At 55.2% G+C, this 229,578-nt stretch carries 222 protein-coding genes, 1 tRNA gene, 3 rRNA genes, 1 other RNA gene, 1 pseudogene and 1 other annotated feature (2 of these 229 running past the window's edge); of the genes and pseudogenes, 75 read left to right on the top strand and 153 right to left on the bottom strand.

Annotation, left to right across the window (positions count from 1 at the left end):
- The 6 genes from cysT to AM329_RS01485 form a co-directional block, all read right to left on the bottom strand.
- Positions 1-395, bottom strand: partial view of a sulfate/thiosulfate ABC transporter permease CysT gene (cysT, locus tag AM329_RS01510; protein WP_003861303.1) — the beginning only. Its footprint begins 439 nt before the window's first position; only the first 395 of its 834 coding nucleotides appear in the window; the start codon lies at positions 393-395; its stop codon lies off the left edge, out of view.
- Positions 395-1,408, bottom strand: a complete 1,014-nt coding sequence (locus tag AM329_RS01505) for a sulfate ABC transporter substrate-binding protein (protein ID WP_032609792.1) — start codon at positions 1,406-1,408, stop codon at positions 395-397. The genes cysT and AM329_RS01505 overlap by 1 nt, the downstream gene beginning before the upstream one ends.
- Positions 1,409-1,583: 175 nt before the next feature.
- Positions 1,584-2,483 carry a Dyp-type peroxidase gene (locus tag AM329_RS01500; RefSeq protein WP_003861297.1) on the bottom strand — a complete coding sequence of 300 codons (900 nt, stop codon included), beginning with the start codon at positions 2,481-2,483 and terminating at the stop codon, positions 1,584-1,586.
- 92 nt (positions 2,484-2,575) lie between these two features.
- Positions 2,576-3,151, bottom strand: a complete 576-nt coding sequence (locus tag AM329_RS01495) for an RpoE-regulated lipoprotein (protein WP_003861296.1) — start codon at positions 3,149-3,151, stop codon at positions 2,576-2,578.
- Positions 3,152-3,214: 63 nt separating this feature from the next.
- Entirely contained in the window at positions 3,215-3,664 is a 450-nt protein-coding gene (locus AM329_RS01490; RefSeq protein ID WP_003861294.1) for a DUF2919 domain-containing protein, read from the bottom strand.
- Complete coding sequence (locus tag AM329_RS01485; RefSeq protein ID WP_003861292.1) at positions 3,651-4,076, bottom strand: GNAT family acetyltransferase; 426 nt, start codon at positions 4,074-4,076, stop codon at positions 3,651-3,653. The genes AM329_RS01490 and AM329_RS01485 overlap by 14 nt, the downstream gene beginning before the upstream one ends.
- Before the next feature lie 212 nt (positions 4,077-4,288).
- Between AM329_RS01485 and amiA the strand changes: the two genes are divergently transcribed.
- Together amiA and hemF are read left to right on the top strand one after the other, a co-directional pair.
- Positions 4,289-5,164, top strand: a complete 876-nt coding sequence (amiA, locus tag AM329_RS01480; protein ID WP_023325022.1) for an N-acetylmuramoyl-L-alanine amidase AmiA — start codon at positions 4,289-4,291, stop codon at positions 5,162-5,164.
- Entirely contained in the window at positions 5,164-6,063 is a 900-nt protein-coding gene (gene hemF / locus AM329_RS01475) for an oxygen-dependent coproporphyrinogen oxidase (RefSeq protein WP_023325023.1), read from the top strand. Before amiA ends, hemF begins: the two co-directional genes overlap by 1 nt.
- Positions 6,064-6,173: 110 nt before the next feature.
- On the opposite strand, the gene maeB is transcribed toward hemF, so the two are convergent.
- Positions 6,174-8,453 carry an NADP-dependent oxaloacetate-decarboxylating malate dehydrogenase gene (gene maeB, locus AM329_RS01470; protein WP_032609794.1) on the bottom strand — a complete coding sequence of 760 codons (2,280 nt, stop codon included), beginning with the start codon at positions 8,451-8,453 and terminating at the stop codon, positions 6,174-6,176.
- A 286-nt stretch (positions 8,454-8,739) separates the two neighbouring features.
- Between maeB and tal the strand changes: the two genes are divergently transcribed.
- Positions 8,740-9,690 carry a transaldolase gene (gene tal, locus AM329_RS01465; protein ID WP_032609797.1) on the top strand — a complete coding sequence of 317 codons (951 nt, stop codon included), beginning with the start codon at positions 8,740-8,742 and terminating at the stop codon, positions 9,688-9,690.
- Positions 9,691-9,709: 19 nt separating this feature from the next.
- Positions 9,710-11,698, top strand: a complete 1,989-nt coding sequence (tkt, locus tag AM329_RS01460; RefSeq protein ID WP_032665866.1) for a transketolase — start codon at positions 9,710-9,712, stop codon at positions 11,696-11,698.
- Positions 11,699-11,757: 59 nt separating this feature from the next.
- On the opposite strand, the gene AM329_RS01455 is transcribed toward tkt, so the two are convergent.
- The 3 genes from AM329_RS01455 to aegA all read right to left on the bottom strand — a co-directional run bounded on the left by AM329_RS01455 (position 11,758) and on the right by aegA (position 15,545).
- Complete coding sequence (locus tag AM329_RS01455; RefSeq protein WP_003863552.1) at positions 11,758-12,801, bottom strand: DUF1176 domain-containing protein; 1,044 nt, start codon at positions 12,799-12,801, stop codon at positions 11,758-11,760.
- Positions 12,802-12,907: 106 nt separating this feature from the next.
- Entirely contained in the window at positions 12,908-13,501 is a 594-nt protein-coding gene (gene nudK / locus AM329_RS01450) for a GDP-mannose pyrophosphatase NudK (RefSeq protein ID WP_032609801.1), read from the bottom strand.
- A gap of 67 nt (positions 13,502-13,568) precedes the next feature.
- Positions 13,569-15,545, bottom strand: a complete 1,977-nt coding sequence (aegA, locus tag AM329_RS01445) for a formate-dependent uric acid utilization protein AegA (RefSeq protein ID WP_032609802.1) — start codon at positions 15,543-15,545, stop codon at positions 13,569-13,571.
- 152 nt (positions 15,546-15,697) lie between these two features.
- On the opposite strand from aegA, the gene narQ reads away from it, so the two are divergent.
- Positions 15,698-17,392 carry a nitrate/nitrite two-component system sensor histidine kinase NarQ gene (narQ, locus tag AM329_RS01435; protein ID WP_032609803.1) on the top strand — a complete coding sequence of 565 codons (1,695 nt, stop codon included), beginning with the start codon at positions 15,698-15,700 and terminating at the stop codon, positions 17,390-17,392.
- A 141-nt stretch (positions 17,393-17,533) separates the two neighbouring features.
- Entirely contained in the window at positions 17,534-20,647 is a 3,114-nt protein-coding gene (gene acrD, locus AM329_RS01430; protein ID WP_032609804.1) for a multidrug efflux RND transporter permease AcrD, read from the top strand.
- Between the two features lie 109 nt (positions 20,648-20,756).
- Here the strand turns inward: acrD and ypfM are convergent, their stop codons facing one another.
- Complete coding sequence (ypfM, locus tag AM329_RS25335; protein ID WP_015572204.1) at positions 20,757-20,816, bottom strand: protein YpfM; 60 nt, start codon at positions 20,814-20,816, stop codon at positions 20,757-20,759.
- Between the two features lie 387 nt (positions 20,817-21,203).
- On the opposite strand from ypfM, the gene AM329_RS01425 reads away from it, so the two are divergent.
- The 3 genes from AM329_RS01425 to AM329_RS01415 are packed head-to-tail and all read left to right on the top strand — an operon-like array spanning position 21,204 to position 22,913.
- Positions 21,204-21,560, top strand: a complete 357-nt coding sequence (locus AM329_RS01425; protein ID WP_015572203.1) for an ArsC family reductase — start codon at positions 21,204-21,206, stop codon at positions 21,558-21,560.
- Between the two features lie 3 nt (positions 21,561-21,563).
- Positions 21,564-22,691, top strand: coding sequence for a succinyl-diaminopimelate desuccinylase (gene dapE, locus AM329_RS01420; RefSeq protein WP_003863566.1), 1,128 nt, complete (start codon positions 21,564-21,566; stop codon positions 22,689-22,691).
- Between the two features lie 24 nt (positions 22,692-22,715).
- Positions 22,716-22,913: a YpfN family protein gene (locus AM329_RS01415; RefSeq protein ID WP_000383991.1), complete on the top strand. Its 198-nt coding sequence runs from the start codon at positions 22,716-22,718 to the stop codon at positions 22,911-22,913.
- A 98-nt stretch (positions 22,914-23,011) separates the two neighbouring features.
- Here the strand turns inward: AM329_RS01415 and ypfH are convergent, their stop codons facing one another.
- The 6 genes from ypfH to dapA form a co-directional block, all read right to left on the bottom strand.
- Positions 23,012-23,707: an esterase gene (gene ypfH, locus AM329_RS01410; RefSeq protein ID WP_023314628.1), complete on the bottom strand. Its 696-nt coding sequence runs from the start codon at positions 23,705-23,707 to the stop codon at positions 23,012-23,014.
- 73 nt (positions 23,708-23,780) lie between these two features.
- Complete coding sequence (locus AM329_RS01405) at positions 23,781-25,727, bottom strand: tRNA(Met) cytidine acetyltransferase TmcA (RefSeq protein WP_032609805.1); 1,947 nt, start codon at positions 25,725-25,727, stop codon at positions 23,781-23,783.
- Positions 25,727-26,596: a neutral zinc metallopeptidase gene (locus AM329_RS01400; protein WP_001303362.1), complete on the bottom strand. Its 870-nt coding sequence runs from the start codon at positions 26,594-26,596 to the stop codon at positions 25,727-25,729. Before AM329_RS01400 ends, AM329_RS01405 begins: the two co-directional genes overlap by 1 nt.
- A gap of 120 nt (positions 26,597-26,716) precedes the next feature.
- Positions 26,717-27,430: a phosphoribosylaminoimidazolesuccinocarboxamide synthase gene (purC, locus tag AM329_RS01395; protein ID WP_001171626.1), complete on the bottom strand. Its 714-nt coding sequence runs from the start codon at positions 27,428-27,430 to the stop codon at positions 26,717-26,719.
- 109 nt (positions 27,431-27,539) lie between these two features.
- Entirely contained in the window at positions 27,540-28,574 is a 1,035-nt protein-coding gene (bamC, locus tag AM329_RS01390; RefSeq protein ID WP_032609806.1) for an outer membrane protein assembly factor BamC, read from the bottom strand.
- A 16-nt stretch (positions 28,575-28,590) separates the two neighbouring features.
- Entirely contained in the window at positions 28,591-29,469 is an 879-nt protein-coding gene (dapA, locus tag AM329_RS01385; RefSeq protein WP_003860542.1) for a 4-hydroxy-tetrahydrodipicolinate synthase, read from the bottom strand.
- 145 nt (positions 29,470-29,614) lie between these two features.
- On the opposite strand from dapA, the gene AM329_RS01380 reads away from it, so the two are divergent.
- On the top strand, positions 29,615-30,184 hold the full coding sequence (locus AM329_RS01380; protein ID WP_000213743.1) for a glycine cleavage system transcriptional repressor: 570 nt from the start codon (positions 29,615-29,617) through the stop codon (positions 30,182-30,184).
- A complete protein-coding gene (gene bcp / locus AM329_RS01375) occupies positions 30,184-30,654 on the top strand; it encodes a thioredoxin-dependent thiol peroxidase (RefSeq protein ID WP_003860544.1) in 471 nt (156 codons plus the stop codon). The genes AM329_RS01380 and bcp overlap by 1 nt, the downstream gene beginning before the upstream one ends.
- A gap of 82 nt (positions 30,655-30,736) precedes the next feature.
- Here the strand turns inward: bcp and AM329_RS01370 are convergent, their stop codons facing one another.
- Entirely contained in the window at positions 30,737-31,801 is a 1,065-nt protein-coding gene (locus tag AM329_RS01370; RefSeq protein WP_003860546.1) for an AI-2E family transporter, read from the bottom strand.
- Between the two features lie 220 nt (positions 31,802-32,021).
- Here AM329_RS01370 and bepA point away from each other — a divergent pair, with 220 nt between their 5' ends.
- Together bepA and arsC are read left to right on the top strand one after the other, a co-directional pair.
- On the top strand, positions 32,022-33,485 hold the full coding sequence (gene bepA, locus AM329_RS01365; RefSeq protein WP_003860547.1) for a beta-barrel assembly-enhancing protease: 1,464 nt from the start codon (positions 32,022-32,024) through the stop codon (positions 33,483-33,485).
- A 13-nt stretch (positions 33,486-33,498) separates the two neighbouring features.
- Entirely contained in the window at positions 33,499-33,855 is a 357-nt protein-coding gene (gene arsC, locus AM329_RS01360) for an arsenate reductase (glutaredoxin) (RefSeq protein ID WP_003860549.1), read from the top strand.
- Here the strand turns inward: arsC and AM329_RS01355 are convergent.
- Positions 33,852-34,676, bottom strand: coding sequence for a hypothetical protein (locus AM329_RS01355; RefSeq protein WP_003860550.1), 825 nt, complete (start codon positions 34,674-34,676; stop codon positions 33,852-33,854). The two genes, arsC and AM329_RS01355, sit on opposite strands and share 4 nt — an antisense overlap.
- A 147-nt stretch (positions 34,677-34,823) precedes the next feature.
- Here AM329_RS01355 and celB point away from each other — a divergent pair, with 147 nt between their 5' ends.
- Genes celB through AM329_RS01340 form a run of 3 tightly spaced genes read left to right on the top strand, consistent with a single transcriptional unit; the run spans position 34,824 to position 38,521 of the window.
- Entirely contained in the window at positions 34,824-36,143 is a 1,320-nt protein-coding gene (celB, locus tag AM329_RS01350) for a PTS cellobiose transporter subunit IIC (protein ID WP_023325032.1), read from the top strand.
- 3 nt (positions 36,144-36,146) lie between these two features.
- Complete coding sequence (locus AM329_RS01345; RefSeq protein WP_032609807.1) at positions 36,147-37,103, top strand: N(4)-(beta-N-acetylglucosaminyl)-L-asparaginase; 957 nt, start codon at positions 36,147-36,149, stop codon at positions 37,101-37,103.
- Positions 37,103-38,521: a M17 family metallopeptidase gene (locus AM329_RS01340; RefSeq protein ID WP_023325034.1), complete on the top strand. Its 1,419-nt coding sequence runs from the start codon at positions 37,103-37,105 to the stop codon at positions 38,519-38,521. The genes AM329_RS01345 and AM329_RS01340 overlap by 1 nt, the downstream gene beginning before the upstream one ends.
- Positions 38,522-38,607: 86 nt before the next feature.
- Here AM329_RS01340 and AM329_RS01335 read toward each other — a convergent pair whose 3' ends face one another.
- The 4 genes from AM329_RS01335 to AM329_RS01320 form a co-directional block, all read right to left on the bottom strand.
- On the bottom strand, positions 38,608-39,309 hold the full coding sequence (locus AM329_RS01335; RefSeq protein WP_211482948.1) for a DnaA inactivator Hda: 702 nt from the start codon (positions 39,307-39,309) through the stop codon (positions 38,608-38,610).
- A 96-nt stretch (positions 39,310-39,405) separates the two neighbouring features.
- Positions 39,406-40,695, bottom strand: a complete 1,290-nt coding sequence (gene uraA / locus AM329_RS01330; RefSeq protein WP_003860558.1) for a uracil permease — start codon at positions 40,693-40,695, stop codon at positions 39,406-39,408.
- 82 nt (positions 40,696-40,777) lie between these two features.
- Positions 40,778-41,404, bottom strand: a complete 627-nt coding sequence (gene upp / locus AM329_RS01325; RefSeq protein ID WP_003860560.1) for a uracil phosphoribosyltransferase — start codon at positions 41,402-41,404, stop codon at positions 40,778-40,780.
- 215 nt (positions 41,405-41,619) lie between these two features.
- Positions 41,620-43,050, bottom strand: a complete 1,431-nt coding sequence (locus AM329_RS01320) for a 6-phospho-beta-glucosidase (RefSeq protein ID WP_032609809.1) — start codon at positions 43,048-43,050, stop codon at positions 41,620-41,622.
- 266 nt (positions 43,051-43,316) lie between these two features.
- On the opposite strand from AM329_RS01320, the gene purM reads away from it, so the two are divergent.
- The 4 genes from purM (at position 43,317) to ppx (ending at position 48,823) form a co-directional block, all read left to right on the top strand.
- On the top strand, positions 43,317-44,354 hold the full coding sequence (gene purM / locus AM329_RS01315) for a phosphoribosylformylglycinamidine cyclo-ligase (protein ID WP_003860563.1): 1,038 nt from the start codon (positions 43,317-43,319) through the stop codon (positions 44,352-44,354).
- Entirely contained in the window at positions 44,351-44,992 is a 642-nt protein-coding gene (gene purN, locus AM329_RS01310; protein WP_003860566.1) for a phosphoribosylglycinamide formyltransferase, read from the top strand. The genes purM and purN overlap by 4 nt, the downstream gene beginning before the upstream one ends.
- Before the next feature lie 228 nt (positions 44,993-45,220).
- A complete protein-coding gene (gene ppk1, locus AM329_RS01305; RefSeq protein ID WP_032609811.1) occupies positions 45,221-47,281 on the top strand; it encodes a polyphosphate kinase 1 in 2,061 nt (686 codons plus the stop codon).
- A 3-nt stretch (positions 47,282-47,284) separates the two neighbouring features.
- Entirely contained in the window at positions 47,285-48,823 is a 1,539-nt protein-coding gene (gene ppx, locus AM329_RS01300) for an exopolyphosphatase (protein WP_032609813.1), read from the top strand.
- Positions 48,824-48,827: 4 nt separating this feature from the next.
- Here ppx and AM329_RS01295 read toward each other — a convergent pair whose 3' ends face one another.
- Positions 48,828-51,068, bottom strand: coding sequence for an EAL domain-containing protein (locus AM329_RS01295; RefSeq protein ID WP_023314636.1), 2,241 nt, complete (start codon positions 51,066-51,068; stop codon positions 48,828-48,830).
- Between the two features lie 368 nt (positions 51,069-51,436).
- Between AM329_RS01295 and AM329_RS01290 the strand changes: the two genes are divergently transcribed.
- Positions 51,437-51,607 (top strand): YfgG family protein, encoded by a 171-nt coding sequence (locus tag AM329_RS01290; RefSeq protein ID WP_017383512.1) that lies wholly within the window; start codon positions 51,437-51,439, stop codon positions 51,605-51,607.
- On the opposite strand, the gene AM329_RS01285 is transcribed toward AM329_RS01290, so the two are convergent.
- The gene (locus AM329_RS01285) at positions 51,604-52,494 is read right to left on the bottom strand and encodes a LysR family transcriptional regulator (RefSeq protein ID WP_032609815.1); all 891 of its coding nucleotides are present in this window, start codon (positions 52,492-52,494) and stop codon (positions 51,604-51,606) included. The genes AM329_RS01290 and AM329_RS01285 overlap by 4 nt on opposite strands.
- 97 nt (positions 52,495-52,591) lie before the next feature.
- Between AM329_RS01285 and AM329_RS01280 the strand changes: the two genes are divergently transcribed.
- The 3 genes from AM329_RS01280 to AM329_RS01270 are packed head-to-tail and all read left to right on the top strand — an operon-like array spanning position 52,592 to position 55,097.
- Positions 52,592-53,821, top strand: a complete 1,230-nt coding sequence (locus AM329_RS01280) for an MFS transporter (RefSeq protein ID WP_022651562.1) — start codon at positions 52,592-52,594, stop codon at positions 53,819-53,821.
- Between the two features lie 51 nt (positions 53,822-53,872).
- Positions 53,873-54,340, top strand: a complete 468-nt coding sequence (locus tag AM329_RS01275) for a DUF6130 family protein (RefSeq protein WP_032609817.1) — start codon at positions 53,873-53,875, stop codon at positions 54,338-54,340.
- A 10-nt stretch (positions 54,341-54,350) separates the two neighbouring features.
- Positions 54,351-55,097 carry an alpha/beta fold hydrolase gene (locus tag AM329_RS01270; RefSeq protein ID WP_023325040.1) on the top strand — a complete coding sequence of 249 codons (747 nt, stop codon included), beginning with the start codon at positions 54,351-54,353 and terminating at the stop codon, positions 55,095-55,097.
- 129 nt (positions 55,098-55,226) lie between these two features.
- On the opposite strand, the gene AM329_RS01265 is transcribed toward AM329_RS01270, so the two are convergent.
- Positions 55,227-56,063: a MipA/OmpV family protein gene (locus AM329_RS01265; protein ID WP_032609818.1), complete on the bottom strand. Its 837-nt coding sequence runs from the start codon at positions 56,061-56,063 to the stop codon at positions 55,227-55,229.
- Positions 56,064-56,266: 203 nt separating this feature from the next.
- Between AM329_RS01265 and AM329_RS01260 the strand changes: the two genes are divergently transcribed.
- The 3 genes from AM329_RS01260 to AM329_RS01250 all read left to right on the top strand — a co-directional run bounded on the left by AM329_RS01260 (position 56,267) and on the right by AM329_RS01250 (position 58,979).
- Positions 56,267-56,944 carry a response regulator gene (locus AM329_RS01260; protein ID WP_022651566.1) on the top strand — a complete coding sequence of 226 codons (678 nt, stop codon included), beginning with the start codon at positions 56,267-56,269 and terminating at the stop codon, positions 56,942-56,944.
- Positions 56,944-58,332 carry a HAMP domain-containing sensor histidine kinase gene (locus AM329_RS01255; RefSeq protein ID WP_032609820.1) on the top strand — a complete coding sequence of 463 codons (1,389 nt, stop codon included), beginning with the start codon at positions 56,944-56,946 and terminating at the stop codon, positions 58,330-58,332. The genes AM329_RS01260 and AM329_RS01255 overlap by 1 nt, the downstream gene beginning before the upstream one ends.
- 167 nt (positions 58,333-58,499) lie before the next feature.
- Positions 58,500-58,979, top strand: coding sequence for an Rrf2 family transcriptional regulator (locus tag AM329_RS01250; RefSeq protein WP_003860591.1), 480 nt, complete (start codon positions 58,500-58,502; stop codon positions 58,977-58,979).
- Between the two features lie 67 nt (positions 58,980-59,046).
- Here the strand turns inward: AM329_RS01250 and oqxB are convergent, their stop codons facing one another.
- Together oqxB and AM329_RS01240 are read right to left on the bottom strand one after the other, a co-directional pair.
- Positions 59,047-62,199, bottom strand: a complete 3,153-nt coding sequence (gene oqxB / locus AM329_RS01245) for a multidrug efflux RND transporter permease subunit OqxB (protein ID WP_032609822.1) — start codon at positions 62,197-62,199, stop codon at positions 59,047-59,049.
- 23 nt (positions 62,200-62,222) lie between these two features.
- The gene (locus AM329_RS01240; RefSeq protein WP_032609825.1) at positions 62,223-63,398 is read right to left on the bottom strand and encodes an efflux RND transporter periplasmic adaptor subunit; all 1,176 of its coding nucleotides are present in this window, start codon (positions 63,396-63,398) and stop codon (positions 62,223-62,225) included.
- A gap of 338 nt (positions 63,399-63,736) precedes the next feature.
- On the opposite strand from AM329_RS01240, the gene AM329_RS01235 reads away from it, so the two are divergent.
- Positions 63,737-64,090 (top strand): helix-turn-helix domain-containing protein, encoded by a 354-nt coding sequence (locus tag AM329_RS01235; protein ID WP_032609827.1) that lies wholly within the window; start codon positions 63,737-63,739, stop codon positions 64,088-64,090.
- Positions 64,091-64,192: 102 nt separating this feature from the next.
- On the opposite strand, the gene guaA is transcribed toward AM329_RS01235, so the two are convergent.
- On the bottom strand, positions 64,193-65,770 hold the full coding sequence (gene guaA, locus AM329_RS01230) for a glutamine-hydrolyzing GMP synthase (protein ID WP_003860599.1): 1,578 nt from the start codon (positions 65,768-65,770) through the stop codon (positions 64,193-64,195).
- Positions 65,771-65,837: 67 nt separating this feature from the next.
- Entirely contained in the window at positions 65,838-67,304 is a 1,467-nt protein-coding gene (gene guaB / locus AM329_RS01225) for an IMP dehydrogenase (RefSeq protein WP_003860601.1), read from the bottom strand.
- A 159-nt stretch (positions 67,305-67,463) separates the two neighbouring features.
- Here guaB and xseA point away from each other — a divergent pair, with 159 nt between their 5' ends.
- The 3 genes from xseA to AM329_RS01210 are packed head-to-tail and all read left to right on the top strand — an operon-like array spanning position 67,464 to position 70,265.
- Positions 67,464-68,837 carry an exodeoxyribonuclease VII large subunit gene (gene xseA, locus AM329_RS01220; RefSeq protein ID WP_023314642.1) on the top strand — a complete coding sequence of 458 codons (1,374 nt, stop codon included), beginning with the start codon at positions 67,464-67,466 and terminating at the stop codon, positions 68,835-68,837.
- Positions 68,838-68,895: 58 nt separating this feature from the next.
- Complete coding sequence (locus AM329_RS01215; protein WP_039264626.1) at positions 68,896-69,915, top strand: M4 family metallopeptidase; 1,020 nt, start codon at positions 68,896-68,898, stop codon at positions 69,913-69,915.
- On the top strand, positions 69,915-70,265 hold the full coding sequence (locus AM329_RS01210) for a protealysin inhibitor emfourin (RefSeq protein ID WP_003860606.1): 351 nt from the start codon (positions 69,915-69,917) through the stop codon (positions 70,263-70,265). Before AM329_RS01215 ends, AM329_RS01210 begins: the two co-directional genes overlap by 1 nt.
- On the opposite strand, the gene AM329_RS01205 is transcribed toward AM329_RS01210, so the two are convergent.
- From AM329_RS01205 to AM329_RS01130, 16 genes are all read right to left on the bottom strand, one after another.
- The gene (locus AM329_RS01205; protein WP_032609830.1) at positions 70,262-70,483 is read right to left on the bottom strand and encodes a zinc ribbon domain-containing protein; all 222 of its coding nucleotides are present in this window, start codon (positions 70,481-70,483) and stop codon (positions 70,262-70,264) included. The two genes, AM329_RS01210 and AM329_RS01205, sit on opposite strands and share 4 nt — an antisense overlap.
- Before the next feature lie 58 nt (positions 70,484-70,541).
- Positions 70,542-72,083: a peptide MFS transporter gene (locus tag AM329_RS01200; RefSeq protein WP_032609832.1), complete on the bottom strand. Its 1,542-nt coding sequence runs from the start codon at positions 72,081-72,083 to the stop codon at positions 70,542-70,544.
- Between the two features lie 300 nt (positions 72,084-72,383).
- Positions 72,384-73,856: a ribosome biogenesis GTPase Der gene (gene der / locus AM329_RS01195; RefSeq protein ID WP_003860611.1), complete on the bottom strand. Its 1,473-nt coding sequence runs from the start codon at positions 73,854-73,856 to the stop codon at positions 72,384-72,386.
- Between the two features lie 112 nt (positions 73,857-73,968).
- Entirely contained in the window at positions 73,969-75,147 is a 1,179-nt protein-coding gene (bamB, locus tag AM329_RS01190) for an outer membrane protein assembly factor BamB (RefSeq protein ID WP_003860612.1), read from the bottom strand.
- A 10-nt stretch (positions 75,148-75,157) separates the two neighbouring features.
- Positions 75,158-75,778, bottom strand: coding sequence for a YfgM family protein (locus AM329_RS01185; protein WP_003860614.1), 621 nt, complete (start codon positions 75,776-75,778; stop codon positions 75,158-75,160).
- Positions 75,779-75,791: 13 nt separating this feature from the next.
- Positions 75,792-77,066 (bottom strand): histidine--tRNA ligase, encoded by a 1,275-nt coding sequence (gene hisS / locus AM329_RS01180; RefSeq protein ID WP_032609834.1) that lies wholly within the window; start codon positions 77,064-77,066, stop codon positions 75,792-75,794.
- 81 nt (positions 77,067-77,147) lie between these two features.
- Positions 77,148-78,266, bottom strand: a complete 1,119-nt coding sequence (gene ispG, locus AM329_RS01175) for a flavodoxin-dependent (E)-4-hydroxy-3-methylbut-2-enyl-diphosphate synthase (RefSeq protein ID WP_003860619.1) — start codon at positions 78,264-78,266, stop codon at positions 77,148-77,150.
- Positions 78,267-78,292: 26 nt separating this feature from the next.
- Positions 78,293-79,300, bottom strand: coding sequence for a cytoskeleton protein RodZ (gene rodZ / locus AM329_RS01170; protein WP_023325062.1), 1,008 nt, complete (start codon positions 79,298-79,300; stop codon positions 78,293-78,295).
- 291 nt (positions 79,301-79,591) lie between these two features.
- On the bottom strand, positions 79,592-80,758 hold the full coding sequence (locus AM329_RS01165; protein WP_003860623.1) for a bifunctional tRNA (adenosine(37)-C2)-methyltransferase TrmG/ribosomal RNA large subunit methyltransferase RlmN: 1,167 nt from the start codon (positions 80,756-80,758) through the stop codon (positions 79,592-79,594).
- Positions 80,759-80,905: 147 nt separating this feature from the next.
- Entirely contained in the window at positions 80,906-81,337 is a 432-nt protein-coding gene (gene ndk, locus AM329_RS01160) for a nucleoside-diphosphate kinase (RefSeq protein ID WP_003860625.1), read from the bottom strand.
- Between the two features lie 124 nt (positions 81,338-81,461).
- Complete coding sequence (locus AM329_RS01155; protein WP_032609837.1) at positions 81,462-82,337, bottom strand: 4Fe-4S binding protein; 876 nt, start codon at positions 82,335-82,337, stop codon at positions 81,462-81,464.
- On the bottom strand, positions 82,337-83,116 hold the full coding sequence (locus tag AM329_RS01150) for a DmsC/YnfH family molybdoenzyme membrane anchor subunit (RefSeq protein ID WP_032609840.1): 780 nt from the start codon (positions 83,114-83,116) through the stop codon (positions 82,337-82,339). Before AM329_RS01150 ends, AM329_RS01155 begins: the two co-directional genes overlap by 1 nt.
- A complete protein-coding gene (locus AM329_RS01145) occupies positions 83,109-83,738 on the bottom strand; it encodes a DMSO/selenate family reductase complex B subunit (RefSeq protein ID WP_023314649.1) in 630 nt (209 codons plus the stop codon). Before AM329_RS01145 ends, AM329_RS01150 begins: the two co-directional genes overlap by 8 nt.
- Positions 83,735-86,113 carry a DMSO/selenate family reductase complex A subunit gene (locus tag AM329_RS01140; RefSeq protein ID WP_032609842.1) on the bottom strand — a complete coding sequence of 793 codons (2,379 nt, stop codon included), beginning with the start codon at positions 86,111-86,113 and terminating at the stop codon, positions 83,735-83,737. Before AM329_RS01140 ends, AM329_RS01145 begins: the two co-directional genes overlap by 4 nt.
- Positions 86,114-86,201: 88 nt before the next feature.
- The gene (pbpC, locus tag AM329_RS01135; RefSeq protein ID WP_032609845.1) at positions 86,202-88,529 is read right to left on the bottom strand and encodes a peptidoglycan glycosyltransferase PbpC; all 2,328 of its coding nucleotides are present in this window, start codon (positions 88,527-88,529) and stop codon (positions 86,202-86,204) included.
- Position 88,530: 1 nt separating this feature from the next.
- Positions 88,531-93,483, bottom strand: coding sequence for an alpha-2-macroglobulin (locus tag AM329_RS01130; protein ID WP_032609847.1), 4,953 nt, complete (start codon positions 93,481-93,483; stop codon positions 88,531-88,533).
- 286 nt (positions 93,484-93,769) lie between these two features.
- On the opposite strand from AM329_RS01130, the gene AM329_RS01125 reads away from it, so the two are divergent.
- The 4 genes from AM329_RS01125 (at position 93,770) to AM329_RS01110 (ending at position 98,399) form a co-directional block, all read left to right on the top strand.
- Positions 93,770-95,314 (top strand): PTS transporter subunit EIIC, encoded by a 1,545-nt coding sequence (locus AM329_RS01125; RefSeq protein ID WP_032609849.1) that lies wholly within the window; start codon positions 93,770-93,772, stop codon positions 95,312-95,314.
- Positions 95,315-95,326: 12 nt separating this feature from the next.
- Complete coding sequence (locus AM329_RS01120) at positions 95,327-96,694, top strand: 6-phospho-alpha-glucosidase (RefSeq protein WP_032609851.1); 1,368 nt, start codon at positions 95,327-95,329, stop codon at positions 96,692-96,694.
- A gap of 89 nt (positions 96,695-96,783) precedes the next feature.
- Positions 96,784-97,629 (top strand): 3-mercaptopyruvate sulfurtransferase, encoded by an 846-nt coding sequence (sseA, locus tag AM329_RS01115; RefSeq protein WP_017383536.1) that lies wholly within the window; start codon positions 96,784-96,786, stop codon positions 97,627-97,629.
- Positions 97,629-98,399 carry a MurR/RpiR family transcriptional regulator gene (locus AM329_RS01110; RefSeq protein ID WP_015572161.1) on the top strand — a complete coding sequence of 257 codons (771 nt, stop codon included), beginning with the start codon at positions 97,629-97,631 and terminating at the stop codon, positions 98,397-98,399. The genes sseA and AM329_RS01110 overlap by 1 nt, the downstream gene beginning before the upstream one ends.
- Before the next feature lie 17 nt (positions 98,400-98,416).
- On the opposite strand, the gene sseB is transcribed toward AM329_RS01110, so the two are convergent.
- From sseB to trmJ, 11 genes are all read right to left on the bottom strand, one after another.
- Positions 98,417-99,193 carry an enhanced serine sensitivity protein SseB gene (gene sseB, locus AM329_RS01105; RefSeq protein ID WP_023325069.1) on the bottom strand — a complete coding sequence of 259 codons (777 nt, stop codon included), beginning with the start codon at positions 99,191-99,193 and terminating at the stop codon, positions 98,417-98,419.
- 78 nt (positions 99,194-99,271) lie between these two features.
- Positions 99,272-100,558, bottom strand: coding sequence for an aminopeptidase PepB (pepB, locus tag AM329_RS01100; protein WP_003860647.1), 1,287 nt, complete (start codon positions 100,556-100,558; stop codon positions 99,272-99,274).
- Between the two features lie 60 nt (positions 100,559-100,618).
- The gene (gene iscX, locus AM329_RS01095; RefSeq protein WP_003860650.1) at positions 100,619-100,819 is read right to left on the bottom strand and encodes a Fe-S cluster assembly protein IscX; all 201 of its coding nucleotides are present in this window, start codon (positions 100,817-100,819) and stop codon (positions 100,619-100,621) included.
- Between the two features lies 1 nt (position 100,820).
- Positions 100,821-101,156, bottom strand: a complete 336-nt coding sequence (fdx, locus tag AM329_RS01090) for an ISC system 2Fe-2S type ferredoxin (protein ID WP_003860652.1) — start codon at positions 101,154-101,156, stop codon at positions 100,821-100,823.
- A 1-nt stretch (position 101,157) separates the two neighbouring features.
- Complete coding sequence (hscA, locus tag AM329_RS01085; RefSeq protein ID WP_032609854.1) at positions 101,158-103,008, bottom strand: Fe-S protein assembly chaperone HscA; 1,851 nt, start codon at positions 103,006-103,008, stop codon at positions 101,158-101,160.
- 14 nt (positions 103,009-103,022) lie between these two features.
- Positions 103,023-103,538 carry a co-chaperone HscB gene (hscB, locus tag AM329_RS01080; RefSeq protein ID WP_032609855.1) on the bottom strand — a complete coding sequence of 172 codons (516 nt, stop codon included), beginning with the start codon at positions 103,536-103,538 and terminating at the stop codon, positions 103,023-103,025.
- A gap of 80 nt (positions 103,539-103,618) precedes the next feature.
- A complete protein-coding gene (iscA, locus tag AM329_RS01075) occupies positions 103,619-103,942 on the bottom strand; it encodes an iron-sulfur cluster assembly protein IscA (protein WP_003860659.1) in 324 nt (107 codons plus the stop codon).
- Positions 103,943-103,955: 13 nt separating this feature from the next.
- Positions 103,956-104,342: a Fe-S cluster assembly scaffold IscU gene (gene iscU, locus AM329_RS01070; RefSeq protein ID WP_003860661.1), complete on the bottom strand. Its 387-nt coding sequence runs from the start codon at positions 104,340-104,342 to the stop codon at positions 103,956-103,958.
- A 24-nt stretch (positions 104,343-104,366) separates the two neighbouring features.
- Positions 104,367-105,581, bottom strand: coding sequence for a cysteine desulfurase (iscS, locus tag AM329_RS01065; RefSeq protein ID WP_003860663.1), 1,215 nt, complete (start codon positions 105,579-105,581; stop codon positions 104,367-104,369).
- A gap of 117 nt (positions 105,582-105,698) precedes the next feature.
- A complete protein-coding gene (gene iscR, locus AM329_RS01060; protein WP_003860665.1) occupies positions 105,699-106,190 on the bottom strand; it encodes a Fe-S cluster assembly transcriptional regulator IscR in 492 nt (163 codons plus the stop codon).
- A gap of 216 nt (positions 106,191-106,406) precedes the next feature.
- On the bottom strand, positions 106,407-107,132 hold the full coding sequence (gene trmJ, locus AM329_RS01055; RefSeq protein WP_003860666.1) for a tRNA (cytosine(32)/uridine(32)-2'-O)-methyltransferase TrmJ: 726 nt from the start codon (positions 107,130-107,132) through the stop codon (positions 106,407-106,409).
- A 132-nt stretch (positions 107,133-107,264) separates the two neighbouring features.
- On the opposite strand from trmJ, the gene suhB reads away from it, so the two are divergent.
- The gene (gene suhB, locus AM329_RS01050) at positions 107,265-108,068 is read left to right on the top strand and encodes an inositol-1-monophosphatase (RefSeq protein WP_003860668.1); all 804 of its coding nucleotides are present in this window, start codon (positions 107,265-107,267) and stop codon (positions 108,066-108,068) included.
- Positions 108,069-108,129: 61 nt separating this feature from the next.
- Here suhB and AM329_RS01045 read toward each other — a convergent pair whose 3' ends face one another.
- Both AM329_RS01045 and AM329_RS01040 read right to left on the bottom strand, forming a co-directional pair.
- On the bottom strand, positions 108,130-109,110 hold the full coding sequence (locus AM329_RS01045; RefSeq protein ID WP_003860669.1) for a nickel/cobalt transporter: 981 nt from the start codon (positions 109,108-109,110) through the stop codon (positions 108,130-108,132).
- A complete protein-coding gene (locus tag AM329_RS01040) occupies positions 109,101-109,739 on the bottom strand; it encodes a DUF1007 family protein (protein WP_003860670.1) in 639 nt (212 codons plus the stop codon). Before AM329_RS01040 ends, AM329_RS01045 begins: the two co-directional genes overlap by 10 nt.
- Positions 109,740-109,864: 125 nt before the next feature.
- On the opposite strand from AM329_RS01040, the gene csiE reads away from it, so the two are divergent.
- Positions 109,865-111,142: a stationary phase inducible protein CsiE gene (gene csiE, locus AM329_RS01035; RefSeq protein WP_022651600.1), complete on the top strand. Its 1,278-nt coding sequence runs from the start codon at positions 109,865-109,867 to the stop codon at positions 111,140-111,142.
- Here csiE and AM329_RS01030 read toward each other — a convergent pair whose 3' ends face one another.
- Positions 111,143-112,282: a 3-phenylpropionate MFS transporter gene (locus AM329_RS01030; protein WP_003860673.1), complete on the bottom strand. Its 1,140-nt coding sequence runs from the start codon at positions 112,280-112,282 to the stop codon at positions 111,143-111,145.
- A gap of 172 nt (positions 112,283-112,454) precedes the next feature.
- Here AM329_RS01030 and AM329_RS01025 point away from each other — a divergent pair, with 172 nt between their 5' ends.
- Positions 112,455-112,877 carry a DoxX family protein gene (locus tag AM329_RS01025; protein ID WP_003860675.1) on the top strand — a complete coding sequence of 141 codons (423 nt, stop codon included), beginning with the start codon at positions 112,455-112,457 and terminating at the stop codon, positions 112,875-112,877.
- 53 nt (positions 112,878-112,930) lie between these two features.
- Here AM329_RS01025 and glyA read toward each other — a convergent pair whose 3' ends face one another.
- The gene (gene glyA, locus AM329_RS01020; protein ID WP_003860678.1) at positions 112,931-114,184 is read right to left on the bottom strand and encodes a serine hydroxymethyltransferase; all 1,254 of its coding nucleotides are present in this window, start codon (positions 114,182-114,184) and stop codon (positions 112,931-112,933) included.
- Positions 114,185-114,488: 304 nt separating this feature from the next.
- Here glyA and hmpA point away from each other — a divergent pair, with 304 nt between their 5' ends.
- The gene (gene hmpA, locus AM329_RS01010) at positions 114,489-115,679 is read left to right on the top strand and encodes an NO-inducible flavohemoprotein (RefSeq protein ID WP_032665849.1); all 1,191 of its coding nucleotides are present in this window, start codon (positions 114,489-114,491) and stop codon (positions 115,677-115,679) included.
- Between the two features lie 76 nt (positions 115,680-115,755).
- Here the strand turns inward: hmpA and glnB are convergent, their stop codons facing one another.
- From glnB to purL, 5 genes are all read right to left on the bottom strand, one after another.
- Positions 115,756-116,094 (bottom strand): nitrogen regulatory protein P-II, encoded by a 339-nt coding sequence (gene glnB, locus AM329_RS01005; protein WP_003860685.1) that lies wholly within the window; start codon positions 116,092-116,094, stop codon positions 115,756-115,758.
- Between the two features lie 80 nt (positions 116,095-116,174).
- Positions 116,175-117,512 (bottom strand): two-component system response regulator GlrR, encoded by a 1,338-nt coding sequence (glrR, locus tag AM329_RS01000; RefSeq protein WP_003860687.1) that lies wholly within the window; start codon positions 117,510-117,512, stop codon positions 116,175-116,177.
- Positions 117,509-118,261 carry a two-component system QseEF-associated lipoprotein QseG gene (gene qseG, locus AM329_RS00995; RefSeq protein WP_003860689.1) on the bottom strand — a complete coding sequence of 251 codons (753 nt, stop codon included), beginning with the start codon at positions 118,259-118,261 and terminating at the stop codon, positions 117,509-117,511. The genes glrR and qseG overlap by 4 nt, the downstream gene beginning before the upstream one ends.
- Positions 118,258-119,691: a two component system sensor histidine kinase QseE/GlrK gene (gene qseE, locus AM329_RS00990; RefSeq protein ID WP_032610263.1), complete on the bottom strand. Its 1,434-nt coding sequence runs from the start codon at positions 119,689-119,691 to the stop codon at positions 118,258-118,260. Before qseE ends, qseG begins: the two co-directional genes overlap by 4 nt.
- Positions 119,692-120,223: 532 nt before the next feature.
- Complete coding sequence (gene purL, locus AM329_RS00985; RefSeq protein ID WP_032609857.1) at positions 120,224-124,111, bottom strand: phosphoribosylformylglycinamidine synthase; 3,888 nt, start codon at positions 124,109-124,111, stop codon at positions 120,224-120,226.
- Positions 124,112-124,378: 267 nt separating this feature from the next.
- Between purL and mltF the strand changes: the two genes are divergently transcribed.
- Positions 124,379-125,929 carry a membrane-bound lytic murein transglycosylase MltF gene (gene mltF, locus AM329_RS00980; protein ID WP_022651605.1) on the top strand — a complete coding sequence of 517 codons (1,551 nt, stop codon included), beginning with the start codon at positions 124,379-124,381 and terminating at the stop codon, positions 125,927-125,929.
- On the opposite strand, the gene tadA is transcribed toward mltF, so the two are convergent.
- Genes tadA through murQ form a run of 4 tightly spaced genes read right to left on the bottom strand, consistent with a single transcriptional unit; the run spans position 125,817 to position 129,290 of the window.
- Positions 125,817-126,356: a tRNA adenosine(34) deaminase TadA gene (gene tadA / locus AM329_RS00975; protein ID WP_022651606.1), complete on the bottom strand. Its 540-nt coding sequence runs from the start codon at positions 126,354-126,356 to the stop codon at positions 125,817-125,819. The two genes, mltF and tadA, sit on opposite strands and share 113 nt — an antisense overlap.
- Positions 126,357-126,380: 24 nt before the next feature.
- Positions 126,381-127,016, bottom strand: a complete 636-nt coding sequence (gene yfhb / locus AM329_RS00970) for a phosphatidylglycerophosphatase C (protein WP_032609859.1) — start codon at positions 127,014-127,016, stop codon at positions 126,381-126,383.
- Between the two features lie 3 nt (positions 127,017-127,019).
- On the bottom strand, positions 127,020-128,384 hold the full coding sequence (locus tag AM329_RS00965; protein ID WP_032609861.1) for a PTS transporter subunit EIIC: 1,365 nt from the start codon (positions 128,382-128,384) through the stop codon (positions 127,020-127,022).
- A 9-nt stretch (positions 128,385-128,393) separates the two neighbouring features.
- Positions 128,394-129,290 (bottom strand): N-acetylmuramic acid 6-phosphate etherase, encoded by an 897-nt coding sequence (gene murQ, locus AM329_RS00960; protein WP_003860700.1) that lies wholly within the window; start codon positions 129,288-129,290, stop codon positions 128,394-128,396.
- A gap of 118 nt (positions 129,291-129,408) precedes the next feature.
- On the opposite strand from murQ, the gene AM329_RS00955 reads away from it, so the two are divergent.
- Positions 129,409-130,257, top strand: coding sequence for a MurR/RpiR family transcriptional regulator (locus AM329_RS00955; protein WP_003860702.1), 849 nt, complete (start codon positions 129,409-129,411; stop codon positions 130,255-130,257).
- Positions 130,258-130,313: 56 nt separating this feature from the next.
- On the top strand, positions 130,314-130,574 hold the full coding sequence (locus AM329_RS00950) for a YfhL family 4Fe-4S dicluster ferredoxin (protein ID WP_003860704.1): 261 nt from the start codon (positions 130,314-130,316) through the stop codon (positions 130,572-130,574).
- Here AM329_RS00950 and acpS read toward each other — a convergent pair.
- The 11 genes from acpS to rpoE all read right to left on the bottom strand — a co-directional run bounded on the left by acpS (position 130,571) and on the right by rpoE (position 139,953).
- On the bottom strand, positions 130,571-130,951 hold the full coding sequence (gene acpS, locus AM329_RS00945) for a holo-ACP synthase (RefSeq protein WP_003860706.1): 381 nt from the start codon (positions 130,949-130,951) through the stop codon (positions 130,571-130,573). The genes AM329_RS00950 and acpS overlap by 4 nt on opposite strands.
- Positions 130,951-131,682 (bottom strand): pyridoxine 5'-phosphate synthase, encoded by a 732-nt coding sequence (pdxJ, locus tag AM329_RS00940; RefSeq protein WP_003860707.1) that lies wholly within the window; start codon positions 131,680-131,682, stop codon positions 130,951-130,953. Before pdxJ ends, acpS begins: the two co-directional genes overlap by 1 nt.
- A 75-nt stretch (positions 131,683-131,757) precedes the next feature.
- Positions 131,758-132,465: a DNA repair protein RecO gene (gene recO, locus AM329_RS00935; RefSeq protein ID WP_003860708.1), complete on the bottom strand. Its 708-nt coding sequence runs from the start codon at positions 132,463-132,465 to the stop codon at positions 131,758-131,760.
- Between the two features lie 17 nt (positions 132,466-132,482).
- The gene (gene era, locus AM329_RS00930; protein WP_003860709.1) at positions 132,483-133,388 is read right to left on the bottom strand and encodes a GTPase Era; all 906 of its coding nucleotides are present in this window, start codon (positions 133,386-133,388) and stop codon (positions 132,483-132,485) included.
- Positions 133,385-134,065 (bottom strand): ribonuclease III, encoded by a 681-nt coding sequence (gene rnc, locus AM329_RS00925; protein WP_003860711.1) that lies wholly within the window; start codon positions 134,063-134,065, stop codon positions 133,385-133,387. Before rnc ends, era begins: the two co-directional genes overlap by 4 nt.
- A 223-nt stretch (positions 134,066-134,288) precedes the next feature.
- Positions 134,289-135,263, bottom strand: coding sequence for a signal peptidase I (gene lepB, locus AM329_RS00920; RefSeq protein WP_003860712.1), 975 nt, complete (start codon positions 135,261-135,263; stop codon positions 134,289-134,291).
- A 15-nt stretch (positions 135,264-135,278) separates the two neighbouring features.
- The gene (gene lepA, locus AM329_RS00915) at positions 135,279-137,084 is read right to left on the bottom strand and encodes a translation elongation factor 4 (RefSeq protein WP_003860714.1); all 1,806 of its coding nucleotides are present in this window, start codon (positions 137,082-137,084) and stop codon (positions 135,279-135,281) included.
- Positions 137,085-137,269: 185 nt separating this feature from the next.
- On the bottom strand, positions 137,270-137,746 hold the full coding sequence (gene rseC / locus AM329_RS00910) for a SoxR-reducing system protein RseC (protein WP_003860716.1): 477 nt from the start codon (positions 137,744-137,746) through the stop codon (positions 137,270-137,272).
- Positions 137,743-138,696 carry a sigma-E factor regulatory protein RseB gene (rseB, locus tag AM329_RS00905; RefSeq protein WP_003860717.1) on the bottom strand — a complete coding sequence of 318 codons (954 nt, stop codon included), beginning with the start codon at positions 138,694-138,696 and terminating at the stop codon, positions 137,743-137,745. The genes rseC and rseB overlap by 4 nt, the downstream gene beginning before the upstream one ends.
- Positions 138,696-139,346 carry an anti-sigma-E factor RseA gene (gene rseA / locus AM329_RS00900; protein WP_032609863.1) on the bottom strand — a complete coding sequence of 217 codons (651 nt, stop codon included), beginning with the start codon at positions 139,344-139,346 and terminating at the stop codon, positions 138,696-138,698. Before rseA ends, rseB begins: the two co-directional genes overlap by 1 nt.
- Before the next feature lie 31 nt (positions 139,347-139,377).
- On the bottom strand, positions 139,378-139,953 hold the full coding sequence (gene rpoE / locus AM329_RS00895; RefSeq protein ID WP_006176728.1) for an RNA polymerase sigma factor RpoE: 576 nt from the start codon (positions 139,951-139,953) through the stop codon (positions 139,378-139,380).
- Positions 139,954-140,379: 426 nt separating this feature from the next.
- Here rpoE and nadB point away from each other — a divergent pair, with 426 nt between their 5' ends.
- Positions 140,380-141,999 (top strand): L-aspartate oxidase, encoded by a 1,620-nt coding sequence (nadB, locus tag AM329_RS00890; RefSeq protein ID WP_003860722.1) that lies wholly within the window; start codon positions 140,380-140,382, stop codon positions 141,997-141,999.
- On the opposite strand, the gene AM329_RS00885 is transcribed toward nadB, so the two are convergent.
- Positions 141,984-142,721, bottom strand: coding sequence for a tRNA1(Val) (adenine(37)-N6)-methyltransferase (locus AM329_RS00885; RefSeq protein ID WP_032609866.1), 738 nt, complete (start codon positions 142,719-142,721; stop codon positions 141,984-141,986). The two genes, nadB and AM329_RS00885, sit on opposite strands and share 16 nt — an antisense overlap.
- Positions 142,722-142,853: 132 nt before the next feature.
- Between AM329_RS00885 and srmB the strand changes: the two genes are divergently transcribed.
- Positions 142,854-144,182: an ATP-dependent RNA helicase SrmB gene (gene srmB / locus AM329_RS00880; protein WP_003860725.1), complete on the top strand. Its 1,329-nt coding sequence runs from the start codon at positions 142,854-142,856 to the stop codon at positions 144,180-144,182.
- Positions 144,183-144,234: 52 nt separating this feature from the next.
- Here the strand turns inward: srmB and grcA are convergent, their stop codons facing one another.
- Positions 144,235-144,618, bottom strand: coding sequence for an autonomous glycyl radical cofactor GrcA (gene grcA / locus AM329_RS00875; protein WP_003860727.1), 384 nt, complete (start codon positions 144,616-144,618; stop codon positions 144,235-144,237).
- 315 nt (positions 144,619-144,933) lie between these two features.
- On the opposite strand from grcA, the gene ung reads away from it, so the two are divergent.
- The gene (gene ung / locus AM329_RS00870) at positions 144,934-145,623 is read left to right on the top strand and encodes a uracil-DNA glycosylase (RefSeq protein ID WP_003860729.1); all 690 of its coding nucleotides are present in this window, start codon (positions 144,934-144,936) and stop codon (positions 145,621-145,623) included.
- Positions 145,624-145,662: 39 nt separating this feature from the next.
- On the opposite strand, the gene AM329_RS00865 is transcribed toward ung, so the two are convergent.
- On the bottom strand, positions 145,663-146,748 hold the full coding sequence (locus AM329_RS00865) for a tRNA/rRNA methyltransferase (protein ID WP_023314680.1): 1,086 nt from the start codon (positions 146,746-146,748) through the stop codon (positions 145,663-145,665).
- 204 nt (positions 146,749-146,952) lie between these two features.
- Between AM329_RS00865 and trxC the strand changes: the two genes are divergently transcribed.
- From trxC to AM329_RS00835, 5 genes are all read left to right on the top strand, one after another.
- Positions 146,953-147,372 carry a thioredoxin TrxC gene (trxC, locus tag AM329_RS00855; RefSeq protein ID WP_003860733.1) on the top strand — a complete coding sequence of 140 codons (420 nt, stop codon included), beginning with the start codon at positions 146,953-146,955 and terminating at the stop codon, positions 147,370-147,372.
- Positions 147,373-147,442: 70 nt separating this feature from the next.
- Positions 147,443-148,141, top strand: a complete 699-nt coding sequence (tapT, locus tag AM329_RS00850; protein WP_003860734.1) for a tRNA-uridine aminocarboxypropyltransferase — start codon at positions 147,443-147,445, stop codon at positions 148,139-148,141.
- 35 nt (positions 148,142-148,176) lie between these two features.
- A complete protein-coding gene (gene pat, locus AM329_RS00845; RefSeq protein WP_022651672.1) occupies positions 148,177-150,840 on the top strand; it encodes a protein lysine acetyltransferase in 2,664 nt (887 codons plus the stop codon).
- Between the two features lie 109 nt (positions 150,841-150,949).
- A complete protein-coding gene (gene pssA, locus AM329_RS00840) occupies positions 150,950-152,305 on the top strand; it encodes a CDP-diacylglycerol--serine O-phosphatidyltransferase (RefSeq protein ID WP_032609868.1) in 1,356 nt (451 codons plus the stop codon).
- Positions 152,306-152,350: 45 nt separating this feature from the next.
- Entirely contained in the window at positions 152,351-152,674 is a 324-nt protein-coding gene (locus AM329_RS00835) for a YfiM family lipoprotein (protein ID WP_003860739.1), read from the top strand.
- On the opposite strand, the gene AM329_RS00830 is transcribed toward AM329_RS00835, so the two are convergent.
- The 9 genes from AM329_RS00830 to rluD form a co-directional block, all read right to left on the bottom strand.
- Positions 152,671-153,978 (bottom strand): MFS family transporter, encoded by a 1,308-nt coding sequence (locus AM329_RS00830; protein WP_003860741.1) that lies wholly within the window; start codon positions 153,976-153,978, stop codon positions 152,671-152,673. The two genes, AM329_RS00835 and AM329_RS00830, sit on opposite strands and share 4 nt — an antisense overlap.
- A 151-nt stretch (positions 153,979-154,129) precedes the next feature.
- Complete coding sequence (locus AM329_RS00825; RefSeq protein WP_006811623.1) at positions 154,130-154,582, bottom strand: DUF4385 domain-containing protein; 453 nt, start codon at positions 154,580-154,582, stop codon at positions 154,130-154,132.
- Between the two features lie 128 nt (positions 154,583-154,710).
- A 5S ribosomal RNA gene (gene rrf / locus AM329_RS00820) occupies positions 154,711-154,826 on the bottom strand.
- Positions 154,827-155,014: 188 nt separating this feature from the next.
- Positions 155,015-157,919 (bottom strand): 23S ribosomal RNA (locus tag AM329_RS00815).
- A gap of 182 nt (positions 157,920-158,101) precedes the next feature.
- Positions 158,102-158,177, bottom strand: a tRNA-Glu gene (locus tag AM329_RS00810).
- An 84-nt stretch (positions 158,178-158,261) separates the two neighbouring features.
- Positions 158,262-159,803 (bottom strand): 16S ribosomal RNA (locus AM329_RS00805).
- Together the 16S, 23S and 5S rRNA genes with 1 tRNA gene alongside form the textbook arrangement of a ribosomal RNA operon.
- Positions 159,804-160,232: 429 nt before the next feature.
- Entirely contained in the window at positions 160,233-162,806 is a 2,574-nt protein-coding gene (gene clpB, locus AM329_RS00800; protein WP_032609871.1) for an ATP-dependent chaperone ClpB, read from the bottom strand.
- Positions 162,807-162,935: 129 nt separating this feature from the next.
- Positions 162,936-163,667 carry a purine nucleoside phosphorylase YfiH gene (gene yfiH, locus AM329_RS00795; protein ID WP_003863167.1) on the bottom strand — a complete coding sequence of 244 codons (732 nt, stop codon included), beginning with the start codon at positions 163,665-163,667 and terminating at the stop codon, positions 162,936-162,938.
- Positions 163,664-164,644, bottom strand: coding sequence for a 23S rRNA pseudouridine(1911/1915/1917) synthase RluD (gene rluD, locus AM329_RS00790; protein ID WP_003863165.1), 981 nt, complete (start codon positions 164,642-164,644; stop codon positions 163,664-163,666). Before rluD ends, yfiH begins: the two co-directional genes overlap by 4 nt.
- Before the next feature lie 131 nt (positions 164,645-164,775).
- On the opposite strand from rluD, the gene bamD reads away from it, so the two are divergent.
- From bamD to pheA, 4 genes are all read left to right on the top strand, one after another.
- Positions 164,776-165,513, top strand: a complete 738-nt coding sequence (bamD, locus tag AM329_RS00785) for an outer membrane protein assembly factor BamD (RefSeq protein ID WP_003863164.1) — start codon at positions 164,776-164,778, stop codon at positions 165,511-165,513.
- Between the two features lie 267 nt (positions 165,514-165,780).
- Complete coding sequence (gene raiA / locus AM329_RS00780) at positions 165,781-166,122, top strand: ribosome-associated translation inhibitor RaiA (protein WP_003863162.1); 342 nt, start codon at positions 165,781-165,783, stop codon at positions 166,120-166,122.
- A gap of 104 nt (positions 166,123-166,226) precedes the next feature.
- Positions 166,227-166,352 (top strand) — a sequence feature (Phe leader region).
- Complete coding sequence (pheL, locus tag AM329_RS25330) at positions 166,228-166,275, top strand: pheA operon leader peptide PheL (RefSeq protein WP_100229775.1); 48 nt, start codon at positions 166,228-166,230, stop codon at positions 166,273-166,275. (Overlaps the previous feature by 48 nt.)
- A 30-nt stretch (positions 166,353-166,382) precedes the next feature.
- Positions 166,383-167,543, top strand: a complete 1,161-nt coding sequence (gene pheA / locus AM329_RS00775; RefSeq protein WP_023314685.1) for a bifunctional chorismate mutase/prephenate dehydratase — start codon at positions 166,383-166,385, stop codon at positions 167,541-167,543.
- Here the strand turns inward: pheA and AM329_RS00770 are convergent.
- Positions 167,540-168,412, bottom strand: coding sequence for an SMP-30/gluconolactonase/LRE family protein (locus AM329_RS00770; RefSeq protein WP_032609874.1), 873 nt, complete (start codon positions 168,410-168,412; stop codon positions 167,540-167,542). The genes pheA and AM329_RS00770 overlap by 4 nt on opposite strands.
- Between AM329_RS00770 and AM329_RS00765 the strand changes: the two genes are divergently transcribed.
- Positions 168,411-169,004, top strand: coding sequence for a hypothetical protein (locus AM329_RS00765; RefSeq protein WP_226866596.1), 594 nt, complete (start codon positions 168,411-168,413; stop codon positions 169,002-169,004). The two genes, AM329_RS00770 and AM329_RS00765, sit on opposite strands and share 2 nt — an antisense overlap.
- A 45-nt stretch (positions 169,005-169,049) precedes the next feature.
- Here the strand turns inward: AM329_RS00765 and AM329_RS00760 are convergent, their stop codons facing one another.
- The 8 genes from AM329_RS00760 to AM329_RS00725 all read right to left on the bottom strand — a co-directional run bounded on the left by AM329_RS00760 (position 169,050) and on the right by AM329_RS00725 (position 175,689).
- Positions 169,050-169,271, bottom strand: a complete 222-nt coding sequence (locus AM329_RS00760; RefSeq protein WP_023323577.1) for a DNA-binding transcriptional regulator — start codon at positions 169,269-169,271, stop codon at positions 169,050-169,052.
- Positions 169,272-169,347: 76 nt separating this feature from the next.
- Positions 169,348-170,517 (bottom strand): phage late control D family protein, encoded by a 1,170-nt coding sequence (locus tag AM329_RS00755; RefSeq protein WP_032609875.1) that lies wholly within the window; start codon positions 170,515-170,517, stop codon positions 169,348-169,350.
- Positions 170,514-170,978 (bottom strand): phage tail protein, encoded by a 465-nt coding sequence (locus AM329_RS00750; RefSeq protein WP_032609877.1) that lies wholly within the window; start codon positions 170,976-170,978, stop codon positions 170,514-170,516. The genes AM329_RS00755 and AM329_RS00750 overlap by 4 nt, the downstream gene beginning before the upstream one ends.
- A gap of 10 nt (positions 170,979-170,988) precedes the next feature.
- On the bottom strand, positions 170,989-173,439 hold the full coding sequence (locus AM329_RS00745) for a phage tail tape measure protein (RefSeq protein WP_032609878.1): 2,451 nt from the start codon (positions 173,437-173,439) through the stop codon (positions 170,989-170,991).
- The gene (locus tag AM329_RS00740; RefSeq protein WP_017382998.1) at positions 173,429-173,551 is read right to left on the bottom strand and encodes a GpE family phage tail protein; all 123 of its coding nucleotides are present in this window, start codon (positions 173,549-173,551) and stop codon (positions 173,429-173,431) included. The genes AM329_RS00745 and AM329_RS00740 overlap by 11 nt, the downstream gene beginning before the upstream one ends.
- Positions 173,552-173,583: 32 nt before the next feature.
- A complete protein-coding gene (locus AM329_RS00735; RefSeq protein WP_032609880.1) occupies positions 173,584-173,907 on the bottom strand; it encodes a phage tail assembly protein in 324 nt (107 codons plus the stop codon).
- 57 nt (positions 173,908-173,964) lie between these two features.
- Positions 173,965-174,483, bottom strand: coding sequence for a phage major tail tube protein (locus AM329_RS00730; protein ID WP_023295232.1), 519 nt, complete (start codon positions 174,481-174,483; stop codon positions 173,965-173,967).
- A 12-nt stretch (positions 174,484-174,495) separates the two neighbouring features.
- On the bottom strand, positions 174,496-175,689 hold the full coding sequence (locus AM329_RS00725) for a phage tail sheath protein (RefSeq protein ID WP_032609883.1): 1,194 nt from the start codon (positions 175,687-175,689) through the stop codon (positions 174,496-174,498).
- 228 nt (positions 175,690-175,917) lie between these two features.
- Here AM329_RS00725 and AM329_RS26240 point away from each other — a divergent pair, with 228 nt between their 5' ends.
- A complete protein-coding gene (locus tag AM329_RS26240; protein ID WP_255344479.1) occupies positions 175,918-176,040 on the top strand; it encodes a hypothetical protein in 123 nt (40 codons plus the stop codon).
- 23 nt (positions 176,041-176,063) lie between these two features.
- On the opposite strand, the gene AM329_RS00720 is transcribed toward AM329_RS26240, so the two are convergent.
- From AM329_RS00720 to AM329_RS00695, 6 genes are read right to left on the bottom strand one after another with little or no spacing between them, the layout of a single operon-like run.
- Positions 176,064-176,495, bottom strand: coding sequence for a tail fiber assembly protein (locus tag AM329_RS00720; RefSeq protein WP_032609885.1), 432 nt, complete (start codon positions 176,493-176,495; stop codon positions 176,064-176,066).
- Position 176,496: 1 nt separating this feature from the next.
- Positions 176,497-178,845 (bottom strand): phage tail protein, encoded by a 2,349-nt coding sequence (locus AM329_RS00715; protein ID WP_032609887.1) that lies wholly within the window; start codon positions 178,843-178,845, stop codon positions 176,497-176,499.
- 11 nt (positions 178,846-178,856) lie between these two features.
- Positions 178,857-179,387, bottom strand: a complete 531-nt coding sequence (locus AM329_RS00710; RefSeq protein ID WP_032609889.1) for a phage tail protein I — start codon at positions 179,385-179,387, stop codon at positions 178,857-178,859.
- The gene (locus AM329_RS00705; protein ID WP_023323586.1) at positions 179,380-180,288 is read right to left on the bottom strand and encodes a baseplate assembly protein; all 909 of its coding nucleotides are present in this window, start codon (positions 180,286-180,288) and stop codon (positions 179,380-179,382) included. The genes AM329_RS00710 and AM329_RS00705 overlap by 8 nt, the downstream gene beginning before the upstream one ends.
- A gap of 5 nt (positions 180,289-180,293) precedes the next feature.
- Positions 180,294-180,644, bottom strand: a complete 351-nt coding sequence (locus tag AM329_RS00700) for a GPW/gp25 family protein (protein WP_023323587.1) — start codon at positions 180,642-180,644, stop codon at positions 180,294-180,296.
- Positions 180,641-181,282 (bottom strand): phage baseplate assembly protein V, encoded by a 642-nt coding sequence (locus tag AM329_RS00695; protein WP_032609890.1) that lies wholly within the window; start codon positions 181,280-181,282, stop codon positions 180,641-180,643. Before AM329_RS00695 ends, AM329_RS00700 begins: the two co-directional genes overlap by 4 nt.
- Before the next feature lie 206 nt (positions 181,283-181,488).
- Between AM329_RS00695 and AM329_RS00690 the strand changes: the two genes are divergently transcribed.
- Complete coding sequence (locus tag AM329_RS00690; protein ID WP_032609891.1) at positions 181,489-182,001, top strand: hypothetical protein; 513 nt, start codon at positions 181,489-181,491, stop codon at positions 181,999-182,001.
- 78 nt (positions 182,002-182,079) lie between these two features.
- Here AM329_RS00690 and AM329_RS00685 read toward each other — a convergent pair whose 3' ends face one another.
- The 14 genes from AM329_RS00685 to AM329_RS00620 all read right to left on the bottom strand — a co-directional run bounded on the left by AM329_RS00685 (position 182,080) and on the right by AM329_RS00620 (position 190,342).
- Complete coding sequence (locus AM329_RS00685; RefSeq protein ID WP_032609892.1) at positions 182,080-183,453, bottom strand: reverse transcriptase domain-containing protein; 1,374 nt, start codon at positions 183,451-183,453, stop codon at positions 182,080-182,082.
- Positions 183,428-183,985 carry an SLATT domain-containing protein gene (locus tag AM329_RS00680; protein WP_032609893.1) on the bottom strand — a complete coding sequence of 186 codons (558 nt, stop codon included), beginning with the start codon at positions 183,983-183,985 and terminating at the stop codon, positions 183,428-183,430. Before AM329_RS00680 ends, AM329_RS00685 begins: the two co-directional genes overlap by 26 nt.
- A 251-nt stretch (positions 183,986-184,236) precedes the next feature.
- Complete coding sequence (locus tag AM329_RS00675; protein WP_032609894.1) at positions 184,237-184,689, bottom strand: phage virion morphogenesis protein; 453 nt, start codon at positions 184,687-184,689, stop codon at positions 184,237-184,239.
- Positions 184,682-185,149 carry a phage tail protein gene (locus AM329_RS00670; RefSeq protein WP_023295244.1) on the bottom strand — a complete coding sequence of 156 codons (468 nt, stop codon included), beginning with the start codon at positions 185,147-185,149 and terminating at the stop codon, positions 184,682-184,684. Before AM329_RS00670 ends, AM329_RS00675 begins: the two co-directional genes overlap by 8 nt.
- Entirely contained in the window at positions 185,112-185,357 is a 246-nt protein-coding gene (gene lysC, locus AM329_RS26010) for an Rz1-like lysis system protein LysC (RefSeq protein WP_072163360.1), read from the bottom strand. The genes AM329_RS00670 and lysC overlap by 38 nt, the downstream gene beginning before the upstream one ends.
- Positions 185,245-185,661, bottom strand: coding sequence for an Rz-like lysis system protein LysB (gene lysB / locus AM329_RS00660; RefSeq protein WP_032609895.1), 417 nt, complete (start codon positions 185,659-185,661; stop codon positions 185,245-185,247). The genes lysC and lysB overlap by 113 nt, the downstream gene beginning before the upstream one ends.
- Positions 185,661-186,092, bottom strand: coding sequence for a DNZ54_00345 family protein (locus AM329_RS00655; RefSeq protein ID WP_032609896.1), 432 nt, complete (start codon positions 186,090-186,092; stop codon positions 185,661-185,663). Before AM329_RS00655 ends, lysB begins: the two co-directional genes overlap by 1 nt.
- On the bottom strand, positions 186,089-186,601 hold the full coding sequence (locus AM329_RS00650; protein ID WP_032609897.1) for a lysozyme: 513 nt from the start codon (positions 186,599-186,601) through the stop codon (positions 186,089-186,091). Before AM329_RS00650 ends, AM329_RS00655 begins: the two co-directional genes overlap by 4 nt.
- The gene (locus AM329_RS00645; RefSeq protein WP_014170137.1) at positions 186,585-186,806 is read right to left on the bottom strand and encodes a hypothetical protein; all 222 of its coding nucleotides are present in this window, start codon (positions 186,804-186,806) and stop codon (positions 186,585-186,587) included. The genes AM329_RS00650 and AM329_RS00645 overlap by 17 nt, the downstream gene beginning before the upstream one ends.
- Complete coding sequence (locus AM329_RS00640) at positions 186,797-187,000, bottom strand: tail protein X (RefSeq protein WP_017382979.1); 204 nt, start codon at positions 186,998-187,000, stop codon at positions 186,797-186,799. The genes AM329_RS00645 and AM329_RS00640 overlap by 10 nt, the downstream gene beginning before the upstream one ends.
- Positions 187,000-187,506 (bottom strand): head completion/stabilization protein, encoded by a 507-nt coding sequence (locus AM329_RS00635; protein WP_032609900.1) that lies wholly within the window; start codon positions 187,504-187,506, stop codon positions 187,000-187,002. The genes AM329_RS00640 and AM329_RS00635 overlap by 1 nt, the downstream gene beginning before the upstream one ends.
- A 99-nt stretch (positions 187,507-187,605) precedes the next feature.
- Entirely contained in the window at positions 187,606-188,361 is a 756-nt protein-coding gene (locus tag AM329_RS00630; protein WP_032609901.1) for a terminase endonuclease subunit, read from the bottom strand.
- Between the two features lie 3 nt (positions 188,362-188,364).
- Entirely contained in the window at positions 188,365-189,432 is a 1,068-nt protein-coding gene (locus tag AM329_RS00625; protein ID WP_023295252.1) for a phage major capsid protein, P2 family, read from the bottom strand.
- A 55-nt stretch (positions 189,433-189,487) separates the two neighbouring features.
- Entirely contained in the window at positions 189,488-190,342 is an 855-nt protein-coding gene (locus tag AM329_RS00620) for a GPO family capsid scaffolding protein (RefSeq protein ID WP_032609903.1), read from the bottom strand.
- A 165-nt stretch (positions 190,343-190,507) separates the two neighbouring features.
- On the opposite strand from AM329_RS00620, the gene AM329_RS00615 reads away from it, so the two are divergent.
- A complete protein-coding gene (locus tag AM329_RS00615) occupies positions 190,508-192,277 on the top strand; it encodes a terminase ATPase subunit family protein (RefSeq protein WP_032609904.1) in 1,770 nt (589 codons plus the stop codon).
- 1 nt (position 192,278) lies between these two features.
- Positions 192,279-193,304 carry a phage portal protein gene (locus AM329_RS00610; RefSeq protein ID WP_032609906.1) on the top strand — a complete coding sequence of 342 codons (1,026 nt, stop codon included), beginning with the start codon at positions 192,279-192,281 and terminating at the stop codon, positions 193,302-193,304.
- A gap of 392 nt (positions 193,305-193,696) precedes the next feature.
- On the opposite strand, the gene AM329_RS00605 is transcribed toward AM329_RS00610, so the two are convergent.
- From AM329_RS00605 to AM329_RS00565, 9 genes are all read right to left on the bottom strand, one after another.
- Complete coding sequence (locus AM329_RS00605; protein WP_226866598.1) at positions 193,697-194,125, bottom strand: hypothetical protein; 429 nt, start codon at positions 194,123-194,125, stop codon at positions 193,697-193,699.
- 10 nt (positions 194,126-194,135) lie between these two features.
- On the bottom strand, positions 194,136-194,810 hold the full coding sequence (locus tag AM329_RS00600; RefSeq protein WP_032609908.1) for a hypothetical protein: 675 nt from the start codon (positions 194,808-194,810) through the stop codon (positions 194,136-194,138).
- 268 nt (positions 194,811-195,078) lie between these two features.
- Entirely contained in the window at positions 195,079-195,543 is a 465-nt protein-coding gene (locus AM329_RS00595; protein ID WP_032609909.1) for a DUF3850 domain-containing protein, read from the bottom strand.
- Between the two features lie 5 nt (positions 195,544-195,548).
- Positions 195,549-197,834, bottom strand: coding sequence for a replication endonuclease (locus AM329_RS00590; RefSeq protein WP_032609910.1), 2,286 nt, complete (start codon positions 197,832-197,834; stop codon positions 195,549-195,551).
- Positions 197,824-198,099 (bottom strand): DUF5405 family protein, encoded by a 276-nt coding sequence (locus AM329_RS00585; protein WP_032609912.1) that lies wholly within the window; start codon positions 198,097-198,099, stop codon positions 197,824-197,826. Before AM329_RS00585 ends, AM329_RS00590 begins: the two co-directional genes overlap by 11 nt.
- A gap of 16 nt (positions 198,100-198,115) precedes the next feature.
- On the bottom strand, positions 198,116-198,331 hold the full coding sequence (locus AM329_RS00580) for a DUF2732 family protein (protein WP_044704157.1): 216 nt from the start codon (positions 198,329-198,331) through the stop codon (positions 198,116-198,118).
- Between the two features lie 65 nt (positions 198,332-198,396).
- A complete protein-coding gene (locus tag AM329_RS00575; protein WP_032609913.1) occupies positions 198,397-198,897 on the bottom strand; it encodes a hypothetical protein in 501 nt (166 codons plus the stop codon).
- Positions 198,888-199,067, bottom strand: coding sequence for a hypothetical protein (locus AM329_RS00570; RefSeq protein ID WP_032609915.1), 180 nt, complete (start codon positions 199,065-199,067; stop codon positions 198,888-198,890). The genes AM329_RS00575 and AM329_RS00570 overlap by 10 nt, the downstream gene beginning before the upstream one ends.
- Before the next feature lie 2 nt (positions 199,068-199,069).
- On the bottom strand, positions 199,070-199,342 hold the full coding sequence (locus AM329_RS00565) for a Cox family DNA-binding protein (RefSeq protein WP_023295263.1): 273 nt from the start codon (positions 199,340-199,342) through the stop codon (positions 199,070-199,072).
- Positions 199,343-199,501: 159 nt separating this feature from the next.
- Here AM329_RS00565 and AM329_RS00560 point away from each other — a divergent pair, with 159 nt between their 5' ends.
- Both AM329_RS00560 and AM329_RS00555 read left to right on the top strand, forming a co-directional pair.
- Positions 199,502-199,795, top strand: coding sequence for a helix-turn-helix domain-containing protein (locus AM329_RS00560; RefSeq protein ID WP_032610269.1), 294 nt, complete (start codon positions 199,502-199,504; stop codon positions 199,793-199,795).
- A gap of 69 nt (positions 199,796-199,864) precedes the next feature.
- Positions 199,865-200,845, top strand: a complete 981-nt coding sequence (locus AM329_RS00555) for a tyrosine-type recombinase/integrase (protein ID WP_032609917.1) — start codon at positions 199,865-199,867, stop codon at positions 200,843-200,845.
- A 188-nt stretch (positions 200,846-201,033) separates the two neighbouring features.
- On the opposite strand, the gene tyrA is transcribed toward AM329_RS00555, so the two are convergent.
- Together tyrA and aroF are read right to left on the bottom strand one after the other, a co-directional pair.
- Entirely contained in the window at positions 201,034-202,155 is a 1,122-nt protein-coding gene (tyrA, locus tag AM329_RS00550) for a bifunctional chorismate mutase/prephenate dehydrogenase (RefSeq protein ID WP_022649060.1), read from the bottom strand.
- 10 nt (positions 202,156-202,165) lie between these two features.
- Positions 202,166-203,236, bottom strand: coding sequence for a 3-deoxy-7-phosphoheptulonate synthase AroF (gene aroF / locus AM329_RS00545; protein ID WP_006811632.1), 1,071 nt, complete (start codon positions 203,234-203,236; stop codon positions 202,166-202,168).
- Between the two features lie 212 nt (positions 203,237-203,448).
- On the opposite strand from aroF, the gene AM329_RS00540 reads away from it, so the two are divergent.
- The 4 genes from AM329_RS00540 to AM329_RS00525 all read left to right on the top strand — a co-directional run bounded on the left by AM329_RS00540 (position 203,449) and on the right by AM329_RS00525 (position 206,224).
- On the top strand, positions 203,449-203,823 hold the full coding sequence (locus tag AM329_RS00540; RefSeq protein ID WP_003863151.1) for a DUF2799 domain-containing protein: 375 nt from the start codon (positions 203,449-203,451) through the stop codon (positions 203,821-203,823).
- A gap of 153 nt (positions 203,824-203,976) precedes the next feature.
- Positions 203,977-204,513 carry a YfiR family protein gene (locus AM329_RS00535; protein WP_003863149.1) on the top strand — a complete coding sequence of 179 codons (537 nt, stop codon included), beginning with the start codon at positions 203,977-203,979 and terminating at the stop codon, positions 204,511-204,513.
- Positions 204,506-205,726, top strand: coding sequence for a diguanylate cyclase DgcN (gene dgcN, locus AM329_RS00530; protein ID WP_032609921.1), 1,221 nt, complete (start codon positions 204,506-204,508; stop codon positions 205,724-205,726). The genes AM329_RS00535 and dgcN overlap by 8 nt, the downstream gene beginning before the upstream one ends.
- Positions 205,727-205,738: 12 nt before the next feature.
- Positions 205,739-206,224 carry an OmpA family protein gene (locus tag AM329_RS00525; RefSeq protein ID WP_003863144.1) on the top strand — a complete coding sequence of 162 codons (486 nt, stop codon included), beginning with the start codon at positions 205,739-205,741 and terminating at the stop codon, positions 206,222-206,224.
- A gap of 2 nt (positions 206,225-206,226) precedes the next feature.
- Here AM329_RS00525 and AM329_RS00520 read toward each other — a convergent pair whose 3' ends face one another.
- The 7 genes from AM329_RS00520 to ffh form a co-directional block, all read right to left on the bottom strand.
- Positions 206,227-207,597 (bottom strand): PepSY domain-containing protein, encoded by a 1,371-nt coding sequence (locus AM329_RS00520; protein WP_032609922.1) that lies wholly within the window; start codon positions 207,595-207,597, stop codon positions 206,227-206,229.
- A gap of 38 nt (positions 207,598-207,635) precedes the next feature.
- Complete coding sequence (locus AM329_RS00515; RefSeq protein WP_003863141.1) at positions 207,636-208,040, bottom strand: DUF2946 domain-containing protein; 405 nt, start codon at positions 208,038-208,040, stop codon at positions 207,636-207,638.
- Between the two features lie 132 nt (positions 208,041-208,172).
- The gene (rplS, locus tag AM329_RS00510; protein ID WP_002914145.1) at positions 208,173-208,520 is read right to left on the bottom strand and encodes a 50S ribosomal protein L19; all 348 of its coding nucleotides are present in this window, start codon (positions 208,518-208,520) and stop codon (positions 208,173-208,175) included.
- A 43-nt stretch (positions 208,521-208,563) separates the two neighbouring features.
- The gene (trmD, locus tag AM329_RS00505) at positions 208,564-209,331 is read right to left on the bottom strand and encodes a tRNA (guanosine(37)-N1)-methyltransferase TrmD (RefSeq protein ID WP_003863138.1); all 768 of its coding nucleotides are present in this window, start codon (positions 209,329-209,331) and stop codon (positions 208,564-208,566) included.
- Positions 209,332-209,362: 31 nt separating this feature from the next.
- Entirely contained in the window at positions 209,363-209,902 is a 540-nt protein-coding gene (gene rimM, locus AM329_RS00500) for a ribosome maturation factor RimM (RefSeq protein ID WP_032609925.1), read from the bottom strand.
- A gap of 15 nt (positions 209,903-209,917) precedes the next feature.
- Positions 209,918-210,166 (bottom strand): 30S ribosomal protein S16, encoded by a 249-nt coding sequence (rpsP, locus tag AM329_RS00495; RefSeq protein ID WP_003863133.1) that lies wholly within the window; start codon positions 210,164-210,166, stop codon positions 209,918-209,920.
- 116 nt (positions 210,167-210,282) lie between these two features.
- Complete coding sequence (gene ffh, locus AM329_RS00490) at positions 210,283-211,644, bottom strand: signal recognition particle protein (RefSeq protein ID WP_003863132.1); 1,362 nt, start codon at positions 211,642-211,644, stop codon at positions 210,283-210,285.
- A 166-nt stretch (positions 211,645-211,810) separates the two neighbouring features.
- On the opposite strand from ffh, the gene AM329_RS00485 reads away from it, so the two are divergent.
- Both AM329_RS00485 and AM329_RS00480 read left to right on the top strand, forming a co-directional pair.
- Positions 211,811-212,602 carry an inner membrane protein YpjD gene (locus AM329_RS00485; protein WP_003863130.1) on the top strand — a complete coding sequence of 264 codons (792 nt, stop codon included), beginning with the start codon at positions 211,811-211,813 and terminating at the stop codon, positions 212,600-212,602.
- A gap of 19 nt (positions 212,603-212,621) precedes the next feature.
- Positions 212,622-213,908 (top strand): HlyC/CorC family transporter, encoded by a 1,287-nt coding sequence (locus AM329_RS00480; RefSeq protein WP_032609927.1) that lies wholly within the window; start codon positions 212,622-212,624, stop codon positions 213,906-213,908.
- A gap of 52 nt (positions 213,909-213,960) precedes the next feature.
- On the opposite strand, the gene grpE is transcribed toward AM329_RS00480, so the two are convergent.
- Positions 213,961-214,554, bottom strand: coding sequence for a nucleotide exchange factor GrpE (gene grpE, locus AM329_RS00475; RefSeq protein WP_003863126.1), 594 nt, complete (start codon positions 214,552-214,554; stop codon positions 213,961-213,963).
- A gap of 122 nt (positions 214,555-214,676) precedes the next feature.
- On the opposite strand from grpE, the gene nadK reads away from it, so the two are divergent.
- The 3 genes from nadK (at position 214,677) to bamE (ending at position 217,779) form a co-directional block, all read left to right on the top strand.
- Positions 214,677-215,555 carry an NAD(+) kinase gene (gene nadK / locus AM329_RS00465; protein WP_003863124.1) on the top strand — a complete coding sequence of 293 codons (879 nt, stop codon included), beginning with the start codon at positions 214,677-214,679 and terminating at the stop codon, positions 215,553-215,555.
- An 85-nt stretch (positions 215,556-215,640) separates the two neighbouring features.
- Complete coding sequence (recN, locus tag AM329_RS00460) at positions 215,641-217,302, top strand: DNA repair protein RecN (protein WP_023314691.1); 1,662 nt, start codon at positions 215,641-215,643, stop codon at positions 217,300-217,302.
- Positions 217,303-217,440: 138 nt separating this feature from the next.
- Positions 217,441-217,779, top strand: coding sequence for an outer membrane protein assembly factor BamE (gene bamE, locus AM329_RS00450; RefSeq protein WP_032609930.1), 339 nt, complete (start codon positions 217,441-217,443; stop codon positions 217,777-217,779).
- Positions 217,780-217,840: 61 nt separating this feature from the next.
- Here the strand turns inward: bamE and AM329_RS00445 are convergent, their stop codons facing one another.
- On the bottom strand, positions 217,841-218,128 hold the full coding sequence (locus tag AM329_RS00445; RefSeq protein WP_003863119.1) for an RnfH family protein: 288 nt from the start codon (positions 218,126-218,128) through the stop codon (positions 217,841-217,843).
- Positions 218,118-218,555, bottom strand: coding sequence for a type II toxin-antitoxin system RatA family toxin (locus AM329_RS00440; RefSeq protein ID WP_003863117.1), 438 nt, complete (start codon positions 218,553-218,555; stop codon positions 218,118-218,120). Before AM329_RS00440 ends, AM329_RS00445 begins: the two co-directional genes overlap by 11 nt.
- A 156-nt stretch (positions 218,556-218,711) precedes the next feature.
- On the opposite strand from AM329_RS00440, the gene smpB reads away from it, so the two are divergent.
- The 3 genes from smpB to AM329_RS00425 all read left to right on the top strand — a co-directional run bounded on the left by smpB (position 218,712) and on the right by AM329_RS00425 (position 220,157).
- Positions 218,712-219,194 (top strand): SsrA-binding protein SmpB, encoded by a 483-nt coding sequence (smpB, locus tag AM329_RS00435; protein ID WP_003863115.1) that lies wholly within the window; start codon positions 218,712-218,714, stop codon positions 219,192-219,194.
- Positions 219,195-219,283: 89 nt separating this feature from the next.
- Positions 219,284-219,647, top strand: a transfer-messenger RNA (tmRNA) gene (gene ssrA, locus AM329_RS00430).
- Between the two features lie 270 nt (positions 219,648-219,917).
- The gene (locus AM329_RS00425; RefSeq protein WP_013096351.1) at positions 219,918-220,157 is read left to right on the top strand and encodes a DinI family protein; all 240 of its coding nucleotides are present in this window, start codon (positions 219,918-219,920) and stop codon (positions 220,155-220,157) included.
- A gap of 86 nt (positions 220,158-220,243) precedes the next feature.
- Here AM329_RS00425 and AM329_RS00420 read toward each other — a convergent pair whose 3' ends face one another.
- Positions 220,244-220,669: a hypothetical protein gene (locus AM329_RS00420; protein ID WP_123906383.1), complete on the bottom strand. Its 426-nt coding sequence runs from the start codon at positions 220,667-220,669 to the stop codon at positions 220,244-220,246.
- Positions 220,670-220,895: 226 nt separating this feature from the next.
- Here AM329_RS00420 and AM329_RS26290 point away from each other — a divergent pair, with 226 nt between their 5' ends.
- Positions 220,896-221,003, top strand: coding sequence for a YnaM/YnfT family protein (locus AM329_RS26290; protein ID WP_350223618.1), 108 nt, complete (start codon positions 220,896-220,898; stop codon positions 221,001-221,003).
- A 28-nt stretch (positions 221,004-221,031) separates the two neighbouring features.
- On the opposite strand, the pseudogene AM329_RS00415 reads toward AM329_RS26290, so the two are convergent.
- Positions 221,032-221,229, bottom strand: a pseudogene (locus AM329_RS00415) (helix-turn-helix domain-containing protein); the annotation flags it as partial.
- 200 nt (positions 221,230-221,429) lie between these two features.
- On the opposite strand from AM329_RS00415, the gene AM329_RS00410 reads away from it, so the two are divergent.
- Complete coding sequence (locus AM329_RS00410) at positions 221,430-221,783, top strand: hypothetical protein (RefSeq protein WP_071886176.1); 354 nt, start codon at positions 221,430-221,432, stop codon at positions 221,781-221,783.
- Positions 221,784-222,036: 253 nt separating this feature from the next.
- Here the strand turns inward: AM329_RS00410 and AM329_RS25125 are convergent, their stop codons facing one another.
- The 8 genes from AM329_RS25125 to AM329_RS00365 form a co-directional block, all read right to left on the bottom strand.
- On the bottom strand, positions 222,037-223,164 hold the full coding sequence (locus AM329_RS25125; protein ID WP_077870385.1) for a tail fiber domain-containing protein: 1,128 nt from the start codon (positions 223,162-223,164) through the stop codon (positions 222,037-222,039).
- A 57-nt stretch (positions 223,165-223,221) separates the two neighbouring features.
- Positions 223,222-223,455 carry a hypothetical protein gene (locus AM329_RS00395; RefSeq protein WP_032610594.1) on the bottom strand — a complete coding sequence of 78 codons (234 nt, stop codon included), beginning with the start codon at positions 223,453-223,455 and terminating at the stop codon, positions 223,222-223,224.
- Between the two features lie 107 nt (positions 223,456-223,562).
- On the bottom strand, positions 223,563-224,234 hold the full coding sequence (locus tag AM329_RS00390) for a hypothetical protein (RefSeq protein WP_032610595.1): 672 nt from the start codon (positions 224,232-224,234) through the stop codon (positions 223,563-223,565).
- Complete coding sequence (locus AM329_RS00385; protein ID WP_032610596.1) at positions 224,235-224,549, bottom strand: hypothetical protein; 315 nt, start codon at positions 224,547-224,549, stop codon at positions 224,235-224,237. It abuts the gene before it with no gap.
- A gap of 43 nt (positions 224,550-224,592) precedes the next feature.
- Positions 224,593-228,390: a phage tail protein gene (locus AM329_RS00380; protein WP_032610597.1), complete on the bottom strand. Its 3,798-nt coding sequence runs from the start codon at positions 228,388-228,390 to the stop codon at positions 224,593-224,595.
- A 54-nt stretch (positions 228,391-228,444) separates the two neighbouring features.
- Positions 228,445-229,035 carry a tail assembly protein gene (locus AM329_RS00375; RefSeq protein ID WP_032610598.1) on the bottom strand — a complete coding sequence of 197 codons (591 nt, stop codon included), beginning with the start codon at positions 229,033-229,035 and terminating at the stop codon, positions 228,445-228,447.
- 26 nt (positions 229,036-229,061) lie between these two features.
- Positions 229,062-229,409: a hypothetical protein gene (locus AM329_RS00370; RefSeq protein WP_032610599.1), complete on the bottom strand. Its 348-nt coding sequence runs from the start codon at positions 229,407-229,409 to the stop codon at positions 229,062-229,064.
- Between the two features lie 28 nt (positions 229,410-229,437).
- On the bottom strand, positions 229,438-229,578 hold the end of the coding sequence (locus AM329_RS00365) for a C40 family peptidase (protein ID WP_032610600.1). 570 nt of this gene lie beyond the right edge of the window; the window shows 141 of its 711 coding nt (coding positions 571-711); its start codon lies off the right edge, out of view; it ends in the stop codon at positions 229,438-229,440.

Below are 229,578 nucleotides of genomic sequence, written 5' to 3'. Positions count from 1 at the left end.
AACTTCGCCAGCCACTCACCGTAAAAGCCGTTCACGGAAAACAGCGACGCCAGCGTCAAACCGGCCACTGCCGTCGGCAGGGCAAAGGGCAGATCCATCAACGCGTCGAGGAGCGTGCGGCCCGGGAAGCGATAGCGGGTTAAGATCCACGCCATCAGCAGGCCAAACACGCCGTTAAAAATCGAGGCCACGAACGCAGACAGCAGCGTGACCTTATAGGCCGCCACCACCTGAGGGTTGGTGACCACTTCCCAGTACTGGGACCAGCTCATCTCAGCGAGCTGCATCACCAGAGCGCTGAGCGGTAACAATAAAATCAGACAGACGAACAGCAGGCTGGTCCCGAGGCTTAAGGTAAAACCCGGCAGCACACGTCTTGTTGATCCTGCAAACATTACTTACGCCCCGCCGCCAGCAATTTGTCTAACTCACCGCCGCTGGCAAAATGCGTTTTCATCACCTCAGGCCAGGCGCCGAAATGATCTTCCACGCGGAACAGCTCGGTCTGCGGGAATTTGTCTTTCAGCTTGCTCATCACGTCCGGGTTGTTGACACGGTAGTAGTAGTCGGTGATAACGGTCTGCGCCTGCGGGCTGTACAGATAGTTCAGGTAGGCTTTCGCCGCCTTTTCTGTGCCGTTAGCCTTAACGTTTTTATCCACCCACGCCACCGGGAACTCGGCCAGAATGTTGGTTTTCGGGATAACCACTTCGAAGCCCTGCGCTTCGTACTGTTTACGAATATTGTTCACCTCGGATTCAAAGCTGATCAGCACGTCGCCCAGCCCGCGTTCGGCGAAGGTAGTGGTTGCGCCACGACCGCCGGTATCAAACACCTCGACGTTTTTCAGGAACTGGGTCATAAACTGTTCGGTTTTCGCTTTATCGTTACCGTCAGCTTTGTCCGCCGCGCCCCACGCCGCCAGATAGGTGTAACGTGCGTTGCCGGAGGTTTTCGGATTCGGGAAGATCAGCTTTACGTCTGAACGCACCAGGTCGTTCCAGTCGTGGATGTTCTTCGGGTTGCCCTTGCGCACCAGGAAGCCCATGGTGGAGTAAAATGGCGAACTGTTGTTCGGCAGGCGGCTTTGCCAGTTCGCCGGGATCAGTTTGCCTTTGTCGTGCAGGATCTGCACGTCCGTGACCTGGTTGTAGGTCACCACGTCCGCTTTCAGCCCCTGCAAAATGGCCAGCGCCTGCTTGGATGAGCCAGCGTGCGACTGTTTGATGGTCAGCTTGTCGCCGTTGTTCTCTTTCGCCCACTGCTGTTCAAATGCGGGATTAAGGGCGGCAAACAGCTCGCGCGAAACATCATAAGAACTGTTCAGCAACTCGGTTGCCTGCGCCTGCGCCACCAGCAGTAAACCTGCCAGTGCCAGCGATCCTTTTTTCAGTACAGTAACGGCCATTGCGCACCCTTATAAATGTGATGACTATCTTATAGTCATAATATTTATAACGGAGTCTAAAGGAGTAACGGTTTTATATACCGTTTAGTGATTTAGAAGCAGAAAAGGGAATAAGAGTGCGAGAGAAATTGCCGGGTGGCGCTAACGCTTACCCGGCCTACGAATGGAGAGCGATTTACAGCGCCAGCAGGCGCTCAACGGACGGCGCAAAGTAGTAGCCGCCAGTCACCGGACGGGTGAAGCGCAGCATGGCGTCACGCTTGCCGTCGGTATCGCCAAACATGCTCAGCAGCTGCTGTTCGATGTTGTAGAGCCGCGCGCAGTAAGCGCAGAAGTACAGGCCGTGCGTACCGCTCGCGGTGCCGTACGGCAGGCTCTGGCGAACAATCTTCAGCCCCTTACCGTCTTCTTTAAGGTCAACGCGGGACAGGTGGGACGTGACCGGACGCGCATCGCCGTCAATCTCTTCATTGGCGTCTTTGGTGCGGCCAATCATCATCTCCTGGTCATGCACGCTCATGCGGTTGAGCTGCCTGAGGTTATGCTCCCAGCGCTGGACGAACACGTAGCTGCCGCCCGCGTCCACGCCATCCTTGATTACAGCCACCTCGCGACGCGTCTCTTCCCCGGCCGGGTTTTCGGTGCCGTCGACGAAGCCGCTCAAATCGCGCTCTTCTACCCAGCGGAAACCGTGGATCTCTTCCTGCACGTCGATGCTGTCACCAAAGGCCTCAATCGCTGCCTGAGCGATGGAGAAGTTCACGTCATGGCGCAGGGAGAGGATATGGATCAGGACGTCATACTGGGTGGCGGGCGCAAGACCTTTGCCATAAGGAATAAAATCTTTCAGCTCTTCTGCGCCTTCGCCGCCGCTCAGCTGACGCCAGACGGTATTGCCAAAGGCAACCACCGCGCCCAGATGGGCTTCGGGGAATTTGGCCTGGAAGGTGGCCAGTTTATCAACGAAAACTTTGCTGGCCGCGCGCAGGGCATCCACATCCCCTTTGACGTTGGCTTCAATCCAAATCGCCGCGCGGCAATGTTCTGGCAAAATGCCACTCTGAACCTGAGACATCGCTCCTCCTGAAAAAAAGATGCCACGACTGCGTGGCATTGATGGCGGCTATTATACCTGGATTTCAGCGAGGCGGCTTGCTCAGGCGCAAATTACTGCTTCCAGATAATTTTGCTCACTTTCCACTTTTTCAGGGTGTCGTCAGACGGCATTAACCCTTCCGGACCGTTCCAGGTGCCGCTGAATACATAGCTAATGTGCTGGCTGCCGTCGGCCTTACACTCGACCGCCACGCTCTCCTCCGACGGCACACTGGCGCAGTGGCCAAACGCTTTCTGATAGAGTTCGCCAAACGGCGTTCCCACCTTCACGCCACCTGAGGTCGGGATCTCTTCATCCATCACCGCTATGCGGTTGACCGTACCTTTATCGCCGTTGATGACCATTGCCACCTTGTCATCTTTCAACGCTTCGAAATAGCGCACGATGTTGCCGTTCTCGGTTTTCATGCCGCTGCGCAGGCGATAATCACTGCCGATGGCATCCTGAATGGCATCCTGATCCAGCGCCGTCGAGGCGGTAATTTTGCCCACGCCCTGCTCGGTCACTTCCGTTGAGGATCCAAACCAGTTCCACGGATAGGCCGCAGACCAGTTGATGGATGAGAGCGTGGAACAGCCGGTTAACGCCAGCGGGAGAGCGCATAAAAGTAAACGCAGCGATTTCATTGAGACGTCCTTACGTAGTAAATCAACGCTTGTTGGAGTGCAGTATCGGCAAAAAGTGCCGTTTTAATCTGACTCTTGCGTAAAACAGGCGCGTAAACGGGGATTCGTGACCAGCCACAGCAGCGCAACAATATCCGCCACCACCAGCGCAATCCCGATACCCGAAAGCGGCTCGCCGTACAGCCAGAGCACGGGCTGCCAGACCAGGAGCACAACCTGCGCCAGAATCAATAGCCAGCGAAGTGCGCGCCAGAAGCGCGGGAGGAACTGCCGCCGTCCGCTGCACAGGAACGCCAGCACCGCCGGTACACCGGGCAGTAACCCCAGCCAGAACGCATCGTGATCGGGATAAAAGAGATTCAGTAGCGTATCGCCCTGCCCGCGCGACGCGCCAGCCATCACGAACAGCACCCAGGTGCGGGCCTGCAACAGCAGAACGCACCAGAACAAAAAAGGCAGACGCAGACGACCGTGAACATCATAGTCGCCAGGGTGGAACTCAGTACTCTTCATCTTCGATCAGGCGCTTACCCAGCGTCAGTACATCCGCATGCTCGTAGCCCAGGCGTTCATACATGCCCAGCACCACGTCGTTATCTTCCCGCACCATGATCTGGATTTTCGGACAGCCGCGGGCGATCAGCTTCTTTTCCAGACGGTTAAGCAGCGCGTTGGCGATGCCGCGCGCGCGGTATTCCGGGTGCACGCCCAGATAGTAGGCCGAGCCGCGGTGGCCGTCGTACCCGCCCATCACCGTCCCGACTACTTCGCCGTTGACCTCAGCGACCAGAAACAGACTGACGTCGTGATTCACCTTCCGTTCGATGTCCATCTCCGGATCGTTCCATGGACGCAGCAGATCGCAGCGCTCCCAAAGGGTGATCACCTCTTCGAAATCTTCCTGGCGAAAAACGCGTATCTCCATGGTATTAACCGCCTTTTCGGGTTTAAAAACAGTGATTATGGCGTGAACAGGGCATTTAGCCAATAACCGGGGAAAAACTCGCCAAAATTTGGCATAATGTCACTTTGTCACGTATTGAAATGAAAAGTAAAACAATTCTCAATAAGGAATGTCGTCACGCAAAACGCGATACGATATAACACCAGGACCCCAATTTTTACAATTCAGGCCGCATGAGCACATTCAAACCATTAAAAGCACTCACATCGCGTCGTCAGGTTCTCAAAGCGGGGCTGGCGGCCTTAACGTTAACGGGCATCGCAAAGCAGGCTCAGGCAAAAGACGAGAGCACGCTTAAAACCAGTAACGGACACAGCAAACCGAAAACCAAAAAAGCCGGCGCAAAGCGTCTGGTCATGCTCGATCCAGGCCACGGCGGGATCGACACCGGCGCCATTGGCCGAAACGGTTCGAAAGAAAAACACGTCGTGCTGGCAATTGCAAAAAATGTGCGCGCAATTTTACGCAGCAACGGTATTGACGCCCGCCTGACGCGCACGGGCGACACGTTTATCCCACTGTACGATCGCGTGGAGATTGCCCACAAGCACGGCGCAGACCTGTTTATGTCCATTCACGCGGATGGCTTCACAAACCCTTCCGCCGCAGGCGCCTCGGTGTTCGCTCTCTCCAACCGTGGCGCCAGTAGCGCCATGGCGAAATACCTCTCCGATCGTGAAAACCGGGCGGATGAAGTGGCCGGGAAAAAAGCTACCGACAAAGACCATCTGTTACAGCAGGTTCTGTTTGATCTCGTGCAGACCGATACCATCAAAAACAGCCTGACGCTCGGCTCGCATATCCTTAAACGGATTAAGCCCGTGCACCGTCTGCACAGCAAAAGCACCGAGCAGGCCGCGTTTGTGGTGCTGAAGTCCCCGTCCATACCGTCCGTGCTGGTGGAAACCTCGTTCATTACCAACCCGGAAGAAGAGCGTTTACTCGGCACCACGGCGTTTCGTCAGAAGATCGCGAACGCCATCGCCTCCGGGGTCATCAGTTATTTCAACTGGTTCGATAATCAAAAAGCGCACTCCAGGAAACGTTGATGAAACCGAATGCACAGCTGGTCAAAACTTTCCTGATGCAGCTACAGGACGCGATTTGCCAGAAACTTTCCGCCGCAGACGGCGGTGAATTCCAGGAAGACGCCTGGCAGCGCGAAGCGGGCGGCGGCGGGCGCAGCCGCGTGCTGCGTAACGGCGGTATTTTTGAACAGGCCGGGGTCAACTTCTCCCACGTCCACGGTGATGCAATGCCAGCGTCCGCCACGGCGCATCGGCCTGAACTGGCGGGCCGCAGCTTCGAGGCGATGGGCGTCTCGCTGGTGGTGCATCCGCATAACCCGTTTGTGCCAACCAGCCACGCCAACGTGCGCTTTTTCATCGCGGAAAAACCGGGGGCCGATCCGGTCTGGTGGTTTGGCGGCGGTTTCGACTTAACGCCTTACTATGGCTTCGAAGAGGATGCCGTGCACTGGCACACCACCGCGCGCGACCTCTGCCTGCCGTTTGGCGAAGACGTTTACCCGAAATACAAAAAGTGGTGCGATGACTATTTCTATCTGAAGCACCGCGACGAGCAGCGCGGCATCGGCGGGCTGTTCTTTGACGATCTCAACACGCCGGATTTTGATACCGCATTCAGCTTTATGCGCGCGGTGGGTGAAGGCTTTACCGATGCCTATCTGCCGATTGTCGAACGCCGCAAAAACACCGACTACGGCGTGCGCGAGCGTGAGTTCCAGCTTTACCGCCGCGGGCGCTACGTGGAGTTTAACCTGGTATGGGATCGCGGGACGCTGTTTGGCCTGCAAACCGGTGGGCGCACGGAGTCCATTCTGATGTCGATGCCGCCGCTGGTGCGCTGGGAATACAGCTACGCGCCAAAAGAAGGCAGCCCGGAGGCTGCCTTGAGTGAGTTTATTCGGGTTCGGGACTGGGTGTAACCCTTACCCCTCACCCCGGCCCTCTCCCCAAAGGGGCGAGGGTGAAAAGACGGCTCGGAGCTGTCCCCTCTCCCCTCAGGGGAGAGGTTTAGGGTGAGGGGTGGGGTTAATTACAGCGGCTGCGTCTGTGCCTCAACCACCGCCAGCGCCACCATGTTGACGATACGACGCACGGAGGCAATCGGCGTTAACACATGCACCGGTTTTGACACCCCCATCAGCACTGGCCCTACGGTCACCCCTTCAGAACTCGACACGCGCAGCAGGTTATAGCTGATACGCGCCGCTTCCACGTTCGGCATAATCAGCACGTTCGCCGAGCCTTTCAGCGGGCTATCCGGCATGCGTTCGTTACGGATGCTCTCCACCAGCGCGGCGTCGCCGTGCATCTCGCCGTCAATCATCAGCTCCGGCGCACGCTCGCGCACCAGGTCCAGCGTCTGGCGCATTTTGCACGCCGCCGCGGATTTGGATGACCCGAAGTTAGAGTGCGACAGCAGCGCCACTTTCGGCTCGATACCAAAGCGGCGCACGGTTTCCGCCGCCATCACGGTGATTTCCGCCAGTTCCTCCGGGGAAGGATCGTCGTTGACGTAGGTATCGGCGATAAAGGTGTTACCGCTTGGCAGCAGCAGCGCGTTCATTGCGCCGGCAGTATGGACGCCCTCGCGATAGCCGAAGATCTCCTGCACCACGCTGAAATGCTCATGGTACTCGCCGATGGTGCCGCAGATCAGCGCATCCGCCTCACCGCGATGAACCATGATCGCGCCGATCACCGTGGTATTGCTGATCACCGCCCGCTGCGCCTGCTCCTGGGTGATCCCGCGACGCTTCATGATCGAATAGTATTCGTTCCAGTACTCTTTGAAGCGCGGATCGGATTCGTTATTGACGATCTCAAAGTCGACGCCCGGCTTAATTTGCAGGCCCAGCTTCTGAATACGCATCTCGATCACGCTCGGACGACCAATCAGGATCGGTTTCGCCATCCCTAAGGTGATCAGCTCCTGCGTGGCATGCAGCACGCGCGCCTCTTCCCCTTCCGCCAGCACCACGCGCTTCGCGTCAGCGCGCGCCTGGGAGAAGATCGGCTTCATAAACAGGTTGGTTTTGTAGACGAACTCGGTGAGTTTATCGACGTAGGCATCGAAATCTTCAATCGGCCGCGTCGCCACGCCGGAGTCCATCGCCGCTTTAGCCACCGCTGGCGCGATCTTCACGATCAGACGCGGGTCAAATGGTTTAGGGATAATGTAGTCGGGGCCGAAGCTCAGATCCTGATCGCCGTAGGCGGAGGCCACCACTTCGCTCTGCTCGGCGTGCGCCAGCTCTGCGATAGCATGAACGGCGGCGAGCTTCATCTCTTCGTTGATTGCCGTAGCGCCGACGTCCAGCGCACCGCGGAAGATGAACGGGAAGCAGAGCACGTTGTTCACCTGGTTCGGGTAGTCCGAACGTCCGGTACAGATGATCGCGTCTTCACGCACCGCCTTCGCCAGCGGCGGCAGAATTTCCGGCTCCGGGTTCGCCAGGGCCAGGATCATTGGCGCGCGCGCCATCTTCTGCACCATCTCCTGGGTCAGTACTTTCGGGCCTGAACAGCCGAGGAAAATGTCGGCACCTTCAATGACGTCTTCTAGCGTGCGCTTGCCGTCGTCTTCCACCGCATAGGCCGCCTTGGTTTCCGCCATGTTTGGCTCGCGGTCTTTGTAGATCACGCCCTTGGAGTCGCAGACCACAATATTGTGCTTCTGCATGCCCAGCGCCACCAGCAGGTTCATACAGGCGATGGCCGCGGCGCCTGCGCCGGAGACCACCATGCGCACGTCGGAGAGATTTTTCTCTACCACGCGCAGGCCGTTCAGAATGGCGGCGGTACTGATAATCGCCGTGCCGTGCTGGTCGTCATGGAACACGGGAATGTTCATACGCTCGCGCAGCTTCTGCTCGATATAGAAACATTCCGGCGCTTTGATGTCTTCCAGGTTGATGCCGCCGAAGGTCGGCTCCAGCGCCGCCACCACGTTGATGAATTTATCCGGATCCAGTTCGTCCACTTCGATATCGAAGACGTCGATACCGGCAAATTTCTTAAACAGAACGCCCTTCCCTTCCATCACCGGCTTACCGGCCAGCGCACCGATGTTCCCTAACCCCAGCACCGCCGTACCGTTAGAGATAACGGCCACCAGGTTGCCACGGGCGGTGTATTTGTACGCTGCCAGCGGATCTTTTTCGATTTCCAGGCACGGAGCAGCCACGCCTGGCGAGTAGGCCAGCGCCAGATCGCGCTGGGTCGCCAGCGGTTTGGTCGGGGATACCTGGATTTTACCCGGAACAGGAAACTCGTGAAAATCGAGAGCGCTTTGTTTTAACTGATCATCCATCTTGTTATTCCTTTCACGTTTCGGTCAAAAAGGGTGATGTTGACGTTCCTATGCACACCCTGGTGTGCCGCATAGTATCGCCGCAGGCAGGCTCCTAAACTTTGAAGGCTGCCAAACTCTCACCATTGCAGAATAAAAATTGTTATCAATTTATAACAACCATGTTACCCGTCTCAGACAGCAATGCCTCCCCCGTCTGCTATGCTTTTTTGTTAAGTCCATCATGATTTTCTCAGAAGTGTGAACTAACGCACTCGACTAACTCTTTTATTTCCAAGGAGTAATTATGAACCAGCTAGACGGCATCAAACAATTTACCACCGTGGTTGCAGACAGCGGCGACATCGAGTCGATTCGTCACTACCAGCCGGAAGACGCGACCACCAACCCCTCGCTGCTGCTCAAGGCGGCCGGTCTTGCGCACTTTAGTCATCTGATTGATGACGCCCTTGCCTATGGCAAACAGCGCGGGCAAACGCAGGAGCAGCAGGTCGCCGAGGCCAGCGACAAGCTGGCGGTCAATATCGGTGCGGAAATTCTTAAAAGCATACCGGGACGCGTCTCCACCGAAGTGGACGCCCGCCTCTCGTTTGACCAGGAAAAGAGCATCAACAAGGCTCGCCGCCTGGTGGAACTCTACCAGGAGCAGGGGATCGATAAGTCACGCATCCTGATCAAGCTTGCGTCTACCTGGGAAGGCATCCGCGCGGCGGAAGTGCTGGAGAAAGAGGGGATCCACTGCAACCTGACGCTGCTGTTCTCCTTCGCCCAGGCGCGTGCCTGCGCCGAAGCGGGCGTGTTCCTGATTTCACCGTTTGTCGGACGTATCTACGACTGGTATCAGGCGAAACAGCCGATGGATCCGTATGTGGTGGACGAAGATCCCGGCGTGAAATCGGTGCGTAATATCTACGATTATTACAAGCAGCACCGCTACGAAACCATCGTGATGGGGGCCAGCTTCCGCCGCACCGAGCAGATCCTGGCGCTCGCGGGCTGCGACCGGCTGACCATCTCCCCTGACCTGCTGAAAAAGCTTCAGGAGAGTGAAGAGACGGTGATCCGCAAGCTTGTGCCGACCTCTACCGTTCTGCCAAAACCAAAACCCATGACCGAAGCGGAATTCCGCTGGGAGCACAATCAGGACCCAATGGCCGTGGAAAAACTGGCGGACGGCATCCGTCAGTTCGCCGTCGACCAGCGCAAACTCGAAGATCTTCTCGCTGCCAAACTTTAACCTTGCCACGGAGTGAACTATGTCCCGTAAAGAGCTCGCCAACGCCATTCGCGCCCTCAGCATGGATGCCGTACAAAAAGCCAATTCCGGCCACCCTGGCGCCCCCATGGGTATGGCTGATATTGCCGAAGTGCTGTGGAACGACTTCCTCAAGCACAACCCGACCGATCCGACCTGGTACGATCGCGACCGTTTTATTCTCTCCAACGGTCACGCATCGATGCTGCTCTACAGCCTGCTGCACCTCTCCGGCTACGATCTGCCGCTTGAGGAGTTAAAAAACTTCCGCCAGCTGCACTCCAAAACGCCGGGCCACCCGGAGATCGGCTATACGCCGGGTGTTGAAACCACTACCGGCCCGCTGGGCCAGGGGCTGGCGAATGCCGTCGGCCTGGCGATTGCCGAGCGTACGCTGGCCGCGCAGTTCAACCAGCCCGACCACGAGATTGTCGATCACTACACCTATGTCTTTATGGGTGATGGCTGCCTGATGGAGGGGATCTCCCACGAGGTCTGCTCGCTGGCGGGCACCCTGGGCCTGGGCAAGCTGATTGGCTTCTACGATCACAACGGTATCTCCATTGACGGGGAAACCGAGGGCTGGTTTACCGACGACACGGCAAAACGCTTTGAAGCCTATCACTGGCACGTGGTGCACGAGATCGACGGTCACGATCCTGAGGCGGTGAAAAAAGCGATTCAGGAAGCGCAGAGCGTGAAGGACAAACCGTCCCTGATCATCTGCCGCACCACCATCGGCTTCGGCTCGCCGAACAAAGCGGGCAAAGAAGAGGCGCACGGCGCGGCGCTGGGTGAAGAGGAAGTGGCGCTGACCCGCCAGAAACTGGGCTGGAAACACCCGGCCTTTGAGATCCCAAAAGAGATCTACAAGGCCTGGGATGCTCGCGAAACAGGTGAAAAAGCGCAGCAGGCCTGGAACGAGAAGTTTGCCGCTTACAAAAAAGCGTATCCGGATCTGGCGGCTGAGTTTACCCGCCGCATGAGCGGCGGCCTGCCGGAAGACTGGGAAGAGAAAACCCAGGCGATGATTGAAAACCTGCAATCCAACCCGGCGAAAATTGCCACCCGTAAGGCATCACAAAACACCCTGAACGCAATTGGCCCAATCCTGCCCGAACTGCTGGGCGGATCGGCGGATCTGGCGCCAAGTAACCTTACCATCTGGTCCGGCTCTAAATCCCTGAAGGAGGACATTGCCGGGAACTACATCCACTACGGCGTGCGCGAGTTCGGGATGACCGCCATTGCCAACGGCATCGCCCACCATGGCGGCTTCGTGCCGTACACCGCTACCTTCCTGATGTTTGTCGAATATGCCCGTAACGCGGCGCGTATGGCGGCTCTGATGAAGGCGCGGCAAATCATGGTGTACACCCACGACTCCATCGGACTGGGTGAAGATGGGCCGACGCACCAGGCGGTAGAGCAGCTGGCGAGCCTGCGCCTGACGCCAAACTTCAGTACCTGGCGTCCGTGCGATCAGGTTGAAGCGGCAGTGGGCTGGAAGCTGGCCGTAGAGCGTCATAACGGACCCACGGCGCTGATCCTGTCGCGCCAGAACCTGGCGCAGATCGAGCGCACGCCGGAGCAGGTGAAAAATATCGCCCGCGGCGGGTACATCCTGAAAGACAGCGGCGGCAAGCCAGACGTGATCCTGATTGCCACCGGTTCAGAGGTGGAAATCACGGTAAAAGCGGCGGAGAAACTGACCGCCGAGGGTCACGCGGTGCGCGTGGTTTCCCTGCCTTCAACGGATATCTTTGATGCCCAGGATGAGGCGTACCGCGAATCGGTGCTGCCTTCAAACGTCGCGGCGCGCGTGGCGGTTGAAGCTGGCATTGCCGACTACTGGTACAAATATGTGGGTCTGAAAGGGGCGATTGTCGGCATGAAGGGTTACGGTGAATCCGCCCCGGCCGATAAGCTGTTTCCGTACTTCGGCTTTACCGTTGAGAACGTAGTGGAGAAGGCGCTGAGCGTGCTGTAGTGCGATCTGCGTTGCCGGGTGGCGGCTGCGCCTGACCCGGCCTACAAATCGGCAAAACCCTACCTTGTGATCCACAGCGTGGGCCAGGCATCTGGCCCATTCCAGTTATCACAGCTTGGCTCTTCCGCGTAGCGTACCAGACGGAAGCGCTGGCCGTTAAAACGCCAGCGGGTCTGGATCCCACAGTCGCCAATCCCGCGTCCCAGCGCCAGCGTGGTCAGCTCGCGCGTTTTTTCATCGAAGCTGGCATTCATCAGCTCCATGTCGCTACTCTGGCTGGAAGGGGTAAACGGCAGACGCAATCTCACGCTCCTGGCCGCAAACGGTTTTTTACGCGACACCAGCCACGCCAGGTCGACGGTGTTGTACGCCCCCGCCTCACAGCTGATGATCATCAGCGCTTTGTCATCGGTCAGCGCGGTCACGCGCACCTCACGCCGGTTCGGATCGAGAGAGCACTGGCTGTGGTTCATGCGCCAGTTACCGTAATCCAGCAGATCGTTCAATTCGTTATGCGTCAGCGGCGTTGGCGTGGGGTTCACCACCGCCACCTTTTTTAATGCCGGCGCAGGCGGCACGCTCAGCGGTGGACTATCCCCTTTTTTAATCCATGCCGTTTCACTTCCGACGCGTTTTTGCTGGGCATCGATAAACAGCAGCGCCGCTTTCAGCCCGGCCAGAGAGATTGTCTGCTTCCCCCCGCGCAGAGTCAGCGCCTGACCTTCCTGAATGGTTTTCAGAAACGTGGTGATGGTGCCCGTATCGTCTGTTTTAAGATGCCAGGGGGTTAACTGCCAGTGTTGCGACGTGAGTTTAAGCGGCACATTGTCGAGCAGCAGGCGCGGGGCGATGTCAGGCTCTTTCACCGGAGGCGCCGAAAGCCCACCGAGATCAATGCGCAGGCTGGCGTCCGTTTTTGCCCCCGCACTGCGGCTCAGCGACATGACCAGACCGCGATGCTCGCCAGTGTTGCGCGCTACGCAGAAGTTCTGGTTATTGCAGGTCACCTGCCAGTCTGAAAAAGACTGCTGCGCAGGCGCAGCCCACACCCGAGGCGCGGGAAGCACGCAAATGAAGAAGATAAGAAAAACGCAGTAGCGCATGAACGGCACAGCCCCGCAAACGAATAGGTCAATCTGGGGCGTATCTTCGTGCCCTGGGCGGGCTGGCTCAATCGGATTTATCGGATAGATTTATCTGAAATACAACTTATCGCGCTTCCGCCGCGGCATTCATCAGCCCGCTGGTTTGCAGATATTGCAACAGGATCACCGCTTTACCGTCGCGGATCTCGCCGCGTTTCACCATGTCAACAGCCTTAGCGAAAGGCATTTCCAGCACTTCAATGTCTTCATCGTCCACGCCACCGCCCCGGTGCGTGCGCTGGGCATCGGTATATTCCGCAATGAAGAAGTGAACCAGCTCGGTAACCCCGCCAGGGGACATAAACAGCTCAAAGACTTTCTGCACCGCACCCACTTCAAAACCCGTCTCTTCAATGGCTTCTTTGCGGATACACACTTCCGGCTCATCGTCGTCCAGCAGACCTGCACAGGTTTCAATCAGACGTCCGTCCGCGTTGCCATTGACCCATGTCGCGATGCGAAACTGGCGGATCAGCACTACGCTTTGCTTTTCACGGTTATACAGCAGAATGGTTGCACCATTGCCCCGGTCGTAGACTTCGCGTTTATGGCGAATGACGTCCCCGTTCTTACGGGTGAGATCGTAAGTGATGTTACGCAGGACAAAGTAATTTTCAGAAAGGATTTTGTCTTTAATAACGCTAATGTTCAGAGACATACGGGCTCCACGGCAAAATGAGTCTGTTTATACTACGCTGTGAAGCCCGCTTTGTCGCCCGTCTGCGTTAATGCATGTTGCGCGGCGGCACGCCAAGCCAGTCCATGATCCCCTGCGCGGCATGGCGCCCTTCCGCCATCGCGGTGACCACCAGATCTGCACCGCGTACCGCATCACCGCCAGCAAAAATCTGCGGATTCGAGGTCTGGTAGCGATAACGGCTCTCCACGGAGGCCCTGATGCGCCCCCAGTCGTCGGTGTCGACGCCCTGCGCCTGAAGCCACGGCATGGCGTGCGGATTAAACCCAAACGCCATGATCACCGCATCCGCTGGCATGACAAACTCACTGCCCGCCACCGGGACAGGACGCCGCCGCCCCTGCGCATCCGGCTCGCCCAGACGGGTGCGCAGCATCCGGATACCGTTGACCTTTCCGTCGGTATCCAGCGTGAGCTCAACCGGCTGGACATTAAATTCAAAGGCCGCGCCCTCTTCTTTCGCGTTTTTAACCTCTTTCTTTGAGCCCGGCATGTTGGCCTCGTCCCGCCGATAGGCGCAGGTGACTTTCGCCGCGCCATGTCGCAGCGCGGTGCGCACGCAGTCCATCGCCGTATCGCCCCCGCCCAGCACCACCACGTTTAACCCCTGCGTGTCGATAAACGGCTCGTCTGCGGCAGGGTCAAGGCCCATCACGTTCCGCGTGTTCGCCACTAAAAACGGCAGCGCGTCGTACACGCCCGGCGCGTCTTCGTGAGGGATACCCGCTTTCATGGAACGATAGGTCCCTACGCCGATGAACAGGGCATCGTAGTCGTTTTGCAGTTGGGCCATCGATACGTCTTTTCCCACCTCGCAGTTCAGCTCGAAGCGGATGCCCATCGCGCTGAATATCTCTCTGCGCCGCGCTAACAGGGATTTATCCAGCTTGAAGGCCGGAATACCAAAGGTCAGCAATCCGCCGATTTCCGGATGGCGATCGTAGACCGTCACACCGACGCCGCTGCGCACCAGTACGTCGGCGCAGGCCAGCCCTGCCGGACCGGCACCGATGATGGCGACGCGCTTACCGACCGGTTTAACGTGGCTGACGTCCGGCGTCCAGCCCATCGCCAGCGCCCGATCCGAGATATACCGTTCGATATTCCCGATGGTTACCGCCCCTGACGCATCCCGCAGGGTGCAGGCGCCTTCACATAATCGATCCTGTGGACAGACGCGGCCGGTAATTTCCGGTAAACAGTTAGTCTGGTGAGAAAGCTCAGCCGCACCGATGATATCCCCCGCCCCGATCCGCTCAATCCACTGTGGAATATGGTTATGCAGCGGGCAGGTCCACTCGCAAATGCTGTGGTCGCCACATTTCAGGCACCGGGATGCTTCGCGCTGCGCCTGTTCCGGGCGAAACGGCAGGTAGATCTCGTTAAAATGACCTGCGCGCGCGTCGGGGCTGAGCTTTTCCGGCTCACCGCGCGCCGGGGTGTTTTGCATCTGTTGCCGTTTGGTTTGCGGAGGGACTGACTGAACCGCCTCGCTGTGCCACGGCAGCGCGTCCAGCCTTGCGCTGCGCTGTCGGCGCTGCTTAACCAACTTATCCAGCACGGCTGGGGTGGCGAGCGTAAGCACCTCTGCCGGGCAGTTTTCAACGCAGGCCGGGCCTTGCGGCCTTTCCAGGCAGAGGTCGCATTTGTGCGCCGAGGCCTTTACGCTGTCGTTTTCCAGCGGGGCGATCAGCATGTCCATCGTGCCAAACGGACAGGCCACCACGCAGGCTTTACAGCCAATGCATTTTTGTTGATTGACCTGTACGCTGTCGCTGTGTTGCGTGATGGCTCCGTTCGGGCAGCTTTGCGCGCAGGGCGCGTTTTCACAGTGGTGGCAGGTCACGGGGCTTTTTCGCAAGCCTGAGGTAAGGACCGTAATGCGGGGAAGAAAATGGCGCTCGCTCAGCGCGTGCTGCTCCCCGTTGTGCGCCATCACACAGGCAACTTCGCAGGTGCGACAACCGATACACTGTTGAGCGTTGGCCATAATAAAACGATTCATAACAACACCTGTTTTTGGTTCAATAACCTTATTCTTTCTATTGTTATCGTATTTACCCACAGTGGCATGGCGACGCAATGTTCAAATGCCCTGGAAGGCGAACTATTTCCAGTGAACCTGTGGCAGATCAATTTAATTCAGGAAGCCGATGAGTGACCGTTAAACGCCCCGTATCGGGAAGCCTGGCTCGGGCTTTCTTTTCGATGATTGTCTTGTCCGTTCTGATCAGCGCCATTGCGCTGGTTACACTCGCCAGCAGCCAGCGCGACGCCGAGGCGATTAACATCGCCGGATCGCTGCGCATGCAGAGCTACCGCCTGGGCTACGAAATGCAGCGCGCCAGCCCGTCACTGGCAGAGCACCGCGCGTTCTGGCAGAAAACGCTGAGCGCGCCTGCGTTGCAGAAGCTAAACCGCTGGTACGTGCCAGAGGACGTCAAACAGCGTTACCAGCAGTTGCACCTTGGCTGGCAGGAGATGGACACGCGAATCGCCAGCGGCGATACCGGGTGGTATCAGAGCCACATTGAGGATTTTGTGGGCCGGATAGATGCCTTTGTGCTGGCGCTACAGCACTACACCGAACATAAAATTCAGCTGGTGATTTTCATGTCGCTGACGGGCGGCCTGGGCATCCTGCTGCTGGCGGTGGTGACCCTGCGGCGCATCCGCCGTCAGGTTGTGCTGCCGCTGAATAATCTGGTGGCGGCGAGCGAACGTATCGAACAGGGGCAGTTCGATACCCCCGCACCGGATATTATGCTTCCCAACGAGCTGGGCCAGCTTTCCCGCGCCTTCAACCATATGTCGGCGGAATTACACACCCTGTACCGTTCCCTGGAGCACTCCGTTGCTGAAAAAACCCGCCACCTGAATGAAGCGCATCAGCAGCTCGAAATGCTGTTCAAATGCTCACAGGCGTTGAATACCGGGCAGATAGACAGCCACTGCTTCCGGCATATTTTGCAGATTGTGCATGACTATACGCAGATGAATTACCTGCAATTGCGCACCAGTGACGACTGGCAGCTTTACGAAGGACAGGAGACCCCAGGCGAGAAAATGCACAATTTACCGGTGTTAATGCAGGACACCCTGTACGGCGAACTGCGCTGGCAAAGCGCGACCGGGGATGTTCCGCTGCCGCTCATGGAAAGCGTGGCGACGATGCTGGGCCGGGGGCTCTATTTCAATCAGGCGCAGAAACATTATCAGCAGTTGCTGCTGATGGAAGAGCGCGCCACCATCGCGCGCGAGTTGCATGATTCGCTGGCGCAGGTGCTCTCCTATTTGCGTATTCAGCTTACGCTGCTGAAGCATGCCGTGCCGGGCGACAATGCCCCGGCGCAGACCATCATTACGGACTTCTCTCGCGAGCTGAATAACGCCTGGCATCAGCTACGCGAGCTGCTCACCACCTTCCGCCTGACGCTCAATCACGCCAATCTTCCTGCCGCGCTACAGGAGTCTCTTGACGGGTTGCAAAGCCAGACCAGCGCGAAGTTGGTGCTCGACTGCCGTCTCTCATCACTGGCGCTGGACGCGCAAAAACAGGTGCACCTCTTACAGATTGTGCGTGAGGCAGTGCTGAATGCGATTAAACATGCCGATGCGAGCGAGATTGTGGTCAGCTGCGTCACCACCGCGGACGGCACTCACACGGTCACGATCCGCGACAACGGTATTGGTATTGGCGACGCCAGTGAACCGCCGGGGCATTACGGGCTGAATATCATGCGCGAACGCGCGGGACGGCTCGGCGGAACATTACACTTTTCTCAGCCGCCACAGGGCGGGACACAGGTCAGCGTGACGTTCCGGACACCTGCGGCGCAGGCTGAAAAATAGCGGGAAAGAAGGCGCGCTGAAAAAAGCGCATGATAATTTACATTATCTCCTTTATTTCTCCACGTTTGACCTGGGCCTTACCGCTAAAGTTAGGCGGGCAATAAACAATAATGACGTGCAGCAAAACGAGGTCACACTTTAATGGCGAATTTTTTCATCGATCGCCCCATTTTTGCCTGGGTGCTTGCAATCCTGTTGTGTCTGACGGGTGTCCTGGCGATTACTTCCCTTCCTGTTGAGCAATACCCCGACCTCGCGCCCCCCAACGTGCGTATCACGGCGAACTATCCTGGCGCCTCGGCACAGACGCTGGAAAATACCGTCACGCAGGTTATCGAGCAGAACATGACGGGTCTTGATAACCTGATGTACATGTCCTCGCAGAGCAGTGCCACGGGCCAGGCGACGGTAACCCTGAGCTTTACGGCGGGCACGGATCCGGATGAAGCGGTGCAGCAGGTGCAAAACCAGCTGCAATCGGCCCTGCGTAAACTGCCTCAGGCGGTGCAGAACCAGGGGGTGACCGTGCGTAAAACCGGTGACACCAATATTTTGACCATCGCGTTTGTTTCAACCGATGGCTCGATGGATAAGCAGGACATCGCGGACTACGTCGCCAGTAATATTCAGGACCCGCTCAGCCGTATCAACGGCGTGGGTGATATCGACGCCTACGGCTCGCAGTACTCCATGCGTATCTGGCTGGATCCCAACAAGCTGAACAGCGTGCAGATGACCGCTAAAGATGTCACCGACGCTATCGAATCGCAGAACGCCCAGATTGCCGTGGGGCAGCTCGGCGGTACGCCGTCCGTGGACAACCAGGCGCTTAACGCCACCATCAACTCCCAGTCGCTGCTCCAGACACCTGACCAGTTCCGCAATATTACTCTGCGCGTGAATCAGGACGGTTCGGAAGTGCGTCTGGGGGATGTCGCCACCGTGGAAATGGGGGCGGAAAAATATGACTACCTGAGTCGCTTTAACGGCAATGCCGCGTCCGGACTGGGGGTAAAACTGGCCTCCGGCGCCAACGAAATGGCGACCGCGCAGCGGGTGTTAGAGCGTCTGGATGAACTGTCGCATTACTTCCCGCACGGACTGGAGTACAAAGTCGCCTACGAAACCACCTCATTCGTAAAAGCCTCCATCGAAGATGTGGTGAAAACCCTGCTCGAAGCTATCGCGCTGGTGTTCCTCGTGATGTACCTGTTCCTGCAAAACTTCCGCGCCACGCTGATCCCCACCATTGCGGTGCCGGTGGTGCTGCTGGGAACCTTTGCGGTGCTGTATGCCTTCGGTTACAGCATCAACACCCTGACCATGTTCGCCATGGTGCTGGCCATCGGCCTGCTGGTGGATGATGCCATCGTGGTGGTGGAAAACGTCGAGCGCATTATGAGCGAGGAAGGGCTTTCGCCCCGCGAGGCCACGCGCAAATCGATGGGACAAATTCAGGGCGCGCTGGTCGGTATCGCCATGGTGCTGTCGGCGGTATTTATCCCGATGGCATTTTTTGGCGGCACCACGGGCGCGATTTATCGCCAGTTCTCGATCACCATCGTCTCTGCAATGGTGCTCTCCGTACTCGTGGCAATGATCCTTACCCCTGCCCTGTGCGCGACGCTGCTCAAACCGCTGCATAAGGGCGAACACCACGGTCAAAAAGGCTTCTTCGGCTGGTTTAACCGCATGTTTAACCGCAATGCGGCGCGCTATGAAGCTGGCGTGGGTAAAGTACTGCACCGCAGCGTGCGCTGGATGGTGGTTTATGTCCTGCTGCTCGGCGGCATGGTGTTCCTGTTCCTGCGGCTGCCAACCTCGTTCCTGCCGCTGGAAGATCGCGGCATGTTTATTACCTCCGTACAGTTACCGAGCGGCTCGACCCAGCAGCAGACCCTGAAAGTGGTGCAGAAGGTTGAGAACTACTTCCATACTCAGGAGAAAGATAACGTGGTCTCCGTCTTCTCCACCGTCGGCTCTGGCCCCGGCGGTAACGGGCAGAACGTGGCGCGTATGTTTGTGCGCCTGAAAGACTGGGACCAGCGCGACAGCGATACCGGCTCCTCCTTTGCCATCATTGAGCGTGCAACCAAAGCGTTCAACAAAATCAAGGAAGCGCGCGTTTTCGCCAGCAGCCCGCCCGCCATCAGCGGCCTGGGCAGCTCAGCCGGGTTTGATATGGAGCTTCAGGATCACGCGGGTGCCGGGCATGACGCGTTGATGGCTGCTCGCGATAAACTGCTCGAGCTGGCCGGGAAAGATCCGCAGCTTACCCGCGTTCGTCATAACGGTCTGGATGACAGCCCTCAGCTACAGGTGGATATTGACCAGCGTAAAGCGCAGGCGCTGGGCGTCTCCATCGACGACATTAACGACACCCTGCAAACGGCATGGGGCTCAAGCTACGTAAATGACTTTATGGATCGCGGCCGCGTGAAGAAGGTCTACGTTCAGTCTGCCGCCAAATACCGCATGCTGCCGGACGATATCAACCGCTGGTATGTGCGCAATAACACCGGCGGCATGGTGCCGTTCTCGGCGTTTGCGACGTCACGCTGGGAGACCGGTTCGCCGCGTCTGGAGCGTTACAACGGCTATTCGGCGCTGGAGATTGTCGGTGAAGCCGCGCCGGGCGTCAGTACCGGTACCGCAATGGGCATTATGGAAAAACTGGTTCAGCAGTTACCGACTGGCTTTGGCCTGGAGTGGACGGCGATGTCCTACCAGGAACGGCTTTCCGGCGCTCAGGCGCCTGCCCTGTATGCTCTTTCGCTGCTGGTGGTATTCCTTTGCCTGGCGGCGCTGTATGAAAGCTGGTCAGTGCCGTTCTCGGTGATGCTGGTGGTGCCTCTCGGGGTCATCGGCGCGCTGCTGGCAACCTGGATGCGCGGCCTGGAAAATGATGTCTATTTCCAGGTCGGACTCCTCACCGTGATCGGATTGTCGGCAAAAAACGCCATTCTGATCGTCGAATTTGCCAATGAGATGAATGCCAAAGGTCACGAACTGATGGCCGCCACGCTGCACGCCTGTCGTCAGCGCCTGCGTCCGATCCTGATGACCTCTCTGGCGTTTGTGTTTGGCGTCCTGCCGATGGCCACCAGCTCCGGCGCAGGCTCCAGCAGCCAGCACGCAGTGGGTACGGGCGTTATGGGGGGAATGATATCCGCGACGATACTGGCTATCTATTTCGTACCGCTGTTCTTTGTGCTGATACGTCGTCGTTTCCCGCTGAAGGATAAGCCGGAATAACCCGTTGAAATAAAAAAGGCGGCTTTACAGGCCGCCTTTTTATTGTGTGATTCTTTCACACTATGGTTATTTTAGTTAATTAAGTGCTCTTGCATTTCTTACCGGAAATTCATTTACGAAGCATGCCTTCGATAAAATCTTTCCAGTTCCCCAGTTCACGTTCAATCATAACAACCTCTCTTATTATTATGCGCATTCTACGAAAACGTATCATCATTGTGAAGCCACTTTAACCGATTGCTGTGATTGAGCCCCGCTGTACTGGTAGGTTTAGGATCACTATGAGCGTTGCCGGGTAAATTTTATGTGACCTACAGCAATATTTTGAAATAGTCGGAAAAATGACAGCATTTTTAATTTCCCCCTGAGTTTATTGGCAATTTAAACAGGGTGGACAACTATGCTTAAAAGATGAAAGACTATTCAGCTTACAGCTGTTCGTTGAATTATGGAGAATTGTAAATCCCGAAAAATTCCGAATGTGTTATATTCCACTTAAGGATATATCTTCGAAAATATTGAACATTAAATCCACAAAAGAACAAAAGGATTCACTATGGTTGTGATGTACGGCATTAAGAATTGCGACACGATTAAAAAAGCCCGCCGCTGGCTGGAAGCACACAACATCGACTATCGCTTCCACGATTACCGTGCCGACGGGCTTGACCCCGCGTTTCTCCATTCCGCCATCAACGAACTGGGATGGGAAGCGCTGCTGAATACCCGCGGGACCACCTGGCGAAAACTGGATGAATCTCTCCGGGCCACGATCAACGACGCCGACAGCGCAGCCAAATTGATGCTTGAAATGCCGGCAATCATCAAACGCCCATTGCTCTGCAAGCCAGGTCAGCCTATGCTGCTGGGTTTCAGTGAAACCCTTTATTCAGATTTATTCGTTGAGGTGTAGTCTATGTCATGCCCGGTCATTGAGCTGACTCAGCAGCTTATTCGCCGTCCTTCCCTTAGCCCGGACGACGCAGGTTGTCAGGCATTAATGATTGAGCGCCTGCGTGCCATCGGTTTTACCGTGGAGCACATGGATTTTGGCGATACGCAGAACTTCTGGGCATGGCGCGGTCAGGGGGAGACGCTGGCGTTTGCCGGACATACTGACGTAGTTCCCGCGGGCGACGCAGACCGCTGGATCAACCCGCCTTTTGAGCCGACCATCCGCGACGGCATGCTTTTCGGACGCGGCGCTGCGGACATGAAAGGTTCCCTGGCTGCGATGGTCGTGGCGGCAGAGCGTTTCGTCGCCCAGCATCCGAACCATAAAAACCGTCTTGCGTTTTTGATTACCTCCGACGAAGAAGCCAGCGCCCATAACGGCACCGTGAAGGTCGTTGAGGCGCTGATGGCGCGCAATGAACGTCTGGACTACTGTCTGGTGGGCGAACCGTCCAGCACCGAAGTGGTGGGCGATGTTGTGAAAAATGGCCGCCGTGGATCCCTGACCTGCAATTTGACTATTCATGGCGTGCAGGGCCACGTTGCCTATCCGCACCTGGCGGATAACCCGGTACACCGCGCCGCGCCGATGCTGAACGAACTTGTGAGCATTGAATGGGATAAAGGCAATGAATTTTTCCCGCCAACCAGCATGCAGATAGCCAACATCAAGGCTGGCACCGGCAGCAACAACGTCATTCCCGGCGATCTCTTCGTCCAGTTTAACTTCCGCTTCAGCACCGAACTGACTGACGAGATGATCAAAGCGCGAGTGATTGCGCTGCTCGAGAAATATCAGCTGCGCTATACCCTCGACTGGTGGCTGTCTGGCCAGCCGTTCCTGACGCAGCGCGGTAAACTGGTGGATGCGGTAGTGAACGCCATTGCGCACTATAATGAAATTAAGCCACAACTGCTGACAACGGGCGGCACGTCTGACGGACGCTTTATCGCCCGCATGGGCGCACAGGTTGTCGAACTGGGTCCGGTTAACGCGACGATTCACAAAATCAATGAATGCGTGAACGCTGCCGATTTACAACTGCTGGCCCGCATGTATCAACGTATTATGGAGCAACTCGTCGCCTGACGGGTGCTTAAAGAGGATTAGCGAATGGACTGGCTTTCAAAGTACTGGTGGATTCTGGTGTTGGTATTTCTGGTAGGCGTGCTGCTTAACGTGATTAAAGATCTCAAGCGCGTTGACCACAAAAAGTTCCTTGCCAACAAACCGGATCTTCCGCCGCACCGTGATTTTAACGACAAGTGGGACGATGAAGACGACTGGCCGAAGAAGGACCAGAAGAAGTAATTGTACACACCCCTCACCCCCGGCCCCTCTCCCCAGAGGGACGAGGGGGGTTTTGTTCCCTCTCCCTTTGGGGAGAGGGTTAGGGTGAGGGGAAATGTTTAAATAAACTCGACGATATCATCGTCATTCGGCTTCGCGCCGCTGAGCGCTTCATCAAAGTAGTGCTTCGGTACGGTATAACGCAGATGATCGAGCGCGAACTGCATGCTGCGATCGTCAATGGCATGCCCCAGATCGTCTACGATATCCAGCGTCACATCTCCGCCCTCGCGCATCAGCGTCTCCTGGGCGGCTACTGCATGCGAAAGCTCAATTACCCGGTCTTCACCCCCATGAATGAGATGGATCGTGGTCTGCGTGGTCGCGCTTTGCGGTAACGTCGCAAAACGCCCGTTAAAGGCAATCACGCGGGACACCAGTCCGGGCTGCGCTTTTACGCTTTCCAGCGACATGATTGAACCCTGAGAGAAGCCAATCAGCGCCGTTGCGTCGGCGCCTACGCCGCTCTGCTGCTGCCAGTAACGCACGGTATCGATAAAGGCTGGCATAACGGCATCAATACGCGCCTGACGATTCTCCTCCGTCACGCCCTCGACGGAAAACCACTGCCGACCGTCCGGACCGCACGGCTCCACGCCGCCGATGCTGACGATCAGCGCGTGTGGGAAAACGGGTGCAAACCAGCTGCCAATCTGTCCCATATTGACGGCATTGTCGCCCACGCCATGAAACAGAAGCAGGAGCTGTTTAGCAGGCGTATCCGGGCTTTGCACAACAAAATGGTCATGTTTCATGGCGATCTCCTTAATTGATAAGCAGGATTTTACGCCTCTGCGGGGTAATGACCATGCCACTTTACTGAAGAAGTCATTGAAAAAATTGCCATTGCAAAATGTCGGCTTTCAGCTGCTGGCTACGGGAGTAATCAAGCCTTTCAAGCGCGTGTGCGGTTTCCTCGCGTAGCTTCGCCAGCAACGCTTTGCGCCCGAAATCGTGCGTATTCCCTTCCATTTTCCCGCGCAGCGCCGGGAGTGGGATGTCCACGGCTAACACCAATCGCGTTAGCGCCGCAACCGAGGTTGAAAACGCCCGGTGAGCAAAGGCAAACCCCGCCAGCTCCAGCCAGTCATCACTATTAAGGGTAGCTTCCCATGCATCCGTCACCGGGATCTTTTCGCCATTCCAGGCCGACAGGACGCGCATATCACGACATAAACGCTGATGCGCCTGTTCGCAGAGCTGATGCCCCGCCTCGCTCAGCGGCAGCAACGCCATCGCCGTATAGCACCCGCTGCTGGCTTCCCGGTGGCTGCCCATCCGCACCAGCACAAACCCGCACTGCCGCCAGAAACGCCACAGCTCGTCGGTATAGCCAAAGCTGACCGAGAGATAATCTTCTCCGCTGGCACTGCGGATCAGCCGCTGGCCGATGCCTTCCCGCTGGCGATGGGGATGAACCGCAATGCGGCTGACGCGTCGGCCTTTCAGCGTCGCCGCGAGCGGCGAACCGCCGTGCGCCGCCAGCGACTGCGCCACCAGATTTCCACGCGGCCGACGAAACCCCGCCCATACTGCGCGGCTAAGTTCAGGGGGTAATCCCCCCTCCTCCACCAGCCAGAGCGCGCCCGCGATCTCCGCGCCCGCCTGAGCAACAGCAAAGTGCTGGCCGGGGGCGTCCATCATCCGGCGTAAATCGAGGGGGGACGTTCGGTAGTGCGCGGCACACAGCAGTTCATACACGCCTGCCCCGCGCGCCGGATCGTTCTCCCATATCCCGGGCTCCAGCGACGTTAAACGTACCTCCCCTGCCGGTTTGCGATCGATAAGCGCATCGTCGAACAGCAGCGCGTTCGCCACTATCCGCTCAAGGGGGCATCCGGCAGCCCAGCGAACTGGCGTGGATAAGGTATAACGCCGCAGCCCGCTGAACCGGGCGCAGAACTTCAGCAGGAATCCCCTGCCCGTGCCTTCATAACCCTGCACCGTGGTGGTCAGCAACACGCGGGGAAAGCGCGACACCAGCTTCTCCAGCAGCGGGCCGGGGATAGCGGCTGCCTCATCGACAATCAGCCAGTCAGCTTCTGTGGTGGAGGCCAGCAGCGCATCCGGGGCCATAAAGTGAAAACGTTCCCCGGCGAAACGCGCGATGACATCCGTCGCCCCTTTTGCCGGTGCCGTCACTACTGCACTCCCCTGAATGCCGCTCAGCAACATGCCCGCCAGGGCGGACTTTCCGCGTCCGCGCGGCGCCGTCACGGCGGCCACGCCCGCAGGCATGGTCAGAAGAGCGTCGAGGATTTCAGCCTGCTCGCGCTGCGGTTCACCGCTGGCGGGCTGCCAGGCGGGTAAATCTGGCGCAACGGGAAGGCACAGAGGACGATGTTGATGCCAGACGATGGCATCTGAATCGGCGGTAAGCATCCGGCAAAAGTGGTGAACAAAGTGCGTGGTGGCGATCGGCTCTGCGCTGTCGCTCCAGCGCAGAGAATCCCTGTCGGGCCTGTCGGCCCAGACGGAGAACGGCGGCACCAGCAGCACCAGAAGGCTTCCGGCGCGCAGGGTCCCGCTGAGGGCGGCGAAGGCCGAGACGTCAAACCCGTCTCGCGCGTCAAAAACGGCGTGCAGGTATTCACGTCCCAGCAGGCCGCTGATGGCCTTAGAGGGGTTTTCCTCCAGCCACAGCCAGTCTCCTGGTAACGTATCGCGCAGATGGGTCACCTGGCTCAACGTCCACGCTTCATCGCCGCTGAGCACCACCAGCCGGCGGTGCCCGGTACGCTGAAGCTGGTTAACCAGCTGTTCAAACCCCAACATCACATAGCTTTGCCGAAGGTATTACACTGCGACGGGTTGCCGCTGTCGAAGCCACGCTTAAACCAGCTGTAGCGCTGCTCTGAGGTGCCATGGGTAAAGCTGTCCGGCACAACGCGCCCCTGGCTCTGCTGCTGCAAGCGATCGTCACCAATCGCCTGTGCGGCATTCAGGGCCTCTTCCAGATCGCCTGTTTCCAGCACGCCCTGCTGCTGCATGCTATGTCCCCAGACGCCAGCGAAGCAGTCGGCCTGAAGCTCCATGCGTACGGAAAGACGATTCACCTCCGCCTGAGACGCATTCTGCTGCATCTGACGCACTTTAGGCTCAATGCCGAGGAGCTTCTGCACATGGTGGCCGACTTCATGCGCGATCACGTAGCCCTGGGCAAAATCGCCGTCGGCGCCCAGCTTGCTTTTCATGTCGTCATAGAAGGAGAGATCGATATAGACGGTGCTGTCCGCCGGGCAGTAGAACGGCCCCATAACGGACTGCCCGGTGCCACAGCCGGTGCGGGTTGCGCCCCGGTACATCACCAGTTTTGGCGGCTGATAAGTCCGCCCCATTTTCTCGAACTGCTGACCCCAGGTATCTTCGGTCGTCGCGAGAATAACGGAAGTAAATTTCGCCGCTTCATCTTCATTTGGGCTGATGGAGCGCTGAGAATACTGCTGCTGTTGCCCGGTTTCACCGGTCATCAAACCGGTCAGGTCGACACCGTAGTAGCCCGCCACCAGCACGACGACCAGCAGAATAATGCCGCCCTTGCCGCTGGGTAACCGGAAACCTGGCCCGCCCATAGACGGACCACCGCCACCACTGCTGCGTCTGTCTTCTACGTTGTCACTTTCACGACGCCCTTGCCAGCGCATAAACACCTCGAACTATTCCATTTATAATAGCTATGATCGTAGGCGGTTAATGAAAGGATTACCATAGTAAACAAGGATAAGACGCCAAAGGATGCCAACATCCTTTGGCAAATGCGCAGTTTAGTCGAGCTTAACGCCTAAACGGTGAGCAACCGCTTCGTACGCTTCGACCACGCCACCCAGACTCTGGCGGAAACGGTCTTTGTCCATTTTATCCAGCGTCTCTTTGTCCCACAGGCGGCTGCCGTCCGGAGAGAATTCGTCGCCCAGCACCACTTCGCCTTTGTACAGACCGAACTCCAGCTTGAAGTCGACCAGGATCAGGCCCGCGTCATCAAACAGCTTTTTCAGCACGTCGTTGGCTTTGTAGGTCAGTTCCTGCATGCGCGCCAGGTTCTCTTTGCTTACCCAGCCGAAGGTTTCACAGTAGGATTCGTTGACCATCGGGTCATGCATGGCGTCGTTTTTCAGGAACAGATCGAACAGCGGTGGATTCAGTTCGATACCTTCTTCGATGCCCAGACGCTTCACCAGGGAGCCTGCGGCACGGTTACGGATCACGCACTCAACCGGCACCATATCCAGTTTTTTTACCAGACATTCCGTATCGGACAACAACGCTTCCATCTGAGTCGGGATACCGGCTTCGGCCAGTTTGGTCATAATGAAGTGGTTGAACTTGTTGTTCACCATGCCCTTACGATCGAACTGCTCAATGCGTGCGCCGTCTCCTGCTGACGTATCATTGCGGAATTCGAGCACCAACAGATCCGGGTTTTCCGTGCTGTATACGGTTTTCGCTTTGCCACGATACAACTCAGCTTGCTTCTGCATCTTCATTACTCCTGGTGTGATGATTTGTATTCAAAACTGGCCATATTATGCCACGCACACGTTTGCGTAGCACGAAAATAAAAAGGGCTGGATTAACCAGCCCTCACTATTATTTGCTGAATGCGGCCTGGAAGGCAGCGACCAGCGCATCGTTCTGCGCCTGGGTCAGCGTGTGTCCTTTCGGATCGATAAATTGCAGGCTGCTGCGGTTATCGAGGTCGCCGACCTGGATTTTGTAGTCACCGGAAGGCAGCTGTGGATCGCGTGCCCCCAACTCCTGCCAGGCGCTATCAGACAGCGGCTTATAGGTCGCTGTGATGCTGCCCGTTGAACGGGTGCTGTCGGTCACCTTCATGCCCACTTTTTCAAGCGTTGCTGGCAGACGCTGCCAGGTCTGGTTAAACGGCGCACGCACCACCAGCATCGGCAGACCGGTATCGTCTGCACCGCTCTGCACATCAAAGGTTGAGCCGTTACGGTTCTGCGCGGCGTTTGCGGCATCGGTAGCGTTCTTATCCAGACCCGCTGCAATCACGTTCAGCATTTCAGTGCTGTAGCGCTGCATGGCGGACGGATCGGCAACCGGTTTACCTGCCTGCTCAAGATTCAACAGCTTAACGGTAACCGCCTGCTGATAACCCTTCGGCTTAACGGAGACTTGATAACGACCACGGTACTGCTGGTCTTCATCGAGACGGTTCCACTCAATCCAGTCGGTGGTTAAAGCTTGGCTGGCGTCGTCGCGTTTATCAATCGTATAGTTTTTCGACTGAATGACGCTTACAACCTGCGGCCACAGCGTTGTACCGCGTGCGCTTTCCACCAGCAGAGAAGCTGTATCACCGGTGAACTGCGTGCGCGCGCCGCTCACGAGCGCCAGAGGCTGAGCTGGCGGACGAATATCGAGCGCTTTACCCACCAGGCCGCTGCCGTTGGTAACCGGAATATTATAATCACCGTTCTGGATCGGCAGGATCATGCCGGCAGGCGCGTGAAGTTCAGCAAGCGGCGGCGCATCCAGATAGGATTCATCACCGCTCACCTGGCGCTTGTAGCGCGAGTCTGAACTACAGGCAGCGAGGAGCATAACAAGCGAAACACCCGCAACCTTCGCCAGGCGCGACTTCTGTACTGAATAAGCCATCAAATCTCCCTAAACTTTACAGCAAACCGGCATGCTTCAGCGCGCCAGCGACAATTTCACGACCGTGGTCGGTAATCGGTGTCATTGGCAGACGCAGCGTGTCGGTTGCTACAAGCCCCAACTCCTTACATGCCCATTTCACTGGGATCGGATTGGGTTCGACAAATAATTTATTGTGCAACGGCATCAGACGCTGATTAATCACGCGAGCTTCATCAAAGTGACCGGCTGCGGCCAGTTTGCACATGTCAGCCATATCGCGCGCCGCCACGTTCGCCGTCACGGAAATCACGCCGTTACCACCGAGCTGCATAAAGTCCAGCGCGGTCGCATCATCACCGCTCAACAGGATAAAGTCGTCTGAAACCAGCTCTTTGATCTGATGAACGCGGCTTAAGTTCCCTGTCGCCTCTTTAATCCCGATAATATTTTTTACTTTCGAGAGACGGCCAACGGTTTCCGGCAGCATATCGCAACCGGTACGGGACGGCACATTATACAGAATTTGTGGCAAGTCAGTATGTTCAGCGATGGCTTTGAAATGCTGGAACAAACCTTCCTGAGTAGGACGGTTGTAATAAGGGGTCACCGTCAGACAGCCGACAATGCCGCTGTCGTTAAAACGTTGGGTCAGACTGATAGCTTCTGCGGTTGCGTTTGCGCCCGTCCCCGCGATGACCGGAATACGCCCGTCCGCCAGTTCCAGGGTCAGCATCACAACGTCGCCGTGCTCTTCGTGGCTCAGCGTAGCGGATTCACCGGTAGTCCCTACCGAAACGATCGCCGAGGTTCCATTGGCGACATGGTAATCAATGAGCTTCTTCATGCTTGACCGGCAGACATTACCTTTTTCATCCATCGGTGTAACAAGCGCGACAATACTTCCCGTGAACATGAGCCATCCTCTGTGCGAACAAGAGCCTCAATGTTACGTTTGGAACTGTAATAAAAGCAAGCGACCTGAGGCTCTCAGGCGGTTGTATGCATGTTTTTTTTATGCTTTCCTTAGGAAGACTTAACCACGCAAAGGAAGAACAGGTTTGACAACCTCATCACAACATTACCTGGTTATCACTGCGCTGGGTGCTGACAGGCCGGGTATCGTGAATACCATCACTCGCCACGTGAGCAGCTGCGGCTGCAACATCGAAGACAGCCGGCTGGCTATGCTTGGCGAAGAGTTCACGTTCATCATGCTGCTTTCCGGAACATGGAATGCCATTACCCTCATCGAATCTACCCTGCCGCTGAAAGGCGCAGAGCTGGATTTACTGATTGTGATGAAGCGCACCACCGCGCGCCCGCGTCCGGCTCTGCCTGCCACGGTCTGGGTACAGGTTGAAGTGCCTGATTCACCTCATCTGATTGAACGTTTTACGGCGCTGTTTGACAGCCATCAGATGAACATTGCCGAACTGGTTTCCCGCACGCAGCCGGGCGATGAAAACGCAATCCCGACGCTGTTTATTCAAATTACCGCACACAGCCCTGCCTCGCAGGATGCGTCAAATATCGAGCAAGCGTTCAAAGCCCTCTGTACAGAATTACACGCGCAAGGCAGTATAAGCGTCGTCGATTATTCGCAGCACGAACAGGATGGAGTTGAGTAATGAACCCACTGAAAGCCGGTGATATCGCACCGAAATTTAGCTTACCGGATCAAGACGGCGAGCAAGTAAATTTGACCGACTTCCAGGGACAGCGTGTTCTGGTCTATTTCTACCCGAAAGCCATGACCCCGGGCTGTACCGTACAGGCCTGCGGTCTACGCGACAACATGGATGAGTTGAAAAAGGTCGGTGTGGAAGTGCTGGGCATCAGCACCGATAAGCCAGAGAAGCTGTCACGTTTTGCGGAAAAAGAGCTGCTGAACTTCACGCTGCTTTCCGATGAAGACCACCAGGTTTGCGAGCAGTTTGGCGTCTGGGGTGAGAAGTCCTTTATGGGCAAAACGTACGACGGTATTCACCGTATCAGCTTCCTGATTGGCGCTGACGGTAGAGTTGAGCACGTGTTTGATGATTTCAAAACCAGCAACCACCACGACGTGGTGTTGAAGTGGCTGAAAGAAAGTGCCTGAAAGTGAGTGTCGGGTGGCGGCTTCGCCTTACCCGACCTACAAGAATAAGTAGGCCGGGTAAGCGCAGCGCCACCCGGCAAAACTACTTCTCCTCCACCGCCGGCACATCCGGCCACGCGTGGACCACGGCTTTAATCAGCGTCGCCAGCGGAATGGCGAAGAACACGCCCCAGAATCCCCACAGCCCGCCGAAAATCACCACTGACAGAATAATCACCAGCGGATGCAGGTTAACGGCTTCTGAGAACAGCACCGGTACCAGCAGGTTCCCATCCAGTCCCTGAATAATCAGGTATACGGCGAAACAGCTCCAGAACTCCGTACCCAGACCAAACTGGAACAGCGCCACACCGACTACCGGAATGGTCACCACAAACGCGCCGATATACGGGATCAGAACCGAGAATCCGACCAGCACCGCCAGCAGCAGCGAGTAGTTCAGCCCGAAGATCACGAAGCCAATCCAGGTCGCCACGCCCACCACAATCATCTCCAGCACTTTGCCGCGAATGTAGTTGGTGATCTGCTGGTTCATCTCCTGCCAGACCTGACCGGCGAGACCGCGATTGCGCGGCAGCACGCGGCGCACCGCGTTCAGCATCTGCTCTTTATCTTTGACCAGGAAAAACACCATTAGCGGCACGAGAACAAGGTAAACCGCCAGCGTCAGCAACCCCACCAGCGAGGCCAGAGAGTATTTCACCACCGAATCCCCCATGGTCATGATGCGGGCGCGCATGTTTTCGGCCATCGCATCGATAATCCCGGCGTCCATCAGCGCAGGATAGCGGCGCGGCAGCGTGGCGGCAAAATCAGACAGTTTATTCAGCATGCCGGGCATATCACGGATCAGGTAGATCCCCTGTTGCCAGGCGATGGGCATCACCACGAAGGACATCAGCAGCAGAATACCGACAAACAGCACCAGGACAATGCTGGTCGCCCAGCGGCGGGAACAGCCGATATGTTCCAGACGCGCGGTGGGCCACTCCAACAGATACGCCAGTACAATCGCCACCAGTAGCGGTGCCAGCAGGCCACTAAAGAAGAACAGGATACCGAATCCGGCAACCAGAATGACCAGCAAAGCAATGGCTTCCGGGTCGCTAAACCGACGCCGATACCACTGCATTAACATTTCGAGCATACAACCCTTCCCTGAATCGAATGGCGGGAGTGAGACGGTGAATTGTATCTAACTGTCACAAAAAAGACTTTCCTTTTTGTTTCACTGTCAGGTTTCGCAAAACCCTGATGAATGGGATTTTCTTCATCTCTTAACACGGCTACACTCGCAGAGCAGCGGAGATGAACGTTATGCGGGTTCATCGGTCAAATTAGCACATCCAAAATACAGGACAGTGGTTATGTTCAGGCAGTTGAGAAAAACACTGGTTGCGACACTGATTGCCGCCGTGACGGTGGGTCAGGTGTTGCCCGCTTTCGCTGACTCGTCCGATTCATTGCCGGACATGGGCACCACGGCAGGAAGCACGCTCTCCATCGGGCAGGAGATGCAGATGGGTGATTATTACGTACGCCAGCTGCGCGGCAGTGCTCCGCTGATTAACGACCCTTTGCTGGTGCAGTACATCAACGGTCTGGGGATGCGGCTGGTGGCGCACGCCGACTCGGTAAAAACGCCCTTCCATTTCTATTTAATCAATAACGACGAAATCAACGCCTTCGCCTTCTTTGGCGGGAACGTGGTGCTGCATTCGGCGCTGTTCCGTTATTCCGATAACGAAAGCCAGCTGGCGTCCGTCATGGCGCACGAAATTTCGCACGTCACCCAGCGCCATCTGGCGCGTGCGATGGAAGATCAGAAGCGTAACGCCCCCCTGACCTGGGTGGGCGCGCTGGGTTCCATTTTGCTGGCGATGGCCAGCCCGCAGGCCGGGATGGCGGCGCTTACCGGGACGCTGGCGGGGACGCGTCAGGGGATGATCAGCTTTACCCAGCAGAACGAGCAGGAAGCAGACCGCATCGGCATTCAGGTTTTACAGCGTTCCGGCTTTGACCCGCAGGCCATGCCGAGCTTCCTGGAAAAACTGCTCGACCAGGCACGCTACTCGTCGCGCCCGCCTGAAATTCTGTTGACCCACCCGCTGCCGGAAAGCCGACTCTCGGATGCCCGTAACCGTGCCAACCAGATGCGTCCGGTCGTGGTGCAGTCTTCGCAGGATTTCTACATGGCCAAAGTGAGAACGCTTGGCATGTACAACTCCGGACGTAATCAGCTCACCAGCGATCTGCTGGACGCGCTGGCGAAAGGCAACGTGCGCGAGAAAAACGCGGCGCAGTATGGTCAGGCGCTCCAGGCGATGGAGGCCAGCAAGTACGATGAAGCGCGTAAAGCGCTACAGCCGCTGCTGGCGTCGGCGCCTGACAATCCGTGGTATCTTGACCTCGCCACCGATATCGATCTGGGGCAGAAAAAAGCGACCGATGCGATCAATCGTCTGAAAGGGGCGAAAGACATTCGCAACAATCCGGTATTGCAGCTTAACCTGGCGAACGCCTACCTACAGGGCGGCCAGCCCGGCGAGGCGGTGACCATTCTGAACCGCTACACCTTTAACAATAAAGATGACCAGAACGGCTGGGAACTGCTCGCCCAGGCCCAGGGGCAACTGGGTAACCGCGATCAGGAGCTGGCCGCGCGTGCGGAAGGCCTGGCGCTGGCGGGTCGCCTCGATCAGGCCATTTCCCTGTTGAGCAGCGCCAGCTCACAGGTGAAGCTTGGCAGCCTGCAACAGGCCCGCTACGATGCGCGAATCGACCAGCTGCGCGGCCTGCAACAACGCTTTAAGCCGTACGAGAAGATGTAATAAAGGAGAAGTCATGACAGACGCGGTAAAAATTTACCATAACCCTCGCTGCTCCAAGAGCCGCGAGACGCTGAATCTGCTGAAGTCTAACGGCATCGATCCGGAAGTGGTGTTGTATCTGGAGACGCCGCCGGATGCGCAGACGATCCGCCAGCTGCTGAAGATGCTTAACATGGGCAGCGCACGCGACCTGATGCGTCAGAAAGAAGATCTGTATAAGTCGCTTAATCTGAACGATACCAGTCTCACAGAAGATCGGCTGATTCAGGCGATGGTCGACAATCCAAAGCTGATTGAGCGCCCGATTGTGGTGGCGAACGGCAAGGCGCGTATCGGCCGTCCACCGGAAGACGTGCTCGGGATCGTCTAATCGTTACGCCGCAGCGCTTCCAGAAACGCCTGCGGCGTACGCTCTCCCAGCTTTTTCTGCGCTTTTCCCCGGTTGTAAAACTCACACAGTTGGATCAACAGCGCTCCCGCCGGTTCACTGTTCACCCGCGGAATGATCTCACGTAACGGCACGGTGGCCTGAAGGGCAAGATAATACTGTGAATGCACTTTTACGGTGACGTTATGCTCCGGCAAGTTCACTGCCAGCCCAAAAGTCTCAACAGATTGAATATCAGCCGGACAGGCAGCCAGCACCTCGTTCGTCCAGCGGGTCAGCAACTGCGGCGAGACACCGGCATAAAGCCGGGCGTAGCACCAGCCGCTAACGGGTTCACGCGCCCAGAGCAGGTGTTGCTCCCCACCGTCGTCCATATGCAGCGATAGCGGCTGATGATGCAGAAGTAGCTTCTGCGGCATGATACCGGCCTTCAGCGCCTTTTTGCCCTGCAACGACGCCCCCTTTTGTCTTACCGAAGCCGGTTTGAGGTAGCGGTTCAGGGTCGCGCGGGAAACGGCGATCCCGAGCCCGTCATTCACCAGCAGCAGCAGTTCATCCAGCGGTGCACCGGTGATATCACGCAGAGCATTTATTAGTGCTGCCTGCTCTTGTCTCAACGCTTTATGTATCACTTTTGGCGTGGTGTGGTTATCCGAAACCTGGTCGCGGTTGCGCCAGCGCCTGACGGTGGTGACCGAGATACCCAACTCAACGGCAAGCTCTCTGTCGCTTTTATCTGACTGCTGAAGATAACGACGGATACGCGGTGTGGTGGTGGCGTTGGCATGCAGTTTGATTTCCATCGCGTCTCTCTCCGCAACTAATCTTATGAGATTTATATCAGAGCAGCGAATGCTTTGTGACCGATTTCACCTTTCGCTCGCCGCGCTTCACTGATAATCCACAGACATAACATAAACAACACCTCTCAATCTTGTACGGAGTTCACAATGAACAATGTTCTGGGATTTCTTGAAGCAAAACTGATGCCGCTGGCGGCGAAAACGGCCCAGCAGCGTCATCTTGGGGCCATTCGTGGGGCCTACGTTTCATTCATGCCGTTTATCATCGTCGGCTCCATCCTGCTGGTGATCTCCTCCTTCCCGAATCAGGCCTATCAGCAGTTTATGTCTCAGGCCTTTGGTGAGAGCTGGAGTGCGATTATAGAGATCCCGTTTAACGCGGTGTTCTCAACCATGTCGCTGTTTATCAGCTTCCTGGTGGCCTACCGCCTGGCTGAGCATTATGGCGAGGACCGCATCTCCTGCGGCATCCTGGCGCTGGTCGCGTTTCTGATCCTGACGCCCTTTATCAAAGTGGCGGAAAACGGCGGCATTACCGTGATGCCGGTGGAGTGGATTGGCAGCAAAGGGCTGTTCGTGGCGATGATCGGTTCCCTGCTGTGGACGGAACTGTTCTGCTGGCTGAAGCGCAAAAAGCTGGTCATCAAAATGCCGGACGGCGTGCCTCCTGCGGTGCAGGAGTCGTTCGCGGCCCTGATCCCGGCCCTGCTGGTGATGATTCTGGTGCTGCTTATCCGCATCATCTTTGAAAACACCCACTACCACACCATCCACCAGTTTATTTATGAAGTGGTTGCCACCCCGGTGCGCCACTACGGCACCTCTTATTTCGGGGCGCTGATGACCGTATTCAGCATCACCATTCTGTGGTCAGTGGGCATTAACTCAGGTTCGATGATCAACGGGATTATTCGTCCGCTGTGGATGGAGAACCAGACCGACAACATCGCCGCGATTCAGGCGGGAACGACGCCGCCGCACATCATCACCGAACAGTTTTTTGACATGATCTGGATGGGCGGCGCGGGCGCCACGCTGTCGCTGGTGATTGCGATGCTGATTTTCGCCCGCAGCAAAAACATGCGCGAAGTGGCGCGCCTCGGTGCGGGTGCCTCGGTGTTTAACATCAACGAACCGATTCTCTTTGGCCTGCCGGTGATCATGAACCCAATCATGCTCATCCCGTTCAATCTGGTGCCGCTGGTGCTGGTCACCGTGCAGTATGCGGCGATGAAAATTGGTGCGGTCGCCGTCACCACCGGGGTGTTTATCCCCTGGACGCTGCCGCCGGTTATTAGCGGCTTTATCGTCACCGGGCACCTGAGCGGCAGCGTGATGCAGCTGATCAACCTGCTGATTGGCGCCATGCTGTACCTGCCTTTCATGCGTATCCTGGATAAACAGTACCGCGCGGCGGAAATAGCCAGCGTTACGCAAACCGACACCACCCTTGCAAAACAGGAGTAAAGCATGTGGGGAATTATCGCAACCTGGCGAATGGCGCTTGAAGGCGTCACGGAATCTGCGTCTGCGCTGGCTGCGGGCAAACCGGTCGCTGCGGCGGTAGTGGATGCCGTCGCCGCCGTCGAGGACTTTCCGCTGTATAAATCCGTCGGCTACGGCGGGCTGCCGACAGAGAACGGCGAGGTGGAGCTGGACGCGGCCTATATGGACGGCGACACGCTGGCGTTCGGCGCCGTGGGGAATCTGGTGGATATCGCCAACCCGGTGCGCGTGGCGCACGCGCTCAGCCGCCAGCGCTATAACAGCCTGCTGGTCGGCCAGGGCGCGCGCGAATGGGCGCTGAGTCAGGGCTTTGCCGATAAAACCATGCTCACGGATCGCGCCATGCAACACTACCGTAAGCGCTGCCGCGAAACGCTGGATAAGGGGTTAAGCCCCTACGACGGACATGACACCGTCGGCATCATCGGCCTCGATAAACAGGGCTCGATGAGCGTCGCCACTTCCACCAGCGGCCTGTTTATGAAAAAACGCGGTCGCCTCGGTGACTCACCCATCATCGGCTCCGGCTTTTACTGCGACAGCGAAACCGGCGCGGCCACCGCCACGGGCGTCGGTGAAGATCTGATGAAGGGCTGTACCAGCTACGAAATCGTTCGCCGGATGGCGCAAGGCATGACGCCGCAGCAGGCGGCGGATTCGGTCGTGTTCGAACTGGAAGACAAACTGATGTCGCGCTTCGGTCGCGCGGGCGATCTCTCCGTGGTGTGCATGAACAGCAAAGGAGAATTTGGCGCCGCGACCAACATCAAAACCTTCTCGTTCGTGGTGGCGACGGCTCGCCAGCCCCTCACCGTTTTCCGTACTGAACGCCTGCGGGAGAAAACGCACTATCACGCGGTAGATGAGGAGTGGATGCAGGCCTATGCCGCGCGGATCTGCGCACCGATTGAGGAGTTATGATGATCACGTACCAGTTTATCAACGCGCTTTCAGACGCGAAGCCGCAGAGCCATTTGATTGCGCGCGCTGACAGTTCCCTGTTACCGGATAGCGCTCTTATCGCTGAAATGCGCCAGCAGAGCACCGTCGCGGACGCGCGCTTTGGCTGCGCGCCGTTTGCCCGCATCACTCTGTTGCCGGATGCGCTCTGGCATGACGCCCTGACCGAAGGGTTGATCACGGCCCTGCGACCGCTGCTTACCGCCCCCGCCAGCGCCGAACTCGTGCTGGACGTGACGGATATCGACGATGTGGTGCTGGCGCAGGTACTGCGTTTTCTCTTTAATCAGGCGCACATGCTCAGTGACCTGAAGCTGAAGAAGACGGACGAAGCGCTGCGCCTTACCTGCATCACTGCCCTCTGCCTGCCGGAACAGCAGGCGAAGCTGGAGACGACCTTCCGCCAGCAGCAGGCCATTGCGCTCGGCATGGTTGCGGCACGACGTCTGGCGGATATGCCATCCGACCGCTGTACGCCGCAGTTTGTGGTGGAAGAGGCGCAAAAACTGTGTGCCGCCAGCCCTGCTCTGCGCTGCGAGGTGTTGGATGAAAAGCAAATTGTTGAGCAGGGGCTGGGGCTACTGCACGCCGTTGGCAAAGGGGCGACCTGCCCGCCTCGCCTGCTGGCTATTCACTATAACGGCGTGTCTGATGGCCCGGTGCGCTGCTACGTGGGAAAAGGCATTACCTTTGACACCGGCGGCCTGTGGCTGAAGGAAGGCGCGGGCATGTACACCATGAAATATGACATGTGCGGCGCGGCTAACGTGCTCGGGCTGATGCTGACCGTTGCGGAGCAGAAATTACCCGTGCGCATCATGGGCGTGCTGGCGCTGGCGGAAAACGCCATCGGCCCCGACGCCATGCAGCCCGGCACGGTGGCAACAGCCTGCAACGGCATTACGGTGGAAATCAACAACACCGATGCCGAGGGCCGGCTGGTGCTGGCAGACGCTATCGCCTGGGCGAGTCAGCGCCATCCGCAGGCGCATTATATTATTGATATGGCGACCTTAACCGGAGCGGTGGTGAAAGCGCTGGGGTATGAGCTGAGCGGGCTGATGACCCAGGATGAGCCGTTGCGTCAGGCACTGACGCTCGCGGGCAAACGGAGCGGCGACGAGGTGTGGTCCCTGCCGCTGGATGCGAGGCTGAGAAAGCAAACCGACAGCGCGATTGCCGATCTGTGCAACACGCCGACCAACAATGCGGCGATCAGCGCCTCGGCGGCGTGGCTGCTGCACCATTTCTGCCCGCCGACTATTCCGTGGGCGCATCTGGATATCAGCGGGACGGCGCTGTGGCGAGAAAACGGACGGAGCGTGGCGTCGGGAAGACCGATTCCGCTGCTGGTGGAGCACTTGTTGGGGGATCTTTAGCCGGGTGGCGGCTGCGCCTTACCCGGCCTGCAAGGTATGACGGGTTTTCGTAGGCCCGGTAAGCGCAGCGCCACCGGGCAAAAAACTCAAAGCTTAAGAATATCTTTCACAAACGGAATGGTCAGCTTGCGCTGGGCGGTGATGGAGGCGCGATCGAGCTGATCGAGCGTATCAAAGAGCGTGCGCATCTCCCGATCCAGACGCTTGAGCAGGAAGCGCCCTACGTCTTCCGGCAGTTCAAATCCGCGCAGTCTGGCGCGCAACTGAAGTGCCTGGAGTTTGTCTTCATCCGACAGCGGTTGCAGCTTGTAGATTTGCCCCCAATCCAGACGAGACGCCAGATCCGGCAGCCCCAGATTGAGCTGGCGCGGCGGACGATCGCCGGTGATCAGCAGCCGGGTTTTGCCCGACTCCAGAATGCGGTTGTAGAGGTTAAAGATCGCCATTTCCCACGGTTCGTCCCCCGCCACGCATTCGATATTATCGATGCAGACCAGGGAGAGATGTTCCATGCCCTCCAGCACCTCAGGCACAAACCAGGTGCGTTTATCCAGCGGCACATAGCCTACCGCGTCACCGCGCGCCGAAAGCTCCGCACAGGCGGCATGCAGCAGGTGGCTGCGTCCCGCGCCTTCGCGTGACCAGATATAGATGTATCCGCTGTGTTCCTGGCGCAGCACGTTTTGCAGTGCAGCCAGTAAAGAGGGGTTATCACCCGGCCAGAAACTCGCGAAAGTTTCATCGTCAGGGAGATAAAGTGGCAGAGAGAGCTGTGCCGGTCCGTTCAGAAATACCTCAACCAGAGATCTTACATAAAATCGGAATGGAGTTTAACACGGAACCTGCAAGGAGAGAACCGGGCGATCCTTCGCCCGGCATGACGATCAATGTGGCGCTTTTTCGCTGTCGTCCGCGTCCAGCACCACCTCTTCCGGGCGGATCACCGAGATCAGCTTGAAAATCAGGCTCAGGCCGACGCCGACGATGGTCGCCAGCGCCATACCCTTCAGCTCTGCCGCGCCGATGTGCACCTTCGCGCCGCTCACGCCGATAATCAGGATAACGGAGGTCAGGATCAGGTTCTGCGCCTTGCTGTAATCCACTTTGGATTCAATCAGCACGCGAATACCGGAGGCACCGATCACCCCGTACAGCAGCAGAGAAACGCCGCCCATCACCGGCACCGGGATAATCTGGATCGCTGCCGCCAGTTTACCAACGCAGGAGAGCAGAATGGCGATGATCGCCGCGCCGCCGATAACCCAGGTGCTGTAGACGCGGGTGATCGCCATTACGCCGATATTCTCACCGTAAGTCGTGTTTGGCGTGGAGCCGAAGAAACCAGAGATGATGGTGGAGAAACCGTTGGCAAACATGGAGCGATGCAGGCCCGGGTCGCGGATCAGGTCGCGCTTCACGATGTTCGCCGTCACCACCAGGTGGCCGACGTGCTCAGCAATCACCACCAGCGCAGCAGGCAGAATGGTGAAAATGGCGAACCATTCAAAGCGCGGGGTGTAGAAGGTTGGCAGCGCGAACCAGTGCGCCTCGGCAATCGGGGTGGTATCCACAACGCCCATCACGAAGGAGAGCGCGTAACCCGCCAGCACGCCGATCAGGATTGGGATAATCGCCATAAAGCCGCGGAAGAGGACGGAACCGAATACCGTCACGCCCAGCGTCACCAGCGAAATAATAATGGTTTTAGAATCCGGTGACTGACCGTCCGCAGGCAGCAGCCCAGCCATGTTCGCCGCGACACCCGCCAGCTCCAGGCCGATGACGGCAACGATGGCCCCCATTGCCGCAGGCGGGAACATCACGTCCAGCCAGCCGGTACCGGCTTTCTTCACGATGAAGGAGACCAGGCAGAACAGCACGCCGCACATGATGAAGCCGCCCAGCGCGACCTCATAACCCAGCGGCAGCAACAGCAGTACCGGGGAGATAAACGCGAAGCTCGACCCGAGATAGGCCGGGATTTTGCCTTTACAGATGAAGAGGTAAAGCAGCGTACCGATGCCGTTAAACAGCAGCACGGTAGCCGGGTTAATGTGAAACAGGATTGGCACCAGCACGGTTGCGCCAAACATGGCGAACAGGTGCTGCAAACTAAGCGGGATTGTCTGTAAAAGCGGCGGTCTTTCACTCACCCCGATAGCACGGCGCGTCATAGTGTTTTCCTCTGAGTGTCATTGTTGGCTTTTATTCAAAAAAAAGCCGACTATCAAAGTCGGCTTCTTTATCGTTATTCGATTATTTAGTACCAAAAATCTTATCGCCGGCATCGCCGAGCCCCGGGATGATGTACCCGTGCTCGTTCAGTCCCTGGTCGACAGACGCGGTATAGAGTTCAACGTCCGGGTGCGCTTTTTCCAGCGCCGCGATACCTTCCGGCGCCGCAACCAGTACCAGCACTTTGATGCTGCTGCATCCCGCTTTTTTCAGCAGGTCGATGGTGGCGATCATCGAACCGCCGGTCGCGAGCATCGGGTCAACCACCAGCGCCATACGCTCATCGATGTTAGAGACCAGCTTCTGGAAGTACGGGACCGGCTCAAGCGTCTCTTCGTTACGGTAGATACCCACCACGCTGATACGCGCGCTTGGGACGTGCTCCAGCACGCCTTCCATCATGCCCAGACCCGCACGCAGGATTGGCACCACGGTAATTTTTTTACCTTTGATCTGCTCAACCTGTACCGGGCCGTTCCAGCCTTCGATGGTCACTTTTTCCGTTTCCAGATCAGAGGTCGCTTCGTAGGTCAGCAGGCTACCCACTTCAGAAGCCAGTTCGCGAAAACGCTTCGTGCTGATGTCATGCTCACGCATCAGGCCCAACTTGTGTTTAACGAGTGGGTGTTTCACTTCCACAATCTTCATTCTCTTTCTCCTCTGAGGTGGCATCCGCAAAAAAATCGCGGGATTATACCGCTTTTTTCGGATTGCGCCATACCCATCTTGCTTGACATACATCAATCAAAAACAAAAAAGCCGGAGGCGAGGCTCCGGCTTGGGGCGGGATTCTGCCGGGTGGCGCTAACGCTTACCCGGCCTGGACATCCCGTAGGCCCGGTAAGCGCAGCGCCACCGGGCAATTATAGCTGCTCTCCGTTGCTGGCAATCACCTGCTTATACCAGTCGAACGATTTCTTCTTGCTGCGGTTCAGCGTACCGTTACCTTCGTTATCTTTATCGACAAAGATAAAGCCGTAGCGTTTCTTCATCTCGCCGGTGCCGGCAGAGACCAGGTCGATACAGCCCCACGGCGTGTAGCCCATCAGATCCACGCCGTCTTCCACCACCGCTTTTTTCATCTCGCGGATGTGGGCGGAAAGGTAGTCAATGCGGTACTGGTCGTTCACCGTGCCGTCGCTCTCCTGCACGTCGATCGCGCCAAAACCGTTTTCCACAATAAACAGCGGCAGCTGATAGTGATCCCAGAACCAGTTCAGGGAGTAGCGCAGCCCGACAGGATCGATCTGCCAGCCCCAGTCCGATTTCTGCACGTACGGGTTAGAAACCAGGCTCTTGCTCTCGTCGTAATCCAGCGTCGGATTATCCGCCGTCGCTTTGGTAGCGAAAGACATGTAGTAGCTGAACCCGATGTAATCCACGCAGCCCTGGGTCAGCGCCACTTTATCTTCTTCGGTAATATCCAGCGCGAAGCCGCGACGTTCAAAGTAGTTGAGCAGATGCTGCGGATACTTGCCGCGCACGTGAACGTCGGTGAACCAGTAGCGGCGATGCATGGCGTTCATCGCCATCATCATGTCGTCCGGGGCACAGGTCAGCGGATAGATGGGGCACATGGCAATCATGCAGCCGATTTGCAGTGACGGGTTGATCTCGCGCCCCGCCTTCACCGCCAGAGCACTGGCCACCAGCTCATAGTGCGCCGCCTGGAACATCACCGGCTCGCGATCTTCTCCCGGCGCATATTTCAGCCCGGAGTTGGTAAACGGCGCAAAGTCTTCGTGGAAGTTGGCCTGGTTGTTGATCTCGTTAAAGGTCATCCAGTACTTCACTGTATGCTGGTAGCGCTCAAAAACGACCTTCGCGAAGCGGACAAAGAAGTCGATCAGCTTACGGTTGCGCCAGCCGCCGTATTCCGTCACCAGGTGGAAAGGCATCTCGAAGTGGGAAAGCGTGATCACCGGCTCGATGCCGTGCTTCAGGCACTCGTCGAACAAATCGTCATAGAATTGGAGTCCCGCTTCGTTCGGCTCCAGCTCGTCGCCTTTCGGGAAGATACGCGTCCAGGCGATGGAGGTGCGAAAGCATTTGAACCCCATTTCGGCAAAGAGTTTGATGTCTTCTTTATAGCGGTGATAGAAGTCGATGGCTTCGTGGTTTGGGTAATTTTTCCCCTCCATCACGCCGTTGGTGATTTCACGCGGTACCCCATGGGCACCTGCCGTCATGACATCGGCAACGCTCACGCCCTTGCCGCCCTCTTTCCAGCCGCCTTCAAGCTGGTGCGCCGCAACGGCCCCACCCCACAGAAAACCTGCTTTAAATCCTGACATTCGCTATCCCTCATTCTGCGTTATTTTCTGCAAAAACAGTTACAGAAACCGGTTTCAGTTTGATGATGTGCAAAGGGGATTGCCGTTGCAAGCAGATCGCCGAAACCGGTTTCATTTTCGTGAACAGAGTCAAGTTTGTTGCCCTGTACAGGCCGCACAGAAAAAAAGATCCCCACGCCGAGAATAGGCTCGCAAACGTTTGCCTGGACTGTTAGAATTGCGCCGATTTTTCTTACTAGCTATGCAATCGCGTGGGGATTTAAGCCGTGACCAACAAAACTTCTCTCAGCTACAAAGATGCCGGTGTTGATATTGACGCAGGTAATGCGCTGGTTGACCGAATCAAAGGTGTGGTGAAAAAAACCCGCCGCCCGGAAGTGATGGGTGGCCTGGGTGGATTCGGCGCACTGTGCGCGCTGCCGCAAAAATATCGTGAACCTGTGCTGGTCTCGGGTACGGATGGTGTCGGTACAAAACTGCGCCTGGCGATGGATCTTAAGCGTCACGATACGATTGGTATCGATCTGGTGGCGATGTGCGTCAACGACCTGGTGGTACAGGGCGCTGAGCCGCTGTTCTTCCTGGATTACTACGCGACCGGCAAGCTGGACGTGGATACCGCAGCCAGCGTCATTAACGGTATCGCCGAAGGCTGCCTGCAATCCGGCTGTGCGCTGGTCGGCGGTGAAACCGCAGAAATGCCTGGCATGTATCACGGTGAAGATTATGACGTCGCAGGCTTCTGCGTCGGCGTGGTAGAAAAATCAGAAATTATCGACGGCAGCAAAGTGGCTGACGGCGATGTGCTGGTTGCGCTGGCCTCCAGCGGTCCGCACTCCAACGGCTACTCTCTGGTGCGTAAGATCCTCGAAGTGAGCGGTTGCGACCCGCTGACCACCGAGCTGGACGGCAAACCGCTGGCCGATCACCTGCTGGCCCCGACCCGCATCTACGTGAAAAACGTGCTGGAGCTGATTGAGAACGTTGACGTGCACGCCATCGCTCACCTTACCGGCGGCGGCTTCTGGGAAAACATTCCGCGCGTGCTGCCGGATAATACCCAGGCGGTGATCGACGCCTCCTCATGGCAGTGGCCGTCCGTCTTCAACTGGCTGCAAACCGCAGGCAACGTGAGCGAGCATGAAATGTACCGCACCTTTAACTGCGGCGTGGGCATGGTTATCGCCCTGCCCGCCAGCGAAGCGGATAAAGCGATTAAGCTGCTGACAGAAAAAGGTGAAAACGCGTGGAAAATCGGTACGATTAAAGCTTCCGATTCCGAACAGCGTGTGGTCATTGAATGAAAAACATCGTGGTGCTCATTTCCGGCAACGGAAGCAATTTGCAGGCAATCATAGACGCCTGCAAACAGAAGAAAATCAATGGCACCATTCGGGCAGTATTCAGCAACAAGGCCGATGCATTCGGCCTTGAGCGCGCGCGGGAAGCGAACATTCCTGCGCACGCGCTGGAAGCCAGCCAGTTCGCCGGGCGTGAAGCCTTTGACCGTGAGCTGGTGCAGGAGATTGACGCCTACGCGCCTGACGTGGTGGTGCTGGCAGGCTACATGCGCATCCTGAGCCCGGCTTTTGTTGCACACTACGCCGGACGACTGCTCAATATCCACCCTTCCCTGCTACCAAAATACCCCGGTCTGCACACCCATCGTCAGGTGCTGGAGAACGGCGATGAGGAGCATGGTACCTCCGTGCATTTCGTTACCGACGAGCTGGACGGCGGTCCGGTCATTTTGCAGGCAAAAGTACCGGTCTTTGACGGTGACAACGAAGACGACGTGACCGAACGTGTACAGGCTCAGGAACACGCCATTTATCCGCTGGTGGTAAGCTGGTTTGTTGACGGCCGTCTTGAGATGCGCGACGGCGCAGCCTGGCTGGACGGAGTGAAGTTGCCCCCGCAGGGTTATGCTGCCGAAGAGTAGTCTGTTTGAATTGCCCGGCGGCGCTTCGCTTGCACGGGCCTACGGTCCCGTAGGTCGTGGTAAGCGCAGCGCCACCCGACATCCCCTGCCCCAACCCTCTAAATTCCCCAATAAAAAAATAACTGTCATACTTTTCTGGCACTGTTGGACATATCGTGGAAATGCTCGCCATAATAAGGACGAGACGGATTTACCACGTCCTGTGATTGAACTGGAGTGTGAGCTGTAATGGGTCAGGAAAAGTTATACATCGAGAAAGAGCTAAGCTGGTTAGCATTCAACGAACGTGTACTTCAGGAAGCGGCCGATAAAACCAACCCGCTGATTGAACGTATGCGTTTTTTAGGCATCTATTCCAACAATCTGGATGAGTTCTACAAGGTTCGCTTCGCCGAACTGAAACGCCGAATCATCATCAGCGAAGAACAGGGCTTAAACTCCCACTCGCGACATCTGCTTGGAAAAATCCAGTCTCGCGTCATGAAAGCCGATCAGGAATTTGATGGCCTCTATAACGAGCTGCTGCTGGAAATGGCACGCAACCAAATCTTCCTGATCAACGAACGCCAGCTCTCCGCGAATCAGCAAAACTGGCTGCGCCACTATTTTAAACATTATCTGCGCCAGCATATCACCCCGATTCTGATCAACCGTGAAACCGATCTGGTGCAGTTCCTGCAAGATGACTACACCTATCTGGCGGTAGAAATCATTCGTGGTGAGACCATTAACTACGCGCTGCTGGAAATACCGTCTGATAAAGTCCCACGCTTTGTAAACCTGCCGCCGGAAACCCCGCGCCGACGTAAGCCGATGATCCTGCTGGATAACATCCTGCGCTACTGCCTGGACGATATCTTCAAAGGCTTCTTCGATTACGACGCGCTCAACGCCTACTCGATGAAGATGACCCGTGACGCCGAGTACGATCTGGTGCATGAGATGGAGGCCAGCCTGATGGAGCTGATGTCTTCCAGCCTCAAGCAGCGCCTGACGGCGGAGCCAGTGCGGTTTGTCTATCAGCGTGATATGCCGGACGCAATGGTGGAGATGCTGCGCGATAAGCTGACCATCTCCCGCTACGACTCCATTATTCCCGGCGGGCGTTACCACAACTTTAAAGATTTCATTGGCTTCCCGAACGTCGGCAAAGCCAATCTGGTGAACAAACCGCTGCCGCGCCTGCGCCATATCTGGTTCGATAAGTTCCGCAACGGGTTCGACGCCATCCGCGAACGGGATGTACTGCTCTACTATCCGTATCATACCTTTGAGCACGTGCTGGAATTGCTGCGTCAGGCCTCATTCGATCCGAACGTGCTGGCGATTAAAATCAATATTTATCGCGTGGCGAAAGATTCCCGCATCATCGATGCGATGATCCACGCGGCGCACAACGGCAAGAAAGTGACCGTGGTAGTTGAGCTCCAGGCTCGCTTCGACGAAGAGGCCAACATCCACTGGGCACGCCGACTGACGGAAGCGGGCGTGCACGTCATCTTCTCCGCGCCGGGGCTGAAAATTCACGCCAAGCTGTTCCTGATCTCCCGTAAAGAGGGTGACGAGGTGGTGCGCTACGCCCATATTGGTACCGGGAACTTTAACGAGAAAACCGCGAGAATCTACACCGACTATTCGCTGCTGACTGCCGATGCCCGCATCACCAACGAAGTGCGTCGGGTGTTCAACTTCATTGAGAACCCGTACCGCCCGGTGAGCTTCGATTATCTGCTGGTGTCACCGCAGAACTCACGGCGCCTGCTGTACGATATGATCGACAAAGAGATTGCCAATGCGCAGAACGGCTTGTCGTCCGGCATTACGCTGAAGCTCAACAATCTGGTGGACAAAGGGCTGGTGGACCGCCTGTACGCGGCCTCCAGTTCTGGCGTTCCGGTAAATCTGCTCATTCGTGGCATGTGCTCGCTCATTCCGGAACTGGAAGGCATTAGCGATAACATCCGCGTGATCAGCATTGTGGATCGCTATCTTGAACACGATCGCGTCTATATTTTCGATAACGCCGGTGATAAGCGCGTATACCTCTCGTCCGCCGACTGGATGACGCGTAACATTGATTACCGTATTGAAGTGGCGGCACCGCTGCTGGATCCTCGCCTGAAGCAGCGTATCCTGGACATTATCGAGATCCTGTTCAGCGATACGGTGAAAGCACGTTATATCGACAAAGAACTTAGTAATCGCTATGTACCGCGCGGCAATCGCCGTAAAGTGCGCTCGCAGCTGGCGATTTACGATTACATTAAATCACTTGAGCAACCCGATTAACCTATGCCAATAAACGATAATACCCCACGCCCGCAGGAGTTCGCTGCGGTCGATCTTGGCTCAAACAGTTTCCATATGGTCATCGCCCGCGAGGTGGATGGCGCGATGCAGATCATCGGTCGTCTGAAGCAGCGTGTGCATCTGGCCGATGGTCTCGACGCGCGTAACATGCTGAGCGAAGAGGCTATGGAGCGCGGGCTGAACTGCCTGTCGCTGTTCGCAGAACGTCTGCAAGGCTTTTCACCGTCCAGCGTCTGCATCGTTGGAACGCATACGCTACGCCAGGCGCTGAACGCGCCGGAATTTCTTAAGCGCGCGGAAAAGGTTATCCCCTACCCGATTGAGATCATCTCCGGTAACGAAGAAGCGCGCCTGATTTTTATGGGCGTGGAGCATACGCAGCCGGAAAAAGGCCGCAAGCTGGTGATTGATATCGGCGGTGGCTCCACGGAACTGGTGATTGGCGAAGACTTCGAGCCGCGTCTGGTGGAAAGCCGCCGTATGGGCTGCGTCAGCTTCGCGCAGATGTATTTCCCGGGCGGCGTCATCACCCGCGAAAACTTCCAGCGCGCGCGCATGGCCGCCGTACAAAAACTGGAAAATCTGGCCTGGCAATACCGTATTCAGGGCTGGAACGTGGCGCTGGGCGCATCGGGGTCGATTAAAGCGGCCCATGAAGTGCTGCTGGCGATGGGTGAAAAAGACGGGTTTATTACGCCTGAGCGCCTGGTGAGACTCACCGAAGAGGTGCTTAAGCATAAGAGCTTCGACGCCCTGAGTTTGCCGGGTCTGTCCGACGAACGTAAAGCCGTGTTCGTACCGGGGCTGGCGATCCTCTGCGGCGTGTTTGACGCGCTGGCGATCAAAGAGCTGCGTCTCTCTGACGGCGCCCTGCGTGAAGGCGTGCTGTATGAGATGGAAGGACGTTTCCGTCATCAGGATATTCGCAGCCGTACCGCGCAGAGCCTGGCCAACCAGTACAACATCGACCGTGAACAGGCGAAGCGCGTTCTCGAAACCACGGTGCAGATGTACGAGCAGTGGGAGGAGCAAAATCCTAAGCTGGCGCATCCGCAGCTGGCCGCACTGTTAAAATGGGCCGCCATGCTGCACGAGGTGGGGCTGAACATTAACCACAGCGGAATGCATCGCCATTCAGCCTATATTCTGCAAAACAGCGATCTGCCTGGCTTCAACCAGGAGCAGCAAACCATGATGGCGACGCTGGTCCGCTATCACCGCAAAGCCATCAAGCTCGACGATCTGCCGCGCTTTACGTTGTTTAAGAAAAAGCAGTTCCTGCCGCTCATTCAGCTGTTGCGCCTGGGCGTATTGCTCAATAATCAGCGACAGGCGACCACCACGCCGCCGACGCTGAAGCTAAAAACGGATGACTATCACTGGACGCTGAGCTTCCCGCACGACTGGTTCAGCCAGAACGCGCTGGTACTGCTGGATCTGGAAAAAGAGCAGCAGTACTGGGAAGCGGTCACCGGCTGGCTGTTGAAGATTGAAGAAGAGAGTTCAGAGGCGGCAGCGTAACGGCTCAGGCGCTCTCCTGAGAAGGCTCCGTGTCGAGCAACGTATCAAGCTCAGCCGGCAACCCAATCAAATAGCCCTGCACATAATCGATACCTAGCGCGTGCACCGCGCTACGTATCTCTTCTGTTTCCACATATTCCGCCACCACCAGCATTTTCTTCATCCGGGCCAGATGGCAAATAGAAGCCACAATCTGGTAATCCAGGCTGTTGCTGACAATATTGCGAATAAAACCGCCGTCGATTTTGAGGATGTCGGCGTCCACGCTTTTTAACCGCGCATAGCTGGCGTAGCCGGTGCCAAAATCATCAATGGCGATCCGGATGCCCATTTTTTGTAATTTCCTGAGGGTAGACGCCGCCAGATCCGCATGACCAAAGGCGCTGCTTTCGGTCACTTCAAAGATCAACTGCCATGCTTCAACGGCGTATTTGGCTAACAGGCGGCTCACTTCAAGCGGGAACTGCGCCCGGTAGACGGTAGAAGGTGCGAGGTTGATCGCAAAGCGCTGGCCCGGCAACCGCTGGCGGTGCTGTGCCAGGAAACTCAACGTACGCTCCAGTACCCATAAATCGACACGCGACGATAAACCAAACTCCTGTGCTATGGGCAGGAACTGTTCGGGAAAGATCAGCGCCCCATTATCATCACGCATTCGCAGCAGCACCTCGTGATAACAATCGCCGCGCAGCCCGCGAACGGGTTGAACCAGCAGGGTAAAAGCGTCCTGCTCCAGCGCGGCCTGTAAACGGCTCATCATCGCGACCTTATCTTTCAGGCTACGCTGCAAGTGAACAGCCCCGCGCTGCTGAAGATTTTCCGGGTGGTTGGTAGAAAGGGAGAGATCGGCCACGATGCCCAGCTCCCCCAGCACCAGATAGAGGTGATTGACGGGTGAGCGCACATAGCAATAGCTTATGCCGACCTGAGGCTGTACCGGCATACCATCCCAGACAAAAACGAACTGCTTGATATGCTCGTCCAGCGTCTCAATGCGCTGTTGATGCGACTCCGCATCCAGACGCACCGCCATGTCATACCCGGTGAGGTGATAGACTCGCTCATTGGGCTGTAGAGTGCCGTTTATCCATTGCGCCAGCTGCTGTTTATACTGGATCCGCAGCATCACGCCGTAATTGCGTCCCAGTACCTCCAGCTCGGGCACGCGCAGTAAACAGAGCGCTGACCACGGATGACTGGCCAGCTCGCGCGACAGCGCCCGCAGGTTGGGCATATGCACCACCGGATCGAGAAAAGCCTGACTGCGGGAGCGAATATTGATGGCGCGCTGGCGTGTCGCCAGCATCGACATGTACGTCACAACGAAGGAAAAGACCAGATAGCTGGATGAGGTGATCGCCAGCTGAATGCCATACCCCTCTTGCACCGGAATGTAGTGATAAAAAAAGTGAATCGACACCAGCAGGACCGGCGTCCAGATGAGTGACATCAGCTTGTAGCCAAAGCGCATCGCCCCCCAGAGCATCACGGGCATCAGCAGGGACAAGGTGTAGTTGGTACTGAAAATGGAACTGTTTGCATTCATGGGCAGCAGCAGCATGACCAGCAACCCGCCCAGGGCTAAAAACCACACCACAAACTCAACGGCCGTCACCTTTTTGTCTATTTGCGCGCGGAGCTGGGACATCAGTCCCTTGATATAGCGCGGATGCCGTATCAGGCGGATCAGCAGGTAGCTTAGCGGCACGCCCGTCAGCCCGCTCACCAGTAGCCCCTGATAGTTAATAAGTGTCCGAATATTGAGGGGATTTAGTCCCGCGAGGCTCTGGCGGCTCTCATAAATGCCGAGATAAACCGCAAACTGAAACAGCACCAGAAAAAGCGTTGCCGGACAAAATACCTGCCAGAAAATACGCTGCCCCATCAGGCGTATGTCACCGTAAGCGGTCATATTACGCCGGGGCGCAAATACGCGATAACCGCCCCAGCTGAGCACCAGAGGAACGATAAAATGCAGAATGCCAGCCACGGTTTCAAATAACCCAACGGAGGGGTAATAACGTAAAAATAGCGATACCACCACCCCGGGGAGGGCTTCCAGGCCAAAGAACAACATCAGCGCCAGCAGAAAAGAGAGCGGGAGATAATAGAGCGCAACGATACCGTCGCCCAGCTGCGTTAAGGTATTAGCCACACTTAGTACCGGGAGTAACACGACGGGTAAAATAAGAGGAAGTGCCCACCAGCGGTCTTTATTTTGCTTCAGGATGTGGTGAATATTCATAGATGCTCGTTTACAACCCTTGCGCTCCAGAGGGTAAAGGAAGACAGGCATCCAACCTGACGTACACGTTGCCCGGAAAATTCCTGGCAAGCACAGTGGAGGAGGGATTTTAAATATCAACGACGGGATGCGGTTGACCTAAATCAAATTAATTTATCTGAATAAACCTTTCTTACGTTTTTTTTGAATATTTTTCCTCTAATTATCAATGCGATAAATAAAAGCGTTGTTTTTAATAACATAAATTAATGTAAGCATTGACGGTATTTTACATTTCGCCGAATTGACCCAGACTTGCGGCTGTGCCTTAATAGCCGTATCGCCCAAAAGGGTATACTCAGGAAAAGAAAGTGAGTCAGGCTACGCGTATGCGAAAACGACATCGATTTAACACCCGGATGACCCGCATCATACTGCTCATCAGTTTCCTGTTTTTCTTTGGCCGCTTTGTTTATTCCTCCATTGGCGCCTGGTATCACCATCAGGACAAAATTCAGTCGCAGCAATCAGGTCTTGTGGTGGATTCGCCCGAGCGCTAACGTCCATGTTCACGCTGTAACAGCCGAATAATTACCGTCATCCCTTTGCTGAGGATCTTATCCTGACGCATCACTATCGCCAGTTGCCGGCGCAGAACGGGCGTTAACGATTGAACGCGTAATCCCTCCCGGTCGTCGGCATGCTCCACCGCCATTCGCGGCACAATACTGTAGCCCAGCCCTGCACGTACCATGCGTTTGATGGCCTCAATACTGCCAAGCTGCATAACCGGTGAGACGGCTAGTCCGCGGGCTTCAAACCAGCCGTCAATCAACGTTCGCGTACCGCTGCCCGACTCAAACGCAATGAGCGGCTGAGCGTATAAAGAGTCTGGCGTAAACTGCTCCCCTTCTTCCGGCTGAACCTGCGCGCCAATCCAGACAAACTCTTCCTCCATCGCGTGCATAATCGCCAACGTACGACCGCTCGCCGGTAGCGTGACCAGCCCCATATCCAGCCGATTCTCCTCAATCGCCCTGACGATATCTGGCGTATTTCCCGTCGTCACTCCGATCCGTAACAGGGGATACTCCTCACGAAGCTGCTGCAACAGCGCTGGAAGCAGATGAATACAGGCCGTCGCGCCCGTGCCAAGCGTGATGGTGCCGCTCACTTCCTGATTGAATGCGCTAACCGAACGAATTGTCTCCTCAACCGCCAGTTCAAGACGTTCACCGTGCACCCGTAGCGCCTCACCGGCAGCAGTGGCTTTGATTCCACGCCCCGTACGTTCGATCAGCCGCGTCTGAAGAAACTGCTCCAGCTGGCGTATTTGCAGGCTGACGGCGGGCTGGGAAATACCCATTACATCTGCTGCCGCAGAAAAGCTGCCGCGTTGAACGACCAGACGAAAAGTGGCGAGGTGTCCCAGATTGAGCGTCGTCATGCAAAGTTTCTCTTATAGGGTGAATAAGGATACGGCTCTGCCAGCACAATACCGCGCCCTGTATGCTCGGGACAACTGCCTAACGGAATGAAAAATAATGGAAACACCTGCACTCCCTCGCCGTCTTGCGCTCACTGCGGGATGTAATCAACTCATTAACTGGGGGATCTCCTTTTACATGCCGGGAACCTTTGCTCATGCCATTACAGCAGACCGAAGCTGGTCGTCCCCCAAAATCTATCTTGGCCTGACGCTGGCCATGCTGGTTATGGCTATTGTCTCGCCGTTTGTCGCTCCTCTGCTGGCGCGTTTTGGTGGACAAAGGGTGGTAATGAGCGGGACCTTGCTGATCGCCGTAAGCTGTCTGTCAATGGCCTTTACGCCCACACTTTCAGGCTGGTATGGCGCCTGGTTGCTGACCGGCATCGGGATGCGCCTGTCGCTGTATGATGCGCTTTTCTCCGCTCTTGTGAACCTATACGGACCGCAGGCACGCAGGACAATCTCTCGTGTCACCCTGGCAGGCGGGCTGGCGTCCGCTGTCTTTTGGCCGCTGGGAGACGCCTTACTGAACGTGATGGGTTGGCAGGATGCGCTGAAGATCTACGCCCTGTTCGGTCTGCTCAGTGCCCTGCTTCTTCGGCGCTTCCCGCGCCAGCGCTTTACGGTCAAGCCCAAAGCATGTACGCAGGTTTCCCCTCATGACAGGCGTAACGGCTGGCTTTATGCAACCTTCATTGCTCTCATCACCTTCGTCTCTAACGGCACCTCTACCCACCTTCCCGAATTTATCGCCAGCTTCGGCCTGCCGGTCGCCGTCGGCATGCTGTGGGGAATGGGGCAGACCGGTGCACGCCTTATGGAGGTGCTGGCAGGGGCGCGCCTCACTCCGCTAAAACTGACGCTTTTCACTGCGCTCGCCATGCCGCTTTGTTTTCTCATCGGACTGAGCAGCGACATGCTGGCCTGGTGTGCCGCCGGATTTGTGTTCGGCTTTGGTGCCATTAACGGGCTGGTGACTATCGTCAAAGCGACGCTACCCCTGGAACTGTTTAGTACAGAGCGCTATGCCAGCCGCACGGGGCTGCTGCTTATTCCAGGCCAACTGATGGCAGCCGCCTCTCCGTTTGCGTATGCGTGGCTGAATAAGTCGCTGGGTATAACAGGCGGAATGTGGGTTTCCGCAGGACTGACGCTGGTCATTGCGGGGTTCGCAGTGGCGCTCGTGCGCAGCCCAGGCAAACAAACTGTATCGCACTGTATCCCGAGCGCTACGCTGACAAACCGGTACAAAACGCCCGCAGAAGCAAACATCCCCGATACATAAAAATGGTCTTCTGTATCCCTCGCCATAATAAACTGATGAGGAGAGACACAGATGATTCGTCGATATTTCCTGCTTCCTGTATTTGCGCTGACGTCCTTTGCTGGCGCACTGGCCGCACCGTTGGATGGCCTGAGCGCCGCTGATGTTAATGGCCCGGCCGCCGTAGCGCCGCAGGAAAAACCCCAGCCGCCAGCAAAACTGATCGTCGACCCACCGCTGGCGGGACCGCTGAGTAAAGGTGCGGTCTTTATTCAGTACCGCGTCGAAAACCTGCGCATTGAACCTGTATTTGGACCCGACGCGCTGAAAGTCACTCCGCGTATCGGCCATATTCACGTTGTGGTGGATGACGCGCCCTGGCACTGGGCTGATACCAGCGGCGAGCCGGTGATCCTGGTCGGGCTGCCCGCCGGGAAACACAAAGTAACCATCATCGTTGCTGACCCGACGCATAAGCCCATCGACCATAAAACCGTTGAATTCACCGTGCCGCCACACACCGCGGTTCACCACTTTTAAGGAGCCTGTTATGAAAGCATTGTCTGTATTAACAGCGGCGCTGCTGGCGGTTTCCACCAGCGCGCTGGCAGAGACGAAAGCCAGCGTGGTGCTGGTGCACGGGGCGTTTGCCGACGGCAGCAGCTGGAATAAGGTGATTACCCGGCTGCAAAAACACCATACCGAGGTCATTGCGGTACAACTTCCGCTCACGTCTCTGAAAGATGATGTCGCCGCCACGCAGCGTGCTATCGCCCGGGCTCATGGCGACGTTGTGCTGGTCGGGCACTCCTGGGGCGGGTCGGTAATCAGCGAAGCGGGCAATAATGCGCGGGTGAAGTCTCTGGTTTACGTTGCCGCTTTTGCGCCGGATTCCGGCCAGTCGACCGCAGATCTGGCAGACAGTTATCCTGCTCCGCCAGGGAGCGCCAGCCTCGCTAAAACGTCAGAGGGGTATTTATATCTGCCGACAAAAGCGGTCAGCGAGAATTTTGCCCCTGACGTGAAGGACGTTGAGCGCAGCGTGATTGCCGCGACGCAAAGCCCTATTAAGGCCGATGCGTTTGGGGAGAAAGTCGCGCATGCCGCCTGGCATGACAAACCGAGCTGGTATGTGATCAGCAAAAATGACCGGATGATCAATCCTGAGCTTGAGCGCGCAATGGCGAAGAAAATCAACGCCAACACCACGGAGGTAGCGGCAAGCCATGTATCGATGGTCAGCCAGCCGGACGTCGTTACCCGTACGATTGAACAGGCGTTATCGGGTCAACAGTGATAAAAAAGCCCGCATGATGAACGGTCCGACTTCGGGCCACGCCATCCTGCGGGCTTTATGCACTTCTGGCTCCTGCAACGGGGTTATGTGCGGTTTTGTCACAAACGCGCCTTCCCCCTCTCTTAACCATCAGAAGCTGTACGTCACCTTCAAACTTCCCACAGGAGACGTTTTTCGCTGAACAATTGGGCTATCGCCTGCATCTCCCGTCAGTTGCGTAACGCCAGCTGCGGCAAGCAGGCTCCAGCGGGAGGTGAGCTTATGAGTCCAGTCCAGGTTCAGCGAATACGCATATAGTCCCGATCCGGCATCGTGTCGGGCAAAACCCGATGCGGCCGACTGGGCGGCATTCACCCCGTAATAGGTTTGCACGTACTTACTGGATCCCCAGCTACCGGTCAGCGCCAGCGTTAACGCATTTTTCGGAGATGTATAGATCGGGCTGGCAATGCCGAAATGCACAGCCTCACCATTGTCTCTCTCAGAAACCGGAACCTCTGCCTGCAACTGCACGGTCAGCCAGTCAGTCACCCTGTACCCCAGCCCTGGCACAACGATAGCTGAGCCTTTAATGTCACCCATTCCCCGCAGGTCGTCGCTGCCGGAGGCGATCGAATCGCTGCTTACGTCGCGATCCTTACGTCCAGCGCGATAGCTCAGCGCTGCATTGTAGTCCAGGTTACCAAAGCTGTTGCCGTAGCCGATCCCCCGCGTGGTGCTGACAAAAAAACCATTTGCCATCGCGTAATCAACCACCTGAGCCGCAGAGACCCGGCTCTTGTCCGAACCGGAATAGCGTGGCGCAACATCCACGCCGCCTCCCAGGGTTAACACGTTGCCCTGGCGCTGATCTGCCGCCAGGGCCGTGGTAGCCAGTAACGCCAGGACGGCCCCCGGCAAGATGCTTTTCATGCTGCGACCGATGCGTGAACGGGGGAAACTATGACGCAGTGTGATGTTTCTCATTAAAGAAGCCCTTTGGATTCAGATAATTGCGATACAAGCGGTGTTAAACGCCAGAGCGCTCATTCTGAATACTCACCCTAAGGTTCTTATGAGCCGTAAATGAAGAAATGCTGAAGCAAGTGAAGGTTCTGTAAACCCTGAAGAATTCCTGATACCGTTTTTTCTTCAGTTGTTCTTCATGCACTGTTGATACAGTTACCAATGTGAAAATTCTACTAATTGAAGACGACCTGGATCTCGGCAATGGCGTACGTATCGCCCTTGCAGATCAAGGATTTGATGTCATATGGGTACGCCGCAAAGAGGATGCGCTGCATCAGCTTGGGATCTGCGTGCCGGAACTTATTTTGCTAGACCTGGGGCTGCCCGATGGCGATGGCATGAGCCTGATGACGCGCCTGCGTCAACAGCTTAAGGGCGTCCCCGTCATCATCCTGACGGCGCGAGGCACGCTACAGGACCGCCTGTGCGGTCTGGATGCAGGCGCAGACGATTATCTGGTCAAACCTTTTGTTCTCGCCGAACTGCTGGCGCGCGTGAGAGCCCTTGCGCGGCGCAGTTACGGTTTTGAAAATGAGGCAATAGAAATTCGCGGTTTGTCGCTTCATATTCCGACGCGTCGCGTAACGGTGAGCGCACGCCACGTTGAGCTGACGGCAAGCGAATATGCGCTGCTTGAAACGTTAATGCTGCGCGCCGATCGCGTGCTTACGCGACGGTATCTGGAAGAAAGGTTATTTGGCACGAAAGAAAACCTCAGCAACGCACTTGATGTGCATATGGGTAACCTGCGGCGAAAAATTGGCGATGGCTTTGTGCGAACGGTGAGAGGCGTTGGGTATGTCATTGATACCGTACCCGTTCAGAAGGCGGCAGGTTGATGCGTAATTTTTGGCACCACCTCAGGCTTCCCACACTGGTCAGGCGAATGCTGGTCGCCCAGATGCTGCTGCTTACGTTGCTCTGGTGTCTCTTTTTAACCTTCATTTTGCTGGAAGACCTGCGTAGTCCTCCCATACTGACGGGCAATGAGACTTACGAAACCGTTTTTTCCCTGGTAGAGAGCATGGACGATCGCCCGCAGGCGCGTAATGCCGTGCTGGCAGCGTTCAGCAAGGCGCTGCGGGAGGGCTATGGCGGCGGTGAAGACCCGGAGCTGTCCATCAACCTCATTGTTCGCAAGAATAACGAGATTATTTTTTCTTCGGATGGTGCGCCAACGGGGGTAAAAAATAGCCGTCTGGGGGTCATGCAGCATGTCCAGAGTGAGGACCATACATGGACAAGCCGTACCCTCAAATCCGCGCACTCCGACGTGGAGGTCACCCTTTTTACCCCTGCCGGTAGCTGGAATTTCTTTATCTATCTGAACTCGCGCGGCTACTACGTCATGCCGCTGATGATATGCATCCCTTTTCTTCTGTTCCCCGCGTGGCTGTCCATCCGCATCGCGATGCGCCCCTGGAACAAGGTGGTAGATGAAATTTCATTGCGCACGCCGGACGATCTCTCGCCTTTAAAAGCCGTCCCCAGACACAGAGAGCTTCGCCAGACGGTCGACGCGATTAATGACTTTCTGGCCAGGGTGCGGGAAAGCGCCGAAAGGGAAAAAATGTTTATTGCCGATGCCGCTCACGAACTGCGTACGCCTCTGGCCGCGATGCGGATCAACGTCGAGGCATTGCAGTCCTGGGTCATCAGCGAAAGCCAGCAGGAACTGCTTGCGGGCATTGTTCGCAGCAATAGCCGTGCTGCGCGTCTCGTCAATCAGCTTCTGCTGATGATGCACAGCGAAGCACACATCAGCACGGTGATGTCGCCTGTGCCGCTGACAACGCTTATTCAGGAGCGAATGGCTGCCCTGGAACCGCTGGCGTCCGGACGCAGAATTGAGTTTGAATTCTTCGCCGACGATGAAATCCATGTCGCAGGCATTCGGGAACGTCTGGTGTCGCTGATCGACAATTTAATTGAGAATGCCGTGAAGTACAGCCCTGAGGGTGGACGCATTGAGGTACAACTGCAATCGCGTGATAAATGCGCTCAGCTGCGCGTCTCAGACGCGGGCCCTGGTATCCCGATTGAACTGCGGGAGCGCGTGTTCGACAGATTTTTCCGCGATCCTAATCAGACCCAAAGCGGGAGTGGACTGGGGCTTGCCATCGTCAAAGCCGTTACGCAGCAACACAACGGCAGGGTCAATCTGAGTACGTCAGCCGAAGGCGGTCTTATGGTGACCGTTGATTTCCCGAATCCGGCGTTCGCATGAACGTAAACCCGGCGCTACACGTCCTGACATGTGTCAGCGCAGCGTTACTTCACGTATGCCGCAGATTGCTTCAATAAAATTACCGTATTTGTTATATTGTTACTTACTGATTATTCACCTCTGCGGTGCCAAAAAGAACAAGATTCACCGCAACCCAGGACAGAAAAATGTTAGATTACCGCTTCCCGACAGCTTTGCAGATGGTTCTCAGCGTAGCGATGGCGGAGCAATCGGGTGAACGTTCGACGAGTGCAATCCTGGCTTACGGCCTGGAAGCGAATCCGAGCTTTATCCGCAAATTAATGGTTCCTCTCGCCCGCGACGGCATTATCGTCTCCACGCTTGGCCGCAACGGCTCTATTCATCTTGGCCGCCCGGCTGAAGAGATCACCCTGCGTGATATCTACCTTTCCGTCACTGAAGATAAAAAGCTGTGGGCGTCCCGTCCTGACGTCCCGGCCCGCTGCGTGGTCAGCGCCAACGCCTGCTGGTACTTCAAATCAATCGCTGATGAAGCGGAGCAGGCTTCGTTAGCGGTTTTAGCGCGCCATACCGTCGCCAGCGCGCTGGAAGAGGTGAAAAAAGCCGATACCAGCGGGTGCGATCCGGTGCCGGAACTCTGTACGCAGCATAAAAAAGCGCCTTAATCCTGACAGACTGCGAAAAAAAAAGCCGCCTTCATTGTGAAGGCGGCTTTTTGCTATCTGCTACGTCCTACTCAGGCAACACCTCTCTTTCCGCTTTGCCGCGCGTCACGAACTTACGCAGCGTCACGTAAAAGACCGGCGTCAGGAACAGACCAAACAGCGTCACGCCCAGCATCCCGGAAAAGACTGTGATCCCGGTGACGCCGCGCACTTCTGCCCCTGCCCCGTGACCAAGGATCAGTGGAATAGTCCCGGCAATAAAGGCGATAGAAGTCATTACAATCGGGCGTAAACGCAGGCGGCACGCCTCCAGCGCAGCCTCCATGATGCCTTTGCCCTGAATTTCCAGTTCGCGGGCAAACTCAACGATAAGAATCGCGTTTTTACAGGCCAGCCCCATCAGCACAACCAGCCCTACCTGCACGAAGACGTTGTTATCGCCCCCGGTCAGCCAGACGCCGAACAGCGCGGAGAGCATCGTCATCGGCACGATGAGGATCACCGCCAGCGGCAGCGTCCAGCTTTCATACAGCGCCGCCAGCACCAGGAACGCCAGCAGCACTGCGACCGGGAAGACGATCAGCGCCGTGTTGCCCTGGGTGGCCTGCTGGAAGCTCAGGTCCGTCCATTCAATATTCATCCCGTTCGGCAGGATCTGCTTAGACATAGCGTCCAGCTGCGTCATCGCCTGCGCGGAAGAGAGCACGCGCGGGTCGGCATCACCAATCAGATCCGCCGCCGGGTAGCCGTTGTAGCGGATCACCGGATCCGGACCGTAGGTGGTCGTGATGTTCACCATACTGCCAATCGGCACCATTTCGCCCTGGCTGTTGCGGGTACGCAGATTCGCAATATCTTCCACGCTGTCGCGGAACTGCCCGTCGGCCTGCGCCATCACGCGCCAGGTACGCCCGAACTGGTTGAAATCATTGACGTACGACGAGCCCAGATAGGTTTGCAGCGTCCCGAAGAGATCGGTCAGCGACACGCCCTGCGCTTTCGCCTTATCGCGGTCAACCTGGACGTCCAACTGCGGCACGTTAGCCTGGTAGGTTGAGATGGGGAAATGCATCCCCGGCGTCTGCATAATCGCCCCGGACATGGTGTTCACCGCGTTTTGCAGCGCGCCATAGCCCAGACCAGCGCGATCCTGTATGTACAGCGAATAGCCCGACCCCTGACCCAGCCCTAAAATCGGCGGCGGCAGAATCGAGAAGCCAAAGCCCTGCTGGATTTGCGCGATTTTCGCGTTGATCTCCGCGTTAATTTCCGCCGCGGAATGTTTACGCTGGTCGAACGGCTTCAGACCAAAGAAGACCGTCCCGGTGTTCGGCGTATTGGTGAACTGGAGCGCATTCAGGCCAGGAAACGCGACCGCATAATCCACGCCTTCGGTATTCATCCCGATTTCGCTCATTTTGCGGATCACCGCATCGGTACGCGCCAGCGACGAGCCTTCCGGCATTTTCACGCCGCCAATCAGGTACAGCTTGTCCTGCGTGGGAATAAACCCGCCGGGCACCGCTTTAAACATGACGCCTGCGGCACAGAGCAGCAGCAGGTAAACCACGAATACCGCACCGCGCCGTCCCAGCGTTTTGCCCACCAGCCCCTGATAGCCGTTTGAACTGCGGAGGAAAAAGCGGTTAAACGGACGGAAAATCCAGCCGAACAGACGGTCGATAAGCCGGGTCGGGAAATCTTTCGGCGCGCCGTGGGGCTTTAACAGCAGTGCCGCCAGCGCCGGAGAGAGCGTCAGCGAGTTAATCGCTGAAATCACCGTCGATATCGCGATCGTCACCGCAAACTGCTTGTAGAACTGGCCGGTAACGCCCGACAGAAACGCCATCGGCACAAACACCGCGCACAGCACCAGCGCAATCGCGATAATCGGACCGGACACTTCACGCATCGCCTGGTGCGCGGCCGCAAGCGGCGCAAGCCCCTCTTCGATATTTCGCTCGACGTTTTCCACCACCACGATGGCGTCGTCCACCACGATACCGATGGCGAGCACCAAGCCGAACAGGCTGAGGGTATTCAGCGAGAAGCCCAGCAGGTAGAGAATGCTGAAAGTACCCACCACCGACACCGGCACCGCGATCAGCGGAATGATCGACGCGCGCCAGGTTTGCAGGAACAGAATGACCACCAGCACCACCAGCACCACGGCTTCCAGCAGCGTTTGCACCACCGCACGGATTGAATCACGCACGAAGACCGTCGGATCGTAAGGTGCCGCCCACTTCATGTCTGCCGGGAAGCGCGTGGACAGTTCGTCCATTTTCGCGCGCACCGCGTTAGACAGATCGATGGCGTTCGCCCCCGGCGACTGGAAGATACCAATCCCGACCGCGTCTTTATTGTTCAGCTGGGAACGCAGGGCATAGCTCCCGGAGCCCATTTCAATCCGCGCCACGTCGCGCAGGCGGACGACCGTACCATCCTGCGTTGTTTTCAGGACAATATTGCCAAACTCTTCTTCGGTATGCAGGCGGCCCTGGGCGTTAATGGAGATCAGGAAGTCGCTCTCTTTCGGCAGCGGCTCGGCACCAAGCTGACCGGCGGAGACCTGCACGTTCTGCTCCTGCATCGCCGTGACCACGTCCGAGGCGGTCAGCCCGCGCGCCGCCACTTTATTAGGGTCCAGCCAGACGCGCATCGCGTACTCACCCGAGCCAAAAATCTGGATCTGACCCACGCCGGGCAGACGCGCCAGCTCGTCCTTCACCTTCAGCGTGGCGTAGTTACGCATATACAGTGAATCGTACTTACCACCAGGCGAAAACAGATGCACCACCAGCGTCAGCGTGGGCGACTGCTTCTGGGTGGTAATGCCCAGACGCCGCACGTCCTCCGGCAGACGCGCTTCGGCCTGCGCGACGCGGTTCTGCACCTGAACCTGCGCCTGATCCGGGTCAGTCCCCGGACGGAAGGTGACGGTGGTCACCAGCACGCCGTCAGAGCCCGCGACGGATTTCATGTACATCATGTTTTCAACGCCGTTGATCGCCTCTTCCAGCGGTGTTGCCACGGTCTCAGCAATCACTTTCGGGTTGGCGCCCGGATACTCGGCGCGCACCTGCACGCTTGGCGGCACGACGTCAGGGTATTCGCTCACCGGCAGCAGCGGGATGGCGATTAATCCTGTGATAAAAATCAGAATCGACAGTACGGCGGCAAAAATCGGCCTGTCGATGAAAAAGCGGGAAAAGTCCATGGATTGGATTCTCAGGTAAGGGATCAGTTGAGGGCGGCGCTGGCGGTCATGGCAACGGTTTTTGCATTAACCGGCATACCCGGCATAAACACTTTTTGTAAACCATCGACGATGACTTTATCCCCGGGATTCAGCCCCTGCTGTACGATACGTAAACCGTCGGCCAGACGCCCGGGCGTGATGTCGCGGCGCTGCGCTTTTCCGTCTTTATCCACGATATAGACGTATTTACGATCCTGATCGGTCAGCACCGCCTTATCGTCAACAAGCGTGGCTTTAAATTCCGCACTGCCCGGCAGGCGTACGCGGGCAAACAGTCCCGGCGTGAACTGACGCTGTGAGTTATCCAGCAGCGCGCGCATGCGGATGGTCCCGGTGCTCGGCGTGAGCTGGTTATCCAGGAAATCCACTTTGCCCTGATGGGGATAGCCCTCCTCGCCCGTCAGGCCAATCTCAACCGGCAGCGCCGTGTGATTGCTGGACGCCCCCTGCCCGCTGCGGGCCAGTTTCTGATAGTGAAGGTAGGTTGACTCGTCCACGTCAAAGTAGACGTACACCGTCTTCTGCGAGACCAGCGTGGTGAGGACGCTGGCGGTATCGCCCGCAGTCACCAGGTTCCCGCTGGTGATCAGCGCCCGGCTGGCGCGACCATCGATAGGCGCAGTCACTTTGGTGAAGTCCAGGTTGAGCTGGGCTGCGTCAACCGCCGCCTGCGCGGCGCGAATGTCGGCCTGCGCCTGAACGGCAGCCGAGCGACGCTGCTCCCACTCTTCCCGTGAGACCAGATGGGTATTGATCAGCTTATCGGTACGGTTAGCCTCACTTTGCGCCAGGCTGGCCTGCGTTTTGGCCCGCGCCAGGTTCGCCTGCGCCTGTTCCAGCGCGGCGCGATAGGTACGGTCATCAATGGTGAACAGCACCTCGCCCTTCTTCACTTCCTGGCCGTCGGTGTAATTCACCTTATCAATGTAGCCGGACACGCGCGGGCGCAGCTGAACGCTCTCCACCGCTTCAATCCGGCCGTTAAAGCTATCCCACTGGCTAATCGATTTCACCACCACGTCAGCGGCACTCACGGCAGGCGCAGGTGGCGCGGCATTTTGCGCGACGCTGTTATCGCATCCGACGAGAAGCACGGAGAGCAACATGGCCCCCAGCGCGCTCCGATGAGAATTACCCCAGGTTTTTTGCAGGCTCATTATTTTTATTCCGATAATTGTCGCCACCGGGCAAGACGCAGCAGGAGGCACCGCGCCACTTCCTTTGTCCGGGGGCTGTCTTAAGGCCATTTGTGTCGTTCATCGCCACAAAACTGTAACAGTTGCGAATACACTATTCGCGGCGATTGTAGGAAGGCGCTTAACTAAGTGCAAGAATAATTGTTGCACTTTATGTGCTATTTGCGGCAAAGGTAAATCACGTGTTTTGAGCAGGGATTTAAATGCAACAATAAAACTTGCAATTAATGTAAAAACGGGTCACCTTTAAGTGCAACAAACAAAGATGCTTTTTAATGCGTGGCGTAGGGGGAAGCAAGATGAACACGGGTGCATTCATTCACGATTTACTCGACTGGATCGACAACAACCTCGATAGCCGTCTGGACATTGAAACCGTCTCCAGGCGAGCCGGCTATTCGAAATGGCACCTCCAGCGGCTTTTCAAAGAACATACCGGCTCCCCTCTCGCCGAATATATTCGCGCGCAAAAGCTGCAAAAATCGGTTGAGCGCTTAGCCCACAGCGATGAACTGATTCTGAACGTGGCGATCGCGCTGGGCTTTGACTCTCAGCAGTCCTTCAATCGCAGCTTTAAGCGTCAGTATGGTCAGGCGCCAGGGGCATGGCGACGCAGTATCGGCTGCCGTGGATCCCGGCAGATGAGCCAGTAGCTCACGTCCCGTTCGGATATCAGCTACAAAAGAAAAACCCTCTGTAAACAGAGGGTTTTATCAGTCTTACCTGCTTATAACTTCGCAGGAAAGGTTATGGGCTTACTCCCACTCGATCGTCGCCGGTGGCTTGCCGCTGATGTCATACACGACACGCGATATGCCATTGACTTCATTGATTATTCTGTTAGACACGCGGCCTAAGAAGTCATACGGCAGGTGCGCCCAGTGCGCGGTCATGAAGTCGATGGTTTCCACCGCACGCAGGGAAACAACCCAGTCGTACTTACGGCCATCGCCCATCACGCCGACGGAGCGTACCGGCAGGAACACGGTGAACGCCTGGCTTACCTTGTTGTACAGGTCAGCCTTGTGCAGCTCTTCGATGAAGATCGCGTCCGCGCGACGCAGCAGGTCGCAGTACTCTTTCTTCACTTCGCCCAGCACGCGTACGCCGAGGCCCGGGCCCGGGAATGGGTGACGGTAGAGCATGTCGTACGGCAGCCCCAGCTCCAGACCGATTTTACGCACTTCGTCTTTGAACAGCTCACGCAGCGGTTCCACCAGACCCATCTTCATCTCTTTCGGCAGGCCGCCCACGTTGTGGTGAGATTTGATAACGTGCGCTTTACCGGTTGCGGAGGCCGCAGACTCGATCACGTCAGGGTAGATAGTGCCCTGCGCCAGCCATTTCACGTCTTCCAGCTTCAGCGCTTCTTCGTCGAACACTTCCACGAACACGCGACCGATGATCTTACGTTTCGCTTCCGGATCGTTCTCGCCTTTCAGCGCGTCCAGGAAACGCTGCTCGCCTTCCACGTGAACGATGTTCAGACCGAAGTGGTCGCCAAACATGTCCATAACCTGCTTCGCTTCGTTCAGGCGCAGCAGGCCGTTATCCACGAAGACACAGGTCAGGTTTTTGCCGATGGCGCGGTGCAGCAGCATCGCGGTCACAGAGGAGTCCACGCCACCGGAGAGGCCGAGGATCACTTTGTCATCGCCAACCTGCTGGCGGATACGCTCCACGGCGTCGTCGATGATTTTTGCCGGGGTCCACAGGGCTTCACACTGGCAGATGTCACGCACGAAGCGCTCCAGCATGCGCATACCCTGACGGGTATGGGTCACTTCCGGGTGGAACTGCACGCCGTAGAAACGTTTTTCTTCGTTCGCCATGATGGCGAACGGGCAGCTTTCGGTGCTGGCAACGGTCACGAAGTCGGACGGGATGGCGGTAACCTTGTCGCCGTGGCTCATCCACACGTCCAGCAGCGGCTTGCCGTCTGCGGTCAGGGAGTCTTCGATACCGCGCACCAGCGCGCTGTCGGTGACAACTTCAACCTGTGCGTAGCCGAACTCACGCTCGTTAGAGCCTTCTACGTGGCCGCCCAGCTGCATCGCCATGGTCTGCATACCGTAGCAAACGCCGAACACCGGTACGCCCGCTTCGAACACGTACTGCGGCGCGCGCGGGCTGTTCTCTTCGGTGGTGCTTTCCGGGCCGCCGGACAGGATGATGCCGCTTGGATTGAATTCGCGAATCTGTGCTTCCGTGACATCCCACGCCCACAGCTCACAGTAAACGCCCAGCTCACGCACGCGGCGCGCCACCAGCTGAGTGTACTGAGAACCAAAGTCCAGGATGAGAATGCGATGTTTATGAATGTTTTCCGTCATTGACGCTAATTCCGAGGCAAGTGAAACAAAACAAAGCGCCCGGCATTGAGCCGGGCGCGGAAATTTATCAGGAGCCCAGACGGTAGTTCGGGGACTCTTTGGTGATCGTCACGTCGTGAACGTGGCTCTCCTGGATACCCGCACCGCTGATGCGTACGAATTCCGCTTTGGTACGCAGCAGGTCAATGGTACCACAGCCGGTCAGACCCATACAGGAGCGCAGGCCGCCCATCTGCTGGTGAATGATCTCTTTCAGGCGGCCTTTATACGCCACGCGACCTTCGATACCTTCCGGTACCAGTTTGTCAGCAGCGTTATCGGTCTGGAAGTAACGGTCGGAGGAACCTTTGGACATCGCGCCCAGGGAGCCCATACCGCGGTAGGATTTATAAGAACGCCCCTGGTAGAGTTCGATTTCACCCGGAGATTCTTCGGTACCGGCCAGCATGGAGCCCACCATCACGGCTGCGGCACCTGCGGCGATCGCTTTGGCGATGTCACCAGAGAAGCGGATACCGCCGTCCGCGATAACCGGAATACCGGTGCCTTCCAGCGCTTCAACCGCGTCAGAAACCGCCGTGATCTGCGGCACGCCTACGCCAGTGACGATACGGGTGGTACAGATAGAGCCAGGGCCGATACCCACTTTCACCGCGCTGCAACCCGCTTCCGCCAGCGCGCGAGCGCCTGCGCCTGTTGCCACGTTACCGCCGATAATCTGGAGATCCGGGTATTTAGCACGGGTTTCACGAATACGTTGCAGAACGCCTTCGGAGTGGCCGTGGGAGGAGTCAATCAGCAGCACGTCAACGCCCGCGGCAACCAGCGCGTCAACGCGCTCTTCGTTACCTGCGCCCGCGCCAACCGCAGCGCCGACGCGCAGACGGCCATGCTCGTCTTTACAGGCGTTCGGTTTACGTTCTGCTTTCTGGAAATCTTTAACGGTGATCATGCCGCGCAGGTGGAAGTTCGCGTCCACAACCAGCGCTTTCTCAACGCGTTTTTCGTGCATTTTCGCCAGCACCACGTCGCGGGTTTCGCCTTCACGCACGGTCACCAGACGCTCTTTTGGCGTCATGTAGACGCTTACAGGCTGGTTCAGGTCAGTCACGAAACGCACGTCACGACCGGTAATGATGCCGACCAGTTCGTTGTCTTCAGTGACTACCGGGTAGCCTGCAAAGCCGTTACGCTCGGTCAGGGCTTTCACTTCGTGCAGCGTGGTGGTTGGCAGAACGGTCTGAGGATCGGACACGATACCGGATTCATGCTTCTTCACGCGGCGAACTTCTTCCGCCTGACGCTCGATAGACATGTTTTTGTGGATAAAGCCAATGCCGCCTTCCTGTGCCAGGGCGATAGCCAGACGCGCTTCAGTCACGGTGTCCATTGCTGCGGAGAGCATAGGAATGTTCAGACGAATGGTTTTCGTCAACTGCGTGCTGAGGTCGGCAGTATTCGGCAGAACGGTGGAGTGAGCGGGAACGAGGAGGACGTCGTCAAACGTCAGTGCTTCTTTAGCGATACGTAGCATGGGCAATATCTCTGACCTGGGTGGTTAAATATTGCCGTGGCATTATACAGAGCGTAACCGATTGCATCCACACTTTTTTGAAAAAAATGCTTGCGCTCACCTCTCAGCAGGTTACTATCGACTGAATAACTTGCTGATTTAGAATTTGATCCCGCTCACATGTTATCCTCTCAATCCCCCTCAATCTATACTGTCAGCCGCCTTAATCAGACGGTGCGTTTGCTGCTTGAGCAGGAAATGGGACAGGTCTGGATCAGCGGTGAAATCTCTAACTTCACGCAGCCTGCTTCCGGCCACTGGTACTTTACGCTGAAAGACGACACCGCTCAGGTGCGCTGCGCGATGTTCCGCAACAGCAACCGTCGCGTGACGTTCCGTCCTCAGCATGGCCAGCAGGTTCTGGTTCGCGCCAACATTACCCTGTATGAGCCGCGCGGCGATTATCAGATTATCGTCGAGAGCATGCAGCCCGCCGGTGAAGGCTTGCTGCAACAGAAGTACGAGCAGCTAAAAGCCATGCTTTCGGCTGAGGGATTGTTCGACCAGCAGTTTAAAAAACCCCTTCCCTCACCAGCCCACTGCGTTGGGGTTATCACGTCGAAAACCGGTGCGGCCCTGCACGATATTTTGCACGTCCTTAAGCGCCGTGACCCTTCCCTGCCCGTCATTATCTACCCGACTGCCGTTCAGGGTGACGATGCGCCGGGGCAGATCGTGCGCGCCATTGAGCTGGCGAATGCGCGTCAGGAGTGTGATGTCCTGATCGTCGGGCGCGGCGGCGGCTCGCTGGAAGACCTGTGGAGCTTTAACGACGAGCGCGTGGCGCGGGCAATCTTTGCCAGCCTTATCCCGGTGGTAAGCGCCGTCGGCCATGAAACGGATGTGACGATAGCGGATTTTGTCGCGGATTTACGCGCGCCCACGCCGTCCGCGGCGGCAGAGGTAGTCAGCCGTAACCAGCAGGAGCTGCTGCGTCAGATCCAGAACGGGCAGCAGCGCCTGGAGATGGCGATGGACTACTTCCTCGCCAACCGTACCCGCCGCTTTACCCAGCTTCACCATCGTCTGCAACAGCAGCATCCGCAATTGCGTCTCGCGCGTCAGCAAACTGTGCTGGAACGTCTGCGTCAGCGGATGAACTTCGCGCTGGATAACCAGCTTAAGCGGGCGGTATCGCGCCAGCAGCGCACGACGCAGCGTCTGAACCAGCAGAATCCGCAGCCGAAGATTTATCGCGCACAAACGCGGATCCAGCAGCTTGAGTATCGCCTCGCGGAAAATATCCGCTCACGCCTGAGCACCACGCGCGAGCGTTTTGGCAATGCGGTCACCCATCTGGAAGCCGTCAGCCCGCTCTCCACGCTGGCCCGCGGCTATAGTGTGACCACCGCGACGGACGGCAAAGTGTTGAAGCAGACGAAACAGGTCAAAGCCGGGGATGTACTCACCACCCGGCTTTCTGACGGCTGGGTCGAGAGTGAGGTGAAAGAGATCAAACCGATGAAAAAAACGCGCCAGCGTAAAAGCGGATAAATCTTCGCCGGTTACAAACTATACTGCTGCTATTGCCTTTTTTAATAAGGAGAGCAGCATGCCCCATCTTCATAGCGTCATCCCTCCGTATATTCTTCGTCGTATTATCGAAAGCGGGTCAGAGCCCCAGCAGCGCTGCGCCCGTCAGACATTAACCCATGTGCAAACCCTGATGGCGCATATGCCGGGCAAGCCCGCCGCGCCGCATGTGAATAAAGCCGGACAGCTTGAGCGTGACATCTACGATGCGAAACAGACCCAGGAGCTGCCGGGTACCCAGGTGCGCTATGAAGGCCAGCCCTCCAACGGCGATGTGGCGGTGGATGAAGCGTACGATTATCTGGGTATCACCCATGATTTCTTCTGGAAAGAATATCAGCGCGATTCACTCGATAACAAAGGACTGATCCTCACCGGCACCGTGCATTATGGTCGGGAATATCAGAACGCCTTCTGGAACGGCCAGCAGATGGTCTTTGGCGACGGTGACGGAGAAATCTTCAACCGCTTCACCATTGCCATCGACGTGGTGGCGCATGAGCTTAGCCACGGCGTGACCGAGACCGAAGCCGGGCTGATTTATTTTGAACAGTCGGGCGCGCTAAACGAGTCGCTGTCAGACGTGTTTGGCTCGCTGGTGAAGCAATACCATCTTAAGCAAACCGCCGATCGGACAGACTGGCTGATTGGTGAGGGTCTGCTGGCGGAGGGTATCAACGGGAAAGGGCTACGTTCCATGTCTGAACCCGGTACCGCCTACGACGATCCGCTGCTCGGCAAAGACCCGCAGCCCGCGCACATGAAAGACTTCATCAAAACGCGCGAGGATAACGGCGGCGTGCATCTTAACTCCGGCATCCCCAACCGCGCGTTTTACCTGGCCGCAACGGCGATCGGTGGCTACGCCTGGGAAAAAGCGGGTTATGCCTGGTACGACACGGTTTGCGATCGCAACCTGGCGCAGGATGCGGATTTTGATGCCTTTGCAAAACTGACGATCGCGCACGGCGAGAAACGCTCCGGTAGCGACGTTGGGGCGGCTATAAAACAAGCCTGGGAACAGGTGGGAGTACTGTAATGCAGGTACCGGAACTGACGGATGACGCCGTGGTTGAGCTGGCCCGGGAAGGCGGCGTCGCCTTTATTCCTAAGCTGAGCGGTCAGCGCACAATCGCCCTCTCCACGCTCAACGAGGCGCAGCGTCAGCGCGTGGTAAATATTCTGGAACAGGCTATCCCGCGCGGACAGCCACCGGGCCAGGCGTCGTCTCCGGGCAGCGGCGATCAGCGCTATTTTCGCATTCAGATAATCTGGACCCGGCACAATCAGGCGCAGTATACCGATATTATTGTGCTGGTTCCGGAGCAGGAAGCGCCGGAATCGCTGATTGAGCTATGGCAAAAAGGAGAAGGCTGCGTGTGCGATTAAGCCCCAGCCCTGACGAACTCGACGCGTTTTTTTGAGATCAGCCCGTGGCCGTTCTGACAGAAGTAATCCACCGTGCCGCAGGCCTTGAGTACCTGAAGCGGCTGATGGCAGTCAGGGCAGCGCGCTTCGAGGGGAATATCTTTATTGCAGCTGTCGCAGTGCGCGATACCGTTTTGCGGCTCGAGCGCTGCGTGGCAATCCGGACAGGTAATCGACATGCTCTCTCCTGTTGAGTTGGGCCGGGACAGGACAACTGCCCCGGCAGACTGAATAGTATCAGGCTTCGGTAGCCGGTTTAGTTTGCGCATTTTCCAGCATGCGACGTACCGGAACAATGAGGACGATCAGCACCGCAGCACAAATCAGCAGCGCAATGGAGCAACGGGCAAAGAGGTCTGGCAGCATATCCAGCTGGTCGGCCTTCACGTGACCGCCAATCAGCCCCGCAGCCAGGTTACCCAGCGCACTGGCGCAGAACCACAGGCCCATCATCTGGCCGCGCATTCTTTCCGGCGCCAGCAGGGTCATGGTCGCCAGACCAATCGGAATCAGGCACAGTTCCCCGAGCGTCAGCATCAGGATACTACCCACCAGCCAGAACGGAGAAACCCCTGCCCCACCGTTGCTCAGTACGTTCTGCGCCGCCAGCATCATCAGGCCAAAGCCCGCCGCTGCACACAGAATACCGATCACGAACTTGGTGATGCTGCTCGGACGAATGTTTTTGCTCGCCAGCTTCGGCCATGCCCAGCTAAATACCGGGGCCAGCAGAATGATGAACAGGGCATTAATCGACTGGAACCACACCGCCGGGATCTCAAAATCACCGATCATGCGGTTAGTGTAGTCGTTGGCGAACAGGTTGAAGGAGGTTGGCTTCTGCTCGAACGCGGACCAGAAGAACGCGGCGGAGACCAGCAGAATAAAGCACACCAGCAGCCTTGCGCGCTCTTTGCGATTCAGCCCGGCGAAGATGAACAGATAGATGAAGTAGAGCGCGACGGAGGCGGCAATCACATACACCAGCACGCTGGCGACCGCGACCGGATTAATCACAATCACGCCCTGGGCAATCAACGTAACGATGATTGCAACACCCACAGCCAGCGCCAGCAGCCAGGCGCCCACGCCGTTACGTTTCACTACCGGACTGTTCCAGGTGGAGTCCAGACCGACTTCGCTGTCGTAACGCTTCATGGCCGGAACGGCAAACACGCGGAAGATAATCAGGGCGACCAGCATCCCAATACCACCGATACCAAAGCCCCAGTGCCAGCCGTGGGTTTTAATCAGCCAGCCGGAAATCAGAGGGGCAATGAACGAGCCCATGTTGATGCCCATATAGAACAGCGAGAAACCGCCGTCACGACGCGCATCGCCCTTTTTGTACAGTGTCCCCACCATGACCGAGATACAGGTCTTGAACAGGCCGGAGCCGAGCACGATAAACATCAGGCCGATGAAGAACAGGTTGTCGCCCATGATGGCCGACAGGGCAATCGACAGGTGCCCAAGCGCAATCAAAATCGAACCGTACCAGACGGCCCGCTGCTGGCCGAGCCAGTTATCCGCCAGCCAGCCGCCCGGCAGCGCGGCGAGGTACATGGTGCCGGCAAAAATACCGACAATCGCCGAGGCGTTTTCACGCGCCAGGCCCATTCCGCCGTCATACACGGTGGCGGCCATAAACAGGATCAGTAGCGGGCGAATACCGTAAAACGAGAAACGCTCCCACATCTCGGTGAAGAACAGCGAACCGAGCGGATAAGGATGGCCGAAGAAGGTTCGGCTCTCTTTTTGATTAACAGAGGATTGCATAATTCTCCCGAAAAGGTATGTGTCGTGCTTGTAAACACCAGCATGTACGCCGAACGGTTACGTATCCGATCGATTTTTTACATGCGGCGAAATGTTGGTTAACCATTTGATAACCAGGCGCTAGTTTTGTCTAGTACCGAACCCTGGACTTTAAGACGAAAATTCGACGATTGTCTACTTTCTTAGATATAAACATGGTTCAAAGCGAATAGTGATTGACATCACACAGGGAAGGCGGGCCTTTTGAATGAGCGAAAAAAAACCCGCGACAGGCGCGGATTTTAGTGAGATCGGTAAGGATTATTTGCTTTTCTTAATGTGCTTAATCAAACGCTTACGCTTACGCATCTGGTTCGGCGTCAGGGTGTTGCGTTTATTCGCAAAGGGGTTTTCCCCTTCCTTGAACTGAATACGGATAGGCGTACCCATCACGTCCAGCGACTTGCGGAAGTAGTTCATCAGGTAGCGTTTGTAGGAGTCCGGCAGATCCTTCACCTGGTTACCGTGGATCACCACGATAGGCGGGTTATATCCCCCGGCGTGAGCATATTTCAGCTTCACGCGACGACCGCGCACCAGCGGCGGCTGGTGGTCTTCAGCAGCCATGTTCATGATACGGGTCAGCATCGCCGTGCTCTGACGGCGGGTAGAGCTGTCATAGGCTTCACGAACGGATTCGAACAGGTTGCCGACACCACTCCCGTGCAGGGCAGAGATGAAGTGAACGCGGGCAAAGTCGATAAAGCCCAGACGGAAGTCCAGCGTCTCTTTCACCTGCTCGCGCACTTCATTGCTCAGGCCGTCCCACTTGTTGACGACGATAACCAGTGAGCGCCCACTATTGAGGATAAAGCCGAGCAGAGAGAGATCCTGATCGGAGATACCTTCACGTGCGTCAATAACCAGCAGCACCACGTTGGCGTCTTCAATCGCCTGAAGGGTCTTGATCACCGAGAATTTTTCAACCACATCGGTGATTTTCCCGCGCTTACGCACCCCTGCGGTGTCGATAAGTACGTACTCACGTTCATCGCGCTGCATTGGAATGTAGATGCTGTCACGCGTTGTGCCTGGCATGTCGTAAACCACCACGCGCTCTTCGCCGAGAATACGGTTAGTAAGCGTAGACTTACCCACGTTTGGGCGACCCACGATAGCCAGCTTGATAGGCAGATCCTGCGGGTTGAAGTCGTCTTCCGGCTCTTCCTCTCCTTCTTCTCCGGCTTCAAACTGCGCCCAGTATTCAGCGTCCTCATCCACCTCTTCCGGTGGGTTTACTTCATCAACCCACGGCAGCAGAACGGTTTCCAGCAGGCTGGTGACGCCACGGCCATGCGAGGCCGCGATAGGATAAATATCGCCCAGGCCTAAAGACCAGAAATCCGCAATGGCCTGATCGGCATCGATGCCGTCAGTTTTGTTCGCCACCAGGAAGGTTGGCTTTTCGCGTGAACGCAGATGTTTAGCGATAGCAGAATCCGCGGGCATCAGGCCAGCGCGAGCATCCACCATAAACAGAACGACATCCGCTTCTTCGATAGCCAGCAGAGATTGCTCTGCCATGCGGGTTTCTACGCCGTCTTCCGTACCGTCAATACCCCCGGTATCGATACAGATGAACTCGCGTCCTTCCACCTCTGCACGACCGTACTTACGGTCACGCGTCAGCCCCGGGAAATCCGCAACCAGCGCATCACGGGTGCGTGTTAAACGGTTAAAAAGAGTGGATTTTCCAACGTTAGGGCGCCCGACAAGCGCGACCACAGGTACCATGTTTGAAGCCTCATAAAATTCAAAATAACGTCGCTTTCGCAGCGTTTTTAAAAATGTCAAAACGGCTCCTGAGTGAACAGGAGCCGTTTAGTATACTACAACCGCCGTGTAATTAACGCGTGATCGCGTACAGCGTGCCGTCTTTTGCCTGAATCAGCAGTTTGCCGTCAGCCACAACGGGCTCCGTCAGGAAGCCTGAGCTATCCACTTTCTGCTGTGCCACGAAGCGGCCATTCTCTGGATCGATCCAGTGCATATAGCCTTCGCTGTCGCCCACCACCAGGCTGCCGTTATACAGTGCCGGTGCGGTCAGCAGACGGTGCAGCAGATCGCTTTGCGTCCACAGCGTTACGCCACCTTCGGTGCTCAGCGCCAGCAGGCGGTCGTTCTGATCCACCATATAAATACGGTTGCCGTCGACGATGAAATCGTTCACGGAACCCAGCTCACGTTTCCACATGATCTGGCCGCTACGCAGGTCCAGCGCCGTCAGGTTGCCGTTATACGCCAGCGCGTAAACCACACCGTCGACGATAACTGGCGTGGTGTCCACGTCACTCAGACGGTCGATTTCAGTTGAACCGGTCGCCTGGGAAATACGCTGCTGCCAGATCATCTGGCCCTGCTGCATCAGTACCGCGCTGACACGGCCGTTGTCACCGCCCACAATGGCGGCACCAAATGCGGTCGCCGGAGCAGATTCACCACGCAGAGACAGCGCTGGCATATCCAGGTTAACCGTCCATTTTACCAGACCATCGGCTTCGTTCAGCGCCTGCAACTGGCCGTTGCTGGTATGGATCAGCACCAGGCCGTCGCTGACAACCGGACGCGACAAGGATTCACCGGCAACGGTGGTCTGCCATGCAACCGAACCGTCGCTGGCATTCAGCGCGTAAACCTGCGCTTTTTCGCTGCCCACATACACGTGACCGCCAGTAACGGTCAGGCCGCCAGAAAGCAGTGCAGGTTTACGGGAGAACCAGCCGTCTTTTTCCGCCAGGTTAATGGACCACACTTCTTTTCCGTCATCAGCGTTCAGCGCTTTAACGGTGCCTTTGCGATCGGCCGCATAGACAACGCCGTCAGCAAATGCCGGGTGCAGGTTGGAATAAAAATCGCCAATACCATCGCCTACGGAAGTGTCCCAGGCAGTGGATGGGGTGAACTGGTTTTCAACCGTCGGCAGCGGGGACATTTTAACAACGTCTTCTTCGCCACTGAACAGTGAACAACCACTCAATAACGTAACAGAAAGCAGTCCTGGCAGAAGTAATTTACGCAATTGCATTGGGTCCCTCTCAGACGGACAAATTATTTATTTTCATCTGCATCATTTCGCTCAGCGCAGGTGAAGCTTTACTATCCACGCCAGCTTGCCACGCTTTACGCGCGCCCGCTTTATCACCCTTACTCAGCAGTGCTTCACCGCGAAGATCGGCAACAATAGCGGCAAAGCCTTCGCCTTTAATGGTATCAAGCGTTTTGAGCGCGTCGTCGGCTTTTTTCTGCTGAACCTGGATACGCGCCAGACGCAGATTGATCACCGCTTTCAGATTATCGTCACTGGCAGCAGCAAGCCCCTGAGACAGTTGCGCAGCGGCTTTGTCCAGTTCGTTTTTATCAACATACTGCTGAGCCACTTCCAGCGCAGCCAGCGCGCCGTAGGTGTTTTTGTTGTCAGCGGCAAATTTCTCCGCAGCCGTCAGCGTTTGCGGCTGATCGGCACGGATTGCGCTAACGGTATTTTCGTAGTTCAGGGACGAACCGCGAGCAGAGTCAGCCTGATGATTGTTCCAGTAACGCCAGCCTACCAGCGCACCAACACCTAAAATAACCCCTACAACCAGTGCCTTGCCGTTTTCAGCAAAGAAGCGTTTAACCGCATCAACCTGGTCGTGTTCGTTCTCGTAAATTTCCACGCAGTCCTTCTCCTTAGCCCAATAGAGTGCGCAAGTGCGCCGCAACGCCATCCTGCGTTACCGTAGTTTGCTCACCAGAGCGCAGGTCTTTAACTACCACTTCGCCGTTGGCCACTTCGGACTCACCCAGCACCAGTGCGATACTTGCGCCCCACTTATCGGCACGAGCAAACTGTTTTTTAAAGTTGCCGCCGCCGTGGTTGGTCATCAGCTTAACGTCCGGCAGCGCATCGCGCACGCGTTCGGCAAGCTGCATTGCCGCAGACTGCGTATCCGCACCTGAGGCCACCAGGTATATATCGACAACAGGATCGGCTTTAAATTCCGGATTAACTGCCTGAACCAGCAAAACAAGTCGCTCAAGGCCCATCGCGAAGCCTACTGCCGGTGCTGCGCGACCACCCAGTTGCTCGACCAGACCGTCATAACGACCGCCAGCACAGACGGTGCCCTGCGAACCGAGGCTGGTGGTGACCCACTCAAATACGGTGCGGTTGTAGTAGTCCAGACCGCGCACCAGACGTTGGTTAACGGTATAAGCAATGCCCGCCGCTTCAAGCAGCTTGCACAGGCCGGCAAAGTGTTCGCGGGAATCCTCATCCAGGTAGTCACCCAGCGCTGGCGCATCATTCAGCAGCGCCTGTACGTCAGGATTTTTGGAATCGAGTACGCGCAGCGGGTTGCTGTACATACGACGCTTACAGTCTTCGTCGAGCTTCTCTTTGTGCTGTTCCAGGAACGCCACCAGCGCATCGCGATAGTTCGCACGCGCTTCCAGAGAACCGATAGAGTTCAGCTCCAGGGATACGTACTCAGAAATACCGAGCGCACGCCACCAGCGGGCAGTCAGCATAATCAGTTCGGCATCGATATCTGGTCCTTGCAGACCAAACACTTCCACGCCAAGCTGGTTGAACTGACGGTAGCGGCCTTTTTGCGGACGTTCGTGGCGGAACATCGGGCCGATATACCACAGGCGCTGCTCCTGATTGTACAGGAGACCATGTTCGATGCCGGCGCGTACGCAACCCGCCGTCCCCTCAGGACGCAGGGTCAGGCTGTCGCCGTTGCGGTCCTCAAAGGTATACATCTCTTTTTCAACCACGTCGGTTACTTCGCCGATCGCGCGTTTGAATAACGGGGTCTGCTCTACAATCGGCAAACGAATTTCGCTGTAACCGTAGCTGCCGAGCACCTGCTTCAGTGTGCCTTCAATGCGCTGCCAGATGGCGGTTTCGCCAGGCAGATAATCGTTCATGCCGCGGATGGCTTGAATGTTTTTTGCCACGTTTATTCTCTTTCTATATACAAAAAAGAACCCAAAGAATGGGTTCAATCATACATGGGAAGCAGCCTGCTTCCCATCACGTTATTTTTCAACCTGCTGAACGCTGATGCGCTGCGCTTCGTCCATCATCGTCGCTTTTGCACGAATGCGGGCTTCGAGCTGGTCGATCATATCACTATTATCCAGACGATCTTTACGAACGCCATCCTCATAGAGACCACTTTTCTTGTTACCGCCGGTCACGCCCAGCGTGGACACCAGCGCTTCACCCGGACCGTTCACCACGCAGCCGATGATGGAAACGTCCATCGGGGTGATGATGTCTTCCAGGCGCTGCTCCAGAGCATTCACGGTGCCGATCACGTCAAACTCCTGACGTGAACAGGTTGGGCAGGCGATGAAGTTGATCCCACGCGCGCGGATACGCAGTGATTTCAGGATGTCGAAACCGACTTTGATCTCTTCCACCGGATCGGCGGCCAGGGAGACGCGTAACGTGTCACCGATGCCTTCAGAGAGCAGCAGGCCGAGACCAATCGCCGATTTTACCGAACCGCTGCGCAGACCGCCCGCCTCGGTGATGCCAAGGTGCAGCGGCTGATCGATCTGTTTTGCCAGCAGACGATACGATTCAACGGCCAGGAAGACGTCAGACGCTTTGACGCTCACTTTGAACTGATCGAAGTTAAGGCGATCCAGGTGATCGACGTGACGCATGGCGGATTCGAGCAGCGCCTGCGGCGTCGGCTCACCGTACTTTTCCTGGAGATCTTTTTCCAGAGAGCCAGCGTTCACGCCGATACGGATTGGAATGTTTTTGTCGCGGGCGCAGTCAACCACCATGCGAATGCGCTCTTCGTTGCCGATGTTGCCTGGGTTAATACGCAGACAATCGACACCGTATTCAGCGACTTTCAGCGCGATACGGTAATCGAAGTGAATATCGGCAACCAGCGGAACACTCACCTGCTGCTTGATCAGTTTGAACGCCTCGGCGGCGTCCATGGTAGGCACAGAGACGCGAACAATGTCCGCGCCGACGCGTTCTAATGCTTTGATTTGATTGACCGTCGCTTCTACATCCGTAGTACGCGTATTGGTCATCGACTGGACGGCGATAGGCGCCCCATCGCCGATTGGCACGTTCCCAACGTAAATCCGTTTCGATTTTCTACGTTGAATAGGAGCCTGGTTATGCATGTAAAATCTCCCGCATTGCCCGTCTGTTACTGTGCTGCTGATTGTTCGGCATTAACGGTAAGACGCGCAACCTGGTTAGTTCTGATAAAGCGGCTCAGATCGACAGGTTTTCCTTGATACTGGATCTGTACCGCTGCCGGTGCGCCGATTTTAAGCTTGTAAGGTGCCTGGCCCGTTAGATTTAACGTGCCATCTTTACGTTGCAGGCCGCTGAACAGCTTTTTACCTGTCGCGTCAGTCACTTCCAGCCAGCAATCAGCCGTAAAATTCATCACCAGCGCATTCGGGTCCACGGCAGGTGCCGCCGTGCCAGCCGGGTCAGTTGGCAGTGACGCCGCGGTGTTCTCTGCCGGTGCCGTTGCCGCAGGGGCGGTATCAACATTGGCCTGAGAAGGTGATACGACCGCGTTCTGATCCTGGGTCTGGGTGGCTGGCGCGGTATTCGCCGTCGCTTCTGGCGTCGCCGCTGGCTCGGTTGCAGGCGTGTTGCTTGCTGCCGACTGAGGTTCGCTGGAGGTCGCCCCTTCGGTGCTCAACGGCACGCTTTGCGCGCCGTTATTACCAGACTGATTAAGCTCAGCGGAGGACTGATCGGCCATGGTGGTGATCTCTTCCTGCTGCGCTTTGTGGTTTTGCCACCACCATGCGCCCGTCAGGCCGACAACCACAAACAGGACCAGCCAGGTAAAGCTCATCAGCCAGCCATCGCGTTTTTTACGACGTTTACCCAGAGAGAAGCTTTGCATCGGCGCAACTTTTGCCGCACGCACAGGCGCCTGCTTCTCCATCATCGGCAGTAATTCGTCTTCAGGGATATGAACCAGTTTGGCGTAAGAACGGATATAACCGCGCAGAAACGTTGAAGCCAGATCGGCGGGTGCCTTATCTTCTTCAATATCGCGAACGGTGGAAACCTTCAGGCACAGGCGTTCTGCAACGGCTTGCTGGCTAAGTCCGAGTTGTTCACGGGCGTTGCGAAGACGAACGCCAGTGGAGAGTGCTGCATTTTGATCGTGAGTGGCTTCAGTATTCATTCGCTACAACTACTGGTACGTGAAAATAAGGGTTCAGGTGCCGGTGAGTCACAATGCCACCCGCACCGCGAAACTTTAGGTCAGTTAACCTGGAACAAACAGTATAAGACTGTCGGGCCGCAGATGACAGCGCTGGCAGGCCTTCACGCTAAACTGTTGTTACGTCGTTACATACTGCCCGAAAGTCGTATGAAACGCACCGTAATTATTAATCAGTCGTGATGATTGTGACTGAATATTCAGTAAATTAATGCTTCACGGCGCAAAAAATGCGCCGTGTCTGCATAATAATCAAACGGTTTTAACCGCGATTGACTCACCCTGCATACGCTTACGCAGCGTACGTTTGGTACGGTCAATAACGTCACCCGCCAGCTGGCCACAGGCTGCGTCGATATCGTCGCCACGCGTTTTACGTACGATGGTGGTGAAACCATACTCCATCAGCACTTTTGAGAAGCGATCGATACGGCTGTTCGAGCTACGGCCATACGGCGCGCCCGGGAACGGGTTCCATGGGATCAGGTTGATCTTGCATGGCGTATCTTTAAGCAGTTCAGCCAGCTCATGTGCATGCTCGGTACCGTCGTTAACATGATCCAGCATCACGTATTCAATGGTCACGCGGCCCTGGTTAGCGTTGGATTTCTCCAGGTAACGGCGCACGCCAGCCAGGAAGGTTTCGATATTGTACTTTTTGTTGATCGGCACAATTTCGTCACGGATGGCGTCGTTTGGCGCGTGAAGAGAGATGGCCAGCGCAACGTCAATCATGTCACCCAGTTTGTCCAGCGCAGGCACCACGCCGGAAGTAGAGAGCGTAACGCGGCGCTTGGACAGACCAAAACCGAAATCGTCGAGCATAATTTCCATCGCCGGAACGACGTTGGTCAGGTTGAGCAGCGGTTCACCCATCCCCATCATCACCACGTTGGTGATTGGACGTGTACCGGTGACTTTCGCCGCGCCCACGATTTTCGCGGCACGCCAGACCTGGCCGATGATTTCCGACACGCGCAGGTTACGGTTAAAGCCCTGCTGCGCCGTAGAGCAGAATTTGCACTCCAGCGCACAGCCCACCTGAGAAGAGACGCACAGCGTGGCGCGATCGTCTTCCGGGATATACACGGTTTCAACGCGCTGATCGCCAACGGCAATGGCCCACTTGATGGTGCCATCTGAAGAGCGCTGCTCTTCCACCACTTCCGGTGCGCGGATTTCAGCCACTTCTTTAAGCTTATTGCGCAGCACTTTGTTGATGTCCGTCATGTCATCAAAGTTGTCGCTGCAATAGTGGTACATCCATTTCATGACCTGATCGGCACGAAACGGCTTCTCGCCCATCTCTTTAAAGAACTCGCGCATCTGCTGACGGTTCAGGTCCAGCAGGTTAATTTTTCCATTTTTATTGGGAACCGCAGGAATGGCGACTTCGGAGGTATTCACTAATTCAGACATAATTTTTTCCGGCCTCGTTGTTACACGTTGTGGCCCTTGGTGGGTTGAAAAGAAACGCCCCGGTAAGCAGTCTGCTCGTCCGGGGCGTTGCATTGTACAAAGTCTGGCGCAGGGATGCCACGTTTGCACGCGGCATTTACGAAATTATTAGCGAGTGCGCGGGCACACTTCGCCTTCAGCGAAGAAGAACGCGATTTCGCGCGCAGCAGATTCAACAGAGTCGGAACCGTGGGTGCCGTTCTCGGTGAAGCTGTCTGCGTAGTCGGCGCGCAGAGTACCTGCCAGTGCGTTGTCCGGGTTGGTTGCACCCAGCAGATCGCGGTGACGCTGTACCGCGTTTTCGCCTTCCAGTACGGATACCACGATTGGGCCAGAAGTCATGAACTCGACCAGACCGTCAAAGAATGGGCGACCTTCGTGCTCAGCGTAGAAACCGCGAGCCTGCTCAACGGTCAGGTGCAGCATTTTGGTGCCAACGATCTTAAACCCTGCTGATTCAAAGCGAGCGAAGATGCTGCCAATAACGTTTTTTGCCACCGCGTTTGGTTTGATGATGGAAAAAGTACGTTCAATAGCCATTGATAACCTCTGTAAAATGTTCTGTTGTTTTTGCATACCTGAGTATGGTGTGGCGCGGATTATAAAGAGCAATAGCGCCATTGCCTATGGTTATGCATAACATTTTTTTAAAATGAGACGAAGATTAGCAACAGCTCGTATTTCGCATACCGTGTTGATGATGAAAACAGAGCGGACACTGCTTTTCATCAGACGTAAATGACCAGAAATGACGGTGGCACGTCAGGCAAACGGCTTCATATGCCGGTATGGTCACGCTTTTCGCTGTTCCTTCTGTTTGCGTCACGTTTATCGCCGCATGCTGGCATACCGCTTCGCAGCCGCCGCACCCCGTACAGCGTCCGGTTTCCACGACCAGTTCAGCGTTCTCAAACCGAATCGCGTTTTCCGTACAACTCCGCCAGCACGCGCCGCACAGTACACAAGATTCGGCATCGAGAGTTATCTCTGCCTCGCTAAACGCAGAAAACGCTCTGCGCAGTTCACGCTGACCGGGCACGACGCTACAGACCCGGACATCCTCACGGGGAACGTGCATCAGCGCACGCCGGGCGGTATTAACCTCGTTGACGGGTATATGTTTAAACGCCCACGCCGCTTCACCGCGTCGACGAAGCGCCAGATTCAGCCGGGCAATAGCCAGCAACCAGTCAGGATTCTGCTCCGCGTCGATACTGATAAAACGAACGTGGTACTGCGCGTGCCACAGCAGAAGCTCATTCACCCCTGGCGCACGATCAGTAAACGGCCCAACAAGCGTATCGCCACTCAGAAAGCGTTTTCGCGGCGTGATGCCGGTGATGGCCCCAGCGGGGCAGACGAACAGGCAGTCACCGCATTCAATACAGCGGCTGTCATCAACCGAGACGCCTGAGTCGGTAAAAGAAAAAGCCTGCACAGGACAGACGTCCGCGCAGGCGAGGCAGGAAGAGTGGCGAAAACGGCGACGGACGCACGCATGCGTCACGTCCATCGCCGGGGCAAAGGTCAATCCGCCCATCAGCCAATACTGAAGAAAACAAAGCGCAGCATCAGCTCACCGACAATCAGCAACGCGCCTCCCAGCAGTATGGGAGATCGCGCCGCTTTCAGACCGCCCGCAGCAAAGCACAGCATACCCGCAACGGATACGCACCAGCTCAGCAGATGAACGGTTCGCAGTTGCTCCAGCATCTGTAGCGGTGCATGAGGGAACGTCACCACGGTGTGGTCCATAGCCGTAATATCTGCCAGCCAGACGGGCTGCATCACCAGACGCACAAGCACCAGCAGCGTGATAATGACAACCGCCGCACGCACGGTTGACTGGGAACGCGTCCCAACGGCCATGCAGGCTGAGCCGATAATCCCCACCGAACCGATAAACAGCACCAGAGTGTTAACATGCTGCCATGTCACCACGGATGCGTGCATGTAGATCTGCGCCATGCAGAACACATCCACCAGCCCGACAAGACCTGCCACAACCAGCAGTGGCTTCCAGCCAGGCTTTTTGACAAACATCAGCAGCGTTGCGAGGCCAAGTGCCGCAAGATAAAGACTGGCAAAGATAATCTCACGGCTCAGCCAGGAGCTGGATACGTGGCGCAGCGCGTTCAAAGCATTAAGCGGATAGCCCATGTGCAGCGCGGAGGCAAGCAGCCCCAGGCTCGCCAGCACAAACGCTCCGGCAGCCGGCAGCAGCGCGCTACGTTGCGTGCTTCCGAACGCCAGCCACAGCGTAACGCCAACCGATCCTTGCAGGAACAGCGTAAAAATCAGCAGCGGTAACTCATGCATGACATTTCCCCTCTTTCTCTGCGCCCTGATGCGCTTTGATCACCAGGTTTGGTTTGGTGATGGAGGAATCAGGCAAGCCTTTCACATCACAGACCGCACCATACTTCGCCCGCAGTTCATCAATCGGCCCGAATTTAATCGCTTCGAGTGGACAGGTTGCCACGCAGACGGGCTGCTCTCCCTTCGCCTGGAGATCCACGCAGAAATCACATTTGGACATCTGCCCGGTCTGCTCGTTGAGCTGTGGCGCGCCGTAAGGGCAAGACCACGCGCAGTAGCCGCAGCCGACGCACTTATCAGTATCAACGCGCACAATGCCGTCTCCCGGACGCTTGTGCATCGCCGTGGTCGGACAGTTTTTAGTGCAGATTGGGTCTGCACAGTGGTTACAGGAAATAGAGAGCGTGTAGGCAAACACATTGTTGCTGACGCCGCCCTGCCCGGTTGGGATGAAATTCCCGCCATTGACTTCATAAACGCGACGGAAACGACGTCCGACCTCAAGGTTGTTTTTATCTTTGCACGCCACCTGGCATGCCTTGCAGCCCGAGCAGCGAGAAGAGTCGATATAAAAACCCAGCTGTTTGTCGCTCACCGGTGCGTAATGTTTAAACTGACTCATGCTTTAGCTACCTCCACCAGCATGGTTTGATGGGAATTCCCTTTCGCAAGCGCGGTAATACGGGCGGAACTGAGCACGTTCGCGCAGCCGCCTTTATCGATACCCTGCTCGTCCGGCTGCCACCAGGCGCCTGCCTGCATGGCCACCACGCCTGGAATGATGCGCGGCGTGACCTCCGCCGGGATCTCGCAAATGCCGCGCGCGTTATGAATACGCACGGTATCCCCCTGCGCAATGCCGCGCTTTTGCGCATCCTGCGGGTTGATCCACAGCTTTTGCTGCTGCGCCTCAATTAACCACGGGTTGGCGTACTGGGTGGAGTTAGCGCGGTTTTTCCCTTTCCAGGTGATCAGCTGGAGCGGGAAGGTTTTCGCCAGCTCGTCTTCCGGCCCTTCATGGGCAGGCACGTAGTGCGACAGCGCCGGAATTTCCGGGTGATGCATGTCGTACAGACGCTTCGAGAAGATCTCAATTTTTCCGGACGGCGTCGGGAACGGATGATTCTGCGGATCGCGAATGTTGTCTTCAAAGGCAACGTACGGCGCGCTTTTGAAAAGATGCTGACGCGTCTTCTGTAGCGTCGCGAAGTCCGGCAGGTTTTCATCCGGCATGGACAGCCGCGTCTGCTCCCAGATGTGCTCAATCCACGCTTTTTCGTCACGGCCCTCGCTGAACGCTGGCTCGACGCCAAGCTTAGCAGCGACCTCCCGCAGCCAGTCGTAGTCTGAACGGCGTTCAAATTCAGGTTCAATGAGCTTTTCTGACAGGATCAGATAGCTTGCCGTGCCCCAGGTTTCGCCGATATTCCAGCGTTCCATAAAGCTGGTTTCCGGCAAAAGCAGGTCGGCGTATCTGGCGCTAGGCGTCATAAACAGATCGCTTGCGACGATAAACTCGATTTTCGACTCGTCTTCCAGGACACGGGTTGCCTGATGAAGATCCGGGTTCTGGTTAGCCAGATAATTGCCCGCCAGCGAGAACAGGATGCGGATATCGCTGTCCAGCTTCTCAGCATCCTTCAGGCCATCTTCCGCGGTTACCTTAGAAGCATCATCAGCAGCCTGCACCCAGTTCATGACCGAAATTTTGGCTTTGACCGGGTTATCCGGCATCTCTGGCCCGGCCGCAAATTTGCGGTTTGCGCAGCCTCCATAGCCTGCTGCCCAGCCGCCTTTCACCCCAACGTTACCCGTCAGCGTGGCCAGTATCGTCGAGCCGCGCGCGGTGCGCTCGCCGCAGTTGTGACGCTGCGGTCCCCAGCCCTGGATCAGCGCGGCGGGTTTGGTGGTTGCGTAGTCGCGCGCCAGCTGACGAATAGTTTGTGCAGGCACGTGAGTGATTTTCTCTGCCCACTCGGGCGTTTTCGCCACGCCATCCTTTGCACCGCTCAGGTAAGCCATCAGGGATTCATTGGCCGGAACGCCTTCTGGCATGGCGTCTTCGTCAAAGCCCAGGGTGTAGCGTTGAATAAAGTCGCGATCGTGCAGATTCTCCGTGACGATCACATACATCATCGCGTCCATCAGGGCGTTGTCCGTGGCAGGAAGCAATGGGATCCACTGATCGGCAAGGGAGGAAACCGTATCGGAATAGCGTGGGTCAACAACGATAAAGCGCGTGCCGTTTTGCTTCATCTTCTGGTAGAAGTGGTTGCTGTGCCCGAAGATGGTTTCCGTCGGGTTATGCCCCCAGAGAATGACCAGTTTGGTGTCCAGCAGCGTGTCCAGAGAGCTGCCGCTGGCGGCGGTGCCATAGGTATACGGCGTTGCCGCCGCCGTGTTACCCATACTGACCGAGTGATAGCTTTCGAGATAGCCGCCGGTTAAGTTGAGCAGACGACGAACCATTTTATCGCCGGAAAAGGTCCCGCCGGACACCGCGGTGCCCACATGAACATAGCGTGACGCAGCACCGTATTTTTGCGTAATAGTTTTTAATTGATTCGCAATAAGGCTGGTGGCTTCATCCCAGGTAATACGTTCGAATTTTCCTTCGCCACGTTTACCCACGCGTTTCATTGGATATTTAAGCCGATCGGGATGATAAACAAATTTCCGATAAGCCCGACCACGAACGCAGGCGCGCATCACTGGCATCTGCGGATCCAGCGCGTTATCCGGACGCGTTGAAATTCGGGTCACAACGCCATCACTGACGTGAGCACGAATATCACACTTGCCGCCGCAGTCAAACGTACTACAGGTTTGCACCACTTTTTCTTCAGGCGTAGCGTCTGAAACCGCCGCGTCCTGTGCCTGTACTTTGCCGGTTTTGACGACAAACGGCAGGGCGGCGAGCGCCGACCCTGCCTGAATAAAATGACGCCGGGATATGGCGGGAATAAGCCCTTCTCCCTGATGTTTATTTTTTTTCATTGCTCGTTCCTTCAAATAAAAACGCATTCTCGTTTTTTTTCAGGAACGAATATTGATAATTATCAAGCTAACTCTTGAGGAGTAACACTTAGCGATCTAATTCAAAATTCACCGTCGCCGTTTGTCCTGTTTCATCTAATACAATTAATTGATATTTACCAGGCAAATATAATTGCAGTGAATAATTCTTCTGATGCCCGTCCAGCGGTTCGCCATTCAAAAACCACCATCGTTGCCCCTCCCCGCCGCTGGTTGAAACGTTGAGGGTAATATTTTTCTCACCTGGAAGACGTTTAATTACCGCCCCTTCTCTGACGCCTGACAACATCAGCGGCGCCGCATTATGGTTATCCAGCGGAGGGCAAATTGCTGAACGGGCGGGGAGACGAGCAGCCCGTTTTTCGGCAGCAGGCAGCCAGGGCTCCAGCGGCAGCGGCCAGACATCCAGCACTTTTTCTGTCGCATCAGGACAATCCGCCGCAACGCGTTTGCCTTCTTTATCCAGCCAGACAGGGAAACGGATCCCGCGAATACCTTCCTGTTTCGGCAGCAGCAGCGTAGGCGGTTCACTGCCTTCCAGCAGCCAGGTTGACAGCCGACGCCGACAGTTTTCGCTCCCTTCAGGCAGGGACTGGCCCCCCGGCCAGCAAATCACGCCCCGTCCTACGCTTGCGGGACGCGGATCGCGCGGCAGGCGCGCTTCATCCACCATCGAGCGGGACTGAAGCATGTTATTGACCTGATTCAGGAGCGGTACCGCGCTGGCGAAACCAAACTGCCCGGCAACGGGCGTGCCGTCCGGGCGTCCGGTCCAGATTCCGATGACATAGCGGGCATTCAGGCCGATGGCCCAGGCATCCCGGTAGCCATAGCTGGTGCCCGTTTTCCACGCCAGCGGCGCTACCTGGGGCAGCGCACTGTCCGGCAGGGGCTGTGCTTCATTAGCGAGAATGCGACGAATAATCCACGCCGCCCCCTGCGATAACAGCGGACGTTCGATCAGCGGATCGCCCGGCTGTAAACGCAGCCGGCCCGCCTTACCCTGACGCGCAAAGGCGCTATAGGCGGCAGCGATATCAGCCAGGCGTGCGCCTGCGCCCCCCAGGATCAGAGAGAGATTGGGCTGTGCCCCCGCAGGCAGAATGAGCGGTAATCCCGCGTTGCTCAGCATTCCGGCAAAACGTTTTGGGCCGTACGCTTCCAGAACCTGCACCGCAGGCAGGTTGAGGGAACGCACCAGGGCTTCGCTCATACTGACCGGCCCATGGAAGCCGCTGTCAAAGTTGCCGGGACGATAATCCCCCGTTTTTCTTGGCACATCCTGTAATAACGAAGCGGGATGGATCAGACCATCGTCCAGCGCCATGCCATAGATGAATGGCTTGAGGACCGATCCCGGCGATCGGATCGCATTGACCATATCCACGTGGCTGAAACGGCTGTCATCATTGATATCTACCGAGCCTACCCAGCCACGCACTTTCATGGATGTATGATCCACGACGATCATCGCCAGCGAACTGCGGGCAGGCAGGCGTGATTTCCAGTTCATTGCCAGCTCTTCAAGCTGTCGTTGCAAAGCTGCATCCAGCGTGGTGACTATTTTTGTGTCACGACTTTTACTCAGCATCATGCGGGAAAAGAGCGGCGCCAGTTGCGGCATCTGCCGGGGGGCCAGCCAGACCGGCTCTTCACGGGACTCTTTCACCTGCTTCTCAGACCAGACGCCCTGAGTCAGCATACGGTCGAGCACTTTGTTCCGCGCCGCTTCGGCACGTTCCGGCCAGCGATCCGGGCGCAGACGGCTGGGTGCCTGCGGCAGCACTGCCAGCAGCGCCGCGTCGGAATAGCTCAGCTGAGACGGCGGTTTGCCAAGGTAAGTCCAGCTTGCCGCGCCCACGCCCTGCAACGTGCCGCCAAACGGGGCACGGTTAAGATACAGCGTCAGGATTTCACGCTTGGAGAGATGCCACTCCAGCTGCATCGCCCGCCACAGCTGACGAATTTTACCGCCAAAGGTACGCGGATGCGGATCCAGCAGGCGCGCCACCTGCATGGTAAGCGTGCTCCCGCCGGAAACCACTCTCCCGGAGGTGAGATCCTGCCAGGCGGCACGCAGTACAGAAAGCGGATTGACGCCCGGGTGATCCCAGAACCAGCGATCTTCATACTGGATCAGCGCCTCAAGATAGCGTGGGGAAACCTCTTCAATGGTAACCGGATAGCGCCAGATGCCTTCGCTGTCGGCAAAACGCCACAACGGAACACCCTGCTCATCCACCACCACTCGCGCAGGGTTGACCTCTTTCAGGGGCAACGGCCACACGCGGTCAGCGACGACAATCAGCCCCCCTGAAACGAGAAGCGCTCCCGCCAGCCACAGCCAGCGGGAGCGAATCAGGCGTGCTATCCGCATCTTACGGAACAACGATCAGCGGGCCACTGGCCGCCCCCGTTGCCCGCCACTGCGGAACGTACATGGACTCGACCATCGGAACAGGCACCTGGTAGGTTCCCGGCGTAACGGCACGGGCCAGGTAAACCAGCGTGACCGGCTGACCTTCATTGACCGGCACCGCGGCCACAAAGCGATCGTCGCGGAATTCCATGTGCTGAATATCAGACTGTTGCATCTGATTCAGCAGGTTTTGCACTTCACTGCCGCTGTCCTGCAAGCTGGCGCTGCTGCTCGCCAGATTCTGGTTTTCCAGCTCCAGACCTGCCGGGAGCAGATCCACCACCAGCGCATCCGGCACGTTCTGGCTGGCCTTCACTTCCAGCCATACCAGAACCAGTTCACCGCTCTTCAGAGAAGAGAGCGACTTGCTGCTGCCGTCTGTCGCCAGGATATGACGTTCAATCTGCAAGACATTAGAGGATGGCTGAGGCGCATACTCCGGATAGCCAGTAGTGTCCAGTCGTACCCACAGCGGCGTAGTGCCGGTATTCGTCATCTTCAACGCACCAATCTGATCGCCGTTCAGGTTTTCTACCTGCGCTTTATCACTGCTCTGGGTCTGTTCAGAGAGAGAGGTCGTTGCCTGCCACGCACCTGACAAGGTTTGCAGTGATCGTCCGGCCAGGAACAGCGCATTGCTCTCCTGGGTAGACAGCCAGCGCTGGCTGAACGCGTCTTCAGATAACGCGTTCAGCAGCCTGTTTTGCGCATCCGGCAGCAGCTTGTACTCTTCCAGCAGGGAGAGCATCAGGGCATTATCACGCAGCTGGCTGCCGTAATCCGCCATCCAGTTTCGGCTGTCGTTACGGGGTGTTTTGAGAGCCAGATCCAGCGCCTGCTGGCTGCGCGGTGCATCCCCCATCAGTTTGAGTGCCATGCCCAGCTGCATCAACGGAAGCCCGGAAGCAGCCTGAGCGTGGCGCTCCCAGATTTCACGCAGCGCACCGAGCGGCGCTTTTTGCTGACGCGCCAGCACCAGCGAAGCATACGCCTGGACAGCAAATTTGCTGGCCTGGGTGTCGTCGCTGTAGCGGATGGACATCATGCCCGGATCCTGTAAATAGCGCAGCAGTCGGCTGTTGGCGTTATTCACCGCCTCGGCAGGCACGCTGTAACCCTGCTCCCCTGCCCGCACCAGGAAGTCCGTGACATAGGCGGTCAGCCAGTACTCTTCCGGGCCGTTTTTATCCCACAAGGCAAAACCGCCATCGTCACGCTGCATTTGCAGCAGACGGGAGATCCCGATATCAATGGCCGCACGGCGTTTATCGTCGGTATCGCCTTTAATGCCCAGTGCCTTCAGCTGTGCCGCGTTGGTGTAGAGGGACGGGAACAGGCCGCTGGTGGTCTGCTCAAGACATCCATACGGATAGGCCTGAAGTTCACGTATGTAGCGCGCCAGGTTCAAAGGTGGTTTACCGCTGAGCAACAGCTGCCCCTGTAGCGTGGCAGGCGAGAAACCGTCGATATGCTGTGCTGGCGCACTCCAGGATTCGCCAGGATTCAGCATCGTGCCCGTATTCACGGTTTGCGCCGGGAATGCGGGACGCACGCCAATTTTCCAGCTCTTCTGCTGCGGCGCAAACGTCTCACCTGGGAGCTGAAGGCCCGTCACCTGAGCAGTCACTTCCCCATCGCCATAGCCCTCCAGGGCACGCACCGGTATAAACAGGGTGCTACGTGCGCCAGGCGGCAGCTTAACCGGCTCTGGCTGAGCACCTTCGAGCGACAACTTACCGGCTGCGGTTAACGTAATGCTCAGCGTTTGCGGCTGGTCAGTCAGGTTAGTCAGGTCCAGCGTCAGGCGGGAGGTATCGCCACTTGCGAGGAACCGCGGCGTGTTAAGCTCGGTGATAATCGGAGCCGCCACAATGATTTCGCTTTCGCTGCTGCCAAAATCGTCTTCCGTCCAGGCCTGCGCCATCAGACGCAGTTCACCGTTGAAATCGCCAATCGGCAGCGTGATGGTGCCTTCGCCGTTGGCATCAAGCGTAACCGGCTGCGCCTGCTGGGCAATAATGGTGACATGGTTCACCGGTGGCTTACCGCCGCGTTTCAGTTCATCGCCGTCTCCGCCAAAGCGCAGTGCGGCCAGACGTCCCTGACCTTCAATCACCTGGCCGTAAACATCATAGATGTCCGCGCCATAGCGCTTCTGACCGAAGAAAGCTTGCCACGGATCCGGCGTGACGTAGTCGGTAATGTTCAGCACGCCGCTATCGACAGCCGAGACCAGCACGTTCACCTTCTGTGGCACAGCCCCCTCTTTTACGCTGGCTTTCACTTTCACAGAAAGCGTCTGGTTCGGACGCATTTTTTGCGGGTTATCCAGTGCGATGTTCAGGCGACGATTTTCGTCCCCCATTGGCAGATGCAGCAGGCCAACCGCCCGTTTTGGCGTGGCGGATTTTGATTTATCGCCAGGACGAACCACCAGCGTGCTGAGATAGAGATCGTGACGTTTCCAGGCCTTGTCGACCGGGATAGCGAGATCCAGACCGTTAGCCGGTACGTCGATCTCTTTCCACCACAGCGGCCCTTCACTGGACTCGATCATCGCATAGCCCTTGCCTGCGGCCGGCGCGGCGATGTGCAGTTGGATGGTATCGCCTGGCTGATAGGATGGCTTATCCAGTTTCAGCGTCACGCGGTCAGGGCGCGCGGCCCCGGTGCCGTCGCTGTTATCCTGCCAGCTGTAGCCTGCCCAGAAGCGCACGCTGCTGACCATGTCATCAGGGGCTTTCACTTCCAGACGGTATGAGCCCCACTCCACCGGGAAGGTGACTTTACCGGTTTCATCGGCCTTGAGGTTTAGCTCCTGCTCGCCCTCAACCAGATCTTTTTGATCAAACTGAGACTGCCAGCCCTCACTCTCGGACCAGTTCCAGAAGTAGTCACGACGCTCGCGAATCAGTCGTACCTGTAATCCGGAAACGGCCTTTTTGGCTCCGCTGGCATCGGCATAGACGATGTCGAAGCTGGCGTTGCCGTTCTCGTCGACGATCGGCTGGTTGACGGTAGTATCGGTGCGGTAGTCGTAAACCGCCTTGCTGGCGAACTGAGGGCGAATACCCGGCAGCTCAGCCGCCGGCCAGATAGCCTGCTCAGCGCGTCGCGTTACCGGACGCCCACCTGATTCCAGCAGGCTGGCCTGCAAAATCAGTTGCAGCGGCGAGTGCGCCTCTTTCCACTGGCTTTCGGTGGTAACCTGTCCGCGCCCCTGTTCGTCCAGCGTAAGCTGCACTTCATCCAGGCTGCGGCTCAGGTTCTCCTCGGCAATATCACCGAACTGGAAGCCAGGCAGCGCAGGCACCGCGTCACGTAGCGGACGCAGGAAAAGCTGGCCTTGCAGAGAATTGCCGTTAGCTGGCGCGCCGTACAGGTAATAGCCGACCACGTTAAAGTCGACGTTATCCTGCGGTGAAACCGGCGTTTTTTGTCCACTCAGGTTGAGCGCCATGCGCTCAGGCATAAAATCTTCGACGTGGAAATCCCACATGCGCTGCTGGTTATCCCCCGTATTCGCGCGAATATGCCACATGCCGGTCTGGGCGCCGCTATCAAGCGAATAGTTGAAGCGATAAAGGCCATTCTCAGGTTGCACAACGACCGTACGCGCCACCTGTCCGTCCGGACGCAGCACGTCAAGTTTTACCGGTTGATCGGGAAGCGGTTTGCCATCGCTGTCGCGAAGCAGGCCGTTAAGGATCACCGTTTCACCCGGACGATAGAGATCGCGCGGGCCAAACATAAAGAACTGTTTGCTGTAACCCGGGTTACCGGCGATATCAAACTCCGCCAGATCCAGCGCCGGAAGTTTGAGATCAAGAAGCGTGGTCTGGCCATCTTTACTGGCCAGGATCAGCGCGGCTTCTTTATCGGTTTCCAGTTTCGCATGACCATCGGCGTCGCTGTTCGCCTCGGCCAGAGTCTGCCCTTTATCGTTCAGAAGGGTAATGGTCACGCCTGACTGCGCCGCACCGTTTTCAAGACTCTGGGTGAAGATGTCCAGGCGGTTATGATAACGGTGAGCGGACAGCCCAATATCACTTAAGGTAAAGAGCGTCGCGGCGTTACTGTAGTTATAGTGACCAGCCTGATTCATCACGGCGATATAGACGCCAGACTGCTGGAGCGGCTTAATATCTTTGAGCGGCAGGAGCAGTTTTTCACGCGTGTTGCGCGCCGGATTGAGGTCGAAACGGCCGGTGTAGACCAGTTCCGCCATCTTCAGCAGATTGTCAGATTCCCAGTTGGTCAGCGAGTTACGGTACTCCCACTGGCTGACAAACGAGGCCAGCGACTCCGGCTTAACGCGGTAGAAGTTCACGTCCACATTGTTGACGTTGAGCGCCATCACCGGCAACCCTTCCACCACTTTACCCGGCAGCAGCGATCCGCGGCTGGCGAATCCGACCGTCGGTTCAACATCCCGGGTGGTGATCGCTTTTTCATAGTCAATGCCGAATGTCGCTTTGTTCAGCGCCAGCAAATCACGTTCGACGGTGACAACCAGATTACGATTCGGCTCCAGATGGCGCAGGCGCAGCTCTTTCAGATTGGGGGCCAGTTCCCAGGCGCCGTCCACTTTGCCGCTTTTTTTATCCACCACATGTACCGTTTTCGCAAAATCCTGGCTGGGATCCAGCGGTACAGAGAAGGTCAGAACCAGCGTCGCGGCGCCGTCGAGTTGCACTTCCGAGGCATCCAGCAGCGTCAACGCCTTACCCTGACTCTGCGCGGCCAGCTTAGCCAGCTTTTCAGGATCCGGTGTTGCCGGGGTTTTCTTTTCTGATGCAGTAGACGCTGCGGGGGCAGCGGCCTGAGGTTTGTCGTCGCTGTTATCACAGCCGACAAGCGTAAAGGTGGTGAGCAGCGCGAGAGAGATCGCAGCTAAGCGAAACGGTTTCATCCTGTGTCCCTGGCCTGAGGGGCCTGTTGGTCATCGTCCGGATAAGTATTATCCGCAAGTTTCGTTAATACAAAAAGTCCAATTTTATAATCTGGAAAGCACCTCGCAGAATGGCATCACGCAGCCACACCGTGATGGAACGGCGATCACAGCGCATAACGTCACATGTTACCTTTCACGTCATTTGTTTTTAAAACAAGAAGATAGCTGGATAAGTTCGCATCAGGCCTGCTAGTTTTATGTCCATGACGCACCCCGAGTGCGCGGTTCAATAAGAGAGAAAGCCATGAAACGAGCCGTGAACGCCCTACAAAATTTCGGAAAATCACTTTACGGACCTGTACTTATCTTACCCATCGTTGGCCTGTTTATCGCCTTTGGGAATGTGCTGGGTAACGGCAATCTGGCCGAGTACCTGCCGTTTCTCGGCCACCCGCTGATCCAGAGTGTCGGCCAGCTGATCGCCAAGTCTGCCGTGTCGGTGCTGGTCAACCTGGCGCTGGTGTTTGCCGTTGGGATCCCCATTGGACTGGCAACCCGAGACAAAGGCTACGCGGCGCTGATTGGGCTGGTAACTTTTATCGTGTTTATCAATGCCATGAACGTGACGTTACAGCTTCAGGGGGAACTGGCTCCTGCGGAACAGATGAAAGCCGCCGGACAAAGCATGGTGCTGGGCGTCCAGGTGCTGGAAATGGGCGTTTTCGCCGGGATCCTGACCGGGGCGCTCTCCGGTTATCTGTACAACAAATATTCCGGTGTCCAGTTTAACGGCGCGATGGCGATTTACTCCGGCCACTGCTTTGTCGCGATTGTAATGCTGCCTGTCTCTATGCTGCTCGGCGTGATCATGAGCGAACTCTGGCCGTACGCACAGCATGGAATAAGCGCCCTGGCGCTGGCGATCAAAGGGTCCGGTCCGTTTGGCGTGGCGATCTACGGTTTCCTTGAACGCATTCTGGTGCCGACGGGCCTGCATCATCTGGTCTATACGCCGTTCCTGTATACCGAACTGGGCGGTACGCAGGAGGTGTGCGGTACGGCTTACCAGGGCGCGCGCAATATCTACTTCGCCGAGATGGCCTGCCCGGACGTGAAGCAGCTCAGCAGTACCGTGGTGTGGGATGCGCGCGGCATCAGCAAAATGTTTGGCCTGCCTGCCGCGGCGCTGGCGATGTATATGACCGCCAGGCCAGAGCGTAAAGCGGCGGCGAAAGCGATTCTGATCCCGGCGGCGCTGACCTCGCTGCTGGTCGGCGTAACCGAGCCGATTGAGTTCTCCTTCCTGTTTGTCGCCCCGCTGCTGTTCGTGGTGCATGCGGTGCTGACCGGTATCGGCATGATGCTGTTCTCGCTGTTTGGCGTTCACGCCATCGGCGCCAACGGGATTATCGATTTCATCCTCTACAACCTGCCGCTCGGCACGGAGAAGTCCAACTGGCCCATGTACATCGTGGTCGGGCTGATCATGTTCGCTCTTTATTTCGTGGTATTCCGCTTCCTGATCCTGCGCTTCAACATGAAAACGCCGGGGCGTGAAGATGAGGACCAGGAGACACGCCTTTACAGCAAGCAGGAGTACCAGGCGAAGGGCAATAACGACGGGCTGGGCGAATCGATCGTTGTGGGTCTGGGCGGTCGGGAAAATATAGAGGTAGTGGATAACTGCTACACCCGCTTACGCGTCACGGTGAAGGACGTCGCCATCATCGACGAACCGCGCCTGAAAGCGACCGGCGCGAAAGGGATAATCAAACAAGGTAACAACGTTCAGGTGGTCTACGGGCTGCATGTCAAAAAAATGCGAGAAGCCGTTGAGACGTTTCTCTGAAAGGAGCTAAAGATGTTTACACCCCCATTCATTCTGTCGATTGCCGGCGGCGGCAGCACCTACACGCCGGGCATTGTGAAAAGCCTGATGGTGCGCCTGCAGGATTTCCCGCTGGCCGAAATTCGCCTGTACGATATCGACGAGGCGCGCCAGAACACCATTGCGCCGGTCGTCGAGAAGGTCATTCGCGACCACAGTCAGTGCATCACATTTACCGTCACCAGTGACCCAGAAGTGGCCTTTAGCGGCGCGCATTTTGTCTTCGCCCAGATGCGCGTCGGGCAGTACAAGATGCGCGAGCAGGATGAAAAAATTCCGCTGCGCCACGGGGTGGTGGGCCAGGAAACCTGCGGCCCCGGCGGGCTGGCCTACGGCCTGCGCACGATCCTGCCGATGGTGGAGCTTATCGATCTGGTCGATCGCTACGCGCACGAGAAAGCCTGGATCGTGAACTACTCCAACCCGGCGGCGATTGTCGCTGAGGGTGTGCGTCGCCTGCGCCCCAACGCACGCGTGCTGAACATCTGCGATATGCCGGTTGCCGCGATGCGCAATATGGGTGCCATTCTGGGCGTGGATCGTCATAAACTGGAGGTGGACTATTTTGGCCTAAACCACTTCGGCTGGTTTACCCGCGTGCTGGTGGACGGCGAAGACAAGCTCCCGGCGCTGCGTAAGCATATCGCGAAGTTTGGCCTGCTGACGGAAGATGCCGCAAAAACCGACCCGCAGCATTCCGATCCGTCATGGGTGAAAACCTGGCGCAACATCAAGCCGATTATGGATAACTTCCCGGAGTACCTGCCGAACCCGTATCTACAGTACTACCTGATGCCAAACCAGATTGTGGAGCATCAAAACCCGGACTATACCCGCGCCAACGAAGTGATGAACGGGCGCGAGAAAAAGCTGTTCGCCGCCGCCGAAGAGTACCAGCGCAGCGGGATCTTACCGGACGCCTTCCACGTAGGTGTTCACGGCGAATTTATCGTCGATGTCGCCTGCTCGCTGGCATTCAACCTGCGCCAACGCCATCTGGTGATGGTGGAAAACCGCGGGGCGATTACCAACCTGCCGTACGATGCGGTGGTGGAAGTGCCTGCCTATATCACTTCCGAAGGGCCGGAGCCTGTCCGCGTGGGTCAGGTGCCGCTGTTCCACCAGACGCTCCTGCAACAGCAGCTGGCCTCTGAACAGCTGCTGGTTGAGGCAACCATCGAAGGCAGCTACGAGAAAGCGTTGCAGGCGTTCACTCTGAACCGCACCGTGCCAACCATGGAGCACGCGAAAGCGATTCTGGATGAGATGATCGAAGCCAACCGCGACTACTGGCCTGCGCTGCAAAAGGCCTGGCAGGACGGTGAAGCGGTGAAAAAATAGGGGCTTGCTCGCGAGTTGAACGTGGTTAGCTTGTCGGTGTCAGAAAAAACACCGACAATCCTTTTTTACGGAAAAGAATGGAGGCAACCATGTCCACCTCATATTTTGTCGCTGCCGACTGGCTGATTGAGCACGGCGACGACCCGGAAGTTCAGATTATCGACGCGCGCATGGCCCCTCCGGGCCAGGAGCATCGTGACGTTCCCGCTGAATACCGGGCAGGGCACCTGCCTGGCGCGGTATTTTTTGATATCGAAGCCCTCTCCGATCACACCTCTCCCCTGCCGCACATGCTGCCTCGCCCGGAAGCGTTTTCCGTGGCGATGCGCGAGCTGGGCATCAGCAAAGATAAACATCTTGTTGTTTACGATGAAGGTAATCTGTTTTCCGCGCCGCGAGCGTGGTGGATGCTGAAAAACTTCGGCGTGGAAAAGGTATCGATTCTGGCGGGCGGACTTGCAGGCTGGAAGCGCGACGAACTACCGCTTCAGCAGGGTGACGTCACGCTGCCGGAAGGGGAGTTTGATGCCACGTTTGACGCTAACGTGGTCAAGCGCCTGACCGACGTGCTGGTCGTGAGCCACGAAAACACGGCGCAAATCGTCGATGCGCGTCCCGCTCCACGTTTCAACGCAGAAGCGGACGAGCCGCGACCGGGACTGAAACGAGGACATATCCCGGGGGCGCTGAACGTGCCGTGGGGCGATCTGGTGTTTGAAGGCGAGCTGAAAACCACCGATGAATTGCGTGCCATTTTTGAACGTCAGGGCGTGGATTTGCATCGTCCGGTTATTGCAAGCTGCGGCTCCGGCGTAACGGCCTGCGTGGTGATCCTGGCGCTGGCAACCCTTGGCGCAAATGACGTGACCCTGTACGACGGCGCCTGGAGTGAATGGGGTGCACGAGACGATCTGCCGGTTGAACCGGCGAAATAATGGATAACCGCCTGGCAACGCTGTTAACGCGCGGGTCGTCGCTGACCCGCGCGGAGTATCGCGTCCTCGCCCACCTCACTGAGCATCCATTGCTGGTGGGCAACATCACGGTGCGCGAGCTGGCGCAGGCGACATTTGTCTCTACCGCGACGATTATGCGGCTGTGCCAGAAGCTGGGGTTTAGCGGCTTTAGCGAGTTTATCTGGCACTGCAAGCAGTTGCTTTCTGACACGCCGCATATCACCGTACAGCCTGAGCAACATGCGGAAATGCCCGCGCTTTTTACCCGGTTCGTTGCCAACTATCAGCAGACCTTCCAGTGGGTCACTCAGGACAAACGCCAGCAGTTTGCCAGCCTGCTGCGCCAGAAAGAGAGCTTCTTTCTCTACGGCGCCGGGTTTTCGTACCTTTTTGCCGAGTACCTGACCAAGAAGTTGCAGGTGCTAGGAAAAACGGCGTTCATCTCCGGGCCGGGAGACAGCCGGAATATTTTTCTCAGCAACGCCGCGCGCTATCAGGTGTTTATTGCCGTTTCACGCAGCGGCGAAACGGAGCAGGTACTGGATAAAGCGCGGATCGCCAAAAACGTCGGCATGACGATCGTCGCGTTTACCCGCGCGTCGGCCAATACGCTGGCGGGTATGGCGGACGTGCATTTTGCTCTCTATGACGAAGCGGTACATTTCGCCGCCGAAGCCGCAGGTGTGACGTCGTTTGAGTCGAATCTGGTGCTGCTGATGGATTTACTGCTGCTGGAAGCAACGGGGTGAAGATCACCCCGCTGTAATCAGATAATGCGGTTGGTCTTAAGATCGCGCAGGAAGCCGCCCCAGCGACGCTCGTAGAACGGGGTGATGTGCTCGGTAATAAAGTGGCTGATCCCCTTCTCACCTTTCTTCACCTGACAGATATCAATCGGCTCATCGCCCGGCAGGGTGTCGGTCGCCACGCTTCCCGCCGCCTGGATGATCTCGTCGATATCGCCGTCGGCCTCAATCCCTATCAGCAGAACAGGCTTTTCGTCAGCGCTCTCTTTGATGGAGCAGAGAAACGCGCGTTTTACCGGCTTGATGGTTTTAAACAGCGTGGTCAGGGAGTCAATCATCTGCGCGGGCGGCTCGGCCACTTCAGACAGCAGCAGCGTTTCGCCCCCTTCCAGCACCTCCTGAGTGCTGAGCGGGTTGCCCTCGTCACCAATCAGGTGGCTGATTTCGCGCGGAGTAAACTCTTTCCCGGTCGGCAGTTTGGCGTTGAGGAACAGCGTCTGCCCCAGGGTCATTTCGAACAACGTGCGCACCGGCATCACCACGAACGCCTGTTCGTCTTCTACCGCTTCCTGCAAGGCCTCGAGCGAGGTAAAGAACGGGATCACCGACGTGCCGTCGTCTTTCTCCCAGTGCAGCAGATCCAGCGCGCTGTCTTCGACAACCTGCTCCCCTTCCGCTGCGGTGCCCGGCACCCAGACGGTGGATTCCAGCAGCGTGCGGAAAAAGGCCGGACGGTGGGCGGGCTCGGTCGCCGCCTGCTCCAACAGGGTTTCTAATTCGTTTTTGGTTTCTGACATAACAATTCCAGATGTCGAATTTCCCCCTCACCCCTGCCCTCTCCCATGGGGAGAGGGTTAGGGTGAGGGCAAAGAGCATTACTCAGCCGTCAGCAGGTTCGCTACGGTACGCACGCCCAGACCGGTCGCACCCGCAGACCACTGCTCAACCGCCGCTTTACGGTAGGTTGCGGAGCAGTCAATGTGCAGCCAGCCTTCATGGTAGTTCTCAACGAAGTGAGACAGGAAGCCTGCTGCGGTGCTTGCCCCCGCCGGGTACGCTGCGCTCGCGGTGTTGTTCAGCTCGGCGAAGTTAGACGGCAGCTGGCTGCGGTGGAACTCGGCCAGCGGCAGACGCCAGAACGGTTCGTTTTCCGCCGCCGCGCTGGCCAGCAGGCGAGCGGCCAGCTTGTCGTCGAAGCTGAACAGGGCGTGATAGTCATTACCCAGGGCAGTTTTCGCCGCGCCGGTCAGGGTCGCCATGTCGATAATCAGCTCCGGCTTCTGCGCAGAGGCGTCGATCAGGCCATCGGCCAGCACCAGACGGCCTTCGGCGTCGGTGTTCATCACCTCAACGTTTTTACCGTTGCGGTAGCGAATGATGTCGCCCAGCTTGAAGGCGTTGCCGCTCACCATGTTGTCCGCGCAGCACAGGTAGAGCTTCACGCGCTTGTTCAGGCCACGGGTGATGGCGAAGGCCAGCGCGCCGGTAATGGTCGCCGCGCCGCCCATGTCGGACTTCATGGAGTCCATGAATGCGCTCTGCTTCAGGCTGTAGCCGCCGGTGTCGAAGGTGATGCCTTTCCCGACCAGACAGGCAAAGACCGGGGCTTCTTTGTCGCCGGTTGGGTTGTAATCCAGCGCCAGCAGGACCGGAGGACGCTCTGAGCCACGGCCCACGGTGTGGATACCCATGTAGTTCTGCTCGCGCAGGTCTTCCCCTTTAGTGATGCGGTAGGACATCTTTTCGCCCGCCACACCGCACAGCAGGTCAACGGCGCGCTGCGCCAGCTGTTCCGGCCCCAGCTCTTCCGCCGGTGCGTTAATGGTGTCGCGCACCCAGTCGATAATGTTCAGGCGGCTTTCCAGCTCTTTCTGACCGGCTTCGTCGAGGTTCGCCCACTCAATTTTACGGGTGCCTTTCGGCCCTTTGTAGCCTGCCCAGAACGCCCAGCTGCGGTCGGTGTCCCAACCTTCCCCTTCCAGCGACACATGCTTAATGCCAAGGCCGTCAATCTTACGCGCGGCGCGCTGGATCAGGCCCAAATCATCGTTGCCCGTCAGGTGCAGGGTAATGCCGTCGTTATTAATGCTGTAGGTGGCTTTCTCGCCCCAGCGCGCGTCGGCAGGCTGATTCGAGAGCGTAATCTTCATCGCTTCGGTCATTTTATTTATCCTTATTAGCAACTAGCAAACGGGCCGCCTGAAGGCAGCCCGTTTTGTTATTTATTCTGCTTCATCTAACCAGACTAACAGAATCGCCTCCAGAATTTTTTCATTGGATGCGTTTGGATCGTCGTCGAAATCCTCTAAATCGCAGATCCACTGGTGCATGTCGGTGAATCGTACGGTCTTCGGATCGAGATCCGGGTTCGCGTCGTAGAGCGCTTCGCCGATTTCACGGCTGTCTGTCCACTTCAGTCCCATATTAGTGCTCGCGTGCGTGGTTGATGGTGTAGCGTGGGAACTCCACGACCAGATCTTCATCGGTCACCGCGGCCTGGCAGCTTAAGCGGCTGTCTGGCTCCAGACCCCATGCTTTGTCCAGCATGTCGTCTTCGTCTTCGGTGCTCTCGGCGAGAGAGTCGAAACCTTCACGCACGATGCAGTGGCAGGTGGTGCAGGCACAGGATTTTTCACAGGCGTGTTCCACTTCGATACCTGCACGCAGGGCTACATCGAGAATGGTTTCACCGGTCTTCGCTTCCAGAACAGCACCATCCGGACAGAGGTCCGCATGAGGCAAAATTACAATCTTTGGCATATTAAACCTCGTCCACGGACTGGCCTTTCAGCGCGACGCGGACAGATTTGTCCATGCGGCGAGCAGCGAAGTCCTGGGTTTGTTTATCAACGTTTTTAATGGCTTCTTCTATCGCGTCAGCGTCATTGCCTTCGGCCACGGCGCTTAAGCGCGCGGCAGCGTCGTCAATCACCTGGCGCTCAGCGGCGCTTAACAGCGCGGCATCGGCAGCGAGCGCCCCGTTCAGGCTTTCCAGCACGCGTGCGGCTTCAACTTTTTGTTCCGCCAGCATACGCGCCTTCACATCCTGCTCGGCGTAGCTCATTGAGTCCTGAATCATGGAGGCGATTTCGCCATCGGTCAGGCCGTAGGACGGCTTAACCTGAATAGACGACTCGATACCGGTCGATTTTTCCATCGCCGTGACGCTCAGCAGGCCGTCCGCATCCACCTGGAAGGTGACGCGAATATGCGCCCCGCCCGCAGGCAGCGCTGGAATTCCGCGCAGCGCAAAGCGCGCCAGAGAGCGGCAGTCCTGCACCAGCTCACGCTCGCCCTGCATCACGTGGATGGACATCGCGGTCTGGCCGTCTTTGAAGGTGGTGAACTCCTGCGCGCGCGCCACCGGAATGGTGGTGTTACGCGGAATGACTTTCTCCACCAGGCCGCCCATGGTTTCTAAACCCAGAGACAGCGGGATGACGTCCAGCAGCAGCATTTCGCTGTCCGGCTTGTTGCCAACCAGAATATCGGCCTGGATAGCGGCGCCGACGGCAACCACTTTGTCCGGGTCGATAGAGGTCAACGGCGTGCGGCCAAAGAATTCGCCCACGCGCTCGCGCACCAGCGGCACGCGGGTTGAGCCGCCAACCATGACCACTTCCAGCACCTCGTTAGCCTCAACGCCCGCATCTTTCAATGCGCGACGGCAGGCCAGCAGGGTACGCTTAACCAGAGGCGCAATCAGTTCTCTGAACCGATCGCGGGTAATCTCACCCTGCCAGCCTGCGACGTTCACGCTGACGGACTGTGCATCGCTCAGGGCGATTTTGGCGTCGATGGCCGCATCCAGCAGTTCACGCTGCACGCGCGCATCGCTGCGATCGCTGATGCCCGCCTGCTCGCGGATGTAATCTGCCAGCAGATGGTCGAAGTCATCGCCGCCGAGCGCGGAATCCCCGCCGGTCGCCAGCACTTCGAACACGCCGCGGCTAAGGCGCAGGATTGAGATATCGAACGTCCCGCCGCCGAGATCGTAAACCGCGATCACCCCTTCCTGACCGGAGTCGAGGCCGTAGGCAATCGCCGCCGCCGTCGGTTCGTTCAGCAGACGCAGCACGTGCAGGCCCGCCAGACGCGCGGCGTCTTTGGTGCCCTGACGCTGTGCATCATCAAAGTAGGCAGGAACGGTGATCACCACGCCGTCCAGATCGCCGCCGAGCGTGGCCGTAGCACGCTCCGCCAGCGCTTTGAGGATGTCAGCAGAAACACGAATCGGGTTCAGCAGACCGGCCGCGGTCGCAATCATCGGCAGGCCGTTTTCACTGGCCTGCAGCTGATACGGCAGATGCGGGTAACGGGTCTGGATATCAGCCAGCGAGCGGCCCATCATGCGCTTAACCGAGCTGATGGTATTGGCCGGATCGCGCGCGGCGTTAGCGCGGGCATCAAACCCGACCGCGTGACCCTGCTGCTGGTAGTGGACTACGGAAGGCAGCAGATGGCGCCCCTGCTCGTCAGCCAGCGTTTCCGCCTGGCCGCTGCGCACGGTCGCCACGAGGGAATTGGTGGTGCCCAGGTCAATACCGACCGCCAGACGACGCTGGTGCGGTGCGGCACTTAAGCCAGGCTCACTAATTTGTAATAAGGCCATAATTGCTTCCGAAATTAAAAATCGAGCAGCTTTTCTTCGAGTTGTTCAGCACTGCTTCGCAGTTTATCGAGAAAACGGAGTTTGCGCACAGTGTCTGCCGCCACGTCCCAGGTCTCGTTGTTCAGTTGCTCCACCATCTGCTGATGGCGGGTATCGAACATACCCTTTACGCGCGTGATAAAGCTTTCCAGGCGCGCTTCGTCTTTAGCCTGTTCAATTTCATCCAGCTCTTCGCGCAGCTCCAGTTGTTCCATCAGAAAGGCGGCGTCGCGCACGGTATGCTGTTCGCTCGCCAGATCGAAACCGTGAAGCGAGAGCAGATATTCTGCACGCGCCAGCGGATGACGCAGCGTTTGCCAGGCCTGGTTGATGGTGGCGGAGTGTGATACCGCAGCCAGTTGCTCTGCCTGCGTCCCGCTGGCGAATTTATCCGGATGGTACTGACGCTGGAGATCCTGAAAACGGACCGTCAGCGCCTGGAGATCGATCGGGTATTGAGCGGGTAGTCCGAAGAGAGTGAAGTAATCCATAACAATCTCAGGGGTAGCCTGTCAGAACAAACCCCACGCGTAGCGGGTAACGCCACGGTGGGGTTTCGGATGACGCGCGGTTAAACGTGGAAGCTTTCGCCGCAACCACACTCGTCTTTGACGTTCGGGTTCGTAAATTTGAACCCTTCGTTCAGGCCTTCTTTGACGAAGTCCAGCTGAGTGCCGTTGAGGAATTGCAGGCTTTTGCCATCGACCACCACCTTCACGCCCTTGTCTTCAAACACGGTGTCATCAGACGCCGGTTCGTCAACAAACTCCAGTACGTAAGCCATACCAGAACAGCCGGAGGTACGTACGCCCAGTCGCAGGCCAAAGCCTTTACCACGGTTCGCCAGAAAAGAGCTTACTCGCGCGGCAGCGCTGTCGCTAAGGGTAATCGACATACTCAAACCTCAATTATTTTGCTTCACGTTTGCTTTTGTAATCCGCAATGGCGGCTTTGATCGCGTCTTCTGCCAGAATTGAGCAGTGAATTTTCACCGGCGGCAGTTCGAGTTCTTCAGCAATATCCGTGTTCTTGATTGCCTGTGCTTCGTCCAGAGACTTGCCCTTCACCCATTCGGTGACCAGGGAGCTGGACGCGATAGCAGAACCGCAGCCGTAGGTCTTGAAGCGCGCGTCTTCAATGATACCTTCATTGTTGACTTTGATCTGCAACTTCATCACGTCGCCACATGCTGGTGCACCGACCATGCCGCTACCAACAGATTCGTCGCTGTTGTCAAAAGAGCCAACGTTGCGCGGGTTTTCGTAATGATCGATGACTTTTTCGCTGTATGCCATGATTGAATTCTCCTTATGTACCGATTAGTGATGTGACCATTCAATGCTGTTCAGATCCACGCCCTGCTTGAACATTTCCCACAGTGGAGAAAGGTCGCGCAGACGGCCGATGGAGTTACGAACCAGCTTGATGGTGTAGTCAATCTCTTCTTCGGTAGTAAAACGACCTAAAGAGAAACGGATAGAGCTGTGTGCCAGCTCGTCAGTCATACCCAGCGCGCGCAGCACGTAGGATGGCTCCAGGCTTGCAGAGGTACAGGCAGAGCCGGAAGAAACGGCCAGGTCTTTCAGCGCCATGATCAGCGACTCGCCTTCAACATAGTTGAAGCTGACGTTGAGGATGTTCGGCGCGCCCTGCTCGAGATCGCCGTTCAGATACACTTCTTCCATATCTTTCACGCCGTCCCACAGACGGTTACGCAGCGTGCGCAGGCGTGCCATCTCGGTTTCCATCTCTTCTTTTGCAATGCGGTAGGCTTCGCCCATGCCCACGATCTGGTGAACAGGCAGCGTACCGGAACGCATGCCGCGCTCGTGACCGCCGCCGTGCATCTGTGCTTCGATGCGGATACGTGGCTTACGACGAACGTACAGCGCGCCGATACCTTTCGGACCATAGATTTTGTGACCGGAGAAGGACATCAGGTCCACTTTCAGCTGGCTCAGGTCGATAGGCAGTTTGCCCACGCTCTGGGTCGCGTCCACGTGGTAGATGATACCGCGCGCGCGGCACATTTCGCCGATGGTCGCGATGTCTTGTACCACGCCGATTTCGTTGTTGACGTGCATGATGGAGACCAGAATGGTGTCATCACGCATCGCCGCTTCGAGCTCTTTCAGATCGATAATGCCGTTGCTCTGTGGCGCCAGATAGGTGACTTCGAACCCTTCACGCTCCAGCTGACGGCAGGTGTCCAGCACGGCTTTGTGTTCGGTTTTGCTGGTGATGATGTGCTTGCCTTTTTTCTGATAAAAGTTGGCTGCACCCTTAATCGCCAGGTTGTCGGATTCGGTCGCACCGGAGGTGAAAACAATTTCACGCGGGTCGGCACCGACCAGGTCAGCAATCTGATTACGGGCGATATCAACCGCCTCTTCAGCATGCCAGCCAAAACGGTGTGAACGGGAAGCTGGGTTACCAAAGTTTCCGTCCAGGGTCAGACACTGCATCATTTTCTCGGCAACACGCGGGTCCACCGGCGTGGTTGCGGAGTAATCGAGATAAATCGGTAATTTCATTGCTCTATAAACTCCGTACATCGCTTCAATGCAAGGAATCAGGCAACCGGCTGGATGTACGACCGAGTACGCGGGGTGTGACCACCCCGGCCTGATTCTGAATACTTATCTTTTTAATTACGCGCGCAGTTTAACGTCGATGGCGTCCTGCGTGCGGGTGCTGCGCTGTGAATCCTGACTATGCTGACGACCAGAGACATCCAGAACTTCCTGGTTATTCACCAGCTCACCGAGGGTGATGTTGTTCAGGAAGCCGGTCAGACGGTCGCTCAGATCGCGCCACAGCGCGTGGGTCAGGCATTTATCGCCGCCCTGACAGCCGCCTTTACCCTGGCAACGGGTCGCGTCAACGGATTCGTCAACCGCGCTAATCACTTCACCAACCGCAATACTGCCCGCGTCTTTACCCAGCAGATAACCGCCGCCCGGGCCACGAACGCTGGACACCAGTCCATTTTTACGCAGTCTGGAGAACAGCTGTTCCAGGTAAGAGAGGGAGATCCCTTGTCGTTCAGAAATATCAGCCAACGGAACCGGGCCCGCTTCGGAGTTGAGCGCAACGTCCAGCATCGCGGTCACGGCATAACGCCCTTTAGATGTCAGTCTCATGTCTTACTTAACCTCAAACTCGCCCCTGCCCGGGGTTTTTTATTGTAAAATGGGGGTATTGCATAGCAGGGCCAAGTCTGACATTCCTGACTAAATTGGTCAACTATTTACTTGACTGTTTTAGTCAGGTATTTAACCTTCTGTGCCTTCATAATATAGGTGCGGCCTGATGCCCTCACCCCAGCCCTCTCCCACGGGGAGAGGGGGAAATCGACACTACGCTTTGTTCTTCTGCTCAATCGACGCCAGAATCCCGCGCAGAATGTTCAGCTCCTGGCTTTCCGGGCGGGCGCGGGTGAACATACGGCGCAGCTTGTTCATCACCTGACCCGGGTGGCCTTCACGGATAAAGCCGGTTGAGAGCAGCGTCTGCTCCAGATGACCGTAGAAGCGCTCCAGATCGTCCACCAGCGGGTAGGCCGTCTCTTCTTTAGGTTCGACCGGTTTCTCCTGCGTCGCCAGCCATGCCATGCGCACTTCGTAGGCAATGACCTGCACCGCCATCGCCAGGTTCAGCGAGCTGTATTCCGGATTGGCGGCAATCGCCACGTGGTAGTGACACTTCTGTAGTTCCTCGTTGGTCAGGCCAACGCGTTCACGACCAAACACCAGCGCAACCGGCGCCTGTTCCGCTTCTGAGATACTTTTCAGGCCGCATTCGCGCGGGTCCAGCATCGGCCAGGGCAGCGTACGGGAGCGCGCGCTGGTCCCCACCACCAGACTGCAACCGGCCAGGGCTTCGTCCAGGGTGTCCACGATCTGCGCATTCCCGATCACGTCGCTGGCGCCGGCCGCCAGAGCAATAGCCTGAGAGTCTGGTTTCACCAGCGGATTAACCAGCCACAGGTTCGTTAAGCCCATGGTTTTCATAGCGCGGGCCACAGAGCCCATGTTGCCGGTGTGCGATGTTTCGACCAGCACGATTCGAATGTTTTGCAGCATAATTTTTAGATGTCTGGATTCAGTGTCTGAAGAATATTCGGGCATATTATCATAAACGAGAGACATAATCCGATCCCGCTGCTATACTCTGCGCCGATTTTCCTGTTCTTTAACATCCAGTGAGAGAGACCGATGCATCCGATGCTGACCATCGCCGTGCGCGCAGCGCGCAAGGCGGGTAATGTAATTGCCAAACACTACGAAACCCCAGACTCCGTAGAAACCAGCCAGAAAGGCAGCAATGATTTCGTGACTAACGTCGATAAAGCCGCAGAAGCGATTATTATCGAAACGATCCGCAAATCTTACCCGCAGCACACCATCATCACCGAAGAAAGCGGTGAACATGAAGGTACCGATCAGGATGTTCAATGGGTTATCGATCCACTGGATGGCACCACCAACTTCGTTAAACGCCTGCCACACTTCTCTGTGTCTATTGCAGTACGCATCAAAGGCCGTACTGAAGTCGCTGTTGTTTACGATCCAATGCGTAACGAACTGTTCACCGCAACCCGCGGTCAGGGCGCGCAGCTGAACGGCTACCGTCTGCGTTGCAGCAATGCACGCGATCTGGACGGCACGATTCTGGCGACTGGCTTCCCGTTCAAGGCGAAGCAGCACGCAACCACCTATATGAATATCCTGGGCAAGCTGTTCACCGAATGCGCGGACTTCCGTCGCACTGGCTCTGCTGCACTGGATCTGGCCTACGTGGCGACCGGCCGCGTTGACGGTTACTTTGAGCTGTCACTGAAGCCGTGGGACTTCGCGGCGGGCGAGCTGATCGCACGTGAAGCTGGCGCGATTGTTTGCGACTTCACCGGCGGCCATAACTATATGTCTACCGGCAACATCGTTGCAGGTAACCCGCGCGTTGTTAAAGCCATGCTGGCAAACATGCGTGATGAACTGAGCGATGCGCTGAAGCGTTAATTCAGTCTGTTAAGCCCGGTGGCGCTACGCTTACCGGGCCTACAACACGCCTCAGATACGGCTAGAAAGGCCGCAACCCCCTTCCCACCGGCAGCGCGCTCATCCACATCGTGACCGCAGCCACCAGCAGAATCACCCCGCCCGCCAACGCAAGCGTCGTCCAGCCAACCTGTCGCCACAATACCGGCGTTTTATTGCCGCTGAGTTTTACCGCCAGCTGACGGAAGCTGTGCACCAGCAAGGCTAACGAAGAGATCGTCAGAGACGTTCCCGCCGCCATCGCCAGCGCCGAGAGCATGCCCCAGCCAAATACGCCTGTCACTTTGCTGAACAACAGCACCATGATTGCGCCCGAGCACGGACGCATCCCCATTGAGAGCACAATCATCAGACGCGCACGCCAGTCGTCACCATTCTGTAATTGTTCCTGCGTCGGCAGATGCTGATGCCCGCACCCGCAGTTTTCATGGTGAACGTGATGCGGCGTAAAGGCTTTGAATTTTGGTTTTTGCAGCAACGCGCGCAATTTTTTCAGCGCCCGCCAGCAGAGGATCAACCCCAGCACGCCTACCAGCGCGTAACTCCCCTTCTCCAGCCAGAAGCTGCTCATATGCAGCTGGCGAGCCGGCAGCTGTAGCAGCGAGAGGACGACCACGACCAGCGCAATCGCCACACCGCCCTGAAGTAAAGAAGAAGCCAGCGTCAGGCCGATACTCGATTTCAGCTTCGACGGATGCGTAGCAAGCCAGGTCGTGATGACAATTTTGCCGTGCCCCGGTCCCAGGGCATGCAGCACGCCATAGATAAAGCTGAACGCCAGAAGAGCGCCGCCCGCTTTGGTCGGATTATCCGCCACGGCTTTCAGCAGCACGCTCATCTGCTGATTAACTTCCCGCTGCCAGAGGACGCTTTTCACCATCACCTGCGGCCATGCCTGCCACAGCCAGAGCGCGCCGCCAACCGCTAACAACAAAAAGAGCGCCAGAGGCCAGAGGTGCAGCCAGCGACGCGGCTTACTGACGGGAGAGGAGATCACTGACATTGTAACGTCACCTCCTGCGCGAACTGTTTACCCAGCTCCATGTCCTCAGGCGGGGCATCTGCTTTATCCAGCGAGATCGCAAAGTTCAGCGTCTCTTCGCTGGGTTTAGGGGTGTGCACGCCAATTTTGCAGCTTTTTTGCAGCGCGTCCGGCAGCCGTACGTCGCTGTCATTGTCATAGCGCATATCGACATAATAGGTAGGGTCAAACGTGGAAAACGTGTACTTCTGCCCGGCCAGCGGCTGAGGATGCGCCAGCGGAAGCACGAACGTCAGCACCGCCTGATGACCTTCGCGGGTCATGCCGTACTCCGTGGGACGGTTAAGAAATTTCACCTTTTGTCCGTTGTGCCAGAACTCGGTGAAGTAGTGCTGACCCAGCACGTTGGCCATCACCTCCGCCGCCAGCTTTTTCCAGATCTCATCGCCGGGCTTTGCGTTTCCGGCATCGTACAGCAGGTCGGCGGAGGTGATTTCATCCATCGTCCAGTGCATCTTCAGGCCACTGAGCTGCGTGCCGTCCGTCACCAGTTCGGTTTTCAGGCTGATAAAACTGTGAGGATGTGCGCCGGCGGCGAAAGTGAAAACCGCCAAAAATAACGCTACCGCGCTTTGTTTAACTATTTGCATCTGTTCCTCACGTCAAAAATTCTGTGATGTTCGCCAGCAATCCTGAGTGAAAGGCCTGCCGGTGCGCTTTTCAGCGCCCATCCTTTAGCTATTCTTATCAAACATTCACACTGGATACCCGACAGATGATGACGACGCTTGAAATTCCATCTGTGCTTTCCAGTTCGCAGCGCCGCTGCCAGGTGCTTTTGATGCTTTACCTGCCCGATGCTGCCGTCACCGCACAGAGCATAATCGCTGCCAACGGCGTGGACGACGTCATGGCACGGCAAGATATAGCCGAGACGCGCGATGAAATCCAGCGCTATCATCGGCTTGATATCGTCACGCACCATGATGGCTGCTACCGAATTGAGGGTTCCGCCCTTAATCAACGTTTGTGCCTGCTGCACTGGCTGCGCAGGGCGCTTCGGCTCTGTCCACATTTTGTCGCCCAACAGTTTACCCCTGCCTTAAAAACCGCGCTCAAACAGCACGGCATTGCCCGCCCGCTTTATGACGATGCGAACCTTCGGGCGCTTATCAACTTTTGTGCGCGCAAGCTTCAGCGCCAGTTTGAGTCCCGCGACGTACAATTTTTACAGCTCTATCTGCAATATTGTCTGATTCAGCATCATCTGGGCAATACGCCGGAGTTTTCGCCCGTTCAGCGCAGCTGGACGCAGTCCCGAGGGGAATACTTTACGGCGCAGGAAATTGTCCGCCACTGGAAACGGCGCGTCCCGCAGGGAACGCACAGCGATGAACAGCTGTTCCTGGCGCTGCTCTTTATGATGCTCCGCACCCCCGACCCGGTGATGGATAAACACCAGCAGGATCAGCGCCTGCGTCGCGCCATCGTGCGTATGATTGCCCGCTTCCGGGCACAAACCGGGATGAACTTCAGCGATGAGCAAGGTCTGACCGATCAGCTTTATATTCATCTGGCTCAGGCGCTGGACCGCTCCTTATTTGACATCGGCATCGACAACAGTCTGCCGGAAGAGATCCACCGTTTATACCCCCGGCTGCTGCGCACCACTAAAGAGGCGCTGTCTGAGCTGGAAGCCGAATTTGGTCTGAGATTCTCCGGTGAAGAGATGGCTCTGGTGGCGGTGATTTTTGGTGCCTGGCTGATGCAGGAGACCGATCTGCATGAAAAACAGGTGGTCCTGTTAACGGGGGAAGATAAAGCCTGTGAAGAGTTAATTGAGCAGCAGCTTCGCGAGCTGACGCTGCTGCCGCTCAATATTCGTTATCTTAGCCTGGAGGCGTTTAAGAAGGAGGGCGCGCCCCGCGAGGCGGCGCTGGTTATTACGCCTTATCCAACCGCCCTGCCGCTGTTCTCGCCGCCGCTCATTCATGCCGTTGAGACCCTGAACACGCAGCAGCAGGAACACATTCGCGTAATGCTCGAATCGTAGTTACGTGCGAGCAGCGACTTTAGGGCGAATAACGATGGCCGGTAAAGCGACCAGCGCCATCACCCAGAACACACCGTGCCCCAGGTGCTGATAGAGGAAACCGGCAAATACGGTCATCACCGCAATACTGCCGCCCATCGCCACCGCTGAATAGACCGCCTGAAGACGAATAACGTCCCCACCCTCTCGCGCCGCGATGTAGCGCATCGCCGCCAGATGGCAGACGGTGAAGGTTCCGCAGTGCAGAATTTGCGCCACAATCAGCCACGGCAGCTCCGTCGTCCAGCCCATGATGCCCCAGCGCGCCACGCCGCACACGGCGGAAAGCAGCAGCAGGTCACGCGCCCCGAAACGACGGAACAGTTTTTGGCTCAGCGCGAAGATAATAACCTCCGCCACCACGCCGAGCGACCACAGGTAGCCTACCGCAGAAGCCGAGTAACCCGCCCCCTGCCAGTAGATGGCGCTGAAGCCATAATAGGCCGCATGCGCCCCCTGAAGCAGACAGACGCAGGCCAGGAAACGCCAGCTTTGCGCCACCAGCGAGCGCCAGGCGGGCCAGCCGGCGCTCTCCTGATGGCGGCTTTCGCCCTGCGGCATCACCGACGGACGCAGCAACATACCGAGCAGCATTGAGGCGATGCCGAGCGTTAGCAGCGCCAGAATGGCACGATAGTCATAGAGGCTGACCAGTTTCCCGACCAGCGCAGAGCCGATCACGAAGGCAATCGATCCCCACAGGCGCACGCGGCCATAGTCCATGGTGATCTGCTTTTGCCAGGTGTTCGCCAGGGCATCCGTCAGCGGCACCAGCGGGGAGAAGAACAGATTAAAGCCAACCATTACCACCATCAGCCAGGCAAACTGATGGCTAACCCAGAAGCAGGCTGCAAAGACCAGCGTCAGCAGGGCCAGAATTCGCACCGCTTTAATCAGTAAGGAGGGATCGCTGACGCGGGGCGCAATCAGCAGACTACCCAGGAAGCGTGCCACCAGCCCCGCGCCCAGCAGGATGCCAATGGTCTCAGGCGTCAGACCAATTCCCTTGAGCCAGACGCTCCAGAAAGGCAGAAAAATACCGTAACTAAAGAAATAGGTGAAATAGCTGAGCGCCAGCCAGCGCGTGGAATGCAAGACCATGAATCCCTCCCGAAATGGAGGCGATAGTCTGGCGTTAATCCCTGACTTTAGCAAGTCGTTAGCGCGCTATAAATTAACTAAAAATTAACATCAACACCAGCCGGGCAGCGTATGGCGAGAGCGGTAAAACTGTATTACGTTTATAAGACATCGCCTGAAGAGGTCGTTTGCCATGAACAGCTTACGTTATTTCGATTTCGGCTCCTCTCGTTCTCTCCTGCTTTTAATTGCCCGCATTGCTATCGTGGTCCTGTTTATTATTTTCGGTTATCCCAAGCTGACGGGGTTTAGCGGCACCGTTCAGTATATGACGTCGCTCGGCGCCCCCATGCCCATGCTGGCCGCGATTATTGCGGTGGTGATGGAAGTCCCCGCCGCGATTCTAATCGTGCTGGGCTTTTTCACCCGCCCTCTCGCGGTGATCTTTGTCTTCTATACGCTGGGAACGGCGGTGATTGGTCACCACTACTGGGATATGACGGGCGATGCGGTCCTGCCAAATATGATTAACTTCTACAAAAATGTGAGTATCGCTGGCGCATTTATTTTGCTGGCGATTACCGGGCCGGGGGCCATCTCCCTCGATCGACGTTAGCCCATAAAAAAAGGCCGCATGAGCGGCCTTTTTCAGTTCTGCAACGCAGAGAATTATGCGTACACCGGGAAGCGTGCGCAGATGTCCAGCACTTTACCTTTAACGCGCTCGATAACCGCGTCGTCATTGATGTTGTCCAGAACGTCACACATCCAGCCCGCCAGCTCTTTTACTTCCGCTTCTTTAAAGCCACGACGAGTTACGGCCGGAGAACCGATACGGATACCGGAGGTCACGAACGGGCTCTTCGGATCGTTTGGCACGCTGTTTTTGTTCACGGTGATGTTGGCGCGGCCGAGGGCTGCGTCAGCTTCTTTACCGGTCAGGTTCTTATCAACCAGGTCCAGCAGGAACAGGTGGTTTTCAGTCCCGCCAGAGACCACTTTGTAGCCACGATTCAGGAACACTTCCACCATCGCTTTGGCGTTTTTAGCAACCTGCTGCTGATAAACCTTGAACTCTGGCTCCATCGCTTCTTTCAGCGCGACGGCTTTCGCGGCGATAACGTGCATCAGCGGGCCGCCCTGGGCGCTTGGGAATACGGCGGAGTTCAGCTTTTTGTACAGCTCTTCGTCACCGCCTTTCGCCAGGATCAGCCCACCGCGTGGACCCGCCAGGGTTTTGTGGGTGGTGGTGGTCACAACGTGCGCATGTGGAACCGGGTTCGGGTAAACGCCAGCGGCAATCAGACCGGCAACGTGCGCCATGTCGACGAACAGGTACGCGCCGATGCTGTCAGCGATTTCACGCATTTTTGCCCAGTCAACGATGCCGGAGTAAGCAGAGAAGCCACCGATGATCATCTTCGGCTTGTGCTCTTTGGCCTGCTTCGCCATGTCTTCGTAGTCAATTTTACCGGACTCATCAATACCGTAAGGGATGATGTTGTACAGTTTGCCAGAGAAGTTAACCGGGGAGCCGTGAGTCAGGTGGCCGCCCTGCGCCAGGTTCATACCCAGAACGGTATCGCCCGGCTGCAACAGCGCGGTATAAACAGCGAAGTTAGCCTGAGAGCCAGAGTGCGGCTGGACGTTCGCGTAGTCAGCGCCAAAGAGTTCTTTCGCACGGTCAATAGCCAGCTGCTCAACGATATCAACGTATTCGCAACCGCCGTAGTAGCGCTTGCCCGGATAACCTTCAGCATATTTGTTGGTCAGCTGAGAACCCTGCGCCTGCATCACGCGCGGGCTGGTGTAGTTTTCGGAGGCGATCAGTTCGATGTGCTCTTCCTGACGTACTTTTTCCTGCTCCATAGCCTGCCACAGTTCGGCATCATAATCGGCAATGTTCATTTCACGCTTTAACATCCGCATCTCCTGACTCAGCTAACAAGTAAATTTTTGGCCTGAAAAGGCAGTCCTGTTGGACGACGGGCAACAGTATAACTGAATAGTTCTGCGATAACAGGTCTTGACAAACGATTTTACGCAAACGTTTACCTCCACGCCACGCAAGGGTTTGAGCAATAAAGCTCTCACCATTTTCAACGGATTTCTTTTCAGCTTTGTGATGCATATTTTTCACGATGCAAAGAACCATTTACATTGCAGGGGTATTTTTATAAGATGCATATAAAATACATCATTAAAGTAACATCAGAAGGAAGCTGCTATGCTCGACGCCCAAACCATCGCTACCGTGAAAGCCACAATCCCCCTGCTGGTTGAAACGGGTCCTAAACTGACCGCCCATTTCTACGATCGCATGTTCGCGCATAACCCGGAGCTCAAAGAGATTTTCAACATGAGCAACCAGCGTAACGGCGATCAGCGCGAAGCGCTGTTTAATGCTATTGCCGCCTATGCCAGCAACATCGAAAACCTGCCGGCTCTGCTGCCTGCGGTGGAAAAAATCGCGCAGAAGCACACCAGCTTCCAGATCAAACCTGAGCAGTACAACATCGTCGGCAGTCACCTGCTGGCGACCCTGGACGAAATGTTCAGCCCGGGCCAGGAAGTACTGGATGCCTGGGGGAAGGCCTATGGCGTACTTGCAAACGTATTCATCAACCGTGAAGCACAGATCTACAGCGAAAACGCCAGCAAGATTGGCGGCTGGGAAGGCACGCGCGCCTTCCGCATCGTTGAGAAAACCCCGCGCAGCGCACTGATCACCAGCTTTGAGTTTGAGCCAGTTGACGGTCAGCCAGTTGCCGATTACCAGCCGGGCCAGTATCTGGGCGTCTGGCTGAAGCCTGAAGGCTTCCCGCATCAGGAGATTCGCCAGTACTCCCTGACCCGCAAGCCAGACGGCAAAGGCTATCGCATTGCGGTTAAACGTGAGGAAGGCGGTCAGGTATCCAACTGGCTGCATAACGAAGCCAGCGTGGGCGACGTGGTCCATCTGGCGGCACCGGCGGGCGATTTCTTTATGGCCGTTGAAACGAATACCCCGGTGACGCTGATCTCCGCAGGCGTGGGGCAGACGCCAATGCTGGCGATGCTGGATACGCTGGCGAAAGCAAACCACAGCGCGCAGGTTAACTGGTTCCACGCGGCGGAGAACGGTGATGTTCACGCCTTCGCGGACGAGGTGAAAGCGCTGGGAGCGGGTCTGCCACACTTTACCGCGCATACCTGGTATCGTTTACCCACGGAAGCCGACCGCGCAGCGGCTCGTTTCGACAGCGAAGGCCTGATGAATTTAGGGCAGCATGAAGGGGCGTTCAGCGCACCGGGGATGCAGTTCTACGTTTGTGGGCCGGTAGCGTTTATGCAGTATGCCGCGAAGCAGCTGGTAGACCTGGGCGTTAATAAAGACAACATTCATTACGAATGTTTCGGCCCGCATAAAGTGCTGTAATGCAAAAAGCCCCTCAACGAGGGGCTTTTTTTTCGCCGGGTGGCAGCTGCGCCTTACCCGGCCTACCAAATCTTTTTTAAATCGCCGCGTCGTCTTCTTCGCCGGTACGGATACGGATCACGCGCGCCACGTCAAAGACGAAGATTTTCCCGTCGCCAATTTTACCGGTCTGCGCCGTGCGGATGATGGTATCCACACAGGTATCGACGATATCATCGCTTACCACGATCTCGATTTTCACTTTCGGCAGAAAGTCCACCATGTACTCTGCGCCACGGTATAGCTCGGTGTGGCCCTTCTGACGACCAAAACCTTTCACTTCAGTTACGGTCATCCCGGTGATGCCTACTTCTGCCAGCGCTTCACGTACATCATCCAGTTTGAAAGGTTTAATAATCGCATCAATCTTTTTCATGGTGGGTCCTTAAACTCTTGCCAGTAAGCAGCCTCGTAATCGGTTGCTCACAGTATCATATTCAGGCGAATTTTGCGGTATTACTCTTTAAAATCGTTCGCTTCCAGCTCATGGCGTGAGAGCAATTTATAAAACTCGGTACGGTTACGCCCGGCCATGCGCGCCGCGTGGGTCACGTTGCCTTTGGTGATTTGCAGCAGCTTGCGCAGATAGTTCAGCTCGAACTGGTTTCGCGCTTCCGCAAACGTCGGTAAGGCCGTGTTTTCCCCCTCGAGCGCCTGCTCCACCAGCGCATCGCTGATCACCGGCGATGACGTCAGCGCCACGCACTGCTCAATCACGTTCACCAGCTGGCGTACGTTGCCCGGCCAGCTTGCTGTCATCAGGCGTTTCATCGCATCGGTGGAGAACGCGCGCACGAATGGTTTGTGGCGGTCAGCGGCCTGGCGCAAAAGGTGATTTGCCAGCAGCGGGATATCTTCCGCACGCTCGGCCAGCGCCGGGATTTTCAGGTTGACGACATTCAGTCGATAGTAGAGATCTTCGCGGAACTCGTTGCGCGCCATCACCTTGGGCAAATCGCGATGGGTAGCGGAAATAATGCGCACGTTGATATCGATATCGCGGTTGCTGCCAAGCGGACGCACTTTCCGCTCCTGCAACACGCGCAGCAGTTTGACCTGCAACGGCGCGGGCATATCGCCAATTTCATCAAGGAACAGCGTGCCCCCCTCAGCCGCCTGGAACAGCCCTTCACGGCTGCTCACCGCGCCGGTAAAGGCGCCGCGGGCATGGCCGAAGAGCTCAGACTCAAGCAGTTGTTCCGGCAGCGCGCCACAGTTGATGGCAATAAAGGCATTTTTACTGCGTGGGCTGGCGTTGTGGATCGCCTGGGCCAGGATCTCTTTCCCGGTCCCGCTCTGGCCGTTGATCAGCACGCTAACGTCGGATTGCGCCACCATCCGCGCCTGTTCCAGCAGGCGCAGCATCACAGGGCTACGCGTCACGATGGATTCACGCCAGCCGTCGTCGCCGGATGGCGCCGCGTGCTCAAGAGCGCTGTCGATCGCTTTATAGAGGGCGTCTTTATCCACCGGTTTGGTGAGGAAGCTGAATACCCCCTGCTGCGTCGCGGCCACCGCATCAGGAATAGATCCGTGAGCGGTGAGGATAATCACCGGCATCCCGGGCTGCTGCTTCTGGATCTCCGTGAACAGTTGCAGGCCATCCATTTCATCCATGCGCAAATCGCTGATCACCAGATCGATTTTCTCGCGGCTGAGCACTTTCAGCCCCTCCTGCCCGCTTTCAGCGGTGACCACGCTGTAGCCTTCGCTGACCAGACGCATCCCCAGCAGCTTTAACAGCCCGGGATCGTCATCCACCAGTAACAGATGGGCAGGTTTACGGCTTGTCATGGCTTCACATCCTCTTGTTTCGGCGTCTCACTGTCTGGCGTCGTGGCAGAGTTGCCTTTCGACCCATCGGGCAGATAGCTGCCTGCCGGCTTACGCGTCGAGAGCTGTCTTTCGATATCGGTCAGATTTTCGAGCTTGCGGGTGGTGGTTTCCAGCTGCTCGCGCAGCGACTCCTGCTGCTGGCGAAGCGCATCAAGCTCGCTGTCGCTTGACTGCTGCAATTTGCTGTAGCGGAAACGCTCTTCGGACAGCTGTAATTGCAGGGTTTGTCCGTCCCGCCAGAGCTGATAAACCGGGCGCACCTGGGGGGGAATATTGATCACGTAAGTATCCAGCCGCGTCACGTTGGCGCGGCGTTCGACAGGCGTGATTCTGGCATCCGCCATCACGATCCCGCGTTTAAACGCGTCCTGCCAGGTATCGTCCATCAGCATCGCCGCCTGGGCACGGGCCTCGGCGGGCGCCAGTCGCTGGGCGCAGTCTATTCCGCGCAGCCAGAACAGCGGATTGGATTCAACATCACGCCCCGACAGGCTCCAGATATCATCGCAACGTGTTGAAAGGAAATCGGCCAGCTGTTTTTGCGGCCATTTATCTTCCTGTTTGTGGCTAATCGCACTTTTTGGTGCATGGGTTACACAGCCGGCCAGCAGTAAGCAGGGCAGGCTGAGGCGCACATTTTTGCTGGAAAACACCGCGCGCAGTGCGCGGTAAAAGACGTGTGACATACTCACCAGGTTGTTATTCATTTCATTGATTTTTCCGGCTCAAGAGGCAGTTCGATACGAAAACAGACATCGGCGCGTTCATCACTCACGATGTTAAGCTCACCCTGCATGCGTCGTATGCAGTCGCGGGCAATACTCAGCCCCAGACCACTTCCTTTTACCGCACCTTTTCGCTGATGACTCCCCTGGAAGAAGGGCTCAAAGATCATCGTTTTTTCATCATCCGGAATCGGGCTTCCCGTATTCGCTACGTCAATAAATACCCGCGAACCGTTGTTATTGCTTCTGATATAAATGGTACCGGATTCAGTACCATAGTGCACCGCATTGGAATAAAGATTATCCAGTACGCTCATTAGGAGCATCGGCTCTGCCAGGCAGGATGGCGCATTGAGATCCACCTGGGTATGCATCATTTTAGCTCTTGCTGGCAGGCTATGGGCGGAGATCACCATGTCCACCAGCGGTTCAATCTCAACGCTTTCAAGCACCACAGCACCATCCGCCAGCTTGCGGTTATAGTCCAGCAGTTGTTCAATAAGTTTTTGTAAATTGCGGCTACTGGCATCCAGAATCGCCACGATCTCTTTTTGCTCAGGGGATAACGGCCCCGCCACTTCGTCTGCCAGCAGCTCCGTGCCTTCACGCATACTGGCCAGCGGTGTTTTGAGTTCGTGTGAGATATGGCGCAGGAACTGGTGACGCTGCGATTCCAGCCACGCCAGGCGTTCAGAAAGCCAGATGATGCGCTGACCGACCGAGCGCAGCTCGCGCGGGCCTTTAAAAACAACCGTATCCCCGAGAGATTTGCCCTCCCCCAGGCGGTTAATCATCCGCTGGATCCCCTTTACCGGGCCGATGATCATGCGGGTAAAGAGCAGTACCAGCCCCAGGCTGACGAGGAACAGCACCAGCGCCTGCCAGCCGAAGAACTGGCCGCGCTCGGCAATCTCCTGCTGGAGTTGTTGACCACGGGAAAAGATAACCGTACGGGTGGACTGCACCATCTCCGTATTGGCGTTCGCGAAGGCTTCAAGTCGGGCGGCGGCGGCGGCATCAGGACCGCTGTTTTTGCACTGGAGCTGCGCCAGATCGTTCAGATCCTGACGCAGCGCCTGATAGAGTTTGTCATCCGGCAAGACCCCGGCATGGGCATCCAGCATTTCGCTGTAGCGTTTACGCTGGTTCTGATAGACCCTCTCCAGCGTGCGGTCGTCCAGCACGCAGTACTGGCGATAGCTACGCTCCATCTCCAGCGCGGCGTTGGTCATTGCCTCGCTACGGCGGGCATCAATAAGCGTGGTGCGGTTAGTCAGGGCCGCCTGGGCACTTAACGCATTCAGGCTTTGCCATGCCTGCCACGCCAGAACCAGCAAAGGTAGCAGGATCAGCAGGAAGGCCATCATAACGAGCTGTCGCAGGGAGCGAGGGAAAGCGGGCCAGCGTTTCAACACATTACTCTCATCATCCGGGTTTGAGGAGAGCGTAACTGAGTCTGCCCTTCAGATACAACAAAGCCGGGTAAAAACCCGGCTTTGTCATGGAATAAGGCGGTGCCTAACTCGACGTTTCGCCCTGGCCTGATAAAGCATTGCAATAATCAGTAGTTGGACGGCAGGCACCTTTTTGTGCGTCATTCGAAGTTTATGTAGCACGTCCCGAAGGGGCTGACATAAGAAGGTGAATGAGCCACTGGCTACTATTATGCAACATGCGTGCCAGATTGCAAACTTTGATACTATCCTTATGATTAATAATTGTTTTATTATTAAAATGCATTGATTGTCAGGTGAATGATTTCCAGGCTAAGTGTCGCTATTAAGCAACACCTTAATGGAAACCTGTCCTGCCATAAATAAATCAACAATTTATATGTCTCTTATTGGAGACACTCAATCCAGAGGATTGTCGCAATTTTGCGACAGGTACAAAAAAGCCCGGTGGCGCTCGCGCTTACCGGGCCTACAGTCAGGGCGTTGAAACTTAACCCAGTTGTTTACGCGCGTTGCGGAAAATGCGCATCCACGGGCTGTCCTCGCCCCAGTTTTCCGGGTGCCAGGAGTTGCTCACGGTGCGGAAGACACGCTCCGGGTGCGGCATCATGATGGTCACCCGACCGCTTTCGCTGGTGACCGCGGTAATGCCATTTGCCGAACCGTTCGGGTTAGCCGGATAGGTTTCGGTGACCTTGCCGAAGTTATCAACAAAGCGCAGCGCTACCAGTCCTTTGCTTTCAAGCTGAGCCAGGTGCGCCGCATCACGCATTTCAACCTGACCTTCGCCGTGCGAAACCGCGATTGGCATCTGCGAACCCACCATTCCCTGCAACAGCAGAGACGGGCTTTGGGTTACTTCTACCAGGCTGAAGCGCGCTTCGAAGCGGTCAGACTGGTTACGCACAAAGCGCGGCCAGGCTTCGCTGCCCGGGATCAGCTCGCGCAGGTTAGACATCATCTGACAGCCGTTACACACACCCAGCGCCAGCGTCTGCGGACGATGGAAGAAGGTTTCGAACTCGTCACGCACGCGGCTGTTGAACAGAATAGACTTCGCCCAGCCTTCGCCCGCGCCCAGCACGTCACCGTAGGAGAACCCTCCGCAGGCAACCAGCGCCTGGAAATCATCCAGCCCGGTACGCCCGGCCAGCAGGTCGCTCATGTGGACGTCGATGGCGTCAAAGCCCGCCCGGTGGAAGGCCGCCGCCATCTCAACGTGGGAGTTAACGCCCTGCTCGCGCAGCACGGCAACTTTCGGACGCGCACCGGTCGCAATGTACGGCGCGGCAATGTCTTCGTTTATGTCGAAGCTGAGCTTCACGTTCAGGCCAGGATCGTTGTCGTTCGCCTTCGCGTTGTGTTCCTGATCGGCGCATTCCGGGTTGTCACGCAGGCGCTGCATCTGCCAGGTGGTTTCCGCCCACCACATACGCAGCGTGGTGCGGCTTTCGCTGAACACCGCGTGGCCGTCGGCTTCAATCACGAAACGGTCGCCCTGCACCGCTTTACCGAGATAGTGTACGCAGTCTGCCAGACCGTGCTGCGCCAGAATCGCTTCTACCGCGTCGCGATCTGCGGCGCGTACCTGAATGACCGCACCAAGCTCTTCGTTAAACAGCGCCGCCAGGCGGTCTTCGCCAAGCGTAGCAATGTTTGCTTCAACGCCGCAGTGACCGGTGAAGGCCATCTCTGCCAGCGTCACCAGCAGGCCACCATCGGAACGGTCGTGGTAGGCCAGCAGCTTACGCTGCGCCACCAGCGCCTGAATTGCGTCGTAAAAGCCTTTCAGCTGGGCGACGTCGCGCACGTCGGCTGGCTTATCGCCGAGCTGGCGGTAAACCTGCGCCAGCGCGGTGGCGCCCAGGGCGTTATGGCCTTTGCCGAGGTCAATCAACAGCAGGGCGTTATCTTCAGTGGAAAGCTGCGGCGTAACGGTATGACGTACGTCTTCCACGCGCGCAAACGCGGTGATCACCAGCGACAGCGGAGAGGTCATCTCGCGCTGCTCGTTACCTTCCTGCCAGCGGGTTTTCATCGACATGGAGTCTTTACCCACCGGAATGGTCAGGCCGAGCGCAGGACACAGTTCCTCACCCACCGCTTTCACGGCTTCATACAGGCCGGCGTCTTCACCAGGGTGACCGGCGGCGGCCATCCAGTTCGCGGAAAGTTTGATACGTTTGATGTCGCCAATCTGCGTCGCCGCGATGTTGGTCAGCGCTTCACCAACCGCCAGTCGTGCAGAGGCGGCGAAGTCCAGCAGCGCCACTGGGGTGCGTTCGCCCAGCGCCATCGCTTCGCCGTAGTAGCTGTCGAGGCTCGCGGTGGTCACGGCGCAGTTAGCGACCGGGATCTGCCACGGGCCAACCATCTGATCGCGGGATACCATACCGGTCACGGTGCGGTCGCCGATGGTCACCAGGAAGGTTTTCTCTGCCACAGCAGGCAGGTGCAGCACGCGGTTGACCGCTTGTGCCACGGTGATGCCCTGGCGATCCAGCGCTTTGCCCGCCGCTTTACGGGTTGTTACGTCCCGGGTCATCTTCGGCGTTTTACCGAGCAGCACGTCGAGCGGCAGATCGATAGGCTGGTTGTCGAAATGGGTGTCGCTCAGAGTCAGGTGCTGCTCTTCGGTTGCTTCACCGATGACGGCATACGGCGCGCGCTCGCGGCGGCACAGCTCGTCAAACAGCGGCAGCTGGTCGGCCGCAACCGCCAGCACGTAGCGCTCCTGGGATTCGTTACACCAGATTTCCAGCGGGCTCATGCCAGGCTCATCGCTCAGGATATCGCGCAGGTTGAAACGACCACCGCGGCCGCCGTCGCTCACCAGCTCCGGCATGGCGTTGGACAGACCGCCCGCTCCCACGTCGTGGATAAAGAGAATCGGGTTAGCATCGCCCAGCTGCCAGCAGCGGTCGATTACTTCCTGACAGCGACGCTCCATCTCAGGGTTGTCACGCTGCACGGAGGCGAAATCGAGATCCGCATCAGACTGGCCGGAGGCCATCGAAGAGGCCGCACCGCCGCCCAGACCGATGTTCATCGCCGGGCCGCCGAGCACGATCAGCTTCGCGCCGACGACGATCTCGCCTTTTTGCACGTGATCGGCACGGATGTTGCCGATCCCGCCCGCCAGCATGATCGGTTTGTGATAGCCGCGCAGCTCTTCGCCGTTGTGGCTGTCCACTTTCTCTTCATAGGTACGGAAGTAACCGTTCAGCGCCGGACGACCAAATTCGTTGTTAAACGCCGCGCCGCCCAGCGGGCCTTCGGTCATGATATCCAGCGCGGTCACGATGCGCTCTGGCTTGCCGAAATCTTCTTCCCACGGCTGTTCAAAGCCCGGGATACGCAGGTTGGAGACGGAGAAACCGACCAGACCCGCTTTTGGTTTTGCACCACGACCGGTCGCCCCTTCGTCACGGATTTCACCGCCGGAGCCGGTCGCCGCACCCGGCCATGGGGAGATCGCCGTCGGGTGGTTGTGGGTTTCCACTTTCATCAGGATATGCGCAGGCTCCTGATGGAAGTCATAGCGCCCTGCTTCGCGATCGGCGAAGAAGCGGCCCACCTCGGAACCTTCCATCACCGCGGCGTTGTCTTTATAGGCAGACAGCACGTGGTCAGGGGTTTGCTCCATGGTGTTTTTGATCATTTTGAACAGCGACTTCGGCTGCTGTTCGCCGTCGATAATCCAGTCGGCGTTGAAAATCTTGTGGCGGCAGTGCTCGGAGTTGGCCTGCGCGAACATATACAGTTCGATGTCGTTCGGGTTGCGATTCAGCTTAACGAATGCATCCTGAAGGTAGTCGATTTCATCCTCTGCGAGTGCCAGACCAAGACGCAGGTTTGCGTCGATCAGCGCCTGACGCCCCTGCCCCAGCAGATCCACGCTCTGTACCGGCGCAGGCTGATGGTGGGAGAACAGTTTCTGCGCATCATCCAGAGAGTCAAACACACTCTCCATCATGCGGTCGTGCAGTTCAGCCGCAACCGCCTGCCACTGCGCGTCGCTCAGGGTAGAGGCTTCCACGTAGTACGCCACACCGCGCTCCAGACGGTTAATCTGGTTCAGACCGCAGTTGTGAACGATGTCTGTTGCTTTGGAAGACCAGGGGGAGATGGTGCCAGGGCGTGGCGTGGCGAGGATTAATTTGCCGGTCGGCGTATGGCTGCTCAGGCTTGGGCCATATTTAAGCAGACGTTCCAGCTGTACGCGCTCCTCTGCATTCAGGGGGGCATTCAGGTCAGCAAAATGGACATACTCAGCGTAAATATTGCTTACCGGAAGGTCGGCCGCCTGAAAACGTGCCAGCAGTTTGTTAATACGGAAGGCAGACAGTGCAGGCGAACCACGCAGAATTTCCATCATAAGTCTCTCGTCTTCGAAGCGCCGGGGCGCTTACAGTGTGCGCAAGGGGGGAAAACGGGCGTCATTATAGAGAATCCTGAGCGCCGACGAAACCGTTTGCGTCGAAATAAAATCAACCTTTATGTTTAACAATAGATGTGACCTGTCTCTCTAATTGGTTGCCAACTGGCGCTACTTTGCGCAAAATGCCGCTCAATCAATGGCAAACTCTACTCTTAACATGACTACAGCACACTGAGGCAACCGGCGTCGCAGAGAATTAACTAATTGAAAAAATTAAAGATTAATTATCTGCTCATCGGCATTGTTACGTTGCTGCTGGCAGTGGCCCTCTGGCCGTCTATCCCCTGGTTCGGCAAGGCCGAAAACCGTATCGCCGCCATTCAGGAGCGGGGGGAGTTGCGCGTCAGTACCCTCTCCTCCCCGCTTATTTACGACGATATCAACGGTAAAACCATCGGTCTTGATTACGAACTGGCACAGCTGTTTGCGGACTATCTGGGCGTGAAGCTGAAAGTTACCGTGCGGCAGAACATCAACCAGCTGTTTGATGATTTGGACCATGACCGTGCCGATATTCTCGCCGCAGGTCTGGTGTACAACAGCGAACGCAGCAAAAACTATCAGCCGGGCCCGACCTACTACTCCGTGTCGCAGCAGGTGGTTTATCGTGTGGGTAGCCTGCGCCCGCGCTCACTGGCCGACATCACCGACCAGCAATTGACCATTGCGCCAGGCCATGTGGTGATTGACGATCTGCGGGCGTTGAAAGAGAAAAAATACCCTAACCTCAGCTGGACGGTCGATCCTAAACTCGGCACGACCGAATTGCTGGAGCAGGTAAAAGATAAAAAGCTGGCCTATACCATTGCTGATTCGGTGGCGATCAGTCTTTTCCAGCGCGTTCATCCTGAAATCGCCGTGGCGCTGGATGTGACCGACGAACAGCCGGTGACCTGGTTTACCCAGCTGGACGACGATCAAACCGTCTCTGCGGCCATGCTCGATTTCTTTAATTCCATCAATGAAGACGGCACCCTGGCGCGTCTGGAAGAGAAATATCTCGGTCACGGGGACGATTTTGATTACGTTGACACCCGCACCTTCCTGCGCGCGGTGGACAGCGTGCTGCCGGACCTGCAACCGCTGTTTGAGAAGTACGCCCAGGAGATTGACTGGAAGCTGCTGGCGGCAATTTCCTACCAGGAATCGCACTGGGATGCTCAGGCCACCTCCCCCACGGGCGTGCGCGGGTTGATGATGCTGACCAAAAATACCGCCCAGAGCCTCGGCATCAGCGACCGGACCGATGCGGAACAGAGCATCAGCGGCGGCGCGCAGTATTTACAGGATATGATGGCGAAAGTGCCGGAGACGGTCCCGGAAGGGGAGCGGATCTGGTTTGCGCTGGCCGCCTATAACATGGGGTATGCGCATATGCTCGACGCGCGGGCGCTGACGGCGAAAACCAAAGGTAACCCGGACAGTTGGTCAGATGTAAAACAGCGCCTGCCGCTGCTTAGCCAGAAACAGTGGTACCAGAAGCTGACGTATGGCTATGCGCGCGGCCATGAAGCGTATGCCTACGTGGAAAATATTCGTAAGTATCAGATAAGCCTGGTGGGATATCTGCTGGAGAAAGAAAAAGAGGCGGCCGAGGCGCAACAGCTGGCTGAAAGCTATCCGGTGGTCGCACCGGAAGAGCTTAATCACCCTGCGGTTTCAATTCTGCCTTTTGTTGCTTTTTCTGCTGCCGACGCATTCGAAAAAAGTCACTTAACAGACCCGAACATTCTGGTGCAAGTACCCCGCCGATAGTTTTCACCTGGTGGTTCATCCCCGGATGCCCAAGTACGTCCATCAGTGAACCAGCAGCGCCCGTCTTTTCATCCCGCGCGCCAAACACCAGCGTACCGATTCGGCTGTGCACCATCGCCCCGGAGCACATCACGCACGGCTCAAGGGTGACATACAGGGTGGTATCAAGCAGACGATAGTTTTGCAGCACCAGTCCGCCCTGACGCAGCGCCATAATTTCAGCATGCGCGGTAGGATCGTGACGGCCAATCGGACGGTTCCACCCTTCCCCAATCACCTGATTGTTATGGACCAGTACCGCGCCCACGGGCACTTCGCCCTCTTCCCAGGCGCGCTGAGCCAGCGCCAGCGCATGACGCATCCAGTATTCATGATTGTGTTCAGGGTTGGACAAGGGCTGATACTCCAGTCGAAAAGCGGGCGGCATTATACACAGCCGGTACAGATAAGACTATTCGAGTTGCTGAAGTTCGCCCAGAGGCGTGACGCGCCAGCGGTGCTGACAAAAATAGAGCAGCGGGTTGTCCTGCTTGCTGTCGCTGTAGCCGCTGTACAGACGCAGCGGCGTACCGATGCGTTTCTCCAGCTGCACCACTTTTTCATGTCCGAGGCAGCGCAGGGTGAGCACCCAGCCGCCGTAGCCGCGCGCGATCTGCGTGGCGATAAGATTTACGCGCGGCAGCCAGGGCGTATCAAAATAGACTTGCTCCACCAGCGTCTGCGGGGAGCCAGTAATCAGCCAGATATCGGCATCATTGGCGTCGAGATAGCTGGTCAGGCGCGCCTGTACCACGGGAAACGCGGCGACGTGCCCGCGAAACCAGTGCGCAAAATCCTGTTCGAGCTGCTTGAGGCGCGCTTCGCTATGACCAAACGTGCATCCCCAGAGCAGCAGGCTCATCGGCCAGCGCGCTGCACGGCCTTTCACCAGCAGGGCGATGCCAATAACGGGTAACAGGGGTAATACCAGCAACGCGTTAAGGGGCTGGCGCCGCAGCAGGTAGCGCATAAAGGCGCCGAACATATCCTGCTGATGCAGCGTTCCATCCAGATCAAAAAAGACAACGCGACGCTCGTGACTGGCCAAACCTTACTCCTCTGGGTCGTTGAATCCTAACAGCCAGGTAAACAGGAACCCGGCGATCACCGCTACCAGATAGCCTAACAGATAGAGCATAACTTTTCCGGTCACGATGGTTAATGCCAGCGGTAACCCGGAGATCCCGAAGGTAATGACGGTCGCCACTTTCCAGTAGCTGATTAACGCCCCGCCCACTGCTCCACCGAGACAGGCGGCCAGGAACGGCTTACCCAGCGGCAAGGTCACGCCGAAAATCAGCGGCTCGCCGATACCGAGCAACCCGACCGGCAGCGCTCCTTTAATGACCTTTTTTAAACGCGCGTTGCGGGTTTTCATCAGCACCGCGATGGCCGCGCCGACCTGCCCAACGCCCGCCATCGACAGGATCGGCAGCAGGGCGTTATAGCCGTGCGCCTGTACCAGTTCGACGTGAATCGGCACCAGCCCCTGATGCAGACCGGTCAGCACTAACGGCAGGAAGGTCCCGGACAGCACGGCCCCCACCAGCAGCCCGCCGCGATCGATCGCCAGAGACGCGCCGTGGGCGATGGCTTCAGAGATCGCGCCGCCTAACGGTTGCAGCGCCACAATCGCCACGCTCCCGGTAATCAATGTGGTCAGCAGCGGGTTGAGGATCAGTTCAATCGAGCCTGGCAGCAACGCGCGTAGCTTTTTCTCAATCCAGCACATCAGAATGACCACCAGCAGCACGGCAATCACCCCACCGCGGCCAGGCTGAAGCGCCTCGCCAAACAGCGTAATCTGCGCCAGCTGCGGGCTGGAGAGGATACCCGCCATTACGCCGCCCATCGCCAGCGAGCCGCCGAACACTTTGGCCGTGTTCACCCCCACCAGAATATTCATGATGGCAAACACCGCGCTGCCGAAAATCGCCAGAATACCCAGCAGGTTCGGATACTGGGTGGCGAAATTCCCGACAATATCCGGACGCTTGAGGATATTGATAATCCCGGAGATCAGCCCCGACGCGATAAACGCCGGGATAAGAGGAATAAAGACGTTTGCCAGCTGGCGCAGCGCATCGCTCATGGGGGCTTTGTATTTGGCTTTCGCCTGCGCTTTGGTGCGTTCCGCGTCGTCAAAGGTGGGAGCCGTTTCACTGCCCGTCATCAGGGCGCGCATGGCATCAACCACCTGCGCCGCTTTGCCCGGACCGACAATCAGCTGGTGCTGTTGCCCCTGTTTAACGTACCCGCTCACGCCGGGGAGCTGCTTCAGGCGCGTTAAATCAAGCTTTTCGTCGTTGTACACCTCGACGCGTACACGCGTCATGCAGTTTTCCAGACGCTGAATATTTTTTTCCCCACCGATCCCAAGCAGGATGTCGCTGGCGAGCGCTGCTGTTTTGTCCATAAACGCCTCTTATTGATGTTCTAATGCCGCCCGTAAAAACCCGTGATGGGCTTCAAGCCTGGCTCTGGCCGCGGCTGCATCCAGCCCGGTTAATATCATCAGAATGGCGGGTTTTACATCGTGATCGGTCTGCTGAAGCACCTTTTCCGCCTCTTCACGACTGGCGCCTGTCGCTTCCATCACCATGCGGCAGGCTCTGTCCACCAGCTTGACGTTGGTGGCCTGCATATCCACCATCAGGTTTTGGTAGACCTTGCCAAATTTCACCATCGCGCCGGTGGAGATCATATTGAGCACCAGCTTCTGTGCGGTTCCGGATTTCAGGCGCGTGGAGCCGGTGAGCGCTTCCGGCCCGACGACCGGAGAGATGGCAATGGCGGCCACCTGCGCAATCGGCGAACCCGGGTTACAGGAGATGGCCACCGTGGTACATCCCGTCTGTCTGGCGTATTCCAGCCCACCAATGACGTACGGCGTACGACCAGAAGCCGCCAGCCCGACGACCAGATCCTGCGCGGTCAGGTTCAGCGCCCTGAGATCGTCTTCCCCAAGCTGTTTATTGTCTTCTGCCCCTTCCACCGCTTTCAGCAGCGCGCCGGGGCCACCGGCAATCAGGCCAACGACCAGACCGTGCGGAACGCCAAATGTCGGGGGACATTCTGAGGCATCCAGCACACCGAGGCGCCCACTGGTACCCGCCCCCATATAAATAATGCGTCCTCCTGCTTTCAGAGCGTCGGCAGCGGCGTCTACGGCTTTCGCCACCTCGGGCAATGTCTCTTTGACTGCCAGCGCGACGAGGGTATCCTGTTGATTAAAGCGGTTTACCAGCTCCAGCGTGGACAGTGCATCAAGATCCATGGTTTGCGGGTTACGCGTTTCAGAAACAAGAGAGCCTAGATTCATGTTATTTACCTCTGGAATTTTTAATTCATAATAAACGCACTATAATGGAATATAAAATTCATTCAGGCGAGCATAATTCGTATTTGCGCAGGTAATCACATTTTCGCCAGGAGACCGTATGAACTGTTTAATTCGTATTCGCCAGCGCTACGCAGGGTTTGCCCAGAGTGACAAAAAGCTGGCGGATTATTTACTTTCCCAGCCCGATCGCGCGCGACACCTCAGCTCCCAGCAGCTGGCAGGTGAAGCCGGGGTGAGCCAGTCGAGCGTGGTGAAATTTGCCCAGAAGATAGGCTATAAAGGCTTTCCGGCGCTAAAACTGGCGATCAGTGAAGCACTGGTAAGCAACCCTAATCCGCAGTCAATGCCGGTGCATAACCAGATCCGCGGCGACGATCCGATGCGTCTGGTCGGCGAAAAGCTGATCAAGGAGAACGTGGCGGCAATGCATGCCACGCTGGATGTGAACACGGAAGAGAAGCTGCTGGAAAGCGTAGCCATGCTTCGCGACGCGCGGCGTATTGTGTTGACCGGGATCGGCGCCTCCGGACTGGTTGCGCGTAACTTTGGCTGGAAGCTGACAAAAATCGGCTATAACGCCATCGTTGAACAGGATATGCACGCGCTGCTGGCGACCGTGCAGGCCATGGATCCTGACGATTTACTGCTGGCCATCTCCTATTCCGGCGAGCGGCGTGAAATTAATATGGCTACCGACGAAGCCCTGCGCGTAGGGGGAAAAATTCTGGCGATTACCGGATTTAGCCCGAATGCGCTCCAGCAACGGGCAACCCGCTGCCTGTATACCATTGCCGAGGAACAGGCCACTCGCAGCGCGGCGATTTCGTCGACGAGTGCGCAGATGATGCTGACGGACCTGCTGTTTATGGCGCTGGTTCAACAGGATCTGGAGCGTGCGCCAGAGCGTATTCGGCATAGCGAAGAGCTGGTAAAAAAACTGGTTTGAACAACGAATGAGCGTATAATGCCCGCCCTGTTTGTGTTGTTTCTGAGAATTTCCTGATGGCGCTGTTAATCACCAAAAAATGCATCAACTGCGATATGTGCGAACCCGAATGCCCGAACGAGGCGATTTCGATGGGCGACAGCATTTATGAGATTAACAGCGACCGCTGCACCGAGTGCATTGGCCACTATGAGACGCCGACCTGCCAGAAGGTGTGCCCCATTCCCAATACGATCTTAAAAGATCCGGCACATGTCGAGAACGAAGAACAGCTGTGGGATAAGTTTGTCCTGATGCACCATGCGGACAAAATTTAACCTTCGATAATCACCGTCGCACAGGCGTAGTGGCGTTCATCTGCAAGCGTTACGTGCATGTGCGCCACGCCCAGCTTTTCCGCCAGCTTAAGCGCCTCGCCCCATAAACGCAGACGTGGCTTACCCAGCTCATCGTTAAACACTTCAAACTGGTTAAACGCCAGGCCGTTACGAATGCCCGTGCCGAACGCTTTCGCCGCCGCCTCTTTTACCGCGAAACGCTTTGCCAGAAAGCGCACCGGCTGCTGATGCGCCTCCCAGATAGCCCATTCGTTATCGCTCAGCACGCGTCTTGCGAGGCGATCGCCGCTCCGGGCGATCACCGCTTCAATGCGGGCTATTTCAACGATGTCGGTGCCTAAGCCCAGAATAGCCATTACTGACGCGCTTCCAGCATCAGGCGCTTCATCTCGGAAACCGCTTCTTTCAGGCCGCTCATCACCGCACGGCCAATGATAGCGTGGCCGATGTTCAGCTCGTGCATTTCCGGCAGGGCAGCGATGGCTTTTACGTTGTGATAGGTCAGGCCGTGACCGGCGTTAACCTTCAGTCCCAGGCTCGCGGCGTAGGTTGCCGCTTTGGCGATCCGCTCCAGCTCTTTCGCCTGCGCTGCGTCGTTTTCAGCATCGGCATAGCAGCCGGTGTGAATTTCAATATACGGCGCGCCCACGTCGGCAGCGGCTTTAATCTGGGTGAAATCGGCGTCGATAAACAGTGAAACCAGGATACCGGCATCCGCCAGGCGTTTGCAGGCATCGCGCATTTTGTCGAGCTGCCCGGCCACATCCAGACCGCCTTCGGTGGTCACTTCCTGTCGTTTTTCCGGCACCAGGCAGCAGAAATGCGGCTTCGTATCGCAGGCAATCGTCAGCATCTCTTCCGTTACTGCCATCTCCAGATTCATGCGGGTATCCAGCGTCTGGCGCAGGATACGCACGTCGCGATCGGTGATGTGGCGACGGTCTTCACGCAGATGGACGGTAATGCCGTCCGCCCCAGCCTGCTCGGCGATAAACGCCGCCTGAACCGGATCCGGATACGCCGTGCCGCGCGCGTTGCGCAGGGTGGCAATGTGATCGATGTTGACGCCTAACAGTAATTCAGCCATGACAATCCTCGGTATTTTTGTTCATTTACCTTCTCCCTCTCCCTCCGGGAGAGGGCTGGGGTGAGGGGTAAAACATTAGCGTTTCGGCATAAACTGCCTGAATAATTCGCGGCTCTTTAAAGGTTTGCCCCCAAGATACGGCTTGAGCGCAATTCGGGTAAAGCGTTTTGCCGCACGCAGGGTGTCGGCGTCCGGGAACTCGCGTTCATACAGTGCTCTGAGCTGGCGCCCGGTAAAGGTGCTGTTATCGACGACGACACTGGCAATAAAGCCCTTTTCCTCACGATAGCGATAGGTCATGGTATCTTCTACCTCGTCCCCACTCCCCGCGCAGTGCAGAAAATCAACACCGTATCCAAGGTGACCGAGCAGCGCCAGCTCGAAACGACGCAGCACAGGCTCAGGAGTGCCGGTTGCGCCAGCGAGCGACTGGATACAGTGCAGGTAATCAAAGAAAAGTTCAGAGAAGCGGGTCTCATGTTCAAGCACCCGTGAGATGAGTTCGTTGACGTACAAACCGCTGTAGAGCGTGATACCAGAAAGAGGAAGCGCGAGGGAAACGGCTTCAGCACTGCGCAGGGTTTTGACTTCCCCTCGCCCGCCAAAGCGGACCAGCAGTGGGGTGAAAGGCTGCAAGGCACCTTTGAGATTAGAACGTCTGGAACGTGCGCCTTTGGCAACAAGGCGCACGCGACCGGACTCTTCCGTGAAGACGTCCAGCATCAGGCTGGTTTCGCTCCAGGGACGACTATGCAGGACAAAGGCGCGCTGCCATCCATCCATATGCTCGTCGTCTTAGGTTACTGATCTTCGCCGTAACCGAGGCTGCGCAGCGCACGCTCATCATCGGCCCAGCCAGATTTCACTTTCACCCACAGTTCCAGGTGAACCGGTGCTTCAAACATGTCCTGCATGTCTTTACGGGCTTCGATTCCGATAGTTTTGATCTTGGCACCTTTATTACCGATCACCATCTTCTTCTGCCCTTCACGCTCAACGAGGATCAGACCGTTAATATCGTAACCGCCGCGCTCGTTGCTCTGGAAACGCTCGATCTCCACCGTCACAGAGTACGGCAGTTCAGCGCCCAGGAAACGCATCAGCTTCTCACGGATGATTTCAGACGCCATAAAACGCTGAGAGCGATCGGTGATGTAGTCCTCAGGGAAGTGATGAGTCGCTTCCGGCAGATGCTTGCGCACGATGCCCGCGATGGTATCAACGTTCAGACCCGTCTCCGCAGACAGCGGGACGATGTCCAGGAAGTTCATCTGGCTGCCCAGCCATTGCAGGTGCGGCAGCAGATCGGCTTTTTCCTGCACATTGTCCACTTTATTGACCGCAAGGATCACCGGCGTTTTGCCGTCGCGCAGCTTGTTCAGGACCATTTCGTCGTCCGGCGTCCAGCGGGTGCCTTCCACAACGAAAATCACCAGCTCTACGTCGCCAATGGAGCTGCTCGCCGCCTTGTTCATCAGACGGTTGATGGCGCGCTTCTCTTCCATGTGCAGGCCCGGGGTATCGACGTAAATCGCCTGATACGCGCCTTCAGTATGGATACCGACGATGCGGTGACGCGTGGTCTGCGCCTTACGCGAGGTGATAGAAATCTTCTGCCCAAGCAGATTATTCAGCAGGGTGGATTTGCCAACGTTCGGACGTCCGACGATGGCAATAAATCCGCAATAGGTTTTGTCGATGCTCATTCCAGCTCCAGCATTTTTAACGCCTGTTCGGCGGCAGCCTGTTCAGCCTTACGACGGCTTGAACCCGTGCCGACCACCGGTTCACTCAGGCCACTGACCTGGCAATGGATGGTAAATTCCTGATCGTGCGCTTCGCCACGTACCTGCACCACCAGATAGGATGGCAGCGGCAGATGACGACCCTGCAAATATTCTTGCAGACGCGTTTTAGGATCTTTTTGTTTATCGCCCGGGCTGATTTCGTCCAGGCGGGTCTGATACCAGTTCAGGATCAGCTTTTCTACGGTCTGTATATCGCTGTCCAGGAACACGCCACCGATCAATGCCTCGACCGTATCGGCAAGGATGGATTCACGACGGAAACCACCACTTTTCAGCTCACCTGGCCCCAGACGCAGACATTCACCCAGCTCAAACTCGCGTGCGATTTCAGCGAGGGTATTGCCGCGCACCAGCGTGGCGCGCATGCGGCTCATATCACCTTCGTCCACACGCGGAAAACGATGATAAAGCGCATTTGCAATCACGAAACTTAAAATAGAGTCGCCTAAAAACTCGAGACGCTCATTATGTTTGCTGCTGGCACTGCGATGGGTTAATGCCTGTTGCAACAACTCCTGATGATGAAAAGTGTAGCCCAGCTTCCGTTGAAGCCGATTAATTACGATGGGGTTCATGCGATACCAATAAATGAATGCGTCAAAAATGCAGCACACGAAACCGACCTGAGAAAACCAACGCGGTTTCGTGTGCCGTGGCACCTTTGCAGGGCCAACCTTAAACTTCGGGGGAATATTCTATACACAACGACAGGGGATGTCGTTAGTTCAAAGAGATTTATCGCTGAAATAATTCACGTAGCGGCGAATAAAAGCCGCTACGTGTTATTTTTGACGAAAATTAATGAATTCCGCCAATACGATTCAGGCGAACGCCGGTCGGCCACTCGCCTTCCTGCTTCTCAAAACTCATCCAGATAGCGGTTGCTTTACCGACCAGATTCGCTTCCGGCACAAAGCCCCAGTAACGGCTGTCCGCAGAGTTATCGCGGTTGTCACCCATCATGAAGTAATGTCCCGGCGGCACAATCCAGGTCGCCAGCTGTTGGCCTGGCTGCTGGTAGTACATTGCCAGTTGATCCTGTGCGATTGGCACGGTCAGAATGCGGTGAGTGACATCGCCCAGCGTCTCTTTCCGTTCAACCAGACGAATACCGTTCTCTTTGGTTTCACCTTTTGGCACCTGGAAGAATCCGCTGGTCGCTTCACCGCCGTTACGGCGGGCAAAGGTCTGCACAAAATCACTTGGCTCAACGTTGGAGTAAGTGACTGGCAGCGCATTTTCACATGCAGTTCCAGAGCTACAGCCTGGCTGAATGGTCACCTCTTTCGCCACCGGATCGTAGGTCACTTTATCGCCCGGCAGACCTACCGCGCGTTTAATATAATCCAGCCGTGGATCTTCCGGATATTTAAACACCACGATGTCGCCACGTTTCGGATGACCCGTTTCGATCAGCGTTTTCTGGTAGATCGGATCTTTGATGCCATAGGCAAACTTCTCAACCAGAATGAAATCACCGATCAGCAGCGTTGGCATCATCGATCCTGACGGGATCTGGAACGGTTCATAGATAAAAGAACGCACCACCAGCACAATCGCCAGCACCGGGAATACCGATGCCCCTGTTTCCAGCCAGCCCGGTTTTGGGCCGACTTTTTTCAGGGTTTTCGCGTCCAGCGCATCGCCCGTGGCTGCCTGCGCGGCAGCCTGACGTTCACGGCGTTTTGGGGCGAAGATAAACTTATCCAGGCACCACAACAGACCTGTCACCAGGGTAGCGATGACCAGGATCAGGGCAAACATGTTCGCCATGCCAACTCCTTAAGGTTATTTACCGTTACCGTCTTTACCAACATGAAGGATGGCAAGGAATGCTTCCTGCGGCAGCTCAACGTTACCGACCTGCTTCATACGCTTCTTACCTTCTTTCTGCTTCTGCAACAGCTTTTTCTTACGGCTGACGTCGCCGCCATAGCACTTAGCCAGAACGTTTTTACGCAGCTGCTTCACGGTTGAACGGGCAATGATGTGGTTACCAATGGCCGCCTGAATCGCAATGTCAAACTGCTGACGCGGGATGAGATCTTTCATCTTCTCAACCAGCTCACGACCACGGTACGGTGCGTTATCGTTGTGGGTGATCAGCGCCAGGGCATCAACACGCTCGCCGTTGATCAGTACATCCACGCGAACCATGTTCGAGGCCTGGAAGCGTTTGAAGTTGTAGTCCAGCGACGCATAGCCACGGGAGGTAGACTTCAGACGGTCGAAGAAGTCGAGCACTACTTCCGCCATCGGAATTTCATAGGTCAGCGCCACCTGGTTACCGTGGTAAACCATGTTGGTCTGCACGCCACGCTTCTCAATACACAGGGTGATCACGTTGCCGAGGAACTCCTGCGGCAGCAGCATGTGACACTCTGCGATAGGCTCGCGCAGTTCCTGAATATTATTCAGCGGCGGGAGCTTGGACGGGCTGTCGACGTAGATCACCTCTTTCGACGTGGTTTCTACTTCGTAGACAACCGTCGGGGCGGTGGTGATCAGATCCAGATCGTATTCACGCTCCAGACGTTCCTGAATGATCTCCATGTGCAGCAGACCGAGGAAGCCACAGCGGAAGCCGAAGCCCAGCGCCGTTGAGCTTTCTGGCTCGTAGAACAGGGAGGCATCGTTGAGGCTCAGCTTTCCGAGCGCATCGCGGAAGTTTTCGTAATCGTCAGAGCTGACCGGGAACAGACCCGCATAAACCTGCGGTTTCACCTTTTTGAAGCCTGGCAGCGCTTTATCTGCCGGGTTACGTGCACCGGTCAGGGTATCACCCACCGGCGCGCCGAGGATGTCTTTAATGGCACAGACCAGCCAGCCCACTTCGCCGCATTTCAGCTCGGTACGGTCAACCTGTTTTGGCGTGAAGATGCCCAGACGGTCAGCGTTGTAGACCTGGCCGGTGCTCATGACCTTGATTTTGTCGCCTTTACGCATGGTGCCGTTTTTAATACGCACCAGCGAAACAACGCCGAGGTAGTTATCAAACCAGGAGTCGATGATCAGCGCCTGTAGCGGCGCATCCGGGTCACCTTCCGGCGGCGGAATATCACGCACCAGACGTTCCAGTACATCCGGAACACCGACGCCGGTTTTCGCCGAGCAGCGCACTGCATCGGTCGCATCAATACCGACGATGTCTTCAATCTCTTCCGCTACGCGCTCAGGATCGGCGGCTGGCAGGTCGATTTTATTCAGAACCGGCACCACTTCGAGATCCATTTCCATGGCGGTGTAGCAGTTTGCCAGCGTCTGGGCCTCTACGCCCTGTCCGGCATCCACCACCAGCAGCGCGCCTTCGCAGGCCGCCAGCGAGCGTGACACTTCATAAGAGAAGTCAACGTGCCCTGGGGTGTCGATAAAGTTCAGCTGATAGGTTTCACCATCGGAAGCTTTATAGTCGAGCGTCACGCTCTGCGCTTTGATGGTAATACCGCGTTCGCGTTCCAGGTCCATGGAGTCCAGAACCTGGGCTGCCATTTCACGATCAGACAGGCCACCGCAAATCTGGATAATACGGTCAGACAGCGTCGACTTACCGTGGTCAATGTGAGCAATGATCGAAAAGTTACGTATGTTCTTCATATAGTTAAATAATTATGCCTTACGAATTCCTGGAGGCCGCTGTTCTTAGCCTGACGTTTTTCAGTGCGAAAACGCAGCATTCTACACTACATCCTCGTCAGCTGGAACTGCACTTAGAGCCAGGTATAGCGCGAAGAGACGGCGTTTTCTTTATGGCGATGTAAATAATAATAAAGCCCGGCAGATCACCGGGCCTCAGAAGAGAGCGTCTCAACACGAAGTTGGTCGGGTGCCAGTGCAACGCTGAGGATGACAGGCTGCCACGCTTCCCGGGCGGCAAGCCTTGGGGAAACGCCTTTAGCAAGCCAGAACCCGCCCACGCCGCCCAACGCGGCCCCGCACATGGCGGCCAAATCTGTGCCGAACAGCATCTGGAAAACCCCGCCCATCACGAACAGGCCTGCGAGCGGAGAAAGGTAAACCAGCATGGCGGAAGTGAGCAGGCTACCTTCAGCGATGCCGAGCTCCACTTTTTGCCCTGCCACCAGCGGCTGAGCGCTCGGCACAGTAATAGTGTGCGACGTTTGCGGCCCCAGCTTATTCAACACGCGGCTGCCGCAACCGGCTCGCGAAGCGCAACTGCTGCATGATGCTTTAACGTCACAGCTAACAAGCGCTACGCCATCCTGCCAAGATACGACCGTGGCCCACTCTTTAATCATTGCGCAGCCCTGAATTTAATGCTGTCTGAAATACGTTTTGCCGTTGGCGGCGGTAATTCACCGACAATGGTAATTTCCGCATTATCGCGCACCGTCGTGCTGACCGTCCGGCGACCGGTACGGAGCATCTGTTCGGAACTGTTCGCCGTAGCGCGATTAATATTCACCGAGAAGCTAAACAGCCCATCGGAATAGAGTCGCGACTCAACCGGAGTTTCGATAGTAGGCAGCTGGCGACGACTGCTGGAAACTTCGCTGAACCCTTGCGGGATCCAGGATGGTACCCAGTTAAAATTGACAGAATCGCCGGCAGGCACGGAAAGCAAAGGCGGCAGGCTGGCTTTGGCCAGATTCTGCATGCTGTTGCCGACCTGACTGTTTACGTCAAAGGAGATCACACGGAACTGCTCCAGCGTTTCACCGTCGCGATCGAGCAGATCAACGCGCATCGGCAGCTTCGTCTCTGCGTCAATCCAGACGATATAGCTGTAACGCGTCCCATCCCGCGCAACAACGCGGATCACTTCGCACAGCCTGTCGGCAATACGCGTTCGCCCCACCGAGATAAAATCATAGTAGGGGGCGAGACGTTTAAAATCGGTGTAAATGAGCGACGGCAGGGAGTCAACGATGTAGTCACCATTGAGCGTAAACGGCTCAAGGCCAGGCTCGAAATAGCTGATTTCGTTCCCACGCTGGACCACTTCCCGACGCGGGCCATCCATCTGTAAAAGCTGGGCGAGCGGCTGGTTATCAAGGCGGGCGTGGCGATAGCGTAACGATTCGACACCCTGCTTGTTGATGCTGATAAATGCCAACTCGTAATTGAGTGACTGGCTGGCCAGATTCATTTGCTGCAACAACGCCCCGGATGAAACATCAGCCGAGGCGTTAGCAGAGAAGAACAGGCTACCCGCCATCAAAGACATGGCGAACCAAAGTTGCTTCATTACTGCGATTGCGTTCCTAAAGTTTGGTTTCCTGGCACCTGCACAGCAGCCTGCTGGGTTTGGGCCTGCTCAAACTGAAGCTGCTCGGAGTGCAGACGGCGCTGCAACTCGTAATCCTGCAACATCGCATTAATGCGACGGCGCTGCTCCTGTACCTGCTGTTGCTGTCCGCCGCTTGCGGAGGCATCTGCCGGTACGCCCAGGCTAACCGGGCTGGCTTTACCCATCATCGGCAGCGTATTAAACACTGGCGCTTCAGGTTGCTGATTGGCTTCAGACTGAGTGTTATAGTGCTGGACCCCAACGATAACTGCAAGCGATACGCACGCAGCGACCCCCATCTGGGTGAGCTGGCTGGCCCATGGACGCACCTTGTGCCAGAACGGCATTTTCTGCCACTGGTGAGGTGCAGGCTGCGCTTCAGGAATCAGCGGCGTGGTCTGAAGAACAGGTTCGTTCTCAATGGCCGCCATAACGCGTGCTGAGATATCGAAATGGAGAACCTCACTGGTATCACCGCGCAGCGTGTCGCGGATAAGATGATAGCTCTCCCAGGTCTGTTGCATTTCGGGAGAATGAGACAACTCATCGAGCAGCTCATTATCCAGCGTTTCACCATCCATTAAAGCGGAAAGTTTTTCTTTCTGCATGCCTAATACCTTTTCCAGTATCCCGCTATCGTCAACGCCTGATAAGCGGTTGAACTTTATTATCAATGGCTTCTCGCGCACGGAAAATTCGTGAACGAACCGTGCCGACCGGACAATCCATGATGGCGGCTATCTCTTCATAGCTTAGGCCATCCAGCTCCCGTAACGTAATTGCCATGCGTAAATCTTCCGGGAGCGACTCGATCGTGCGAAAAACGATTTGTCTCAGTTCTTCTGACAACATTAAGTTCTCAGGGTTCGAAATTTCTTTCAGCGCGCCGCCACTTTCGAAGTTTTCTGCGTCGATAGCGTCAACATCACTTGAAGGCGGACGCCGGCCCTGAGCAACCAAATAATTCTTAGCCGTATTGACTGCAATACGATACAGCCAGGTATAAAAAGCACTATCCCCCCGGAATGAATCCAGCGCGCGATAGGCCTTAATAAAAGACTCTTGTACAACATCAGGAACATCGCCTGACGGTACATAGCGGGAAACCAGACTCGCTACCTTATGCTGGTAGCGCACCACCAGTAGGTTAAAAGCTTTCTGATCTCCCTTCTGGACCCGTTCAACCAGGACCTGGTCCGTTAACTGCTCGCTCATCCGAGGTAATGTCTCCCCAAACCAAATTCCACGCGTTATCGAAACGCCACTCTAACAACATTGCACTTTGAGCAAGCACCGAATTAGAGTGTCTGTTCTTCAATAAGTTCCGTAACGCCTTTGTTTTTGTTCATCGCGCCGCAGACCATTCATTTTCTCTCATTATAAGTCTGTTCACGATACGCACCCGCTTTCTGACAAGAATCATTAACTTTATCGTCAGAAGAGTAACGCAACACAGGCTTTATTTCACCACAAAATCTGAAGCTAACGATCTGCTTCGCAAAATATTTCCGGCCATTTAGCGCAGATTTAACCTCCGGGATTCCGTTTAGTCATTGCAACACACCTCAAAAAAAACGTGCGATATCTCGCATCGCAATGCTATTCTCCCCCACACCATGTTTAGTAAATTAAACAAACATCATGAACACGACGCCTGAACTTCATTGTGATGTACTGATCATTGGCAGCGGTGCTGCCGGCCTCTCCCTCGCACTGCGCCTGGCGGAACATCAGAACGTAATCGTGCTGAGTAAAGGGCCGATGAGCGAAGGTTCCACCTTCTATGCACAAGGCGGTATTGCCGCGGTGTTTGATGAAACGGATAGCATTGCCTCGCACGTAGAAGACACCCTGATTGCCGGTGCCGGGATCGTGGATGAGCATGCCGCAGAGTTTGTCGCCAGCAATGCCCGCCACTGCGTGCAATGGCTTATCGATCAGGGCGTGCTGTTTGATACGCAGGTTCAGCCTAATGGTGAAGAGAGCTATCACCTGACCCGTGAAGGCGGGCACAGCCACCGCCGTATTCTGCACGCTGCTGATGCAACCGGAAAAGCGGTTGAAACCACGCTGGTCAGCAAAGCCCTCAGCCATCCCAATATTCGGGTGCTGGAGCGCAGCAACGCCGTCGACCTGATTATTTCCGATAAAATTGGCCTGCCCGGCACGCGCCGTGTTGTCGGCGCATGGGTGTGGAATCGGAATAAAGAGAAGGTGGAAACCTGCCAGGCAAAAGCCGTTGTGCTGGCCACCGGCGGCGCCTCCAAGGTTTACCAGTACACGACTAACCCGGATATCGCCTCCGGAGACGGTATCGCCATGGCCTGGCGCGCAGGTTGCCGCGTGGCGAATCTGGAGTTTAACCAGTTCCATCCTACCGCCCTGTTCCACCCGCAGGCGCGTAACTTCCTGTTAACTGAAGCGTTGCGTGGCGAAGGCGCGTATCTGAAGCGTCCGGACGGTTCCAGGTTTATGCCGGACTTCGACCCCCGAGGTGAACTGGCACCGCGGGATATCGTGGCCCGCGCCATTGACCACGAGATGAAGCGGCTTGGCGTGGACTGTATGTATCTGGACATTAGCCATAAACCGGCAGACTTTATTCGCCAGCACTTCCCGATGATTTATGAAAAGCTGCTGAGTCTGGGTATTGATCTAACCCGCGATCCGGTGCCGATTGTACCTGCCGCCCACTATACCTGTGGCGGAGTGATGGTTGACGATCATGGTCGTACCGACGTGGATGGTTTGTATGCGATCGGCGAGGTCAGCTATACCGGCCTGCATGGTGCGAATCGCATGGCCTCAAACTCGCTGCTGGAGTGTCTGGTGTATGGGTGGTCGGCTGCGGAAGATATTACCAAACGCATGCCCTATGCACGTCCGACAACACACTTGCCGGCATGGGATGAAAGTCGGGTAGAAAACCCGGACGAACTGGTGGTAATCCAGCATAACTGGCACGAGCTGCGGCTTTTCATGTGGGATTATGTCGGGATTGTACGTACAACGAAGCGTCTGGAACGCGCGTTACGCCGCATCATGATGTTGCAGCAGGAAATCGATGAATATTACGCCAACTTCCGCGTTTCCAATAATCTGCTGGAGCTGCGCAACCTTGTGCAGGTTGCCGAGCTGATTGTGCGCTGTGCAATGATGCGCAAAGAGAGCCGTGGCCTGCATTATACGCTGGACTATCCCGAACCGCTTGAAACGTCCGGGCCGTCGGTGTTGACGCCGCAGGTTCACATAAACAGATAAAAGGCCTGGGTCAGAGCTGTGTAATCTTCGGAATAACGCTGGTCTGGCCCACGAATGACCATCCTGTCGATAAAGCACTCGCCCTCTTTCGGCGAGAGTGCCAGCAACACGCGGTGCGGTAAGTGTCCTTCCGTATCCGAAATATCGGTACGAAGACGCAGATTCCAGCCGATCTCATGTGCGATCTCAATGAAGGTATTACCCGTGCTTACAGGCAAGACCACGCAGAAAAATCCCTCTTCCGAGATGAGCTCCGCCGCACTGGTCAGTAGCGCCTTGTGATCGAGCGAGCCGGTGTAACGTGCCTGCTCGCGTTCCGGCGTGCCACATTCCACGCCTGGCGTGAAATATGGCGGATTGCTGACAATCAAATCGTAACGCGCGGTCTGCTCCGGCGCCCAGGTCAGGACATCGGCGCATTCTACCCTGATGCGTTCTGCCCACGGAGAGTCGGCAGCGTTTTCACTTGCCTGCCGGGCCGCCTGAGGATCAAGCTCAACGGCATCGATCGTGACGTGTTCTTCCGTTCGCTGCGCCAGCATCAGCGCCTGAAGTCCGCTGCCCGTACCAATATCCAGAATGCGTTTTACACCTGCGACAGGAGCCCATGCCCCCAGTAAAATACCGTCTGTACCGACTTTCATCGCACAACGATCGTGCGCCACAAAAAACTGTTTAAACGTAAAACCATCGCGGCGCAACTGCGCTTTGAGTTGAGACATGTCAGGGCAACCTTCTGAGTGAAACTGGAGTAGCATAGGGGAAAGCGAAGTGGTCGAAAAGCGATATCCATACAAACAGATGAAGATTACAGCCGTAACGTCTATAATCAGCGCCCCACACAGAGGTAGAACATGACTGTAACGACTTTTTCCGAACTTGAACTCGATGAAAGCCTGCTCAATGCCCTTGAGAGCAAAGGCTTTACACGCCCGACCGCCATTCAGGCCGCGGCCATTCCGCCTGCGCTTGAGGGCCGCGATGTGCTCGGTTCTGCGCCAACCGGCACGGGGAAGACAGCAGCCTACTTGCTGCCTGTGTTGCAGCATTTGCTCGACTTTCCGCGTAAAAAATCAGGCCCGCCGCGCATTTTGATCCTGACCCCGACCCGTGAACTGGCGATGCAGGTTGCCGAACACGCGCGTGAGCTGGCGGCGAACACCCATCTGGATATCGCGACCATCACCGGCGGCGTAGCGTATATGAACCACGCCGAAGTGTTCAGCGAAAACCAGGATATCGTTGTCGCGACGACAGGCCGTCTGCTGCAATACATAAAAGAAGAGAACTTCGACTGCCGCGCAGTGGAAACGCTGATTCTCGATGAAGCTGACCGCATGCTGGACATGGGCTTTGCCCAGGACATCGAACACATCGCGGGTGAAACGCGCTGGCGTAACCAGACAATGCTGTTCTCGGCAACCCTTGAAGGGGATGCCATTAAAGATTTCGCCGAACGTCTGCTGGAAGATCCGGTGGAAGTGTCCGCTACGCCATCGACCCGTGAGCGTAAGAAGATCCACCAGTGGTACTACCGCGCAGATAACCTTGAGCATAAGGTTGAGTTGTTGAAACACCTGCTGAAGCAGGAAGAGGCAACCCGTACCATCGTATTCGTGCGCAAACGTGAGCGCGTGCATGAACTGGCAGAAATGCTGCGCAATGCCGGTATCAACAACTGCTATCTCGAAGGTGAAATGGCGCAGGTTAAGCGTACCGAAGGGATTAAGCGCCTGACCGATGGCCGCGTGAATGTGCTGGTTGCCACCGACGTTGCCGCGCGCGGGATCGACATCCCGGACGTGAGCCACGTGATCAACTTTGATATGCCGCGCAGCGGTGATACTTACCTGCACCGTATTGGTCGTACCGGCCGTGCGGGCCGCAAAGGTATTGCTATCTCTCTGGTAGAAGCGCACGACCATTTGCTGCTACAGAAAATTGGCCGCTACGTTGAGGAGCCGCTGAAAGCTCGCGTGATTGACGGACTTCGTCCGACCACACGTGCGCCGAGTGAAAAAATGACGGGTAAACCGTCCAAGAAAGCGCTCGCGAAACGTGCTGAGAGAAAAGAGAAAGAAAAAGAGAAGCCGCGCGTTAAACAGCGCCACCGCGATACCAAAAATATTGGTAAGCGCCGTAAGCCAAGCTCTGCTGCGTCAGAGACAAAAACGGAAGAGTAAAAAAAAGCCGGGACATTCCCGGCTTTTTTATTCCACCCCCAAAGCTGAAACCTTACAGGCTTTCAGTAAAGGTACGCGCGATAACGTCGCGCTGCTGTTCCGGGGTCAGAGAGTTGAAACGCACCGCATAGCCAGACACACGGATGGTCAGCTGCGGGTATTTTTCCGGGTGCTCAACGGCATCCATCAGCGTTTCGCGACGCAGGACGTTAACGTTCAGGTGCTGACCACCTTCCACGCGTACTTCTGGCTGCACTTGCATTGGAATTTCACGGTATTCAATTTCGCCCAGTTTGCTCACCGGAACGATTTCGTCTTCCGCAAAACCTGCTTTCGCTACTACACAGCGCGCTTCGTTTTTCTCGCTGTCCAGCAGCCAGAAAGAGTTCAGCAGATCGTCATTTGCAGCTTTAGTAATCTGGATACCTGTAATCATGTGTTGCCTCCCTTAGGCTACATTAACTGATGCTGGCCTTTTGCGGCCAATTGGTAAAACCATTGTTTGTTGTGTGTATATATAACATTCAGACCCGGGTGATTTATTGATTTAAATCAACAAAACCACCAACCACACAAAGAGTGTGGTCTGTATTTTTTGTTTTAGATCAATTTTAAAGGGTTACTAATTCAACTTATCCTGCCTGGTTTTCAACATAAATTGAGTCACTTAGCCTGCTTTTCCGCGGGTAATTTTGCTCGTTGGGGTTTAACAGGTAAGCTAGACACAGAATGAGATTCGCAGGAGAGCGAGATGACAACACCTTTAACCTGGCATGACGTGCTGGCTGAAGAGAAGCAGCAGCCCTATTTTATAAATACCCTCAGTACCGTTGCGGCTGAACGGCAGGCCGGCCAGACAATTTATCCGCCGCAGAAAGATGTGTTTAACGCCTTCCGCTACACCGAACTGAGCGATGTAAAGGTGGTTATCCTGGGGCAGGATCCGTACCACGGCCCCGGGCAGGCTCACGGACTGGCATTTTCCGTGCGTCCGGGCGTGGCCATCCCACCTTCTCTGCTGAATATGTATAAAGAGCTGGAAGGAACGATTCCGGGTTTCACCCGCCCTAATCACGGTTATCTGGAAAGCTGGGCGCGCCAGGGCGTGCTGTTGCTGAATACCGTATTAACCGTCCGGGCGGGTCAGGCACACTCCCACGCCAGTCTGGGATGGGAAACCTTTACCGATAAGGTTATCAGCCTGATCAATGAGCATCGTGAAGGCGTCGTGTTTTTACTCTGGGGTTCGCATGCCCAAAAGAAAGGGGCGATTATCGATCGTCAGCGTCATCACGTGCTGAAGGCGCCGCACCCGTCGCCGCTGTCTGCGCATCGTGGTTTCTTTGGCAGTAATCATTTTGTTCTGACGAATGAGTGGCTGGAAAAGCGTGGCGAAAAGCCGATTGACTGGATGCCTGTGTTACCGGCAGAGAGCGAGTAGGGTTTGAATGTGCCGGGTCAGGCCCGGCACATAAAAGGCTTATGCCTTGTTCTGACGCCACCATTCCGCCAGCAGCACGCCGGTCGCAACGGATACGTTCAGGCTTTCAACGTTGCCAGTGCCGTCGATAGAGACGCTCAGGTCAGCGCTGGAGAGTGCCGCATCAGACAGACCATCGCGCTCCTGACCTAACACCAGCACCATTTTGCGCGGCAACGTCGCTTTAAACAACGGCGTAGCGGCACGGCTTGAGGTGGTGACAATGGTGTAGCCCGCGTTACGGAATTGTTCAAGGGCTTCCAGCACGCTGTCGCCGGTGATCGGCTGAACGTGCTCTGCACCACCTTCCGCGGTACGAATCGCCGCACCGGATTCCAGCAGCGCGGCATCCTGCAACAGAACGCCTTTCACGCCAAAGTGCGCGCAGCTACGCATCATAGCGCCCAGGTTATGCGGGTTACCAACATCTTCCAGCGCCAGCACGCAGTCATCGGCATCCGCCTGGCTAACCCACTGCTGCACGGTAGTGCCGTTACGTTTTTTGATCAGGAAGCAGACGCCGCCGTGGTGTTCTGTACCGGACGCTTTTGTCAGCTCGGCATCGTCAACCACGTGGTAGGCTTTGCGGTTCGCCGCCATCCAGCGCAGCGCTTCTTTAAAGCGCGGGGTCACGCTCTGGATAAACCATGCACGAACGATACACTCCGGGCGGCTCTGGAACAGGGCCTGACAGGCGTTCTCACCGTAGACACGGGTCTCTTCCGCACGCTGACGACGCAGCACTTCCGGATCGATAAAGCTTTTTCCGCTGATACCGCCGTGATCGGCTTTTTCGGTCGTCTCTTCACCGGGCGCGCGAGAAACGGTACGCCATGGCGATCCACCGTCGCGGACAAAATCATCGCGTTTGCGATCGTCACGCTTACGGTCATCACGTTTGCGGTCATCGCCGCGGTTATTTCTGTCATCGCGGGCGGGGCGACGGCCACCGTCTGCACGAGAAGACGCCGGACGCCCGCCACCTTTTCCGGTACGCGGATTTTGGGTGCGTTTATCAGAGTCATCATCACTGCGGACATACATCACTTTGACCTTGCCGCTTTTGTTTTTCATTTCGTCGTTCATGCTTTTCTCCACCAGCGCTGCGCGAAGCGCGCAGATTACCCGATGTGCAAGCTCATAGCCATAATTTCGTACAAAAGCCTGTGACTATTGTTCCCATTGAATAAAACGCGTTGTCGTTTCATACAGGCTCACTGATAATATGTAACATATCAGAAACATTATCGGCGTTCTGCCGTTGTTCCACGGCTCTATCAGAGGTTAGTTATGAATACCGTATGTGCCAACTGTCAGGCTTTAAACCGCATTCCGGACGATCGGATGGATGACGGTGCGAAATGCGGGCGTTGTGGCCACGAATTATTTGATGGCGATGTCATTAACGCGACGGGTGCTACGCTGGACAAACTCCTCAAGGACGATCTGCCTGTTGTGGTCGATTTCTGGGCACCGTGGTGCGGCCCCTGCCGTAACTTTGCGCCCATCTTCGAAGACGTAGCTGAAGAGCGCAGCGGGAAAATGCGTTTTGTCAAAGTGAATACCGAAGCGGAACGTGAACTCAGCGCCCGTTTTCGCATTCGCAGCATTCCAACCATTATGATTTTCAAAAATGGTGAAGTGATCGACATGCTCAATGGTGCAGTACCAAAAGCGCCTTTCGACAGCTGGTTAAACGAATCCCTGTAACATTCGCGGGGCATATCTTGTGCCCCGTTCTCTCCTCTGCGAAAATGGGGTTTTTCCTGCCTTTTCGCCCATGACTGATAACGCTGTACTTCAATTACGCGCCGAGCGCCTTGCGCGCGCCACCCGCCCTTTTCTGGCCCGAGGCAATCGTATTCGCCGCTGCCAGCGCTGCCTTTTACCGCTGAAAGTGTGTCTGTGCGAAACGCTTGCGCCGAGCGAGGCGAAAAGCCGCTTTTGTCTGGTCATGTTCGATACCGAACCGATGAAGCCCAGCAACACAGGGCGTTTGATCGCCGATATTCTACCCAACACCGCAGCGTTTCAGTGGTCGCGCACTGAGCCACCTCAGGCTCTGCTCGACCTGGTGGCAAGCCCGGACTATCAGCCCATGGTCGTTTTCCCGGCATCATATGCAGGCGAACAACGTCAGGTACTTACGGCGCCACCATCCGGTAAGCCGCCGCTGTTTATTATGCTCGACGGCACCTGGACCGAAGCAAGAAAGATGTTTCGCAAAAGCCCTTATCTTGATGCGCTGCCGGTGATTTCCGTCGATCTGTCGCGTGTTTCGGCCTATCGCTTGCGTGAAGCGCATGCCGACGGTCAATATTGCACCGCTGAAGTCGCCATAGCGCTACTGGATCTGGCGGGCGATACCCAGGCGGCCGGCGCGCTGGGCAGTCACTTCTCCTGCTTCCGCGAACGTTATCTTGCGGGAAAAACCGTTCATAAGGGTAGTGTCACAGCAACTGAGGCAGAAAGCGTTTAAAATCATCAGGTCGCTTGCATTCACAGGAGGCCTGCATGAGCCAGAGAGGGTTAGAAGCGCTACTCCGTCCGAAATCCATTGCCGTTATTGGCGCCTCGATGAAACCGGACCGCGCAGGGTATCTGATGATGCGCAATCTGCTGGCTGGCGGATTTAACGGCCCGGTCATGCCCGTTACGCCCGCTTATAAGGCGGTACAGGGGGTGCTGGCGTGGCCGGACGTGCAAAGTTTACCGTTTGTTCCCGACCTCGCCGTGCTCTGTACGCATGCGAAACGAAACCTCGAATTGCTTGAGTCGCTCGGTCAGAAAGGCTGTAAAACCTGCATTATTCTTTCCTCGCCTCCTGAACAGCAGCCCGAACTGCTGGCCTGCGCCAGCCGCTACCAGATGCGCATTCTTGGTCCAAATAGCCTCGGTCTGCTTGCGCCCTGGCAAGGGCTGAATGCCAGTTTTTCCCCGGTTCCGATCCGTAAAGGCAAACTGGCCTTTATTTCGCAGTCGGCTGCGGTATCCAATACCATCCTCGACTGGGCGCAGCAGCGTGAGATGGGCTTTTCCTATTTCATTGCCCTCGGCGACAGCCTGGACATTGACGTCGATGAGCTGTTGGATTTCCTGGCGCGTGACAGCAAAACCAGCGCTATCCTGCTCTACCTTGAACACCTGAGCGACGCCCGTCGTTTTGTGTCGGCGTCGCGTAGCGCATCACGTAATAAACCGATTCTGGTCATCAAAAGCGGGCGCAGCCCCGCGGCTCAGCGCCTGCTACATTCCCGTTCCGGGATGGATCCCGCATGGGATGCAGCGATCCAGCGCGCCGGTTTACTGCGGGTACAGGATACGCACGAGCTTTTTTCCGCCGTCGAAACGTTAAGCCACATGCGCCCCCTGCGCGGTGAAAAGCTGATGATTGTCAGCAACGGTGCAGCTCCCGCCGCCCTGGCGCTGGACGAGCTCTGGCTACGCAACGGCAAGCTGGCCACGCTGGGTGAAGAGACGCTCCAGCGCCTGCGGGATGCGTTACCGGGAAGCGTTGTTCCCGATAATCCCCTCGATTTGCGCGATGATGCCAGCAGCGATCGTTACATTAAGGCGATCACGATTTTGCTGGATAGCCAGGACTTTGATGCGCTGATGATTATCCATTCGCCCAGCGCGGTTGCGCCAGGCAGCGAAAGTGCGCGTGCGCTGATTGAGGCGGTCCGAAACCATCCCCGCGGTAAATACGTTACCCTGCTGACCAACTGGTGCGGCGAATTCTCCTCGCAGGAGGCACGGCGTCTGTTTAGTGAAGCCGGGTTGCCAACCTACCGTACCCCAGAGGGCACCATTACCGCGTTTATGCATATGGTTGAATACCGCCGCAACCAGAAGCAGCTGCGTGAAACGCCTGCCCTGCCGGGCAATCTCACCGCAAATTCGGTGGATGTGCACAGGCTTTTGCAGCAGGCCATCGAAGAGGGCGCCACTTCTCTTGATACACATGAGGTACAACCCATTCTTGGCAGTTATGGAATGCAAACCCTGCCCACCTGGATTGCCGGCGACAGCGCTGAGGCGGTACATATTGCTGAGCAGATTGGTTATCCGGTCGCGCTGAAGCTGCGCTCTCCCGATATTCCGCACAAATCGGATGTGCAGGGCGTCATGCTGTATCTGCGCACCGCGACAGAAGTACAACAGGCCGCGGATGCCATTATCGATCGCGTAAAAATGACGTGGCCACAGGCCAGGATCCACGGCCTGCTGGTGCAGAGCATGGCCAACCGTGCAGGTGCGCAGGAGCTGCGCGTGGTTGTCGAACACGATCCGGTTTTTGGTCCGCTCATTATGCTGGGTGAAGGCGGCGTTGAGTGGCGGCCAGAAGAACAGGCGGTTGTCGCGCTTCCCCCTCTGAACATGAACCTGGCGCGTTATTTAATTATTCAGGCCATCAAAAGCAAAAAAATCCGCGGGAGAAGCGCTCTGCGGCCGCTTGATATCGCCGGATTAAGCCAGTTTCTGGTGAAGGTCTCCAACCTCATTGTTGACTGTGCGGAGATCCAGCGCCTGGATATTCACCCCCTTCTTGCCTCCGGAAATGAATTTACCGCCCTGGACGTGACGCTGGATATTGCGCCCTATATCGGTGACCCGGAAAGCCGTCTCGCCATTCGTCCTTATCCTCTTCATCTGGAAGAGTGGGTGGAGATGAAAAATGGGGAGCGGGCGCTGTTTCGCCCTATCCTGCCGGAAGACGAGCCGCTGCTGCGGGCGTTCATCTCGCAGGTGACGAAGGAAGATTTGTACTATCGCTATTTCAGCGAAATCAATGAATTTACCCATGACGATTTAGCCAATATGACCCAGATCGACTACGATCGAGAAATGGCGATTGTGGCGGTCCGCCGTTCCGGAGCGGGAGAGGAGATCCTCGGCGTGACGCGTGCCATTTCCGACCCGGATAATGTGGATGCCGAGTTTGCCGTACTGGTGCGTTCCGATCTTAAGGGTTTGGGGTTGGGCAGACGGCTGCTCGAAAAACTCATTGGTTATACGCGCGATCACGGATTGTCACGCCTGAATGGCATTACTATGCCAAACAATCGGGGTATGGTGACCCTGGCGCGGAAGCTCGGTTTTGACGTTGATATCCAGCTGGATGAAGGCATTGTCTCTCTGTCCCTCAGCCTGACTTCGACGGATAAACAAGAGTAAGCTGCTGGAAATGTTACCCACTTTTACCGGCACTGGGGTATCATTGTCCGCTTATGTTGTTTGCCTGGTACAGACAACCCTTCAATGAACAGAGAAGAAACGCACTGTGATGTTGTCAAAATTTAAGCGTAATAAACATCAACAACACCTTGCTCAACTACCGAAGATTTCTCAGTCAGTTGATGATGTAGAGTTCTTTTATGCTCCCGCTCATTTCCGGGAGACGCTTCTTGAAAAGATTGCCAGCGCTACGCGACGTATTTGCATTGTGGCGCTCTATCTTGAACAAGATGAAGGTGGGCGTGCGATCCTCAACGCGCTCTATGAAGCGAAACGTCAGCGTCCGGAACTGGATGTTCGCGTGCTGGTTGACTGGCACCGTGCTCAGCGTGGCCGTATTGGTGCGGCTGCCTCGAATACCAATGCTGACTGGTATTGCCGCACGGCCAAGGAAAATCCGGGTATTGATATCCCGGTGTATGGCGTACCGGTGAATACCCGTGAAGCGCTTGGCGTTCTTCATTTTAAAGGATTTATCATTGATGACAGCGTCCTTTATAGCGGCGCCAGCCTGAATGATGTGTATCTCCATCAGCTCGATAAATACCGCTACGATCGCTACCATCTGATCCGCAATCCGCAGATGGCTGACATCATGTTCAACTGGGTTGATAAAAACCTGGTTCATGGTCGGGGTGTGCACCGTCTTGACGATCCTCATCGCCCGAAAAGCCCGGAAATCAAAAACGACGTTCGCTCCTTCCGCCAGGAACTGCGCGATGCGGTTTATCGTTTTCAGGGTGATGCCAGTAATGAAGAACTGTCCGTTACGCCTCTGGTAGGCCTGGGAAAATCCAGCCTGCTGAACAAGACCATCTTTCATTTGATGCCGTGCGCTGAGCATAAGCTCACCATCTGCACCCCGTACTTCAACCTTCCCGCCGTTCTGGTGCGTAATATCATTCAGCTGTTGCGTGATGGTAAAAAGGTGGAAATCATTGTCGGGGATAAAACGGCAAATGACTTTTTCATTCCGGAAGATCAGCCTTTCAAGATCATCGGCGCACTGCCTTATCTCTATGAGATTAACCTGCGCCGCTTCCTGAGCCGTTTACAGTACTATGTGAACACGGACCAGCTGGTTGTGCGTCTCTGGAAAGATGAAGACAACAGCTATCACCTCAAAGGGATGTGGGTGGATGACGAGTGGATGCTGCTGACCGGTAATAACCTGAACCCACGCGCCTGGCGTCTGGATCTGGAAAACGCCATCCTTATTCATGATCCTCAGCATGCGTTAGCCGCGAAACGCGATCGTGAGCTGGAGCTTATACGCACGCATACCACCGTGGTTCGTCATTATCGCGATCTGCAAAGCATCGCTGATTATCCGGTGAAAGTTCGCAAGCTGATTCGCCGTCTACGTCGGATCCGTATCGACCGCCTCATCAGCCGCATTCTGTAATACACGAGCCCTGTCATCGACGGGGCTTTTTTATGGAGTCTGTTAATGCGTACGCCTTTCCTGATAATCCCTCTTTTCCTGACCGGTTGCAGCCATATGGCTAATGATAACTGGTCGGGTCAGGATAAAGCTCAACACTTTCTGGCGTCTGCAATGTTGTCCGCTGCGGGTAATGAGTATGCGCTGCACCAGGGGTATAGCCGGGATCGAAGTGCCACAATGGGCCTGATGTTCTCCATCAGCCTGGGGGCATCAAAAGAACTTTGGGATAGCCGCCCCTCGGGAAGCGGCTGGAGCTGGAAAGATTTTGCCTGGGACGTAGCCGGGGCAACAACCGGCTACGCCGTCTGGCAGATGGCGCATTATTAAAGGCGGATCCCTTTTCCTTTACGATGCAGCATCAGGGAGACAATAAACGCCAGCGCCCCCATGATGGTGACATACCAGAAGAAGGTCGTTTCACTGCCCCATGACTTTAGGGATAGCGCGACATATTCTGCCGAACCGCCAAACAGGGCGTTAGCGACCGCATAAGAGAGGCCTACGCCCAGCGCCCTCACCTGTGCGGGAAACATTTCCGCTTTCAAAATGCCACTGATTGCCGTGTAAAAACTAATAATAATAAGTGCCACCATAATCAAAGCGAAAGCGGCATACGGAGAGGTTGTATGCTGTAGCGCCGTCAAAAGCGGAACAGTCCCCAGGGTGAGCATGCCACCAAAGATCAGCATGGAGGTGCGGCGACCTATTTTGTCCGACAGCGCGCCAACAATCGGCTGGATGAGCATAAAGACCAGTAACGCCACCGTCATGACGACACTCGCAACGTTAGCATGCATGCCCGTCGTGTTGACCAGATATTTTTGCATATAGGTGGTGAAGGTATAGAAGCTTAGCGAGCCTGCGGCGGTAAAGCCTAGTACCATCAAAAATGCTTTGCGGTTACGCCACAGCCCTTTCATCGAACCGGCTTCTTTCAGCGCCCTGACCTCCTGTTGGGAGGTTTCATCAAGCTGACGGCGTAACCACAGCGCCACAACCGCCAGGGCGGCCCCCAGGGCAAACGGTATGCGCCAGCCCCAGGCGCGTAAATCTTCATCGCTAAGGATTTGTTGAAGGATCACCACAACCAATAACGCCAGTAGCTGTCCGCCAATGAGGGTTACATACTGGAATGATGCATAGAAACCTTTGCGCCCTTCAACAGCCACTTCGCTCATGTATGTCGCGCTGGTGCCGTATTCGCCACCCACTGACAGCCCCTGGAACAGACGTGCCAGCAACAGCAACGCCGGTGCCCATGTTCCGATAGTGTCATATCCGGGAAGGCAGGCAATCACCAGCGAGCCGACGCACATCATGCATACGGAGATGAGCATGGATGTCTTGCGCCCTTTCCTGTCCGCGATCCTGCCGAACAGCCATCCGCCAATGGGACGCATCAGGAACCCGGCGGCAAAAACGCCTGCGGTTTGCAGAAGCTGCGTTGTGGTGTTCCCTGACGGGAAAAAGATATGCGCAAAGTAGAGTGAACAGAATGAATAGACGTAAAAATCAAACCACTCTACAAGGTTCCCCGATGAAGCTCCAACGATTGCCCAAACCCGACGGCGAGTATCCTTGCCTGCTAAACTGGTATTATCCGTATCTGCACTGGCTACGGTTTCTGTCATTTTAAAATCCCCTGTCTCACATTGCGGGCCATTGCCCACAAACAGTAAAACCGGATTTAAAACGAATCGTTAGGTAAATAAAATGTTTCCAATATGTTTCATTGGATTTTGTGAACTCGATCAGGTATCGAATTATTAGCGGACGTAGTAATTATCCCCACGCTTGCTGGTGAGCCTTTTTTCGCTGCAAATAATCTTCATCGGCACGAATTTTATCCCACCACGTTTTGAATACCGCAGCGGCCTCTGCTTTTACTGGATCGTGATCGAGGGGTTTGACCTGGCGCTTCTCATCATACTTTTTTCCGCCTTTATGATTGGCGTATCGCCGGGCACGGGTGTATCCCATCTGTATGAATTTACGCGCCATATCCATACCTACAAAATCGTTATTCCTGCGGTACTCTTCAAAGAGGGCGTAGATCTCTTCTGCCGAACGCGCTGCGACTTCAGCATTTTTATAACGCCAGTGTGGAAGGATTTCGCTTTTATAAGGCTCGACCATCAATACGCCCTGCTCACCCCGGCCCACCTGATACCGTTCGGGATGTTCGCGAAAATTAATATTGGCAAAATCTTGTTGATAATCAAAGGGACGAGTCAAAGCGGCACCATTGTTAAAATTGTTTTAACAATTGTAAGCCGGATAAGGGGAAGCCGCCATCCGGCATGTTTTCCGCGCCCAAAGCAAAAAACCCCGTACCTTACGGTACGGGGTTTTTCTTGTTTGATGCCTGGCAGTTCCCTACTCTCACATGGGGAGACCCCACACTACCATCGGCGCTACGGCGTTTCACTTCTGAGTTCGGCATGGGGTCAGGTGGGACCACCGCGCTACAGCCGCCAGGCAAATTCTTGTGCTCTGTCCTGTGTCTTTCGCACTGATACTGCGTTGGCTGCTCTCGTAAAGTCAGTCACATACCTCAGTATGCTCCTTCCTTTCCTTCGTTTGCCGCCTTGTCTCAGCGCAAAATCCTTCGGACTCTGAATCTAAGCTGAAAATTTCGTCTCTTCGCCAAAACAGCTTCGGCGTTGTAAGGTTAAGCCTCACGGTTCATTAGTATCGGTTAGCTCAACGCATCGCTGCGCTTACACACCCGACCTATCAACGTCGTCGTCTTCAACGTTCCTTCAGGAGACTCAAGGTCTCAGGGAGAACTCATCTCGGGGCAAGTTTCGTGCTTAGATGCTTTCAGCACTTATCTCTTCCGCATTTAGCTACCGGGCAGTGCCATTGGCATGACAACCCGAACACCAGTGATGCGTCCACTCCGGTCCTCTCGTACTAGGAGCAGCCCCCCTCAATTCTCCAGCGCCCACGGCAGATAGGGACCGAACTGTCTCACGACGTTCTAAACCCAGCTCGCGTACCACTTTAAATGGCGAACAGCCATACCCTTGGGACCTACTTCAGCCCCAGGATGTGATGAGCCGACATCGAGGTGCCAAACACCGCCGTCGATATGAACTCTTGGGCGGTATCAGCCTGTTATCCCCGGAGTACCTTTTATCCGTTGAGCGATGGCCCTTCCATTCAGAACCACCGGATCACTATGACCTGCTTTCGCACCTGCTCGCGCCGTCACGCTCGCAGTCAAGCTGGCTTATGCCATTGCACTAACCTCCTGATGTCCGACCAGGATTAGCCAACCTTCGTGCTCCTCCGTTACTCTTTGGGAGGAGACCGCCCCAGTCAAACTACCCACCAGACACTGTCCGCAACCCGGATCACGGGTCTACGTTAGAACACCAGCCATTAAAGGGTGGTATTTCAAGGATGGCTCCACGCAGACTGGCGTCCACGCTTCAAAGCCTCCCACCTATCCTACACATCAAGGACCAGTGTTCAGTGTCAAGCTATAGTAAAGGTTCACGGGGTCTTTCCGTCTTGCCGCGGGTACACTGCATCTTCACAGCGAGTTCAATTTCACTGAGTCTCGGGTGGAGACAGCCTGGCCATCATTACGCCATTCGTGCAGGTCGGAACTTACCCGACAAGGAATTTCGCTACCTTAGGACCGTTATAGTTACGGCCGCCGTTTACCGGGGCTTCGATCAAGAGCTTCGCGTTGCCGCTAACCCCATCAATTAACCTTCCGGCACCGGGCAGGCGTCACACCGTATACGTCCACTTTCGTGTTTGCACAGTGCTGTGTTTTTAATAAACAGTTGCAGCCAGCTGGTATCTTCGACTGATTTCAGCTCCGTCCGCAGGGACTTCACCTACATATCAGCGTGCCTTCTCCCGAAGTTACGGCACCATTTTGCCTAGTTCCTTCACCCGAGTTCTCTCAAGCGCCTTGGTATTCTCTACCTGACCACCTGTGTCGGTTTGGGGTACGATTTCGTGTTACCTGATGCTTAGAGGCTTTTCCTGGAAGCAGGGCATTTATCACTTCAGCACCGTAGTGCCTCGTCATCACACCTCAGCGTTAACAAGGTACCGGATTTACCTGGAACCTCCGCCTACATGCTTAAACCGGGACAACCGTCGCCCGGCTGACATAGCCTTCTCCGTCCCCCCTTCGCAGTAACACCAAGTACAGGAATATTAACCTGTTTCCCATCGACTACGCCTTTCGGCCTCGCCTTAGGGGTCGACTCACCCTGCCCCGATTAACGTTGGACAGGAACCCTTGGTCTTCCGGCGAGCGGGCTTTTCACCCGCTTTATCGTTACTTATGTCAGCATTCGCACTTCTGATACCTCCAGCATGCCTCACAGCACACCTTCAACGGCTTACAGAACGCTCCCCTACCCAACAACGCATAAGCGTCGCTGCCGCAGCTTCGGTGCATGGTTTAGCCCCGTTACATCTTCCGCGCAGGCCGACTCGACCAGTGAGCTATTACGCTTTCTTTAAATGATGGCTGCTTCTAAGCCAACATCCTGGCTGTCTGTGCCTTCCCACATCGTTTCCCACTTAACCATGACTTTGGGACCTTAGCTGGCGGTCTGGGTTGTTTCCCTCTTCACGACGGACGTTAGCACCCGCCGTGTGTCTCCCGTGATAACATTCTTCGGTATTCGTAGTTTGCATCGGGTTGGTAAGCCGGGATGGCCCCCTAGCCGAAACAGTGCTCTACCCCCGAAGATGAGTTCACGAGGCGCTACCTAAATAGCTTTCGGGGAGAACCAGCTATCTCCCGGTTTGATTGGCCTTTCACCCCCAGCCACAGGTCATCCGCTAATTTTTCAACATTAGTCGGTTCGGTCCTCCAGTTAGTGTTACCCAACCTTCAACCTGCCCATGGCTAGATCACCGGGTTTCGGGTCTATACCCTGCAACTTAACGCCCAGTTAAGACTCGGTTTCCCTTCGGCTCCCCTATACGGTTAACCTTGCTACAGAATATAAGTCGCTGACCCATTATACAAAAGGTACGCAGTCACACCCGAAGGTGCTCCCACTGCTTGTACGTACACGGTTTCAGGTTCTTTTTCACTCCCCTCGCCGGGGTTCTTTTCGCCTTTCCCTCACGGTACTGGTTCACTATCGGTCAGTCAGGAGTATTTAGCCTTGGAGGATGGTCCCCCCATATTCAGACAGGATACCACGTGTCCCGCCCTACTCTTCGAGTTCACAGCATGTGCATTTTCGTGTACGGGACTATCACCCTGTACCGTCGGACTTTCCAGACCGTTCCACTAACACACAAGCTGATTCAGACTCCGGGCTGCTCCCCGTTCGCTCGCCGCTACTGGGGGAATCTCGGTTGATTTCTTTTCCTCGGGGTACTTAGATGTTTCAGTTCCCCCGGTTCGCCTCGTTAACCTATGTATTCAGTTAACGATAGTGTGTCGGAACACACTGGGTTTCCCCATTCGGACATCGCCGGGTCAAAGGTTCATATCACCTCGCCGGCGCTTTTCGCAGATTAGCACGTCCTTCATCGCCTCTGACTGCCAGGGCATCCACCGTGTACGCTTAGTCGCTTAACCTCACAACCCGAAGATGTTTCACTTCTGATTGCGAAAATTTGAGAGACTCGAACACACATGAGCTGTGTGTCGTTTCAATTTTCAGCTTGATCCAGATTTTTAAAGAGCAAATATCTCAAACGTGACTCGCAAGTCAGTTTTGAGATATGACGGCAGGTGACTTTCACTCACGAACCAGCAAGTGGCGTCCCCTAGGGGATTCGAACCCCTGTTACCGCCGTGAAAGGGCGGTGTCCTGGGCCTCTAGACGAAGGGGACGTACAGTCTCAATCGCAAGACGCCTTGCTATTTACTTTTCATCAGACAATCTGTGTGAGCACTACAAAGGCAGGTTCTTTAAGGTAAGGAGGTGATCCAACCGCAGGTTCCCCTACGGTTACCTTGTTACGACTTCACCCCAGTCATGAATCACAAAGTGGTAAGCGCCCTCCCGAAGGTTAAGCTACCTACTTCTTTTGCAACCCACTCCCATGGTGTGACGGGCGGTGTGTACAAGGCCCGGGAACGTATTCACCGTGGCATTCTGATCCACGATTACTAGCGATTCCGACTTCATGGAGTCGAGTTGCAGACTCCAATCCGGACTACGACGCACTTTATGAGGTCCGCTTGCTCTCGCGAGGTCGCTTCTCTTTGTATGCGCCATTGTAGCACGTGTGTAGCCCTACTCGTAAGGGCCATGATGACTTGACGTCATCCCCACCTTCCTCCAGTTTATCACTGGCAGTCTCCTTTGAGTTCCCGGCCTAACCGCTGGCAACAAAGGATAAGGGTTGCGCTCGTTGCGGGACTTAACCCAACATTTCACAACACGAGCTGACGACAGCCATGCAGCACCTGTCTCAGAGTTCCCGAAGGCACCAAAGCATCTCTGCTAAGTTCTCTGGATGTCAAGAGTAGGTAAGGTTCTTCGCGTTGCATCGAATTAAACCACATGCTCCACCGCTTGTGCGGGCCCCCGTCAATTCATTTGAGTTTTAACCTTGCGGCCGTACTCCCCAGGCGGTCGACTTAACGCGTTAGCTCCGGAAGCCACGCCTCAAGGGCACAACCTCCAAGTCGACATCGTTTACGGCGTGGACTACCAGGGTATCTAATCCTGTTTGCTCCCCACGCTTTCGCACCTGAGCGTCAGTCTTTGTCCAGGGGGCCGCCTTCGCCACCGGTATTCCTCCAGATCTCTACGCATTTCACCGCTACACCTGGAATTCTACCCCCCTCTACAAGACTCTAGCCTGCCAGTTTCGAATGCAGTTCCCAGGTTGAGCCCGGGGATTTCACATCCGACTTGACAGACCGCCTGCGTGCGCTTTACGCCCAGTAATTCCGATTAACGCTTGCACCCTCCGTATTACCGCGGCTGCTGGCACGGAGTTAGCCGGTGCTTCTTCTGCGGGTAACGTCAATCGACAAGGTTATTAACCTTATCGCCTTCCTCCCCGCTGAAAGTACTTTACAACCCGAAGGCCTTCTTCATACACGCGGCATGGCTGCATCAGGCTTGCGCCCATTGTGCAATATTCCCCACTGCTGCCTCCCGTAGGAGTCTGGACCGTGTCTCAGTTCCAGTGTGGCTGGTCATCCTCTCAGACCAGCTAGGGATCGTCGCCTAGGTGAGCCGTTACCCCACCTACTAGCTAATCCCATCTGGGCACATCCGATGGCAAGAGGCCCGAAGGTCCCCCTCTTTGGTCTTGCGACGTTATGCGGTATTAGCTACCGTTTCCAGTAGTTATCCCCCTCCATCAGGCAGTTTCCCAGACATTACTCACCCGTCCGCCACTCGTCAGCGAAGCAGCAAGCTGCTTCCTGTTACCGTTCGACTTGCATGTGTTAGGCCTGCCGCCAGCGTTCAATCTGAGCCATGATCAAACTCTTCAATTTAAAAGTTTGATGCTCAATGAATTAAACTTCGTAATGAATTACGTGTTCACTCGTTGAGACTTGGTATTCATTTATCGTCCGAGGACGTTAAGAATCCATGTCACTTTGAGTGCCCACACAGATTGTCTGATAAATTGTTAAAGAGCAGTGCCGCTTCGTTTTCGCTGCGGCGCGGGGTGTGCATATTACGCTTTCCCGCTTCAGAGTCAAGCGTTTGTTTTGCTTTTCTCTGCTGACCCGGCGGCTTGCGTGCCGTTGTTCCGTGTAAGTGGAGGCGCATTATAGGGAGTTATTCTGAGGCTGCAAGTGCAAAGTGAAAATTATTTACCGACTGCTCACTTTCCAGGCAAAACACATCTCAGACATTAATTCTTGCCTGGTTTTTAAACAAAAACGAGCCGCAAGCGGCCCGTTTTTGCGTTTTGTGACTTACTGCACTGCCACAATTCGGTCTTCGTTGGCTTCCAGACGGATAACTTTGCCCGGAACCAGCTCCCCAGAGAGGATTTGTTGTGCCAGCGGGTTTTCGATCTGCTGCTGGATAGCACGTTTTAACGGACGCGCACCATAAACAGGATCGTAACCATTCTCGCTCAGCAGTTTCAGCGCATCATCCGAGATGTGGATTTCATACCCACGCTCTTCCAGACGTTTGTACAGACGCTGCAACTGGATCTGCGCAATCGACGCAATGTGTTTCTCACCCAGCGGATGGAACACGACCACTTCATCAATACGGTTGATGAACTCCGGACGGAAGTTTTGGCTGACCACACCCAGCACCAGATCTTTCATATGGCTGTAATCCAGCTCACCGAAGCGTTCCTGAATCAAATCGGAACCCAGGTTCGAGGTCATGATCACCACCGTGTTACGGAAGTCGACCGTTCTTCCCTGCCCATCCGTCAGACGCCCATCATCCAGCACCTGCAACAGAATGTTAAACACGTCAGGATGTGCCTTTTCTACTTCATCCAGCAGGATGACGGAATAAGGACGACGGCGAACCGCTTCCGTCAGATAACCGCCCTCTTCATAACCGACATATCCCGGAGGCGCACCGACCAGACGCGAGACGGCGTGTTTCTCCATAAACTCGGACATATCGATACGCACCATCGCGTCATCGCTGTCGAACATAAAGTTAGCCAGCGCTTTACACAGCTCGGTTTTACCGACACCGGTTGGCCCCAGGAACAGGAACGAGCCGATTGGACGATTCGGATCGGACAGCCCCGCACGGCTACGACGAATGGCGTTAGATACCGCTTCGACCGCTTCGTTCTGTCCAATGACGCGCTGATGCAGATCCTGCTCCATACGCAGCAGTTTCTCGCGTTCGCTTTCCATCATGCGAGCCACAGGAATACCCGTCCAGCGCGCCAGCACTTCGGCAATCTCGGCATCCGTCACTTTATTACGCAACAGACGCATGGTTTTGCCTTCTGATTGCGTGGCGATCTCAAGTTGTTTTTCCAGCTCAGGGATCTTGCCGTACTGTAGTTCGGACATCCGTGCCAGATCCCCTACGCGACGCGCCTGCTCAATGGCAATTTTAGCCTGCTCCAGCTCCGCCTTGATTGTCTGGGTGCCAGAGAGGGAGGCTTTCTCAGCTTTCCACTCTTCTTCCAGCTCAGAATACTGACGCTCTTTCTCGTCCAGTTCTTCGTTGAGCATATCAAGGCGTTTCTTGCTCGCTTCATCAGACTCTTTGTTCAGCGCCTGCTGTTCCAGCTTGAGCTGGATAATGCGGCGATCGAGTCGGTCCAGCTCTTCCGGTTTCGAGTCAATCTGCATACGGATGCTGGACGCCGCTTCATCAATAAGATCGATGGCTTTATCCGGCAACTGACGGTCGGCAATGTAACGATGCGAAAGCGTCGCCGCCGCAACGATGGCCGGGTCGGTGATCTGCACGTGATGGTGCAGCTCATAACGCTCTTTCAGACCACGCAAAATGGCGATGGTATCTTCAACGCTTGGTTCAGCGACAAATACCTTCTGGAAACGACGCTCCAGCGCGGCATCTTTTTCAATGTACTGACGATACTCGTCCAGCGTAGTGGCGCCGACGCAGTGAAGTTCACCACGCGCCAGCGCAGGTTTCAGCATGTTCCCGGCATCCATTGCGCCATCAGCTTTACCCGCCCCCACCATGGTGTGCAGTTCGTCGATAAACAGGATGACGTTACCTTCCTGTTTCGCCAGATCGTTCAGCACGCCTTTCAGACGCTCTTCAAATTCACCGCGGTATTTCGCCCCGGCCACCAGCGCGCCCATATCCAGCGCCAGTACGCGACGGCCTTTCAGCCCTTCGGGCACTTCGCCATTAACGATACGTTGCGCCAGCCCTTCAACGATGGCGGTTTTACCGACGCCTGGCTCACCAATCAGCACCGGGTTGTTTTTGGTACGGCGTTGCAATACCTGGATAGTCCGGCGAATTTCTTCGTCACGGCCGATCACCGGGTCAAGTTTGCCCTGCTCGGCACGTTCGGTCAGGTCGACCGTAAATTTCTTCAAAGCCTGACGTTGGTCTTCGGCTCCCTGGTCGTTCACGCTTTCACCTCCGCGCATTTTCTCAATCGCCTGGGTCACATTAGTGGTGGTTGCACCGGCGGATTTCAGCAGGTCGGTTAAGGTACCGCGTGATTCAAGCGCCGCCAGAACAAACAGCTCTGACGAAATAAAGTTGTCCCCACGTTTTTGCGCCAGCTTGTCGCAAAGGTTCAGCACGCGCACCAGATCTTGCGACGGCTGCACGTCGCCGCCGGTACCTTCTACCTGCGGTAAACGGCTCAGCGCCTGATCGATGGCGGTGCGTAACTGGCCGGCATTAATGCCAGCGGACGTTAATAAAGGACGTACCGATCCCCCTTCCTGATTCAGCAAGGCGCTCATTAAATGAAGAGGTTCGATAAATTGGTTGTCGTGCCCCAGTGCGAGGGACTGGGCATCGGCGAGAGCAAGCTGGAATTTATTAGTAAGACGATCCAGACGCATAACTCCTCCCATAACAGGTCAAATTTGCTACTGGAGATTAAATGAGGTCATCCCTCAATTATTCAAGGTTAATAACCTGAATTATGTGAAAAGAAAACGGCGCGTACCGGATCGTCTTGATTCTTTAGGTTATATCAGCCAAATGAAACTTGCCATACGGCCTGTCGTCTTGTCGCGGCGATAGGAGAAAAAATCACCCTTTTCGGTGAAGGTACAGCGATCTCCGCCGAAGATTTGAGTCACACCGACGTTATTCAGGCGCTGGCGGGCAAGCTGGTAAATATCGGCCAGATATTTATCTCCGGAAGCCACGAACGCTTCGACCGCTTGCGGATCTTTTTCCATAAAGGCATCGCGCACTTCGGGCCCGACCTCAAATGCCTGCGGGCCAATCGCCGGGCCAAGCCAGGCGATGAGATTTGCAGAATCGTCCTGGAAGCAGGCGACGGTCTCTTCCAGCACGCCTTCGCACAGGCCTCGCCATCCGGCGTGGGCAGCAGCCACTTCAGTTCCTGCCTGATTGCAGAACAACACCGGCAGGCAATCAGCGGTCATCACCGCGCAAACCGTTCCCGGCGTATTGCTGTACGAAGCATCGGCGCGTTTAGACGCATAGGGCTCACCCGTCAGCTTAAGCACCGCTTTACCGTGCACCTGCTCAAGCCAGACCGGTTTTGAAGGAAGGTTTCCCGCAGCAAAGAGGCGTTTACGGTTCTCTTCAACGTGCTCCAGGTTATCGCCACAATGCGCACCGAGGTTCAGAGACTCCCACGCGCCCTGGCTCACGCCACCGATACGGGTTGAACTACAGGCGGCCACGCCTTCAGGCAGTGGCCACTCCGGGACAATCAGTTTGGTCATAACCAGTCCACGTGATCCTTATGTTCTTCGAAATCTGCGCGCATCGCGTCGATAAGTTCCACCATATCCTGTGGGATCGGCGCATGCCATTCCATCTGAATTCCGGTGATTGGGTGGTAAAGACGCAGCATCGTCGCATGCAGCGCCTGGCGATCGAATTTACGCAGCACGGAGATGAATTCATCCGATGCGCCCTTTGGTGGACGCGGACGACCGCCGTAAACCGGGTCACCCACCAGCGGATGGGTAATATGCGCCATGTGCACGCGGATCTGGTGAGTACGCCCGGTTTCCAGGCGCAGACGCAGGCGCGTATGAATACGGAAATGTTCCATGATGCGGTAATGGGTCACCGCCGGTTTGCCCATCGGGTGTACGGACATATGCGTACGCTTGGTTGGGTGACGGCTGATAGGCTCTTCCACCGTGCCGCCAGAGGTCATATGACCAATCGCCACCGCTTCATACTCACGGGTGATTTCGCGCAGTTGCAACGATTCCACCAGGCGAGTCTGGGCGGGAACCGTCTTCGCCACCACCATCAGACCCGTGGTGTCTTTATCCAGACGGTGAACAATACCGGCACGCGGTACGTCGGCAATCGGCGGATAATAATGAAGGAGTGCGTTAAGTACCGTACCGTCAGGATTGCCCGCGCCCGGGTGAACAACAAAGTCGCGCGGCTTGTTGATGACCAGAATGTCGTCATCTTCGTAGACGATATCCAGCGGGATATCCTGCGGCTCGAAGCGGATTTCCTCTTCGATTTCAGCATTGATGGCGACAGCTTCCCCACCAAACACTTTCTCTTTTGGTTTGTCCCAGATCTTGCCGTTTACCAGCACGCGCTGGTCAAGGATCCATTCTTTTATGCGTGAACGCGAATAATCAGGGAACAATTCGGCCAAAGCCTGATCTAAGCGTTGACCGAGCTGATTTTCGGAGACTGTTGCGGTGAGTTCTACTCGTTGTGCCATAAACTGCTTCTTCGTTTAACGTTGGGTTTTACGGCTTTGCCGTTTAATATAGTGTGCTATTGTAGCTGGTCTTAATCGGGAGCAGGAACTGAGTTTCTCCCGGACAAACATTTGAGGAAAGTCAAAACGTCATGACGCGCATGAAATATCTGGTGGCAGCGGCCACGTTGAGCCTGGCTTTGGTGGGCTGCTCCGGTTCGAATGAACAGGTCCCTGACAATCCGCCGAATGAAATCTATGCGACTGCACAACAAAAGTTGCAGGACGGTAACTGGAAACAGGCGATAACGCAACTGGAAGCGTTGGATAATCGCTATCCGTTTGGTCCGTATTCGCAGCAGGTACAGTTAGATCTTATCTACGCCTACTACAAAAATGCCGATCTGCCGCTGGCTCAGGCAACGATCGATCGTTTCATGCGTCTGAACCCTACCCATCCTAACATCGATTACGTGATGTACATGCGCGGCCTGACTAACATGGCGCTGGATGACAGTGCATTGCAGGGCTTCTTCGGGGTGGATCGTTCAGACCGTGACCCGCAACATGCGCGTGATGCTTTCAATGACTTCTCCAAACTGGTGCGTAGCTACCCGAACAGCCAGTACATTACCGATGCCACTAAGCGTCTGGTGTTCCTGAAAGATCGTCTGGCGAAATATGAGTACTCCGTTGCGGAATACTACACCCGCCGTGGCGCATGGGTTGCCGTGGTTAACCGTGTAGAAGGCATGCTGCGTGATTATCCGGATACCCAAGCCACGCGTGATGGCCTGAAGCTGATGGAAAATGCGTATCGCCAGATGCAGATGACGGCTCAGGCTGACAAAGTGGCGAAAATCATCGCCGCGAACAGCAGCAACACCTGATACCGCTACAACGCATAACGGCAGCCCGCGGGCTGCCGTTTTTTTATTCTTTCAGACTTACGCTGAAGCGGTTTAGCTTCAACACATCCATTCAACTATGACCGCAATTGTTGGCTTCGACAAGGTAAATCTCACCTCTTCCTGCCCTGCCTCACAAAAAAGATTCCCTGACAAAAACCGACAAAATAACGTGATCTAAATCACACATTTTGACATTGGGTCGGGTATGCTGGAATCACCAAGACGGAAAGACAAGAGGTAAAATTTATGACAATGAACATTACCAGTAAACAAATGGAAATTACTCCGGCAATCCGCCAGCACGTCGCAGACCGTCTCGCCAAACTGGATAAATGGCAAACACATTTGATTAATCCACATATCATCCTGTCCAAGGAGCCGCAGGGTTTCATCGCTGATGCAACTATCAATACTCCAAACGGCCATCTGGTCGCCAGCGCAAAACACGAGGATATGTACACCGCAATTAACGATTTGATCAACAAGCTGGAACGGCAGCTCAATAAAGTGCAACACAAAGGTGAAGCACGTCGCGCCGCAACCTCGGTGAAAGACGCCAGCTTCGCGGAAGAAGTTGAAGAAGAGTAATCCTCTAAAATTGAGTGTACCGACAACGCGCCTTCGGGCGCGTTTTTTATTGACAGGATCAAAACAGTGCAGGTACTTTAACCCTATCAATTTCAGGATGACCTTATGAAACAGACGCCGTTTTTCTTCGCATTCTTTTTTACCTTCCCCTGACCGGGAGGCGTTTCGTCGTGTGATAAAGAATGCGAAGACGAACAACAAGGCCTCCCACACCGGGAGGCCTTTTTTATTGATAACGATAAAATGAGACAGACAACACTATGACACCGGAAAACCCGCTCCTGGATTTACGCGTAAAAATCAGTGCACTCGACGAAAAATTACTGGCCCTGCTGGCCGAACGCCGCGCGCTCGCCATTGAAGTGGGCAAAGCGAAGCTCGAGTCCCATCGGCCGGTGCGCGATATCGATCGCGAACGTGATTTACTGGAACGGTTGATTCAACTCGGCAAAGCGCATCATCTGGATGCGCACTACATCACCCGCCTGTTCCAGCTCATCATTGAAGATTCCGTTCTGACGCAACAGGCCCTGCTCCAGCAGCATCTGAACAAAACCAACCCGCACTCTGCTCGTATCGCTTTCCTCGGCCCGAAAGGCTCCTATTCTCATCTGGCGGCTCGCCAGTACGCAGCCCGCCATTTCGAAGAGTTTATTGAGAGCGGTTGCGCGAAATTTGCAGACATTTTCAACCAGGTCGAAACCGGCCAGGCAGATTACGCCGTGGTGCCTATTGAGAACACCAGTTCCGGCGCCATCAACGATGTTTACGATTTGCTCCAGCACACCAGCCTGTCGTTAGTCGGCGAGTTGACCATCCCTATCGATCACTGTGTGCTGGTCTCTGGCTCAACCGATCTGAGTCAGATCGAAACGGTGTACAGTCACCCGCAGCCGTTCCAGCAGTGCAGCCAGTTCCTGAACCGTTATCCGCACTGGAAAATTGAGTACACCGAAAGCACCTCGGCGGCGATGGAAAAAGTGGCGCAGGCAAACTCTCCTGCCGTCGCGGCTCTCGGTAGCGAAGCGGGCGGCGCGCTGTATGGCTTACAGGTGCTGGAACGCAATCTGGCCAACCAGACGCAGAATATCACCCGTTTCGTGGTTCTGGCCCGCAAGGCCATCAACGTGTCGGACCAGGTCCCGGCGAAAACCACCCTGTTGATGGCGACCGGCCAGCAGGCGGGTGCGCTGGTTGAAGCGCTGCTGGTGCTGCGTAATCACAACCTGATCATGACGAAGCTGGAATCCCGCCCAATACATGGCAACCCGTGGGAAGAGATGTTCTATCTCGACGTTCAGGCCAACCTGGAGTCTGCATCCATGCAGAAAGCCCTGCGCGAACTGGGCGAGATCACACGCTCCATGAAAGTGCTGGGCTGCTATCCGAGCGAAACCGTGGTCCCGGTCGATCCGGCTTAATGTTCGATAAAGCGGCTTTTCTTCATCCCTGCCACATTTACAGGCAGGGTGAAGATGGCACCGGAAAGCGGGTATTTCTCCAGCTCCTCCGCCTCCATATTTTCCCGCGTGGTGGTGATAAACAGCGTTTTCATATCGTCGCCGCCAAAGCAGACCATTGTCGGGCAGCGTACCGGCAGCCGGTGCTCTTCCAGCTGTTCGCCTTGCGGTGAAAACCGTGCGATACGCCAGCCGTCAAACAGTGCGCTCCAGTAGCAGCCTTCCTCATCCATTGCCGCACCGTCGGGAATACCGTCTCCCTCGCTAAACCGGCGAAACTCTTCGCGCTTACCGGGTTCCCCCTGCTCATCAAGCGGCGTACGGTAGATCACACCGTTCGGCGTATCAGAAGTAAACATCCACCGTTTGTCAGGACTAAACGCTAAACCGTTATGCCCCTGGATATCGCACTGGATCACTTTCGGCGTCAGGTCGTTGTCGATACGCATCAACATGGCCCCGTTATAATCTCCCGGCCCCCAGAACGTGCCCGCATAAAACCGTCCCTGATGATCGGTACCGCCATCGTTAAAACGTGCAAGCTGCGGGTTGGATGGGTTATCGCAAACCTTACGCTGGAGCAGGCCGTGTTTATCGGTCAGCCAGATGGCGTTTCGCATCGCGACGATAAATCCGCCGCGTTCACGCAGGGCAAAACACCCAACTTCTTCATGGAATGAGAGCACCGAGTGTTCCGCGGTGGGCAGATGGTACCGATGGATCTCCCCTTCCAGGATATCCGCCCAGTAGAGCGCCTTCTCTTCTGCACTCCACGTCGGGCATTCAGGCAGATGCCCGGTATAGTTCAACAGCAGCTGCGGTTCAGCCATGACAGTTCCCCAAAATGAAAAAAGCCAGCAATGCTGGTTTAATTTTAGACGCAAAAGACTGAAACAAAAGGATTTGTTTCTGACGATGTCCACACGTCGTCCACACATCGAAAAAAGCCCTGCCATGTGCGGGGCTTTACTTTTTGTTTTAAGCGGTGCAAGAATAAGTCTCAACAATATGTTTAATAAGGAAATTAATTTGAAACCCTTCAAAACGGTAGTTTTGTTAGCCCTTACCCTGACTTCCTTCACCGCACTAGCAAATGATACTTCTACCTTGAAAAAGTCCCTTAAGCCATGGCAACCCGTAGAGGTCTCGAAAAGTGGCGACACATTGACGGTTGTTTTAAATGAGAACCAGATAACATCTGATGTGTATGAAACTGTTATCAGCTCAGGTGCCTGTATGGATATTTGGACAAAAGACGTCCCTACAAAATATCTTCAAACGGTTAAGGAGCTTCGTATTCTCAATAAGCATAAAGCTCAGGGCTATGTTTTGGAGAAACCGCTAAGCACCTGTAATGAAATGGGTAAAGAGCAGCCCGAAAGAGCCAAAGTTATAATGCTTGCAAACACTCATCTTTTTTGACTAATCGCATATAAAAAGCCCCGCATTTGCGGGGTTTTCTTTTGGTCACATCCAGTGGATTTGTTGCTGGCCTGACTGCGTAGGGTGCGGCGGCGCTGGTACCACTTCACCCGGCGAAACGATAAAGCGCTCGACCGTCTCAGTGGTGACGAACGTGCAACTGCAATTGATGTTTGTGCACTGATGATACCGCTCTTTTGTCGTATCGGAAAAATAGCGACTTGTGCGAGCGTGGGCGGCGTAATGGCATTTAGGGCAGTGGAACATGGCGAACACCTCAGAGCGTTATTGATGAACCAATTTTAACCATTAAATCTTTACATATCAAATACATATAATACATTTATTGCGTTAGATCTTCGCTTTCATACTCTACATCCGAAACCTTAACCTCAAGCTCTAAGCCCGTCGTGTAGCCGCTCCCGTTAAGGTAGTGCACCACCCGGCTGATTACCCAGGCCTGCTCGTCTATAACGCGCTTAAAGCCTCTGACCGCTATCGGTGTCTCAGGAAATAAATCTGCCCGACCAATAGCCAGCGAGATTGAAAACTCCGCGACTCCGCGCTGAATTTTGTCCCACTTCGCCTGAGCTGCACGCATGGCCTGCGCCTTTGTCGCGTAGATGGTCGTCAGCTCCAGCACGTTCTCAGACTCACCGACCATATACTCGCCCTCGCGCGCCTCCTGCTCTTTTTTGGCTCTGGCCTTTGAGGTGGTTTTTGTCGCTTTTGGATGTTGCAGCGCGCGCAGGTGCTGCTCCTTCGGCTTGCGCTTGAGCTTCACCTTTTGCTTTTGCGGCTTCGGGTCTTTTGTGTGCAGCCATTTCGCCGTTACGCCGGTGTAGGCTTCGCGGTCAGCAATCGCAAACTGATGACGGTCGCCGTCGCCGCGTTCGATGGTCATCTGCGGGATGGGCTTGCCACTGGCCGTCCTGCCGGTACCGGCTTTCAGGAACAGCAGTTTCCCCGCTTTCACCGACACTGATGCACCGTTACGGTCAGCCAGGCGGGACAGAAACACCGCGTCGGATTCCTGCGCCTGGTCAATATGAGGCACGGGGATCGCTTTCAGCGTGTCAGCCACGCTGGCCGTGAGTTTGTTGCGCGCTGCGATGGTCTCAACAATGACACCGAGCGTGGTGTCATGCCATGACTGTTCCCGGCGGGAGTTCAGCGTGCCGCGAAAATCAGCGCTGCGCCCCCTGATGGTCAGCGTATCAGGCGCGCCACGGTGCTCGATTTCGTCGACCGTGAAACTGCCCTTATTCAGCAAGGCTGAGCCCTGCCAGCCCAGCCACAGCGTCAGTTTTGCACCGCGCGGCGGCAGCTCGACAAGCCCGTCGGTGTCGTCAAGCTCGATGTCGAGCTGGTCAGCCTCGAATCCACGATTGTCCGTCATGGTCAGACTGATTAGCCGGTCGCTGAAATTCTGCGTGATATCATCGCCATCGAGCGTGAGCATAAACGCCGGAGCAATCTGCGCCCCGGCCTGAATATTCAGACCCGTAATCATCCCGCCAGCCCTCCAATCCAGTTACCGGCAGACGTCACCAGATTGTCGGCCTGCGTTTTCAGGTCGCCGTAAATCGCCGCGAGCGAGTCATCGACCCGTTTCAGCGAGAGGCTAAACTCAATTTTTCTGGCCGCGCCGTCGCTGAATAATTCGGTGTGCGTGTGGGTCACTTTATCGATGACATACATACCGTGGATCATGCCCGTTCCGTCAATTAGCGGCCATGCCCTCCCTTCGTCGGCCATCAGTTCGACAGTCGTCAGCGACAGGCGTCCGCCGGTGATTTCGGGGTACAGCACGCCCGAGAGCGTGCGCGAGGTTTCCCCCTCGCCGAGATACTGATAAGCCGGGGGTTTACCGATGCGGTCATTTGACGCCCATCGGTAATCCTTCGAATATTGCATGGACTGATGCGGCAGCGTGCGGCGTTCAAACACAAATAAACCCAGTACCATTAACATGTTTTAGCCCTCATCCGTCATGGCGCATACTTGAGCGTTGGCGTGCTCTTTCTTCCCGGTCGAGTTTTTCGACTGCTTCCCGAAGCTGCCGGTCGAGGTCAGTTCCCGGCGCAACGCCACCCGACAGAGTAATGTTGTATTCACGCTTGCTCTGGTCGACATAGGACCGGCCAGCAGGCGCCGTCACTGGCTGGTACATCTGATAACCGCCATAAACGGACGTCTGCGGAATATAAGACCCGCTTTGCGCACCGGCTGCGGCACTGGCTTTAGCGGCAGTCTGGTCGAGGCCGTCCGACTCTTTTTTGATGACCCCGAGCTTTTCCAGCAGCCAGTCGACGCCACTGCGTAACTTATTGAATGAACGGAGCGGCAGCATCAGCGCATCAGCCAGTGTTTTGCCGACCACCACACCGACATTTTTGAAACGATCGAGCGTTTCCTGTGTCGCCTTAACCGGTGCTATCAGGTCAGTGAACCACTGCCAGACCCCGCGCAATTTCTCGATGATGGAATCAAACACCGGCGTCAGCGGCGAGAAGATTTCCGCCACCGGCGCAAATGCCGCTTTAAGCCCCTCCACCACGCCCGAAAAGAATGCGCTGATGGGCTCCCAGTATTTACGAATCAGGAGCGCCCCGGCCACCACCGCACCGGCGACCGCGACCACCGGCAGACTGATTGCACCGACAGCAGTCACTATTGCGCCACCGGCAACGGTAAAGACCGTTCCCAGCAGACCTGCGGCGGCGATAATGGCGTTAATCCCCATCACCACCGGCCACGCAATCAGGCCAATCCCGCCAATCACACCAATCAGCGCCAGTGCGCCACCGGCTACAACACCGATAGTGGTCGCCAGTGATTTATTGCGGGTGATCCAGCCATCGAGTTTCAAAACATATCGCGTGGCCGTCTGCGTCAGTTTGCGCAGAGCGTCGTTTTGCTGGTCAAACAGGTCAGTTCCCACGGCCTCATAAGCAGACTGAAACTCTTTAAAGTCGCCGCCGAGATTGTCCTGCATGATTTTGACCAGCTCCTCGGTTTTACCGTCCGAAGCTTTAAACGCTGCGGTGAGTTTGTCGAGCTTGCCGGTTGACGCTGCGGTCATCAGCACCGCTGCCGCCGAGCTGGCCTCTTCACCGAAGATGGTTTTCATGTACTCGCCGCGCTGGCTGGTACCGAGATTGTTTTTCTCAAAACTGCGCTGCATTTCCTTCAGGATGGAAAATATCGGGCGCGTGTTTCCTCTGGCATCAGACGTTTTGACGCCGAGCTCTTTGATAGCCTCAAAGGCTTTACCGGTCGGCGCCTGTAGGCGGCTCAGGATTGCACGGCTACCCGTTCCCGCCATCGAGCCGGTAATTTTCGCATCGTGCAACGCACCGACCATCGCGGCGGTTTGCTCGATACTGACCCCGGCATTTTTCGCCACTGGCGCGGCATAGGTCAGCGCATCACTCAGCCCGTCAAAGTCGGCGGCGGTTTTGTTCATCGTCATCGACAGCACGTCGCCAATGTGGGCGATCTGGTCGTTAGAAAGCTGAAACGCAGATTTCATCCCTGTCAGCAGGGCGGCGTTTTCCTCCATCGAGCGCTGATTCGACAATGCCATATTCAGCGTGACCGGCGTCGCCGCCTGAATGGCATCAGCATCCCCGCCACTTTTGGCGATGATGATTTGTGCACTCGCTGCATCGTCCGCAGATGCGGCGGTATTGTCACCGAGCTGCCTGGCTTGTTTGCGTAACGCCTCCATTTCGGGCGACTGTTTGTCGACGCCGAGCACAGCTTGCAGCTCAGAGTTTTTCTGTGCAAACGAATAGCCAGGCATCAGCAGTTTTACCCCGGCCATGGTGCCAGCCGTGGCAATTCCGACACCGGCAGCACCAGCCGCCGCCGCACTACCCGCAAGGGATTTACCGGTCTGATACCGCTCTTTAACCCGGCTCAGCTTTGCCTGTTGCTGACTGACCCGCGCCAGCGCCTCACGTTGCCGGTTAAGCTGCGCAGTAGTCTCACTGATGCTGGTTTTAAGGCGACGCTCGTCAGCCGACAGCGTGCGGGTGTTTATCCCGGCCTGAGCAAGCTCGGTGCGCTGGCGCTGTACCGACTGCCTGAGCCCGTTATATTTGAGTTGCAGGTCAGCGGCGGATTTTTTTGCCGCCTCCATCGCGCGCGCCTGCGCTTTGGTGGGGTTTTCCGTGTTTTTAAACTGGACGGCAAGCTCTGCGGCCTCCTGTTTCGCTTTATTAAGCGACTGACCGGTCACGGCAAGCTGTGCGCTCGCTTTCCTGAATCCGTCGATTCGGGACGCCTGCGCGTTAAGGTCGCGCAGGGTCGTCTGTGAGTTGCGGATATCGCCAGCGAGGGATTTGCTGGCGTTCTGGATAGCTTTTAGCGGTCGGCTTGCCCGGTCTACTGCGTTAAGCAGTACCTCGATTCTGACGTTATTGCTCATAGTGGTTTCCGCTTCGCTGTAGCGCCTTGTCGCGCCATGTGAGGAGCTCGGTCACGCTCAGGGAATACAGCTCTGATGGCGGCCAGTGAAAAATCACCGCGATATCCGCCATCAGGTCATCGACAGAAAGTTTTGCGGGGAACGTCAGCGAGCCGAAGATGGCGACAAAAAACCAATCACCTCAGCGGCGAACTGCATCAGGTCTGAGGCATCGAGACGGGCAATTTCATGCTCGGTGAGTGCCGGGTAGGTCATACGCGGCAGCACCTTAATCAGCGCGTCAACGTCAGAGCTTGCCAGCGAGGCCAGCGACACCCCGCGCAGGGTTCCCGCGTTAGGTTTTGAAACCGTCACCTCTCCGATTTTTTGCTCACCGCGCATGAGGGGGTTATCGAGGATCACGACGTGTGGCTTTTTGGTTTCGGTGACTTCAGTTTCTGTAACGCCGGTTTCGATGTTGTTTTCCATGATGTTGCTCTCGTCAAAGTTAAGTGACCGGCCAGCCTGACTGACCGGTTAAGGGGGTTACAGGCCAATGGCTTTGCGATGCTCTGCCAGACGGTCGACGCCGTCGACTTTCAGCACCATGTTGATGACGTCAATCTCGATGACCTCCCTGCCGTCAATCGTGAGCTGGTAGTACGCGCATTCGGTCGAGATTTTGGTCGTGCCGCTTTCGCCCTGTTTGTTTTCGCCGCCGTCGTACTCCTTGTGACGGCCACGCATGACCACCTCAACGGCAGAAATCGCGCCGGTGTCATCGCGTTGGTATGAGCCGGTAAAGCGCAACGGTACGCTGTCCGCGCCCGGTGAGGCGTACTGCGCCCACAGCTCGACGTCAGGCAGACCGCCGAGTGTCCACTCGCACGACAGCGCATCGTCATCGAGACCGAGGTCAATCGACACCGAGCCCGGCATCCCGCCGCCGCGGTATTTCTCAAGCTTACGGGTCAGCTTTGGCAGGGTGACGGATTCAACAACGCCCATGTAGCTCAGGCCATCGTTGAACATGTTCAGGTATTTCAGCTTGCGTGGTAATGCCATGCTCAGAGCTCCTTAGCTGTTGACCGACTCTGACAGGTTCGCCAGATAGGTATCAGTGATGCGCTGGCGCAGGGTCAGGTTTTCCAGCGGCGGGACGGGGGTGTAGTCGTAATCGATATACAGTTTCCCCACCTTGAGCGTTTCCACGCTGTTTGACTCCGGGTCGTACCAGCAGAAGCCGTCAACGATATAGCCGTTGTTTTTCAGCTCGCGGAATTTCGCATTGATACCGGCGACGATGTCGCGGATAAGCGTTGCGGTGACGGGTTTATCAATCGCCCAGGCGTGCGCCTCCGCCATCGTGTCGGCCAGCACCTGCGCCGTGCGGGTGTAGTTTTCAAAAAGGAATAACGGATCGTCGGAGCAGGTACGGTTGCCCCAGAATTTAAAGCCGTCGTTACGAATCAGCGTGGTGACACCGGCCTGATTCAACAGATTCGCGTCGGTGGCCTTCTCCTGCAAGTCCCACGAGACCGAGGCACTGACGCCGGTGACGCCATTCACGCCGACGTTAGACAGCGTTTTGTGCCAGCCCGTCTCCTGGTCGATTTTGGCACGCAGGCCGAGCGCGCGGGCGGTCGCCCATGCAATATCGGTCTGATTCGCCGTGGTGTCCCACGCCAGAAAATCAGGGTGAATGACCATCAGCTCGCGCTGGCTGAAATTCTCACGGTAGGCGATGGCTTCGGAAATGGTCTTGCAGCCCCACGCGCTGATATAACCAAATGCGCGCAGGCTCTGACAGGTCGCCGCGAGCGCGGTCGCCACTTCCAGAGAATCCAGCCCCGGCACGCCGAGAATACGCGGCTTGACGCCGGTGACGGTTTTGGCGGTCAACAGCGCTTTAAGCCCGGTGTATTTGCCGTTTTCGTCGGTCGTGCCGATGATGTTGGAAATGGTTTCTTTCTGCGCCGCTTCCGGGTCGTCCGGGTCTTCAATACCTTCGGCAACGCGCACAACCACAACGACCGGCTTGCACTGGTCAGCAATGGCTTGCAGGGATTTTGACAGGGTGCCGAGCTTACCGGCTTTACCGATAGCGTTCTGCACGCTGGTAATCAGCACCGGCTCATTTAGCGGGAATGTTGAATCGTCAGCATCGCTGGCGGTGCAGACCATGCCGATGATAGCCGTCGAAACGGTGGAAATGGTGCGCGTGCCATCGTTAATCTCGATGACCTCGACGCCGTGATGATAGTCGCTCATCCGTTTAACTCCGTGGTTAAGGGGTGCAACTATTTTCTGTTGTGTGTGAGGTGTGAGAAACGAAAGGCCGTTGGGGGAATGACAGCACAACGCACAGCGACCGGTTGTGGTGTGCGGGAATGGTTATTGATCGTTATCAGCGATCAATAACGGTTAATTGATCGCTGATAACCATTATCAATGAATGGGTATTGTCGCTATCGTTTCGCCATTAACGAGGAAGCGATAATGACGATTTTACTCTGGGTTATTGGTTGTCTGGCTGCATGGTGGCTCTTTGGCTTTTGCTGGCTCAGACTGTTTGTCGGTGATGAAACAGAAAAAGACTATGAAGAATGCCCCTATGATTAAACCCGCTTAACGCGGGTTTTTTATTACTCTGTTAACGGCGATTCAGGCCATTCAATTTCGTCAGGCTCACTGGTATCAACCCGGTTAAGTAAAACCCGGTATTTCTTCCACGCCGACAGGCTCGCCATTTCCTCTTCTGTCGCCATCGACAAATCGACCGCATCCTGCAATGGTGCTATGGCCTGAGCTGCAACAGACAAGAGCTGCGCCTTTAATGCCTCAGCTTTTTCGATAGCTTCCTCGCGGGTAGGCGGCGCGATGTCGACCCATTCCATACATTCTGATTCAACATTGTACCGAGGCGCTTTCCGGTCAGGTGAAACCATAAAGGTTTCATATTCGGCATCGGATATTGCCATCAGGTCTGACGGCACGGGAATACCCTGTTCCTCATAGGTTCTGACAGTTTCCTCAAGGTAAAAGCTTTTATCTGTATTGCTGAAATATTTCTGCATATCAGTAACCCGTTACGTTTAAATAAAATGTTCCATTGCAGTTATGGGTTTCAATTTTCACCTGATTTTTACCGACAGGCGAACAGAGGTAAAAGGATGCGGAGTTATTACCCCCTGCACCGTGATAACTCGAACCGATACCGAGAATCCCGTTAGGGAACGACGTAGGTAGTGTCACGGTTACAGTGGCATTGTTGCCGACCGAGATATTTCTCACAGACTGCATAAACACAGCACCGTTGCCGTGCGTGTAGTAAGCGCTGTTATTGCCTGTCGTCGTTTTACCAACCCCGTAACGCGCATCCGACTCCGCTTTGGTATAAGCCTGACCCGCCGGGGTGTAATTGCCCTTTGGCTGATAGGTGTTTCTCAGATATGCATCAAGCCACTGGTTTCCCCATTTCGAACCATAGATATTGCCGTCAGCAGTGAAGCGGGCTTTGCCTCCGCCTGCCTGTACTTCACCGCTGGAATACACAATACTTCCATTGATTCGCCCATTTACGACCAACTGAACACCGTTTGAGGGATGACGTTCAATGTAAGCTTTCCAGCCGGCATCATCTGCAAATTCTATCCTGTTGCCGCGACTCGCATCACCGCCCCAGTAAATTCGGCCGTTTCGGGGGTTGGCGCCAGTTTTCTCAGACGTGATACCACTACCGTTTTTAAAGGTGAGAGTGCTGCTTACTGATGCGCCTGCATTCATGTTGAAGAGCATATAACTCGTTATGCCACTGTTCAGGAATCGCATTACCTGCTTGCTGTTGGCATAAACATCCAGCACACCATCTCCGTTCTGTTTGAAACCGGTGTCATTATCGCCCAGAGCAATAGAGTTCCCCCCAAGGCCGCTGACCACACCCAGCCCAAGACCGCCGTTAACGACTGCACCATTACCCAGCGTCACTCTGCCATTAGTGAGATCTGCATAAAATGGACGCAGTGAACTTATGCCGCCATTTTCCCCCTGGTCTTTTGCTGTCGGAATTAGGTAAAAATTATTTTCTGAACGGCGAAAAATCATTCCGTATGCCGCATCGTAAATGCGCAACGCATCAGCAGCGCGAATCTTAAGCCCCCCGGTCATTGCATCGCCGCCCTTATTCACGGCATTAATATCAGCCGGGGAGGGTTTATTGGCCGCATCATACTGTTTAACCCAGGCTGACCACGTCCCGCTGTAAAGCGAGCGAATGTACGAGCGGGAGCTGTTATAAATCCGGTAAATCTGCGTGATACCGGCATGCTTATAAACTTCCAGCGAACCGGCGTTAGCTTCTGGATAGTTCCTGCCGGTTTGAGCCTGCGCGTTCGCTGGCTGGTAATACAGTCCCGCCGTGGTGTAGGCGTTCAGGTCGGCGGCATTGCCAATTGCCACGGCCTGCCCGTTGAAAATATCCTGCGCCGTAATGCTGATATCGGAAGACAGCGCCCTGCCGTTTACCTTACGCCCTGACGGTACGCGCCCGTTGGCGTTGTCATTCGCGGCCTTAACGGCTTTCGGCGTTGCCGCCAGCGCCTCAGACGTGCTGTCGGTCGCGCTACTGAGCTGGACAATACCCTTTTGCGCCGTGGTGGCGTCCTGAGCCGTATATTTCCCTTTCGCAAGGTCATACGCCGCTTTAACTGCTTTCGGCGTCGCTGCGACGCTCTCAGACGTGCTGTCGGTCGCGCTACTAAGCTGGACGATACCCTTTTGCGCCGTGGTGGCGTCCTGAGCCGTATATTTCCCTTTCGCAAGGTCATACGCCGCCTTAACTGCTTTTGGCGTCGCTGCGACGCTCTCAGACGCGCTGTCGGTCGCACTGCTTAACTGAGTGAACCCCTTAGCGGTGAGCGTGGCGTCAGGATGGCGGCGGGACTTCTCATGCTCAGCGAGCTTGTCGTCGACGTAGTCCTGCGTTGCCATCACCGTTGAGGTGTCGATGGTCAGCTCGACTGACTCGATGTCGCTCACCATAATTACCATTCGCACGGTCTGCGCACGGCCTGACCCCTCCGCCAGCGCTGGCTTGTAGCTTTCGGCCATATTACCGACCGCTATCAGCGTGCCGGTGTCGTCATAGAGTCCGAGCTCACGCATCCAGAAACCGCCGGTCTCAGGCGGGATGAGCAGCTCCGCCACGACATAATTTTTGTGCTTATTGTCCTGGCTGATTTTGTTCAGCGCATGACGCCAGACCTCTTTAACGAGTTTTGTCTGGTTTGGGTCAGGCACCGGCAGCGTACCGCCGCCGTCACCGACGGCCATCGCCGTAAAATTGACTTTTTTCCCGTTCGGGACGGTCGCTGCGGCCAGCTTGATTGCACCGGCTTTGGTGATGACCGTTTTATATTTCACTGTCATTGTGCTCTCACTTATCCGGGGTAAACCGTGATGATGTCGCCGTCATAGCTCAGGGCGCCGGTGTACAGATAGCCGGGAATGTCCTGAATAATATTGAGGCCGATAAGATGGCGGCTGGCTGGCTTTGCATCGGCAATAAGCCGCTCCATTTCGTAATACATTTCCTCGGTGATGCCGGTCTCCAGCACACCGATATCGAGTCGAAACGTGCCGGGCGGATCGTTTGTCTGCCACCACTCAGACACGTTTATCAGGTAGCCGAGCGGCTCCACGACGCGGCGCACTGCCCCAATCGTTCCTTTGTGTGCGTGGATATACCAGGCATTGCGGATCACATCCCGTTTGGTGGCCTCCGGCCAGTTCTCATCCCAGCGGTCAACGGAAAACGCCCACGCCAGCCACGGCAAGAGGTTTGCCGGGCAGTCGTCCGGGCTCCAGAGTCGGCGCAGGGGGACGGGGGTATTTTCGATTTCAGCGCAGGCGCGCGCCGCCGCCAACTCAAGCGGCGAGGAGCCAACCGGCAACAGTCGTGTGTCATTCATCATTACCCCCTATGGTGACGCTGTACTCGCTGCACCATGACGCCTGCGTTTCATCGAGAACGATGTCAGCCACCGGCGCGGCCAGCTCGACACGCTGCACGCCCTCGACGTGGAGCGCCGCATAGATGGCCGATTTACGGATGTCACGCCCGAGCCGGTGCTGCGCGGTGATATACGCCTGTAACTTTGCTTTTGCCGCACTGAGCACAGGCTCACTTTCGGGGCCGGGGTAAAGGTAAAGCGATGCAGTGATTTTGTAGTCGACGATTTTCGCTGACTGCACGGTCACGCGGTCGGCCACCGGCCTGACGTCCTCGTCGTTCAGGGCATCGCGCACGATAGCGAGCAGCTCGTCAGAGGCCACGCCGTTATTTTCACGCGACAGCACGGACACGGTCACACACGCAGGCTCAGGACTGATGACGGAAATATCCGCGACACGCCCGTCGGCGCTGCGGCCATGAAACTGATATGCACCGGTTGAGCCTGCGGTACTCAGTCCTTCAAAAGCCTGTTGGATGCGCAGACGGTAGTCTGTATTCGACTCCATTACGGCTGGCGTGGGCGGAAACGTCGTGTCGTCTGCCGGGGTGATGACGAGGCGCTCGACGTTATAATTTCCGCCTATCTGGTCAAGGTCGGCATCTTCTGCATACGCCAGCATGACCGCACGCGCGGCCTCGTTGACGCGCTGGCGCCAGATAACCTCCCGATAGGCGTTTTCCTCCAGCAGCTTAACAATCGGCTCTGATTCGAGGGTCAGCGTGCGCGCGACTGCCTCCTGTTGTTCCTCCGGGTATAACGAGACGAGCGTCGCCTTGCGCTCTGCGAGGATGGTCTCATAGTCCAGCACTTCCACGACATCAGGCGCGGCGAGCTGGTTAAGGTCAACAATTGCCATAGCGTTTAACTCAGTGGAATGGTGAGGGAAAAGGGCTGGCCGTTAGCCGAGCGCGTGCCGGTGATATCGACATACAGCCCGCCGTCGGTCTCCGACCGCTCAAAGGTGATGGTTGTCAGACTGACGCGCGGCTCCCACTTCTGGATCGCGGAATAGCACGCGGCCATAATCTGCAATCGCAGTGCCGGTGTCTGCGGCTGGTCAATCAGTGCAGACAGAAGCGAGCCGTATTCACGGCGCATGACACGCGAGCCAACCGGCGTGACGAGAATGTCGCGCACGCTTTGCCTGATATGCTCGACCTCAGAGATACTGAGGCCGGTCTGGCTGTTCATTCCCAGATAACGCACCGTCATTGCGTCCCCTTAGTCCAGCTTCCGCCGCTCTGTACGTTGCCGTGTGCATGGTCATCCACCTGCACGCCGTTTGAGGTCAGTTTCCCGCCGGTGTGCTCGATGTTCCCGGACATCTTCCCGCCTTTCTGCACTTCGAGCGTGCCGGTCGTCAGCTTGTTGGTACACAACACCTCGGGTGAATCGAGCGTGATACGGGTCGAGGCTTTTACCAGCACCACCGGCACGGTGGCCGTGATGGAATCCGACGCAGTAACGTCTGCGGTTTTGATACCTGACACGGTGAGCGCACTGTTTTCGGGTTCGTACTCAATGACCGCGCCATCAGGGAAGGTAACGTGAAGCGCATCGGGTGAGGCTGACGGCGCGGGATTGTCATCTGAGAAAATGCCCGGCAGCACAAAGGCCGTATCGAGCTCACCGCCGATGGCCAGCAATAACACCTGCTCGCCAACGGACGGAGCCCACCACACGCGAGAGCGACCGGCGCGACAGGTGAGCCAGTTAAGCCAGGTGGTTTGCATGCCGCCGGTCTGGACACGACACAACCCCTCGTCGTGGTCGACGTCGGTTACGATGCCGGTGCGGATGAGGTTGCGGATCGCCCGAGCGATTTCCTGTAGAGAATTTAAATTATTCATACGGGAAGGATGCCGCCGGGCAAGGCCAGCGACAATTAAGTCGGGTTTTGTGGCGGATGTAACAACAAACGATTTTTTCTCTGCAAAATTCGGCAAATGCCTATCTGATTTAAATTATTTGCTCCATAATGAATTATGTGATTGTTATTCGATAATGACAATTTATTGCGATATAACTAAGTTGATTACATATCCAGCAGGTAATAATGAATAAATCAGAACATTGTAAAGAAGTATACGCTTATTTTGGATTGGCCATGTTCCGCGCACAATGCGTGGAGCAATCAATAATTCAATTGCTTATCTTTTTAGTATTTTTTAAAGAAAACGCTACGAAAATTTCGTCAATAGAAAAATGGGAGCTGGATTTTGATAATTTTGATAAAACCATGTCAAAGAAAACCATGGGGCATCTTTTAGGTGCGCTAAGGGATTTAGGGGTTCTAAATGAAATAATTGAAAGCACACTATCAAAAGCCTTGATTAAAAGAAATTGGCTAGCGCATGGTTATTTCGCAGATCGCGCCATTGAGTTTTTAAATGAAAGAGGTAGAAATCAAATGATAGATGAGCTTGAGGGTATCATAGAGTTGTTTAACTTAGCTGAGGACCTTCTTCAGCCGATTTCGAATAAACTTGCATTGCAGTATGGTTTAACTAACGAAAAGCTGGAAGAAATAAAAAATGAAATTTACCCCTCTGAAATTGATGATATATAATTAAATTTAGGCGCTGTTCACAAACCCATTGATAGTACAATTCATTTCACAGGTATTGATGAGCAGCACCAATGCACATCATGAAAAACCAGAAATATCTTGTTCAAGCTCTTTAACAGATGAGTTTATTTTATACTTAAACGTTCTGACTACTGACGCTGCACTCAAACTATTTGCCTTTTCCTTACCTATCCATAATGCAATAATTTCTCTTTGCTGTTCGATTGCTAAGTCATCAAAATTCGGGATATATTTATGTGAGTTTTTTTCTCCTCGCCGCCATTCATAGTATGTTTTAATTAATGACTTTGGTTTAATGTCTGACTTTAATCCAAAGCGTTTCACTAGGTTATCAATAGTATGATTGACACACCTAAGCTGAGTTGTAGTAGAAATCTGAGAGAAGTAAGCAACCCATCCCATTCTCTTACCGTTAAAAATACATCCAGTAATGCGTAGATTAAGCTTCCACTGGCAATATGCTAATGCCTTTTCTTTTTCTTTCTTGCTTTCAGCCCTAACGAGAGCGTGTCTATAGGCAGTAAATATCTTTGCCAGAGATGACTCAAATCTTAATATGCTGTCCTTTTTAATACTTATACCCTTATCGCTAATTTCGTAACCCAAAAAATTGAAAGGAACACTTAGTATACCTACTACAGATTTAGATCCCTCTTCTTCGAGTGGATGAGGTGAGAGACCAATATTTTTCAATTTATCGATAATTAAATTGGCTAAATCAGATGCTCGACCGATTGGAGTAAGCACTAAAATATCATCAACGTATCGTTTATACCAAATATCTTTGATACCTTCGATTTCAGCATCAATATTTTGAAGTGCGATTTCTGCTAAAATATTTGAGATCGATAAACCTTGAGGAACCCCTCTCAAACTTGCGGCGCTTCCTTTACTTCCTTTTGACTCATTAACTGTTGGAGTGGAAATAGCCTTATTAATTAGCAGGCGAAATTCAGGCTTTCTAATTTTTTGCTTAATTGACGCCGTTATTAATTCATGTGGTATGGAAGGGTAGAAATTTTTAAGATCAATCTTAGCAAATTCATAATAATTACCAGATTTAACAGCATTATCAAGTGATTCAATTACTACCTGAGGTAGTGATAGTTTCGCATCAGGATATACTTTAACTAAAGCATCGCATAGAGCTCGTAATGTTATACGATCTCGTACTGTAGGAATTGATATTTGCCTAGGAAATGCATGAGCTCCTTTAGAGATTAACTTTTCCTTATAGGCAGTAAATTTGTAATTACCATTAAAAACTTTTTTGGATATTAGAGAGACTTCTTTAGCACATTCCTTTTCAAACGAAGCAGGCCTAACCCTATCAATACCGATAGCACCAGTTTCTTTAATTTTATCAAAATATAAGGATCTTAGGTATTTTTCACTAAAACACTTTTTAAATACCCGCGCCGCATTGCTCATAAAGACACCATCCAATTATTAGAGGGGCAAGATATACCAAGATTAATATGATATATTTGATTACGCAAGTAATATATACATGTGCAAACTCTTTCCAGTCAGGCTTGCGAGTAGTTAAAGCTCTAAAGTTTTTCACTCGAAAAACCTTATCATCCATATCGCTATGATTATCTACCTCATTAAGCAACTCATTATATTTAACTATATCTTCGCTTGCTGTCTGCCCTCTGGTATAGATTACATTATAAAGGTTTTGTAATGCCAAATAATTACCGCGCATGTTAATTGCGCGACCGCGAAAGTTTCTGTTTGCAACAGATAATGACACACCAAGCAAAGCAATGGATAAAATAGCGCTAAAAATATCTGTATCACTTCCTAGCAACGTAGGGAATCGTATAACAATAACCGACAGGGCTGCACCTAGCACTGCATACCAAACTAGAATAAATTGTGAATGAGAATCCATCCATTCCAAGCGATGGTAGGCTTGAATTCTTGCCTTATAAGTAAACCATACTTTATCTAACATGAGATATCTCCATTTAAAAGAAGAGAGAGGCAGGAGGGTTTGGATACTTTGAACATCCCGTAGGATCATGAGTTAAACTCAACAGCTAACGCTGTTCTTTATCAGAGCCGCCCTTACTTGTAGTAAGAGGAAATGCCTGCCTCTCTCTCAGCTTTTATATACCATGACGCTGCCTATGAATCAACCTACAATGATAGGACGAATACGGCAGATATGATCTAAAACACTATATAAATATTTTAGGTTTTAGATTAAACCTCATCTATTTTTTTTAAAATGAAATTCTCAATAGCACTTAAATCTTCCTTACAAAATCCTAATAGCTGTCGTTCCGGGTACTGCATAACCTTAGCATTAGGGTTTGGCCTGTCTTTGAGGCCGTACTGATGGACGCGCGCGATACGCTGCACTTTTCCGGTAAATTCCACCACAGCACCGTTTTCACGGCCACTGGTTTTCATGTACCGGTTAGTGCGCAGTTTTTGAAACATCGCCCGTTTAATTCGACCTTTTTTGGCTCTCAGGGGCTGGCGCTTTCGCGCCTGATACGGTGAGCCATCGGGGGCTTTTTGCTGTTTGATACGTTGCTGTTGCGCCGTTCTGAGTTGCTTCGCAATCTCACCGGCAAGCTTCCGACGCCCTGCGGGTGACAGGGCAGCAAGCAGCCCCGCGAGCTGGTTATCAAAGGTTTTAAAGTCACTCATCCCACTTGCTCACCAGTTCACCGTTGATATAGAGCTCTTTTGGACGCGTGACGGGTTCAGGCGGTGGCGGCTCCGGGGCATAGCTCACATGCAGCGCGCCGTTTTCCTCCCTGATGATGGTGCGCTCGGTGAGCTGGAGGCTGATACTGATATCAACCGTATCCTCGTCGTTTAAATCCATCTGGAAGCGGTAGCCCTTTTTATGCCCCTCATCGAGCGTGCAGATATCCGGCTGGTTTTCCCTGAGCCACGCCGCCACCGGCACGAAAATCAAATCAGGGTCGCCAACAAAATCGCACACGATCACATTCAGGGTGTAAATTTTCTCGTGGGACAGGGAGGCCGCGAGCCGTGCATCGATATTCCCCTCGTCGGCAAAAATGCGCATCATCTCGGGGTTGGTTTTAAGCTGCGGGACGGCGTCAGTTAGCGCTTTTCGCAGGCTGATTGCTTTCTTCATCGAGTTTATCCTGACAGGCTTTGACGGTTTCAATCTGTAACGCGCAGGCGGCGAGCGCGTGCTCAAGCCTGCGGATATCTGCACTCAGGTCGCCATTAGTGGCCGGGTCGCTTCCCGGCATCGGGCAATAGCTCACTTTCGGGCAGGCGCTGTAAACAATGACCGGCGGAGGCGCAACCGGCGCGGGTGTGCAGCCTGCGCACAACATCAGGCAGCTCAGCGCTGTACCAGCGGCGTAACGTTTCATTTTCATTCATCAGTCTCGTAATGGTTTCTTCCCGGCGCACGGCCATCGCACCGGCAGCAATCAGCTCACCACGTAAACTGACCTGTGCGGTTTCATTTTGCCTGGCGATTCCCTGCGAAACGGAAAGCTGATTTTTCAGCATTCCGATCACGTTTTTCTGTTCGGTCGCGACCTTATTTGCCCGGTCAAATGAGCGCCGAAGATTACCGTTCTCATGCTTTAACCAGAGCACAGCCGCCAGTGCCAGACCTGCGGCAATCAACATCACAATGAATCTGGACACAGCCCCGCCTCCTCAATGCGCTGACGGTATGAGGTGCGCACCCCCGTAAAGGTCAGGACGCAAATCAGGTAAAGCAGCGCGGTAAAGATCCAGCCAGCGCCGAGCAGACACCCTATGGTTACGACAAAAATAATAAGAGACCATGCGCGACGCGCCTTTGAGGGCTTGTTGCAGAAAACAGCGCGGAAGATTTTCATTATTCCGGGTTTTACCGGAATACCTTTCCCCGCATTTCGTAGCCAGTGGTCAAAAACAGCCACACCGGCGAGGCTCGCTGTAATACAGACAACACAGCCAAACAGCGCCCACGCTGCAACAAAATTAAGTGCTGCACTTTGCGGCGAAGCCAGCCCCCATAGCAGGAATACAGCCAGCAGAACATCTAACATCAGAGAACGTAAAAATTTTTTCATTGAGAAACTCCTTTCATACAATAAGCACGCTCACGCGCGCGGCGATTTTCCAGCCCTTTATTGATTGAGCCATTCACATAAACCCAGCGGGTGAGCTGGTCGCACGCCTGCCACCATTGGTGACGCTTGAGGTATGAGACCAGCGTCGACCGGCAGGCCGCGCCGGTTCCCACATTGAATGAGAAGCTGACCAGCGCGTCGTAAATGTGCTGCGGCATTTCTACCGGCACGCAGACTGCGAGACGCTTCTCGACGTTCATCACATCCGCGACGAGGTTCGCCGCCGCCTGACGTTCTGTGATTTCCCCTTTCGGGACGACACCGGCAGTGTGGCCGATGCCTGACGTCCACACTCCCGCGCTGCACTGGTAAGGCGTCAGGCGACAACCTTCGAGGTCGGCAATCAGCGCCAGCCCCTCGGGCGAGGTGTTAAGCAGACGAAAGTCAGGCATCAGCGCCGCCAGCGCCAGCACTGCGGCCACACTGCAACGTTTAACGATTGATTTCACGAATAGCCCCCTTGTCGAGTCCGAGTGACGTCAGATAGAGGTACGTTTTGCGCTTAAACCAGTAATTCGTCAGCGCGGTAAAAATGGCGCATCCGCCGCCCACGTAAAGCGCCATCTTTTCGGGCGATATTGCGCCGAGGTACGCCAGCGCGACGGCCAGCCAGTAGGCGATAAACGTGGTGATTTTCTCCATACTCAGTCCCATAGATTCACCGTTTCGGTTCTGGCCGCGCTGTCGGTCTCGGGCAGTTCAATTGCCGTGCCGTGTGGCAGGATGACGCCGAGCTCAGACAGGCCGGGATTCGCTTCTAAGACGGTTTCGACCACGCCCTCGGTGCGCCCGTAGTACCGCACACAAATCGCGTCGAGGGTGTCGCCCTGTAGCGCATACGCTTTCATCAGATTTGCCCCACAATGCAGCGCGCTTTGTCCTGGATGCGCGCCACAGACCAGCGCATATCCCGCCACATTTCATCGATAGTGCTGTCGATGCTGTCGGCCTTTTTGTCGCCTCTGGCGGTCGCATCCACGCCGCGAAAACGCTCGTAAAGCGTGGCGGTCGTCATGGCACACACGGCGTTGAAGTAATGGAATACGCGCACGCTTTCGCCGTCGAGCCTGTCGGTCGGGACATCCGCCAGTGTGGCGTAACCGGCATCGAGCTGACGCTCGCGCCATTCGCCCAGCTCCGCGTTCGTCTCTGCGATGGCGGTTTTAATTGCCCGGCGCAGGCGCACAGGGGAAACGGTCTGCTCTAAACGCATTTCCTCACGCACGCGCTTCGGATCAACATCAGGAAAAAACGGGGTGTTTTTGATTACCGGCTCGCTCACGCCCGGCGGCGGTATCACCACGCCCGGCACATCCTGCGGCTCTTTGTTTTGCTCAATAATCAGCGTCGTCATGACAACCTCGGGTAATAGGTGGGCGGTGGACGCCGGTCGCAGTCAGGGCAAATGATACCCGCATTGACCGGCGTGCCGCCCGGCTCGGGGAGCGCTCGGTTAACCTGCGGCTTTTGCCGCCTTTGGTGGACGCCCGCGCCGTGCCGCCGGTTTAGCGGCAGGTTTGCGCGTGCGCGGTTTAGTCGTTTTGGTTTTTGGTGCCGGTTCGGGTTTTGGCCTGAGCTGGCGCGCTAACTGCTCGATATCCTTTTTCACACCGATAGTGCGCTCTAACTGGATCGCACGTTGCAGGTGTGCCAGCGCCTCGGGGAGTTGATTCGAATCACGCAGGACATAGCCGGTGATTTTGTGCAGCTTTGCGCGCACGATATCGGGCATGTCAGCGCGTTCTGTCAGTGCAATAGTGTCGAGCAGGCTCGCCAGTTCGACCGGCTGTTTTGCAGCAAGCAGGCGCTGCGCGGCCAGTGCCACCTCTTCGGCCAGCAGGTAAGGCGTAGGACGTCGACCGGTCGGCATGGTCAGACCCCAGGTCATGGCGTAACGGGCAATCTCCAGCGCCCCGGCGATATCGTCAGCATCGAGACGCCACAGCATGACCGTCATGACGATGTCATCCTGTGCGCCCTTGCCGTTTGCGAGGACGCCAGCGACCCACGGCAGGTAGAACGGCAGCAGCTCGCGCTTTTTGTCTGCCTTTCGCTCATTGGATCTGATTTGTTTCAGCGTGCGGTTGTCTGCGGCCAGCTTAACGAGCATCTGCTCATAGGCAGTTGCATTGCGCAGCGGGACAGCAGCCCGCCGCGCTGTTTCAGAGGCCGAGACCCGCATCATGTGACGCGCTGCGGGACTCGTCATGGCTTACTCTCCGCTTTCCGGTGCAGCAGGTGCGGTGAAGTCACCTAGCTTGATATTTTCAATCAGGCAACCGGCAGCGTATGCCTCGACCACGTAATCGGTATTCATTGACTCGTAGTTTTCGATGCGGTCTTTCTTCGGGTTTTCGATGATGCTGCGGCGATGCGCGTCATCCATGAAGTAGATAGACAGGTTATCGAGACGCGTCACCATCAGGGCATTCGCCGGGAAGTAAGGCACGCGCACGGCTGGCAGGTTGCCGATTCGCTTCTGGCTGATGATGATGTCAGCGGCCAGCGACTCGCTGTTTTCCTGCTCTTTGTTGACGATAGGGAAGTATTTATCCGCCATCAGCTTGCGACCGGTGATGACAACCAGCTCCGGGTCATCCTGATAAATCTCGTCAATCAGGTTGCCGGTGGCATCCATGACCAGCGCGTCGAGGTTCGCATAGTCGCCGTTTTTACCCACGCGGATCACATCGGAAATGACCGCGCCGTCCTCGTCGGTGATTTTTGACATCACACGCGCTGGCGCTTCATTGCGATACTTCTGCAACCAGCCCACCGCCACATCCTGAAGCATCGGATTTTTTTTGCGGTCAGATTTTGCGGCACGCTCAATGCCGTTGAAACCGGCCATGATGAAATCGAGCGCCTGACGCTTGATAATGGCGTTACGGATACGGGTCTGGAAGTCCTGGAATCGCGCCCACAGGTCGAGCTGTTTATAGCGGATATGGAAGTCAAAGTTAATCTGCGCGCACTCGTATTTGTTGGACTCCAGCGCGGTAAAATCAGCGGTTTCACGCTCGCCATCGCCGTCAGTATCGGCGGTGCTCGCGATTGTGCCGTTAACGCCCACACCGACCTTTTCGCCTTTCAGCTCGTCGACCGGCACGATGTTGATTTTCGTAAGGAATGAGGACGATTCCTGCACGGTGTCCATCATGGTTTGCGTGACCGACGGCTCGACGGTAAATTTCTTCGCCACGTCATCGGTGGAAATGTCGTTCAGCTCCGCGACGCGGGTCAGGTAGGCATTGAATTTAAAGCGGGTTTGTTTACGCATGGTTTTTCCTGTTCGGGTAATAGGTATCAGGCCGGGCAGCGCGCCCGGCGGGTTATCAGCAGTTGGTCAGCAGCTCGTCGCCCGTACCACCTTTTGAAAGCTCGCGACGCGGCTGGCGCTGGCTTTCGGTGTTATCGAGGGAGTTTTTGAGGTCGTTAAACGCCTGCGCGCTTTCTTCGGCCTTGCTGGTCACGTCCTGCTTAAGCTGAGCCAGTTCGGTCTCAAGCTCGGTGACGCGCTGGTCGGTGGCGGTGAGGTTGTTTTGCACCAGCTCGGTGACGGTCGTCACAGCCTCATGCACATCTGCAAGACGAGCGTCGTCGCTGGCCTGTTTACGGCTGAAAATGGCCTTTACCTTGTCGGTCAGGCTGTTGAGCATGGTGTCGGGAACGTCTTCAAATTCCAGCTCAGCGAGTGAGGCCACAGAGAAGAGATCGCCCGGCTGGTCTTTTTTACCGGCGAGCGGGTTCTGCGTGGCGCGGCTACAGAATTCGAGGTATTCGGTGCCGAGGCTTGCCGGGTCATCGGTGACGGCGAGGCCAACCAGATAGCACTTGCCACTGTTGGCAAAATTCGGGCGGATCTCCATGGAGGTGTAAACCTTCTGCCCGGCCTTAACCATGCTGACCAGCTCGTCAAGGGGCTGGATTTTGCCAAACAACGCCTTTTTGCCGTCGAGCGCAGAGCCATCGCTGATAACCTCCGCTTTTAGCTCGACTACATCGCCGTATCGCTTAAACAGACTGTCAGGCAGCAGCCCCCGGATATGTTCGAGGTTAATGCGGCAGCCGTAGACGCGCGGGTCGAACGTATCGGCCATTTCCTGAATGTCATCAGCACTGATGACGCGGCCATCGCAGGTGTCACCCTCGACGCCGATGCGAAACCATTTAGAAACTTTCTTTGCCATTGTTCAGGTGTCCTGATGTTGGGTTTTCGGGTCGGGGTTAGTTTCCCGACTCAGCCCCTCATCAGCCACCTGTTGCGGAAGTGCAACCCCTGACACAACAGGGGTTTAGCGATTAAGTACGGTCATTTCCTTAGCCTTGCCTCGTAACATCAAAACGAGGTAAGCATGACCATTTCAACTGACCTTTCATTACTCAATGACCCGCGACGACAGGCGCGGCTGTTGTACTGGCAGGGGTTCGCCGTGCCGCAAATCTGCGACATGCTGGAACTCAAGCGCCCCACGGTGCAGAGCTGGAAACAGCGTGATAGATGGGAGGAAACCGCGCCGATTAACCGCGTTGAGTCGACGTTAGAGGCGCGTCTCATCCAGCTTTATGCCAAGCCCGACCTGACGCCGCACGACTTTAAGGTCGCTGATTTTCTGTCGCGCCAGATGGAGCGCCTCGCGCGTGTGAACCGCTACGCCCAGACCGGAAACGAGGTGGATTTAAACCCCAACATTGCCAGCCGCAACAAAGGGGATCGCAAAAAGCCGAAACGTAATTTCTTCAGTGAAGAAGCGATTGAAAAGCTGGAAGAGATTTTCTTTGACCAGTCGTTTGAGTATCAGCTCAACTGGCATAAGGCAGGCATCGCGCACCGCATTCGCCACATCCTCAAATCGCGCCAGATTGGCGCAACGTTCTACTTTGCGCGCGAAGCGCTCCTGCGCGCCCTTAAGACCGGCCATAACCAGATATTTTTGTCAGCCAGTAAAACGCAGGCTTACGTTTTCCGTAAGTACATCATCGCTTTTGCGCGTCTGGTCGACGTCGACCTGTCAGGCGACCCGATTGTCATCGGCAACAACGGCGCAGAGCTGATTTTCCTCGGGACCAATTCCAACACTGCGCAGAGTCACAACGGTGACCTGTACGTCGATGAAATTTTCTGGATACCGAATTTCCAGAAGCTGCGAAAAGTCGCCTCCGGTATGGCCTCACAGTCGCACCTTCGCACCACCTATTTTTCGACGCCGTCCACGCTGGCGCACGGCGCTTATCCGTTCTGGTCAGGGGAGCTGTTTAACCGTGGCCGCAGTAACCGCGACGAACGTGTCGACATCGATATCAGTCATCAGGCGCTTGCCGGGGGCATGTTATGCGGGGACGGCCAGTGGCGGCAGATTGTCACCATTGAGGACGCGCTCGCCGGTGGCTGCACCCTGTTTAACCTCGACCAGCTCAGACAGGAAAACAGCGCGGATGACTTCCGTAACCTGTTTATGTGCGAGTTCGTCGACGATAAGGCGTCGGTATTCCCGTTCGAGGAGCTGCAACGCTGCATGGTCGATGCGATGGAAGAATGGGAGAACTTCGAACCGTTTGCCGACCGTCCGTTTAACTGGCGTCCGGTCTGGATTGGCTACGACCCGTCACACACCGGCGACAGCGCAGGCTGTGCGGTGCTGGCTCCGCCACTGGTTGCCGGTGGCAAGTTCCGCATCCTTGAGCGTCACCAGTGGAAAGGTATGGATTTTGCCGCGCAGGCCGAGGCCATCCGTGCGCTGACCGAGAAATACACCGTCGACTATATCGGCATCGATGCGACCGGCATCGGCCAGGGTGTTTACCAGCTCGTGCGCTCGTTCTTCCCGGCAGCGCGCGCCATCCGCTACACGCCGGAAATGAAAACCGCAATGGTGCTGAAAGCGAAAGACACCATACGACGCGGGTGTCTGGAGTATGACGCCGGTGCGACCGACATCACGCAGTCATTTATGGCTATCCGCAAAACCATGACCAGCAGTGGCCGCAGTGCCACCTATGAAGCCAGCCGCAGTGAGGAAGCCAGCCACGCGGATATCGCATGGGCGACCATGCACGCCCTGTTAAACGAGCCACTTTCCGCCGGTAGCGGTATGCATTCAACCTCGATTCTGGATATCAACTAAGATGAAAAAACGCCAAAAGAAACAGCCAAAACAGACCAACATGACCGCCAGCGCACCGCAGAAAATGGAGGCGTTCACCTTTGGCGAGCCGTCACCCGTTCTGGATCGCCGCGATATCCTCGACTATGTCGAGTGCATCAATAACGGCAAATGGTACGAGCCGCCGGTCAACTTCTCCGGGCTGGCGAAAAGCCTGCGCGCCGCCGTACATCACAGCTCCCCGATTTACGTGAAGCGTAACATCCTGACGAGCACCTACATCCCGCATCCGTTGCTTTCACGGCAGGATTTCAGCCGCCTTGTGCTCGATTATCTGGTGTTTGCCAACGGCTATCTTGAGAAGCGCATGAGCGTGACCGGCCAGCTCTTTAAACTGGAAACCTCCCCAGCCAAATACACCCGCCGTGGTGTCGAGGATGGCGTTTACTGGTACGTGTCGGACTATACGCACCCGCACCAGTTCGCGCCCGGCTCGGTGTTTCACCTGCTTGAGCCCGATATCAATCAGGAGCTCTACGGGATTCCGGAATACCTGAGCGCGCTTAATTCCGCCTGGCTGAATGAATCCGCCACGCTGTTTCGTCGCAAGTATTACCAGAACGGCGCGCACGCGGGTTACATCATGTACGTCACCGACGCGGCGCAGAGCAGCACCGACGTCGAGGCGCTGCGCTCCGCGATGCGCGACTCGAAAGGGCTCGGGAATTTCAAAAACCTGTTTTTCTACGCCCCGAACGGGAAACCGGACGGCATCAAGATTGTGCCGCTGAGTGAAGTCGCCACGAAGGATGATTTTTTCAACATCAAAAAGGTGAGCGCCGCCGACCTGCTCGATGCGCACCGCGTACCGTTCCAGCTTATGGGCGGCAAGCCCGAAAATATCGGCTCAATGGGTGATATCGAGAAGGTGGCGCGGGTGTTTGTGCGTAACGAGCTGACGCCGTTGCAGGAGCGTTTCAAGGAAATCAATGAATGGCTCGGTTTAGAGGTGATCCGCTTTAAGGATTACAACATCGAAACCGAGTAACCCCCCGCCAGAATGCCGCCTCCGGGCGGCATCCCCTCAGAGCGAGCCAGACGCCGCACACGCGGCGCAACCACGCCACCACCTCATTAACCGACCGCACATAACAGCGCGCCACCACGACGCGCACAGACGCGTAAAATAAATCCTGTCACCACGTCTGGCGCGCAGTGCTATCCCCGCCTCGCCTGCGCGCTTAACGGGGTGCTTTTAATGCAGGTGCATCATCAGCCCCGAGCCGCGCCAGTGCTGGCGCTGGCTGGCAAACGCAGGAATAAAAAACGAATGCAAATTCATGCACCTGATGCATGCGCTGCTTAAAAACGGGAAAATCGCGGATAAATGGCATAAAAAACCGACATTCTGAGTACCGGTCTTGTGGCTGAATGCATGTATCAGTTTTGCCATGAAATGATGTCGTCCAGACCTGAGAGCAGGTCGGGAAAATAACTTTCATCAATATCGAGGGAACCCTCAAGCGTAATACTTTCAGCATGGTTTTCAGGCTTTAGTTCCATGCTGACGCCAACAGCCCCGGCAAAATGCGCCTGGTGAAGCTTAAGCACAACCTGCTCGAATGCTGAGGTTAAATTAATATCCTTAACTTTCACCCCATTCTTTAAGGCCTGATAGAAACCCTGCGTATCATTCCTAAATTGCTCTAACTGACCGACAAAAAACTCTGCTGCAAACTCGGTTTTTAAGGCAGGAATTGAGAACTCAACCCATACCATAATACGGCTATAGGCTGGTATCTCGGGCTCACTCACTCTTTCATAAGGCGTTAATTTCAGATGCCTGTCACCGCTGGTGATATCTATCATTATTCCCCCTTCACGGCATGTACTGAAAATGCATGATAGTCCAGTCAGCTTCTCTGACTAAAACCTCAAGACGGTATGACTTGTAAATATATGAGCCTTTATTTTGCTTGTTCTCAACAAGTTTATACATACGCGCTTCATACCGGAAAAGGCCTGGCTTTTTCAGTGGGTCCGGCGTTCGTGTGCCATAGCGAATGGCCTTTTCCTGAATCTGTAAAGGCACATAGCGACCGGGGTTCAACATGTGTTTTGCTGATGACTCACTCATCCTGAGCGCGCGAGCTGATAAGCCCATTTTCAGACGACCACGCAAGAGACTAATGGTGGCCTCACTGAGTCTCACCGTTACGGCAGTTTTGACACCACTCTCCAGTAATGCCTGACCCGCACGAAAAAGACGAAACACACCAAAGGCAATTAAAGCGAGGTCAGTTGGATCAATCAGGGGGGCTTCTAACGGTGCTTCTTCCAGCCTGACAAACATGCCGTCGGCATCATAAATTTGCCATAGACCGGGAGCCTGAGAGACGGAATAACCAATACACATCCCGCTTTCGTCATCAACGATGGGTTTTGAGTTCAGAGGTGGGTTGCGGGGGCGAAATTCAAAATATTCACCGGCTGGTAATGTTGAATGGAAGGTGTAAAAACGTCCGGGCTCGTCTGTAATTAATCCAACGCTCATTGTCATGATTTCCTTTTGGGTTAACCTTTAGGCCATCATAATGGACGTTTTTGCTTCAATCTACTTTTCCGGACTTAGATTTAAACACCTCATCAGCTAACGCCTCGCCAGGCTCGTTGTTCAACACCACCGGCACTGAAAGCAAGTTTCAGCACCGGTGGTGTTTGCTATCGTCGGCGTGGCGGCGGAATTATGGGAAACCATTGTGAATCTGACGAGCTGACACATTCCATTTTGACCAGGTTAGCCAACTTCGGACGTCTATGGCTCATCTTAACCACCCATTTACTTTCGCATGAGCGACCAGCTCATCAGAATATTGCCAGACACCATCATCAGCGACGAAAGCCCCAGCCGAAACCCCGTTAGTCGTTTCATATCCAACAGCCAGCCCTAGTGGGTGTAAAATTTCATGATTAATTCTGAAAACCAGCCCCTTCTCGCTTAGTTCTTTCCAGTTCATGATGGTCATGCCACAGTCGGAGTCATCCAGCATTAACTGGAAACTCAACATTACATAATTTGCTACCCACTCTGTTAAATCGGTAACGTTCGTTACCCTCACTGACACGCGTTTTCCGGTATATCCTTTTTCTTGTTCCCACTCGTTTAACCTGAGGACATCGCCACACGCAAAATCGCGGTCACTGAAACGAAACTCAGCGCGTTTATCACCAGATTGCACTGCTTTAAAATGCTCTGGTGCGATTTTTAACTCATGAATTTTGCTCATTAACTTCACTCCTCTTGCATTGAAAATCCCGGCCACTCATCAGCCACCGGATATCTGAATTTTTTATCGCCATAAATTACCGTTGCCCCACGAGCCAGAGCGTCGAGCTCCCACCGTTCCGGTGTAATGCCCTCCTGAGCCAAATCGAAACGAATTTTTGCGACGCGATCCCTTTCGGGTTTTGTCATCCTGGCTGATGGCGCCAGCTCGCTCGTTTTGAGCGGCGCATTGCTTCTTTGCTGGCGATTTTTACGTGGTGCGCAAGCTTTTAACACGCCGTTAAGCACCTTCACGACATCTGGCTCATTCCAGCCGATTACCCCGCGCTCAATCAGATTTAACACCGCTGCGGCTTGCTCAGACGGTGTGGAGGTCATAACTGGATCGTCACCGCCGGTGAGCTTTCCACAGTTATTGACAGGACTCCGAGGCGCGGCGAAGCCGCTTTTTAAGGTCAAAGGCTCAACGGCCAAAACCTTTGGAACGATGCGCCATTCGGCTGTACGGGTTACACGGACACGGTCAGCCCCAAGGTGAGGGGCATAAATACCGACCACCCTCTCGATATCTTCCTCGTATTCGTTGACCTCGTCCGTCACCTTACGGGCGACCCTGACGGCCTGAGCATCACGCTTAATGTTTGCTCCTCCCTGCGCGATGATATACAGGTCAAATTCACCTTCATCAGCAGCAGCCCGGACAGCCTCGACACGGTCGTCAAACTCACTGGCGATACTCACGCCGCGCGGCAGCTTCCGCAGTTCGCGGTAAGCGCCCATCGTCGGGAGGCCAATTGGTTTGAACTGCGGGATGCGCCATGTAGACGCCCATGCGGTCACGGCGGCGGCTGTATCTTTCAGAGGCTTGCCGGTGTCGTGGTCGAGCTGGCCGTCGAGTGCGTAACCGTCGATATTTTTGGCAATGTATTTAGCGATATAACCCGCCGCGCCGCCCTGATTAAGATGACGTGACTCAAAGCGCTGTTTTGCCGCGCCCTTTTCATGACCGTCCTCTTTGAGGGCATAACGACGCATAATTTCGTTAATGGCTTTACGCTGACCGGGTTTGCAAAACAGCATCATGTGCCAGTGCGGCGTGCCGTCGTGGTGCGGTTCGACAACACGCATCCCGTAAACCTCTAAATCGTTATCTTTGAACGCGGTGCGCATCAGGCTCCAGATTCGACACAGATAGCGCTGCCCGTCTTTCGGGGTGAATGCGGTTTCGTTCCAGCCATGATTAAGCTGTACCGTTTTGTTTTTGCCCTTGCCGACCTGACGCGTCGGGTGATACTTCGATGGCGTGGTCAGCGTGATAAACATCCCAACATCACCAACGCTGGCCGCATAGCGCTCAATGCCGGCGATAGTGTTCATCAGCTCCATGCGGCGGATTTCAGGGTTAGAAATACTCCCCATGACCTTACTGATGAGGTCGACACGCTCGCCAGTGACTTTGTTTTCGAGCTCGCAGGATTTCAGATATTCGAGATTAGCCAGGCGGCGCGCATGAACATCGCGGATCGCCATTTTGCTGGCGTAGGGGGAGCGGTCTTTGTTGACCTCACCGGCAGCGATGAGCAGAGCCTCGCGCCAGCGCATACGCTGCGCCTTGAGCTGGTTAACCCACCACTCATCCTTAATCAGACGTGAAATAGCGGAAAATGCCATGCGGATCGTCATCTGACCCTTACGGTATTTTTTCCAGTACATCGGGGTAAAGTTAAAAGCGCGCGCGACTCCGGCAACCTTTCCGTATAAATGCGCCTGCGCCTCATCAGTGAAGAGGGTCTCTCTGCCGCCGTGAGCGTGCGCCCATGCATCGCTTAACTCTTCGTATCTGCTCCAGAGCTGCGAGGCTATTCTGGCAGCAAATTTCCTGAGCTCTTTGTCGTTCATATCCGGCAGGCGTGCATATTCATCACGCGCAGATAAAAAACCTATCGAGGCGGATTCATTCATCCCGCACAGCTCATTAACCCGCTCAAGACGCGGCAACAGCTTGCGCTCAAACGTGTTTTTGAGGAAATACAACCCACCCAAAGGGCTCTTTGTGCGGCGGATGAAGTTATAACGCGAGGTAAACAGCGTTTGCAGGAAAAACGGCAGACGGTCAATCCGGTTTAAAACACCTTGCACCTGACGGAGTTCGGCACGTGTAAGGGGTCTGTCGCGGCCAATGGCCTCGCGGGATTTGTTCCACGGATAAGCACCGACGAAAGTCTCATCGGTGCTTTTTGATAGTGGTGGGGGTGGCGAGGGGGCAACGCGCCCCCGGGTCTCAACGGCCATTAGCAGTGAATGCTTCGAGACATTTTTGACCTAACTGCTCGACCTGCTTCTCTAATTCAGAAAACTGACGAGCTTCGCCGGTTAAAATGTTGTGCAGCACTAGAGCGGAAACGAGCTTGCCAATTGTTGGATAAAAACCAACAGTATCGAGCCACTCTTTACCGGCATTCTTTCCAGACTTAGCGATTTTCTTTTCCTGCAAAATAAACTGGAACTGGTCGCTGGTAATTACGAACTTATCATCGACAACAATATTAATACTCATACAGCCCCTTAATAACTTATCGCTGATTTAATATAGAGTTGTGAAGCTTTTCGGACTCCTGCCCCAACAGCTCAATGATTTCCGTGCGGTTCATTTCTGACTTGCAAATGTGAGCTATCAGAGAATCGAGCGCAGACGCAAAACGCGTCGCGGTGACTATCTGAGCCTCAAAGGTGGCCTGCGCTAACAACTCTTTCATGTTGCTGCGAGGAACTGATATTTCTTTTTCCATTTACCCGGCTCCAGACAAAAAGATGTCCCACGCATTCAAGCGCGTAAAAAATTCCCTTTGCTTAATTAATGCAAATATTGCTCGGGCTTAACCGAGGTCAAAATAGTTGGGGCATATTCAAAGAGGCTGAATAACTCACGTAGAGCACGGAATAATTTTTCACGCCAATAACATGACTCTTCATTAACTCGCCAGTAAGGCTGGTTAAATTCCTTTTCAGTTAAACCTGCATGAAGGAATAAAGTGCGGCGCTGGCTTACTGTCAGATAACTTATATACGCCGACTCACTGGCTCCGACCTGACGCCGTTTAGAAAACGCACCGCGCAGCTCGTCAATCGCGCAGGCCAGACGCTCACGATCTACATCGTTCATTTCTTCAAAACGCATGGTCGCGTGACGCTGTTTAAGCTGAGCATGAAAACAGACCGTCAGGCGGTCGCGTTCCATCATCTGATTGTAGAAATCGCAGGAGTCCTGCCAGCGAGCATCTGCAAGATGTTTGCCGATGACAACGCGAAGAGCAGCAGGTTGTTTTTGTACCAAATCAAGAGTCATCACAGCCATTTTGACACCTCTCTGATTTTTATAATGCGCTTAACAACAGCGGCCAAAATGCCAGGCTTACGGGTACGGATAATGATGCCTTTACGTCCCCTGCCGTGGGTGATGGTGAAGTTAATCGGGGTCGGGCTCTCGTTACGGAGTAACTGAGCTATGCAGCGTGGCTCATTCATAGTCATAGCCCCATCCACAACAACCATGCATCACGTTGTTCTGCCGGGCGGTTATAAAACGCCTCACGCACGCCGCGATTGAACTCAGGAATGAAAACAAGCTTGTCACCGGCACGCGCTTTCGGTTTTGCCGGGTCGCGAAACTCAATGACCGGCAGTTTGTTTTTTTCAATCATCGCTACTACTGCGGTGCGAGGTTTTCCCAGCAATTCCGCGAACTTATCAGGGTGAACCGCGTCAAGCGGATACTGAATAACGTAGTCGTTTGCTTCCATAACACACTCCATTCTCATGTGGTTACATGCTAACCTTGTCAGATCCAGCGGGCTTAGAACGGTTCAGGATGCTTCCTGAGTCGCTGGAGTCATGCCGTAAAAGGTTTCCCTATGGTTACCTTTCGCGGTGAATATAGTCACCAAGGGGAGTCCTTGTCAATGGAGTTAGGTCAAAAACTTAAAGCAGTACGTAAAGCTGAGGGGCTAACGCAAAAAAGTTTCTGTGAAGCTTGCGGGCTGGCGCTCGGTACAGTCAAAAATTATGAGGGGGGATATAAATCACCTGGATTACAAGTGGTTATGCAGGTGACAAACACACCTAAATTTCAGAAATACACACTGTGGCTCATGACAGATAAAACCGCCCCGCAAGCTGGTCAGATCGCGCCGGCTTTCGCGCACAATGGGCAAGATGCAACAAAATCAGACCACTCCGAGAAGAAGATTGGTTAACGCTTTATAAGCATTATATTTTCACTATTTGTTACCAAGATAGTCATAACCCCACCGGAGGGCTTTCTTATGTCAATTAAGAAGCTCGATGATGGTCGTTACGAAGTGGACATTAGGCCGCGCGGGCGCGAAGGACGTCGCATTCGCCGGAAGTTTGACAGGAAAGCCGAAGCACTGGCTTTTGAGCGCTACACGCTGGCAAACGCACAGACCAAAGAATGGGCGGGTAAGCGAGCGGATCGTAGAACGCTTTCAGAGTTGCTGGACGTATGGTGGAAGTATTACGGACAGAACCATGAGCGCGGAACGAAGGAGTTTAATCATTTGCTAAAAACCATTGGTGATATGGGAGACATACCAGTTACAAGGTTAAGCAAAAGAACACTTATGGATTACCGTTCAAAGCGGCTTAGTGAGGGAGTCAGCGCATCGACGATAAACCGTGACATGTACCGCTTATCAGGCATGTTCACGAAGCTGATTCAACTTGAAGAGTTTGCTGGGGCGCACCCCGTTCATGGTTTGCCTCCGTTGGCAGAGACTAACCCTGAAATGGCTTTCCTTAACAAGGCAGAAATTGCGCTGCTGCTTAAGTCATTTACAGGTGATGATCTGCTGGTTGCCCTGCTGGGGATTAGTACCGGCGGGCGGTGGTCAGAGCTGGCAACACTCAAACCGGCACAGATAGTAAACGGGCGCGTGACATTCCTGAAAACCAAAAACGGAAAAAAGCGCACTGTACCAATTTCATCTGAACTTGAATCGCTGATAAAGAAGAATGCCAGCGGGAATCTGTTCAACGTCGATTACGTGAGTTTTTGCAAGGTGCTGAAGATGGTTAAACCCGATATTCCTGCAAATCAGGCAACGCATATCCTGCGTCATACCTTCGCGAGTCATTTCATGATGAACGGGGGCAACATCATTGCATTACAGCAAATACTGGGTCATGCAAACATCCAGCAGACGATGACTTACGCGCATTTGTCACCGGAGTACCTGCAAAATGCCGTTGCATTGAATCCGCTTTCAGGAGGGATATCGCTGTAGGTTCTGTTCGCCCCGGAGTGTCCACATTGCGTCCACACTTCGGGGTATTAGAAACGGTTCCAGATGGTTACAGCTTTTTTTAACTTACTGTTTTCATTAGTGGATTAATGTAAATGGTTGATAAACCACATCCACCCAATATATGGTAAAAGCCAGCAATGCTGGCTTTCAGTATATACATCATCAGATTACTGGCGACTGTCATTTGCCTGGCGCAACAGCGTGCGGCTTTCACTCTGGAATCGCGTGGCGTAATCACCGAACCAGTGCTCCACTTTACGGAAACTGTCGATAAACGCTTGTTTATCGCCGTGTTCCAGCAAAGTGATCGCTTCGCCAAAACGCTGATAGTAGCGCTTGATCAGCGCCAGGTTATTTTCAGACGACATGATGATGTCGGCGTAAAGCTGTGGATCCTGGGCAAACAGTCGCCCGACCATCGCCAGCTCCAGACGATAGATTGGCGAGGAAAGCGCCAGCAATTGTTCAAGCTGAACGTTCTCTTCCGCCAGGTGCAGACCATAGGCGAAGGTTGCAAAGTGGCGCAGCGCCTGAATAAACGCCATGTTCTGGTCATGCTCAACCGCACTGATACGGTGCAAACGTGCCCCCCAGACCTGAATCTGTTCCAGGAACCACTGATACGCTTCCGGCTGACGACCGTCGCAGTAAACCACTACCTGCTTCGCCAGGCTGCCGCTGTCCGGGCCAAACATCGGGTGTAACCCAAGCACGGGCCCGGTGTGCGCCGCCAGCATTGCCTGTAGAGGACCATTTTTAACGGACGCCAGATCCACCAGAATGCAATCTTCCGGCAGCGGAGGAAGTTTCGCGATAATCTGCTCCGTCACATGAATCGGTACGCTGACGATAACCATTCCGGCATCCTTCATGAGTTCCGGTGCATGCGGCCAGTCCTCTTTTTCCAGGATGCGCACCTGATAGCCAGAAAGCGTCAGCATTTTTTCAAACAGACGCCCCATCTGGCCGCCGCCACCGACAATCACCACCGGACGCAGCGACGGACAGAGGGTTTTGAAGCCCTTGTCGTTTTCGCTGGAATAGGATTCCCGCATCACACGACGCAGGACATCTTCAATTAAGTCCGGTGAAACGCCCAGCGCCTGTGCCTCTTTACGGCGGGAGGCGAGCATAGAGGCCTCACGCTCCGGAACGTAAATTGGCAGGCCGTATTTGCTTTTAACTTCGCCGACCTCAGCAACCAGTGCCATGCGGCGCGCCAGCAGGTCCAGCAACGCCTTATCCACTTCATCAATTTGATCGCGTAATGCGGTCAATTCAGCAACCATAACTATCCTCTTATGCCAGACGCGTCGCCAGCTGGCCGTTCAAATCTTTGTGGATCTCACGCAGTAGCGCATCAGTGGTTTCCCAGCTGATGCAAGCATCCGTGACGGAGACGCCGGGCTTCATCGCGCTACGCGGCTGTTCCGATGACTGATTGCCTTCATGAATATTACTTTCAATCATCAGGCCGATAATTGAACGGTTACCATCTTTAATCTGTGCAATCACAGATTCTGCAACCGCAGGCTGGCGACGGTAATCTTTATTCGAATTACCATGACTGCAATCTACCATCAGCGCCGGACGCAGTCCCGCCTGTTCCATCTCTTTTTCACACTGCGCGACATCCGCCGGGCTGTAGTTTGGCGCTTTACCGCCGCGCAGGATCACATGCCCGTCCGGGTTGCCCTGAGTTTGCAGCAGGCATACCTGGCCCGCCTGGTTGATCCCGACAAAACGATGGGGCATAGCGGCGGCGCGCATGGCGTTAATCGCCGTAGCCAGGCTGCCGTCGGTACCGTTTTTAAAACCAACCGGCATAGACAGGCCAGACGCCATCTCGCGGTGGGTTTGCGACTCGGTGGTGCGCGCCCCAATCGCAGACCAGCTAAACAGATCGCCGAGGTACTGCGGGCTGTTCGGATCCAGCGCTTCGGTTGCCAGCGGCAGCCCCATGCTGACCAGCTCCACCAGCAGGCGACGCGCAATCTTCAGGCCCGCTTCCACATCAAACGAGCCATCCATGTGCGGATCGTTAATCAACCCTTTCCAGCCAACCGTAGTACGTGGCTTTTCAAAATAGACGCGCATCACCAGATAGAGGCTATCGCTGACCTCCTCCGCTAATGCTTTAAATCGACGAGCGTACTCAATGGCGGTTTCAGGATCGTGAATGGAGCAAGGACCACATACCACCAGCAGGCGCGGATCGCGGCCTGCGATAATGTCAGAAATGGTCTGGCGCGAGTGCTCAATCTGAGCTTCCTGCGCGACGCTCAGCGGGAATTCCGCCTTCAGTTGATCCGGGGTGATTAACACCTGTTCGTCAGTGATATGTACGTTGTTCAGCGCGTCTTTTTGCATGATTGCGATCCTGTCAAACTCGTTTGCGATAGTGGTTTTCCTCGAAGAGGTGACACAACGATATCACATCAAGTAAAGATTTCAATCCAAAATACGTACACATTACTTTACAGAAGCCCTTTAATTGCAAAATTAATGGCCTAAAACCGTAAATTTAAAATTACACACGCACACTTGTAAGCCAGGCTATGCTCACAAAAAGGAGAATAGCCATGCGTTCAATTACTCTCATGTTGTTGTCGCTGATTTTGTCGGGTTGCCAGATCAATCCTTATACTTTTCAGCCTGGCTGGACCAGCCCGGACTGGTTCACTGCCGGTAAAGAAGACGCTATGAATGGTGTTCCGGTTAAAGATAACCAGGCTCTGGCCGATAGTTTTAATGACCCTCAGGTTGATCGAGGGGAATATCTTCGTGGCTACGCTGACGGACAGAAAAAAATATGCGAAGAGGGCTTTATTCACGCCTGGGGATTAGCGGGAAAATCATTTCCTGCCAGCTGCGATACAACTGAAAATGCAGTAAAACTGCATGAATCCTGGCAACAAGGATTGGATGAAAGTATGCGTTCCAGCAGGCTTAATTGAGCCTGCCTTAATTCCTCTGAATATAGCTCACTGTAAGATTTAGCTTAGGTCAAAACAGGGATATTTCTGGCATAATGACGGCTTTGATAAACAATGGTATTCTGCCGACAATTCTTAAGGACATCTATTTCCGGGGCGGTTTGGCGGATTCTGATGAGAAATGCAATCTTGATCGCTTTGCTCCGACTCCCCCTGGCGCTAATGCTGTTCATTTTAGTGGCCCCTGCAAAGGCAGGCTCGTTCACTGAAACGGATAAATCAGTACGTTCGATTGTTTCTGGTATCGTGAGCTATACCCGATGGCCAGCACTGTCTGGCCAGCCTAAGCTCTGTATTTATGCCTCTTCCCATTACAGACAGGCGCTCAGCAGTGAAGATGAACACAACCCGTTGCCCTATAGTCCTGTCATTGTGCATAGCGATCGGGAAGCACTCACAGCAAGGTGCGATGCCCTCTATTTCGGGAGCGAGTCGCCAGCAAAACAACAGGAAATAATAAATCAATATCAGGGCCAGGCGTTGCTATTAATGTCAGAACAAAATCCTGAATGCGTTATTGGCAGCGCATTTTGTCTGATAATAGAGCACAACCAGGTCAGGTTTTCCGTAAATCTGGATGCGCTGGCGCGCAGTGGCGTAAGAGTCAATCCGGATGTATTAATGCTCGCACGGAATAAGAAGCATGAATAAGGAAGTCGTACCAACACCGCGTCCGACGTTTAAAAGAACGTTGCGGCGAATCAGCATGATAAGCGTCATTATAACGATGACGTTTATATGGTTGCTGCTGTGTTTCGCTTCCGTGGTGACATTAAAGCAATACGCGCAAAAAAACCTCGAACTTACCGGCGCCACCATGAGCCACAGCCTTGAAGCCTCTCTGGTGTTCAACGATGCCGTGGCAGCAAATGAAACGCTGGCGACCCTCGGCAAGCAGGGGCAGTTTGCCGTGGCGGAAGTGCTTAATGCACATCATGAACGGTTTGCCTGGTGGTCGTGGAACCCGGCGGATAATACCGACACGCTGGGCGCGCTGGTCAACCGGTGGCTGTTCCCTGTTCCTGTCGCACAGCCCATCATACATAACGGCAATGTGATTGGCGAAATTCGTCTGACCGCACGCGACAGCCTGATTAGCCACTTTATCTGGCTCTCGTTTGCAGTCCTCACCGGGTGCATTCTTTTTGCTTCTGCCGTCGCATTGACCATCACCCGCTCGCTACATCATGGCATGGTTGTTGAAATGCAAAACATCACTGACGTTGTGCATGACGTTCGCACCAACCGCAACTTTTCTCGCCGGGTAACGGAAGGCCGCATTGAAGAGTTCCACCAGTTTGGAGAAGACTTCAACAGCCTGCTGGATGAAATGGAAGAGTGGCAGCTCAAACTACAGGCGAAAAACGCTCAACTGTTGCGTACCGCCATGCACGATCCGCTCACGGGGCTTGCAAACCGCGCCGCGTTTCGCAACAACATTGCAGCATTAATGAATGACGCTTCGGCAAAAACCAATTCCGCCCTGCTATTTCTGGACGGTGATAACTTCAAGTTTATCAATGACACCTGGGGTCATGCCGCGGGTGACTGCGTTCTGATCGAAGCCGCAAAAAGGATGGTCGAATTTGGCGAAAAACGTCATCAGTCTTACCGTCTTGGCGGCGACGAATTTGCCATGATCCTTTACGGTGTCCACACCGCGCGTGAGGTCGAATATATTTGCGCTGCGCTGTCGCAGCAATTTATCCGTCCGTTTGATCTGCATAACGGGCACACAGCATCAATGTCACTCAGCATTGGCTTTGCTCTGGCGTGGGAAAATGCCTCCGTTGAGGCCTTACTGGAGCAAGCCGATCGCAATATGTATCTGGTCAAAAACCAGCGTTCGAAAACAATATCCTGAAAGGAAGACGATATGTTAAAGCGATATTTTGCGCCGTTGTTACTGGCATCACTGGCAATGTCCGGATGCCAGTCATCCCCTGAAGGGAAATTCACGCCAGAGCAAATCGCGGCCATGAAATCCTATGGCTTTAACGAACTGAATGGCGACTGGTCTCTGGGCCTGTCAGATAAGATCCTGTTTGATAAAAATGACGCCAGGCTGCGCCCGGAAAGTGAAACGCAGATCCAGACTATGGCCTCACGCCTGGCGGCAACCGGCCTGAACCACGCCCGGATGGATGGCCATACGGATAACTATGGCGAAGAGAGCTACAACGAAGCGCTTTCGTTAAAACGTGCCAATGTTGTGGCGGATGCCTGGGCGAAGGGCGCGAACATCCCGCGCAGCAACCTCACCACGCGGGGCTTAGGCAAAAAATACCCTGTCAGTAGCAACCGCACTGCACAGGGGCGCGCTGAAAACCGCCGGGTTGCGGTAGTCATCAGCACGCCTTAAGGCTATTTAACGGATGTTCCGGCGAGCGACACGCCTGAAACCGCTCGCCAGCGCAGCCAGTCAATCACAATAAAGACCAACAGACTGACGCCCATTACCGGCAACGCCAGCCCCAGCAGGAGGCTTATCAGGAACGTCACTCCCCTTCCCCACAGCGGCAATGCCAGCCAGCTTTGACAGAGCGTCTGTACCGGGTTCGCGGCTGACGTTGCAGGGCGACGCATCCACCACATCCGGTATCCCCAGATAATCAACACGCACAGCGCAACGCCAAACGCGATGAGCAGCAGCTGATTTGCCAGACCAAACAGGATCCCCATATGGAAATCCACGCCCCAGCGGGTGAGTTTAGCCATCAGCGGGAAATCCCCGAAGCGAGTGCTGTCCAGCACCTTCAGTGAGTGGGGATCCACGGCAACGGCATCAACCTGCGTCGGCCAGCGGCGATCGATTTCCGTCACCGTCCAGGCCTGGTCGTCCCTGCTTGCCGGGCGGATCTCAACCTTTTTCGCATCAATTCCTGACTGGCGGGCGGCCTGCAATACGCTGTCAAAAAGCGACAGTTCAACAGGCATTTCAGGCATCGTCATTCCCCCGTGATGACCACGATGTTCGGCGTGTTCATCCCTCATTTCCGGCGCACCGGAAAGGGTGGTATTTACCTGCGGCGTCAGCCAGTTCATCTCTGCACGCAGCTTATCGACGTTGCCACCGGCCCATTGTGACCAGGTTAACCCGGTGACTGAGAACAGCAGCATTCCCGTCAGTAACGTCCAGCCTAAGATCACATGCAGGCGACGACGATTCTGGAAACGATTGTTAATACGGCGCTTCGGTCGGGTGTAGAACCACAGCGCGATCCCGCCCAGGGCAGCAACCCACATCCACGAGGCGGCTAACTCGCTATAGAGGCGCCCGATGTTGCCCAGCATCAGCGAGGTATGCAGATAATCGATAGTCTGACGCAGCGGTAAAATCCCGCTGGTGCCGTACACAGTCATATCCCCTCGAACCTCAAGGCTGGCGGGATCAATAAAAATAGCCCGATGCTCGGAGGGACCCAGCGCCGGGTCGGCAAACATCACGCGGGTCGTTTCACCCTCTTCCAGCCCCGGACGAACAGCATGTAAACGCAGCGCTGAACCCACGGCCTTTTCTGCCACGGCAATTTGTTCAGCAAGAGGCTGCGCCTCACCAACGGCATCCGTGTGGAGTGCATAATGGTACAGCGCATTTTCAAGCTGCGGCGTGGCGACATACAGCGTACCGGTCAGCGCTGCGAAGAAGATAAACGGACCGACAAACAGCCCGATATAGAAATGGAGGCGACGCAGCAGGTTTCCCCATGCCGCGCGCGGAGTGCAGGTAGTCATACTTTTCCTATTTAAGGCAAAAAGTGAGTGATTTTGTTTTAAAGGGAGAAAGCAGACCGACGCGGCGGCGCGCGGGTATCAGGGTAAAGCCAGGGGAAAAAGTGCCAGTGGCTGACCGCCTGACGAGGCGGCTTCACGCGCAGCCGCTGCAACACCACGCTGAGCAGAACGATAAGCGCCAGCATCACGCCCGGAACATGCGCTAACAGCACGCAGTAGCCGCATGCTTCAGCATGGTCAACTGGCATAGAATGCGTCATATCACCATGATGCTCGTCCACCGACATCATGCTCATGTCGTGGTGCATGCCCGGCATGGCGCTCATGGGATCTTTTTGCAGCGAGACGGAGATCAGCGGCGCCACGACGATCAGCAGGATCGCAAACAGCGCGGTCAATGCCGCTGCGCGTTTCCAGCTATGCTGATGCAGTACGTTATCCACTTACCCTCCACCCAAGAGGCGAACATTGTAAATGATTTATGACGGAAGGGTTAACGCGAGAGGTGCGATGGGATAAAAAAAGGGCCAGCCTTTCGGCCAGCCCTTTCTAACAGGATGTCGCTTAAGCGAATCTTAGTTCAGACGCTCTTTAATACGAGCAGACTTACCAGTACGCTCACGCAGGTAGTACAGTTTAGCTTTACGTACAGCACCACGACGTTTAACAGCAATGCTGTCAACTACCGGAGAGTGAGTCTGGAAGACACGCTCAACGCCTTCGCCGTTGGAAATTTTACGAACAGTGAATGCAGAGTGCAGACCGCGGTTACGAATAGCGATAACCACGCCCTCGAATGCCTGCAGACGTTTTTTGGAACCTTCAACAACCCATACTTTCACTTCCACGGTGTCACCTGGACGGAAGGAAGGTACGTCCTGCTTCATCTGCTCTTGTTCAAGTTGCTTAATAATGTTGCTCATAATTTAATCTCTTATCCTGGGTAAACTGATATTCGGGAGCGTATTACGCTTTCCCATCATGTTCATGCTGCTGGTGCGCGTGTTCAGTTTTGAACTCGGCCAGCAACTTTGCTTGCTCTTCAGTCAGAGCCAGGTTTTCCAGAAGTTCAGGTCTTCTAAGCCAGGTTCGGCCCAGCGACTGCTTCAAACGCCAGCGACGTATCTCGGCATGGTTTCCAGACAGTAACACTGCCGGGACTTCCATCCCTTCTAACACTTCAGGACGAGTATAGTGTGGACAGTCCAGCAACCCATCGGCAAAGGAATCTTCCGTTGCCGAAGCTTCATGGCCCAGAACCCCCGGAATAAACCGGGCGACGGAGTCAATCAGCGTCATTGCTGGTAACTCACCACCGCTGAGAACGTAATCGCCGATAGACCATTCTTCGTCAATCTCGGTTTGAATTACGCGCTCATCTATTCCTTCGTAGCGACCACAGACCAGAATCAGCTTTTGATTCGTCGCCAGTTCGCTCACGCCCGCTTGATCAAGCTTGCGTCCCTGAGGTGACAGATAAATCACCTTCGCGCCTTCACCTGCCGCGGCTTTTGCTGTATGAATGGCGTCCCGTAAGGGTTGCACCATCATCAACATCCCCGGTCCGCCGCCGTAAGGACGATCGTCCACGGTACGGTGCCGGTCATGCGTGAAGTCACGAGGACTCCAGCTCTGGATGCTCAGCAGGCCATTCTTTACTGCCCGGCCAGTTACCCCGTAATCGGTAATCGCGCGGAACATTTCAGGAAACAGGCTAATTATGCCAATCCACATAGCGCCGTCTTTTACCGTTTATCCGGAGAATTTAAAAACCAGGATCCCAATCTACTTCAATGGTTTGAGTAGTGAGATCGACTTTCTTGATAACCTGTCCATCGAGGAACGGAACCAACCGCTCCTTGATGCCAAATGCATCTTTCAGGTTTGCCTTAATGACGAGAACGTCATTTGACCCGGTTTCCATCATGTCGATGACTTTCCCCAGGCTGTAGCCTTCAGTGGTCACTACCTGGCAACCCATAAGGTCTTTCCAGTAGTAGTCACCCTCTTCCAGCTGCGGCAACTGCGACGAATCCACGACAATTTCACAATTAGTCAGCGCATTCGCGGCATCACGATCGTCAATGCCTTTCAGCTTGATGATGATGTCCTGATTGTGGTGACGCCAGCTTTCCAGCTCGACCTCTTCCCACTTACCGCCTTTCTGGATAAACCAGGGCTGGTAATTAAAAATGCTATCAGCGTCTTCAGTGGAGGAAAACACTCTGAGCCAACCACGGATACCGTAGCAAGAACCCATTTTTCCCAATACGATCGGTTCAACAGGTGCTTTATTGCTCATCATGACCACCGTGACAGATTAAGCTGCTTTGTTTGCTGCTTTGATCAGCGTAGCAACGCGATCGGAAACAGTAGCGCCCTGGCCAACCCAGTGAGCGATACGATCCAGATCCAGACGGGTTTCTTCTTCTGCGCCAGCGGCCAGTGGGTTGAAGAAACCAACGCGCTCGATGAAGCGACCGTTGCGTGCATTACGGCTGTCAGTCACAACAACCTGGTAGAACGGACGCTTTTTAGCGCCGTGACGTGCTAAACGAATAGTTACCATAACATCCTCTTGTGTGAATAAAACAACCGGGCCCCATCGAGGAACGGAGCCCGGGTGTCATATTAAAAGCCCGAAAATTTTACTCATTTTCGGGCAAAAAGCAATCTCAAAAGCGATTATCGCCCAGGAAAACCGGGCGGCATCATGCCTTTCATGCCGCGCATCATCTTCGCCATGCCGCCTTTCTTCATTTTCTTCATCATGCGCTGCATGTCGTCGAACTGTTTCAGAAGGCGGTTTACGTCCTGCACCTGCATGCCGCAACCGGCAGCGATACGGCGTTTACGGGAACCTTTGATGATTTCTGGCTTCGCGCGCTCTTTCAGCGTCATCGAGTTGATGATGGCCTCCATACGCACCAGCACTTTGTCATCCATCTGGGATTTGACGTTGTCCGGGATCTGGCCCATGCCTGGCAGTTTGCCCATCAGGCTTGCCATGCCGCCCATGTTTTTCATCTGACGCAGCTGCTCAAGGAAGTCGGTCAGATCGAAACCGTCACCTTTTTTCAGCTTGCTGGCGAGTTTTTCCGCCTGGGCGCGGTCAACCTTGCTTTCAATATCTTCGATCAGCGACAGCACGTCGCCCATGCCGAGGATACGGGAGGCAATACGATCCGGATGGAACGGCTCCAGCGCTTCGGTTTTCTCGCCCACGCCGAGGAACTTAATTGGCTTACCGGTAATATGACGAATAGACAGCGCCGCACCGCCGCGGGCATCGCCGTCGACTTTGGTCAGCACCACGCCGGTTAACGGCAGGGCTTCGTTAAACGCTTTTGCGGTGTTTGCCGCATCCTGACCGGTCATGGCGTCAACAACAAACAGGGTCTCTACTGGATTGATAGAGGCATGAACCTGCTTGATTTCGTCCATCATCGCTTCGTCAACGTGCAGTCGACCGGCGGTATCCACCAGCAGCACGTCGTAGAATTTCAGCTTCGCCTCTTTCAGCGCCGCGTTAACGATGTCGACAGGCTTCTGGGCCACGTCGGACGGGAAGAAGTCCACGCCAACCTGCTCGGCCAGCGTTTCCAGCTGTTTGATCGCCGCCGGGCGATACACGTCCGCCGACACCACCAGCACCTTTTTCTTGTGCTTTTCGCGCAGGAATTTCCCCAGCTTACCGACGCTGGTGGTTTTACCCGCACCTTGCAGACCCGCCATCAGCACGACGGCCGGCGGCTGAGCCGCCAGGTTAAGCACCTGGTTCTCTTCGCCCATCGCCGAAACCAGCTCGTTACGGACGATTTTGACGAACTCCTGACCCGGAGTCAGGCTCTTGTTCACTTCATGGCCAACCGCTTTCTCTTTCACGCGGTTGATAAAATCACGCACGACCGGCAACGCGACGTCTGCTTCCAGCAGCGCCATGCGCACTTCGCGCAGCGTTTCCTTGATGTTCTCTTCGGTGAGGCGTCCACGGCCGCTGATGTTGCGCAGCGTGCGCGACAAACGATCGGTTAAATTATCAAACATTGTCTCTCGCCTGGGGTAGAAACGTTAGGTCGCCTGGGCGACACATACACAGAATTTTGCCGGAGTATAACATGAAGGCGCCTTTGTTGTTATGCAACGGTTGGAGCAGGCGTCACGTAACGTTATACTGCTTCTCTTTCTTATTAAGACAACTGTCGACGCCTATATGCCTGTTTTCGCACTGATCGCCCTTGTTGCCTACTCTGTCAGCCTCGCGCTGATCATTCCTGGCCTGCTGCAAAAAAACAGCGGCTGGCGGCGCATGGCTATTCTTTCGGCAGTGATCGCACTGATTAGCCACGCCTTTGCGCTGGAATCACGCATTATCCCCGGCGACGGCAGCGTGCAAAATCTGAGCGTACTGAACGTCGGCTCGCTGGTCAGCCTGATGATCTGTACGGTCATGACCATTGTCGCGTCTAAAAACCGTGGCTGGCTGCTGCTGCCGATAGTCTACGCCTTTGCGCTGATCAATCTGGCGTTAGCCACGTTCATGCCCAATGAGTTTATTACTCACCTGGAAGCCACGCCGGGGATGCTGGTGCATATCGGCCTGTCGCTCTTTGCCTACGCGACGCTGATCATCGCCGCCCTTTACGCCATGCAGCTCGCCTGGATTGACTACCAGCTGAAAAATAAAAAGCTGGCGTTTAACCACGAAATGCCGCCGCTGATGGTGATTGAGCGTAAGATGTTCCACATCACCCAGGTCGGCGTGGTGCTGCTGACGCTCACGCTGTGCACAGGCTTGTTTTATATGAAGAACCTGTTCAGCGTGGAGAATATCGATAAAGCGGTCCTCTCCATCATCGCGTGGTTTGTCTATATTGTCCTGTTATGGGGCCATTATCATGAAGGCTGGCGCGGTCGCCGCGTGGTCTGGTTCAACGTCGCGGGTGCGGGCATTCTCACCCTTGCCTATTTTGGTAGCCGCTTCATACAGCAATTTGCTGGCTAAGTAACAAAAGGAGTTCCCCCTGGAACACATCTCTACCACCACGCTGATCGTCATTCTGGTCATCATGGTGGTCATCTCCGCTTATTTCTCTGGCTCTGAAACCGGCATGATGACGCTGAACCGCTACCGGTTACGTCATCGCGCCAAGCAGGGTAACCGTGCCGCGCGTCGTGTCGAAAAGCTTCTGCGTAAGCCGGACCGTCTGATTAGCCTGGTGCTTATCGGTAACAACCTGGTCAATATTCTCGCCTCTGCACTGGGCACCATCGTCGGGATGCGTCTGTACGGCAACGCAGGCGTGGCGATTGCCACAGGTGTGCTCACGTTTGTGGTACTGGTGTTTGCGGAAGTGCTGCCCAAAACCATCGCGGCGCTTTACCCGGAAAAAGTCGCCTACCCGAGCAGCTTCCTGTTAGCACCGCTGCTTATTCTGATGATGCCGCTGGTCTGGCTGCTGAATATGGTGACACGGGTGCTGATGCGCATGGTCGGTATAAAGGCAGACGTCACCATCAGTAGCGCGCTCAGCAAAGACGAACTGCGTACCATCGTGAACGAATCCCGCTCGCAGATCTCCCGCCGCAATCAGGACATGCTCCTGTCGGTGCTGGATCTGGAAAAGGTCAGCGTTGACGACATCATGGTGCCGCGCAATGAAATCGTCGGGATTGATATCAACGACGACTGGAAGGCCATTGTCCGCCAGCTGACGCACTCCCCGCACGGGCGTATCGTCCTCTATCGCGATTCTCTCGACGATGCCATCAGCATGCTGCGCGTGCGCGAGGCCTATCGCCTGATGACCGAGAAAAACGAGTTCACCAAAGAGGTAATGCTGCGCGCCGCCGACGAAATTTACTACGTGCCGGAAGGCACCCCACTCAGCACGCAGCTGGTGAAGTTCCAGCGCAACAAGAAGAAAGTCGGCCTGGTGGTGGATGAATACGGCGATATACAGGGGCTGGTGACGGTCGAAGATATTCTGGAAGAGATTGTCGGGGACTTTACCACCTCAATGTCGCCTTCCCTTGCGGAAGAAGTCACCCCGCAAAACGACGGGTCAGTGCTTATCGACGGCAGCGCCAACATTCGTGAAATCAATAAAGCGTTCAACTGGCATTTGCCGGAAGACGAAGCGCGGACGATGAACGGAATGATCCTGGAAGCGCTGGAAGAGATCCCGGCGACAGGCACGCGCGTGCGTATTGAGCAGTATGATATTGATATTCTGGACGTTCAGGACAACATGATTAAGCAGGTTAAGGTCCTGCCCGTAAAACCTTTACGCGAAAGTATCGCCGAGTAATGTTGTAGGCCGGGTGAGGCGAAGCCGCCACCCGGCACTACGGGTCGGCAAATTACGCTTTCGCTTTCGCCACGGTCACCATCGCAGCGCGAATAGTACGACCGTTCAGGGTATACCCTTTCTGCATCACGCCCAGCACGTTACCCGCGGCAACGTCTTCGGATTCCACCATCGCAATGGCCTGGTGAACGTTTGGATCCAGCGGTACATCCGTATCGGCAATCACTTCAACACCGAACTTACGCACCACATCCAGCATGGATTTCAGCGTCAGCTCAATGCCTTCAATCATTGCCGCGTTATCCGGGTTAGCTTTATCCGCCACTTCCAGCGCGCGATCCAGGCTGTCGATCACCGGAAGCAGTTCGTTGACGAATTTCTCCAGCGCAAATTTGTGCGCCTTTTCAACGTCCAGCTCGGTACGACGGCGCAGGTTTTCCATTTCCGCTTTGATACGCAGTACGCCATCGCGTTCGCGATTCTGCGCTTCTACCAACTGAGCTTCCAGGTTGGCAATTTTTTCATCGCGCGGGTCCACCTGCTCAGCAGACGTGTCTGGCTCTACTGCCTCAACTTCATCGTGCTGTTCCGTGATAATTTCTTCAGGGGCTTGCCCCTCAGGCGTTTTCTGTTCTTTACTACTCATGAATTTCTCCGCGTTTTTCTGCATTCATCTCGCTAACTTCGCTTATTATGGGGATCAGTTTCCTGGATTCAAGGGAACAAGGCAGATTGTCATCATTCATCAGGCACAAGGACCTCCAGAAAATGAATAATCATTTCAGGTGTATTGGGATCGTCGGCCATCCGCGTCACCCTACCGCATTGACGACACATGAAATGTTGTATCGCTGGCTGTGTGGTAAAGGCTATGAAGTGATGGTCGAGCAGCAGATTGCCCAGGAGTTGCAGCTTAAAAGCGTCAGAACCGGCACGCTGGCGGAAATTGGCCAGCAGGCGGATCTCGCCGTGGTGGTCGGTGGCGACGGCAATATGCTGGGCGCGGCGCGAACGCTGGCTCGCTATGATATTAAGGTTATTGGTGTTAACCGTGGCAATCTCGGTTTCCTTACCGACCTCGACCCGGACAATGCGCAGCAGCAGCTGGCGGACGTGCTGGAAGGTCACTATATCAGTGAAAAACGGTTTTTACTGGAAGCCCAGGTGTGTCAGCAGGACTGCCAGAAGCGCATCAGCACCGCCATTAACGAGGTGGTTCTCCACCCCGGTAAAGTGGCGCACATGATCGAATTCGAAGTCTATATCGACGAAATCTTCGCTTTCTCGCAGCGGTCTGACGGGCTGATTATTTCAACCCCGACGGGGTCCACCGCCTACTCGCTTTCAGCCGGAGGTCCAATCCTTACGCCATCGCTGGATGCCATTACCCTGGTGCCGATGTTCCCGCATACGCTCTCGGCGCGTCCGCTGGTGATCAACGGCGACAGCACCATCCGCCTGCGTTTTTCTCATCGCCGCAGCGATCTGGAGATCAGCTGCGACAGTCAGATTGCGCTCCCCATTCAGGAAGGTGAAGATGTCCTCATTCGCCGCTGCGATTACCACCTGAACCTCATTCACCCAAAAGATTACAGCTATTTCAACACATTAAGCTCCAAGCTCGGCTGGTCAAAAAAATTGTTCTGATTTTGCATACAGCACTTTACTGTATATAAAACCAGTTTATACTGTATACAAACACAGTTATGGTTTTTCATACAGGAAAACAATTATGCTGGCACAACTGACCATCAGCAACTTTGCCATTGTTCGTGAGCTTGAAATCGACTTCCATAGCGGAATGACGGCGATTACCGGTGAAACCGGTGCAGGTAAATCCATTGCCATTGATGCCCTCGGCTTGTGCCTCGGTGGTCGTGCAGAGGGGGATATGGTGCGCACAGGCGCCGCCCGTGCCGATCTCTGCGCCCGCTTCTCGTTAAAAGACACACCTGCCGCCCTGCGCTGGCTGGAAGCAAACCAGCTCGAAGACGGACGTGAGTGTTTACTTCGCCGCGTCATCAGCAGCGATGGCCGCTCCCGCGGTTTTATCAATGGTACAGCGGTTCCCCTCTCCCAGCTTCGCGAGCTGGGCCAGCTGCTCATCCAGATCCATGGTCAGCATGCGCACCAGCAGTTAATCAAACCCGAACAACAGAAAGCCCTGCTTGATGGCTACGCAGGTGAGTACGCGCTTACTCAACTCATGGCGGAGCACTATCGTCAGTGGCATCAAAGCTGCCGCGAACTTGCGCAGCATCAGCAGCAAAGCCAGGAGCGTACCGCGCGCGCCGAGCTGCTGGAATATCAACTGAAAGAGCTGAACGAATTTAACCCGCAGGCGGGTGAATTTGAGCAAATCGACGAAGAATACAAGCGTCTGGCCAACAGCGGTCAGCTGCTCTCCACCAGCCAGACTGCCCTTAACATGCTGGCGGATGGCGAAGACGTGAATTTGCAGAGCCAGCTGTACAACGTGCGTCAGCTTGTGACCGAACTGACCGGCATGGACAATAAGCTTTCTGGCGTATTGGAAATGCTGGAAGAGGCCGCGATTCAGATTTCAGAAGCCGGGGATGAGCTGCGCCACTACTGTGAACGTCTGGATCTCGATCCGAACCGTCTGTTCGAGCTTGAGCAACGCATCTCCCGTCAGATTTCACTGGCGCGTAAGCATCACGTTACCCCGGAAGAGCTGCCGAATTACTATCAGTCTCTGCTGGAGGAACAGCAGCAGTTGGACGATCAGGCCGATTCCCTTGAAACCTTGTCTCTGGCGGTTAATCTGCATCATCAGCAGGCGCTGGAAACGGCGAAACGGCTGCACGACGTGCGGCAACACTATGCGCAGGAGCTTAGCCAGCACATTACCGACAGCATGCATACGCTGGCGATGCCGCATGGGGTGTTCACCATAGATGTTCGCTTTGAAGAGAATCACCTGACGGCGGAAGGCGCAGACCGCGTAGAATTCCGCGTCACCACCAACCCGGGCCAGCCTTTGCAGGCAATTTCGAAAGTGGCTTCCGGTGGTGAACTGTCGCGTATCGCCCTGGCCATTCAGGTGATTACCGCCCGTAAAATGGAAACCCCGGCGTTGATTTTCGATGAAGTGGATGTGGGTATCAGCGGCCCGACTGCGGCCGTTGTCGGCAAACTGCTGCGTCAGTTGGGTGAATCGACGCAAGTCATGTGTGTGACTCACCTGCCGCAGGTCGCCGGATGTGGTCATCACCACTTTATCGTCAGCAAGGAAACCGATGGTGAAATGACGGAAACGCACATGAAGCCGCTGGATAAACGCTCTCGCTTGCAGGAGCTGGCACGCTTGCTCGGCGGCAGTGAAGTCACTCGCAATACCCTCGCGAATGCGAAAGAACTGCTGGCGGCATAAACTTTTTCGGGATCTCAGGGTCATACAGAACAACAAAAACGCCGCCAGACCGGTTTCAAAGTGGGGCAAGGTCTATTATCATCGGCATATTACATATGAGCCGCGTACTGCTCGGGCCCGAAAAGGAATCAAATCACTATGCGCTGTAAAACGCTGACCGCTGCCGCAGCGGTTCTTCTGATGTTGACCGCAGGCTGTTCCACTCTGGAGAAAGTGGTTTACCGTCCTGACATCAACCAGGGGAACTACCTTACCCCTAACGATGTGTCCAAAATCCGCGTGGGTATGACACAACAGCAGGTCGCTTATGCCCTGGGAACCCCGATGATGTCCGATCCCTTCGGCACAAATACCTGGTTCTATGTATTCCGCCAGCAGCCTGGTCATGAAGATGTAACCCAGCAAACCCTGACGCTGACCTTTAGCAGTGGCGGCGTGCTGACCAACATCGACAACAAGCCTGCCCTGACCAAATAATCAAGCGTCAGCAACGCAAAAAGGTGCTCAATGAGCACCTTTTTTGTGTACATTTATTTGGCTACTTACCGGATTTCTCTGCTCGCTGACGGCGCAACTCTTTCGGGTCGGCAATCAGAGGACGATAGATTTCAACCCTGTCGCCCTCTTTCAGCACATCACCGAGCTTAACCGGACGGCTATAAATGCCGACTTTATTCTTCGCCAGGTCAATATCACGGCGAAGTTCAAGGATGCCGGAGGCCCGGATAGCCGCCTCAACGGTGGCGCCCTCTTCAAGCGTCACGCGCTGCAAATACTGCTTCTCCGGCAGCGCATACACCACCTCAACAGCAATCTTATGCGACACTGTAAACCTCTTTGGCGCGCGTGGTGAACGCCTGAACCATATTCGAGGCCAGCTCTTTAAAGATTCGGCCAAACGCCAGTTCGATCAGCTTATTGGTAAATTCAAAATCCAGATGAAACTCAATGCGGCAGGCGTCAGCGCTCAGTGGCGTAAACTTCCACCCTCCCATCAGTTTTTTAAACGGACCATCCACCAGATGCATCAAAATACTCTGATTGCTCGTCAGGGTATTGCGCGTGGTGAACGTTTTGCTGATCCCCGCTTTGGAGACATCCACGGCCGCAGTCATCTGCGTCGGGCCGGATTCCAGCACTCGGCTACCGGTGCATCCTGGAATAAATTCCGGATAGGACTGAACGTCGTTCACTAACTGATACATTTGTTCCGCGCTGTAGGGAACAAGCGCAGTACGGCTAATCTGAGGCATAGCATTTTCCATGGTCACACAACAGACAAATAATAACATTTATCACCTGTTAAAAAAACGCTAAGCCTTATCTCGTGCTAATATAGCGCGTTAGACCTCACAGGACGCAATGAGGTGACTTTTTAAAATCAGATTACCGACGGCTTTACGACACTTATGACGAAGAAAAAAGCACATAAACCTGGTTCGGCGACCATTGCGCTTAACAAGCGTGCTCGCCACGAGTATTTCATCGAAGAAGAATTCGAGGCCGGCCTTGCGTTGCAGGGCTGGGAAGTAAAATCGCTGCGTGCCGGGAAAGCCAATATCGGCGACAGCTACGTGATCCTGAAAGACGGTGAGGCCTTCCTGTTCGGCGCGAACTTTACGCCGCTGACCGTCGCCTCTTCACATTACGTTTGCGATCCTACCCGCACCCGTAAGCTGCTGCTAAACAAGCGCGAACTGGAATCCCTCTACGGACGCATCAACCGTGAAGGCTTCACCGTGGTGGCACTCTCTTTGTACTGGAAAAACGCCTGGTGCAAAGTGAAAATCGGCGTGGCGAAAGGTAAGAAACAACACGACAAGCGTACTGACCTGAAAGCACGCGAGTGGCAGCTCGACAAAGCACGTATCATGAAAAACGCAGGACGTTGATTCTGCGCGCTTATTGTACTATTCAATAAGTTAGCGTTTCGGGCTGGTGTCGAGGAAGTAAAATCTGGTATACTGAGTTCAACACTATTGGGGCTGATTCTGGATTCGACGGGATTTGCGAAACCCAAGGTGCATGCCGAGGGGCGGTTTGCCTCGTTAAAAGCCGCAAAAAAATAGTCGCAAACGACGAAAACTACGCTTTAGCAGCTTAATAACCTGCTAAGAGCCCTCTCTCCCTAGCTTCCGCTCTTAAGACGGGGATCAAAGAGAGGTCAAACCCAAAAGAGATCGCGTGGAAACCCTGCCTGGGGTTGAAGCGTTAAAACTAATCAGGCTAGTTCGTTAGTGGCGTGTCTGTCCGCAGCTGGCGTGCGAATGTAAAGACAAACTAAGCATGTAGTACCGAGGATGTAGAAATTTCGGACGCGGGTTCAACTCCCGCCAGCTCCACCACTTTTGATAGGACTGCAACCGGACAGTGGCAATAAAAACAGCCACTTACGGACTCTGACCAGACAGAGCTCAGACCGAGAAAAGACAAAAAAATGCACGTGAAATGCACGTGCACTTTAAAAGAACCCCAGATCTCACGGTCTGGGGTTTTTCTATTTGTAACTAAGGGTAACAAAAACACATCCCCTTTCGTGCTCCGCTCGCCTTGACACTGTTTATTTTTACAGTAAAAATACTGTATACAACCACAGTGGTTTTCCGGAGGCTTTTATGTTCGTTGAACTGGTTTATGACAAGCGAAATGTAGAGGGACTTGAAGGGGCCAGAGAGATTATCCTGGCAGAGCTGACGAAGCGAGTGCACCAGATCTTCCCTGATGCCGAAGTGAGGGTGAAGCCGATGCAGGCGAACGGCTTGAATAGCGATGCCAGCAAAAGCGATCGGGAAAAGCTGAACCGCATGCTGGAGGAAATGTTTGAAGACGCAAATATGTGGCTGGTGAATGATTAGCAAAGCCCGTGTTCGCTTCGTGCATACCTTCAACTACGCAGACATGCACCACTACCCATCGTACTTTTCCGATATTGAACGGCACTTCATCTTAGTGGCGTTAAATAATAAGCACTTTTACTACTCACTGTTTTTGCGGTCACTCCAATAGATGCCCTTTTCAGTGCCGCATTAAATGCAACTAACGTTACCGGTCTTGGAGTTGTCTTGGTACGATGTGAATGGCTCTGAAACAAAAACACATCTTCAGGATACTTCTCCCTGCGGGAGTGGAGAATTCTTTTAACTCCTGGCTTAAGAGCAATGCATCTTTCCCTCAGTCCTTTTGTGGCTGAAAGAACAAGAATATCATGGCTCACATCATCAAACTTTGCCCCAAGAAGCTGTCCGGGCTTAGCCTGACTCAGATACAACATTGCCCAGAGATCTGACCATGTATCAGAAATATTCTCAAGATTCCGCTTGATAGCAATAAATTCAACTACGGTAAGCCCCCACACATCTCTCATCATTCCTTTCAGTAGATCCTCTTGTTACATGAAGCTTATGTACAAACAGAATCTTCATGGTTGTAACATTCAATATTCGAATTACCGAACAGTGCCCAGCAACCGTAGCTCATTTTTACATATGGCTGTCCGAAACATCAAACATCCTGCTCTCATACTAAGAATTTTTTGTTCTGAACGTTTGCAGTTCCGTATTGTCTAAACGAAAAGTTCATAAAAAAGGTTCAACATGGCAACGTTTATAATCGCAAGTACCGTAGTTGTTGCTCTTGGCTTGATAGTATTGAGCCTGATCAAAATTGGCATAAGCACATCGAATAACCCGGATGAATTTTAATGTGTTGAAGTTCGTGTAACGTCTTTATTTACTGGGAATTTTTATATAGAGTACAAACGGCCACATCGTAAATGATCGCCACCTGCTTCCGATCCACTCCGTTTGCGATCAACCTGCCAGCCTGAGCCCATTGCTCAGGTGTCAATTTTGGCCGCCTCCCACCGATTCGCCCTTTCTCACGGGCTGCGGCCAACCCAGCCCGGGTGCGTTCCACTATTAGCTCCCTTCCATTTCAATCCAGCATATGCAGGGGGAACTGGTACAGTTGAAAGAGATGCTTAATACACAGAAACCATAAAAGTGCTCACCAGGCAGATCGCCCTGCTTGGTGCTTTGAAAGTTGATATCAATATATAAATACTCTCCATTGCCCCCAGCCATTTTGTCAGATACACTCGAATACACGTTCTCATTCAACCATAAAAAATGACTTTAAAATATTATTTAAAATATTGTCTTTGGGGTTTAGTTGGCTGTGGTTATCTTGTTTACGTAATTTTAACAGACTTACGTGATGGGAAAATTTTCCCTGCTTACGCACCTTATATGCCTTACATTGCCTCCTACCTAGCAATAGGCGCAGTGGTACTCCCTTTTGCTTTTTATGTTTCAGAGAAATTAGCATTAAAGATAATGAAAAAGGAAACATGGGACAATTATTTCGGTGCAGATAGCACATCCTGGGGTGCATTTATTTTTGTATATATGTTTTGCATATTATTATCAGCCCCATTATTTCTTCTTTATCCAGCAGTTAATAAAAATCGCGAAGGTAATTAAATACCAAGGTGAGCGCTCATACCTCTCGAACAAAAATGTGTTCGGTTCTTTTAGTCAAAGCATAACCATAGCATCAACACTGGTCCCTTCAGGGACCAGAATCACAGCGCTTGTAGTGATAAAAGTTGCCGCAGGCAGCCTGGCAATGTTACAGCCAGCGGCGAATAATTAAGGGTCGTTATTCTGGGTTCGAATCTGCATCGACTCCTGAAGCTTCAGACACTTTGGTTTTCCAGATGCTGTCTTCAGGCAATCACTCAGAGCCTTGTTTGAGCTTATCGACCTCCTGACTAAGCTCTGTAACCTTCATACTCAGTGCCTTAATGGCGGCAAGAGCATCCATCAGAAGGGGGTTGAGATCAAGGGTCATCTTACCCACACCCTCGGCACTGTGAACGTACTGCGGATCAATCTTCTTAACCTGCTGCGCGATTACACCACGGCGTACTGCTTCACTGTCGTCATCCTTATACCTGAACGATACGAACTCCATCGCATCGATGTTTGCCAGCGCGATTTCCGTATCAAGTTCAGTGATATCTTTCTTAAAGTTGATATCAGATGTCCCAACCGCCTGCATCTGCGTCCACGGTATTGTGGATGATGAGGTGTTCATTGCAGATGCGATGAGGTTTCTTACAAAAAGATTACCGGATATTCCTGTGAAGATTTGCTGTCGGCGAGTTGGGTCATACCCGCATACAATTCCAGATCCTGCTTGCGGCGCCCAGGAAGTACCAGAGCCGTCAATACCATAAAACCCTGATTCGGTACTTCCTAAAACGTTAATACCTGGAGTTCCGAAACCAAAGTATCCAACACCTAAGACATTACCAGTATTAGGGCCAACATCCTTAGTGGCGGCATTTCCCAAACCGAGGTTTGTGCGAGCGTCAGCAGCATTCTTTGCACCTGTACCGCCCTGGCTGATACTGAGCGCGGTAGTCAGGCCGCTTAGGCTGGTTATATCGCTGTTAGCCCCTTTCTTCGCCAGTGATTTCTGGCCCGGCACGGTAACGGCCACACCGTTAATTGTGATAGTGACGTCTGTAGTACCGTTCATCACATCAGCGAAACCGCTCATGTAACGCTGGTACATAGTGAATGTTTCAGCGATATCCTGCGCCAGACCGTCAACGCTAAGGCTGTCGCTCAGAAGAATGGCATATTTGGTTCCAGCAGGGATAGCAGGGTTAGCAGCTGGCGTAACGGTGAGAGAGGTTGCGCTTCCAATCGCGGTAATCTGGAAAACCTGCGCTGGGCTGGTCAGCGCGATAACAGTGCAGCCGTTACGAATAAGTGAGCCAGCTGCAGTGAAGTTTGTGCCGGTACCTGTAAGGGTGTTTCCGCTGATGGCAATAGTGCCAGTGGTATAAATCATGTTTTCTCCAGGCAATAAAAAACCCCGCCGGAGCGAGGTTTGTTTGAATCAGTTTGTTTATTTGCAGGTCGTGCTGGTAAATGTATTTGCACTTACCCAGGTCCAGTTAAATGGATAACCCGCTCGGTACTGAGTTTGGTTATTTTGCTTGCGAACGCCATAAATTTGCACGCTGCTTTCCTGCCCGCCTACCAGTGCTATTCCGCTACATACAGGCTGTTGCCTCTCAATAACGCCAGCACAACCTGAAAGCAAAAAAGCCAATGACAAACAAAAAATTATATTTTTCACAATGGTTCCATCCCAGGGGATTGAGGAAGTAACACAATAGCAATATGGATAACGTGGGTATAATTGATTCTGTAGATCAATTTTAGTTAATTGATCGCTTAAAACGATCAATCATAACTTGCACAGTTGATGGCCATAATCACGTTTCTTAAATTTGAATAAGCAGCATTCTGTAGGCTTCCGCTCGGTGTGGTTTGCGGTCTGGCAAATATTCTGGTATTGCTTCCATCAAGTTTTGCCATGCTCTTGTATATTGCCGCGTAAGGCTGCGGCTGACCACCAGCTGATACAACCCCGGTAATTAGACCGAGCATGACCGGCATGCAAGCCCACTTCCCCGCCCTTGTTGTATTAATGTTATAACCAGAGCTGGCATCCACTCCAGCAGTACCAATTGTGACTATATCGCTGAGTGTGCGCGTCTCGTTGGTTAAAATCAGCGAGCCAGATGCATCCCATACAGCCAGCCCGTAATCAGGCTTAGTCTGCGGGAAGATAGAGAAAAAATAGACGTAAGCCGTGCCAGTTGCGGTAGGTCTGAGGAAGTCTACGGTAATCGTATTCCCACTTATAGTTTGGGTAATTTCCACTTCAACAGTGCAGTGTACAAAAGCGACGACAGGCTGCCCAGCCGGGAAGGTGTGCGTAACTTTTATGTTATAACCAGATGTTCCCTGTAATACTGCTGTCTTACGAGCCTGCAATGCAATTGGCGAGCTGTTAGAGCTTACCCATACCTCGCCACTCGTAGTTGTAAGTAAAACGCCGTACTGCGCCATTTATGCCTTCTCAATCTGGAATATTAAAAATGCCGCCATCGCGGGCTCAGTGCCTGCTGAGTAATCGGTATCTCCCGCAGACGATACAGTTGCAGTTCCTCCCGAGATTGTTATCTTCCTCCTCCCTGTGCCCCATTGGTCATCATTCATGACCTGAAAGTAGGTCAACTTGCAGCCTGGTGGTAGCACTACGGAATAAGAGCCTGACTTCTGATTAACGGCAAGTTGAAGGTAACCACTGACGCTGACAGGTTTAATTCCGTAGTTGTTTACGTTTCCGGAAGCGTCCCATGTCTGGACCCCATATTCGGCCATTTACAACTCCATAATAAAAAGGGTCTCATGTGAGGCCCGTTACTTACCATGTTCCAGTAATTCTTCCGATTTGTACCCTCAGCACATTGCTGGAGTCCCGAACACTAATTGTCTGATTGGTTTGTTTCATTGCCCCCTCTCCAGCTGTGGAGCCGTAGTTCTCAAACGTTCCTGACTTATCCAGTTTCCATCCGACGGAACCAGCAACGTAGTTATTTGACTGAATGTAGTTTCCTATTTTGGCATTGCTGATGGTACCGTCCTGGATGAACGTATCCCGGATGAAGGTCTGTCCGTTCTGGATTACGAACGGCAACGACACCGCCCCACCAGCCTGCGCCATTACCGCTAAACGGTCAGCCAGGAACAGCACCTGCGACTGCATGCCGGATGGCGTATTCTGAACACCAATGCCCATTCCCGCTGCGTACTGGTTGCCATTAGAATCAATAGCTACCTTGATGCTGTACATTGCATTCAGGTTATTATTGATGTCGGCTGATACCTGCGCGTTCTGGACAATCGCTGCAGACTGACCGTTAACCGTGACCTTTAGCGAATTGATTTGCGTAGCAGACGCCTGGGTAAAATCAGCAAGTGTCTTCGACAAGTCAGTGACATTCGCCGTGTTCCCACCGGTGCTGGAATCCAAAGCGCGCAATGACTCAGCGACAGCTTTACTGGCGTCGGACATCACATTGTCTACTCGATCGATACTGGCTTTGTTATCTCCATATTGGACGCTCAGGAGGTTGCGCTGGTTAACCTGCGCGAGCGTACTGGTGATCAGCGCGATAGCATTGTTCTGAATACCGCCGCTGGCCTTATCAGTTTGTGCACCCAGCTCTTCCAGGCGTGATGCCATTGAGGAATCGAGGTCCGTGACAACCTGGCTAAGGTCAGTGATTGATGCTGTATTCTGAGCACCTACAGCAGCTGCTGAATCAGCTTTGTCAGATGCGACCTGAGTGGCAGCCGTCAATTGACTTACCGCAGAAGCGCGAGCTTCAGTTTCCGTTGCTAACGCCTGGCGAACATCAGTAATACCCGCTTCATTCTGGGCAGTTTTCGCCTCTAGACGAGTAACATCCGTGACGCGGGCTTCCGTCTCAGTGGCGATCACCTCCCGGAGCTGTTCGAATGTCGCAGAGTTAGCCCCCTGCTGCGCAGTCTGACGCACAACAACATCAGCAATAGCCAGGGCGTTCCCAATGATTGCTTCTGCTGTCTGCTTATTCGAACCTACTGCTGCAGCCAGACCATCGGCGTTCTCCTTAATCGCATCAGAAAGTTCGGCCAGTTTCTCGCTACTTTCTACGGCACTCTCAATCAGATCCTTGAATACCTCAGAATCTTTAATTTCCTCCAGGATCACATCTGTGATGTCGGAAACATCGATGCTGACCTGTCCTCGCACCCATTCTGTGTACCCTGATTCGTTGCCGCTGCGGTCCACCAGCTGCGCGCGGTACCAGAAAATCTGCCCAGCCTTAAGGCCCATCTGCTGATATTTGCGCTGCGGGTAAGGCACATCGGCCAGCAGCATCGCATCGTCCTCGGTACCGGTCAGGCTATACTGAATTTCCGTCTTCAGCGTGTCGTCGGTATTCGCCGGGAATCCCCAGTTCAGCTCGATGCCGAAAACCACATTTTCAGAAGCGATGAAGCCAACCGGCTTCGGTGGATTGCCTACTTTACCCGTCAGCGTTTTCTCTTCTGAATAGCCCCATCCGGACGAGATTTCTGCGGCATTAATTGCGCGCACGCGTACCAGGTAGCGCCCGGCATAAATCCCCGGGACGTCGAATGATGTGGTGGAGCTGCGCGGCACGTTAACCCAGTTCCCGTCGTTGCGGCGCCATTGCGCTTCATAGGCGATAGCGTTCTGCGCCTGGTCCCAGCTCACGCGCATCGTTTCGACGCTGATATTTTGCTGCACCACGGAAAACGAGCTGATCACGATGTTGTCAGGCGGCGACTGGTTACCAGGCGGGATCACGCTCACCGGCCGCTGGTCAATGATGGCTCCGGTATCGATACGGGCATATTTATCCGGGTCGTGCCATGCGCCGGTAATCGAGAAAGTGCCATCATCGTTATCGGAAACGCTGACAACACGATACTGCTGCGTGTAAAGCTCGTCAGATTCAACCACCCAAACAGCTTCGGCCTGTGGCGTCTCACTGTATGCAGTGGTGACTGTGACTGATTCACCGTTCACGGCCTGAATGGTCCTGCTCTGCGACGCTCCGGAGGGAAGGTTGAGAATAAGGCGATCACCTGGTGCTGCATCAGCTACGCGGTCAAGTTTGATAACGCGACCGTTAACGGCGCTGATGCGGCCGCCCATAACCTTTCCGGAAAGCAGCTCGTCTGCCACGGCGATGATGTAGCCCGGCTGCGGAATGTTGCCGTCCAGCCCGACATCAAACGAAACAACGCGATCCTTGTTGTTGGTGAGAATACCCCAGCGCCCCTTTCGGTTCGCTTCTGACTGCCTGGTGCAGCCGATGGCTGTCATTTCCAGCTGATTGAAGCCGTACCGCGCCACCAGCGCCTGCTCAAATACCGGCTCCATCGCGTCGGCATAAGCGTTCCCCGGGTCTGACCATGAAACCAGCGCTGTGGTGTAGCGGCTTTTCGTGGTGCTGCTCGAATAGGTGAAGCGACCGCCAACAACGTTAGCGCGCGTGTAGCTGTAATCAACATCGCGCGGCATGTCAGCCAGGGCCACAATCTGATCCCCGCCCCAGTAGGTCATGCCACGGAAGATAGCGGCAAAATCACGCAGGACTGTGTAGGCGTCGTTCCGGTCCTGAATGTACACGTTGCAGGTATAACGTGGTTCGGTACCGTTGCCCCCTTTGCCGTCTGGTACCATCTGATCACAATACTGGGCAACCTGATAAAGCGTCCATTTATCAATATTCGCAGCGGTCAAACGGTGCCCGAGGCCGAACCGGTCAGAAACAACCAGATCGTAAAAAATCCACGCAGGGTTATCCGTCCATGCCCACTTAAACGCACCGGTCCATGTACCGCTATAAGTGCGGGTTTCAGGGTCGTAGGTATCTGGAACGCGGATAACACGGCCGCGGGGCTCGCAGGAGATCTGCGGGATAGAGCCGTTAAACTGGCTTGAATCGAATTCGATGTAGAGTAACGCTGTGTTTGGATATCGTAACTTGGCGTCAATAACCTCAGTGAAGCTCTGCAGCGTCATCGTGTCGCCGATCTTCGCGCTGTTGGCGTCAGAGGTAATCTTACGCAGGCGGATTGTCCAGGTGCTTCCAGCTTGCGGTAAATCGATACGGTGGCTGCGCTCATAACCAGACGTCGTTTTGCCGGTCACGCTGGTATTGAGTACCGTCTGCCATGTGCCGCCGTCCGTCTGCAGGTCAATCGCATAATTGACCGAGTAACCCACCAGATCGCCGTCGTCCTCCTGTTTGAAAAGCGAGGGCCATTTCAGACGCAGGCGAACTGCTGAAAGCTGCGTATTGGTAAAGGTGCGCGTCCATGCTGTAGCGCTTGATACCTCAGTTCCCACGCTGATTTCGTTTTCGGTACCGGGAATACCCTGAATATATTTTTGCGCCTGCGTTCCCGCGCGAAACTCCCACGTCACGCCGCTAAAGTTTTGGGAGCCGTCAGCATTCTCCAGGGCCGTTCCGTCCAGGTAGATATCTTTGCCGGTTAGCTGCCCTGCAAACTCCCCTTCGCCAAGCGCAATGAGGATTTTTGCCTTCGCTACAGATTGCAGATCATCAGGCTGTTCGGTAGGGGTTCGTGAACTGGAGCTGCCGCCCTTGCGGCCCTTTAACACTTTATCTGTAGCCATATTGCGCCCATAAAAAAAAGCCACCCGAAGGTGGCCAGAAAAAAGGTTAGTTATCTACTGCTGATCTTCGACATAAATTCCGGCAGAAATAATCGCTCCGCCGATAAGACGCTTACCATATAGCAGAGGGACCGGGTACCCCTGTGCCGCAGTGTTTGTAACACCACCGAATGCATAGGATGCGCGGTTATCTGCACTTTGTTTGCTGGCTATGCCTGATGGCTGAGGAGAAAGCATCTGTACAACTCCGCCTAGCATCATTGCAGCACCAAATTTATATAAAAATGGTGAGGCTGCAGCCCATGGAGTGAAGCTAAGCACAGCACCAGCGGCCACCAACACAGCACCTAAAACTGTTTGCAGCACACCAGCTTTTTTCCCCCCAATGATTACAGGTACAATTCTGATCACTTCACCTGTAACGGGGAAGCCAAGGTCATCTACTCCTATGTTTTTCTTCCCTTTGAAAACGGCAAAGGTTAGACCACGACTTTTACTACTAATCATATAACTTTCAAAGCCCGGAATGGTTTTAGCGAGGGCCGTTCCAGCTTCAGATACTTTATTGATAAGGCGGTGGTGGATCTTTCCAAAAATTTTACCCGGCTCGCCACTTAGCTCAATTCGCGTCATTACCTCTTGCATCGTACCCTCTATTCTTTAAATGCTTATTAATCCGCTTTATTCGCTCGAATCATAATATTACATTCTTTATTATTTAACTCTCCAGATTGACCGATACTTCGCTGTATTAAACAGTCATTAGCAAGCTTTTTAACCGCTAGCTTTGCATATACATCACCGTTGTCTGAAACTAATCCGGTGATAAACTCATTGTCAGATCTATTATGCTTCTGTTGCGCTTCCATCATCGCAATCATAAATGCGTAATGGTTAACGTAAGTGGCTGCAACTGAATTAGATTTAATTTCTGAGTGGCGATCAAGGTAATCGTTTACAGTTCCTGCAAATAAATTCAGAGATGTTGATAATAATATTATGCTCAAGGCAAGTTTCATGGTTTCGCTCCTTTGTTTTGAGCAAAGGTTAGCACAGGTCCTTATGGCGAAGTACCTTCATCGTTCTCTCTTGCCAGTAGCCTCCATACGGTACGCGTTGGCTCAAGTGTCCGTAAAGGTGGTGCAGCAGCATATTTCCCTCCAGCAGAATTCCCGCATGATTCCACTT

The sequence above is a fragment of the Enterobacter cloacae complex sp. AR_0002 genome (assembly GCF_001922365.1).
Lineage (GTDB): Bacteria > Pseudomonadota > Gammaproteobacteria > Enterobacterales > Enterobacteriaceae > Enterobacter > Enterobacter hormaechei_C.
This window is presented reverse-complemented; position numbering and strand designations above follow the sequence as displayed.

Excerpts from the sequence above, each read along its gene's own strand:
- AM329_RS01505 (WP_032609792.1), bottom strand. The coding sequence starts at position 1,408 with ATGGCCGTTACTGTACTGAAAAAAGGATCGCTGGCACTGGCAGGTTTA.
- AM329_RS01500 (WP_003861297.1), bottom strand. The coding sequence starts at position 2,483 with ATGTCTCAGGTTCAGAGTGGCATTTTGCCAGAACATTGCCGCGCGGCG.
- AM329_RS01495 (WP_003861296.1), bottom strand. The coding sequence starts at position 3,151 with ATGAAATCGCTGCGTTTACTTTTATGCGCTCTCCCGCTGGCGTTAACC.
- AM329_RS01490 (WP_003861294.1), bottom strand. The coding sequence starts at position 3,664 with ATGAAGAGTACTGAGTTCCACCCTGGCGACTATGATGTTCACGGTCGT.
- AM329_RS01485 (WP_003861292.1), bottom strand. The coding sequence starts at position 4,076 with ATGGAGATACGCGTTTTTCGCCAGGAAGATTTCGAAGAGGTGATCACC.
- amiA (WP_023325022.1), top strand. The coding sequence starts at position 4,289 with ATGAGCACATTCAAACCATTAAAAGCACTCACATCGCGTCGTCAGGTT.
- hemF (WP_023325023.1), top strand. The coding sequence starts at position 5,164 with ATGAAACCGAATGCACAGCTGGTCAAAACTTTCCTGATGCAGCTACAG.
- maeB (WP_032609794.1), bottom strand. The coding sequence starts at position 8,453 with ATGGATGATCAGTTAAAACAAAGCGCTCTCGATTTTCACGAGTTTCCT.
- tal (WP_032609797.1), top strand. The coding sequence starts at position 8,740 with ATGAACCAGCTAGACGGCATCAAACAATTTACCACCGTGGTTGCAGAC.
- tkt (WP_032665866.1), top strand. The coding sequence starts at position 9,710 with ATGTCCCGTAAAGAGCTCGCCAACGCCATTCGCGCCCTCAGCATGGAT.
- AM329_RS01455 (WP_003863552.1), bottom strand. The coding sequence starts at position 12,801 with ATGCGCTACTGCGTTTTTCTTATCTTCTTCATTTGCGTGCTTCCCGCG.
- nudK (WP_032609801.1), bottom strand. The coding sequence starts at position 13,501 with ATGTCTCTGAACATTAGCGTTATTAAAGACAAAATCCTTTCTGAAAAT.
- aegA (WP_032609802.1), bottom strand. The coding sequence starts at position 15,545 with ATGAATCGTTTTATTATGGCCAACGCTCAACAGTGTATCGGTTGTCGC.
- acrD (WP_032609804.1), top strand. The coding sequence starts at position 17,534 with ATGGCGAATTTTTTCATCGATCGCCCCATTTTTGCCTGGGTGCTTGCA.
- AM329_RS01425 (WP_015572203.1), top strand. The coding sequence starts at position 21,204 with ATGGTTGTGATGTACGGCATTAAGAATTGCGACACGATTAAAAAAGCC.
- dapE (WP_003863566.1), top strand. The coding sequence starts at position 21,564 with ATGTCATGCCCGGTCATTGAGCTGACTCAGCAGCTTATTCGCCGTCCT.
- AM329_RS01415 (WP_000383991.1), top strand. The coding sequence starts at position 22,716 with ATGGACTGGCTTTCAAAGTACTGGTGGATTCTGGTGTTGGTATTTCTG.
- ypfH (WP_023314628.1), bottom strand. The coding sequence starts at position 23,707 with ATGAAACATGACCATTTTGTTGTGCAAAGCCCGGATACGCCTGCTAAA.
- AM329_RS01405 (WP_032609805.1), bottom strand. The coding sequence starts at position 25,727 with ATGTTGGGGTTTGAACAGCTGGTTAACCAGCTTCAGCGTACCGGGCAC.
- AM329_RS01400 (WP_001303362.1), bottom strand. The coding sequence starts at position 26,596 with ATGCGCTGGCAAGGGCGTCGTGAAAGTGACAACGTAGAAGACAGACGC.
- purC (WP_001171626.1), bottom strand. The coding sequence starts at position 27,430 with ATGCAGAAGCAAGCTGAGTTGTATCGTGGCAAAGCGAAAACCGTATAC.
- bamC (WP_032609806.1), bottom strand. The coding sequence starts at position 28,574 with ATGGCTTATTCAGTACAGAAGTCGCGCCTGGCGAAGGTTGCGGGTGTT.
- dapA (WP_003860542.1), bottom strand. The coding sequence starts at position 29,469 with ATGTTCACGGGAAGTATTGTCGCGCTTGTTACACCGATGGATGAAAAA.
- bcp (WP_003860544.1), top strand. The coding sequence starts at position 30,184 with ATGAACCCACTGAAAGCCGGTGATATCGCACCGAAATTTAGCTTACCG.
- AM329_RS01370 (WP_003860546.1), bottom strand. The coding sequence starts at position 31,801 with ATGCTCGAAATGTTAATGCAGTGGTATCGGCGTCGGTTTAGCGACCCG.
- bepA (WP_003860547.1), top strand. The coding sequence starts at position 32,022 with ATGTTCAGGCAGTTGAGAAAAACACTGGTTGCGACACTGATTGCCGCC.
- arsC (WP_003860549.1), top strand. The coding sequence starts at position 33,499 with ATGACAGACGCGGTAAAAATTTACCATAACCCTCGCTGCTCCAAGAGC.
- AM329_RS01355 (WP_003860550.1), bottom strand. The coding sequence starts at position 34,676 with ATGGAAATCAAACTGCATGCCAACGCCACCACCACACCGCGTATCCGT.
- celB (WP_023325032.1), top strand. The coding sequence starts at position 34,824 with ATGAACAATGTTCTGGGATTTCTTGAAGCAAAACTGATGCCGCTGGCG.
- AM329_RS01345 (WP_032609807.1), top strand. The coding sequence starts at position 36,147 with ATGTGGGGAATTATCGCAACCTGGCGAATGGCGCTTGAAGGCGTCACG.
- AM329_RS01340 (WP_023325034.1), top strand. The coding sequence starts at position 37,103 with ATGATCACGTACCAGTTTATCAACGCGCTTTCAGACGCGAAGCCGCAG.
- uraA (WP_003860558.1), bottom strand. The coding sequence starts at position 40,695 with ATGACGCGCCGTGCTATCGGGGTGAGTGAAAGACCGCCGCTTTTACAG.
- upp (WP_003860560.1), bottom strand. The coding sequence starts at position 41,404 with ATGAAGATTGTGGAAGTGAAACACCCACTCGTTAAACACAAGTTGGGC.
- AM329_RS01320 (WP_032609809.1), bottom strand. The coding sequence starts at position 43,050 with ATGTCAGGATTTAAAGCAGGTTTTCTGTGGGGTGGGGCCGTTGCGGCG.
- purN (WP_003860566.1), top strand. The coding sequence starts at position 44,351 with ATGAAAAACATCGTGGTGCTCATTTCCGGCAACGGAAGCAATTTGCAG.
- ppk1 (WP_032609811.1), top strand. The coding sequence starts at position 45,221 with ATGGGTCAGGAAAAGTTATACATCGAGAAAGAGCTAAGCTGGTTAGCA.
- ppx (WP_032609813.1), top strand. The coding sequence starts at position 47,285 with ATGCCAATAAACGATAATACCCCACGCCCGCAGGAGTTCGCTGCGGTC.
- AM329_RS01295 (WP_023314636.1), bottom strand. The coding sequence starts at position 51,068 with ATGAATATTCACCACATCCTGAAGCAAAATAAAGACCGCTGGTGGGCA.
- AM329_RS01290 (WP_017383512.1), top strand. The coding sequence starts at position 51,437 with ATGCGAAAACGACATCGATTTAACACCCGGATGACCCGCATCATACTG.
- AM329_RS01285 (WP_032609815.1), bottom strand. The coding sequence starts at position 52,494 with ATGACGACGCTCAATCTGGGACACCTCGCCACTTTTCGTCTGGTCGTT.
- AM329_RS01280 (WP_022651562.1), top strand. The coding sequence starts at position 52,592 with ATGGAAACACCTGCACTCCCTCGCCGTCTTGCGCTCACTGCGGGATGT.
- AM329_RS01275 (WP_032609817.1), top strand. The coding sequence starts at position 53,873 with ATGATTCGTCGATATTTCCTGCTTCCTGTATTTGCGCTGACGTCCTTT.
- AM329_RS01270 (WP_023325040.1), top strand. The coding sequence starts at position 54,351 with ATGAAAGCATTGTCTGTATTAACAGCGGCGCTGCTGGCGGTTTCCACC.
- AM329_RS01265 (WP_032609818.1), bottom strand. The coding sequence starts at position 56,063 with ATGAGAAACATCACACTGCGTCATAGTTTCCCCCGTTCACGCATCGGT.
- AM329_RS01255 (WP_032609820.1), top strand. The coding sequence starts at position 56,944 with ATGCGTAATTTTTGGCACCACCTCAGGCTTCCCACACTGGTCAGGCGA.
- AM329_RS01250 (WP_003860591.1), top strand. The coding sequence starts at position 58,500 with ATGTTAGATTACCGCTTCCCGACAGCTTTGCAGATGGTTCTCAGCGTA.
- oqxB (WP_032609822.1), bottom strand. The coding sequence starts at position 62,199 with ATGGACTTTTCCCGCTTTTTCATCGACAGGCCGATTTTTGCCGCCGTA.
- AM329_RS01240 (WP_032609825.1), bottom strand. The coding sequence starts at position 63,398 with ATGAGCCTGCAAAAAACCTGGGGTAATTCTCATCGGAGCGCGCTGGGG.
- AM329_RS01235 (WP_032609827.1), top strand. The coding sequence starts at position 63,737 with ATGAACACGGGTGCATTCATTCACGATTTACTCGACTGGATCGACAAC.
- guaA (WP_003860599.1), bottom strand. The coding sequence starts at position 65,770 with ATGACGGAAAACATTCATAAACATCGCATTCTCATCCTGGACTTTGGT.
- guaB (WP_003860601.1), bottom strand. The coding sequence starts at position 67,304 with ATGCTACGTATCGCTAAAGAAGCACTGACGTTTGACGACGTCCTCCTC.
- xseA (WP_023314642.1), top strand. The coding sequence starts at position 67,464 with ATGTTATCCTCTCAATCCCCCTCAATCTATACTGTCAGCCGCCTTAAT.
- AM329_RS01215 (WP_039264626.1), top strand. The coding sequence starts at position 68,896 with ATGCCCCATCTTCATAGCGTCATCCCTCCGTATATTCTTCGTCGTATT.
- AM329_RS01210 (WP_003860606.1), top strand. The coding sequence starts at position 69,915 with ATGCAGGTACCGGAACTGACGGATGACGCCGTGGTTGAGCTGGCCCGG.
- AM329_RS01205 (WP_032609830.1), bottom strand. The coding sequence starts at position 70,483 with ATGTCGATTACCTGTCCGGATTGCCACGCAGCGCTCGAGCCGCAAAAC.
- AM329_RS01200 (WP_032609832.1), bottom strand. The coding sequence starts at position 72,083 with ATGCAATCCTCTGTTAATCAAAAAGAGAGCCGAACCTTCTTCGGCCAT.
- der (WP_003860611.1), bottom strand. The coding sequence starts at position 73,856 with ATGGTACCTGTGGTCGCGCTTGTCGGGCGCCCTAACGTTGGAAAATCC.
- bamB (WP_003860612.1), bottom strand. The coding sequence starts at position 75,147 with ATGCAATTGCGTAAATTACTTCTGCCAGGACTGCTTTCTGTTACGTTA.
- ispG (WP_003860619.1), bottom strand. The coding sequence starts at position 78,266 with ATGCATAACCAGGCTCCTATTCAACGTAGAAAATCGAAACGGATTTAC.
- rodZ (WP_023325062.1), bottom strand. The coding sequence starts at position 79,300 with ATGAATACTGAAGCCACTCACGATCAAAATGCAGCACTCTCCACTGGC.
- AM329_RS01165 (WP_003860623.1), bottom strand. The coding sequence starts at position 80,758 with ATGTCTGAATTAGTGAATACCTCCGAAGTCGCCATTCCTGCGGTTCCC.
- ndk (WP_003860625.1), bottom strand. The coding sequence starts at position 81,337 with ATGGCTATTGAACGTACTTTTTCCATCATCAAACCAAACGCGGTGGCA.
- AM329_RS01155 (WP_032609837.1), bottom strand. The coding sequence starts at position 82,337 with ATGGGCGGATTGACCTTTGCCCCGGCGATGGACGTGACGCATGCGTGC.
- AM329_RS01150 (WP_032609840.1), bottom strand. The coding sequence starts at position 83,116 with ATGCATGAGTTACCGCTGCTGATTTTTACGCTGTTCCTGCAAGGATCG.
- AM329_RS01145 (WP_023314649.1), bottom strand. The coding sequence starts at position 83,738 with ATGAGTCAGTTTAAACATTACGCACCGGTGAGCGACAAACAGCTGGGT.
- AM329_RS01140 (WP_032609842.1), bottom strand. The coding sequence starts at position 86,113 with ATGAAAAAAAATAAACATCAGGGAGAAGGGCTTATTCCCGCCATATCC.
- pbpC (WP_032609845.1), bottom strand. The coding sequence starts at position 88,529 with ATGCGGATAGCACGCCTGATTCGCTCCCGCTGGCTGTGGCTGGCGGGA.
- AM329_RS01130 (WP_032609847.1), bottom strand. The coding sequence starts at position 93,483 with ATGAAACCGTTTCGCTTAGCTGCGATCTCTCTCGCGCTGCTCACCACC.
- AM329_RS01125 (WP_032609849.1), top strand. The coding sequence starts at position 93,770 with ATGAAACGAGCCGTGAACGCCCTACAAAATTTCGGAAAATCACTTTAC.
- AM329_RS01120 (WP_032609851.1), top strand. The coding sequence starts at position 95,327 with ATGTTTACACCCCCATTCATTCTGTCGATTGCCGGCGGCGGCAGCACC.
- sseA (WP_017383536.1), top strand. The coding sequence starts at position 96,784 with ATGTCCACCTCATATTTTGTCGCTGCCGACTGGCTGATTGAGCACGGC.
- AM329_RS01110 (WP_015572161.1), top strand. The coding sequence starts at position 97,629 with ATGGATAACCGCCTGGCAACGCTGTTAACGCGCGGGTCGTCGCTGACC.
- sseB (WP_023325069.1), bottom strand. The coding sequence starts at position 99,193 with ATGTCAGAAACCAAAAACGAATTAGAAACCCTGTTGGAGCAGGCGGCG.
- pepB (WP_003860647.1), bottom strand. The coding sequence starts at position 100,558 with ATGACCGAAGCGATGAAGATTACGCTCTCGAATCAGCCTGCCGACGCG.
- iscX (WP_003860650.1), bottom strand. The coding sequence starts at position 100,819 with ATGGGACTGAAGTGGACAGACAGCCGTGAAATCGGCGAAGCGCTCTAC.
- fdx (WP_003860652.1), bottom strand. The coding sequence starts at position 101,156 with ATGCCAAAGATTGTAATTTTGCCTCATGCGGACCTCTGTCCGGATGGT.
- hscA (WP_032609854.1), bottom strand. The coding sequence starts at position 103,008 with ATGGCCTTATTACAAATTAGTGAGCCTGGCTTAAGTGCCGCACCGCAC.
- hscB (WP_032609855.1), bottom strand. The coding sequence starts at position 103,538 with ATGGATTACTTCACTCTCTTCGGACTACCCGCTCAATACCCGATCGAT.
- iscA (WP_003860659.1), bottom strand. The coding sequence starts at position 103,942 with ATGTCGATTACCCTTAGCGACAGCGCTGCCGCGCGAGTAAGCTCTTTT.
- iscU (WP_003860661.1), bottom strand. The coding sequence starts at position 104,342 with ATGGCATACAGCGAAAAAGTCATCGATCATTACGAAAACCCGCGCAAC.
- iscS (WP_003860663.1), bottom strand. The coding sequence starts at position 105,581 with ATGAAATTACCGATTTATCTCGATTACTCCGCAACCACGCCGGTGGAC.
- iscR (WP_003860665.1), bottom strand. The coding sequence starts at position 106,190 with ATGAGACTGACATCTAAAGGGCGTTATGCCGTGACCGCGATGCTGGAC.
- trmJ (WP_003860666.1), bottom strand. The coding sequence starts at position 107,132 with ATGCTGCAAAACATTCGAATCGTGCTGGTCGAAACATCGCACACCGGC.
- suhB (WP_003860668.1), top strand. The coding sequence starts at position 107,265 with ATGCATCCGATGCTGACCATCGCCGTGCGCGCAGCGCGCAAGGCGGGT.
- AM329_RS01045 (WP_003860669.1), bottom strand. The coding sequence starts at position 109,110 with ATGTCAGTGATCTCCTCTCCCGTCAGTAAGCCGCGTCGCTGGCTGCAC.
- AM329_RS01040 (WP_003860670.1), bottom strand. The coding sequence starts at position 109,739 with ATGCAAATAGTTAAACAAAGCGCGGTAGCGTTATTTTTGGCGGTTTTC.
- csiE (WP_022651600.1), top strand. The coding sequence starts at position 109,865 with ATGATGACGACGCTTGAAATTCCATCTGTGCTTTCCAGTTCGCAGCGC.
- AM329_RS01030 (WP_003860673.1), bottom strand. The coding sequence starts at position 112,282 with ATGGTCTTGCATTCCACGCGCTGGCTGGCGCTCAGCTATTTCACCTAT.
- AM329_RS01025 (WP_003860675.1), top strand. The coding sequence starts at position 112,455 with ATGAACAGCTTACGTTATTTCGATTTCGGCTCCTCTCGTTCTCTCCTG.
- glyA (WP_003860678.1), bottom strand. The coding sequence starts at position 114,184 with ATGTTAAAGCGTGAAATGAACATTGCCGATTATGATGCCGAACTGTGG.
- hmpA (WP_032665849.1), top strand. The coding sequence starts at position 114,489 with ATGCTCGACGCCCAAACCATCGCTACCGTGAAAGCCACAATCCCCCTG.
- glnB (WP_003860685.1), bottom strand. The coding sequence starts at position 116,094 with ATGAAAAAGATTGATGCGATTATTAAACCTTTCAAACTGGATGATGTA.
- glrR (WP_003860687.1), bottom strand. The coding sequence starts at position 117,512 with ATGACAAGCCGTAAACCTGCCCATCTGTTACTGGTGGATGACGATCCC.
- qseG (WP_003860689.1), bottom strand. The coding sequence starts at position 118,261 with ATGAATAACAACCTGGTGAGTATGTCACACGTCTTTTACCGCGCACTG.
- purL (WP_032609857.1), bottom strand. The coding sequence starts at position 124,111 with ATGATGGAAATTCTGCGTGGTTCGCCTGCACTGTCTGCCTTCCGTATT.
- tadA (WP_022651606.1), bottom strand. The coding sequence starts at position 126,356 with ATGCCGCCCGCTTTTCGACTGGAGTATCAGCCCTTGTCCAACCCTGAA.
- AM329_RS00965 (WP_032609861.1), bottom strand. The coding sequence starts at position 128,384 with ATGGACAAAACAGCAGCGCTCGCCAGCGACATCCTGCTTGGGATCGGT.
- murQ (WP_003860700.1), bottom strand. The coding sequence starts at position 129,290 with ATGAATCTAGGCTCTCTTGTTTCTGAAACGCGTAACCCGCAAACCATG.
- AM329_RS00955 (WP_003860702.1), top strand. The coding sequence starts at position 129,409 with ATGAACTGTTTAATTCGTATTCGCCAGCGCTACGCAGGGTTTGCCCAG.
- AM329_RS00950 (WP_003860704.1), top strand. The coding sequence starts at position 130,314 with ATGGCGCTGTTAATCACCAAAAAATGCATCAACTGCGATATGTGCGAA.
- acpS (WP_003860706.1), bottom strand. The coding sequence starts at position 130,951 with ATGGCTATTCTGGGCTTAGGCACCGACATCGTTGAAATAGCCCGCATT.
- pdxJ (WP_003860707.1), bottom strand. The coding sequence starts at position 131,682 with ATGGCTGAATTACTGTTAGGCGTCAACATCGATCACATTGCCACCCTG.
- recO (WP_003860708.1), bottom strand. The coding sequence starts at position 132,465 with ATGGATGGATGGCAGCGCGCCTTTGTCCTGCATAGTCGTCCCTGGAGC.
- era (WP_003860709.1), bottom strand. The coding sequence starts at position 133,388 with ATGAGCATCGACAAAACCTATTGCGGATTTATTGCCATCGTCGGACGT.
- rnc (WP_003860711.1), bottom strand. The coding sequence starts at position 134,065 with ATGAACCCCATCGTAATTAATCGGCTTCAACGGAAGCTGGGCTACACT.
- lepB (WP_003860712.1), bottom strand. The coding sequence starts at position 135,263 with ATGGCGAACATGTTTGCCCTGATCCTGGTCATCGCTACCCTGGTGACA.
- lepA (WP_003860714.1), bottom strand. The coding sequence starts at position 137,084 with ATGAAGAACATACGTAACTTTTCGATCATTGCTCACATTGACCACGGT.
- rseC (WP_003860716.1), bottom strand. The coding sequence starts at position 137,746 with ATGATTAAAGAGTGGGCCACGGTCGTATCTTGGCAGGATGGCGTAGCG.
- rseB (WP_003860717.1), bottom strand. The coding sequence starts at position 138,696 with ATGAAGCAACTTTGGTTCGCCATGTCTTTGATGGCGGGTAGCCTGTTC.
- rseA (WP_032609863.1), bottom strand. The coding sequence starts at position 139,346 with ATGCAGAAAGAAAAACTTTCCGCTTTAATGGATGGTGAAACGCTGGAT.
- rpoE (WP_006176728.1), bottom strand. The coding sequence starts at position 139,953 with ATGAGCGAGCAGTTAACGGACCAGGTCCTGGTTGAACGGGTCCAGAAG.
- nadB (WP_003860722.1), top strand. The coding sequence starts at position 140,380 with ATGAACACGACGCCTGAACTTCATTGTGATGTACTGATCATTGGCAGC.
- AM329_RS00885 (WP_032609866.1), bottom strand. The coding sequence starts at position 142,721 with ATGTCTCAACTCAAAGCGCAGTTGCGCCGCGATGGTTTTACGTTTAAA.
- srmB (WP_003860725.1), top strand. The coding sequence starts at position 142,854 with ATGACTGTAACGACTTTTTCCGAACTTGAACTCGATGAAAGCCTGCTC.
- grcA (WP_003860727.1), bottom strand. The coding sequence starts at position 144,618 with ATGATTACAGGTATCCAGATTACTAAAGCTGCAAATGACGATCTGCTG.
- ung (WP_003860729.1), top strand. The coding sequence starts at position 144,934 with ATGACAACACCTTTAACCTGGCATGACGTGCTGGCTGAAGAGAAGCAG.
- AM329_RS00865 (WP_023314680.1), bottom strand. The coding sequence starts at position 146,748 with ATGAACGACGAAATGAAAAACAAAAGCGGCAAGGTCAAAGTGATGTAT.
- trxC (WP_003860733.1), top strand. The coding sequence starts at position 146,953 with ATGAATACCGTATGTGCCAACTGTCAGGCTTTAAACCGCATTCCGGAC.
- tapT (WP_003860734.1), top strand. The coding sequence starts at position 147,443 with ATGACTGATAACGCTGTACTTCAATTACGCGCCGAGCGCCTTGCGCGC.
- pat (WP_022651672.1), top strand. The coding sequence starts at position 148,177 with ATGAGCCAGAGAGGGTTAGAAGCGCTACTCCGTCCGAAATCCATTGCC.
- pssA (WP_032609868.1), top strand. The coding sequence starts at position 150,950 with ATGTTGTCAAAATTTAAGCGTAATAAACATCAACAACACCTTGCTCAA.
- AM329_RS00835 (WP_003860739.1), top strand. The coding sequence starts at position 152,351 with ATGCGTACGCCTTTCCTGATAATCCCTCTTTTCCTGACCGGTTGCAGC.
- AM329_RS00830 (WP_003860741.1), bottom strand. The coding sequence starts at position 153,978 with ATGACAGAAACCGTAGCCAGTGCAGATACGGATAATACCAGTTTAGCA.
- clpB (WP_032609871.1), bottom strand. The coding sequence starts at position 162,806 with ATGCGTCTGGATCGTCTTACTAATAAATTCCAGCTTGCTCTCGCCGAT.
- yfiH (WP_003863167.1), bottom strand. The coding sequence starts at position 163,667 with ATGACCAAACTGATTGTCCCGGAGTGGCCACTGCCTGAAGGCGTGGCC.
- rluD (WP_003863165.1), bottom strand. The coding sequence starts at position 164,644 with ATGGCACAACGAGTAGAACTCACCGCAACAGTCTCCGAAAATCAGCTC.
- bamD (WP_003863164.1), top strand. The coding sequence starts at position 164,776 with ATGACGCGCATGAAATATCTGGTGGCAGCGGCCACGTTGAGCCTGGCT.
- raiA (WP_003863162.1), top strand. The coding sequence starts at position 165,781 with ATGACAATGAACATTACCAGTAAACAAATGGAAATTACTCCGGCAATC.
- pheA (WP_023314685.1), top strand. The coding sequence starts at position 166,383 with ATGACACCGGAAAACCCGCTCCTGGATTTACGCGTAAAAATCAGTGCA.
- AM329_RS00765 (WP_226866596.1), top strand. The coding sequence starts at position 168,411 with ATGACAGTTCCCCAAAATGAAAAAAGCCAGCAATGCTGGTTTAATTTT.
- AM329_RS00770 (WP_032609874.1), bottom strand. The coding sequence starts at position 168,412 with ATGGCTGAACCGCAGCTGCTGTTGAACTATACCGGGCATCTGCCTGAA.
- AM329_RS00760 (WP_023323577.1), bottom strand. The coding sequence starts at position 169,271 with ATGTTCCACTGCCCTAAATGCCATTACGCCGCCCACGCTCGCACAAGT.
- AM329_RS00755 (WP_032609875.1), bottom strand. The coding sequence starts at position 170,517 with ATGATTACGGGTCTGAATATTCAGGCCGGGGCGCAGATTGCTCCGGCG.
- AM329_RS00750 (WP_032609877.1), bottom strand. The coding sequence starts at position 170,978 with ATGTTAATGGTACTGGGTTTATTTGTGTTTGAACGCCGCACGCTGCCG.
- AM329_RS00745 (WP_032609878.1), bottom strand. The coding sequence starts at position 173,439 with ATGAGCAATAACGTCAGAATCGAGGTACTGCTTAACGCAGTAGACCGG.
- AM329_RS00740 (WP_017382998.1), bottom strand. The coding sequence starts at position 173,551 with ATGGCGGATATCGCGGTGATTTTTCACTGGCCGCCATCAGAGCTGTAT.
- AM329_RS00735 (WP_032609880.1), bottom strand. The coding sequence starts at position 173,907 with ATGGAAAACAACATCGAAACCGGCGTTACAGAAACTGAAGTCACCGAA.
- AM329_RS00730 (WP_023295232.1), bottom strand. The coding sequence starts at position 174,483 with ATGGCATTACCACGCAAGCTGAAATACCTGAACATGTTCAACGATGGC.
- AM329_RS00725 (WP_032609883.1), bottom strand. The coding sequence starts at position 175,689 with ATGAGCGACTATCATCACGGCGTCGAGGTCATCGAGATTAACGATGGC.
- AM329_RS26240 (WP_255344479.1), top strand. The coding sequence starts at position 175,918 with ATGACGATTTTACTCTGGGTTATTGGTTGTCTGGCTGCATGGTGGCTC.
- AM329_RS00720 (WP_032609885.1), bottom strand. The coding sequence starts at position 176,495 with ATGCAGAAATATTTCAGCAATACAGATAAAAGCTTTTACCTTGAGGAA.
- AM329_RS00715 (WP_032609887.1), bottom strand. The coding sequence starts at position 178,845 with ATGACAGTGAAATATAAAACGGTCATCACCAAAGCCGGTGCAATCAAG.
- AM329_RS00710 (WP_032609889.1), bottom strand. The coding sequence starts at position 179,387 with ATGAATGACACACGACTGTTGCCGGTTGGCTCCTCGCCGCTTGAGTTG.
- AM329_RS00705 (WP_023323586.1), bottom strand. The coding sequence starts at position 180,288 with ATGGCAATTGTTGACCTTAACCAGCTCGCCGCGCCTGATGTCGTGGAA.
- AM329_RS00700 (WP_023323587.1), bottom strand. The coding sequence starts at position 180,644 with ATGACGGTGCGTTATCTGGGAATGAACAGCCAGACCGGCCTCAGTATC.
- AM329_RS00695 (WP_032609890.1), bottom strand. The coding sequence starts at position 181,282 with ATGAATAATTTAAATTCTCTACAGGAAATCGCTCGGGCGATCCGCAAC.
- AM329_RS00690 (WP_032609891.1), top strand. The coding sequence starts at position 181,489 with ATGAATAAATCAGAACATTGTAAAGAAGTATACGCTTATTTTGGATTG.
- AM329_RS00685 (WP_032609892.1), bottom strand. The coding sequence starts at position 183,453 with ATGAGCAATGCGGCGCGGGTATTTAAAAAGTGTTTTAGTGAAAAATAC.
- AM329_RS00680 (WP_032609893.1), bottom strand. The coding sequence starts at position 183,985 with ATGTTAGATAAAGTATGGTTTACTTATAAGGCAAGAATTCAAGCCTAC.
- AM329_RS00675 (WP_032609894.1), bottom strand. The coding sequence starts at position 184,689 with ATGAGTGACTTTAAAACCTTTGATAACCAGCTCGCGGGGCTGCTTGCT.
- AM329_RS00670 (WP_023295244.1), bottom strand. The coding sequence starts at position 185,149 with ATGAAGAAAGCAATCAGCCTGCGAAAAGCGCTAACTGACGCCGTCCCG.
- lysC (WP_072163360.1), bottom strand. The coding sequence starts at position 185,357 with ATGTTGTGCGCAGGCTGCACACCCGCGCCGGTTGCGCCTCCGCCGGTC.
- lysB (WP_032609895.1), bottom strand. The coding sequence starts at position 185,661 with ATGTTGATTGCCGCAGGTCTGGCACTGGCGGCTGTGCTCTGGTTAAAG.
- AM329_RS00655 (WP_032609896.1), bottom strand. The coding sequence starts at position 186,092 with ATGAAAAAATTTTTACGTTCTCTGATGTTAGATGTTCTGCTGGCTGTA.
- AM329_RS00645 (WP_014170137.1), bottom strand. The coding sequence starts at position 186,806 with ATGGGACTGAGTATGGAGAAAATCACCACGTTTATCGCCTACTGGCTG.
- AM329_RS00640 (WP_017382979.1), bottom strand. The coding sequence starts at position 187,000 with ATGAAAGCGTATGCGCTACAGGGCGACACCCTCGACGCGATTTGTGTG.
- AM329_RS00635 (WP_032609900.1), bottom strand. The coding sequence starts at position 187,506 with ATGACGACGCTGATTATTGAGCAAAACAAAGAGCCGCAGGATGTGCCG.
- AM329_RS00630 (WP_032609901.1), bottom strand. The coding sequence starts at position 188,361 with ATGACGAGTCCCGCAGCGCGTCACATGATGCGGGTCTCGGCCTCTGAA.
- AM329_RS00625 (WP_023295252.1), bottom strand. The coding sequence starts at position 189,432 with ATGCGTAAACAAACCCGCTTTAAATTCAATGCCTACCTGACCCGCGTC.
- AM329_RS00620 (WP_032609903.1), bottom strand. The coding sequence starts at position 190,342 with ATGGCAAAGAAAGTTTCTAAATGGTTTCGCATCGGCGTCGAGGGTGAC.
- AM329_RS00615 (WP_032609904.1), top strand. The coding sequence starts at position 190,508 with ATGACCATTTCAACTGACCTTTCATTACTCAATGACCCGCGACGACAG.
- AM329_RS00610 (WP_032609906.1), top strand. The coding sequence starts at position 192,279 with ATGAAAAAACGCCAAAAGAAACAGCCAAAACAGACCAACATGACCGCC.
- AM329_RS00605 (WP_226866598.1), bottom strand. The coding sequence starts at position 194,125 with ATGATAGATATCACCAGCGGTGACAGGCATCTGAAATTAACGCCTTAT.
- AM329_RS00600 (WP_032609908.1), bottom strand. The coding sequence starts at position 194,810 with ATGAGCGTTGGATTAATTACAGACGAGCCCGGACGTTTTTACACCTTC.
- AM329_RS00595 (WP_032609909.1), bottom strand. The coding sequence starts at position 195,543 with ATGAGCAAAATTCATGAGTTAAAAATCGCACCAGAGCATTTTAAAGCA.
- AM329_RS00590 (WP_032609910.1), bottom strand. The coding sequence starts at position 197,834 with ATGGCCGTTGAGACCCGGGGGCGCGTTGCCCCCTCGCCACCCCCACCA.
- AM329_RS00585 (WP_032609912.1), bottom strand. The coding sequence starts at position 198,099 with ATGAGTATTAATATTGTTGTCGATGATAAGTTCGTAATTACCAGCGAC.
- AM329_RS00580 (WP_044704157.1), bottom strand. The coding sequence starts at position 198,331 with ATGGAAAAAGAAATATCAGTTCCTCGCAGCAACATGAAAGAGTTGTTA.
- AM329_RS00575 (WP_032609913.1), bottom strand. The coding sequence starts at position 198,897 with ATGGCTGTGATGACTCTTGATTTGGTACAAAAACAACCTGCTGCTCTT.
- AM329_RS00570 (WP_032609915.1), bottom strand. The coding sequence starts at position 199,067 with ATGAATGAGCCACGCTGCATAGCTCAGTTACTCCGTAACGAGAGCCCG.
- AM329_RS00565 (WP_023295263.1), bottom strand. The coding sequence starts at position 199,342 with ATGGAAGCAAACGACTACGTTATTCAGTATCCGCTTGACGCGGTTCAC.
- AM329_RS00560 (WP_032610269.1), top strand. The coding sequence starts at position 199,502 with ATGGAGTTAGGTCAAAAACTTAAAGCAGTACGTAAAGCTGAGGGGCTA.
- AM329_RS00555 (WP_032609917.1), top strand. The coding sequence starts at position 199,865 with ATGTCAATTAAGAAGCTCGATGATGGTCGTTACGAAGTGGACATTAGG.
- tyrA (WP_022649060.1), bottom strand. The coding sequence starts at position 202,155 with ATGGTTGCTGAATTGACCGCATTACGCGATCAAATTGATGAAGTGGAT.
- aroF (WP_006811632.1), bottom strand. The coding sequence starts at position 203,236 with ATGCAAAAAGACGCGCTGAACAACGTACATATCACTGACGAACAGGTG.
- AM329_RS00540 (WP_003863151.1), top strand. The coding sequence starts at position 203,449 with ATGCGTTCAATTACTCTCATGTTGTTGTCGCTGATTTTGTCGGGTTGC.
- AM329_RS00535 (WP_003863149.1), top strand. The coding sequence starts at position 203,977 with ATGAGAAATGCAATCTTGATCGCTTTGCTCCGACTCCCCCTGGCGCTA.
- dgcN (WP_032609921.1), top strand. The coding sequence starts at position 204,506 with ATGAATAAGGAAGTCGTACCAACACCGCGTCCGACGTTTAAAAGAACG.
- AM329_RS00525 (WP_003863144.1), top strand. The coding sequence starts at position 205,739 with ATGTTAAAGCGATATTTTGCGCCGTTGTTACTGGCATCACTGGCAATG.
- AM329_RS00520 (WP_032609922.1), bottom strand. The coding sequence starts at position 207,597 with ATGACTACCTGCACTCCGCGCGCGGCATGGGGAAACCTGCTGCGTCGC.
- rplS (WP_002914145.1), bottom strand. The coding sequence starts at position 208,520 with ATGAGCAACATTATTAAGCAACTTGAACAAGAGCAGATGAAGCAGGAC.
- trmD (WP_003863138.1), bottom strand. The coding sequence starts at position 209,331 with ATGTGGATTGGCATAATTAGCCTGTTTCCTGAAATGTTCCGCGCGATT.
- rimM (WP_032609925.1), bottom strand. The coding sequence starts at position 209,902 with ATGATGAGCAATAAAGCACCTGTTGAACCGATCGTATTGGGAAAAATG.
- rpsP (WP_003863133.1), bottom strand. The coding sequence starts at position 210,166 with ATGGTAACTATTCGTTTAGCACGTCACGGCGCTAAAAAGCGTCCGTTC.
- ffh (WP_003863132.1), bottom strand. The coding sequence starts at position 211,644 with ATGTTTGATAATTTAACCGATCGTTTGTCGCGCACGCTGCGCAACATC.
- AM329_RS00485 (WP_003863130.1), top strand. The coding sequence starts at position 211,811 with ATGCCTGTTTTCGCACTGATCGCCCTTGTTGCCTACTCTGTCAGCCTC.
- grpE (WP_003863126.1), bottom strand. The coding sequence starts at position 214,554 with ATGAGTAGTAAAGAACAGAAAACGCCTGAGGGGCAAGCCCCTGAAGAA.
- nadK (WP_003863124.1), top strand. The coding sequence starts at position 214,677 with ATGAATAATCATTTCAGGTGTATTGGGATCGTCGGCCATCCGCGTCAC.
- recN (WP_023314691.1), top strand. The coding sequence starts at position 215,641 with ATGCTGGCACAACTGACCATCAGCAACTTTGCCATTGTTCGTGAGCTT.
- bamE (WP_032609930.1), top strand. The coding sequence starts at position 217,441 with ATGCGCTGTAAAACGCTGACCGCTGCCGCAGCGGTTCTTCTGATGTTG.
- AM329_RS00440 (WP_003863117.1), bottom strand. The coding sequence starts at position 218,555 with ATGCCTCAGATTAGCCGTACTGCGCTTGTTCCCTACAGCGCGGAACAA.
- smpB (WP_003863115.1), top strand. The coding sequence starts at position 218,712 with ATGACGAAGAAAAAAGCACATAAACCTGGTTCGGCGACCATTGCGCTT.
- AM329_RS00425 (WP_013096351.1), top strand. The coding sequence starts at position 219,918 with ATGTTCGTTGAACTGGTTTATGACAAGCGAAATGTAGAGGGACTTGAA.
- AM329_RS00420 (WP_123906383.1), bottom strand. The coding sequence starts at position 220,669 with ATGATGAGAGATGTGTGGGGGCTTACCGTAGTTGAATTTATTGCTATC.
- AM329_RS26290 (WP_350223618.1), top strand. The coding sequence starts at position 220,896 with ATGGCAACGTTTATAATCGCAAGTACCGTAGTTGTTGCTCTTGGCTTG.
- AM329_RS00410 (WP_071886176.1), top strand. The coding sequence starts at position 221,430 with ATGACTTTAAAATATTATTTAAAATATTGTCTTTGGGGTTTAGTTGGC.
- AM329_RS25125 (WP_077870385.1), bottom strand. The coding sequence starts at position 223,164 with ATGATTTATACCACTGGCACTATTGCCATCAGCGGAAACACCCTTACA.
- AM329_RS00390 (WP_032610595.1), bottom strand. The coding sequence starts at position 224,234 with ATGGCGCAGTACGGCGTTTTACTTACAACTACGAGTGGCGAGGTATGG.
- AM329_RS00385 (WP_032610596.1), bottom strand. The coding sequence starts at position 224,549 with ATGGCCGAATATGGGGTCCAGACATGGGACGCTTCCGGAAACGTAAAC.
- AM329_RS00380 (WP_032610597.1), bottom strand. The coding sequence starts at position 228,390 with ATGGCTACAGATAAAGTGTTAAAGGGCCGCAAGGGCGGCAGCTCCAGT.
- AM329_RS00375 (WP_032610598.1), bottom strand. The coding sequence starts at position 229,035 with ATGCAAGAGGTAATGACGCGAATTGAGCTAAGTGGCGAGCCGGGTAAA.
- AM329_RS00370 (WP_032610599.1), bottom strand. The coding sequence starts at position 229,409 with ATGAAACTTGCCTTGAGCATAATATTATTATCAACATCTCTGAATTTA.